This window comes from Candidatus Accumulibacter propinquus (assembly GCF_056856495.1).
This window is the reverse complement of the sequence record NZ_JBSEHC010000003.1, coordinates 1,434,529-1,665,214: the sequence shown is the minus strand read 5'-3', so window position 1 is coordinate 1,665,214 and position 230,686 is coordinate 1,434,529. Positions and strand designations below refer to the sequence as shown.

At 62.3% G+C, this 230,686-nt stretch carries 207 protein-coding genes, 6 tRNA genes, 6 pseudogenes, 1 CRISPR repeat array and 2 riboswitches (2 of these 222 running past the window's edge); of the genes and pseudogenes, 83 read left to right on the top strand and 136 right to left on the bottom strand.

Translation table 11 applies throughout. The features are described 5' to 3' along the window. The 4 genes and pseudogenes from AC15MQ_RS13485 to AC15MQ_RS13470 form a co-directional block, all read left to right on the top strand. Positions 1-75, top strand: the final stretch of a protein-coding gene (locus AC15MQ_RS13485) for a protein-glutamate methylesterase/protein-glutamine glutaminase (RefSeq protein ID WP_483080378.1). 1,032 nt of this gene lie to the left of the window's left edge; the window shows 75 of its 1,107 coding nt (coding positions 1,033-1,107); its start codon lies off the left edge, out of view; it ends in the stop codon at positions 73-75. A gap of 37 nt (positions 76-112) precedes the next feature. Beyond that, the gene (locus AC15MQ_RS13480) at positions 113-946 is read left to right on the top strand and encodes an HDOD domain-containing protein (protein ID WP_287652001.1); all 834 of its coding nucleotides are present in this window, start codon (positions 113-115) and stop codon (positions 944-946) included. A 198-nt stretch (positions 947-1,144) separates the two neighbouring features. Then, on the top strand, positions 1,145-2,107 hold the full coding sequence (locus AC15MQ_RS13475; RefSeq protein WP_483080377.1) for a cache domain-containing protein: 963 nt from the start codon (positions 1,145-1,147) through the stop codon (positions 2,105-2,107). Between the two features lie 33 nt (positions 2,108-2,140). Next, positions 2,141-2,785, top strand: a pseudogene (locus AC15MQ_RS13470) (methyl-accepting chemotaxis protein); the annotation flags it as partial. A gap of 115 nt (positions 2,786-2,900) precedes the next feature. Here the strand turns inward: AC15MQ_RS13470 and recG are convergent. Together recG and AC15MQ_RS13460 are read right to left on the bottom strand one after the other, a co-directional pair. Next, a complete protein-coding gene (gene recG, locus AC15MQ_RS13465) occupies positions 2,901-4,946 on the bottom strand; it encodes an ATP-dependent DNA helicase RecG (RefSeq protein ID WP_483080376.1) in 2,046 nt (681 codons plus the stop codon). After that, positions 4,946-5,329, bottom strand: a complete 384-nt coding sequence (locus tag AC15MQ_RS13460; protein WP_287652004.1) for a RidA family protein — start codon at positions 5,327-5,329, stop codon at positions 4,946-4,948. The genes recG and AC15MQ_RS13460 overlap by 1 nt, the downstream gene beginning before the upstream one ends. A 45-nt stretch (positions 5,330-5,374) precedes the next feature. Between AC15MQ_RS13460 and AC15MQ_RS13455 the strand changes: the two genes are divergently transcribed. Further along, positions 5,375-5,713 (top strand): tetratricopeptide repeat protein, encoded by a 339-nt coding sequence (locus tag AC15MQ_RS13455; RefSeq protein WP_483080375.1) that lies wholly within the window; start codon positions 5,375-5,377, stop codon positions 5,711-5,713. A 5-nt stretch (positions 5,714-5,718) separates the two neighbouring features. On the opposite strand, the gene AC15MQ_RS13450 is transcribed toward AC15MQ_RS13455, so the two are convergent. The 11 genes from AC15MQ_RS13450 to AC15MQ_RS13400 form a co-directional block, all read right to left on the bottom strand. Then, complete coding sequence (locus tag AC15MQ_RS13450) at positions 5,719-6,426, bottom strand: SPOR domain-containing protein (RefSeq protein ID WP_483080374.1); 708 nt, start codon at positions 6,424-6,426, stop codon at positions 5,719-5,721. 145 nt (positions 6,427-6,571) lie between these two features. Then, a complete protein-coding gene (locus AC15MQ_RS13445; RefSeq protein WP_483080373.1) occupies positions 6,572-6,796 on the bottom strand; it encodes a DUF2802 domain-containing protein in 225 nt (74 codons plus the stop codon). Positions 6,797-6,823: 27 nt separating this feature from the next. Then, complete coding sequence (locus tag AC15MQ_RS13440; protein WP_483080372.1) at positions 6,824-7,162, bottom strand: hypothetical protein; 339 nt, start codon at positions 7,160-7,162, stop codon at positions 6,824-6,826. A 191-nt stretch (positions 7,163-7,353) separates the two neighbouring features. Then, complete coding sequence (locus tag AC15MQ_RS13435; protein ID WP_483080371.1) at positions 7,354-8,556, bottom strand: acetyl-CoA C-acyltransferase; 1,203 nt, start codon at positions 8,554-8,556, stop codon at positions 7,354-7,356. A 20-nt stretch (positions 8,557-8,576) separates the two neighbouring features. Beyond that, the gene (locus AC15MQ_RS13430; RefSeq protein ID WP_483080370.1) at positions 8,577-10,964 is read right to left on the bottom strand and encodes a 3-hydroxyacyl-CoA dehydrogenase/enoyl-CoA hydratase family protein; all 2,388 of its coding nucleotides are present in this window, start codon (positions 10,962-10,964) and stop codon (positions 8,577-8,579) included. A gap of 221 nt (positions 10,965-11,185) precedes the next feature. Continuing rightward, the gene (locus tag AC15MQ_RS13425) at positions 11,186-12,499 is read right to left on the bottom strand and encodes an OmpP1/FadL family transporter (protein WP_483080369.1); all 1,314 of its coding nucleotides are present in this window, start codon (positions 12,497-12,499) and stop codon (positions 11,186-11,188) included. 102 nt (positions 12,500-12,601) lie between these two features. Continuing rightward, positions 12,602-13,000, bottom strand: a complete 399-nt coding sequence (locus AC15MQ_RS13420) for an acyl-CoA thioesterase (RefSeq protein ID WP_483080368.1) — start codon at positions 12,998-13,000, stop codon at positions 12,602-12,604. Further along, positions 12,993-14,936 (bottom strand): 3-hydroxyacyl-CoA dehydrogenase NAD-binding domain-containing protein, encoded by a 1,944-nt coding sequence (locus tag AC15MQ_RS13415; protein WP_483080367.1) that lies wholly within the window; start codon positions 14,934-14,936, stop codon positions 12,993-12,995. The genes AC15MQ_RS13420 and AC15MQ_RS13415 overlap by 8 nt, the downstream gene beginning before the upstream one ends. A gap of 26 nt (positions 14,937-14,962) precedes the next feature. Beyond that, on the bottom strand, positions 14,963-16,252 hold the full coding sequence (locus tag AC15MQ_RS13410) for an acetyl-CoA C-acetyltransferase (RefSeq protein WP_483080366.1): 1,290 nt from the start codon (positions 16,250-16,252) through the stop codon (positions 14,963-14,965). Positions 16,253-16,351: 99 nt separating this feature from the next. After that, a complete protein-coding gene (locus AC15MQ_RS13405) occupies positions 16,352-18,703 on the bottom strand; it encodes an acyl-CoA dehydrogenase (protein ID WP_287652014.1) in 2,352 nt (783 codons plus the stop codon). Between the two features lie 43 nt (positions 18,704-18,746). Beyond that, the gene (locus tag AC15MQ_RS13400; RefSeq protein WP_287670138.1) at positions 18,747-19,505 is read right to left on the bottom strand and encodes a TetR/AcrR family transcriptional regulator; all 759 of its coding nucleotides are present in this window, start codon (positions 19,503-19,505) and stop codon (positions 18,747-18,749) included. A gap of 197 nt (positions 19,506-19,702) precedes the next feature. Here AC15MQ_RS13400 and AC15MQ_RS13395 point away from each other — a divergent pair, with 197 nt between their 5' ends. Continuing rightward, complete coding sequence (locus AC15MQ_RS13395; RefSeq protein ID WP_483080365.1) at positions 19,703-21,538, top strand: ABCB family ABC transporter ATP-binding protein/permease; 1,836 nt, start codon at positions 19,703-19,705, stop codon at positions 21,536-21,538. 28 nt (positions 21,539-21,566) lie between these two features. Here the strand turns inward: AC15MQ_RS13395 and AC15MQ_RS13390 are convergent, their stop codons facing one another. Then, on the bottom strand, positions 21,567-22,226 hold the full coding sequence (locus AC15MQ_RS13390) for an NUDIX hydrolase (RefSeq protein ID WP_483080364.1): 660 nt from the start codon (positions 22,224-22,226) through the stop codon (positions 21,567-21,569). A 247-nt stretch (positions 22,227-22,473) separates the two neighbouring features. Between AC15MQ_RS13390 and AC15MQ_RS13385 the strand changes: the two genes are divergently transcribed. The 6 genes from AC15MQ_RS13385 to AC15MQ_RS13360 all read left to right on the top strand — a co-directional run bounded on the left by AC15MQ_RS13385 (position 22,474) and on the right by AC15MQ_RS13360 (position 29,807). Next, a complete protein-coding gene (locus AC15MQ_RS13385; RefSeq protein WP_483080363.1) occupies positions 22,474-23,343 on the top strand; it encodes a cysteine hydrolase family protein in 870 nt (289 codons plus the stop codon). Between the two features lie 54 nt (positions 23,344-23,397). Then, positions 23,398-24,123, top strand: coding sequence for a vWA domain-containing protein (locus AC15MQ_RS13380; protein ID WP_332336761.1), 726 nt, complete (start codon positions 23,398-23,400; stop codon positions 24,121-24,123). A gap of 66 nt (positions 24,124-24,189) precedes the next feature. After that, positions 24,190-25,038 (top strand): protein phosphatase 2C domain-containing protein, encoded by an 849-nt coding sequence (locus tag AC15MQ_RS13375; protein ID WP_483080362.1) that lies wholly within the window; start codon positions 24,190-24,192, stop codon positions 25,036-25,038. A 1-nt stretch (position 25,039) separates the two neighbouring features. Beyond that, entirely contained in the window at positions 25,040-26,833 is a 1,794-nt protein-coding gene (locus AC15MQ_RS13370) for a hypothetical protein (RefSeq protein WP_483080361.1), read from the top strand. A gap of 38 nt (positions 26,834-26,871) precedes the next feature. Next, positions 26,872-28,080 carry a nicotinate phosphoribosyltransferase gene (pncB, locus tag AC15MQ_RS13365; protein WP_483080649.1) on the top strand — a complete coding sequence of 403 codons (1,209 nt, stop codon included), beginning with the start codon at positions 26,872-26,874 and terminating at the stop codon, positions 28,078-28,080. An 11-nt stretch (positions 28,081-28,091) separates the two neighbouring features. Continuing rightward, a complete protein-coding gene (locus tag AC15MQ_RS13360; RefSeq protein WP_483080360.1) occupies positions 28,092-29,807 on the top strand; it encodes an NAD+ synthase in 1,716 nt (571 codons plus the stop codon). 906 nt (positions 29,808-30,713) lie between these two features. Here the strand turns inward: AC15MQ_RS13360 and AC15MQ_RS13355 are convergent. Further along, a pseudogene (locus AC15MQ_RS13355) lies at positions 30,714-31,670 on the bottom strand (IS5 family transposase); the annotation flags it as partial. 43 nt (positions 31,671-31,713) lie between these two features. Here AC15MQ_RS13355 and AC15MQ_RS13350 point away from each other — a divergent pair. Next, positions 31,714-32,661, top strand: coding sequence for a hypothetical protein (locus tag AC15MQ_RS13350; protein ID WP_483080359.1), 948 nt, complete (start codon positions 31,714-31,716; stop codon positions 32,659-32,661). Between the two features lie 352 nt (positions 32,662-33,013). Here AC15MQ_RS13350 and AC15MQ_RS13345 read toward each other — a convergent pair whose 3' ends face one another. From AC15MQ_RS13345 to AC15MQ_RS13335, 3 genes are all read right to left on the bottom strand, one after another. Then, entirely contained in the window at positions 33,014-34,603 is a 1,590-nt protein-coding gene (locus AC15MQ_RS13345) for an arylsulfatase (RefSeq protein WP_483080358.1), read from the bottom strand. Positions 34,604-34,671: 68 nt separating this feature from the next. After that, a complete protein-coding gene (locus AC15MQ_RS13340) occupies positions 34,672-35,706 on the bottom strand; it encodes an HAD family hydrolase (RefSeq protein WP_483080357.1) in 1,035 nt (344 codons plus the stop codon). A 92-nt stretch (positions 35,707-35,798) separates the two neighbouring features. Next, complete coding sequence (locus AC15MQ_RS13335) at positions 35,799-37,499, bottom strand: arylsulfatase (protein ID WP_483080356.1); 1,701 nt, start codon at positions 37,497-37,499, stop codon at positions 35,799-35,801. Positions 37,500-37,756: 257 nt separating this feature from the next. On the opposite strand from AC15MQ_RS13335, the gene AC15MQ_RS13330 reads away from it, so the two are divergent. The 3 genes from AC15MQ_RS13330 (at position 37,757) to AC15MQ_RS13320 (ending at position 41,017) form a co-directional block, all read left to right on the top strand. Continuing rightward, positions 37,757-38,152, top strand: coding sequence for a response regulator transcription factor (locus AC15MQ_RS13330; RefSeq protein WP_483080355.1), 396 nt, complete (start codon positions 37,757-37,759; stop codon positions 38,150-38,152). Positions 38,153-38,534: 382 nt separating this feature from the next. Next, on the top strand, positions 38,535-40,364 hold the full coding sequence (locus tag AC15MQ_RS13325; RefSeq protein ID WP_483080354.1) for a sensor histidine kinase: 1,830 nt from the start codon (positions 38,535-38,537) through the stop codon (positions 40,362-40,364). Then, on the top strand, positions 40,361-41,017 hold the full coding sequence (locus tag AC15MQ_RS13320; RefSeq protein ID WP_483080353.1) for a response regulator transcription factor: 657 nt from the start codon (positions 40,361-40,363) through the stop codon (positions 41,015-41,017). Before AC15MQ_RS13325 ends, AC15MQ_RS13320 begins: the two co-directional genes overlap by 4 nt. Before the next feature lie 15 nt (positions 41,018-41,032). Here AC15MQ_RS13320 and AC15MQ_RS13315 read toward each other — a convergent pair whose 3' ends face one another. The 47 genes and pseudogenes from AC15MQ_RS13315 to AC15MQ_RS13085 all read right to left on the bottom strand — a co-directional run bounded on the left by AC15MQ_RS13315 (position 41,033) and on the right by AC15MQ_RS13085 (position 76,112). Beyond that, the gene (locus tag AC15MQ_RS13315; RefSeq protein WP_483080352.1) at positions 41,033-43,450 is read right to left on the bottom strand and encodes a tetratricopeptide repeat protein; all 2,418 of its coding nucleotides are present in this window, start codon (positions 43,448-43,450) and stop codon (positions 41,033-41,035) included. 183 nt (positions 43,451-43,633) lie between these two features. Beyond that, complete coding sequence (gene rplQ, locus AC15MQ_RS13310; protein ID WP_332336765.1) at positions 43,634-44,020, bottom strand: 50S ribosomal protein L17; 387 nt, start codon at positions 44,018-44,020, stop codon at positions 43,634-43,636. A gap of 30 nt (positions 44,021-44,050) precedes the next feature. Then, positions 44,051-45,025: a DNA-directed RNA polymerase subunit alpha gene (locus AC15MQ_RS13305; protein ID WP_287652024.1), complete on the bottom strand. Its 975-nt coding sequence runs from the start codon at positions 45,023-45,025 to the stop codon at positions 44,051-44,053. A gap of 42 nt (positions 45,026-45,067) precedes the next feature. Beyond that, on the bottom strand, positions 45,068-45,697 hold the full coding sequence (rpsD, locus tag AC15MQ_RS13300) for a 30S ribosomal protein S4 (protein ID WP_287652025.1): 630 nt from the start codon (positions 45,695-45,697) through the stop codon (positions 45,068-45,070). Positions 45,698-45,709: 12 nt separating this feature from the next. Continuing rightward, complete coding sequence (rpsK, locus tag AC15MQ_RS13295; protein WP_034938510.1) at positions 45,710-46,105, bottom strand: 30S ribosomal protein S11; 396 nt, start codon at positions 46,103-46,105, stop codon at positions 45,710-45,712. A 20-nt stretch (positions 46,106-46,125) separates the two neighbouring features. After that, positions 46,126-46,488, bottom strand: coding sequence for a 30S ribosomal protein S13 (rpsM, locus tag AC15MQ_RS13290; protein ID WP_287652026.1), 363 nt, complete (start codon positions 46,486-46,488; stop codon positions 46,126-46,128). 77 nt (positions 46,489-46,565) lie between these two features. After that, complete coding sequence (gene rpmJ / locus AC15MQ_RS13285; protein WP_034923764.1) at positions 46,566-46,679, bottom strand: 50S ribosomal protein L36; 114 nt, start codon at positions 46,677-46,679, stop codon at positions 46,566-46,568. Positions 46,680-46,746: 67 nt separating this feature from the next. After that, positions 46,747-46,965, bottom strand: coding sequence for a translation initiation factor IF-1 (infA, locus tag AC15MQ_RS13280; RefSeq protein WP_287635448.1), 219 nt, complete (start codon positions 46,963-46,965; stop codon positions 46,747-46,749). Between the two features lies 1 nt (position 46,966). Further along, complete coding sequence (secY, locus tag AC15MQ_RS13275) at positions 46,967-48,292, bottom strand: preprotein translocase subunit SecY (RefSeq protein WP_287670155.1); 1,326 nt, start codon at positions 48,290-48,292, stop codon at positions 46,967-46,969. 23 nt (positions 48,293-48,315) lie between these two features. Continuing rightward, complete coding sequence (gene rplO, locus AC15MQ_RS13270; RefSeq protein WP_287652028.1) at positions 48,316-48,750, bottom strand: 50S ribosomal protein L15; 435 nt, start codon at positions 48,748-48,750, stop codon at positions 48,316-48,318. Position 48,751: 1 nt separating this feature from the next. Continuing rightward, positions 48,752-48,934, bottom strand: a complete 183-nt coding sequence (gene rpmD / locus AC15MQ_RS13265) for a 50S ribosomal protein L30 (RefSeq protein ID WP_287652029.1) — start codon at positions 48,932-48,934, stop codon at positions 48,752-48,754. 3 nt (positions 48,935-48,937) lie between these two features. Further along, positions 48,938-49,462, bottom strand: a complete 525-nt coding sequence (gene rpsE / locus AC15MQ_RS13260; protein WP_287652030.1) for a 30S ribosomal protein S5 — start codon at positions 49,460-49,462, stop codon at positions 48,938-48,940. A 27-nt stretch (positions 49,463-49,489) separates the two neighbouring features. Next, the gene (gene rplR, locus AC15MQ_RS13255; protein WP_287652152.1) at positions 49,490-49,843 is read right to left on the bottom strand and encodes a 50S ribosomal protein L18; all 354 of its coding nucleotides are present in this window, start codon (positions 49,841-49,843) and stop codon (positions 49,490-49,492) included. 13 nt (positions 49,844-49,856) lie between these two features. Continuing rightward, a complete protein-coding gene (gene rplF, locus AC15MQ_RS13250) occupies positions 49,857-50,393 on the bottom strand; it encodes a 50S ribosomal protein L6 (RefSeq protein WP_287652031.1) in 537 nt (178 codons plus the stop codon). Positions 50,394-50,402: 9 nt separating this feature from the next. After that, complete coding sequence (rpsH, locus tag AC15MQ_RS13245) at positions 50,403-50,798, bottom strand: 30S ribosomal protein S8 (protein ID WP_287652032.1); 396 nt, start codon at positions 50,796-50,798, stop codon at positions 50,403-50,405. 15 nt (positions 50,799-50,813) lie between these two features. Beyond that, positions 50,814-51,119: a 30S ribosomal protein S14 gene (gene rpsN / locus AC15MQ_RS13240; protein WP_287652033.1), complete on the bottom strand. Its 306-nt coding sequence runs from the start codon at positions 51,117-51,119 to the stop codon at positions 50,814-50,816. Between the two features lie 6 nt (positions 51,120-51,125). Beyond that, entirely contained in the window at positions 51,126-51,665 is a 540-nt protein-coding gene (rplE, locus tag AC15MQ_RS13235; protein ID WP_287652034.1) for a 50S ribosomal protein L5, read from the bottom strand. Between the two features lie 9 nt (positions 51,666-51,674). Then, complete coding sequence (rplX, locus tag AC15MQ_RS13230; protein WP_287652035.1) at positions 51,675-51,992, bottom strand: 50S ribosomal protein L24; 318 nt, start codon at positions 51,990-51,992, stop codon at positions 51,675-51,677. 8 nt (positions 51,993-52,000) lie between these two features. Beyond that, on the bottom strand, positions 52,001-52,369 hold the full coding sequence (gene rplN, locus AC15MQ_RS13225) for a 50S ribosomal protein L14 (RefSeq protein WP_287652036.1): 369 nt from the start codon (positions 52,367-52,369) through the stop codon (positions 52,001-52,003). Between the two features lie 130 nt (positions 52,370-52,499). Next, the gene (gene rpsQ / locus AC15MQ_RS13220; protein WP_287652037.1) at positions 52,500-52,766 is read right to left on the bottom strand and encodes a 30S ribosomal protein S17; all 267 of its coding nucleotides are present in this window, start codon (positions 52,764-52,766) and stop codon (positions 52,500-52,502) included. Beyond that, on the bottom strand, positions 52,763-52,957 hold the full coding sequence (gene rpmC / locus AC15MQ_RS13215) for a 50S ribosomal protein L29 (RefSeq protein WP_287652038.1): 195 nt from the start codon (positions 52,955-52,957) through the stop codon (positions 52,763-52,765). Before rpmC ends, rpsQ begins: the two co-directional genes overlap by 4 nt. Positions 52,958-52,959: 2 nt before the next feature. Further along, positions 52,960-53,373 carry a 50S ribosomal protein L16 gene (gene rplP, locus AC15MQ_RS13210; protein ID WP_287652039.1) on the bottom strand — a complete coding sequence of 138 codons (414 nt, stop codon included), beginning with the start codon at positions 53,371-53,373 and terminating at the stop codon, positions 52,960-52,962. Next, a complete protein-coding gene (gene rpsC / locus AC15MQ_RS13205; protein WP_287652040.1) occupies positions 53,357-54,202 on the bottom strand; it encodes a 30S ribosomal protein S3 in 846 nt (281 codons plus the stop codon). The genes rplP and rpsC overlap by 17 nt, the downstream gene beginning before the upstream one ends. A 9-nt stretch (positions 54,203-54,211) precedes the next feature. Beyond that, positions 54,212-54,541, bottom strand: coding sequence for a 50S ribosomal protein L22 (gene rplV / locus AC15MQ_RS13200; RefSeq protein ID WP_287652153.1), 330 nt, complete (start codon positions 54,539-54,541; stop codon positions 54,212-54,214). 10 nt (positions 54,542-54,551) lie between these two features. Further along, positions 54,552-54,827 (bottom strand): 30S ribosomal protein S19, encoded by a 276-nt coding sequence (gene rpsS, locus AC15MQ_RS13195; protein WP_287652041.1) that lies wholly within the window; start codon positions 54,825-54,827, stop codon positions 54,552-54,554. A 13-nt stretch (positions 54,828-54,840) separates the two neighbouring features. After that, positions 54,841-55,668, bottom strand: coding sequence for a 50S ribosomal protein L2 (gene rplB / locus AC15MQ_RS13190; RefSeq protein ID WP_287652042.1), 828 nt, complete (start codon positions 55,666-55,668; stop codon positions 54,841-54,843). Then, entirely contained in the window at positions 55,668-55,970 is a 303-nt protein-coding gene (gene rplW, locus AC15MQ_RS13185) for a 50S ribosomal protein L23 (RefSeq protein WP_287652043.1), read from the bottom strand. The genes rplB and rplW overlap by 1 nt, the downstream gene beginning before the upstream one ends. After that, positions 55,967-56,587, bottom strand: coding sequence for a 50S ribosomal protein L4 (gene rplD / locus AC15MQ_RS13180; RefSeq protein WP_287652044.1), 621 nt, complete (start codon positions 56,585-56,587; stop codon positions 55,967-55,969). Before rplD ends, rplW begins: the two co-directional genes overlap by 4 nt. After that, on the bottom strand, positions 56,588-57,232 hold the full coding sequence (rplC, locus tag AC15MQ_RS13175) for a 50S ribosomal protein L3 (RefSeq protein WP_287652045.1): 645 nt from the start codon (positions 57,230-57,232) through the stop codon (positions 56,588-56,590). Positions 57,233-57,345: 113 nt separating this feature from the next. Next, positions 57,346-57,657, bottom strand: a complete 312-nt coding sequence (gene rpsJ / locus AC15MQ_RS13170; protein WP_287652046.1) for a 30S ribosomal protein S10 — start codon at positions 57,655-57,657, stop codon at positions 57,346-57,348. A gap of 56 nt (positions 57,658-57,713) precedes the next feature. Next, complete coding sequence (tuf, locus tag AC15MQ_RS13165) at positions 57,714-58,904, bottom strand: elongation factor Tu (protein ID WP_287670485.1); 1,191 nt, start codon at positions 58,902-58,904, stop codon at positions 57,714-57,716. 21 nt (positions 58,905-58,925) lie between these two features. Next, positions 58,926-61,019 carry an elongation factor G gene (gene fusA, locus AC15MQ_RS13160; protein ID WP_287652048.1) on the bottom strand — a complete coding sequence of 698 codons (2,094 nt, stop codon included), beginning with the start codon at positions 61,017-61,019 and terminating at the stop codon, positions 58,926-58,928. 58 nt (positions 61,020-61,077) lie between these two features. After that, positions 61,078-61,548 carry a 30S ribosomal protein S7 gene (rpsG, locus tag AC15MQ_RS13155; RefSeq protein WP_287652049.1) on the bottom strand — a complete coding sequence of 157 codons (471 nt, stop codon included), beginning with the start codon at positions 61,546-61,548 and terminating at the stop codon, positions 61,078-61,080. 91 nt (positions 61,549-61,639) lie between these two features. Continuing rightward, entirely contained in the window at positions 61,640-62,017 is a 378-nt protein-coding gene (rpsL, locus tag AC15MQ_RS13150) for a 30S ribosomal protein S12 (protein ID WP_287652050.1), read from the bottom strand. 166 nt (positions 62,018-62,183) lie between these two features. Next, complete coding sequence (gene rpoC / locus AC15MQ_RS13145; protein ID WP_287652051.1) at positions 62,184-66,398, bottom strand: DNA-directed RNA polymerase subunit beta'; 4,215 nt, start codon at positions 66,396-66,398, stop codon at positions 62,184-62,186. Positions 66,399-66,487: 89 nt separating this feature from the next. After that, positions 66,488-70,771 carry a DNA-directed RNA polymerase subunit beta gene (gene rpoB, locus AC15MQ_RS13140; RefSeq protein WP_287652052.1) on the bottom strand — a complete coding sequence of 1,428 codons (4,284 nt, stop codon included), beginning with the start codon at positions 70,769-70,771 and terminating at the stop codon, positions 66,488-66,490. A gap of 261 nt (positions 70,772-71,032) precedes the next feature. Next, positions 71,033-71,401: a 50S ribosomal protein L7/L12 gene (gene rplL, locus AC15MQ_RS13135; protein WP_287652053.1), complete on the bottom strand. Its 369-nt coding sequence runs from the start codon at positions 71,399-71,401 to the stop codon at positions 71,033-71,035. Between the two features lie 55 nt (positions 71,402-71,456). Then, positions 71,457-71,963, bottom strand: coding sequence for a 50S ribosomal protein L10 (rplJ, locus tag AC15MQ_RS13130; protein WP_287652054.1), 507 nt, complete (start codon positions 71,961-71,963; stop codon positions 71,457-71,459). A gap of 288 nt (positions 71,964-72,251) precedes the next feature. Then, entirely contained in the window at positions 72,252-72,941 is a 690-nt protein-coding gene (gene rplA / locus AC15MQ_RS13125) for a 50S ribosomal protein L1 (RefSeq protein WP_287652055.1), read from the bottom strand. Position 72,942: 1 nt separating this feature from the next. Then, positions 72,943-73,374, bottom strand: coding sequence for a 50S ribosomal protein L11 (gene rplK / locus AC15MQ_RS13120; protein ID WP_287652056.1), 432 nt, complete (start codon positions 73,372-73,374; stop codon positions 72,943-72,945). A 125-nt stretch (positions 73,375-73,499) separates the two neighbouring features. Further along, positions 73,500-74,033 (bottom strand): transcription termination/antitermination protein NusG, encoded by a 534-nt coding sequence (gene nusG, locus AC15MQ_RS13115; RefSeq protein WP_287652057.1) that lies wholly within the window; start codon positions 74,031-74,033, stop codon positions 73,500-73,502. Continuing rightward, a pseudogene (gene secE, locus AC15MQ_RS13110) lies at positions 74,030-74,404 on the bottom strand (preprotein translocase subunit SecE); the annotation flags it as partial. The pseudogene secE and the gene nusG, both read right to left, overlap by 4 nt. 9 nt (positions 74,405-74,413) lie before the next feature. Beyond that, a tRNA-Trp gene (locus tag AC15MQ_RS13105) sits at positions 74,414-74,489 on the bottom strand. A 56-nt stretch (positions 74,490-74,545) separates the two neighbouring features. After that, the gene (tuf, locus tag AC15MQ_RS13100; protein ID WP_287652047.1) at positions 74,546-75,736 is read right to left on the bottom strand and encodes an elongation factor Tu; all 1,191 of its coding nucleotides are present in this window, start codon (positions 75,734-75,736) and stop codon (positions 74,546-74,548) included. Between the two features lie 49 nt (positions 75,737-75,785). Continuing rightward, a tRNA-Thr gene (locus tag AC15MQ_RS13095) sits at positions 75,786-75,860 on the bottom strand. Positions 75,861-75,901: 41 nt separating this feature from the next. Continuing rightward, positions 75,902-75,975: transfer RNA gene (locus AC15MQ_RS13090), tRNA-Gly, on the bottom strand. Between the two features lie 52 nt (positions 75,976-76,027). Further along, positions 76,028-76,112: transfer RNA gene (locus AC15MQ_RS13085), tRNA-Tyr, on the bottom strand. A 183-nt stretch (positions 76,113-76,295) separates the two neighbouring features. Between AC15MQ_RS13085 and AC15MQ_RS13080 the strand changes: the two genes are divergently transcribed. The 4 genes from AC15MQ_RS13080 (at position 76,296) to AC15MQ_RS13065 (ending at position 81,743) form a co-directional block, all read left to right on the top strand. Then, entirely contained in the window at positions 76,296-76,619 is a 324-nt protein-coding gene (locus AC15MQ_RS13080; RefSeq protein WP_483080351.1) for an FAD-linked oxidase C-terminal domain-containing protein, read from the top strand. A gap of 135 nt (positions 76,620-76,754) precedes the next feature. Further along, positions 76,755-80,306 carry an indolepyruvate ferredoxin oxidoreductase family protein gene (locus tag AC15MQ_RS13075; RefSeq protein ID WP_483080350.1) on the top strand — a complete coding sequence of 1,184 codons (3,552 nt, stop codon included), beginning with the start codon at positions 76,755-76,757 and terminating at the stop codon, positions 80,304-80,306. 44 nt (positions 80,307-80,350) lie between these two features. Then, entirely contained in the window at positions 80,351-81,157 is an 807-nt protein-coding gene (locus tag AC15MQ_RS13070) for a class I SAM-dependent methyltransferase (RefSeq protein ID WP_287652061.1), read from the top strand. Positions 81,158-81,296: 139 nt separating this feature from the next. Continuing rightward, positions 81,297-81,743, top strand: a complete 447-nt coding sequence (locus tag AC15MQ_RS13065; RefSeq protein WP_287652062.1) for a PhaM family polyhydroxyalkanoate granule multifunctional regulatory protein — start codon at positions 81,297-81,299, stop codon at positions 81,741-81,743. Positions 81,744-81,840: 97 nt separating this feature from the next. On the opposite strand, the gene AC15MQ_RS13060 is transcribed toward AC15MQ_RS13065, so the two are convergent. Together AC15MQ_RS13060 and AC15MQ_RS13055 are read right to left on the bottom strand one after the other, a co-directional pair. Continuing rightward, positions 81,841-83,007 (bottom strand): CaiB/BaiF CoA transferase family protein, encoded by a 1,167-nt coding sequence (locus AC15MQ_RS13060; RefSeq protein ID WP_287670479.1) that lies wholly within the window; start codon positions 83,005-83,007, stop codon positions 81,841-81,843. After that, positions 83,004-83,507, bottom strand: a complete 504-nt coding sequence (locus AC15MQ_RS13055) for a hypothetical protein (RefSeq protein ID WP_483080349.1) — start codon at positions 83,505-83,507, stop codon at positions 83,004-83,006. Before AC15MQ_RS13055 ends, AC15MQ_RS13060 begins: the two co-directional genes overlap by 4 nt. A gap of 221 nt (positions 83,508-83,728) precedes the next feature. On the opposite strand from AC15MQ_RS13055, the pseudogene AC15MQ_RS13050 reads away from it, so the two are divergent. The 12 genes and pseudogenes from AC15MQ_RS13050 to AC15MQ_RS12995 form a co-directional block, all read left to right on the top strand. After that, positions 83,729-83,983, top strand: a pseudogene (locus AC15MQ_RS13050) (transposase); the annotation flags it as partial. 259 nt (positions 83,984-84,242) lie between these two features. Then, positions 84,243-84,476, top strand: a complete 234-nt coding sequence (locus AC15MQ_RS13045; RefSeq protein WP_287652065.1) for a hypothetical protein — start codon at positions 84,243-84,245, stop codon at positions 84,474-84,476. After that, positions 84,470-84,886, top strand: a complete 417-nt coding sequence (locus AC15MQ_RS13040) for a cupin domain-containing protein (protein ID WP_483080348.1) — start codon at positions 84,470-84,472, stop codon at positions 84,884-84,886. The genes AC15MQ_RS13045 and AC15MQ_RS13040 overlap by 7 nt, the downstream gene beginning before the upstream one ends. Before the next feature lie 204 nt (positions 84,887-85,090). Then, complete coding sequence (locus AC15MQ_RS13035; protein ID WP_483080347.1) at positions 85,091-88,225, top strand: DUF499 domain-containing protein; 3,135 nt, start codon at positions 85,091-85,093, stop codon at positions 88,223-88,225. A gap of 3 nt (positions 88,226-88,228) precedes the next feature. Further along, positions 88,229-88,855: a DUF3780 domain-containing protein gene (locus tag AC15MQ_RS13030; RefSeq protein WP_483080346.1), complete on the top strand. Its 627-nt coding sequence runs from the start codon at positions 88,229-88,231 to the stop codon at positions 88,853-88,855. 95 nt (positions 88,856-88,950) lie between these two features. Further along, a complete protein-coding gene (locus AC15MQ_RS13025; protein ID WP_287670474.1) occupies positions 88,951-89,184 on the top strand; it encodes an antitoxin in 234 nt (77 codons plus the stop codon). Next, on the top strand, positions 89,181-89,582 hold the full coding sequence (vapC, locus tag AC15MQ_RS13020; protein WP_483080345.1) for a type II toxin-antitoxin system tRNA(fMet)-specific endonuclease VapC: 402 nt from the start codon (positions 89,181-89,183) through the stop codon (positions 89,580-89,582). The genes AC15MQ_RS13025 and vapC overlap by 4 nt, the downstream gene beginning before the upstream one ends. Then, positions 89,579-92,404: an anti-phage-associated DUF1156 domain-containing protein gene (locus AC15MQ_RS13015; protein WP_483080344.1), complete on the top strand. Its 2,826-nt coding sequence runs from the start codon at positions 89,579-89,581 to the stop codon at positions 92,402-92,404. Before vapC ends, AC15MQ_RS13015 begins: the two co-directional genes overlap by 4 nt. Next, entirely contained in the window at positions 92,391-92,822 is a 432-nt protein-coding gene (locus AC15MQ_RS13010; RefSeq protein ID WP_483080343.1) for a putative toxin-antitoxin system toxin component, PIN family, read from the top strand. The genes AC15MQ_RS13015 and AC15MQ_RS13010 overlap by 14 nt, the downstream gene beginning before the upstream one ends. Next, positions 92,819-93,052: a toxin-antitoxin system HicB family antitoxin gene (locus AC15MQ_RS13005; protein WP_483080342.1), complete on the top strand. Its 234-nt coding sequence runs from the start codon at positions 92,819-92,821 to the stop codon at positions 93,050-93,052. Before AC15MQ_RS13010 ends, AC15MQ_RS13005 begins: the two co-directional genes overlap by 4 nt. A gap of 30 nt (positions 93,053-93,082) precedes the next feature. Continuing rightward, positions 93,083-93,910, top strand: a complete 828-nt coding sequence (locus tag AC15MQ_RS13000) for a phospholipase D-like domain-containing protein (RefSeq protein WP_483080341.1) — start codon at positions 93,083-93,085, stop codon at positions 93,908-93,910. Next, complete coding sequence (locus tag AC15MQ_RS12995) at positions 93,811-95,877, top strand: helicase-related protein (protein WP_483080648.1); 2,067 nt, start codon at positions 93,811-93,813, stop codon at positions 95,875-95,877. Before AC15MQ_RS13000 ends, AC15MQ_RS12995 begins: the two co-directional genes overlap by 100 nt. Positions 95,878-96,189: 312 nt before the next feature. On the opposite strand, the gene AC15MQ_RS12990 is transcribed toward AC15MQ_RS12995, so the two are convergent. The 6 genes from AC15MQ_RS12990 to AC15MQ_RS12965 all read right to left on the bottom strand — a co-directional run bounded on the left by AC15MQ_RS12990 (position 96,190) and on the right by AC15MQ_RS12965 (position 103,659). Further along, positions 96,190-96,265, bottom strand: a tRNA-Lys gene (locus tag AC15MQ_RS12990). Positions 96,266-96,689: 424 nt separating this feature from the next. Further along, a complete protein-coding gene (locus AC15MQ_RS12985; RefSeq protein WP_287670467.1) occupies positions 96,690-97,211 on the bottom strand; it encodes an MliC family protein in 522 nt (173 codons plus the stop codon). A gap of 101 nt (positions 97,212-97,312) precedes the next feature. Further along, positions 97,313-97,771, bottom strand: a complete 459-nt coding sequence (locus tag AC15MQ_RS12980) for an NUDIX domain-containing protein (protein ID WP_287652076.1) — start codon at positions 97,769-97,771, stop codon at positions 97,313-97,315. A gap of 134 nt (positions 97,772-97,905) precedes the next feature. Further along, positions 97,906-98,889: a DNA-binding protein YbiB gene (gene ybiB, locus AC15MQ_RS12975; RefSeq protein WP_483080340.1), complete on the bottom strand. Its 984-nt coding sequence runs from the start codon at positions 98,887-98,889 to the stop codon at positions 97,906-97,908. 20 nt (positions 98,890-98,909) lie between these two features. Then, entirely contained in the window at positions 98,910-101,645 is a 2,736-nt protein-coding gene (locus AC15MQ_RS12970; protein ID WP_483080339.1) for a nitrate reductase, read from the bottom strand. A gap of 253 nt (positions 101,646-101,898) precedes the next feature. Continuing rightward, positions 101,899-103,659, bottom strand: coding sequence for a caspase family protein (locus AC15MQ_RS12965; RefSeq protein ID WP_483080338.1), 1,761 nt, complete (start codon positions 103,657-103,659; stop codon positions 101,899-101,901). A 211-nt stretch (positions 103,660-103,870) separates the two neighbouring features. Here AC15MQ_RS12965 and AC15MQ_RS12960 point away from each other — a divergent pair, with 211 nt between their 5' ends. Beyond that, positions 103,871-104,065, top strand: a complete 195-nt coding sequence (locus AC15MQ_RS12960; RefSeq protein WP_287652080.1) for a YjfB family protein — start codon at positions 103,871-103,873, stop codon at positions 104,063-104,065. 42 nt (positions 104,066-104,107) lie between these two features. Here AC15MQ_RS12960 and AC15MQ_RS12955 read toward each other — a convergent pair whose 3' ends face one another. From AC15MQ_RS12955 to AC15MQ_RS12940, 4 genes are all read right to left on the bottom strand, one after another. Then, on the bottom strand, positions 104,108-105,196 hold the full coding sequence (locus AC15MQ_RS12955) for a tartrate dehydrogenase (RefSeq protein WP_483080337.1): 1,089 nt from the start codon (positions 105,194-105,196) through the stop codon (positions 104,108-104,110). 84 nt (positions 105,197-105,280) lie between these two features. Continuing rightward, positions 105,281-106,987: a diphosphate--fructose-6-phosphate 1-phosphotransferase gene (locus tag AC15MQ_RS12950; protein ID WP_287652082.1), complete on the bottom strand. Its 1,707-nt coding sequence runs from the start codon at positions 106,985-106,987 to the stop codon at positions 105,281-105,283. A gap of 176 nt (positions 106,988-107,163) precedes the next feature. Continuing rightward, entirely contained in the window at positions 107,164-108,237 is a 1,074-nt protein-coding gene (gene fbaA, locus AC15MQ_RS12945; protein ID WP_287652083.1) for a class II fructose-bisphosphate aldolase, read from the bottom strand. Positions 108,238-108,734: 497 nt separating this feature from the next. Beyond that, a complete protein-coding gene (locus AC15MQ_RS12940) occupies positions 108,735-109,031 on the bottom strand; it encodes a hypothetical protein (RefSeq protein ID WP_483080336.1) in 297 nt (98 codons plus the stop codon). A gap of 434 nt (positions 109,032-109,465) precedes the next feature. Between AC15MQ_RS12940 and AC15MQ_RS12935 the strand changes: the two genes are divergently transcribed. After that, positions 109,466-110,962: a rhodanese-like domain-containing protein gene (locus AC15MQ_RS12935; protein WP_483080335.1), complete on the top strand. Its 1,497-nt coding sequence runs from the start codon at positions 109,466-109,468 to the stop codon at positions 110,960-110,962. 122 nt (positions 110,963-111,084) lie between these two features. Here the strand turns inward: AC15MQ_RS12935 and AC15MQ_RS12930 are convergent, their stop codons facing one another. The 4 genes from AC15MQ_RS12930 to AC15MQ_RS12915 all read right to left on the bottom strand — a co-directional run bounded on the left by AC15MQ_RS12930 (position 111,085) and on the right by AC15MQ_RS12915 (position 114,680). Then, a complete protein-coding gene (locus tag AC15MQ_RS12930) occupies positions 111,085-111,657 on the bottom strand; it encodes a DNA-3-methyladenine glycosylase I (protein ID WP_483080647.1) in 573 nt (190 codons plus the stop codon). Positions 111,658-111,786: 129 nt separating this feature from the next. Continuing rightward, a complete protein-coding gene (locus tag AC15MQ_RS12925) occupies positions 111,787-112,287 on the bottom strand; it encodes a CIA30 family protein (RefSeq protein ID WP_483080334.1) in 501 nt (166 codons plus the stop codon). Between the two features lie 118 nt (positions 112,288-112,405). After that, the gene (locus AC15MQ_RS12920; protein WP_483080333.1) at positions 112,406-113,755 is read right to left on the bottom strand and encodes an ABC1 kinase family protein; all 1,350 of its coding nucleotides are present in this window, start codon (positions 113,753-113,755) and stop codon (positions 112,406-112,408) included. A gap of 184 nt (positions 113,756-113,939) precedes the next feature. Then, positions 113,940-114,680, bottom strand: coding sequence for an SDR family NAD(P)-dependent oxidoreductase (locus AC15MQ_RS12915; RefSeq protein ID WP_483080332.1), 741 nt, complete (start codon positions 114,678-114,680; stop codon positions 113,940-113,942). 284 nt (positions 114,681-114,964) lie between these two features. Between AC15MQ_RS12915 and AC15MQ_RS12910 the strand changes: the two genes are divergently transcribed. Further along, complete coding sequence (locus AC15MQ_RS12910; protein WP_483080331.1) at positions 114,965-116,374, top strand: exonuclease domain-containing protein; 1,410 nt, start codon at positions 114,965-114,967, stop codon at positions 116,372-116,374. A 337-nt stretch (positions 116,375-116,711) separates the two neighbouring features. Further along, a complete protein-coding gene (gene katG / locus AC15MQ_RS12905; RefSeq protein WP_483080330.1) occupies positions 116,712-118,907 on the top strand; it encodes a catalase/peroxidase HPI in 2,196 nt (731 codons plus the stop codon). Here katG and AC15MQ_RS12900 read toward each other — a convergent pair. From AC15MQ_RS12900 to AC15MQ_RS12890, 3 genes and pseudogenes are all read right to left on the bottom strand, one after another. After that, a pseudogene (locus AC15MQ_RS12900) lies at positions 118,795-120,174 on the bottom strand (site-specific DNA-methyltransferase). The gene katG and the pseudogene AC15MQ_RS12900 overlap by 113 nt on opposite strands. 91 nt (positions 120,175-120,265) lie before the next feature. After that, positions 120,266-120,568 (bottom strand): type II toxin-antitoxin system RelE/ParE family toxin, encoded by a 303-nt coding sequence (locus AC15MQ_RS12895; RefSeq protein WP_483080329.1) that lies wholly within the window; start codon positions 120,566-120,568, stop codon positions 120,266-120,268. Next, positions 120,568-120,834, bottom strand: a complete 267-nt coding sequence (locus tag AC15MQ_RS12890; RefSeq protein WP_483080328.1) for a type II toxin-antitoxin system ParD family antitoxin — start codon at positions 120,832-120,834, stop codon at positions 120,568-120,570. The genes AC15MQ_RS12895 and AC15MQ_RS12890 overlap by 1 nt, the downstream gene beginning before the upstream one ends. A gap of 453 nt (positions 120,835-121,287) precedes the next feature. On the opposite strand from AC15MQ_RS12890, the gene AC15MQ_RS12885 reads away from it, so the two are divergent. The 7 genes from AC15MQ_RS12885 to AC15MQ_RS12855 all read left to right on the top strand — a co-directional run bounded on the left by AC15MQ_RS12885 (position 121,288) and on the right by AC15MQ_RS12855 (position 127,502). Further along, positions 121,288-121,545 carry a hypothetical protein gene (locus AC15MQ_RS12885; RefSeq protein ID WP_483080327.1) on the top strand — a complete coding sequence of 86 codons (258 nt, stop codon included), beginning with the start codon at positions 121,288-121,290 and terminating at the stop codon, positions 121,543-121,545. Then, positions 121,542-121,988, top strand: coding sequence for a recombinase zinc ribbon domain-containing protein (locus AC15MQ_RS12880; protein ID WP_483080326.1), 447 nt, complete (start codon positions 121,542-121,544; stop codon positions 121,986-121,988). Before AC15MQ_RS12885 ends, AC15MQ_RS12880 begins: the two co-directional genes overlap by 4 nt. Continuing rightward, positions 121,988-122,380, top strand: coding sequence for a hypothetical protein (locus AC15MQ_RS12875; protein ID WP_483080325.1), 393 nt, complete (start codon positions 121,988-121,990; stop codon positions 122,378-122,380). The genes AC15MQ_RS12880 and AC15MQ_RS12875 overlap by 1 nt, the downstream gene beginning before the upstream one ends. Positions 122,381-122,671: 291 nt before the next feature. Further along, entirely contained in the window at positions 122,672-123,862 is a 1,191-nt protein-coding gene (locus AC15MQ_RS12870; protein WP_483080324.1) for an esterase/lipase family protein, read from the top strand. Between the two features lie 100 nt (positions 123,863-123,962). Next, positions 123,963-124,568 carry a hypothetical protein gene (locus AC15MQ_RS12865; protein ID WP_483080323.1) on the top strand — a complete coding sequence of 202 codons (606 nt, stop codon included), beginning with the start codon at positions 123,963-123,965 and terminating at the stop codon, positions 124,566-124,568. Between the two features lie 216 nt (positions 124,569-124,784). Beyond that, on the top strand, positions 124,785-125,174 hold the full coding sequence (locus AC15MQ_RS12860) for a nuclear transport factor 2 family protein (RefSeq protein WP_483080322.1): 390 nt from the start codon (positions 124,785-124,787) through the stop codon (positions 125,172-125,174). 1,107 nt (positions 125,175-126,281) lie between these two features. After that, positions 126,282-127,502: an IS110 family RNA-guided transposase gene (locus AC15MQ_RS12855; protein WP_483080321.1), complete on the top strand. Its 1,221-nt coding sequence runs from the start codon at positions 126,282-126,284 to the stop codon at positions 127,500-127,502. Between the two features lie 224 nt (positions 127,503-127,726). Here AC15MQ_RS12855 and AC15MQ_RS12850 read toward each other — a convergent pair whose 3' ends face one another. Then, positions 127,727-128,602, bottom strand: a complete 876-nt coding sequence (locus tag AC15MQ_RS12850; RefSeq protein WP_332337002.1) for a restriction endonuclease — start codon at positions 128,600-128,602, stop codon at positions 127,727-127,729. A 179-nt stretch (positions 128,603-128,781) separates the two neighbouring features. Then, positions 128,782-128,872, bottom strand: a tRNA-Ser gene (locus AC15MQ_RS12845). 242 nt (positions 128,873-129,114) lie between these two features. Here AC15MQ_RS12845 and AC15MQ_RS12840 point away from each other — a divergent pair. From AC15MQ_RS12840 to AC15MQ_RS12825, 4 genes are all read left to right on the top strand, one after another. Next, complete coding sequence (locus AC15MQ_RS12840; protein ID WP_483080320.1) at positions 129,115-129,738, top strand: CDP-alcohol phosphatidyltransferase family protein; 624 nt, start codon at positions 129,115-129,117, stop codon at positions 129,736-129,738. Between the two features lie 16 nt (positions 129,739-129,754). Beyond that, positions 129,755-131,503, top strand: a complete 1,749-nt coding sequence (locus AC15MQ_RS12835) for a bifunctional alpha/beta hydrolase/class I SAM-dependent methyltransferase (RefSeq protein ID WP_483080319.1) — start codon at positions 129,755-129,757, stop codon at positions 131,501-131,503. After that, complete coding sequence (locus AC15MQ_RS12830; protein WP_483080318.1) at positions 131,452-132,876, top strand: phosphatase PAP2/dual specificity phosphatase family protein; 1,425 nt, start codon at positions 131,452-131,454, stop codon at positions 132,874-132,876. Before AC15MQ_RS12835 ends, AC15MQ_RS12830 begins: the two co-directional genes overlap by 52 nt. Positions 132,877-132,993: 117 nt before the next feature. Next, positions 132,994-133,956 carry a phosphatidate cytidylyltransferase gene (locus AC15MQ_RS12825; protein ID WP_483080317.1) on the top strand — a complete coding sequence of 321 codons (963 nt, stop codon included), beginning with the start codon at positions 132,994-132,996 and terminating at the stop codon, positions 133,954-133,956. Positions 133,957-133,980: 24 nt separating this feature from the next. Here AC15MQ_RS12825 and AC15MQ_RS12820 read toward each other — a convergent pair whose 3' ends face one another. The 17 genes from AC15MQ_RS12820 to rpsB form a co-directional block, all read right to left on the bottom strand. Next, positions 133,981-134,583 carry a nuclear transport factor 2 family protein gene (locus AC15MQ_RS12820; protein ID WP_332337006.1) on the bottom strand — a complete coding sequence of 201 codons (603 nt, stop codon included), beginning with the start codon at positions 134,581-134,583 and terminating at the stop codon, positions 133,981-133,983. 188 nt (positions 134,584-134,771) lie between these two features. Beyond that, positions 134,772-135,557, bottom strand: coding sequence for a TrmH family RNA methyltransferase (locus tag AC15MQ_RS12815; RefSeq protein ID WP_483080316.1), 786 nt, complete (start codon positions 135,555-135,557; stop codon positions 134,772-134,774). Further along, entirely contained in the window at positions 135,554-136,153 is a 600-nt protein-coding gene (gene rnhB, locus AC15MQ_RS12810; RefSeq protein WP_287666110.1) for a ribonuclease HII, read from the bottom strand. Before rnhB ends, AC15MQ_RS12815 begins: the two co-directional genes overlap by 4 nt. Continuing rightward, positions 136,131-137,312: a lipid-A-disaccharide synthase gene (gene lpxB / locus AC15MQ_RS12805; protein WP_483080315.1), complete on the bottom strand. Its 1,182-nt coding sequence runs from the start codon at positions 137,310-137,312 to the stop codon at positions 136,131-136,133. The genes rnhB and lpxB overlap by 23 nt, the downstream gene beginning before the upstream one ends. Next, positions 137,309-138,088 (bottom strand): acyl-ACP--UDP-N-acetylglucosamine O-acyltransferase, encoded by a 780-nt coding sequence (gene lpxA, locus AC15MQ_RS12800; RefSeq protein ID WP_287654288.1) that lies wholly within the window; start codon positions 138,086-138,088, stop codon positions 137,309-137,311. The genes lpxB and lpxA overlap by 4 nt, the downstream gene beginning before the upstream one ends. After that, positions 138,088-138,537: a 3-hydroxyacyl-ACP dehydratase FabZ gene (fabZ, locus tag AC15MQ_RS12795; RefSeq protein ID WP_324571895.1), complete on the bottom strand. Its 450-nt coding sequence runs from the start codon at positions 138,535-138,537 to the stop codon at positions 138,088-138,090. The genes lpxA and fabZ overlap by 1 nt, the downstream gene beginning before the upstream one ends. Positions 138,538-138,542: 5 nt before the next feature. After that, complete coding sequence (lpxD, locus tag AC15MQ_RS12790; RefSeq protein ID WP_287654337.1) at positions 138,543-139,574, bottom strand: UDP-3-O-(3-hydroxymyristoyl)glucosamine N-acyltransferase; 1,032 nt, start codon at positions 139,572-139,574, stop codon at positions 138,543-138,545. Between the two features lie 32 nt (positions 139,575-139,606). Beyond that, the gene (locus AC15MQ_RS12785; protein ID WP_434735591.1) at positions 139,607-140,131 is read right to left on the bottom strand and encodes an OmpH/Skp family outer membrane protein; all 525 of its coding nucleotides are present in this window, start codon (positions 140,129-140,131) and stop codon (positions 139,607-139,609) included. A gap of 9 nt (positions 140,132-140,140) precedes the next feature. Beyond that, positions 140,141-142,423, bottom strand: coding sequence for an outer membrane protein assembly factor BamA (gene bamA, locus AC15MQ_RS12780; protein ID WP_483080314.1), 2,283 nt, complete (start codon positions 142,421-142,423; stop codon positions 140,141-140,143). Between the two features lie 4 nt (positions 142,424-142,427). Continuing rightward, positions 142,428-143,795, bottom strand: coding sequence for an RIP metalloprotease RseP (rseP, locus tag AC15MQ_RS12775; protein WP_287654291.1), 1,368 nt, complete (start codon positions 143,793-143,795; stop codon positions 142,428-142,430). After that, positions 143,792-144,979 (bottom strand): 1-deoxy-D-xylulose-5-phosphate reductoisomerase, encoded by a 1,188-nt coding sequence (gene ispC, locus AC15MQ_RS12770; protein ID WP_483080313.1) that lies wholly within the window; start codon positions 144,977-144,979, stop codon positions 143,792-143,794. Before ispC ends, rseP begins: the two co-directional genes overlap by 4 nt. Positions 144,980-144,996: 17 nt before the next feature. Continuing rightward, positions 144,997-145,833: a phosphatidate cytidylyltransferase gene (locus AC15MQ_RS12765; protein ID WP_332337013.1), complete on the bottom strand. Its 837-nt coding sequence runs from the start codon at positions 145,831-145,833 to the stop codon at positions 144,997-144,999. Next, positions 145,826-146,620: a polyprenyl diphosphate synthase gene (gene uppS, locus AC15MQ_RS12760; RefSeq protein WP_483080312.1), complete on the bottom strand. Its 795-nt coding sequence runs from the start codon at positions 146,618-146,620 to the stop codon at positions 145,826-145,828. Before uppS ends, AC15MQ_RS12765 begins: the two co-directional genes overlap by 8 nt. Positions 146,621-146,643: 23 nt before the next feature. Beyond that, entirely contained in the window at positions 146,644-147,204 is a 561-nt protein-coding gene (frr, locus tag AC15MQ_RS12755) for a ribosome recycling factor (protein WP_287654296.1), read from the bottom strand. Between the two features lie 11 nt (positions 147,205-147,215). Continuing rightward, positions 147,216-147,938: a UMP kinase gene (gene pyrH, locus AC15MQ_RS12750; RefSeq protein WP_483080311.1), complete on the bottom strand. Its 723-nt coding sequence runs from the start codon at positions 147,936-147,938 to the stop codon at positions 147,216-147,218. 51 nt (positions 147,939-147,989) lie between these two features. After that, on the bottom strand, positions 147,990-148,886 hold the full coding sequence (gene tsf, locus AC15MQ_RS12745; RefSeq protein WP_350497508.1) for a translation elongation factor Ts: 897 nt from the start codon (positions 148,884-148,886) through the stop codon (positions 147,990-147,992). 121 nt (positions 148,887-149,007) lie between these two features. Beyond that, on the bottom strand, positions 149,008-149,751 hold the full coding sequence (rpsB, locus tag AC15MQ_RS12740; protein ID WP_287654300.1) for a 30S ribosomal protein S2: 744 nt from the start codon (positions 149,749-149,751) through the stop codon (positions 149,008-149,010). A gap of 481 nt (positions 149,752-150,232) precedes the next feature. Here rpsB and AC15MQ_RS12735 point away from each other — a divergent pair, with 481 nt between their 5' ends. Beyond that, positions 150,233-150,790 (top strand): SDR family NAD(P)-dependent oxidoreductase, encoded by a 558-nt coding sequence (locus AC15MQ_RS12735; protein ID WP_483080310.1) that lies wholly within the window; start codon positions 150,233-150,235, stop codon positions 150,788-150,790. On the opposite strand, the gene AC15MQ_RS12730 is transcribed toward AC15MQ_RS12735, so the two are convergent. Next, complete coding sequence (locus AC15MQ_RS12730; protein WP_287654301.1) at positions 150,752-151,609, bottom strand: amino acid ABC transporter substrate-binding protein; 858 nt, start codon at positions 151,607-151,609, stop codon at positions 150,752-150,754. The genes AC15MQ_RS12735 and AC15MQ_RS12730 overlap by 39 nt on opposite strands. 410 nt (positions 151,610-152,019) lie before the next feature. On the opposite strand from AC15MQ_RS12730, the gene AC15MQ_RS12725 reads away from it, so the two are divergent. After that, a complete protein-coding gene (locus AC15MQ_RS12725) occupies positions 152,020-152,757 on the top strand; it encodes a PEP-CTERM sorting domain-containing protein (protein WP_483080309.1) in 738 nt (245 codons plus the stop codon). A gap of 35 nt (positions 152,758-152,792) precedes the next feature. Here AC15MQ_RS12725 and AC15MQ_RS12720 read toward each other — a convergent pair whose 3' ends face one another. Beyond that, a complete protein-coding gene (locus tag AC15MQ_RS12720) occupies positions 152,793-153,668 on the bottom strand; it encodes an adenylate/guanylate cyclase domain-containing protein (RefSeq protein ID WP_483080308.1) in 876 nt (291 codons plus the stop codon). Between the two features lie 115 nt (positions 153,669-153,783). Here AC15MQ_RS12720 and AC15MQ_RS12715 point away from each other — a divergent pair, with 115 nt between their 5' ends. Next, positions 153,784-155,370 (top strand): HPr family phosphocarrier protein, encoded by a 1,587-nt coding sequence (locus AC15MQ_RS12715; RefSeq protein ID WP_483080307.1) that lies wholly within the window; start codon positions 153,784-153,786, stop codon positions 155,368-155,370. 94 nt (positions 155,371-155,464) lie between these two features. Here AC15MQ_RS12715 and ureG read toward each other — a convergent pair whose 3' ends face one another. From ureG to urtA, 13 genes are all read right to left on the bottom strand, one after another. After that, a complete protein-coding gene (gene ureG, locus AC15MQ_RS12710; RefSeq protein WP_287654307.1) occupies positions 155,465-156,076 on the bottom strand; it encodes an urease accessory protein UreG in 612 nt (203 codons plus the stop codon). A gap of 17 nt (positions 156,077-156,093) precedes the next feature. Then, a complete protein-coding gene (locus AC15MQ_RS12705; RefSeq protein WP_287654308.1) occupies positions 156,094-156,765 on the bottom strand; it encodes an urease accessory protein UreF in 672 nt (223 codons plus the stop codon). Continuing rightward, positions 156,762-157,304 (bottom strand): urease accessory protein UreE, encoded by a 543-nt coding sequence (gene ureE / locus AC15MQ_RS12700; RefSeq protein WP_287666132.1) that lies wholly within the window; start codon positions 157,302-157,304, stop codon positions 156,762-156,764. Before ureE ends, AC15MQ_RS12705 begins: the two co-directional genes overlap by 4 nt. Before the next feature lie 2 nt (positions 157,305-157,306). Beyond that, positions 157,307-159,028 (bottom strand): urease subunit alpha, encoded by a 1,722-nt coding sequence (gene ureC / locus AC15MQ_RS12695; RefSeq protein ID WP_483080306.1) that lies wholly within the window; start codon positions 159,026-159,028, stop codon positions 157,307-157,309. After that, a complete protein-coding gene (locus tag AC15MQ_RS12690; protein WP_483080305.1) occupies positions 159,025-159,333 on the bottom strand; it encodes an urease subunit beta in 309 nt (102 codons plus the stop codon). The genes ureC and AC15MQ_RS12690 overlap by 4 nt, the downstream gene beginning before the upstream one ends. Before the next feature lie 24 nt (positions 159,334-159,357). After that, positions 159,358-159,930 (bottom strand): HupE/UreJ family protein, encoded by a 573-nt coding sequence (locus AC15MQ_RS12685; RefSeq protein WP_350497503.1) that lies wholly within the window; start codon positions 159,928-159,930, stop codon positions 159,358-159,360. A 15-nt stretch (positions 159,931-159,945) separates the two neighbouring features. Then, complete coding sequence (locus tag AC15MQ_RS12680) at positions 159,946-160,248, bottom strand: urease subunit gamma (RefSeq protein ID WP_287654313.1); 303 nt, start codon at positions 160,246-160,248, stop codon at positions 159,946-159,948. 17 nt (positions 160,249-160,265) lie between these two features. Next, positions 160,266-161,147, bottom strand: coding sequence for an urease accessory protein UreD (locus tag AC15MQ_RS12675; protein ID WP_287654314.1), 882 nt, complete (start codon positions 161,145-161,147; stop codon positions 160,266-160,268). Then, positions 161,144-161,836 (bottom strand): urea ABC transporter ATP-binding subunit UrtE, encoded by a 693-nt coding sequence (gene urtE / locus AC15MQ_RS12670; RefSeq protein WP_483080304.1) that lies wholly within the window; start codon positions 161,834-161,836, stop codon positions 161,144-161,146. Before urtE ends, AC15MQ_RS12675 begins: the two co-directional genes overlap by 4 nt. Before the next feature lie 2 nt (positions 161,837-161,838). Further along, positions 161,839-162,684 (bottom strand): urea ABC transporter ATP-binding protein UrtD, encoded by an 846-nt coding sequence (gene urtD, locus AC15MQ_RS12665; RefSeq protein ID WP_287654316.1) that lies wholly within the window; start codon positions 162,682-162,684, stop codon positions 161,839-161,841. After that, complete coding sequence (urtC, locus tag AC15MQ_RS12660; RefSeq protein WP_287654317.1) at positions 162,681-163,829, bottom strand: urea ABC transporter permease subunit UrtC; 1,149 nt, start codon at positions 163,827-163,829, stop codon at positions 162,681-162,683. Before urtC ends, urtD begins: the two co-directional genes overlap by 4 nt. A gap of 16 nt (positions 163,830-163,845) precedes the next feature. Beyond that, positions 163,846-165,444: an urea ABC transporter permease subunit UrtB gene (gene urtB / locus AC15MQ_RS12655; protein WP_287654318.1), complete on the bottom strand. Its 1,599-nt coding sequence runs from the start codon at positions 165,442-165,444 to the stop codon at positions 163,846-163,848. A 111-nt stretch (positions 165,445-165,555) separates the two neighbouring features. Further along, the gene (gene urtA / locus AC15MQ_RS12650) at positions 165,556-166,824 is read right to left on the bottom strand and encodes an urea ABC transporter substrate-binding protein (RefSeq protein ID WP_287654319.1); all 1,269 of its coding nucleotides are present in this window, start codon (positions 166,822-166,824) and stop codon (positions 165,556-165,558) included. A 242-nt stretch (positions 166,825-167,066) separates the two neighbouring features. Between urtA and AC15MQ_RS12645 the strand changes: the two genes are divergently transcribed. After that, complete coding sequence (locus AC15MQ_RS12645; protein ID WP_483080303.1) at positions 167,067-167,384, top strand: hypothetical protein; 318 nt, start codon at positions 167,067-167,069, stop codon at positions 167,382-167,384. On the opposite strand, the gene AC15MQ_RS12640 is transcribed toward AC15MQ_RS12645, so the two are convergent. The 5 genes from AC15MQ_RS12640 to crcB all read right to left on the bottom strand — a co-directional run bounded on the left by AC15MQ_RS12640 (position 167,381) and on the right by crcB (position 170,795). Then, entirely contained in the window at positions 167,381-167,665 is a 285-nt protein-coding gene (locus tag AC15MQ_RS12640; protein WP_287654321.1) for a lipid-A-disaccharide synthase N-terminal domain-containing protein, read from the bottom strand. The genes AC15MQ_RS12645 and AC15MQ_RS12640 overlap by 4 nt on opposite strands. Next, positions 167,662-168,411, bottom strand: a complete 750-nt coding sequence (locus tag AC15MQ_RS12635) for a glycosyltransferase (protein ID WP_287654322.1) — start codon at positions 168,409-168,411, stop codon at positions 167,662-167,664. Before AC15MQ_RS12635 ends, AC15MQ_RS12640 begins: the two co-directional genes overlap by 4 nt. Next, a complete protein-coding gene (locus AC15MQ_RS12630; protein ID WP_483080302.1) occupies positions 168,408-169,910 on the bottom strand; it encodes an ArnT family glycosyltransferase in 1,503 nt (500 codons plus the stop codon). Before AC15MQ_RS12630 ends, AC15MQ_RS12635 begins: the two co-directional genes overlap by 4 nt. Before the next feature lie 91 nt (positions 169,911-170,001). After that, positions 170,002-170,355, bottom strand: coding sequence for a DUF190 domain-containing protein (locus tag AC15MQ_RS12625; protein WP_287654324.1), 354 nt, complete (start codon positions 170,353-170,355; stop codon positions 170,002-170,004). A 53-nt stretch (positions 170,356-170,408) separates the two neighbouring features. Then, complete coding sequence (gene crcB / locus AC15MQ_RS12620; RefSeq protein ID WP_287654325.1) at positions 170,409-170,795, bottom strand: fluoride efflux transporter CrcB; 387 nt, start codon at positions 170,793-170,795, stop codon at positions 170,409-170,411. A 309-nt stretch (positions 170,796-171,104) separates the two neighbouring features. Between crcB and pyk the strand changes: the two genes are divergently transcribed. Both pyk and AC15MQ_RS12610 read left to right on the top strand, forming a co-directional pair. After that, positions 171,105-172,520, top strand: a complete 1,416-nt coding sequence (gene pyk / locus AC15MQ_RS12615) for a pyruvate kinase (RefSeq protein WP_287654326.1) — start codon at positions 171,105-171,107, stop codon at positions 172,518-172,520. Positions 172,521-172,582: 62 nt separating this feature from the next. Further along, the gene (locus AC15MQ_RS12610; protein ID WP_483080301.1) at positions 172,583-175,615 is read left to right on the top strand and encodes an ankyrin repeat domain-containing protein; all 3,033 of its coding nucleotides are present in this window, start codon (positions 172,583-172,585) and stop codon (positions 175,613-175,615) included. A gap of 45 nt (positions 175,616-175,660) precedes the next feature. Here AC15MQ_RS12610 and AC15MQ_RS12605 read toward each other — a convergent pair whose 3' ends face one another. Further along, positions 175,661-176,218, bottom strand: coding sequence for a lipid-binding SYLF domain-containing protein (locus tag AC15MQ_RS12605; protein WP_287654328.1), 558 nt, complete (start codon positions 176,216-176,218; stop codon positions 175,661-175,663). 359 nt (positions 176,219-176,577) lie between these two features. On the opposite strand from AC15MQ_RS12605, the gene AC15MQ_RS12600 reads away from it, so the two are divergent. The 15 genes and pseudogenes from AC15MQ_RS12600 to AC15MQ_RS12530 all read left to right on the top strand — a co-directional run bounded on the left by AC15MQ_RS12600 (position 176,578) and on the right by AC15MQ_RS12530 (position 199,522). Further along, a complete protein-coding gene (locus AC15MQ_RS12600; RefSeq protein WP_287654329.1) occupies positions 176,578-177,207 on the top strand; it encodes a PEP-CTERM sorting domain-containing protein in 630 nt (209 codons plus the stop codon). A 198-nt stretch (positions 177,208-177,405) separates the two neighbouring features. Continuing rightward, complete coding sequence (locus AC15MQ_RS12595) at positions 177,406-181,062, top strand: mechanosensitive ion channel domain-containing protein (protein ID WP_483080300.1); 3,657 nt, start codon at positions 177,406-177,408, stop codon at positions 181,060-181,062. A gap of 1 nt (position 181,063) precedes the next feature. Further along, positions 181,064-181,378, top strand: a complete 315-nt coding sequence (locus tag AC15MQ_RS12590; RefSeq protein ID WP_483080299.1) for a hypothetical protein — start codon at positions 181,064-181,066, stop codon at positions 181,376-181,378. 255 nt (positions 181,379-181,633) lie between these two features. After that, entirely contained in the window at positions 181,634-182,818 is a 1,185-nt protein-coding gene (gene csm6, locus AC15MQ_RS12585) for a CRISPR-associated ring nuclease Csm6 (RefSeq protein ID WP_483080298.1), read from the top strand. Positions 182,819-183,031: 213 nt separating this feature from the next. Next, on the top strand, positions 183,032-185,644 hold the full coding sequence (gene cas10, locus AC15MQ_RS12580) for a type III-A CRISPR-associated protein Cas10/Csm1 (protein WP_483080297.1): 2,613 nt from the start codon (positions 183,032-183,034) through the stop codon (positions 185,642-185,644). Positions 185,645-185,655: 11 nt separating this feature from the next. After that, complete coding sequence (gene csm2 / locus AC15MQ_RS12575) at positions 185,656-186,135, top strand: type III-A CRISPR-associated protein Csm2 (protein WP_287666156.1); 480 nt, start codon at positions 185,656-185,658, stop codon at positions 186,133-186,135. A 4-nt stretch (positions 186,136-186,139) separates the two neighbouring features. Then, on the top strand, positions 186,140-186,862 hold the full coding sequence (gene csm3, locus AC15MQ_RS12570) for a type III-A CRISPR-associated RAMP protein Csm3 (protein WP_332337033.1): 723 nt from the start codon (positions 186,140-186,142) through the stop codon (positions 186,860-186,862). After that, positions 186,859-187,845, top strand: coding sequence for a type III-A CRISPR-associated RAMP protein Csm4 (csm4, locus tag AC15MQ_RS12565; protein ID WP_483080296.1), 987 nt, complete (start codon positions 186,859-186,861; stop codon positions 187,843-187,845). The genes csm3 and csm4 overlap by 4 nt, the downstream gene beginning before the upstream one ends. Continuing rightward, the gene (gene csm5, locus AC15MQ_RS12560) at positions 187,842-189,503 is read left to right on the top strand and encodes a type III-A CRISPR-associated RAMP protein Csm5 (RefSeq protein ID WP_287666164.1); all 1,662 of its coding nucleotides are present in this window, start codon (positions 187,842-187,844) and stop codon (positions 189,501-189,503) included. The genes csm4 and csm5 overlap by 4 nt, the downstream gene beginning before the upstream one ends. Before the next feature lie 116 nt (positions 189,504-189,619). Continuing rightward, on the top strand, positions 189,620-189,931 hold the full coding sequence (csx16, locus tag AC15MQ_RS12555; protein WP_287666165.1) for a CRISPR-associated protein Csx16: 312 nt from the start codon (positions 189,620-189,622) through the stop codon (positions 189,929-189,931). Beyond that, positions 189,928-191,442: a CRISPR-associated protein Csx16 gene (gene csx16, locus AC15MQ_RS12550; RefSeq protein WP_483080295.1), complete on the top strand. Its 1,515-nt coding sequence runs from the start codon at positions 189,928-189,930 to the stop codon at positions 191,440-191,442. Before csx16 (AC15MQ_RS12555) ends, csx16 (AC15MQ_RS12550) begins: the two co-directional genes overlap by 4 nt. A 2-nt stretch (positions 191,443-191,444) precedes the next feature. Continuing rightward, positions 191,445-192,338, top strand: a pseudogene (cas6, locus tag AC15MQ_RS12545) (CRISPR system precrRNA processing endoribonuclease RAMP protein Cas6); the annotation flags it as partial. A 101-nt stretch (positions 192,339-192,439) separates the two neighbouring features. After that, a CRISPR array of direct repeats spans positions 192,440-197,546; the repeat unit is 36 nt; unit sequence GTAGAAAACCAGCCCTGATTTCTAAGGGATTAAGAC. A 291-nt stretch (positions 197,547-197,837) separates the two neighbouring features. Beyond that, complete coding sequence (locus tag AC15MQ_RS12540; protein WP_483080294.1) at positions 197,838-198,101, top strand: FitA-like ribbon-helix-helix domain-containing protein; 264 nt, start codon at positions 197,838-197,840, stop codon at positions 198,099-198,101. A 2-nt stretch (positions 198,102-198,103) separates the two neighbouring features. Next, positions 198,104-198,547, top strand: a complete 444-nt coding sequence (locus tag AC15MQ_RS12535) for a type II toxin-antitoxin system VapC family toxin (protein ID WP_483080293.1) — start codon at positions 198,104-198,106, stop codon at positions 198,545-198,547. A 195-nt stretch (positions 198,548-198,742) separates the two neighbouring features. Further along, positions 198,743-199,522 (top strand): SH3 domain-containing protein, encoded by a 780-nt coding sequence (locus AC15MQ_RS12530; protein WP_483080292.1) that lies wholly within the window; start codon positions 198,743-198,745, stop codon positions 199,520-199,522. 42 nt (positions 199,523-199,564) lie between these two features. Here the strand turns inward: AC15MQ_RS12530 and AC15MQ_RS12525 are convergent, their stop codons facing one another. Genes AC15MQ_RS12525 through cas2 form a run of 3 tightly spaced genes read right to left on the bottom strand, consistent with a single transcriptional unit; the run spans position 199,565 to position 201,264 of the window. Then, complete coding sequence (locus tag AC15MQ_RS12525) at positions 199,565-199,870, bottom strand: CRISPR-associated endonuclease Cas2 (protein WP_287666177.1); 306 nt, start codon at positions 199,868-199,870, stop codon at positions 199,565-199,567. Beyond that, positions 199,860-200,873, bottom strand: a complete 1,014-nt coding sequence (cas1, locus tag AC15MQ_RS12520; RefSeq protein WP_350496986.1) for a CRISPR-associated endonuclease Cas1 — start codon at positions 200,871-200,873, stop codon at positions 199,860-199,862. The genes AC15MQ_RS12525 and cas1 overlap by 11 nt, the downstream gene beginning before the upstream one ends. A 16-nt stretch (positions 200,874-200,889) precedes the next feature. Next, the gene (cas2, locus tag AC15MQ_RS12515; RefSeq protein ID WP_350496987.1) at positions 200,890-201,264 is read right to left on the bottom strand and encodes a CRISPR-associated endonuclease Cas2; all 375 of its coding nucleotides are present in this window, start codon (positions 201,262-201,264) and stop codon (positions 200,890-200,892) included. Positions 201,265-201,462: 198 nt separating this feature from the next. Between cas2 and AC15MQ_RS12510 the strand changes: the two genes are divergently transcribed. From AC15MQ_RS12510 to rlmB, 4 genes are all read left to right on the top strand, one after another. Continuing rightward, positions 201,463-205,614 (top strand): PAS domain S-box protein, encoded by a 4,152-nt coding sequence (locus tag AC15MQ_RS12510; protein ID WP_350496988.1) that lies wholly within the window; start codon positions 201,463-201,465, stop codon positions 205,612-205,614. Positions 205,615-205,834: 220 nt separating this feature from the next. Continuing rightward, positions 205,835-206,419 (top strand): lectin-like protein, encoded by a 585-nt coding sequence (locus AC15MQ_RS12505; RefSeq protein ID WP_483080291.1) that lies wholly within the window; start codon positions 205,835-205,837, stop codon positions 206,417-206,419. A gap of 203 nt (positions 206,420-206,622) precedes the next feature. Further along, a complete protein-coding gene (locus tag AC15MQ_RS12500) occupies positions 206,623-207,699 on the top strand; it encodes a carboxysome shell carbonic anhydrase domain-containg protein (protein ID WP_287666408.1) in 1,077 nt (358 codons plus the stop codon). Positions 207,700-207,809: 110 nt separating this feature from the next. Then, positions 207,810-208,562: a 23S rRNA (guanosine(2251)-2'-O)-methyltransferase RlmB gene (gene rlmB / locus AC15MQ_RS12495; protein WP_287652628.1), complete on the top strand. Its 753-nt coding sequence runs from the start codon at positions 207,810-207,812 to the stop codon at positions 208,560-208,562. Positions 208,563-208,601: 39 nt separating this feature from the next. Here the strand turns inward: rlmB and AC15MQ_RS12490 are convergent, their stop codons facing one another. From AC15MQ_RS12490 to AC15MQ_RS12470, 5 genes are all read right to left on the bottom strand, one after another. Beyond that, on the bottom strand, positions 208,602-210,863 hold the full coding sequence (locus AC15MQ_RS12490; RefSeq protein WP_287666185.1) for a polysaccharide biosynthesis tyrosine autokinase: 2,262 nt from the start codon (positions 210,861-210,863) through the stop codon (positions 208,602-208,604). Positions 210,864-210,975: 112 nt separating this feature from the next. Next, positions 210,976-212,175: a polysaccharide export protein gene (locus AC15MQ_RS12485; protein ID WP_287666188.1), complete on the bottom strand. Its 1,200-nt coding sequence runs from the start codon at positions 212,173-212,175 to the stop codon at positions 210,976-210,978. A 354-nt stretch (positions 212,176-212,529) separates the two neighbouring features. Beyond that, entirely contained in the window at positions 212,530-212,970 is a 441-nt protein-coding gene (locus tag AC15MQ_RS12480; RefSeq protein WP_287652625.1) for a low molecular weight protein-tyrosine-phosphatase, read from the bottom strand. Positions 212,971-212,976: 6 nt separating this feature from the next. Continuing rightward, complete coding sequence (locus tag AC15MQ_RS12475; protein ID WP_287652624.1) at positions 212,977-214,500, bottom strand: MraY family glycosyltransferase; 1,524 nt, start codon at positions 214,498-214,500, stop codon at positions 212,977-212,979. A gap of 169 nt (positions 214,501-214,669) precedes the next feature. Continuing rightward, positions 214,670-215,503: an NF038130 family PEP-CTERM protein gene (locus AC15MQ_RS12470; protein ID WP_287652623.1), complete on the bottom strand. Its 834-nt coding sequence runs from the start codon at positions 215,501-215,503 to the stop codon at positions 214,670-214,672. A gap of 420 nt (positions 215,504-215,923) precedes the next feature. After that, positions 215,924-216,010, top strand: a riboswitch (glycine riboswitch). 3 nt (positions 216,011-216,013) lie between these two features. Then, positions 216,014-216,117: riboswitch (glycine riboswitch) on the top strand. 76 nt (positions 216,118-216,193) lie between these two features. On the opposite strand from AC15MQ_RS12470, the gene gcvT reads away from it, so the two are divergent. The 9 genes from gcvT to AC15MQ_RS12425 all read left to right on the top strand — a co-directional run bounded on the left by gcvT (position 216,194) and on the right by AC15MQ_RS12425 (position 225,851). After that, complete coding sequence (gcvT, locus tag AC15MQ_RS12465; RefSeq protein WP_350496992.1) at positions 216,194-217,282, top strand: glycine cleavage system aminomethyltransferase GcvT; 1,089 nt, start codon at positions 216,194-216,196, stop codon at positions 217,280-217,282. 167 nt (positions 217,283-217,449) lie between these two features. Beyond that, positions 217,450-217,833, top strand: coding sequence for a glycine cleavage system protein GcvH (gene gcvH, locus AC15MQ_RS12460; RefSeq protein WP_287652621.1), 384 nt, complete (start codon positions 217,450-217,452; stop codon positions 217,831-217,833). Between the two features lie 28 nt (positions 217,834-217,861). Beyond that, positions 217,862-220,756, top strand: a complete 2,895-nt coding sequence (gene gcvP, locus AC15MQ_RS12455; RefSeq protein ID WP_483080290.1) for an aminomethyl-transferring glycine dehydrogenase — start codon at positions 217,862-217,864, stop codon at positions 220,754-220,756. 2 nt (positions 220,757-220,758) lie between these two features. Then, the gene (locus AC15MQ_RS12450) at positions 220,759-221,241 is read left to right on the top strand and encodes a glutathione peroxidase (RefSeq protein WP_287666198.1); all 483 of its coding nucleotides are present in this window, start codon (positions 220,759-220,761) and stop codon (positions 221,239-221,241) included. Beyond that, complete coding sequence (locus AC15MQ_RS12445; protein ID WP_483080289.1) at positions 221,238-222,029, top strand: ferritin-like domain-containing protein; 792 nt, start codon at positions 221,238-221,240, stop codon at positions 222,027-222,029. Before AC15MQ_RS12450 ends, AC15MQ_RS12445 begins: the two co-directional genes overlap by 4 nt. A 143-nt stretch (positions 222,030-222,172) precedes the next feature. Then, entirely contained in the window at positions 222,173-222,445 is a 273-nt protein-coding gene (locus AC15MQ_RS12440) for a hypothetical protein (protein ID WP_287652617.1), read from the top strand. Positions 222,446-222,621: 176 nt separating this feature from the next. Then, positions 222,622-223,830 carry a multidrug effflux MFS transporter gene (locus AC15MQ_RS12435; protein ID WP_483080288.1) on the top strand — a complete coding sequence of 403 codons (1,209 nt, stop codon included), beginning with the start codon at positions 222,622-222,624 and terminating at the stop codon, positions 223,828-223,830. A gap of 156 nt (positions 223,831-223,986) precedes the next feature. Beyond that, the gene (clpX, locus tag AC15MQ_RS12430; protein ID WP_287652615.1) at positions 223,987-224,988 is read left to right on the top strand and encodes an ATP-dependent Clp protease ATP-binding subunit ClpX; all 1,002 of its coding nucleotides are present in this window, start codon (positions 223,987-223,989) and stop codon (positions 224,986-224,988) included. A gap of 26 nt (positions 224,989-225,014) precedes the next feature. After that, positions 225,015-225,851, top strand: coding sequence for an alpha/beta hydrolase (locus AC15MQ_RS12425; RefSeq protein WP_483080287.1), 837 nt, complete (start codon positions 225,015-225,017; stop codon positions 225,849-225,851). A 31-nt stretch (positions 225,852-225,882) separates the two neighbouring features. Here AC15MQ_RS12425 and AC15MQ_RS12420 read toward each other — a convergent pair whose 3' ends face one another. From AC15MQ_RS12420 to AC15MQ_RS12410, 3 genes are read right to left on the bottom strand one after another with little or no spacing between them, the layout of a single operon-like run. Beyond that, a complete protein-coding gene (locus AC15MQ_RS12420) occupies positions 225,883-227,319 on the bottom strand; it encodes a LutB/LldF family L-lactate oxidation iron-sulfur protein (protein ID WP_483080286.1) in 1,437 nt (478 codons plus the stop codon). Continuing rightward, positions 227,316-227,987: a LutC/YkgG family protein gene (locus AC15MQ_RS12415; protein WP_350496998.1), complete on the bottom strand. Its 672-nt coding sequence runs from the start codon at positions 227,985-227,987 to the stop codon at positions 227,316-227,318. The genes AC15MQ_RS12420 and AC15MQ_RS12415 overlap by 4 nt, the downstream gene beginning before the upstream one ends. Beyond that, positions 227,984-228,766 carry a (Fe-S)-binding protein gene (locus AC15MQ_RS12410; protein ID WP_287652611.1) on the bottom strand — a complete coding sequence of 261 codons (783 nt, stop codon included), beginning with the start codon at positions 228,764-228,766 and terminating at the stop codon, positions 227,984-227,986. The genes AC15MQ_RS12415 and AC15MQ_RS12410 overlap by 4 nt, the downstream gene beginning before the upstream one ends. 197 nt (positions 228,767-228,963) lie before the next feature. Here AC15MQ_RS12410 and AC15MQ_RS12405 point away from each other — a divergent pair, with 197 nt between their 5' ends. Continuing rightward, positions 228,964-229,716, top strand: coding sequence for an FCD domain-containing protein (locus AC15MQ_RS12405; protein ID WP_287652610.1), 753 nt, complete (start codon positions 228,964-228,966; stop codon positions 229,714-229,716). Between the two features lie 47 nt (positions 229,717-229,763). On the opposite strand, the gene smpB is transcribed toward AC15MQ_RS12405, so the two are convergent. Beyond that, positions 229,764-230,210 carry an SsrA-binding protein SmpB gene (gene smpB, locus AC15MQ_RS12400; protein ID WP_483080285.1) on the bottom strand — a complete coding sequence of 149 codons (447 nt, stop codon included), beginning with the start codon at positions 230,208-230,210 and terminating at the stop codon, positions 229,764-229,766. Between the two features lie 78 nt (positions 230,211-230,288). On the opposite strand from smpB, the gene AC15MQ_RS12395 reads away from it, so the two are divergent. After that, positions 230,289-230,686: the 5' portion of a type II toxin-antitoxin system RatA family toxin gene (locus tag AC15MQ_RS12395; RefSeq protein WP_287652608.1), read on the top strand. Its footprint extends 46 nt past the window's final position; 398 of the gene's 444 nt are visible here — the first part of the coding sequence; its start codon is at positions 230,289-230,291; its stop codon lies beyond the right edge, outside the window.

The following is a 230,686-nucleotide window of genomic DNA, read 5'->3' as shown; positions in this document are numbered from 1 at the left end:
AAACTCGGTGCCGCCGACCGGGTCATGTCCCTGAAGCAGATCCCGGCGGCGCTGATCGAGGCCAACAAAGGGTGAGACCGGCAAGAACCATACGAAAGGTTTGAATACTGCCATGCAGCGATACGAGATCCTCAGGAGCATCGCCACCGAATTGGACAATGGCGAGGTGACCTTCCCGACCAATGCCCTGGTCGCCCTCAAACTGCAGCACGCACTCAGCGATCCCGAATGTCACGCTGACACGGCGACGCGCCTGATCAAGGCCGAGCCCCTGCTGTCAGCAAAGGTCGTGGCACTGGCCAACTCGACAGTCTTCAACACCTCCGGGCGTCCGATTACCGACGTACGCACGGCGGTACTGCGACTGGGCTTTCGCTATCTGCGCACGTTGGCCGCTGCGGTGGTCACCCGACAACTTGCCGTCCCCTTGTCGGCGACTGACCGTGAGTTGGCGGCAAGGCTTTGGGAGCACACGGCGCATGTGGCGGCCCTGGCACAGATCATCGCCCGCAAGGTCACCCACCTCGATCCGGAGACCGCGATGTTCGCCGGCATCGTGCATGAAGTCGGCGGCTTCTACCTGATCTCGCGCGCCGCCGAGTACCCTGGCCTGCTCGACGAGGACTTTTCGGCCTGGAACGAAACCGGCGAGGCCGAGCTCGGACGCGCCCTGCTCAAAGTCCTCGGAGTACCCCAGGCGGTGGTCGACGCCATCGAAGTCTGCTGGGCAGGTTATCTGGCCATGCCGCCGACGACGCTTGGCGACACCCTGCTGCTGGCCGACGAACTGGCGCCGGTGGAAAGCCCCCTGCGCGATCTTGACGGGGTTCCGCGCGAAGGCACGGCGGCAGCGATCGATATGCTTATCGGCGGGGAAACGCTGGTCGAAATCCTGCAGGAGTCGGCCGAAGACGTGCGATCGCTGGCGGCGGCTTTGCGCCTCTGAACACCTCCTCCACGGCGCCTGACGGAGCGCTCGAAAATCTGAGGATCGCGCCCGGCTGACGAGACAGGGTCAGCCCGCCGACTCTGCCATGCGCAGGCAGATTACGGTAACATCCTCGACTCACGTGCTGCCGGTCAAGCCTTGGCGGCCCGCGTCTGCGACTTTCGTGGTGACAAGTCGCCAATGGGGAGAAGCCAGATGAAACTCACAGAGTGGCGCATCAGGACACGCCTGATCGTGCTGACAGCGATTGCCGTACTCGGCCTCGCCGCACTGGGGCTCGCATCTCTCAACGACCTGCGCAGCAACATGTTGCAGGACCGCACCGATCGGACACGCCTTTTCGTCGAGGTTGCCGGTGGCGTCATTGCACGCTTTCACGATCTCAGCACCAGTGGCGTGCTCAGTGAAGACGAAGCAAAAAAACAGGCGGCCGATACACTCCGGCGCATGCGCTACGGCGACGGCGAGTATTTCTTCATCGTCGATGCGCAAAACAACTTTGTGTTGCACGCCGCAAAACCCGCACTCGAAGGCAAGAGCGGCACGGAATTGCGCGATCCGAACGGCAAGATGATCATTCAGGAACTGGTGCGCGTCGCCCTGGGCAATGAGCGCGGCGGCGCGGTCGACTATGCCTTCGCCAAACCAGGTAGCGACAAACCCGTGCCCAAGGTCAGTTATGCCGCCCAATTCAAGCCGTGGGGCTGGGTCTACAGTACCGGCATCTATCTCGACGACGTCGATAAGGCATTCCGCAGCGAAGCCATCAATTCGCTGCTCATCATCGTGCTGGCCATCGCCTTCCTGGCCGGAGTTTCGGTGCTCATCGGCCGCAGCGTACTGCGCCAGCTCGGCGGCGAACCGGCCGAAGCCTCAGCGATCGCACTACGCATCGCCGGCGGTGATCTGGGTCGGGACATGCGCGCCGACCAGAGTGCCAGTGGCAGTCTGATGCATTCGATGGCCGAGATGCAAAACCGCTTGCGCAGCATCTTCTCGTCGATCGACCGCCTGGCCGCGACGCTGGTCAGCAACGCTGGCGAAATTTCGGTGGCCACCGACGAAGTTCGCCGCGCTGCAGAAGAACAGGCGACCTCGACTGCAGCGACCGCGGCTTCGATCGAGGAACTGACGGTGAGCATCAACGAAGTCGCGTAGAACGCGCGCGCTACCGGCGACAGTTCCACCGCCGCAGCGAACACTGCCCAGCAGGGACAGGCTCTGGTGCACGCTTCGGCTGACGAGATCGAGAAGGTTTCCGAAATCGTCGCTCGATCGTCGGCACAGATCCGGCAATTGGCCAGCCGCTCCCGAGAAATTGGAGGAATTGCCGACGTCATCAAGGAAATCGCCGAACAGACCAATCTGTTGGCGCTCAATGCCGCCATCGAAGCGGCTCGTGCCGGTGAGCAGGGTCGCGGTTTCGCGGTCGTCGCCGACGAAGTCCGCAAGCTTGCCGAGCGGACCAGCAAGGCCACGGGAGAAATCGGGGCAATGGTGGTCAGCGTTCAAGCCGATACCGATACGGCAGTCCTCGCCATGGAAGAGGCCATGCCACAGGTCACCAGAAGTCTTGAACAGGCGCGCGAAGCAGGCAGCCTGCTGGCAGCCAGCCACCACCAGGCGCTGGAGTCGAGCGAGCGCGTGCAGCAGGTGGCGATGGCCACGCGCGAACAGGCCAGCGTAGCCGACGATATCGCCAGGCATATCCAGCACATCGCGTCGATGACCGAGGAAACCAGCACAACGGTACGAAGCAACGCCGCCGCGGCTACCGAGCTTGACCGCCTGGCGGGTGAGCTACGCGCGGCCGTCGGCTATTTCCGGGTCGCATGAACGACGCGTATCGCTCTGCGGCATGCAGGCGCCGCAACACCGGCAGCGCTGCACCTTTGTTCGGAACTCGGCCCGGGTGGCTGGCTCGGCGCCGGCTCACCGCCTGTCCGGGGATTCAAGCCTTCAGCAGTTCCTCGCGATTCCCGAGCCAGCGCTGCAGGTGGCGCGCGGCGCGATCGGGGGCTGCACGCAACAGTGTCGCCGCCATCGCCCTGGCCAGTTCGACGAGTTCGCCATCGAGCGCGAGGTCCGCGTAGCGCAGCAGCGGCATCCCCGACTGGCGGCTGCCAACGAACTCTCCCGGACCCCGTAGACGCAGATCCTGGCTGGCAATCTCGAAGCCGTCGGTATGCTCGAAAATGATCTTCAGGCGGGCCCGCGCGGTCGCCGACAGCGGCTGCTGGTAGAGCAGCACACAAACCGAGTCATGGGTGCCGCGACCGACGCGGCCGCGCAACTGGTGGAGCTGCGCCAGCCCGAAGCGCTCGGCGTGTTCAATGACCATCAAGGTGGCGTTGGCCACGTCGACACCGACTTCGATGACCGTCGTCGCGACCAGGACGTCGATCTCGCCGGCAGCGAAGGCGGCCATCACGGCACCCTTGTCGCGGGCCCGCAGGCGCCCATGCACCAGCCCGACGCGCAGGCCGGAAAGCTCGACGCTCAAGCTGGCGTGGGTTGCGAGTGCGGCCTGCAGTTCCAGTTTGGCGGACTCCTCGACCAGGGGACAAACCCAGTAAGCCTGCCGCCCGCCGGCAACGACGGCGCGCACGGCGGCAATCACATCGTCTCGCCGGCTATCCGAGAACAGCCGGGTACGGACCGGCGATCGGCCCGGCGGCAGTTCGTCGATCACCGAAACGTCGAGATCGGCGTAATAGCTCATTGCCAGGGTGCGTGGAATCGGCGTCGCCGACATCATCAACTGGTGCGGGTTGCTTCCCTTGCGCCGCAACTCGAGCCGCTGCACGACGCCGAAGCGATGCTGTTCGTCGACGATCGCCAGCCCTAGGCGCGCAAAATCGATGCTCTCCTGGATCAGTGCGTGCGTCCCGACCACCAATTGCGAGGTCTTCGCGGCCTGCTGTTGCTTCGCCCGCCTGAGCGTCTTGCCGAGGCCGCCCGCCAACCACGTCACCTCGACGCCCAGTGGCTCCAGCCAGGCGCGCAGTTTCAGGAAATGTTGCTCGGCAAGGATCTCGGTAGGCGCCATCAAAGCCGCCTGAAACCCCGCGTCGATCGCCTGACAGGCCGCCAGGGCAGCGACGACGGTCTTGCCGCAACCGACATCCCCCTGCAGCAGACGCTGCATCGGACGAGGCTGTTCGAGATCGGCCGCGATCTCGGCGGCGACACGCTGTTGCGCCCCGGTCAGCGTAAACGGGAGAGCGGCTTCAAGGCGCCGGGCGAGTGGGCAGGCGGCAGGCAGGGCCGGTGCGCCCAGATGCCGGCGAGCCAGGTAGGCACGGCGCAGTGAAAGCTGCTGGGCGAGCAACTCGTCGAACTTGATGCGCTGCCAGGCGGGATGCGTGCGGTTCTCGAGTGCCGCCTCGGAAACAGCCGGGGGCGGCGCGTGCAGGAATGACACCGCTGTCGCAAAAGACGGCAGCGCCTGCTCGCTGCACCAGTTCTCTTCGAGCACCTCGGCGAGATCGACCTGCCGCAGCGCGTGCATGATCAGGCGACGCAGTACCGTCTGCATCAACCCCGCCGTCGTCGGATAAAGCGGTGTCAGCGACTGCGGCAGCGGCTCGTCGTCGGCAACCACCCGGTAGCGCGGATGTACCATCTCAAGACCGTCGAAGCCGCAGCGGACCTCGCCGAAGAGGCGCAACCGGCAGCCGCGCGCCGCTTCCAGCGCGCGCTGCTGGCTACCGTAGAAGCGCAGGAAGCGCAGATCGAGCAGGCTGTCCTCGGCACGCGCATCGCAGACCCGCAGCAGCAACTGGCGACGCGGAACCAGCCTGAGCGTCACCTCGAGGAGCCGGACCTCGAGCTGCACCGGGACTCCGAGGGGAGCGGCAGCGATGGCCGTGATCCTCGTCTCGTCCTCATAGCGCAGCGGAAGATGCAGAACGAGATCTTCTCGCCGCTCCAGGCCCAGCTTGCGCAAATGGTTCCGGATTGCCGGCGGCGCCGCGATCGCGTCCGCCGTCGGCATCAGCCGCCAAGTACCAGCACGGCATCGGCCTCGACCAATGCCCCGCGCGGCAGCGCGGCGACACCGACCGCGGCGCGGGCGGGGAACGGCTCCGAGAAATAGCACCCCATGACTTCATTGACGGTCGCGAAGTGCGCCAGATCGGTGAGGAAGACGTTGAGTTTGACGACGTCCGCCAGCGAACCGCCGGATGCCTCGGCCACCGCCTTGAGGTTATCGAAAACCCGCACGATTTGCGCATCGATACCCTCGACGAGTTGCATGCGCTCCGGGTCAAGACCGATCTGGCCCGAGAGATAAACGGTATCGCCCACTCGTACCGCCTGCGAATACGTGCCGATGGCCGCCGGCGCATGCACAGTTGAAATGATCGTTCTTGCCATGCTGCTGTCCTCTACAATGTCTGGGATTGAAAACGGGGATGTCGAATGACCGGCACACTGATTACAAATCTTGAAAAACTGCTCGGTGGTCCGCGTGACGGCGCCCTGCTGCGCTATTCACTCGGCAGCGAGTATCTCAAGGCCGGCAACTTCGAGCAAGCGGCAGTCCGCCTGCGCGAAGCGCTCGACCGCGACGCCCGCTATTCAGCCGCCTGGAAGCTGCTCGGCAAGGCACTCAGCGAAGGCGGGCAAGCTGCCGAAGCTTTGGCCGCCTATGAACAGGGGATCAGCGTCGCCGAAGCCAGGGGAGACCTGCAGGCGGCCAGGGAAATGGGCGTTTTCGCCCGACGTCTGCGCCGGCAACTGTTGCCGACCAGGCGTTGAGCGACTTACGGCTTGCCACCCTTGCGCATCACCAACAGGGTGTCGATCCCGAGGGCCAGCATCTTTCGGCGTGCCGCGTCGGCCTCGGCGCGCGTCTTGAATGGGCCCAGTTGCAGACGTGTTTCGATACTTGCGGGAATCCCGTCCTGCGCAAGTTTCGCCTGCAGTTCCTCGGCTCGACGCGCATCCGGCAGGACTCCGGACAACAAGGCGGGCCCCGACAGCAGACGCGGCGGTGATGCCACCGGCGGCCCGACGATGGCATCACCGCCGGCCGTGCTCGCGGTCGAGTCGGCGGCGGCTGTCGCGGCCGCTGCGCCATCCCCTTCCACCGCCGTCGACGGCGTGGCCAGGCGAAGCAGCCTTTCGATCGCTTCGCCGCTGGCCTGCGGCCCGGCCGCCACCTGCGGCAACGGCAGGGGTTGGGAAGGCGACTCCGCCACGACCAATGACGGCGGCAAAGGCCGTTTTCTGACCGGCACGGGTTCGGTGAACAGCGCCCCATTCGCCGTCTGTTCGTCGGACGCACTCCATTGGTCGAACAACAGCAACCCGGCAAGAAGCGCCACGACCAGCAGCCCGGCAATGCCCATCCGCGACAGCAACTGCCGCTTGAGCGTGGCGTGCCCGCCGTCGGCGTGCCCCAGGAGCAGCGCCTGCGCTGCGCGCACCGGGCGTCCTGCCGCGCCGCCACCTTCCTGACGACTGCCCATCGCCGGCCTCAAATCACAAGCCGCGCGCGCGCCGCGGGAAGCCATTCCGGTACCCGTGCGCAAGGTTCATGCTCGCCCCCGCGGCAAACGGCAATGACTTCATGATCAACGCTGGCCGACACAGGCATGCGCCATGGCTCCGCTTCTACAGCCCTTCGTGGCGGTTGCGCGCCAGTGCGACGACCAGGTCCGCCTCGGCACGCGCAATGCCACAGTGATGAGCGATGGTGGTCGCATCGTGCCCCTGGATCGCCAGTTGCATGGCATCGTTGTACAACGGCGAGGCACCCTGCGCAGGACCTGCCGATTGCGCATACTGGCGCCGAAAGTCCTCACGGGTGGCCAGCAATTCGGCACGCAACTCGTCCACTTCGCAGCGCAGTTGATAAAACTCCCGCTACAAGGCATCGATCAGCGCCTGACCAGGAATTTCCGGCGGCGGCTCGTTCCAGGCGAATTCGGGTTTGCCGGCATCGACCCGTACCGACGCCTCCACGTTGGCGGCGCTCGCGTCGTTTCCGGCCGGCGGCGCGACCGCCGCGGCGACCGGCGGCGGTTCCTGGATGGCGCTGTAGGCCGCCACCGCCGACTGCGCCGCCAGCGGCGGTACGGCGGCCATGCTGCGCTGCAGGCGCCGCATTCGGAAAAAGAGGACGATGATGTACACCACCAGCAAGGCGATGATCGCCATCAGTCCTTCGCGCCATCCGAGACTGCCCAGTAGCTCCAGATCCATTGTGCGCCTTCGTGCCCGTGTCCGGCGAACATTATGCCAGACACCTGCCTGCGCTCAAGCGGGAACTTGCTTTCCTGCCCACTCCCCGGCCAGCCGTCAGGAGGGATGCGCAACAGCCAACCCGGAACCCTGAAAAAGGTGGGCCCCGCCCGGAAACCCGGGCGGGGCCCATGCAGGACACCCGCAGCGATTTACTGCAGCGACTCGAACAACCCCGCCGCCCCCATGCCGGTACCGATGCACATGCTGACCATGCCGTAGCGCTGGCGAGTCCGTTGCAGGCCGTGCACCAGGGTCGCGGTGCGAATCGTGCCGGTCGCGCCGAGGGGATGACCGAGGGCGATGGCACCGCCGAGCGGATTCACCTTGGCCGGATCGAGTTCCAGCGTGCGTATCACCGCCAGCGCCTGCGCGGCAAAAGCTTCATTGAGCTCGAACCAGTCCACTTCGTCCTGCCGGATTCCAGCCCGTTTGAGGACGCGTGGAATCGCCTCGACCGGACCGATCCCCATAATTTCCGGTGCCACGCCGGCCACGGAGAAGCCGGCAAAACGCGCCAGCGGCCGAAGATCGAACTGCTTGAGGATTTTTTCCGACACGACCAGTACCGCCGCCGCACCATCGGACATCTGTGAACTGTTGCCCGCCGTGACCGAGCCACGCGCCGCAAACACCGGTCGCAGTCTGGCCAGGCCGGCAAGGCTGCTGTCCGAACGCGGTCCCTCGTCGTTCTCGGCAAGATACTCCTTGACGGTCACTTCTCCAGTCTGCAGATTCGGCACGCGAGCCTTGACGGCGTACGGCGAAATCTCGGCCTTGAAATGGCCGGCGGCGATCGCCGCGCAAGCCTTCTGGTTCGAGGCGACGGCAAACGCATCCTGGTCCTCGCGCGAGATTTTCCACTGCGCGGCAACCTTCTCGGCGGTGATGCCCATGCCGAAACCGATCGCGTAGTTCTCTGCCTTCTCGAAGATGGCCGGATTGAGGGCAATCTTGTTGCCCATCATCTGGTTCATCAGCGACATCGTTTCGGTACCGGCAGCGATCATCACCTCGGCTTCGCCGAGGCGAATGCGATCGGCGGCCATCGCCACGGTCTGCAAACCGGAGGCGCAGAAGCGGTTGACGGTCACCCCGGGGACGCTGTTCGGCAGGCCTGCCAGCAGCAGGCCGATGCGCGCGACATTCATGCCCTGCTCGGCTTCCGGCATGGCGCAGCCGACGATCACGTCCTCGACCATTGCCGGGTCAAGGCCCGGCACCTGTGCCATCACCGACCTGATGGCGTGCGCCAGCATGTCGTCCGGACGAACGTGGCCCAACATGCCCTTGCGACGGCCAACCGGCAGACGCGTGGCGGCGACGATATACGCGTCCTGAATCTGTTTGCTCATGATCTGTTCTCCTTGCTCGCTCAGTTACGCAGCGGCTTGCCGGTTTCCAGCATGTGCTGGATACGCTGCTGGGTTTTCGGGTTCTTCAGCAGCTCGACGAAGAGCTTGCGCTCGACGCTCAGCAACCACGGCTCGTCGACCAACGATCCGGTCTCGATGTCTCCACCACACAGGGCCGTCGCGGCAGCCTTGGCCACCACATAGTCGTGCGCCGAAATCATGCCGCCTTCCTTCATGTTGGCCAGCATCATTTCGCAGTTGGCGATGCCGGTGCGGCCGGCGACCTTGATCGCGCGCGGCGACAGGCGTGGGGCATAGCCCGCCTCGGCAAGACCGCGTGCCTCACGCAGCGCCACATAGAGCAGTTCGTTGGCATTGAACACGATCTTGTCGGATTCGACAGCAAAACCCAGTTCCTTCGCCTGCGCGCCGCTCTTCGATACCGTGGCCATGGCGATGGTCATGAACACCGGCTGAATGAACTCGAACGGATCGTTGCCGCCGGTCTTCGCGGCGTGTTGCGCGGCGCGGATGGCAAACTCCTTGCAACCGCCACCGGCCGGAATCAGACCGACGCCGGCTTCGACCAGGCCGATGTAGCTCTCCAGCGCAATCACCCGCTTGGCGGCGTGCATCAGAAACTCGCAGCCGCCGCCCAGGGCCATGCCCTGTACCGCCGCGACCACCGGCACCTGGGCATACTTCAGGCACATCGAAGCGTTCTGGAACTCCGCGACATATTTTTCCAGCAGCTCGAATTCGCCGCCGGCGATCGCTTCGGCCACCTCCTTGAGATTGGCGCCAAAAGCGAACGGCGCCTCGTGCCACAGCACCAGGCCCGCGAACTCCGCCTCGGCGCGGGCGACGGCTGCCTGCACCCCGACAATCACGTCGCGTCCCAGGGTGTGGTTCCGCGACTTGACGCTGACGATGGCGATCCCGGCGTCGACCTGCGGCAGCGTCCACAGCCGTACCCCCTCGTTCTCCCAGATGGTTTGACCGCTGGCCGCTTTCTCGCCGAGGACACGCTCGGGAAAAATCTGCCGCTGATAGACCGGCAATGCGGAACGCGGCTGGTAGGCATCGGAACTCGCCGAATACGAACCTTGCGGGCCATGCACGCCGGCGTCGGCAACGCGGCCAAAGACCCAGGACGGCAGCGGTGCCGGGCTCATCGCTCGGTCCGCGTCGATGTCGGCCTTGACGGCTTCGGCAATCTCCCGCCAACCGGCGGCCTGCCAGCTTTCGAATGGCCCTTGCGACCAGCCGAAACCCCAGCGCATCGCGAAATCGAGGTCGCGGGTATTATCGGCAATGTCGGCAAGATGGAAGGCGGCGTAGTGGAAGATATCGCGGAAGATCGCCCACAGGAACTGCGCCTGCGGGTGCTCGCTGGCGCGCAATTGCGCAAATTTTTCGGCAGGATTGCGATTCTTGAGGATCGCCAACACCGTCGGATCAATGTCGCCGGCACTCTCGCGATAGTCCTGGCTGGCCAGGTCGAGCACCTTGATCGCCCGCCCGTCCTTTCTGAAGATCCCGCAGCGCGTCTTCTGGCCGAGCGCGCCCTTGCCGATCAACGCGGCCAGCCAGTCGGGCACGCTGTAATAGGCATGCCAGGGATCTTCGGGCAGGGTGTCCTGCATGGTCTTGACGACATGCGCCAGGGTATCCAGACCGACCACGTCCGCGGTACGATAGGTGGCGCTCTTCGGGCGACCGATGATCGGTCCGGTCAAGGCATCGACGACGTCGAAACCCAGCCCGAACCGCTGGGTATGGTGCATCACCGCCAGCATCGAGAACACGCCAACGCGATTGGCAACGAAATTCGGTGTATCGAGGGCGCGGACGATGCCCTTGCCGAGGCGCGAGACCAGCCAGGACTCGAGGTTGTCGAGCAACGCCGGATCGGTGCTCCTGGTGGCGATCAGTTCGACGAGGTGCATGTAGCGCGGCGGATTGAAGAAGTGGATGCCGCAGAATCGCGAGCGCAGCGTTGCCGGCAGCGCCTCCGCGAGGCGGTTGATCGACAGGCCCGAGGTGTTCGAAGCAATGATCGCGTGCGGCGCGACAAAGGGGAAAATCTGGCGATAGAGATCGTCCTTCCACGCCATTTTTTCGGCAATCGCTTCGATGATCAGGTCGCAATCCTTGAGTTGATCGAGGTGTTGCGAATAGTTGGCGGCGTCGATGTAGCTGACGCGATCCCTGGTGGCCAGTGGCGACGGCTCAAGCTTCCTGAGGGCGTCGATGGCTTTGTTGACGATCCCGTTGGGATCACCCTCCCTGGCCGGCAGGTCGAAAAGCACCACCGGCACTTCGGCATTCGCGAGGTGCGCGGCGATCTGCGCGCCCATCACACCCGCTCCGAGTACGGCGGCCTTGCGTACGATGAAGTTGCTCAAGCTGTCCTCCTTGTCTGAGTCGTCTACGTTCGTCGGGAACACCCCGTAGCGACTCTGCACAAAGCCGCTAAAACGAACGTTTGAATTATACGCATTCTTCCCATGACGTCAACTGCAACAACACTGCAACAGCATGGTCAAGACAGGGAGACTTCGCCAGTACTGTCCAAAAAAAAAGCCCCTGCATCCGGGGCTTTATATTTGCAAACTGCTCGGTGCGTCTAGAAGGCCAGCGAGTATTGGGCACCGAAAATCCAGACGCTCGAGTTGTAGTCGCCAATGACGGTGCCACGATTCGTGAGCGGATTCGTGCTGGTCTCGTCCTGGTTGATCTTGGTCTTGGGGATGTACAGGTAAGCGGCACCGAGTTCGAGGGTTTGTTCCCTGGCCGGCTTCCATTGCGCACCGAGGGTAAACCAGGTCCGATCGTTATCCGGCAAGGAAGTCAGACGGGTAGACGCCTTCTTGACCGGGGTCTGATCGTAGGCCAGGCCGAACATGAACTTGAGGGCATCCGAATAGGCATAGTTGGCGCCCAAGGCGACGCGGTAGGTATCCTTGAAATCGGCCTCCAGGACCTGCGCGGTCTGCCCGACCAACAGTCCGTCGGTACGAATGATGTCAACGTTCTTGATCGAACTCCAGCCCGTCCATGAAACGTCTCCCAGCATCTCCCAGCGATCGCTGAGTTTCTGCGTCACGCTGACGATGAAGGTATCCGGCACCTTGAGATCGGCCTTCACGTCGCTCTGGCCACCGGCATTGCCCAGGTTGTTGGCGGTTACATCGCCCGCCGGGGTTCCATCACCACTCAGCTTGACCTTGCCGTCAGTGTGATACTGGATGGCCGAGCGATAGGATACGCCCACCTTGGTCGTCGGCGAGAGCGTGAACAGCGCACCGAGGTTCCAGCCCCAGGCGTCGTCACTGATGCTCATGTGCGACTCCACGCGCGGCAGATTACCCAATATTCCCACTTGTCGATAATAGTCAGCCTCGATCTTCTGCCAACTCACGCCCGCGCCTAGCGAGACCATCTCATTCACCCGAAAGGCAATCGAGGGGTTGATGTTGATCGTCTTGATGTCGAACTCGTCGGACTGCGCACTGCCGATCCACGGCTTGTGGTACTTGGTTGCGTTGCCGAAAGGTCCACCAATTCCCAGACCAACGTAGAAATCCTTGTTGAGCGCCCAGGAGACATAGCCATTCGGAATGTATGCCCAGCCTCCCGCATCATTGCCATCATTCGCGCGCCCGAAGGTCGGTCCAACCTGCGAACCGTTGTCGTCGAACTTGAAGCTGGGGCGCACGGCGGTCAGACCGCCGGAGACTTCACGCGCCTGCAATTGGGTCATCCCCGCCGGGTTCCAGAAAATCGTACTGGCATCGCTGGCCTTGGCGGCCGAACCGGCATAGGCATTGCCCAGACCGCTGCCCTGCTCCAGCAACTGAAAACCCGAAGCCGCCGCCGTCCCCGACAACGCCGCCAGCAGCACGGCCGGAATAATCTTCATCGAAATTTGTGTTGGCATGTTCAACTCCCCCATGGATGTGATCTCGTCGTAGCTTTTTCGCCACGTGTCAAATGCGTTTCGCCGGACCATCCTACGACCACTGTCCATAAAAATCTTCAGTTATTGGTCGTTTTGCAGCTCTCGTTTTGCTCCATGTTGGTTAATTGCAACATAAGTCAGTACGGCTTCGGTGACCTTCACGATGATCGGCTGGGCCGGGTGGCGTTCGGCGTAGACCTCGACTCTGACCTTGATCGACGTCCGCCCGGTATCGACAACCTCGGCAAAGAAACTCACGACGTCGCCGACCGACACCGGCTGCTTGAAGAGGAAGGAATTCACCGCCACCGTGGTCACGCGACCACGCGCACGCTGCATCGCCGGAATCGCGCCGGCCACGTCGACCTGGGCCATGATCCATCCCCCGAAGACGTCGCCCTGCGGATTGACGTCGGCGGGCATCGGCATCACGCGCAGGATCGGTTGTCTGTCCGGCAAGCGGGTGATGCTGTCAGGCATGCCGGCTCCTCAGATAGTTCAGCGGTCCGCCGGTGAACGGCGCAAAACCGGTGCCGAAGATCACCCCGGCATCGGCCAGATCGGCGTCGGCCACCACCCCCTCGTTCACCAGTTGCCGGCTACGCTCGAGCAGCGGCCTGACGAGACGCTCGGCGAGACCGGCGGGAACCGTCCCGACCGGGCCTTTGACCGGCCGGCCGGCACGATACTCATAGAAACCCCGGCCCGACTTCTTGCCAAGGTAGCCGGCGTTGAAGTGCTCAAGCAGGCAGCGCGGCGGCTCCGCACCGGCACCGGCACCGGCCAGGCTCTTGCCGGCGGCCACCGCCACATCCAGGCCGACCATGTCGATCAGTTCGATGGGCCCCATCGGCATGCCGAAAGCGAGCATCGCTTCGTCCACTGTCGCCGGCGTCAGCCCTTCATCGACGGCACGCATCGCTTCGAGCATATACGGGCCGAGAACGGCGTTCACCAGAAAGCCGGGGGCACTCCTGACCGGCAGCGGCAGGCGATCGATCTGCCTGACAAAGGCGATCCCGCGTTGCACGACTTCGGGGTCGCTGCCCTCGGCGGCAACCACTTCGACCAGTGGCATCCGCGCCACCGGGTTGAAGAAGTGAATCCCGATCAGGCGCTCCGGACGGGCGAGCGGGCTGCGCAGATCTTCGATCCGCAGGCTGGAGGTGTTGGTGGCCAGCACGGCATCGCTCCTGATCTTCGCCTCCAGGTCCTGGAGGAGCGCGTGCTTGGCTTCAAGGTTCTCGAAGATCGCCTCGATCACCACGTCGGCTTGCCGGGCGCCATGGCCGTCGGGATCCGGAATCAGCCGGTCCATGACGTTGCGCAACTCACGCGCGTCCCGGATGCGCTTGCCCCAGGCCGCATAGGCGCGTTGCAGCGCCGGCGCGATGCGCTCCATCCCCTGGTCCTGCAAGGTGACGGTCAGCCCACGCTGGGCGCACCAGGCGGCGATATCGCCGCCCATCACTCCGGCGCCGACGACGTGCACCCGTTTCGCCTGGAACGTGCCTCCCTTGCCGAGGCTCTTCAGGCGCTCCTGCATGAAGAACACGCGCACGAGGTTGCGTGCCGTTGGCGAGCGCACGATGCTGTCGATCAGTTGCGGCGCCGCCAGCGCATTGCCGTGGTGGCGCGCCCAGATGTCGATGATCGCGTACGGCGCCGGATAATGCTCGGCGCGTGCGCGCCTGGCCACCTGCTTTCTCGCCGTACGCGCCACCAGGGCCTTGAACGGGCCGTTGAGCAGCCGCTGCAGCAGCGGTGGCCGGCGGCGCGGCTGATTGGAGAGCACCAGCATGGCTGCCGCCTGGTCCATGACGCGCGGCGGCACGCACTCGTCGGCGAGGCCGAGGCGCCGAGCCTTCCTGGCATCGACCGTCTTGCCGGTCAGCATCATGTCCAGTGCCGCCTGCGGGCCGATCCGCTCAGGCAGCCGCAGCATGCCGCCCCAGCCGGGAACGATGCCCAGCATGACCTCGGGCAAACCCATCCGCGTCGCCGGCTCATCGACCGCCAGCAGATAACGACAGGCCAATGCCAGTTCGAGTCCGCCGCCAAGGCAATGGCCGCGCACCAGCGCCAGCGTCGGATACGGGACACTGGCCAGACGCGCGAAAAGCTGCCAGCCGCGCGTCACCAGCTCGATGCCTTTCGCGGGCGTGTCGAGCTGGGTGAACTCCTGGATGTCTGCGCCGGCAATGAAACCAGCGGCCTTCCCGGAGCGAAAAATCACGCCTTGCGGCGGGTGGCGGTCGAAGCCGTCGAGCAGCACTGCGAGTTCGTCCATCACCGCGCTGGAAAGCGAATTGGTCGATTCATTGCGTTTGTCCAGCGTCACCCACGTCAACCCTTCGGCATCGACGTCGAGCCGCCAGTGCTGGCATGTTGTATACGCATTGCCCTTGCTATCCATCCTTTGTCCTCCGTGTGGCCACTGCGTCAGGCGATCGTTTCCACGAGCATGGCGCCACCCTGACCACCGCCGATGCAGATCGCCGCGATGCCCCGCCTGGCCCTGGCCGCGCGCAAGGCATGCAGCAGATGCAGGACAATGCGCGCGCCCGAAGCCCCGACCGGGTGCCCGAGGGCAATCGCGCCACCGTCCACGTTGAGCCGATCCGGCGCGAGCGAGCCGAGTGCGCCTGGCAAGCCGAGGGCGTCGCGGCAGTAGGCGTCGGATTCCCAGGCCGCAACGCAGGCCAGAACCTGCGCGGCGAAAGCTTCGTTGATTTCCCACAGATCGATGTCATTGAGCGCGAACTGCTGACGCTGCAGGATCGGCGTCGCCGCATGCACCGGGCCGAGGCCCATCGCCGCCGGATCGAGGCCGGCCCACTGGCTGTCGGTGATCCTGCCGAGCGGCTGCAAATGCCATTTTTCGACCGCCGCCTCGGAGGCCAGCAGCAGCCACGCCGCGCCGTCGGTGATCTGTGAACTGTTGCCCGGGGTCACGCGACCATACTTGCGGTCGAAGAAGGGCTTCAGCCGGGCCAGGCCGTCCATGCCCGAATCGCTGCGCACGCCGTCGTCGCGGTCATGGACCTGGCCGGTGCCATCGACCAGCGGCACGATCTCGTCGAGGTGCCCGGCAGCGCGCGCCGCGACGGCGCGCTGGTGGCTGCGCACGCTGTATTGATCCATCTGCTGCCGCGAGATGCCGAAGCGCCAGGCGAGGTTTTCCGCGGTCTGCCCCATCAGCAGACCAATCACCGGATCGGTCAGCCCCTTGAGCAGGCCGATCACCGGCGACAGCAGTGGCGATGGACGCAGCCTGGCGAAAGTGGCAATCTTCTGGCCGATGGTTTTCGCCTGCATCATCCGGGCAAACCAGCGCACCATCACCTCGGAATAGAGCAGCGGCGCATGTGACAGGGCATCGACGCCGCCCGCCAGGACCAGTTGCGCACGCCCGTTGTGGATGTTGGCCATCGCCGAGTCGATGGCCTGCATGCCGCTGGCGCAGTTGCGCATCACCGTCCAGGCGGGCACCTGGTGGCCGCAACCCAGGCGCAAGGCCACCACCCGCCCGATATTGATCTCGTCGGGAGAGGGACTGGCACAACCGAGAATGACCTCATCGAGGTCGCTCGCGGCAAACGGCTGGCGAATCAACAGGGCGCGTCCGGCCTGTACCGCCAGATCACTCGCTGCGAAAGGCCCTGGCGCATTGCGCCCCTTGAGGAACGGCGTTCTCGCGCCGTCCACGACGTATACGGGCTGGAATCCCACTTGCTCTCCTTCGTGTTAGGGTCGCGCCGGCGACGCCTGCTCGCCGACACGCCGGAGGCACGGCGTGACAAGCTGCCGTGCCTCCCGCCGGGCGAGGCCCTAGGCTGCGGCCTTGTGCACCAGCGGTTGCTGCTGGTTGCGCCCCAGATCATGCGGAAAATCGTCGACGTGAATGACCTTGTCGCGCAGCTCATTGCGCCGTTTGAGCACGGTGTACTCGGCCGGGGTGACGATGCCAGCGGCAAACGCCGCATGCGCCAGGTCGCGGACGTTGGCCTCGGGATTGTCGGCCAGCACGCCGCTCTTTTCCGCGGCACGAATCTTGGCCTCGATCGGCTCTGCCGCGATGGTCGCCGCCAGCGCCAGTTCGAGTGCGCCGACCGCTTCGCTCTCGACCTTCGGCACGTAGGCTTCTGCGGTCAGCCGATCGCGCGAAGCTGACGGTTCGATCAGCAGCTTGGCGACCTGATGGCCGATCCGGTCCGAGGGCACGTCGTAAGGGTGGCCGAGCGGAAAAACGAGACGGTAAAGCATGCGCCCGATCCAGCGCACCGGGAAGTTGGCAATCACCCCGTCGAAAGCCATTTGCGCCTTGTACATGGCATCCCAGATCGCCCAGTGCAGCAACGGCGCATCGGCCTGCTGACGCCCCTCCGACTCGTAGCGCTTGAGCGTGGCCGAGCACAGGTAGAGCATCGACAGGATGTCGCCGAGGCGCGCCGAGAGCTTCTCGCGACGCTTCAGCTCACCGCCCAGAACGAGCATCGAGATGTCGGAGAGAAAGGCGAAGGCCGACGCGAAGCGCGTCAGTTGCTGGTAGTAGCGCCGCGTTTCCGGGGCCACGTTGGCCGGCACGTTCACGAAATGCGAGCCGGTCAGGCCTTTCCCCAGGGCGCCGAAGGCATGTCGGATGGTGAACAACAGGTGGCCGAACAAGGCCATGTCGAAATCCTGCAACCCCTGCCGAGGATCCGGGTTGAAGGCCGCTTTCATCTCCTTCAGCACATACGGATGGCAACGGATGGCGCCCTGACCAAACAGGATCATGCTGCGCGTGAGGATGTTCGCGCCTTCGACGGTGATCCCGATCGGCAACTGCTGATAGGCCCGGCCAATGAAGTTGGAGGGGCCGAGGCAGATGCCCTTGCCACCGACGATATCCATGCCGTCATTGACCACCTGACGGGCGCGCTCGGTGACATGGTACTTGGCTATCGCCGAAACCACCGACGGCTTCTCGCCGAGGTCGATGGCGCCGGCGGTCATCTTGCGCACGGCGTCCATCATGTAGGTGTAGGCTCCAATACGGGTCAGCGGCTCTTCAACGCCTTCGAAGCGTCCGATCGCCATCTTGAACTGGCTACGGACGCGTGCGTAGGCGCCGACAGTGCGCGCGGTCAGTTGGGCCATGCCGGTATTCGACGACGGCAGCGAGATCGAGCGGCCAGCCGCCAGACACTCCATCAACATCCGCCAACCCTGGCCGACCATCGCCGGCCCACCGATCACGTAATCGAGGGGCATGAACACGTCCTTGCCGCGCGTCGGGCCATTCATGAACATCGCGTTGAGCGGGAAGTGCCGACGGCCGATTTCCGCACCGGGGGTGTCGCGCGGCACCAGCGCGCAGGTGATCCCGACGTGCTTCCTGCCACCGAGCAGCCCATCCGGGTCATACAAATGGAAAGCCAGACCGAGGATGGTGCACACCGGGCCCAGCGTGATGTAACGCTTGTCCCAGGTCACACGCATGCCCAGCACTTCCTTGCCCTGCCACATGCCCTTGCAGACGATGCCTACGTCGGGAATCGAACCGGCGTCGGAACCAGCCCACGGACTGGTCAGCGCAAACGCCGGAATCTCGATACCCTTCGCCAGACGCGGCAGGTAGTGGTTCTTCTGCGCGTCAGTACCATAGTGCAACAGCAGTTCGGCCGGACCCAGCGAATTGGGCACCATCACCGACACCGACAACGCCGAGCAACGCGTAGACAACTTGGTGACGATCTGCGAGTGCGCGTAGGCCGAGAACTCGAGACCGCCGTATTTCTTCGGGATGATCATTCCCAGGAAGCCGTGCTCCTTGATGTACTGCCAGGCCTGCGGCGACAGATCGTGCAACTCGGTGGTCACCTGCCAGTCATCGACCAGCGCACAGGCCTGCTCGACCTCGTTGTCCATGAAGGACTGTTCCTCGGCGGTCAGCTTCGGCACCGGATAGGCGAGCAGCTTGCTCCAGTCGGGGTTGCCGCGGAACAGTTCGCCGTCCCACCACACCGTGCCGGCCTCGAGGGCCACCCGCTCGGTTTCCGACATCTGCGGCAGGATCCGCTTGTAGGTACGAAAAATCGGCCGGCTGACCAGCGCCCGTCGCAAGGGACGAACGCCGAACAGCACGGCCAGGCTCAACAGCGTGATGCCGATGAGTGTCGAGATGATCGTTGTGATCATTGCTGCTTCTCCTATCATGGTTCTTCGGTTTCAGGGCTCAGTTCTAAGGTCTGAGGCCGTCTTGGGGAACGGCTCTTGCTCTTGTGTCGGTTGTGGTTACAGGCAATTCATGGAACTGCGGCAACGGCGCCCGCAAGCCGCCGAGCAGGAAAGGCATCAGCCGCTGCGCGAGGCGTCGGGCCAGCAGCGTGTCGCTGGGATCGGCGTCCGCCCCTTCGCCGGCCAGATCGCCGACTTCACAGCCGGTGACCACCTGCAGCACATCGGTGCCGGCAATCGCGTAGGACATGGCGCCGAGCATGAAATGCAGGCGCCAGACGATCTCCGCTTTCGGAACATCCGGCAAGGCCCGGAACAGCGCGAGCTTGTAGCGATCGATGACTTGCGCATACTCACCGGCGAAGAACGTGCGGATGAACTCGGCCGGCTCGGTCAGGGTGCGGCCGAGCAGGCGCAGGAAGGTCATGCCGCCCAGCGCCGGGTCTTCGCCCATGCGCAACAGGGTTCCAAAAAAGGCTTCGAGAATCTGCGACGGCTTCAGCGGCGCGCCGGCGGCGTGTTCCTCGAGTCGGTCGAGGGCCTCCAGGCGCTGGTGATTGAGCCAGGCCAGGCGCCGCCGGAACACCTCGCGCAGCAACGCTTCCTTCGACCCGAAATGGTAATTGACCGCCGCCAGGTTGACTTCCGCGGCGCCGGTGATCACCCGCATCGAAGTCCCCTCGTAACCGTTTTCCATGAACAGGCGTTCGGCGACGTCGAGAATGCGTTCGCGGGTATCGAGAGTGGTTTTCTGATCGGTCATGAGATCACGGGCCCAGGGAAAGCCGCGGCGTACGGCAACAGATCGCCTCCGCGGTTCGTTCAAACGTTCGTTTTAATGGTACGGCCAGAACCCCTGTAATGCAAGGCTTTTTTGCGTCTTTCGGCATCGCTATTGAGCCTCGACTCGCCAACAAGGCATACTCCGGGGCTCAGCAACTCCATCGACAAGCCAGCCCCATGCGTCGCGCCACCTCCCCTTCCCCTGCCGCCGATCGACCGACGACGGCCGACAGCCCTCTCTGGCCTACCCTGCACAAACTGCTGCCGTACCTGTGGCAATACAAGTGGCGAGTATTCCTGGCCCTGAGCTGTCTGTTCAGCGCCAAACTGGCCAACGTGGCCGTGCCGCTGGTGTTCAAGGAAATGATCGACGGCCTGAGCGGCACGCCGCAGACGCTCGCCCTGCCCGCCTTGCTGCTTTTGCTCTACGGGGCGCTGCGCTTTTCGACGGCCTTGTTTACCGAACTGCGCGAAATCCTCTTCGCCCGCGTCACCCAGCGCGCGGTACGGCGCATTGCGCTCGAGGTATTTCGCCACCTGCACGCGCTCTCGCTCCGCTTTCACCTGCAACGCCAGACCGGCGGCGTCTCTCGCGACATCGAACGCGGCAGCCGCTCGATCTCAAGCCTGATCAGCTACACCCTGTATTCGATCCTGCCGACCCTGGTCGAGATCAGCCTGGTGCTGGGCATCCTCTTTGCCCGCTACGATAGTTCCTTCGTGCTCATCACCCTGGCGTCGCTGAGTGCTTATGTGGTGTTTACGATCAAGGTCAGCAACTGGCGAATCGCCATCCGGCGCAAGGTCAATGACACCGATTCCGCCGCCAATACCCGCGCCATCGACAGCCTGCTGAACTACGAAACAGTCAAGTATTTCAACAACGAGGAATTCGAAGCCAGGCGCTACGACCAGCAGATGCAGCACTGGGAGGACGCGGCCACCCGCAGCCAGGTCTCGCTCTCGTGGCTCAATCTCGGCCAGCAGATCATCATTGCGCTGGGCGTCACGGTGATGATGTGGCGAGCCGCGGATGGCGTCGTCGCTGGCACCATGACCATCGGCGATCTGGTACTGGTCAATGCCTTCCTGATTCAGTTGTACATGCCGCTCAACTTCCTCGGCGTCGTCTATCGCGAGATTCGCCAGTCCCTGGCGGATATCGAACGCATGTTCGACCTGCTGGCGGTCAATCGGGAAATCGCCGACGCGGTGGACGCCGCGCCGCTGGCGCCTGGCGCGGTGCACATCCGCTTTGCCGCCGTGGACTTCAGCTATGAGCCGAACCGGCAGATCCTGCACGGCGTCGATTTCGAACTTCCCACCGGGCGTACGCTCGCCGTCGTCGGCGAGTCGGGATCGGGAAAATCGACCCTGGCGCGCCTGCTCTATCGCTTCTACGACATCAATCGGGGGCAGATCCTGATCAACGGCAAGGATCTGCGCCAACTGACGCAAAGCAGCCTGCGCGCGGCGATCGGCATCGTTCCCCAGGATACGGTGCTGTTCAATGACACGATCTACTACAACATCCTCTACGGCCAGCCGGAGGCCAGCAGCGAGCAGGTGCTCGCCGCCGCCGAAAGTGCGCAACTGGCCGGATTCATCGAGCGGCTTCCCGACGGCTACGAAACCCGCGTCGGCGAACGCGGCCTCAAGCTCTCGGGGGGCGAGAAACAACGCGTCGCTATCGCCCGCGCCCTGCTGAAGAACCCGCCATTCCTGATCTTTGACGAAGCGACCTCGGCTCTCGATTCAAAGACCGAAAAGGCCATCCAGGCCAGCCTCGACAGCGCGGCACGCGGCCGCACAACGCTGATCATCGCGCACCGTCTGTCAACGATCATGAATGCCGACGAGATTCTGGTCATGAACGCCGGCCGCATCATCGAGCGCGGCTCCCACCCGCAGCTACTCGATGCCGGCGGCAGCTACGCGCAAATGTGGGCGCTGCAGCAACTGGAAGACTCCGGCAATGCCCTGGCCGACGAACAGGCCGGCGCCATTCAATAGCTCCTGCTGGGAGGGTTGCGCTGGAAACCTAGATCGTCCGGTCGAAGAGCATCAGGTTCTTCTCTTCGCGAATTCGGTAGAGCTGGGCCGGACGGTGGCTGCCGGTACGCTGCGCGTCCTTGACCACTTCGAGAAAATCGAAGTCGGCGAGCTTGCGGCGGAAAGCACTTTTGTCGAGCTTTTGCCCCAACACGTGTTCGTAGGTTTGCTGCAACTCGGTCAGGGTGAACGCGGATGGCAACAGATAACACGGCAGCGATGAGTAGGCCGACTTGCTGCGCAGGCGTTCGAGCGCGCAGTCGACGATACGTGCGTGGTCGAAACACAGCCGCGGCAGATCGTCGACCGGCCACAGCTCGAACGGCGCCGGACTAGCCGGTCGAAGCGTGTCCGCGCTGACCAGGGCGTAGTAGGCGATGCTCGCCGACCAGCCGCGCGGGTCTCGGGTGGCACCCGAGAAGGTATACAACTGCTCGAGGTACGGCGAGGTCAGGCTGGCCTTTTCCCGAAGGACCCGGCGAGCCGCAGCCAGGCTGTCGGCATCCTCGACGGCGTGCACATAGCCGCCGGGCAAGGCCCACTGTTCGGCAAAGGGCTCGCGCTCCCGCCGTGACAGCAACACTTCCAGGCGCTCGCCGACAAGCGTCAACAGCACGACGTCGACGGTGACGATGATTTTCTGATCCATGCCCCACTCCACGCAAAGCCTCTTGGTGTCACCTTACCTCTAAGTCCGGGTTTCCTCAAGGGACGCCGGCGCGGGTGTGTCTCGCTGCCCGGGTTCCCCGTACCTCAAGGGGATCCCGGAGCGCGTTCCCGAATCGCAAAACATATAGTTGCAAATTGCCACGTACTAACTTATAGTTATTTCGTCACTAAGTCAGGTGGCACCCGAACGGGGCAGGCGGCCCCGGTTGTCCGAGGAGGAAATCACCATGCGCAACACGCAAAGAATTCACTTGCTGGCCATCGATCCGCAGAACGACTTCTGCGACATACCGGAGGCGGAATTGCCCGTCGACCCGCAGTCTGCGAACCAGGCAAACGCGCGGCCGCTGGTCCGGCCAGCGCTGCCGGTTACCAGCGCCGACGCCGACATGAAGCGTCTGGCTGCGTTCATCGACCGGGTCGGCCGCAAGCTCTACGACATCCACGTCACGCTCGACTCGCACAACCCGGTCGATATCGCGCACCCGACCTGGTGGAGCGACGAACAGGGCAATGCCCCGGCAGCGTTCACCGTCATCAGTGCCAGCGACGTTCGGGGCGGGGTCTGGCGCGCCCGCAACCCGCTGGCACAGGCGCACAGCCTGCGCTACGTCGAGGCGCTGGAAGACAGCGGCCGCTATCTGCTGGTCGTCTGGCCCGAACACTGCCTGATCGGCTCCTGGGGCCACAACGTCCATGCGGCGGTGAAGGCCGCCCTCGACCGCTGGGCAAGAGCCAGGCTCGACCTGGTGGACTTCGTGACCAAGGGTTCGAATCCGATGACCGAGCACTATTCCGCGGTCCAGGCCGAAGTTCCCGACGCCAGCGATCCATCGACGATGCTCAACGGTCGTCTGATCGAAACGCTGCGCGAGGCCGACCTGATCGTCATCGCCGGCGAAGCCCTTTCGCACTGCGTAGCCAACACGGTGCGCGACATCGCCGACAACTTTGGCGAGGACAACGTGCGCAAGCTGCTGCTGCTGACCGATTGCTCCAGCCCGGTGCCCGGCTTCGAAACACTCGGCAACGACTTCGTCGCCGACATGCGCACACGCGGCATGCAAACGGCCACCTCCCTCGATTTCCTCGCCTGAGCGGCGGCGCCAGTCTCGCACACCCCCATCCCTTCATCCCACCAGGAGAACGCCATGAAACTGTTCACCAGCCAGATGCAGACCGCACAAGTCGCCAACTTCACCTTTTCCGGGATGCGCCCGGAAAAGCTCGGCGCCACCGAGTACACGCTGGTCACGCTGGTCGTCGACAAGACCGGCAGCGTCACCGGCAGCGAGGCAGAACTGCTCGCCGTCAAGCGCGCGGTCGTCGCGGCCTGCCGCAAGAGCCCGCGCGCCAACTATCTGATGCTGCGCAGCGTCGAGTTCAACGAGCGCATCGACGAGGTGCACGGCTTCGTCGAACTCAACACCGTCGATCCAGCCGGTTACACCGCGCCACGTTGCAGCGGCACGACCGCCCTGTACGACGCCACCTTCGCCGCCGTCGCGGCCACCAATGCGTACGCGCACACCCTGGCCGACAACGACTTTGCGGCCAACGGTCTGGTCGTCGTCGTCACCGACGGCGAGGACAACGCTTCGGCGCAAACCCCGGCGACGGTAGCCCGCGAGATCGGCCGCGGCGTCGGCAACGAATGGCTCGAATCCCTGAACGTCATTCTGGTCGGCGTCAATGCCCGAAGTTGCCGACGGGCGCTGGACCGCTTTCGCCAGGCTGCCGGCCTCGCGCAGTACGTCGATGTCGCCGATGCCACAGCGCAGAACCTTGCCCGTCTGGCCGACTTCGTCGCGCGCAGCATCGCCTCGCAATCGCAGAGCCTGGGCAGCGGCGGACCCAGCCAGGCGCTCACCTTCTGAGTGGGCTGTGTCACGTTCATCGACCGGGCGGCGGGGAATCAGCCGCCGCCCCAGCAGGAGAAGCACATGGTCGTCGATCACTTTTTTGCCATCGGCACGCCGCACGCCAACAGCGGCGGCGCTTGCCAAGATTACGCGCGCTCCGGTCTGGTGACGGCTGACCTGGCCGTCGGCGCGGTCGCCGATGGTTGCTCGGGCGCCTCGGCGAACACCGAAGTCGGCGCCCAGGCCGCTGTCTTCGCCTTCGAGCGGGCGCTGCTGCCGTATCGGCACCGGCCAGGCGGATGGTTCGACGCGCCCTTTGCCGAGGACTTTCTGGCGGCCTTCGGCGCGTCTCGCGTCTCGCCCAGGGAGGACGATTACCTGGCCTCACTGGTCGGCTTTGCCGCCACTTCACGGGAAGCGGCCATCTATCTGTTTGGCGACGGTGCCATCGCCTTGCGCTACACCGATGGCCGGCACCTGCTGATCGAAATCGAATGGCCCGGCAATGCGCCGTATTACCCCGGCTACAGCAGCCGCCCCGAGGTCCGGGAGCGCTTCCTTGCGCAGTTGTCCGATCCGTACGCGGCAGTGGTCCAGCGGCGGACCGAATTCGTCGCCGGCGACGGCGGCGTCACCACCCTCGCGAGCAGCAGCGAAACACGCTCTTTCGAGGCCCTGGAGAGGGGTGCGGTGATTCGCTTCCAGCCGGCGGATGAACAGATCGAGGCGATGGCGGTGATCACCGACGGGCTGGCGCGGATCGGCTGCCTGTCGGCCGCCGAAGCGGCCGCCGAACTGCTGGCGTACAAGAACCATCGCGGCCACTTCGTCAAACGCCGCTGCCTGCGCGCGCTGGCCGCACTCCGGCGCGGCGGTCATCTGTTGGGAGACGACCTGGCGATCGCCGGCGTCTGGTTCGGGAGCAAATGAAATGGACATCGGCAAAGGCATCCGGGTGGTCATGCCCGGCAAAGGTGAAGTGATGCTGCGTGCCCAGGATCACCTGGCGACGGGCGGCGAAGGCGCGGTCTTTCAGCGCGCGGGGATGGTTTATAAGCTCTACCTCGATCCCGTGGCAGCACGAGTGCGCGGCATGGAAGAAAAGATCGGCCTGCTGGCGCAACTGCGCCACCCCAGCATCGTCGCGCCGATCGACGTTCTGCGCGATCAGCAGCAGGCGCTGGTCGGCCACTACATGCCGGCGGCGCCGGGTGTGCCGCTGATCGAGCTGTGCACCAACGCCTGGCGCAACGCCAACGGCTTCGGCGACGATCAGGCCGCCCAACTCGTCGAGAACATGCGTGCGGCGGTAACCGCGGCGCACGCCCTGCCGGCGCTGATGGTCGACGGCAACGAGACCAACTGGCTGGCCAATGGCGTCGAGCCGCGGGTGATCGACGTTGATAGCTGGCAGATCGGGCGCTTTCCGGCCACGGCGATGATGGCCACGATCCGCGACTACCACGGCGCGCAACCCTCACCCGCCGCCGACTGGTTCGCCTGGGGAATCGTCACCTTCCAGGTGTTTATGGGGATTCACCCCTACAAGGGCAGCCACCCCGACTTCCGGCGCGGCGATCTGGAGGCCCGGATGCGCGCCAACGTTTCGGTCTTCGACCCCCGCACCCGCCTCAATGCCGCGGTACGCCACTTTGCCGCCATTCCCGCGGCCCTGCGCGACTGGTACGCGGACACCTTCCAGCGCGGTCTGCGCGGCTCGCCGCCGAGCGCCCTGCAGCCGCGCATCGCCGCTTCGGCGCCCCGAAAATACCGGGCAACGCTCGGCGCGATGGGCCGGCTGCAGCACGAGCACGTACTCACCCTGCCGGGCACGGTGCGCTGGATCGACGCCGACGGCCTGGCGGTCATCGAGTCGGAGGGGCGTCTGCAGGCTTACGACCTGCGGCATCGACATGCGCTCGACGGTCTCGCGCCCGCCACCCTGCAGGGCATCATCGGCGGGCGTTGCTGCCTGCTCGCTCACCAGCGCGGGTCGATTCTGCTCGAGATCGCCGCCGGCACGATCAGCGCACAGTTCATCCCCGGCCCGGGCGACCGACCGCCGGCAAGACCGCAGATCGCCGCGCTGCCGTTGCGCGCCGACCGGCTGCTGCGCCTCGGCCGGCGCGTCTTCGCCGTCAGCGACGCCGGCGCCAGCGGTCTGGCCGAAATCCGGATCGAGCACCTTGGCGAGCGCCTGCTGTTGGCCATCGGCCAGTCCTGGCCGGTGCACGCACGGGCGACCCGCTTTTTCGACGGTCTCGCCGTTTGGGATTGCCTCGGGACGCCGTTCATCCTGCTTCCCGAAGGCCCGTCGGCGCTGCTCATCGATCGCGCCGAGGTGTTGCGCGACTACCGCCTGATCAATGCTTACGCGCGCGATCGCCACGCCGTCGTGATGCACGGCCTGCGTCGCGACGATGGCCTGCTGTATCGTCTGCGCCTGCGTCTCGGCAAGGCCGGCTACGAGCTCATCGATGCGACGGTGGTCTACGAAAGCGAACTGAACGTCGCGGTCACCGCGCGCGGCGTCGCCGTCGCCTTGTTCGACGATGGCGAAGTGACCGTCTGGAACACCGCCGGCGACAGCGAGCAGCGCATTGCCGACCGCGCGGCCACGCGCGACCTGCGGCTGTTCGCGCTGGCCGATGGCGTCTACTACCTCGCCGACCGTGAAGTCTTCCGTTTGCGCCTCGGTGTGGCGTTCCGTTCATCGACCCACTAACCTTGGATGCTCATCCTCTTCAGGAGAACCTCATGCCTCTGCCGCCGATCATCACCAGTCTGCTCGACACCGACCTCTACAAGTTCACCATGCTGCAGGTCTTCCTGCATCGCTTTCCGGGGGCCACCGGCGAGTACCACTTCAAGTGCCGCAACCGCGGCCAGCAGGCGCTGTCCGCGCTGCAGAGCGAGATCGAGGCGCAGATCGCGCATCTGTGCACGCTGCGTTTTCTTCCCGAGGAACTCGCCTACCTGCGTACCCTGCGCTTCATCAAGGGGGATTTCGTCGACTACCTCGAACTTTTCCAGTTCCGCCCGCGCTTCATCCGCGTCGCGCCATCGCCGGACGCCGCCGGGGAACTGGTGATCGTCGCCCGCGGCCCCCTGGTGCACGTCATGCTGTTCGAGATCTTCGTGCTCGCCATCGTCTCGGAAGTCAATTTCTCGCGCCACGACCGCGAACGCTGTCTTGGCGAAGGGCGCCGTCGTCTGCGCGACAAGATCACGCAGCTCAAGGACTTCGGCAAGGAGCCGGCGCTGAGCCACCCCTACGTGTTCTTCGATTTCGGTACGCGCCGGCGGGCGAGTCGGGAATGGCACGAGGAAGTGGTGAGCACGCTCGCCGAAGCGGTGCCCGAGTTTTTCAAGGGGACGAGCAACGTCGATATGGCGCGGCGGCACGCGCTGGTCCCGATCGGCACGATGGCGCACGAATACCTGCAGGCCCATCAGGCCTTCGGTTGCCGCTTGCGCGACTTCCAGCGCCTGGCCCTGGAAAACTGGGTGATGGAATACCGCGGCGACCTCGGCATCGCGCTCACCGACGTAGTGAACATGGATGCCTTTCTGGCCGACTTCGACCTGTACTTCGCCAAGCTCTTCGACGGCCTGCGCCACGACTCCGGCGACCCCATTGTGTGGGGCGAGAAAGCGTTGGCGCATTACGAGTCGCTGCGCATCGATCCGCGGACCAGGATGCTGACCTTCTCGGACGCGCTCGACTTTCCCCGCAGTTTCGCGCTCTACCGCCGGTTTGCCGGGCGCACGCGCACCGGCTTCGGGATCGGCACGCACCTGACCAACGACCTCGGCGTCGAGGCCCTGAACATCGTCATGAAGCTCGTGATCTGCAACGGCAACCCGGTGGCCAAGATCTCGGACGCACCGGGCAAGACGCTTTGCGACGACGCGACGTTTCTCGCGTACCTGCGGCAGGTCTTCGGCTTGCCGTCCGCACCGCAAGCCTGAAGGAGAGTCGCATGGCCAAAAAACCGCTGCGCATCACCCTCGCCCAACTCAACTACCGGATCTGCGACTTCGCGCGCAATCTCGGCCGAATCACCGACGCCGTGCAGAGCGCTGCGGCAGCCGACCTGATCGTCTTTTCCGAGCTTTGCCTGAGCGGCTACTCCCCGCAGGATCGGGTCGAGGAACCGGAATTCCTCGCCCGTCAGGACGCGGCACTGGCCGCCGTGTGCGCGCTGTCGAAGAGCACACGCGCGGCGCTGGTCATCGGCGCGGTCAGCGTCAATGCCGGCGTCGGCAAGCCGCTGCACAACAGTCTGCTGCTGGTGCAGGACGGGCGGGTCAGGCTGCGCTATCACAAACAACTGCTGCCCACCTACAACATCTTCGACGAGCGGCGTCACTTCGAGCCCGGCGAAGCGCACGCCGCAGTACTCGAACTGGCCGGTTACCGCGTCGGCTTTCTGATCTGCGAGGATGCCTGGAACGACGAGAACCGCGACTACCCGGCCAACCCCCTGCGCGACATCGCCGCCGCCGGCGTCGATCTCGTCGTCAGCATCAACGCCAGCCCGTCGAACGTCGGCAAGACCGCCGAGCGCCAGCGCATTCTCAGCGCCGCCGCCACCAGGCATGGCGTCCCGATGGTCTACGTGAACCAGGTCGGCTGCAACGACGAGATCGTCTTCGACGGCGGCTCCCTGCTCGTCGACCCGCGGCTGGGAGTCGTACACCGGCTGCCGTTGTTCGCCGAAGCCGTCGAAACCGTCGGCTTCACCGGCGGCCGGGGCGAAGCGCGCGCCGGCGTCTTCCTGGCCGAAGGAAAGCGCTGCACCACCCGCGTGTCCACCGAACAGAGCGATATGGACTTCTACTATCGGCAGATCGTTCTCGGGCTCCGCGACTACGTCGACAAGACCGGCTTTCACGGGGTCGTCATCGGTGCGTCCGGCGGCATCGACTCGGCACTGACCCTGGCTCTCGCCACCGACGCCCTCGGCGCCGAACGCGTGCGCGCGCTGACCATGCCCTCCCGGTATTCAAGTACCGGTAGCGTCGACGATTCGGCGACCCTGTGCGCCAATCTCGGAGTGCAACTTTTCCGCCACGACATCGGCACGCTGTTCGACGCCTACCGCAGCGGCTTCAGCGCCGCGCTAGGCGTCGAACCTTCCGCGCTGACGCAGGAAAACGTCCAGGCGCGCATCCGCGGCGCGATCCTGATGGAGTTCTCCAACCACTTTGGCCATCTCGTGCTGTCGACCGGCAACAAAAGCGAAATCAGCGTCGGCTACACCACCCTCTACGGCGACATGAACGGTGGCCTGAACCTGATCGGCGATCTGTACAAGACCGAGGTCTTCGCCCTGGCCCGGCACTACAACCAGCGGCACGCCGCCGAGCGCATTCCGCGGGCGATTCTCGACAAGGAGCCCTCAGCCGAACTCGCGCCGGGGCAACGCGACGGCGACACCCTGCCGCCCTATCCGGTGCTCGACGAGATCCTCAAGCTGCACATCGAGGGACGCCGCTTGCGTCCGGAAGAATTCAGCCGCGCGCAGGCCTTCGTCGCCGGTCTCGAAGCCGCCGGCCAACAGGAACTGCTGCGCCGGGTCACCGGCATGGTGGCCCGGAGCGAGTTCAAGCGCCGTCAGGCACCGCCGATCATTCGTCTGCGCGGTCGCGCCTTCGGCAACGGCCGCCAGATGCCGATCGCCGCGCAGGGGTGAACAGCCGCGCACGCACCGGCACGACAGGGCATGCCTTCATCGTCGAAGCCATCGCTGCACGGGAGGTGTTGGAGAGCAGCCCGCTGATCGGCCGACCCACTGCAGCCGGCACAAGCGCGAACTCGTCATCGGGCGCCGCACCCACGGAACCCTGGCCCTCTACCGTGACGCCTCCGGGATCGAAGCCACCTGTTCCAGGAACCCGACGCCGCATCTCCTGGCCTGCAAGCCACGCCTGGAGAAATTGCGTTTCCTCTTTCGCCTGGCGATGGATCTGCGCTACCTCGTGCTTGAAATTGCCCGCTCGCCGGCTGGAAATCTCCGCTTGCGGTCGGCATGGGCCTCCGCGCGTGCCTGAAATACCGGCTCGCGGTCTGGAAATGGCGGCGGTCGATGTTGAAATCGCTGCCAGCGTTCTGGAAATCGCTGCCGGTGTGCAGGAAGTCGCTGCCGGCGACCTGGAAACGCCTGCTTGGGAGTGCGCAAGGCCTGCCCACCCCCGGTCAACGCCCGGAGGCGCCTGGTCAGCCCCCAGAGACACCCGGTCGGTCAGCCCCCGGAGCCCCTCGATAAACACCGAAACGGTCAGGGCAAACACCGCCGCGACGGTCGCGAACGCTTCGCCGGCCGTGCGTAACGCCCGCAGACGCGTCGGTAGCCCCGGCGCGCACGGCGGCCGGCAAATCCCGCTGCCAAAAGGCGAATGGCGCGCTACCATGGGTGTTCTCCGGAACGATCCGGGGAATCCTTGAAACCCAACTCTGGAAAGGAGCAAACGATGGAAGCGTATCAGGCGATTCAGAATGGCGTTGCTGCACTATTAGCAATTACTAATATACCATTTGGCTTGGTCGCGAAATTTCGGCATGACTCCCCCTTTTTCCCGCGCTGCTTCATGCAGCAGGACGCAATTTTCCCTACCCGGTCAGAACGCGGCATGCCCAGGTAGGTGAACGTGTTGAGGATGGCGGCGCGAACGTGAGCTTCTGTCACTTGCCGCTCGAAGGTTCGGGAGTACAGGCTGTCGCCCAGTTGCTTCAGCCGGAACATCATGTTCTCGGCGATGCTGCGCCGGTGGTAACCGCTGTCGTTCTTCCAGCCGGCGAGTCCCTTGGCTTCGATTTCCTGGAGGATGACGTCGCGGGGGTGGTCGTCTCCCCACGCAACCGCTCCATCGCGGGGCGGGATGGTGGCACGCGCGTCCCGCTCGGCGATCGCCGCATGGCAGCCGTGGCTGTCGTAGGCGCCATCGGCCGAGACTTGGGCGATCTCGCCTTCGACCTGATCGAGCAGGCCGGGCAAGATTTCGCTGTCGCCCCAGGCGGTGGTCGTCACTTCGATGCCGATGATGTCCTTACTGGTCTCGTCAACCGCCAGATGGATCTTCCGCCACGTGCGACGCTTACCCACCCCGTGCTGACGCACCTTCCATTCGCCTTCGCCGAAGATCTTCAGTCCCGTCGAATCGACCACCACATGCGTTGGACCCTTGCGCGGCCGACGAGGAATCTTCACCGAAAGCTGCGCAGCCCGTCGCGACATATGGGTGTGATCCGGCACCGGCAAGTCCAGTTGGCACAGGCGCATGAGCGACTTGATCAGTCCCTCCGTGGCGCGGTACGGCAACTGGAACAGCCCCTTGATCGTCAGGCACGTCTGGATGGCGGTGTCCGAGTACAGCCCGGGCTTGCCACGGCCCACCGGTGGTGCAGGAGTCCACTGGTCCCGAATACTCGCCTCGTCAAACCATATCGTCAGGTTCCCCCGGTTGACCAAGGCCCGATCGTATTCCGACCAGTTCGTCACCCGGTACCGTTGCTTCAGCCCCACCTCGCCAGTGTCCGGCTTCACGCGCATCGCCATGATCGATCTCCTCCGACAGCCCACCCCGGACCCTCCGGGGGCGATGCCAATATACTACACCAACGCCATTCAGAATCGGACGGCCCAGACGGTGGCGGTGATCAAGCAGTGCCTCCCGGACTTGAACGTCGGCGGCGTGGACGCGGCGGCGCTCATCGAGCGGTCGCGGGCGCTGGGCGCGCTGGCGCAGGCGCGCGACGAGGCGCTGGCCGATGCCGACACCGCCGGCAATGCCGAGAATCGGGGCTTCCTGGCCCTGCAGGCGCTGACGCTGTTGCTGCCGAAGGTTGCCGAGAACGAGCTCGACGACGGCATAGCCGCCGAATCGGCCTTGCTCGACCTGCTCGCGCCGGTCTATTCAATCACGCCGCGCAGCAGCGAAGCCGCGCTCGAACGCGGCAAGAAGCTGCACAGCGCCCTGAACAAGATCAACGACTACCTCGCCGGTCTGACGCCGGCGCGCGCACCGGTGAGCAGCGCCGGCAAGGGCATCGCCGAACTGGCTGCGACGATGGCCGCCCTGCCTGCCCTGGCGCAGGCCTTCGAGGATCGCGCCGCCGATGTGCGCGCCGCCCGTGCGGCCTTGCAGACGGCGGCAAGCGAACTCGACCGCCTGAACAAGCGCTTCTACAGCCGCCTCAAGGCCGAAGCGCGCAGCCATGCGCCGCTCGCCGCCGGGCTGGCGCAGATCACCACCGAGACCGCCAGCCTGCCGCCCACCCTCGGCATCCGCAGCCTGGTGCAGGGCGGCCTCGACAACCGTCAGGTGCTTTTGAGCTGCAGCCGCGGCGCCTTCACCGACGGCGCCACGCACAGCGTCGAATGGCAGGTCGCCGGCAGCGACACCGACTTCACCCACAGCGTCACCGCCGACCCCAGCGGCAACACCATCGGCCCCTTCGCCGCCGGCCAGACGGTGAAACTGCGCACGCGTGTGCGCCATGGCAAGGGCACGATCACCGGCAGCGTGCGCACGCTGACCATCGGCTAGGCGAGACCCTGCCGGACGCGCAGCGGTGAGGAGAAGGCGTAACGAGGCACGGAAGAGAACCTTCCCTTCGCCCCCATCCCCTCCCAACCGCCCCCTTGAGCAGGGAGAGGAGCCGCACGGTCCATGAAAAAGGAGTGACCGTAGCCAAGCCATGCCAGCGGTCGAGTCCAGGCTGGAACGAAACCCACTCCTCCGCAGGTGGGACATCTTGATCCGACCAGCATGAACGGTATGAGTATTTGCAGCAATCACCTTATATGGTTGGCGCATTGTTTGCATGGGCATTGCCCACCGCGTCGCGGCGAACCGAAAGTCTCGTCGCACCAAGCCGTTGCGGCATGCGCCGGCCCCTTCAGTTAACCGGCGACGCGAGATTCTCCAGTTCCTTCAGCTTCTTCATGGCCTGCATGGCCTGCAGCGAGTTGTAGTTGATATTGCTGGCGTTCAGGCTGTTGCCTTGCTGAAACGGAAATTGTGCAAGCGTCCCGAGAAATTCACCGAGCTTCTGCTGCACCGGAACGAAGAGCCAGATATTGTCAGCATACCAGCGAATATACATGCCGGATTCGTGTGGCGCCTTTTCATACGGATCAGCCCGCAGGTTGACGATTACAGGCCAGCCGGGTGCCTCCCGGACGGCAGTGGCAATGTTGCCGTTCTGCACGGCGAAATGGACCTTCCAGTCGTTCCAGCGCACCGCGTTCAATTCGCCGCCGGCGCCGAAGTAGAAGATCTCCTCGCGCGGACCCTTCTTTGCCTCGCCCTTGAAGTAGGGCAGGAAGTTGTAGCCGTCGAGGTGGGCTTTCCAGGTCTTGCCGTTGGCGGCGTAGCCCTTCTTCACCTTGTCGACGATTGCCGGCTCGCCTGCCGCCGCCAGGAGAGTTGGCAGCCAGTCTTCCTGCGAGAAGATTTCGTTGACGATCGTTCCCGGCTTGATCACCCCTGGCCAGCGCACAAGCATCGGCACCCGGAAACCGCCTTCCCATGTCGTGCCTTTCTCACCGTGGAATGGGGTTGTTCCGCCATCGGGCCAAGTGCCAGTCTCGGCGCCATTGTCGGTGCCGTAAACGATGATGGTGTTGTCGGCAACACCCAGTTCATCGAGTTGCTGCAGTACCGCGCCGACCATGTCATCGTGTTCGACCATTCCGTCGGGGTACAGGCCAATGCCCGTGCGCCCTTCTGTGGACTGCTTCAGCCGCGTCCACACGTGCATGCGCGTGGTGTTGAACCAGACGAAGAAAGGCTTTCCCTCCTTCACGGCATTGGCGACGAATTTCTGTTCGGCAGCAAAGATTTCTTCGTCGACGGTTTCCATGCGCTTCCTGGTCAGCGCGCCGGTATCCTCGATCTTTTGTCCGCCCTTGCCGTCGCTCCAGGTATGCATTACACCGCGCGGGCCATACTTCCTTCTGAACTCGGGATCCTTCGGGTAGTAGTAACCCTCTGGCTCTTCCTCGGCGTTGAGGTGGTAGAGGTTGCCGAGAAACTCGTCGAAGCCATGCACCGTCGGCAGGTGCGAGTCACGGTCACCGAGGTGATTCTTGCCGAACTGGCCGGCGACGTAGCCCTGGTTCTTGAGCAGATCCGGGATGGTCGGCGCCCAGTCGGGAATTCCCTGCGGTGACCCCGGCATGCCGATGGTCAGCAAGCCGGTGCGAAACGGGTGCTCGCCCAGGATGAACGAGGCGCGTCCGGCAGTGCAGCTCTGCTGGGCGTAGGCGTCGGTGAATATGGCGCCCTCTTTGGCGATGCGGTCGATATTGGGGGTCTTGTAGCCCATCATGCCGAGGTTGTAGGCGCTGATGTTGTGGATGCCAATGTCGTCGCCCCAGATGACCATGATATTGGGCTTTTTGGCCTGCGCGAAGGCGGGCGATGCCAGAACCAGTGTGAGGGACGCCCCGGCAACCAGTGCGGCAAACAGCAGTTTCAGTTTCATCGAATAGATCCAACGGGTTGATCGGTTTCCGGTGCCCGCCTACGGCGGCCATCAATGACTTGCATCAATCATTCAAACGAAAATATTTTCTTCCAGTCGTTCTTCATGCTGATCACGGTCCAGCCCTGCATTTTCGCCTGGTCATGGAGCGCCTGCGTGAACGCGCCGACCTTGGCCGCGGGCAGGCCCTGCGCCGGGCCGTAGGCGTATTCGCGTTGGCCATCGTCGTGCAGCACGAGCATCGCCAGACGCGCGCCGTCGCCGGCCTGGGTGTATTCGAGCATCTGCTGGTCGCCGGTCGAGTTGCCGACCGCCATGAGCGGGCGACGACCGATCATCAGATTGATGCCTTCAGGCTTGCCGGCATTATTGTCGTTGAGCATCAGCTTTGGCTCCTTGCTCAGCAGGGGCTTGCCATCCTTCGCGTAGCCGTAGGTGGTGCCAAGCGCACTGCCGACCACCTGCTCGGGAGGAATGCCGTAAATCTGTTCGGAGTAAACACGCACGAAATCCTGGCCGCCGCCGGTCACGATATAGGTCTTGTAGCCATTGGCACGCAGATATTTCAGAACCTCCTGCATCGGCAGATAGGTCAGATCGGTGTAGGGCTTCTTCCAGCGCATGTCCTTCGCTTCGGCGAGCCACTTGGCCACTTCGACCTTGAAGGCCTCGACGCTCATTCCGGTCATCGTGGCGACCGCGACTTTTTCAATATCAGGCAGCGTCAACTTGGCCATCGCCGCATGATCGCCATGCAGCACCTGTAGAACCGTTGAAAACGGGGCAACCTTGGCCAACTCGGGCCTGGCTTTGACCAGCGCCGGCACACGCTCAAGGATGTACATCGCCTGCGCATACATCGGATGCTCGACCCACAGCGTACCGTCCTGATCGAAAGTGGCAATGCGCTCGGCAGCGGGAACGAATTTCGGGCTGCCTTGCGTCGTCGTGACCCCCACGAACTCGACGATGGCCTTTTTGGCCGCGCCGTCGTTCCATGAAGGTAATGGATCGTTCTGCGCCTGGGCGTGCGCGCCCAGTGCGAGCAGTGTGCTCAACAGCAGCGTGCGAACAAGGTTTGGAAAAAAGATCATGGGTTTCATTTTTCTCTCCCAAAAATACAATGTTGAAAAACGGATGCGGGCGACCCTGCCGGGGCGCCCGCTTTGTCTTTGCTTGTCGTCAGCTTTCAGGCTCAATCGTGCCCGTTATGACCGTTCTGCTGCATGGCCTTGAGGATGCCGTCGAGGTTGTAGGTTTCAGGCGCCTGCATGGCCGGAAATTCCTTGTACGACATCAGTTCCTTTTCCCACAGCAGTTGCCCGATCGGCAACATGTTCCAGTTGTAAACATAGGCATTGCCCGGTGAGCCCAGCGCGCCGGCGTAGCCCATCAGGGACTTGGCATCGCTGCCGACCGTCGTCTCGAAGGGATCACGCTTGACGTTGGTGAGTTGGGTCCAGTGGAAGCTCTGTGCTCCAAACAGTCCGCCGGTCGCGGTATCCGGAACGATCGTGTAGTACATCTTCCAGTTCTTGTAGCGTACCGCCGACGGTTGCGAACCCGTGTAGTAGAAGAAGACTTCGCGCGCCGACTTCTCAGACTTGCCCGTGAGGTATTCGGTCTGGTCAACACCGTCGAGCTTGGTCTTTTTGATTCCGGGGTACTTGCCGGCCATGATCTGCTCGTTCAACGCATTGCCCTTCGGCCCGCCAGCGATGTTGACCAGCGTCGGCAACCAGTCGAGCGCCGAGAACATCTGGTTCTTGACCGTGTTCGGCTTGATATGCCCCGGCCAGCGGACGACCAGCGGAGCGCGCATTCCCCCTTCCCAGGTCGTCAGCTTGCCGCCCTTGAAAGGCGTCACTCCGCCATCCGGAAAGGTGATGGTTTCGGCGCCGTTGTCGGTGGTGAAGACGATGATGGTGTTGTCGAGTTGGCCCATCGTTTCGAGCTTTTTCATGACCTCGCCGATGTTGTCGTCCATTTGCTTCATGCCGGCTTCGTTGGTACCCCAGTCCTTGCCGCCGGGTTCACCAACCATGGCCTCGTATTTCGGCGACAGCATGGTCGTGATGTGCATGCGCGCCGGGTTGTACCAGACGAAGAAGGGTTTGTTGGTCTTCTTGGGGTCATTGCGCTCGAGGAAGTCGATGACCTTGGCCGATATCTCCTCGTCGACGGTCCGCGAACGATCCAGCGTCAGCGGCCCCTCGTCCTTGCAGGTCGTGTTCTTCTGTGTGCCGTCGCTGGACTTGCACCAGATGACCGGGCGTGGCGGGGTCAGACAAGTCCCGGCCCGCGGATCGATGGCGCCGGGTACCTCGGCCAAACCGGTGATCGGTGTGTTCTTGCACGGCGGGGCGATGCCCTGCAGCAGCGGGCTCTTGTTGATGTCGACAAAACTCACGCCCTGCATGGCGTCGAGGTGATAGAGGTAGCCCCAGAATTCCTGGAAGCCGTGCGAGGTCGGCAGCGCCTCGAAATGGTCGCCGAGGTGGTTCTTGCCGAACTCGCCGGTGTTGTAGCCGAGGTCGAGCAGGAACTTGGCGACTGCCGGCGTGCCCGGGCGCAGCCACGACGGGCTGCCCGGTAACTGCGGCGGGATCATGCCGGTGCGCAGCGGATGCATACCGGTAAAGAATGCGTTGCGACCGGCCGTGCAACTCTGCTCGGCGAGATAGTCCATGAATATCGCGCCTTCATTGCCGATACGATCGATGTTCGGTGTTTCGCCAACCATCAGGCCGCGGTGGTAGATGCTTGGCTGCATCCAACCGATGTCGTCGCCCATGATGAACATGATGTTGGGCTTCTCTGTAGCAGCCAGCACCGGCGCAGAAACACACAATGTGCTAGCCGCGACCATCGCCAGTGAAAGCATTCGCTGTTTCATTGCACTTCTCCTGTAAAAAATTGCAGATGACATACCGCGGGCACTGCGTGCCGCCGAAACTGCGCGCTGCTCATCGCCAGTGAAAACAGCACGACGACGCTAGATACTACATGAGAAAAATATTGCAAACATTACCCTTTCGGGCAATGCGCGCCAAGCCGCCACGGTGGCGATGGTCAGGCTTCAGGGCCGAACACAGGTCGCCTTCCCCAAAGGGAAGTGGCGCTCAGGCCTGTTGTTCAGTAGAGTGCAAGCGTATGAATTCCGACATCTTGGGCAAGACTCTTGTGGGCGTCGTTGATGATGACGAAAGCATTCGCCGTTCGGTGGCCCGACTTCTGCGCGCGGCGGGCATGCTAGCGATTACCTATGCATCGGCCGAAGAATTCCGTGCCGACGTCAAGCAGCAGCACTTTGATTGCCTCGTGCTTGATGTTCAGCTGCCCGGAATGTCCGGGATCGACCTGCGCAATCAGCTGGCGGCCCAAGGTAGCTCGACGCCGGTTCTTTTTGTCACTGCTCACGACGATCCCAAGGCTCACAAAGCCGCGATGGCTGGCCCGTGTGCCGGATTTTTTCGCAAGACCGACGCCGGAATCAGCTTCCTCGACACGATTCGCCGTGCCGTCTCATTACACACATCCGGGCAGTGATGTGCCTTAGACGGTTGGCTTCGTGAGCAACGGGACAGAGGCGCCGTTTCTCGAATCGTCGCACCGCTCACACTGGAGTTGACTGCTTCGTGCCGGCTGCGGCGAGGAATGAAGTAGTCATCGTGGAACGTCGTGACCCGCTCATTCGGTGCAAGCCGGTATCCAGAAGCCACCGCTCCAGTTCCTGGATTCCGGGTCAGGTCAGGGATGACTCTCCTTCAAGTCTGGTCGATTGAGCCTGATCGGTTACGCAGAGACTAGCGCGGACGGCAAACCCATTGTCGTGCGTATGGCTGACTAAAAGCCACTGGGTTCTGCACCCAGGACTTGCGTCAGATGCCTTTTGGTAGACTGGGCGAGACAAGCCATCGATACTATGCCCATGAACTGGATCTTCATAATCTGGCCCATGGTTGCCGGGGCCTGCCTCGCACTGGGCCTGATCGAACTGCGCATCGGCCTTGTGCCGCCAACATCAGCCACCCGTCTACTATTCGCACTGAGCGCTTTCACGGTCGCCGCCATTTCCGGCCTCGAATTGGCGTTGATGCGGGTGGATACCTTGTCAGAATGGTGGCCGGTGATGCGCTGGCTGGACATTGCCGTCGGCGTGATGCTGGTGTCGCTGACGGCATTCGTCTGGGTCTTCTTTGGCAACGGGAACAAGTGGCTTGCACCTGCCGTCCCCATTCTTTACAGCACCGGATTGATCTTCGACTATCTGCCCGGGTCCAGCATGACTTACGAAAGAATCCTCGACTTCAAAACGGTCGAAACCTTCGGTGGTGCCCGCTTCAACGTCGTCGATGGTATATCAAACCCGTGGAATGTGTTCCCGTACCTGGCGGTCCTGGCGCTGATCTTGTTCGTGGCCGTGGCCTCGGCAAGATTGTGGCACGCTGGTGGGCGACGGCGGGCGGCGGTCGTCGGGGGCGCCATCACGGTGTTCTTGTTGGTCGCCGGTGTGCATTCGGCCCTGGTCGAGACAGGGGTCTTGCAGATGCCTTATCTGATCAGTTGGTCGTATCTGTTCATTCTGGTGGCGATGGCCGACGAGTTGAATGCTGATGTCTTCACTTCGTCAAGACTCGCCGGTCAGCTACAGGAAAGCGAACGCCGCACAAATCTGGCCAGTGCCGCAGTCAATCTGGGTCTGTGGTCCTGGGACATCGTCAACAATACGATTTGGGCCACGGAAAGGGCACGCGCGCTGTTCGGCTTTTCTGACTCTGAACGCCTCAGTTTGGCGCACTTCATGAGAGCCCTTCATCCTGACGACCGCGAATCGGCAAATCTTGCCATCGAAAAGACCCTGGCCTCCGGCTGCGACTATGGAGTTGAGTACCGCGTGGCCGTTGCCGGGCAGACGCGCTGGATAGCGGCGAACGGGCAGCTTGAACGCGACTCCCGAGGCCAACCGATTCGCCTGCGCGGTGTGGTTCTCGACATTACAGCACGACGCAGCGCGGAGCTGGAATTGCAGCAATTGCAGAGTCAGCTGGCTCATGCCAGCCGAGTCTCGATGATGGGGCAGCTTGCGTCGGCACTGGCGCATGAGTTGAGCCAGCCGCTGGGCGCCATCCTGCGCAACACCGAGGCGGCCGAACTATTCCTTGAGCACGACCCGCCAGATATGGACGAACTGCGAGCCATCCTGGCTGATATCCGCCACGATGACCGGCGTGCTGGCAGCGTGATCGAACAGCTGCGTTCGCTATTGAAACGCCGAAGCATTGAACCACGCCCACTGTCAATGAGCGAACTGCTGGAGAATGTCGTTGGCCTCACACGCATCGATTTTTCCATCCGTAAGGTGCGGCTTGAATTTGAAGTCGCGCGCGAGCTGCCGTTGGTCATGAGCGATCCGGTGCACCTGCAACAAGTGTTGTTGAACCTGATCCTTAACGCGTTGGACGCCGTCGAAAACGCACCCACCGAAAGGAGGAGCGTGCTGATCCGGGTGCAGCGCCTGGGCAAGGACAAAGTAGAAGTGGCTGTCGTCGACTCCGGACACGGCATCGCACCAGTGGTACTGGAAACGCTTTTCAATCCGTTCTTTACCACCAAGCCGAACGGGATGGGCATCGGCCTCTCGATTTCGCGAACGATCATCGAGGCGCACGGCGGCCGCATATGGGCCGAGAACAACGCCGGAGAAGGCGCGACATTCAGGTTTACGCTGCCGCAGGCCGCTGAAGCGGCAGTGTCATGAGCACCCCTCAGCCCGTCGTTGTTCATGTCGTTGATGACGATACATCGTTCCGCGTCGCCCTCGCACGCTTGCTGAAGGCGGCGGGTTACACGGTTCATTCCTTTGCCTCGGCCGCCGAGTTTCTGGCCCAACTTGGCGATACAGCCGGTTGCGTCATCACGGATCTGCGGATGCCGGGCATGGACGGTCTGGATTTGCAGCAAGCCTTGGCGCGCGATATCAATGGGCTGCCGGTAATCTTCCTTTCCGGCCAAGGTGACATCCCGACAACGGTGCGGGCGATGCGCCTGGGGGCCGAGGACTTCCTCACCAAGGGCGCACCGAAGGAGGATCTGCTCGCGGCGGTGGATCGTGCAATCGCCCGCGATACCCAGCAGCGCGCCGAAAGCGCTCGGCAGCGCGAATTGCGAGCCCGAATCGAGACCCTCAAAGGGCGCGAAATCAGCGTCCTGCGCCATGTCGTCGATGGCTGGCTCAATAAGCAGATTGCTGCCGAACTGGAGATCAGCGAGCGGATGGTGAAGCTTCACCGTACCGCCATCACGTCCAAGCTCCAGGTTCGCTCCGTGGCCGAGTTGACGCGACTTGTGCAAGCTGCGGGATTGTTCGGAACGTCCAGCGCTTCCCTGACACGCCCTGATCAGGCCAAGTGACGAGCGAACCGTCGATCAGCGCGCTTCGAGTTCCTCGATCAGGCGTTTCACGCTGGCGTTATCCGGCATCAACTCGTCGATTTGTCTGGCGTAACGCAGAGCACTGCCCTTGTCGCCTGCCTCGCGGTTGATCGAGATAAGCGCACCGAGAATGTCCAGATTGGCAGGGAAGCGCTTGTTGGCGCTGCGCAGGATGATCAGGGCTTCATCACGTTTGCCGGCTGAATGCACGGCAATGGCCTGGACATAGGCGTAGCGCGGATTCAACGGCGCCAGCCGGGCCGCTTCGACAAACTCTTTGAGTGCAGCCGCGCTGTCTTTCTTGCGCGTCAGGGCCAAGCCCAGCGAATGATGCAGATCGCCATCGTTCGGCAGATTGGCCAATCCCTGGCGCAAAACCTTCTCGGCGTCCGCTTCCCGCCCCTGCTGGCGCAACGCATCGGCCAGATTGACATAGGCGCCGGTCAGACCCGGGTCACGCGCAACGGCCCGCTCGAAAGCGGCAATGGCCTCGCCGCTGCGGCCCTGGCGCATGCGCAAATTGCCTAGGTTGACACTACCCGAAGGCCAGTCGGCTTCCAGCGCCAGCGAGTCCTCGTACTCCTTCAGGGCGGCGGCGCGCGCCGCACGTTGGCTCTCGGGAATCTGACTATCGGGGATATCGGCAAGGATGCGGGCGGCTTCGACGCGCACGCCACGAATTGAATCCGTGAGCAGGGGCGCGACACTCAGCACCCGGTTGATTCTGTCCGCCGGCTCGATCATGCCGAGCGCGGCAATGCGCACCTGCGGGTCGCTGTCCTTGAGCAGCGCGCGGGCGCTCTGCAGGGTGCCGGCCGTGGCATAAGGGCGGGCTAGCGTCAGGGCGGTGGCCCGGACGATCCCGGGTTGCGCCGTGTTGTTGGCCAGTTCGAGCAACTCGGGAAGCGCTTTGATTCCCTGCGTCTGCGCCTTGTTCAGCGTCACACCGAACTGTGGACGATCTCGCCAGGTCTTGCCGTACCAGTGGTCCATGGCGCTCGCCGCCCATTGCGGCGCTTTGTCGGCGTGACACTGAATGCAGGCATTGGGACTACCCAGCGTCAGCGTCAGGTCTGGGCGCGGTACGCGTATGCTGTGGTCCTGACGTGCGTGGATGAGCATGTAATTCTGCGTCGGCATGTGGCAGGTAATGCATTGCGCGCCTTGGCCACCGAGCCGGTGCATGTGGTGTTTGGGCGCATCGAACTCGGCGGCATTGTGGCAGCGTGTGCACAGGGCATTGCCTTCGGCCCGCAGTTTCTGCGAGTGCGGTTCGTGGCAGTCCATGCAGGTGACGCCGGACTGATGCATCTTGCTTTGCAGGAATGACGCCCACACATAGTCCTCCTCGCGCTGCTGACCATCGATGTGATAAGCGGGCGAAATGGGCAAGGCCAGGCGATGGGTGTCTTCCAGCGGCGCGCCGGCCTTGCGCTCTTCACTCAGATCCGAGCGGCGAGCGTGACAGGCGGCGCAGGTGTTCATTGCCGCCGGGTCGGCCGGGGTGTCACGCACGGCAAATTTTGAATCAGTGCCAGGGAAGGTCCAGGCCTCGTGCCAGCGCGACTTTAATGGGGGCAGGCCCTTGTCGCTCCGGGCCTCGTACGGCGCCTTGGCGCTGGCGGCCCAGGTCACATGGTTCGAACCCTGGCCATGGCAGGCTTCACAGGCAACGTTGATTTCGCTGTAGGTGGTTTTGTAGCCATCGCTAACTGGGTCATAACCCTTACGCAGATTGGTCGAATGGCACTCGGCGCACTGCAGCGCCCAGTTGTGATAGATGCCGGTCCAGTGCAACGGGTCTTTCGCGTCGGCTTGCTGTTTCGGATAGAGGTGGAACCAGCGTTGCCCGCCCTCGCTCTCCGTTCGTGAATCCCAGGCGATCGGCAGTACCTGATAACGGCCGCCAGGGAAAGGGATCAGGTACTGCTGCAGCGGATAGACACCGAAGGTGTGGCTGATTTCGTAGTCGGTCAGCTTGCCGTCGGGACCGTTGGTACGTACCATGAACTTGCCGTCGCGCTTGAAGAATGACGATTCAATGCCATTCATCCTGAACCTGGCGTCAGCAAAGTTGCCGAGCACGGTCGAGTCGCCGGCGATCTGCATCGCCAGATCATGATGGGAGCCGGACCAGGCCTTGAATTCAGGTTCGTGACACGATTTACAAACCGCGGCGCCGACGTAGGTCGCTGGTTGGGCCGTAATAGCTGCTTCTGCGGCAGCAACGGGCGTCAGCGAGGTCGGCGCTGACGCGGATTTTGGCTTGTCCGGCATGGCAAGGAGCACAATCGCGACAGCCAGCGCAAGCAGGGCCAAACTGACCGCGACATGCCGCTTGCGCGATGACCGGACAGCGACGCCAGGCGTCGATGCGCTTAGCGTGGAAGGCTTGCTGGATTTGCTTTTCATGGTCATTTTGAATTGATATCAAACTGCGGGACCTTTTCCGAAGTTTCTGTCCGTCGCCGTTCGGATCGAACGTTTCATCTACATCATACGCCGGCGTAGACGCCATTACCCGCCACCCGCCTTGCGATCAGGCACAAAAAAGCCAGGCTAGGCCTGGCTTTGCGGATCGGCGATGCGTGCCGTCTACTTGTCGGCAGACTCCGTCGCGGCTTCCGGACGGTCGAGCAATTCGACATACGCCATCGGCGCATTGTCTCCGTCGCGGAAACCACACTTCAGAATCCGCAGGTAGCCGCCATTACGGGTCGCGTAACGCGGTCCGAGTTCGTCGAAGACCTTGACCACCATGTCGCGGTCGCGCAGGCGGTCGAAGGCGAGGCGACGGTTGGCCAGGCTCGGCTTCTTGCCGAGGGTGATGATCGGCTCGATGACGCGACGAAGTTCCTTCGCCTTCGGCAGCGTCGTCTTGATCAACTCCTCGCGCAACAGCGAGACGGTAATGTTGCGCAACATCGCCGAGCGATGGGCGCTGGTACGATTCAGTTTGCGAAGACCCAAACGGTGACGCATATCAATTCCTTCCTGTTCTTGTCCGGCGGCTCACTTGTCGAGTCCGGCGGGTGGCCAGTTCTCGAGCTTCATGCCCAGTGTGAGGCCGCGCGCGGCCAGCACTTCCTTGATTTCATTCAGCGACTTGCGACCCAGATTGGGGGTCTTGAGCAACTCGTTCTCGGTGCGCTGGATCAGGTCACCGATGTAGTAGATGTTCTCCGCTTTCAGGCAGTTCGCCGAGCGGACCGTCAATTCCAGGTCGTCCACCGGACGCAGCAGCAGCGGGTCGACCTGCACCGTCTTCTGGTATTCGACCGGCATGGCCGTGCCGGCGAGATCGGCGAACACCGAAAGCTGTTCCATCAGAATCCGGGCGGCGGTGCGGATCGCCTCTTCAGGCTCGATCGCACCGTTGGTCTCGATGTCCATGATCAGCTTGTCGAGATCGGTTCGCTGTTCGACACGCGCGCTCTCGACCGCATAACTGACCCGCCGCACTGGGCTGAACGAGGCGTCGAGGACCAGCTTGCCGATATTCTTGCTGCCGTCACTCAGCTGACGCAGGTTGCCAGCCACGTAGCCACGCGACTTCTCGACCTTCAGCTCCATCGCCAGCTTGCCGCCGGCGGAAAGCTGCGCGATCACATGCTCGGGGTTGATGATCTCGACGTCATGCGAAACCTCGATATCCGCGGCCCGAACGACGCCCTTGCCTTCCTTGCGGAGCTGCAGGACGACCTCATCGCGGTTGTGCAGTTTGAAAACCACCCCTTTGAGATTCAGGAGGATGTCGACGACATCCTCCTGGACGCCATCGATCGTCGAATATTCATGCAGCACGCCTTCGATGCTGACCTCGGTCGGTGCATAACCCGGCATCGACGAGAGCAGAATCCGTCGCAACGCGTTGCCGAGGGTGTGCCCGAAGCCGCGTTCGAACGGCTCCATGACCACCCGGGCGTGCACCGGCGACAAGCTCTGCACATCGATGATGCGCGGTTTAAATAGTCCACTGCTTTGCATGTACTGTCCTTTGCCTGATGCCGTCAAGCCTCGTCGCTACGACTACTTCGAGTAGAGTTCGATGACAAGACTCTCGTTGATCGTCGGCGGCAGTTCGCTACGTTCCGGGTGCGCTTTGTAAGTGCCCTTCGCAGCCTTTGCATCCACCTCGACCCACTCCGGAAAACCCCGAGCTTCCGCGGCGGCAAGCGCGGCCTTGATACGCAGGTGGACCTTTGCCTTGTCGCAGACTTCGACGACGTCACCCGGACGGACCTGATACGACGGGATGTTCACCCGGCGACCGTTGACCAGCACGCCATTGTGGCGAACGACCTGACGCGACTCCGAGCGCGAAGCGGCGAAGCCCATGCGGTAACAGACGCTGTCGAGGCGCGCTTCCAGCAACTGCAGCAGCACTTCGCCGGTCACGCCCTTGCGCCGGTCGGCTTCCTTGTACACCTTGCGGAACTGGCCTTCGAGAACGCCATAGATCCGCCGGATCTTCTGCTTCTCCCGCAGGTGAACGCCATAGTCGGACAAGCGCTGCCCGGACTTCTGGCCATGCTGACCGGGTGCGTACGAGCGACGTTCGATCGCGCACTTGTCGGTAAAGCACTTTTCGCCCTTGAGGAACAACTTTTCGCCTTCACGGCGGCACTGACGGCACTTCGGATCGAGATTGCGAGCCACTTTTCCTTCTCCTTAAATCCGACGCCTTTTGGGCGGACGGCAGCCATTGTGCGGGATCGGCGTCACATCGGTAATCGCCGTGATCTTCATGCCGAGCGCATTGAGCGCGCGCACCGAGGATTCACGTCCGGGTCCTGGACCCTTGATGCGCACTTCGAGATTCTTGACGCCGCACTCGACGGCCACCCTGCCGGCGGCTTCTGCGGCGACCTGCGCGGCAAACGGCGTGCTCTTGCGCGAGCCCTTGAAGCCGGCGCCGCCCGAGGTTGCCCACGACAGCGCATTCCCCTGGCGATCGGTAATGGTGATGATCGTATTGTTGAACGAGGCGTGGATGTGTGCGACACCCTCGGCCACGTTCTTTCTGATCTTGACTTTCTTGCGAACTTTTGTAGCGGTCTTGGCCATAGTCAGGTCCTAGTTCCTAATCATTTCTTGCCGGCGATCGGCTTCCGCGGACCCTTGCGAGTACGGGCGTTGGTCCGCGTCCGCTGACCACGCGACGGCAGGCCCTTGCGGTGCCGAAGCCCTCGATAGCAGCCGAGATCCATCAATCGCTTGATGCTCATCGTGACTTCGCGACGCAGATCGCCCTCGACGCTGAACTTGCCGATCTGATCGCGCAGGCGCTCCAGTTCGGCCTCGGTGAGGTCCTTCATTTTTGTTGAACGTTGAACCCCGGCAGCATCACAGATTTTCTGTGCGCGCGGACGTCCGATACCGTAGATGGCGGTAAGCGCGATCTCGGCATGCTGGTGGTTCGGGAGGTTTACGCCTGCGATGCGGGCCATCGATTCACCCCAAAATAATCGAAACTTACAGTTATACCTTCAACCGACTGACGATCCACAGTTGTGGGTCGCAGCGATCAACCTTGACGCTGTTTGTGACGCCGATCCGTACAGATCACGCGCACGATGCCGTGGCGCCGAATAATCTTGCACTTCCGGCAAATGCGTTTCACAGAGGCCAGCACTTTCATGATTCACTCCTGTTTCCCCGGCACGAGGCGCAGCCAGCCTTTCGCCGGGTTGTTGCGTAGAGATTCTTCACTTGGCGCGGAAGACGATTCGCGCGCGACTCAGATCGTAGGGCGTAAGCTGCACTGTCACCTTGTCGCCCGGCAGGATCCGGATGTAGTGCATCCGCATCTTGCCGGATATGAAACCCAGGACGATGTGGCCGTTTTCCAGTTTGACCCGGAAGGTGGCGTTGGGGAGGTTTTCGATGACCTCGCCCTGCATTTCAATCAAATCTTCCTTTGCCATCCTATTTCACCGGTAAACCGGAGCCTTTGAAGTTAGCCTTTTTCAACAGGCTCTCATACTGGTGCGACATGGCATACGCCTGTACCTGGGTCATGAAATCCATCGTCACCACCACAATGATCAGCAGTGAAGTGCCGCCAAAGTAAAAGGGCACGTTCCACTTGAGGATCAGGAACTCCGGCAGCAGACAAACGATGGTGATATACCCGGCGCCGACCAGGGTCAGGCGCATCAGGATCTTGTCGATATAACGTGCCGTCTGGTCCCCCGGCCGGATTCCCGGGACGAACGCGCCGCTGCGTTTCAGGTTGTCGGCGGTTTCCCTGGAATTGAACACCAGCGCGGTATAGAAGAAGCAGAAAAAGATGATCGCCGCAGCGTACAACATGACATAGATCGGTTGCCCCGGAGACAGGGCACCGGCGATGTCCTTCAACCAGCGCATCGACTCGCCCGCACCAAACCAGCCAGCGATCGTCGCCGGGAAAAGAATGATCGACGAAGCGAAAATCGGCGGAATGACCCCGGCCATGTTCAGTTTCAAGGGCAGGTGCGAACTCTGCCCACCGTATATCTTGTTGCCGACCTGGCGCTTGGCATAGTTCACCAGAATCTTCCTCTGGCCGCGCTCGACAAACACCACGAAGGCAGTCACCAGCACCACCAGCAGGCTGATCACGATCGCCGTCAGGGGGTGCATCGCCCCGGTCCGAACCAGCTCCAGCAGACCGCCGATGGCATTCGGCAAGCCGGCGGCAATACCCGCAAAAATAATGATCGAAATCCCGTTGCCAAGCCCGCGCTCGGTCACCTGCTCACCAAGCCACATCAGGAACATCGTCCCGGTGAGCAGTGTGATCACCGTGACGAAACGGAACATCAAGCCGGGATCGAGTACCAGTCCTGGCTGCGACTCCACCGCGACGGCGATGCCGATCCCCTGGAAAAGCGCCAGGAACACCGTGCCGTAGCGGGTGTACTGGGTGATCTTGCGTCGTCCGGCCTCCCCCTCCTTCTTCAGGGCCTCCAGTTGGGGGCTGGCGTGGGTCATCAGTTGCATGATGATCGACGCCGAAATGTACGGCATGATCCCGAGCGCGAAAATCGTGAAGCGCGAAAGCGCCCCACCCGAGAACATGTTGAACATGCCCAGGATGCCGCCCTGCTGCTTGTTGAACAACTCGCTCAACACCTGCGCGTCGATCCCCGGAACCGGGATGTGCGAGCCGATGCGATAGACCACCAGCGCACCGAGCAGGAACCACAGCCGGCGCTTCAGATCGCCGAACTTTCCACCTTTGCTGACCGGGCTCGAACTAGTTACCAAAAAAGATCACCTTTGCCTGCTCGTTATGCCGAAACGCTGCCACCGGCGGCTTCGATGGCTGCTCGTGCACCGGCCGTCGCCCCAATACCCTTGAGCGTAACCTTGCGATTGATCTCGCCCGAAAGCACCACCTTCGCCGACAGCGCATGCTGCGACACCAGGTTGGCCTGCATCAGCGTCGCCAGGTCGATCTCATCGACCGGCAGGCGCGCGATTTCGGACAGGCGTACCTCGAAGTTGCGCTCTCGGGTCATCGACTTGAAACCGCGCTTCGGCAGGCGGCGTTGCAGCGGCATTTGACCGCCTTCGAAGCCAACCTTGTGGAAGCCGCCGGCACGCGACTTCTGTCCCTTGTGGCCACGTCCACAGGTCTTGCCAAGACCCGATCCGATGCCGCGACCTACGCGCTTCCGATCCGGTCGGGCGCCAGCGGCACCCTTGACGCTATTCAGTTCCATCTCAGCCCTCACACTTCAAGAGGTACGACACCTTATTGATCATCCCGCGTACCGCCGGGGTGTCTTCGAGGAGCGAACTGCTGTGCATGCGCCGCAAACCCAGGCCGCGCACCGTCGCGCGATGCGACTCCTTGGTGCCGATCAGACTTCTGACCAGCGTGACTTTTACTTTCTTGTCGGTCATTGTTTACCCCAGTATCTCGGCTACGGACTTGCCCCGCTTGGCGGCGACTTCGGCCGGCGTGGTCATCGACCGCAAACCGTTGATCGTTGCCCGGACAATGTTGTAGGGGTTGGTCGAACCGTGCGCCTTGGCGACCACGTTGGCCATCCCGATGACGTCGAAGACAGCGCGCATGGCGCCGCCGGCGATGATTCCGGTACCTTCGGGTGCCGGCTGCATCATCACTCGCGAAGCACCGTGATGACCGACGACCGTATGCTGCAGGGTGCCGTTCTTCAGGCTCACCTTGATCAGATTGCGGCGGGCCTCTTCCATGGCCTTCTGCACCGCGACTGGTACCTCGCGCGATTTGCCCTTGCCCATGCCGACACGCCCGTCGCCGTCACCGACGACCGTCAGCGCGGCAAATCCCAGGATCCGACCGCCCTTCACCACCTTGGTGACGCGGTTGATCGAAATCATCTTTTCGCGCATGCCGTCGTCGGGCTTCTCGGACTGCTGCGGTTTTCTACTTTGTGGCTTCGCCATGGCTTACTCCAAATCTTTGCGCTGCGATCAGAACTTGAGACCGGCCTCACGCGCCGCATCCGCCAGCGCCTTGATCCGTCCGTGGTAGCGGAAGCCGGCGCGGTCGAACGCCACCTGCTCGATGCCGGCACTCCTGGCACGTTCCGCAATCAGCACGCCAATCGTCTTGGCCGCAGCGATGTCACCACCGTTGGGAAGCATCTTGCGAACTTCCGGCTCCAGCGATGAGGCCGCAGCCAGCACCTTCGATCCACACGCGGAAATCACCTGTGCATAGATGTGACAGTTGCTGCGGTGCACCGACAAGCGCACGGTTTTCAGTTCGGCAATCTTGGCCCGGGTTTTGCGGGCTCTGCGCAAACGCGCCTGTTTCTTGTCAATCATCTCGGCACCCTTACTTTTTCTTCTTCGTTTCCTTGATCGCGACGACTTCGTCGACATAGCGCACGCCCTTGCCCTTGTAGGGCTCCGGCTTGCGATATGCACGGACTTCAGCCGCCACCTGGCCAACCAGCTGCCGGTCAACTCCCTTGATCACGATCTCGGTCTGCGTCGGCGTCGCAGCAGTGATGCCGCTGGGCAGCTTGTACGCCACAGGGTGCGAGAACCCGAGGGTCAGGTTGAGCGTATCGCCCTGCGCCTGCGCGCGGTAACCCACACCCACCAGACTCAGCTTGCGCTCAAAACCTTTGCTGACACCGGTAACCATATTCGAGACAACCGCCCTGACGGTCCCGGAAAGCGCATCGGCCTGGGCCACACCCGCAACCGGCTTGCACAGCAGGCTATCGCCTTCCTGTTCGACGCTCACTGCCGAATGCACAGCAAAGTCGAGCACACCGAGCGGACCTTTCACGGAAATGTGCCCTGCCGAAAGATCGACGGTGACACCCTGCGGGACAACAATTGGTTTCTTAGCAACGCGGGACATAGCTCCCCCTTATGCGACGAAGCACAGGACTTCGCCGCCGACATGGCTAGCGCGGGCCTTGCGGTCTGTCATGACGCCCTTCGGAGTCGACACGATCGCCACCCCAAGGCCATTCATGACCTGCGGAATATCGCCTGCGCCCCGATAGATACGTAGGCCTGGGCGCGACACGCGGTCGATACGCTCGATGACGGGGCGGCCCGCGTAATACTTCAGGCCAATCTCAAGAATCGGCTTGCCTTCGTTCGGACTGACGGAGAAGTCCTCCACATATCCCTCGTCCTTCAGCACCTGGGCGATGGCAATCTTGACCTTCGAAGACGGCATGGCGACGGAGGCCTTGCTTGCCATCTGGGCATTTCGGATGCGGGTCAGCATGTCGCTGATCGGATCGCTCATACTCATTCTGTTCTCTCCTGCCTACCAGCTAGCCTTGATCATTCCCGGGACTTCGCCTTGCATGACGAACTCGCGCAGCTTGCCGCGACCCAAGCCGAACTTCCGGTAAACGCCGCGCGGACGACCCGTCAGAGCGCAGCGGTTGCGCAGCCTTACCGGACTGGCATTGCGCGGCAGCGCCTGCACTTTCAGGCGTGCCTCATAGCGCTCTTCGACGGACCGGCTCTGGTCAGCGACGATGGCCATCAGCTCAGCACGCTTCTTGGCATATTTTTCAACTGTCTTGCGCCGCTTTTCACCGCGGTTGATCACTGCGAGTTTCGCCATTTCGTCTCAGTTCCTGAAGGGAAATTTAAACGCGCCAAGCAAGGCACGCGCCTCTTCGTCGGTCTTGGCAGTGGTGGTAACACTGATGTTCATGCCCCGCAGAGCGTCGATCCGGTCGTATTCAATCTCCGGAAAGATGATCTGCTCCTTGAGACCCATGTTGTAGTTACCTCGGCCGTCGAAACCCTTCCCGGAGATACCGCGGAAATCGCGGACGCGGGGCAGCGCCACAGTGACCAGACGATCAATGAACTCGAACATGCGCGGACCACGCAGGGTCACCATGCACCCAATCGGGTAACCGGTGCGAATCTTGAAGCCCGCTATCGATTTGCGGGCCTTGGTACTGACCGGCTTCTGGCCGGCGATCTTGACCAGATCGCCGATCGCGTTTTCCAGCACCTTCTTGTCCGCCACCGCCTCGCCCACCCCCATGTTGAGGGTGACCTTGGTAATCCGAGGCACTTCCATCCGCGACTTGTACCCAAACTTCTGGGTCAGTTCGGGCACTACCGTCGTATTGTAGAATTCCAGCAAACGCGCCATGACTGCTCCTTAAACTCCCAACACTTCGCCGTTGGACTTGAAAAAACGGACCTTCGTACCGTCCCCAAGCGTTTTGAAACCGACGCGATCAGCTTTTTTTGTCGCGGGGTTATAGAGCGAAACATTGGAAACATGCAGCGGCATTTCCTTCTCCACAATGCCGCCGACGACGCCCTTGACCGGGTTCGGCTTGACATGCTTCTTGACGCGATTGACGCCTTCAACCAGCACATGCTCGGCATCACAGCGGCGCAGTATGGTCCCGCGCTTGCCCTTGTCTTTTCCGGCGATGACGACCACGTCGTCGCCCTTACGAATCTTTTCCATGACCTTCCTTAGAGCACTTCCGGCGCCAGGGACACAATCTTCATGAAACGGTCGCCGCGCAACTCGCGTGTAACCGGCCCAAAGATACGCGTTCCAATCGGCTCCATCTTGTTGTTCAGGAGTACGGCCGCGTTGTGGTCGAAGCGGACCAGCGACCCGTCTGCGCGACGTACGCCCTTGGCCGTACGCACCACCACCGCGCTATACACGTCACCCTTCTTCACTCGCCCACGCGGAGCGGCATCCTTGATGGTCACCTTGATGATGTCGCCGACACCTGCGTAGCGGCGCTTGGAGCCACCCAACACCTTGATGCACATTACCGAGCGTGCGCCGGTGTTGTCGGCGACGTCGAGAGTCGTTTGAACTTGAATCATCTGTAACTCCAACTTGGCCCGCGGTGGCGGTCAGTCTTGGAACCCGCTAGGGGAGAAACGCTCAACACTGATTTACCGTCGAGCGCGGGAAAACTCGGCATTATAGCCAGTTTGGGGTGAAACGCAAGCGCTAAATGGTCACCGCGCGCTGCAAGAGCTTGGTCACGATCCAGGACTTGGTTTTCGAAACCGGCCGACATTCTTCGATTTCGACCACATCGCCAACCTTGGCTTCGTCATTGTCGTTGTGCGCGTGATACTTGCTGGAGCGGACGATAATCTTGTTGTACATCGCGTGCTTGACGCGCCGCTCGACAATCACGGTGACCGTCTTATTCATGCGGTCGCTGGCGACTCGCCCGACCAGGGTGCGCTTGTTGCTGGTGGTCTCGCTCATTGTTGAACCGCCTTTTCACGAAGAAGCGTGCGTACGCGTGCGATTTGCCGACGCACTTTGCCAATCTGACTGTTATTGGACAACTGCTGGGTAGCAATCTGCATCCGCAGGCCAAACTGGGCTTTCAGCAGATCCAGCAACTCCTTGTTCAGTTCCTCAACGGTCTTTGCCCTGAGTTCATTAACTTTCATGATCAACCCACCATACGCGTAACGAAAACCGTCGGGATCGGCAACTTGGCAGCCGCCAGCGCAAAGGCTTCGCGCGCCAGGGCTTCATTTACCCCATCCATCTCGTAGAGAACCTTGCCCGGCTTGATTTCGGCGACGTAGTATTCCGGATTGCCCTTGCCGCTACCCATACGGACTTCGGCCGGTTTTTTCGAAATCGGCTTGTCGGGAAAGATACGGATCCAGATACGGCCACCACGCTTGATGTGGCGGGTCATAGCACGCCGCGCGGCCTCGATCTGACGAGCCGTCAAGCGCCCACGCCCAATCGACTTCAGCCCGAATTCACCAAAGCTGACCTTGGCGCCCCGCAACGCAAGGCCCGTGTTACGGCCCTTCTGCTCCTTACGGTACTTTCTTCTAGCTGGCTGCAGCATCTGTTGTTCCTGCCTTTCTCACTCGTTTTACGGGTGCCTTGACTTCTGGAACACCCTCAACCTTCGCAACTATCTCTTCCGGGCCATCCGACCTGCCCCGCACCGGCCGCTGCCGGTCACCACCTTCACCAGGGCGTGCAGGACGACGTGGGCGACGCTGATCCTCAGGTGCCGCCTCGGGGGCAACCGCCTGTTCCTGCCGATTGAGAATTTCGCCCTTGAAAACCCAGACCTTCACGCCAATCAGTCCATAGGTCGTCAAGGCTTCGGAGGTCGCATAGTCAATATCCGCACGCAGGGTATGCAGCGGCACGCGTCCCTCCCGGTACCATTCACGACGCGCAATTTCCGCACCGTTGAGACGGCCCGAGCTCATGATCTTGATCCCTTGAGCACCCAGACGCATGGCGTTCTGCATCGCGCGCTTCATCGCCCGACGGAACATGATGCGCTTTTCGAGTTGCTGTGTGATCGAGTCGGCAATCAGTTGGGCATCGAGTTCCGGCTTGCGGATTTCCTCGATACTGACATGCACCGGCACGCCCATGATCTTCTGCAGCGCCACCCGCAAGTGATCGATCTCCTCGCCCTTCTTGCCGATCACCACTCCGGGGCGTGCCGAAAAAACCGTGACCCGCGCATTCTTGGCGGGACGCTCGATGACGATGCGCCCAACCGATGCGTGCTTCAGTTTTTTCCGCAGGTATTCGCGAACGCGCACATCTTCATTGAGCATACCAGCGAAATCTTTGCTGTTGGCATACCACCGCGACGACCAGTCACGCGTGACAGCCAGACGAAAACCAGCAGGATGAATCTTTTGTCCCATTCTTGTTCCTCAGTTGCCGACGGTCAGAAAAACGTGACAGGTCGGCTTGACGATCCGGTTGCCGCGTCCCTTTGCCCGCGCCGTGAAGCGTTTGAGCACCATGCCCTTTTCGACGCAGATCGTCTTCACCTTCAGTTCGTCAATGTCGGCACCATCGTTGTGTTCGGCGTTGGCAATTGCCGACTCAAGCACCTTCTTGATGATTGCAGCACCCTTCTTCGGACTGAATGCCAGAATGTTGAGCGCCTTGTCCACAGGCAAACCGCGGATTTGGTCGGCTACCAACCGACCCTTCTGGCTTGACAGCCGCACGCCGCGCAGAACCGCACGAGTTTCCATATTCATTCCTTTACTTCTTGGCCTTCTTGCCAGAGGTGTGGCCCTTGAAGGTACGGGTCAGCGAGAACTCGCCCAGCTTGTGCCCGACCATGTTCTCGGTGATGTACACCGGAACGTGTTGTTTGCCGTTATGAACGGCGATGGTCAGACCAACGAAATCCGGCAGCACGGTTGACCGACGCGACCACGTCTTGATCGGTCGCTTGTCGCCCGTCGCGCGCACCACGCCCACTTTTTTGATCAGATGGGCATCGGCAAACGGGCCCTTTTTTACGGAACGTCCCATGGTTCTCTATCCCTTAGCGTTTTTGACGGCGCTGCACGATCATCGAAGTCGTGCGCTTGTTGCGACGAGTGCGATAACCTTTCGTCTTGGTACCCCAAGGACTGACCGGGTGCATCCCCGATGCGGTCTTGCCTTCGCCACCGCCGTGCGGGTGGTCAATCGGGTTCATCGCCACACCACGAACTGTCGGACGAACACCGCGCCACCTGTTGCCACCGGCCTTGCCTATGGAACGCAGGCTGTGCTCTTCGTTACCCACTTCGCCGATGGTCGCTCGGCACTCGACGTGCACACGACGGATCTCGCCGGAACGCAAGCGCAACTGCGCGTGAACTCCCTCGCGCGCCAGCAACTGCACCGAAGTACCGGCAGATCTGGCCAACTGGGCGCCCTTGCCCGGCACCATCTCGACACAGTGGATGGTCGTACCGACCGGGATGTTCCGAATGGGCAAAGTGTTTCCGACCTTGATCGGGGCCTCGGAACCACTCGATACCTGTTGGCCAACCGTCAGGCCCTTCGGGGCGACAATGTAGCGGCGCTCGCCGTCGGCATAGCACAGGAGGGCAATGTTGGCCGTCCGGTTCGGGTCGTATTCCAGGCGCTCCACTTTGGCCGGGACACCGTCCTTGTTCCGTTTGAAATCCACCAGTCGATAGTGTTGCTTGTGTCCGCCACCCTGGTGCCGTGTCGTGATGTGACCGTTGTTGTTGCGGCCGGCGTGCTTGGATTGTGGTTCAAGCAGCCCGGCCACGGGCGCACCCTTGTGCAGGGAGTGATTGACCACCTGGATAACAGCACGGCGACCCGGTGAGGTCGGTTTGACTTTGACGAGTGCCATTAGACGCCACCTCCATCGACGAAATTAATCTCGCTGCCCGGCGCCAGACAGACGTAAGCCTTTTTCCAGTTGTTGCGGCGACCCATGGCACGGCCAAACTTCTTGTGTTTGCCCTTGACGTTCGCGATCTGGACGGACTCCACCGACACCTTGAACAACAGCTCGACAGCTCCCTTCACCTCAGGCTTGGTGGCATCAGAGGCAACACGAAAAATCACCTGCTCGTACTTGTCGGCAACGAAAGTGGCTTTCTCGGAGATCTGCGGTGCGAGCAGCACCTGCATCAGACGTTCTTGATTCATCCCAGGATCTCCTCGAACTTGGCGAGCGCAGCTTTGGTCATCAGCACATGCTGGAAGCGGACCAGCGATACCGGGTCGGCCTGCTGGACTTCGACCACCAGAACGTTCGGCAGATTTCGCGAAGCGAGGAACACGTTCTCGTCGAGGTCGTCGGTGATCACCAGCACGGACTCGTAGCCCATGCCCTTGATCTTCGCCGCGAACAACTTGGTCTTCGGCGCCTCGATGGTCAGACTATCCACCACTGCGAGGCGATCCTGGCGTACCAGTTGCGAGAGAATCGACGCCATGCCCGCGCGGTACATCTTGCGGTTCAGTTTGTGGCTGAAATTCTCGTCGGACGAGTTGGGGAAAACCCGACCGCCGCCGCGCCAGATCGGCGACGACGACATGCCCGCCCGCGCCCGCCCGGTGCCCTTCTGGCGCCAGGGCTTCTTGGTCGTGTGCCGGACATCGTGGCGGTCCTTCTGGGCACGATCGCCACTGCGGGCGTTCGCCTGGTAGGCGACCAGCACCTGGTGTACCAGGGCTTCGTTGTATTCGCGCGCGAACAGAAGGTCGGAAGCGGCCAGGCGGCTCGCTTCCTGGCCCTGCTCATTGATCAGCTTGAGTTCCATTTATGCCCCCGCCTTGACTGCTGGACGCACAATCACGTCCGACCCCTTGGAGCCGGGAACCGCGCCCTTGAGCAACAGCAACTGCCGCTCGGCATCGACACGAACCACTTCGAGGTTTTGCTGGGTGCGTTTGACTGCCCCAAGGTGGCCAGCCATCTTCTTTCCCGGGAAGACGCGGCCGGGGTCTTGCGCCATGCCGGTCGAACCGTGCGCCTGGTGCGAGACCGAGTTGCCGTGCGCCGCGCCCTGGGACGAGAAGTGATGCCGCTTGATCGCTCCGGAGAAACCCTTGCCAATGGTCTGACCGGTCACGTCGACTTTCTGGCCGACAGCGAAGATGGTCACACTGATCTGGTCGCCAGGCTTGAAGCTGGCGAGTTCCTCGGTAGAGACCGGAAACTCTTTCAGCACATGCCCGGCTTCCACGCCGGCTTTGGCCAGATGCCCGGCCAACGGCTTGTTCACCCGCGATGGACGGCGTTTGCCGAATGTCACCTGCACGACGGAGTAACCGTCATTTTGCGGCGTTTTGATCTGGGCCACACGGTTGTTCGACACATCGAGCACGGTTACCGGGACGCTTACGCCATCGTCGGTAAATATGCGCGTCATGCCGACCTTGCGCCCAACAAGGCCTAGACTCATGCTTATTCTCCTCTAACCGGCTACGATTGGCCGGCGAGTTTTACTGAGGGAACGGACAGTTGAAGTTCAGGACTGTCCGGCGAAAGGCGGCGATTATAGCCGCAAGGACGGTCTTACTGCAACTTAATTTCGACGTCAACACCTGCCGGCAGATCAAGTTTCATCAGCGCGTCGACAGTCTTGTCCGTCGGATCGATGATGTCCATCAGGCGCAGGTGCGTGCGGATTTCAAATTGGTCACGCGAGGTCTTGTCTACGTGCGGCGAGCGAAGAATGTCAAAGCGCTCGATGCGGGTCGGCAACGGCACCGGGCCGCGTACAACGGCTCCAGTACGCTTGGCGGTTTCGACGATTTCCTGTGCGGACTGATCGATCAGACGATAGTCGAAGGCTTTAAGGCGGATGCGAATTTTCTGGCTATGCATTTTGTATTCCAAAGAGCGGTCGGTGGGGCTGCAAACCCCACCCGGAGTTTGCCGAACTACTCGATGATTTTGGCGACCACGCCGGCGCCGACGGTACGACCGCCTTCGCGAATCGCGAAGCGCAGCCCTTCCTCCATGGCGATCGGTGAAATCAGCTTGACTGTCATCTGCACATTGTCACCGGGCATGACCATCTCGACGCCTTCCGGCATGGCGATGGCGCCGGTCACGTCCGTCGTGCGGAAGTAGAACTGCGGGCGATAGTTGTTGAAGAACGGCGTATGACGACCCCCCTCCTCTTTCGACAGGCAGTAAACCTCACCGGTGAAGTGCGTGTGCGGCTTGATCGAGCCCGGCTTGGCCAGCACCTGACCTCGCTCGACGTCGTCGCGCTTGGTGCCGCGCAGCAGCACGCCCACGTTGTCTCCCGCCTGACCCTGGTCGAGCAGCTTGCGGAACATTTCCACGCCGGTGCAGATCGTCTTCACCGTCGGGCGGATGCCGACGATCTCGACTTCTTCCCCGACCTTGACCACCCCACGCTCCACCCGCCCGGTGACCACCGTGCCACGGCCGGAAATCGAGAACACGTCCTCGATCGGCAGCAGGAACGGCTTGTCGATTGCCCGTACCGGCGTCGGAATGTACGCATCCAGCGCGTCCGCCAGGGCCATCACCGAGCCTTCGCCGATCGCCCCGGTGTCGCCTTCCAGCGCCTTCAGCGCTGACCCCTGGATGATCGGCACGTCGTCTCCCGGAAAATCGTATTTCGAGAGCAGCTCGCGCACTTCCATGTCGACCAGTTCGAGCAACTCGGCGTCGTCAACCATGTCGCACTTGTTCAGATAGACGACGATGTACGGCACGCCGACCTGACGCGCCAGCAGGATGTGCTCGCGGGTTTGCGGCATCGGTCCGTCCGCCGCCGAGACCACCAGGATCGCGCCGTCCATCTGCGCCGCTCCGGTAATCATGTTCTTGATGTAGTCCGCGTGACCCGGGCAATCGACGTGTGCGTAGTGGCGCTTCGCCGTCTCGTACTCCACGTGCGCGGTGTTGATCGTGATCCCGCGCGCCTTTTCCTCCGGCGCCGCGTCAATCTGGTCGTAGGCCTTGGCCACACCACCATACTTTTTCGCCAGAATGGTCGTGATCGCCGCCGTCAGCGTGGTCTTCCCGTGATCCACGTGCCCAATCGTTCCTACATTGACGTGCGGCTTCGTCCGTTCAAATTTTCCCTTGGCCATTACCGTATCCTCAAAACAAAGTCATTTTTTGTTGATGACTGCCTCGGCGACGTTTTTCGGCGCCTCGGCGTAGTGCTTGAATTCCATTGAATAGGTCGCGCGCCCCTGGCTCAGCGAACGCAGCGTCGTCGAATATCCGAACATTTCCGCCAGCGGCACCTCGGCCTTGATCGCCTTCACGTTGCCGGGCAGATCTTCCATTCCCTGAATCATGCCGCGGCGACTGGAGAGGTCGCCCATCACATTGCCCATGTAATCCTCGGGGGTTTCGACCTCCACCGCCATCATCGGCTCAAGCAGGGTTGGCGATGCCCGTCGCATTCCTTCCTTGAAGGCGATCGCCGCAGCCATGCGAAAGGCGTTTTCGTTCGAGTCAACATCGTGATACGAGCCCTCAAACAGGGTGAACTTGATATCGACCACCGGGAAGCCCGCAAGCACTCCACTGGTTACCGAATCCTGCAAGCCCTTGTCCACCGCGGGAATGTATTCGCGCGGCACGGTGCCACCCTTGATCGCATCGATGAATTCGTAACCCTTGCCGGGTTCATTGGGTTCGATCTTCAGCCATACGTGACCGTACTGACCGCGCCCACCCGACTGCTTGACGAATTTGCCTTCCTGTTCTACCGACTTCTTGATGCACTCGCGGTAAGCCACCTGCGGTGCGCCGACGTTGGCGTCCACGCCGAACTCGCGCTTCAGGCGGTCAACAATGATCTCCAGGTGCAGTTCGCCCATCCCGGAGATGATCGTCTGCCCCGACTCCTCGTCGGTACGCACGCGGAACGAGGGATCCTCCTGGGCCAACCGACCGAGAGCAATGCCCATCTTCTCCTGGTCAGGCTTGGTCTTCGGCTCGACAGCCACGTGGATCACCGGTTCCGGAAAGACCATTCTCTCCAGAGTGATGACCGCCGCCGGATCGCAAAGCGTTTCACCGGTGGTAACCTCCTTGAGCCCGACGCAGGCGGCGATGTCCCCCGCAAGTACCTCCTTGAGTTCCTCACGGTTGTTGGCGTGCATCTGCAACACACGCCCGATGCGCTCGCGGCGACCTTTGGTCGGGTTGAAGATGGTATCACCCGACTTGAGGACACCGGAATAGACGCGAATGAAGGTCAGCTGGCCGACATAGGGGTCGGTCATCAGCTTGAAAGCAAGGGCGGAAAACTTCGCCGAGTCCGAGGCCTCGCGCGTCGCAGGCTCCCCGTTCTCATCTTCGCCAGTGACCGGGGGAATATCGACCGGTGACGGCAGCAGGTCGATCACCGCGTCGAGCATGCGTTGCACGCCCTTGTTCTTGAACGCAGTACCGCAAAGCGCCGGTTGAATCTCACAGGCGATCGTACGGTCGCGAAGTCCCCTGATGACGTCGGCCTCGCTGAGTTCACCCTGCTCCAGATAGCGGTCCATCAACTCTTCGGAGGACTCCGCCGCCGCTTCGACCATCTTGCTGCGCCACTCGTCGGCTTCGGCCTGCAGTTCGCCCGGAATCTCGCGATAGTCGAACTTCATTCCAAGGGAGGCTTCATCCCAATAGATGGCCTTCATCTTGATCAGATCCACGACGCCCTCGAAGTAGTCCTCCTTGCCGATCGGAATCACGATCGGTACAGGATTGGCCTTCAGGCGGCTTCGCATCTGGTCAACGACCTTGAAAAAGTCGGCGCCCTGACGATCCATCTTGTTCACGAAGGCAAGACGCGGCACCTTGTACTTGGTCGCCTGGCGCCAGACCGTCTCGGACTGCGGTTGCACACCGCCAACAGCGCAATAGATCATGCACGCGCCGTCAAGCACACGCATCGAGCGCTCGACCTCAATAGTGAAGTCAACGTGTCCCGGGGTATCAATGATGTTGATACGGTGCTCGGGGCGATCGAGTTGCATGCCCTTCCAGAAACAGGTCGTGGCTGCCGAGGTAATGGTGATGCCGCGTTCCTGCTCCTGCGCCATCCAGTCCATGGTTGCGGCGCCGTCATGCACCTCACCGATCTTGTGGTTGATACCCGTATAAAACAGGATACGCTCGGTCGCCGTCGTCTTGCCAGCGTCAATGTGAGCGCTGATACCAATGTTCCGGTAACGCTCAATGGGTGTTTTGCGTGCCACAGTAGTAAACCTTCACTAATAAAGAGCGATCGCCAGCGCCAGACCGCTGCTGGTGTACCTAGAACCGGAAGTGCGCAAACGCCTTGTTGGCTTCTGCCATACGGTGCACTTCATCGCGTTTCTTGACCGCACCGCCACGGCTTTCAGATGCCTCCAGCATTTCCGCCGCCAGGCGCTGACCCATCGACTTCTCGGACCGCTTGCGTGCCGATTCGCGCAGCCAGCGCATGGCCAGCGCCATCCGCCGACTCGGCCGAACTTCAACGGGCACCTGGTAGTTGGCACCGCCGACGCGACGGCTTTTCACTTCGACCAAGGGTTTGATATTACCCAAAGCCAGACCGAAAACCTCCAGCGGGTCCTTGCCAGTCTTGGTCACGATCTGGTCGAAGGCGCCATAGACGATGCGCTCGGCGACGGATTTCTTGCCGCATTTCATAATGGTGTTCACGAACTTCGAAACCTCGACATTGCCGAACTTGGGATCCGGCAGGATATCGCGCTTCGGCACTTCACGGCGACGGGGCATGGCAACCTCTCATAGTCACAATTCAGTCGAAAGGTCGGCCAAAGCGCCGCCTTTCCCGGCCGCTAGAGCGGCCCTTACGCTAAAACAGCGGTCAAGCAGCCTTCGGGCGCTTGGTACCGTACTTGGAACGACCCTGTTTGCGCTTCTTGACTCCCTGCGTATCCAGAGAACCTCGAACCGTATGGTAGCGGACACCCGGCAAATCCTTCACGCGACCACCACGGATCAGAACCACGGAGTGCTCCTGAAGGTTGTGACCTTCACCGCCAATATACGAAATGACCTCGAATCCGTTCGTCAGGCGCACCTTGCACACCTTTCGCAGCGCTGAGTTCGGCTTCTTCGGCGTGGTGGTGTAAACGCGGGTGCAAACTCCGCGCTTCTGGGGGCAATTGCCCAAAGCCGGAACTTTGCTTTTGCTGCGTACGGCCTCGCGAGGCTTGCGCACCAATTGGTTAATGGTTGGCATGTTTCCACCCTATTATTCAGCGCAGCGACCGTGGCGACTGGCACCCGGCTTCTGCAAAAAACCAAGGCGGACCAAAGGCCGCCTTGGCGATTTTCATGATCGGCCGCCGTAGCGTGTGGCTGTTGGCGACAAAGACCGGCGATTCTATGGTCTATTACGCTCCAAGTCAAGCCACTGGGGCATCCTGAGCGCTCTCCATGCTCGGTACCGGTTCGTCCTCGGCCAGCAGAGAGCTCCCGGCAGCAATATCCTCGCCAGCCACGTTCTTCTTGCGGGTGGTGTGATAGGCAAGACCGGTACCTGCCGGTATCAGACGGCCGACAATGACATTCTCCTTGAGACCACGCAATTCGTCGCGCTTGCCCATGATCGCCGCTTCGGTCAGAACGCGGGTGGTTTCCTGGAAAGAGGCCGCAGAGATGAACGAATCGGTAGACAAGGAGGCTTTGGTGATTCCCAGCAACACGTGCTCGTAAGTCGCAGGGAGCTTGCCTTCAGCGTGCATGCGATCGTTTTCGTCGAGCAGATGCGCACGTTCGACCTGTTCCCCTTTGATGAATTTGGTGTCGCCAGGGTCCACCACATTGACCCTGCGCAGCATCTGACGAACGATCACCTCAATGTGCTTGTCGTTGATCTTGACACCCTGCAGGCGGTACACGTCCTGGACCTCATCAGTGATGTAGATGGCCAGTGCTTCGACGCCCAGCAACCGCAAAATGTCGTGCGGGTCCGGCGCGCCGTCGACGATCGACTCCCCCTTGTTCACCACCTGTCCATCATGCACCAGAACGTGCTTGTCCTTGAGAATGAGGTATTCGTGTGTCGCGCCGTCAAGATCGGTAATGACCAGCCGCTGCTTGCCCTTGGTGTCCTTGCCGAATGACATGGTGCCGGTGTACTCCGCCAGCATGCCTGCGTCCTTGGGCGTGCGCGCCTCGAAAAGTTCCGCGACGCGCGGCAGACCCCCGGTAATGTCGCGGGTCTTCGCAGATTCCTGTGGCAGACGCGCCAGCACGTCGCCGACCGAGATCTGTTGGCCATCCAGGACGTTGATAATCGCGCCAACCTGGAAGGTGATGGTCACCGCGTGATCGCTGCCGTGCATCTTGACTTCTTCGCCAGCGGCGTCGAACAACCGCACCTGCGGGCGCAGCCCCTTGCTTGGCGCCTTGCCACCGCGCTTCGGGTCAATCACCACCAGCGTCGAAAGTCCCGTCACTTCGTCGATCTGCTTGGCGACGGTCACCCCTTCCTCGACGTTTTCGAACTTCACCAGACCCGAGTATTCGGCGATGATCGGACGCGTGTGTGGATCCCAACTCGCCAGGCGCGCTCCAGCCTTGACCGCCTGAGCGTCGGCCACCTGCAGGGTCGCCCCATAGGGCACCTTGTGCTTCTCCCGCTCGCGACCGTTGTCGTCAGTGATCAGCACCTCGCCCGAGCGCGTGATGACGATCTTCTCTCCCTTGGCACTGGTGACGTAGCGCATCGTCGCCGTGAAGCGGACCACGCCGGCGCTGCGTGTCTCGACATGGCTCGCAACCGCCGCCCGCGACGCGGCCCCCCCGACGTGAAAGGTGCGCATGGTCAACTGCGTGCCAGGCTCGCCAATCGACTGCGCGGCAATCACCCCGACCGCTTCGCCGACATTGACCGGCGTACCACGGCCAAGGTCGCGACCATAGCACTTGGCGCAAAGACCATAGCGTGTCTCGCAGGTCAGCGGCGTACGTGCCTTGACTTCGTCGACCCCCAACTGGTCGATCACGTCGCAGTGGTCCTCACTGATCAGCGTGCCCTGCTCGATGACCGTCTCCTGAGTATCCGGGTTCACCACATCAGAGGCGGTCACGCGCCCGAGGATGCGCTCGCGCAAAGCCTCAATGACTTCGCCACCTTCAATCAAGGCTTTCATGGTCACGCCGTTGCTGGTTCCGCAATCCTCCTCGATCACGACGAGGTCCTGCGTGACATCGACCAGACGCCTTGTCAGGTAACCCGAGTTGGCGGTTTTCAGGGCGGTATCGGCCAGGCCCTTGCGGGCCCCGTGGGTAGAGATGAAGTATTGGAGAACGTTCAGCCCTTCGCGGAAGTTGGTGGTGATCGGTGTTTCGATGATCGACCCGTCAGGCTTGGCCATCAGGCCACGCATGCCGGCCAACTGGCGAATCTGCGCCGCGGAACCGCGCGCACCGGAATCGGCCATCATGAAGATCGAGTTGAAGGACTCCTGTTTCTCCTTCTCGCCGTGGCGGTTGGTGACTTCGACGTGCCCGAGCTGGTCCATCATCACCTTGGCGACCTGGTCACCGGTGCGCCCCCAGATATCGACGACCTTGTTGTAACGTTCACCGTTGGTCACCAGACCGTTGGTGTACTGGTTCTCGATTTCCTTGACCTCTTCTTCGGCAGCCGCAATGATCTCGCGCTTCTGCGCCGGCACCAGCATGTCGTCTGAGCAGATCGAGATGCCGGCGCGGGTGGCCAGGCGGTAGCCGTTCTGCATCAGCTTGTCGGCAAAGACGACGGTCTCCTTCAGGCCGCAGCGGCGGAAGGCAGCGTTGATCAGCTTCGAGATTTCCTTTTTCTTGAGGCTCTTGTCGATCAGGCTGAAAGGCAGGCCCTTCGGCAGGATTTCGGAGAGCAAGGCACGCCCGGCCGTGGTGTTGTAGCGCGTGATCTTCTGCTGCCAACCGCTTTCGCCGTCACTCTCGTACTCGGTGATTCGCACTGAAATTCTGGCATGGATGTCCAGCTCGCCGGCCTGCATCGCGCGGGTGACCTCCGCCAGGTCGGGGAACAACATACCCTCCCCTTTGGCATTGATCCGCTCGCGAGTGGCGTAGTAGAGGCCGAGAACGATATCCTGCGACGGAACGATAATCGGCTCGCCGTTCGCCGGCGACAAAACATTGTTCGACGCCAGCATCAGCGTACGCGCTTCCATTTGGGCTTCGAGCGACAAGGGCACATGCACCGCCATCTGGTCACCATCGAAGTCGGCATTGAAGGCTGCGCACACCAGCGGATGCAACTGGATGGCCTTGCCTTCGATCAAAGTCGGTTCGAACGCCTGAATACCCAGACGGTGCAGCGTGGGCGCACGGTTGAGCATGATCGGATGTTCGCGAATCACTTCTTCCAGGATGTCCCAGACCACCGCCTCCTGTGTCTCGACCATTTTCTTGGCCTGCTTGATGGTCGTGGCCAGGCCCATGACTTCGAGACGGTTGAAAATGAAAGGCTTGAACAACTCCAGCGCCATCAGCTTGGGCAAGCCACACTGATGCAGCTTGAGCTGGGGTCCAACCACGATCACCGACCGCCCCGAGTAGTCCACACGCTTGCCGAGCAGGTTCTGGCGGAAACGACCTCCCTTGCCCTTGATCATGTCGGCCAGCGACTTGAGAGGGCGCTTGTTGGCGCCAGTCATCGCCTTGCCACGACGTCCGTTGTCGAGCAGAGAATCCACCGCCTCCTGAAGCATGCGCTTCTCGTTGCGCACGATGATTTCTGGCGCTTTCAGTTCGAGGAGGCGCTTCAGGCGGTTGTTGCGGTTGATCACGCGGCGGTAGAGATCATTGAGATCGGAGGTCGCAAAACGCCCCCCGTCCAGGGGCACCAGCGGACGCAGGTCTGGCGGCAGAACCGGCAGAACTTCAAGCACCATCCATTCGGGCTTGATCCCCGACTTCTGAAAGCCCTCCAGAATCTTGAGGCGCTTGGAAAATTTCTTGCTTTTGGTTTCCGAAGTGGTCGTTTCCAGTTCCGAGCGCAACGTTTCGACTTCGCGCCCCAAATCGATGGACCGCAACAATTCGCGTATGCCTTCCGCGCCCATCGCGGCGTAGAAGTCATCGCCGTACTCCTCGACCTTGGCCAGGTAGTCATCCTCGGTCAGCAACTGGCCACGCGCCAACGGCGTCATACCCGGGTCGAAGACCACGAAGGCCTCGAAGTAAAGCACCCGTTCGATGTCGCGCAGGGTCATGTCGAGCACCATGCCGAGGCGGCTCGGCAGGCTCTTCAGGAACCAGATGTGAGCAACCGGACTGGCCAGTTCGATGTGCGCCATCCGTTCGCGACGGACCTTGGCCAGCGTCACTTCGACGCCACATTTCTCGCAAATGACGCCACGATGCTTGAGCCGCTTGTATTTGCCGCAAAGACACTCGTAGTCCTTGATCGGACCAAAAATCTTGGCGCAGAACAGACCGTCACGCTCCGGCTTGAAGGTCCTGTAATTGATCGTCTCCGGCTTCTTCACTTCGCCGTAAGACCACGAGCGGATCTTGTCCGGCGAGGCAAGGCCAATGGTGATCGCATCGAACTGCTCTTCCTGCGTCACCTGTCTAAACAAATCCAGCAATGCTTTCATCTCTTGCTCCAGTAAGGAGTGGGGTGTCAGGGGTGCAGAGCCATCAGGCAGGAGGATTCAGGTTCCTCCTCAACCCCTCGGCAAAACAATCAGAAACGTTCGAGGTCGATATCGATCGCCAGCGAACGAATTTCCTTGACCAGCACGTTGAAGGACTCCGGCATGCCGGCGTCGATCTTGTGATCACCCTTGACGATGTTCTCATATACCTTGGTGCGGCCGTTGACGTCATCTGACTTGACGGTCAGCATCTCCTGCAACACGTAGGAAGCACCATAGGCCTCGAGTGCCCAGACCTCCATCTCGCCGAAACGCTGGCCGCCGAACTGCGCCTTGCCGCCCAATGGCTGCTGGGTCACCAGCGAGTACGGTCCGGTCGAACGGGCGTGCATCTTGTCATCGACCAGGTGATGCAGCTTCAGTACGTGCATGTATCCCACCGTGACCTGGCGCTCGAACTGCTCACCGGTACGACCATCGAAAAGCGTCATCTGCGCGGATTGCGGCATGCCCGCGAGGGCCAGCACGGACTTGATTTCCGACTCCTTCGCCCCGTCGAAAACCGGCGTCGCAAAGGGTACGCCAGCCTCAAGGTTGCCCGCCATTTCAAGGATCTCAGCGTCATTAAGCTGATCGAGTTCTTCAGGCTTGCCGGTACTGTTGTAAATCTCGTCGAGAAACCCTCGCACTTCCCTGGCTGTCGCCTGTCGACGCAACATTTCGCCGATCTTGAAGCCCAGGCCTTTGGCAGCCAGCCCCAGATGGACCTCGAGAATCTGTCCCACGTTCATCCGCGAGGGCACCCCAAGCGGGTTGAGCACGATGTCTACGGGTCGCCCGTCAGCCATGTACGGCATGTCCTCGACCGGCACGATGCGCGAAACAACCCCCTTGTTGCCATGCCGTCCAGCCATCTTGTCGCCCGCCTGCAGGCGACGCTTGACCGCGACATACACCTTGACCATTTTCTGAACACCAGGTGGCAATTCGTCGCCTTGTGTCAGCTTCTTGCGCTTCTCCTCGAAGGCCACGTCGAAGCCCTTGCGGGTCTGTTCCAGGCCCTCGCGCAGTGACTCCAGTTGCTGCGCAACATCTTCGTCCGCCATTCGGATATCGAACCAATGATGCGGGTCGAGACCGTCGAGGTAGTCCTGCGCCACCAGCGTACCCTTGGCCAGCCGCTTCGGCCCGCCGTTCGCCGGCTTGCCGACAATCATCCGCTCGGCACGGGCAAATGCGTCGCGCTCGACGATCCGCAACTGGTCGGCAAGGTCAAGTTTGTAGCTGCGCAGGTGGTCGTCAATGATCGACTGCGCCCGCTTGTCACGCTCGATGCCCTCACGGGTAAAGACCTGAACATCAATCACCGTCCCCGAGATGCCCGATTGCACGCGCAGCGAGGTGTCCTTCACATCGGACGCCTTCTCACCGAAGATCGCCCGCAACAGTTTCTCTTCCGGGGTCAGTTGTGTTTCACCCTTGGGAGTCACCTTGCCCACCAGCACGTCACCGGCCTCGACTTCGGCACCGATGTAGACAATCCCCGACTCGTCAAGCCGTGAGAGTTGCGACTCACCCAGAGAAGCGATGTCGCGAGTGATTTCCTCCGGTCCAAGTTTGGTGTCGCGCGCAACGACCGTCAGTTCCTCGATGTGGATCGAGGTAAAGCGATCCTCGGCGACCACCCGCTCGGAGATCAAAATCGAATCCTCGAAGTTGTAGCCGTTCCATGGCATGAAAGCGACGAGCATGTTCTGGCCAAGCGCCAGTTCACCCTTGTCGGTCGATGCCCCGTCGGCGACCACATCCCCTTTGGCGATGTGGTCGCCGACGCGAACCAGCGGCCGCTGATTGATATTGGTGTTCTGATTGGAACGTGTGTACTTGACCAGGTTGTAGATGTCGACCCCGACCTCGCCCGGCCCGGTTTCATCGTCATTGACACGTACCACGACCCGCGAAGCATCAACGTAATCGACCAACCCACCACGCAGCGCCTGCACCGCGGTACCCGAATCCACCGCCACGGTGCGCTCGATGCCGGTTCCCACCAGCGGCTTTTCCGGGCGCAGACAGGGCACCGCCTGGCGCTGCATGTTGGCCCCCATCAGCGCACGGTTGGCGTCGTCATGCTCCAGGAACGGAATCAGGGAAGCGGCAACCGATACGATCTGGCTGGGCGCCACATCCATGTACTGGACGCGTGCCGGCTCTGCGAGGATGGTTTCCCCCTTCTCTCGACAGGTAACCAACTGGTCGGTCAACACCCCCGCATCGCCAAGATTGGAGTTGGCCTGGGCGATGATGTACGCACCCTCCTCAATCGCCGACAGATACTCGATCTGGTCGGTCACTCGGCCATCAAGCACTTTCCGGTAGGGGGTTTCAAGGAAGCCGTATTCGTTGGTACGAGCGTACAGTGCCAGCGAGTTGATCAACCCGATGTTCGGGCCTTCCGGCGTTTCGATCGGGCAAACCCGACCATAGTGCGTGGGATGCACGTCGCGCACTTCAAAGCCCGCACGTTCCCGTGTCAGGCCACCCGGACCAAGGGCCGAAACACGGCGCTTGTGGGTAATCTCCGACAGTGGGTTGGTCTGGTCCATGAACTGGGATAGCTGGCTGGAGCCGAAAAACTCCCTGACCGCAGCGCTGATCGGCTTGGCGTTGATCAAATCGTGCGGCATGAGATTGTCCGACTCGGCCTGTGAGAGGCGCTCCTTGACCGCACGCTCGACGCGTACCAACCCGGCGCGGAACTGGTTCTCCGCCAGTTCGCCAACCGAGCGCACGCGGCGGTTACCCAAGTGATCGATATCATCGATTTCGCCGCGACCATTGCGCAACTCGACGAGCAACTTGATTACTTCGACGATATCACGCGGCGACAACGTCAGTTGCTCGCGCACCTCTCCGGCCACACCCACTGCCTTGAGCTGTTCAAACAAGGCCAGGGCTGCCTCTTCGGTCAGATTCTCGGCCACCGCGCGCGGCCCATAGCCCAACTCGGCAATGACTTGCTCGACCGCCGCTACGGGATCACCGACCGCTTCGTTGACCAGCTTGACGATCCCCTCGCGCTTGGACGGCACATGCTTGACCATCAGCTTGTGTTCGACCACTGCCTTGCGGGCGACGCGGCGGTTGAACTTCATGCGACCCACCGCCGACAGATCGTAGCGATCATCGGAGTAGAACAAGCCATTGAAGAGGATTTCGACGGCCTCTTCGGTCGGCGGTTCGCCCGGTCGCATCATTCGGTAGATGGCGATGCGCGCCGCTTGACGCGACACCGTCTCGTCGGCGCGCAGGGTCTGCGAAATGAAGCCACCACGGTCGAGGTCATTGATGTACAGCGTGTGCAACGAGTCAACCCCTGCCTCCACGAGCTTCGCCAGCAAGGTTTCGGTAATCTCGTCGTTGGCATTGGCCAGGATCTCGCCGCTACCCTGGTCGATGATATCCTCTCCGATCACCCGACCGATGAGAAAGTCATCGGGCACCGGCACCTGCTTGATTCCGGCAGCGTCGAGTTCGCGAATGTGCTTGGCGGTAACCCGCTTGTCCTTGGCGACAATCAGTTTTCCTGAAGGATCGTTGAAGTCAAAGCGTGCAACCTCGCCGCGCAGGCGCTCCGGAACCAGCGCAAACTCGATCACCTTGCGGCCGAGATAGAAGGTGTCGAATTCGAAGAACTCGCGCAGGATGCGCTGTGGCGTCAAACCAATCGCCTTGAGCAGGGTTGTCACCGGCATCTTGCGGCGGCGATCGACCCGGAAAAACAGAAGATCCTTCGGGTCGAACTCGAAATCCAGCCAGGATCCGCGGTAAGGAATCACCCGCGCCGAGAAGAGTAACTTGCCAGAGCTGTGCGTCTTGCCACGGTCATGCTCGAAGAACACTCCCGGCGAGCGGTGAAGCTGCGAGACGATGACCCGTTCGGTGCCATTGATGACAAACGAGCCCGTCGAGGTCATCAGCGGGATCTCACCCATATAGACCTCCTGCTCCTTGACTTCCTTGATCGTGTCAGGCGCTTCGCGATCCAGAATGACCAGACGAACCTTGGCCCGCAAGGCCGAGGCGAAGGTCAGGCCGCGCTGCTGGCACTCGGTGACATCGAAGGCGGGGTCGGAAAGCGTAAAGCTGACAAACTCCAGGCGGGCATTGCCGCTGTGACTGACGATCGGAAAAATCGAGGAAAAGGCTGCCTGCAAGCCCTGGTTCTTGCGCTGAGCCGGTGGCACACTGGCCTGCAGGAACGCAGAAAAGGACTCAAGCTGTGTCGCCAGCAAGAACGGAACGTCAAGAACGCTGGTGCGCTTGGCGAAGCTCTTGCGGATACGCTTTTTCTCGGTGTAGGAGTAGGTCATGTTCGCTCCGAACTCAGAAGGCAAATCCTCTAGCGCACCGGCGTTGACAAAAAAGCCGCCGGCCCGCAACGGACAAACGCAATGGGATTAGCTGAGCGCAACGCCGTCGAACACCCGCTCGACCTTCGCTACTCGCACTTGCGTTTGCACGCTGCACCCGCAGTACGCCCACCACACCATCGGCGGACGCAAAGCGGATTCCGGAAAAGCACAAAAGGGCTGACCGCCGAAAGGCTGTCAGCCCAGCGTGCTGAACCGGGATTACTTGATTTCGACCTTTGCTCCGGCGTCCTCAAGGAGTTTCTTGAGCGATTCCGCATCGGCTTTCGAAATTCCCTCCTTGACGGCTTTCGGCGCGCTGTCGACGAGATCCTTCGCTTCCTTGAGGCCAAGTCCGGTCGCTGCGCGAACGACCTTGATCACTTCGACCTTCTTCTCACCGAAACTGGCAAGCAACACGGTGAATTCGGTCTGTTCCTCAACCACCGGTGCCGCCGCACCGGTCGCGGCGACGGCCATCGAGGCGGCAGATACGCCAAACTTCTCTTCGAACGCTTTGACCAGATCGTTCAGTTCCATGACAGTCATCGCGCCGACGGCGTCGAGGATGTCTTCTTTGGTAATAGCCATCTTCACTTCACTCCTAAATCCGAATACTGAATACTGAAAAAAACCGACAGAGCGATCAGGAAACTGCTTCTGCTTCTTCTTCTCGCTGTTTGGCCAAAGCTGCAAGAGCGCAGGCAAAACCGGTCACCGGCGCCTGCATGATGCCCAGCAACTGAGCGAGCAGTTCGTTGCGACTTGGAATCGACGCAAGCGCCTGCACACCGGCCTTGTCCAGAAGATCGCCAGCAAAGCTGCCAGCCTTCAGCACCAGTTTGTCATTGGTTTTTGCAAAGTCGTTGAGTACCTTTGCCGCGGCAACCGGATCATCCGAGATACTGTAAATCAACGGTCCGGTCATCTGCTCGGCCAAGCCGGCAAACGCCGTACCCTCGACCGCTCGCCTGACCAGGGTGTTCTTCATCACCCGAAGGTAAACACCCGCGGCACGCGCCTGCGCCCGCAGACGGGTCAGGTGGGCCACCGGCAAACCGCTGTACTCAGCCAATACTATCGTCTGGGCACTCGCCACCCTGGCCGAGACTTCGGCCACGACGACTTTCTTTTCATCAAGATTGAGACCCACAAGCCTTTCCTCCCATCAAGTCAACACACGACGCATCGGCACGATGCGCCGCACCCACGGCGACCTTGATCAGGAGTTGCAGCGAGGGGCACAAGGGCTCTTCTACTGCGCAATCCTTTTCGGGGCGCACCGTCTACGCAGGCCGCTTGCACGCTTAAGCCTCTGGCGACAACCTTCGACACCTGCGGTCTTTGACGATCCATCGACACACCAGTAAGGAGCGGCCGATAACCCAACAAAGTTCGTTACCCGGCCAAGCGCATCGGCGCCGCCCGGTGCTGCTCTCTGCTACAGCGTGGAAGCGTCCACGCGCACACCCGGCCCCATCGTGCTCGACAATGCCACCCGCTTCACATACTGCCCCTTGGAGGTTGCCGGCTTGGCCTTGATCAGCGCATCGAGCAGGGCCTTCAGGTTCAGCGCCAGTTTGTCGCTGTCGAATGAAGCACGACCGATGGTGCTGTGGATGATCCCGCCCTTGTCGGTACGGTACTGGACCTGGCCAGCCTTGGCATTCTGGACTGCGGTAACCACATCCATCGTGACCGTGCCCACTTTCGGGTTCGGCATCAGGCCACGCGGACCCAGAATCTGACCCAATTGACCGACCACGCGCATGGCGTCCGGGGTTGCAATCACCCGGTCGAAATTGATCACCCCGGATTTGATCTCGGCTGCAAGGTCCTCGAAGCCGACGATATCCGCACCGGCAGCCTTGGCTGCAGCTGCCTTTTCGCCCTGCGCGAAGACGGCCACGCGAATGGTCTTGCCGGTGCCTGCCGGCAGGACCACCGACCCACGTACGATCTGATCGGACTTGCGTGGATCGACACCGAGGCAGACCGCGACATCAATCGATTCGTCGAACTTCGCCAGCGCGAACTCCTTGCTCAGTTTCAGCGCCTCGGCAACGGGATAACTCTTGTTATGGTCGATCTTGCCCTTGAGGGCCTTTTGACGTTTGCTCAGCGTTGCCATCTCAGACGCCCTCCACCGTGACGCCCATGGTTCGGGCACTGCCAATGATCGTCCGAACCGCAGCCTCCATGTCCGCCGCCGTCAGGTCGGGCATCTTCTGGGTGGCAATGGCTTCGCACTGGGCCCGGGTCAGCACGCCAACCTTGGCGGTATGAGGCTTGGCACTGCCCTTCTGAATACCGATCGCCTTTTTAATCAGCACGGTCGCCGGCGGCGTCTTCATGATGAAGGTAAAACTCTTGTCGGCAAAAGCGGTGATCACCACGGGAATCGGCAAACCTGGCTCCAGCCCTTGTGTCTGGGCGTTGAAGGTTTTGCAGAACTCCATGATGTTCAGACCGCGCTGACCCAGCGCCGGACCGATAGGAGGCGACGGATTCGCCTTCCCCGCCGGCACTTGCAGCTTGATATAGCCGATAATCTTCTTTGCCACGCTATTACTCCTCTAGGCGGGTGCAAACGCGCTCGCGACAGCGCTCCCCAAACGACAAACGCGGCCAGGAAGCCGCACTATTGCGGCGCGTCGACAACACCACGCACCGCAACCCAGTTTCAGGATCAGGCCTTCTCGACTTGCCCGAACTCCAGCTCCACCGGTGTCGGGCGACCGAAAATCGTTACCGACACGCGCAGACGATTCTTTTCGTAGTTCACCTGTTCGACTGCGCCATGGAAATCGGCGAACGGCCCTTCCTTGACGCGAACGACTTCGCCTGGTTCGAAAAGAAACTTGGGGCGAGGCTTATCGACACCATCCTGCATTTGCTGCATGATCTTATCGACTTCCTTCTCGGAAATCGGCGTTGGCTTGTTGGCCGTGCCACCGACAAAACCCGTCACCTTAGGGGTACTCTTGACCAGATGCCAGGAATCGTCATTCATCTCCATTTCCACCAGCACATAGCCAGGGAAGAACTTGCGCTCGGAGATGCTTTTCTGGCCCATCTTGAGTTCGACAACCTCTTCTACCGGAACCAGGATGCGACCAAAGGCATGCTGCATGGACTGCCGCTGAATACGTTCGGCCAAGGCGCGCTGCACGCTTTTCTCGAAACCGGAATAGGCGTGTACCACATACCAGCGCATGCTCATAGCTTTCTCCAACCAAGAACCAGGTCATACAGCAGCCACTCAAGGCTCTTGTCGGTCAACCAGAGAAATACGGCCATCACCACAACGAAGGCGAAAACCAGGCCCGTTGTCTGCACGGTTTCTTTTCGTGAAGGCCAGACCACCTTTCTCGCTTCGGCAGACGCTTCTCTTGCGAAGTCGAAGAAACGGCGCCCCTGCTCGGTCTGCCACGCAGCCGCAGCAGCCAGTGCTGCGCCGGCCAGGACGACCAGGACACGCAGGATCATTGCCTGCTCGGCGAGCAGATAGAAGCCAGCGACGCCGGCCACAAGCAGCAGTACCGCTAACGCAAACTTGAACTTATCGGCCATCTCGTCCGCTTTGTTTACTTCTTACTGATATGGCAGGGGCAGAGGGAATCGAACCCCCAACCTTCGGTTTTGGAGACCGACGCTCTGCCAGTTGAGCTATGCCCCTGCAGCAGAAACCACACCGGCTCCGACTGGAGCCGGTGCTGTAGTACCCGAACTGGACTACTCGATGATTTTGGCAACCACGCCGGCGCCGACGGTACGACCGCCTTCGCGAATCGCGAAGCGCAGCCCTTCCTCCATGGCGATCGGTGAAATCAGCTTGACCGTCATCTGCACGTTGTCACCGGGCATGACCATCTCGACGCCTTCCGGCATGGCGATGGCGCCGGTCACGTCCGTCGTGCGGAAGTAGAACTGCGGGCGGTAGTTGTTGAAGAACGGCGTGTGACGGCCCCCTTCTTCTTTCGACAGACAGTAAACTTCACCGGTGAAGTGCGTGTGCGGCTTGATCGAGCCCGGCTTGGCCAGCACCTGACCACGCTCGACGTCGTCCCGCTTGGTGCCGCGCAGCAGCACGCCTACGTTGTCTCCCGCCTGACCCTGGTCGAGCAGCTTGCGGAACATTTCCACGCCGGTGCAGATCGTCTTCACCGTCGGGCGGATGCCGACAATCTCGACTTCTTCCCCGACCTTGACCACCCCACGCTCCACCCGCCCGGTGACCACCGTGCCACGCCCCGAAATCGAGAACACGTCCTCGATCGGCAGCAGGAACGGCTTGTCGATTGCCCGCTGCGGCGTCGGGATGTACGCATCCAGCGCGTCCGCCAGGGCCATCACCGACCCTTCGCCGATCGCCCCGGTGTCGCCTTCCAGCGCCTTCAGCGCCGAACCCTGGATGATCGGCACGTCGTCGCCCGGAAAATCGTACTTCGAGAGCAGCTCTCGCACTTCCATGTCGACCAGTTCGAGCAGTTCGGCGTCGTCAACCATGTCGCACTTGTTCAGATAGACGACGATGTACGGCACGCCGACCTGACGCGCCAGCAGGATGTGCTCGCGGGTTTGCGGCATCGGTCCGTCCGCCGCCGAGACCACCAGGATCGCGCCGTCCATCTGCGCCGCTCCGGTAATCATGTTCTTGATGTAGTCCGCGTGACCCGGGCAATCGACGTGTGCGTAGTGGCGCTTCGCCGTCTCGTACTCCACGTGCGCGGTGTTGATCGTGATCCCGCGCGCCTTTTCCTCCGGCGCCGCGTCAATCTGGTCGTAGGCCTTGGCCACACCACCATACTTTTTCGCCAGAATGGTCGTGATCGCCGCCGTCAGCGTGGTCTTCCCGTGATCCACGTGCCCAATCGTTCCTACATTGACGTGCGGCTTCGTCCGTTCAAATTTTCCCTTGGCCATTACCGGTACCTCAAGACGTTAGAAGTTAATAATCTGCAGCACCAAACGGTGGTGCCCATGGACAGAATTGAACTGTCGACCTCTCCCTTACCAAGGGAGTGCTCTACCGCTGAGCTACATGGGCGTCGCTTGAGAAGCTTGAAACCATTTTGCGGCCGCACAACCTGGAGCGGGTGAAGGGAATCGAACCCTCGTCATAAGCTTGGAAGGCTTCAGCTCTACCATTGAGCTACACCCGCAAAACCATTCCCCGAAGCACGATTAGTCAGCATCACCAACAGCGGCGTTTTGTGGTGGAGGGAGAAGGATTCGAACCTTCGAAGGCAGAGCCGTCAGATTTACAGTCTGATCCCGTTGGCCACTTGGGTATCCCTCCGGCTAAGAACCCACAATTCTGACGTCCAATGAATAGACTGTCAAATGATTTTTCAAGCCGACGCCAATTATACCTTGGGAGCAGGAGATCAAACTACTGGTTCCGGTGCCTGTTGCGAGTCGACGGCGTAGAATCGCACAATTCCCGGCTTACAGACTGGACAGGAAACAGCGCTCGCAGACCATGAACGCCCGCCGCACACTGCTACTGCCGGACGACTTTGTTGTCACCCTGAAAAGCCACTTCGCACAGGGAGAGTTGGTATGTGCCCAATACGGGCGCGTTGCGTCGGTGCATCGACCCGCGCCACCCGCTGGTGTCTGCGTACTGATTTCGCGCCTGGCAGAGTGCATTCATCTGACGAATCAGGACATCGCACAGGTATCGGTGCCGATAGCCCGGTTTGACCACGTCGGCAACGGCACTTTGACGGTGATGCGCGCCATCAAGGCTGCGCTGGACCCGGACAATTCGCTCAACCCGAGCAAGATCCTGCCGCTGGCCTGAACTTGGTCGCCCCCGTCGCCAGCGCGCAACCTGCGCCCAGGCAAGCGGTCTGAGCAATGGCGGGCTCGCGGGCGGCAGGGAAGCACGCCCGCCTGGGCCTCGATCATCAGCATCCACAGTCAGGGAGGAGAAACGATGGGCGATCTCTCGACAACGCTCGACAGTCGCTATACGGCGACCTCGGGACGCGTTTTTCTGAGTGGCACACAGGCCCTCGTTCGTCTGCCGATGCTGCAGCGCCTGCGCGACGAGGCAGCCGGGCTGAATACCGCTGGTTTTGTTTCCGGTTACCGCGGCAGCCCCCTCGGGGGGCTCGATCAGGCGCTCTGGAAGGCCGGTCGGCACCTCGAAGCCCAGCGCATCGTCTTCCAGCCGGCAGTCAACGAGGACCTCGCCGCAACCGCCGTCTGGGGCACGCAGCAGCTCAATCTCTTTTCTGGCGCCAAGCACCAGGGGGTGTTCGCCATGTGGTACGGCAAGGGCCCCGGTGTCGACCGCTGCGGAGACGTTTTCCGGCATGCCAATGCTGCCGGATCGGCAAGATACGGCGGCGTCCTGGTCATCGCCGGCGACGACCACGCGGCCAAGTCCTCGACCCTGCCGCACCAGACCGAGCACGTCTTCAAGGCGGTAATGATGCCGGTCCTGTATCCGGCCAACGTCCAGGAATACCTCGATTATGGTCTGCATGGCTGGGCGATGAGCCGCTACTCGGGATGCTGGGTGGTGATGAAGGCCCTAGCCGACACGGTCGAAACCTCGGCCTCGGTCTTGATCGACCCGCTTTCTCCATGCATCCGGCTGCCGGATGACTTCGAGATGCCGGCGAACGACCCACACGGCCTCAACATCCGCTGGCCGGACCCGCCGCTGCAGCAAGAAGCCCGCCTGCTCAACCACAAGCTGTATGCGGCGCTCGCCTACTGCCGCGCCAACCAGCTCAACCGCGTGGTGATCGACAGCACCGACCCAGCCTCCCCGGCCCGCCTGGGAATCATCACCGCCGGCAAGGCCTATCTTGATGTCCGCCAGGCGCTCGGCGAACTGGGGATCGATGATGAACTGGCGGCACAGATCGGCATTCGCCTGTACAAGGTGGGCATGGTCTGGCCGCTCGAAGCGGACGGCGTGCGTCGTTTCGCCGAGGGTCTCGAAGAGATCCTGGTGGTCGAGGAAAAGCGACAACTCCTCGAATACCAGCTCAAGGAGGAGCTCTACAACTGGCGCGAGGATGTGCGTCCGCGCGTCGTGGGAAAGTTTGACGAAAAGGGCGAGTGGTCGCTGCTGCCGACCGGCAGCGGGCATCTGACGCATGGCGACTGGTTGTTGCCGGCCGCCGGCGAACTGTCGGTAGCCCAGGTGGCACGGGCGCTGGCGGCACGCATCGGCCGCTTCTTCACTTCGCCGGCAATCGAGGCACGCCTGGCGCTGCTCGAAGCCAAGCAGAAAAGCCTCGCGCCGGTGCAGTTTCCAGCGGCCGGTCCGGCAGCCATCCAGCGCACGCCCTACTTCTGTTCGGGTTGTCCACACAACACCTCGACACGCGTACCTGCGGGTTCACGCGCCGTCGCCGGTATCGGCTGCCACTACATGGTCACCTGGATGGATCGCAGCACCGCCACCTTCACCCACATGGGCGGCGAAGGCGTGACCTGGGTCGGCCAGGCACCGTTCAGCAACGAGAAACACATCTTCGCCAACCTGGGCGACGGCACCTACTTCCATTCCGGGCTGCTGGCGATTCGCCAGTCGGTCGCCGCCGGGGTGGCGATCACCTACAAGATTCTCTACAACGATGCAGTCGCGATGACCGGCGGGCAGCCGGTCGACGGCAGCCTGAGCGTCGCCCAGTTGACCCGTCAGCTTGAGGCAGAAGGCATCAGCAAGATCGTCGTGGTCACCGACGAACCCGCGAAATACCGAAATGTGGGGAATCTGGCGCCGCATACGCCGGTTCATCACCGCGACCAGCTCGATGCCGTGCAGCGCGAACTGCGCGAGCATCCCGGCGTATCGATCCTGATCTATGACCAGACCTGCGCCACCGAGAAGCGACGTCGGCGTAAGCGCGGCAAGCTCGCCGATCCCGCGCGACGGGTGTTCATCAACACGGCGGTCTGCGAAGGCTGTGGCGACTGTGGCGTGCAATCCAATTGCCTGTCGGTGATTCCCGCCGCAACGGAGTTTGGCCGCAAGCGAGCGATTGACCAGTCCTCATGCAACAAGGATTTTTCCTGTATCAAGGGTTTCTGTCCCAGTTTCGTCACCGTCGAAGGCGGACGCCTGCGCCGTGGCCGCGCCGTCGCCACCGACGAGACCCTCTTTGCGACCCTGCCCGAGCCGCTGCTGCCCGACACCGGGCGCCCGTTCAACGTCCTGATCACCGGCGTCGGCGGCACCGGCGTGATCACCCTCGGCGCGCTGCTCGGCATGGCCGCCCATCTGGACGGCAAAGGCGTATCGGTGCTCGACATGACCGGCCTGGCACAGAAATACGGCGCCGTCTTTTCTCACCTGCGCATTGCCGACCGGCCGGAAGACATTCACGCCGCACGTATCGCGACTGGCGAAGCACATGCGGTCATCGGTGGCGACCTGGTGGTTACGGCTGGCGCCGAGGCGCTGTCAAAGGTCCTCGCCGGCAAGACGCGCGCGGTGGTCAACGTCGCCGCAACGCCGACCGCAGAATTTACGCACCATCCGGACTGGCAGTTTCCGCAACAACGCATGCAAACCCAGATTAATGAGGCCTGTGGCGAAGGCAATACGCTCTTCCTGGACACGACCGAGATGTCCCGTCGCCTGATGGGTGACTCTCTTTACACCAACCTGTTGCTGCTCGGCGTGGCCTGGCAACGGGGACTCGTCCCCCTGTCGCTGGCGGCCATCGACAAGGCCATCGAACTCAACGCGGCCGCGGTGGAACAGAACCGTACTGCTTTCCTCTGGGGACGGCGCGCGGCCCACGACCCGGAGGCCATACACCGCCTCACCAGATCCGCGCCTGATGCTGCAGAAAATGGGGACCCGACTGACCTCGACACGATCATTTCGCGCCGCGTTGAGGCCCTGACCGCCTATCAGGATGCGCGTTATGCCCAACGCTACCGCCGCCTGGTCGAACGGGTACGCGTCGCCGAATCGGCATTGCGCACCACGATCCTGAGCGAGGCCGTCGCCGACGGTTATTTCCGGGTACTTGCGGTCAAGGATGAATACGAGGTCGCCAGGCTTTACGCCGACCCCGCATTCCGGCAGCAATTATCCGAAGCATTCGAGGGCGACTACCAACTGCGCTTCCATCTGGCCCCGCCACTGCTCGCCAGACCTGACCCGGCCACCGGCCGCATCAGCAAGCGTAGCTACGGTCCATGGATGATGACCGCCTTCCACTGGCTGAGCCAGCTCAAGGTCTTGCGCGGCACCGTCTTCGATCCTTTCCGGAACACCCAGGAAAGGCAAATGGAAAGGCAATTGCTTGCCGACTACGAGGACGACGTCGAACTCTTGCTCGCACAGCTCAAGCCGGAAGCCCTGGCCACCGCAGTCGAACTGGCGAGAGTGCCGGAGCAGGTTCGCGGTTTTGGTCACGTCAAGGCAGCGTCCGTGTCGCAGGCTCACTCGCGACGGACGCTGCTGCGGGCGCAACTGCTGGCAGCGACAGGCGCCCCGGCGAGCGCACCCTGAGCGCAGGCCCTACAATTCGTCGTTCAGCCTCCAGGAGCAAGCCTTTGTCTGTCCCCTCCCCCGAGCCCACGGATGCCGCGCCAGCGGTGCCCGGCCCGCAAATTCGCCAACTGATCCTGCAGCTCGCGGCATCGCTCGCCGTGCTATCGCTGGCGTGGCCCTACTACGGCATCCGCAACGAGACGCTGCCCTGGCCACAGACGGCCCTCGCCATCGGCGCCGCGGCGGGGCTGCTTGCCAGCCTGAGCCGGCAACCCTGGTGGTGGAGGGTGATGCATGCCTTGTTCGCGCCGCTGGCCTGGAGCGTATCGACGCTGGGCATCGACCCCGGCTGGTTCCTGCTGCTGTTCATCACGCTGCTGCTGGTGTATCGCGGGGCGGCGGGCGGACAGGTTCCGCTCTATTTTTCCAACCGTCCGACCGCCGCAGCCCTCGCCAGAATTACCGCCGAACTGCCTGATCTGCGTTTCCTCGATCTTGGCGCGGGGATCGGCAGCGTGCTGTTGCCGCTGGCCAGGGAGCGTCCCGACGCCCATTTCACGGGTGTCGAAAACGCGCCCGCGACCTGGCTGCTTGGCCGCCTGCGCACCGCTGGCCTGGCCAATTGCGACTGGCGCTGGGGCGATCTGTGGCGAAGCGATTTCGCCGCCTACAATGTCGTTTACGCCTTCCTGTCACCAGCGCCAATGGCCGCCTTGTGGAACAAGGTCGAACAGGAGATGCCGCCTGGAAGCCTGTTGATCAGCAACAGTTTTGCGGTGCCCAGCATCCCCCCCACGTATGTCATCGATGTCGCCGACGCGCGGCAAACCCGTCTCTACTGCTACCGGTCCGGCAACCCTCGCCACTGAATCAAGCGGCTCGCCGCACGACGCGCATCGATCCATGCCGACAAGACTCGCCTCCCGGCCCGTCGGTCGAGCCACTTCGCCGGAAACCCCGGAATTTTGCTACCATGAACCGTTCCACCACCACCACAGGAGCACTATGATGTCCAATCACGATTCGTTAACGGATCCCCTGAGCTTTGCCAAGAAAATGTGGGGGGGCATGGGATTTTCGCTGCCGGGCATGGTCACTCCGACCCTCGATGTCGAAGAGATCGAGAAAAAGGTCAAAGACCTGAAGGCCGTCGAGAGCTGGCTGAAAATGAACCTGTCGATGCTGCAGATGACCATTCAGGGTCTCGAAATGCAGTGCGTCACGCTCAACGCCGTGCGTGCGATGGGCCAGATGGCGACCAGTTATGGCCCGGCGACGCCCGGCGACGCCCAGGGCGGCAGTGCTGCTGCCGGCAGCGGCAATGAAGTGCTCAAGCAGGCTGCGCTTTGGCCATTGACCATGCTGCAGCAGATGCAGGAGCAGATGCAAAAGGCCGCGACTGCGGTGACACAGGCCAGCCAGACGCGCGACGACGAAGCCAAACCCAAACCGTAGGAACTCCCGCAGCCCCGGCGGCAGAGAGCGTGGAATGTGCCGGGTACTCGCGAGATCAAGGGGAAAAGGCTGGTGCCGTCCGCCAGCCCCCACAGTTTCAGATGATTGCCGTCTGCCGCAGGGTGACGATTTCATCCTCGGTGAACCCGACCTCACGCAGCAGTTCCTCGCTGTGCTCGCCGGGCGCTGGTGCGACCCGGTCGACAGCAAAGACCCAGCCGGAGAGCTTCAGCGGTGGCGCGTATTGCATCACCCCGTCAGCATGGACCGCCATGGCGCGTGCGACGAACTGCGGATGTTCGAGCGCCTCACCCACCGCGAGCACGGGCGTCACGCAGCAGTCGACGTCAGCAAAGAAATCCCGCCACTCGGCCTGCGTGCGACCGGCAAAAAGATCCTCGAGTTCACGACGTAAAGCCACTGCGGCCGCGCCGCGCGCCGCATGCCGCGTCTTCCACTCAGGCCGTCCCAGGGCCTCGCAAAAGACGTCCCAGAATTTCGCCTCAAGTGGTGCGACCGCCATATGGCGCCCATCGGCGGTGGCATAGACCCCATAGCCCGCATCTCCACCGCTCAGCAGGTCGGCACCGCGCTGCGGCAACCCGCCTGCGCTCTGCAGAGCGAAAAAAGGAAAGAGATTGTGCGCCAATACGGCCTCGCTCATTGCCACGTCGACCAACCGCCCCTGGCCACTGCGCTGCGCATCGAACAAGGCCGCGAGGATGCCCATCACGGCCGTCATCGCGCCGCCCAGCAGGTCACCGATCTGCAGATTTGGAATCGCCGGCTGACCGCCGTCCACGCCGATCTGATCGAGAACACCGGCCAGTCCGATATAGTTGAGATCGTGTCCGGCAGCCCTCGCCAAGGGTCCGGTCTGGCCGTAGCCGGTGATCGCGCAATACACGATCCCGGGATTGATCGCCCGCAGGGTTTCATAGTCAATGCCCAGCTTGCGGCTGACCCCCGGCCGAAAGCTTTCGACCACGATGTCCGCGGCCCGCGCGAGGCGCAGAAACACCTCGCGCCCCGGCGCGCGCTTGAGATCGAGTCGCAGACCTCGCTTGTTGCGATTGACGCTGCGATAAAAGACGCTGACCCCGTCCGGACCGTCGCCCAGGGTCCGCGCATAGTCGCCGACACCATGATCCTCGATCTTGATCACATCGGCCCCCATATCGGCAAGGTGCAGGGTGGCGACCGGACCGGGCAACAGGCGTGTCAGGTCGAGAACGCGAACCCCGCGCAATGGACCGCCGCTCATGAGCCCGCCTCACAGGGTTCCAGCCAGTTGGCATCGATGTCCACGATCTCCCCTTTTCTTAGCGTCTGATCGAGAAACTGTCCTCGAAAAAGCCAGCCGCCGGCCCCGTGCTGCGACGACCACGGCGTTTCCCAGGCTTCAACGGCAAGCTGGACGCGGATCACGGACACCTCGCCGATCTCGGCCGCCTTGAGCACGCAAGGTGTCGCTGCCGCCACGCGAAGACGGTCGGCCTGAGTATAAGCGGACGCCGGCTTGCCGATCTGCGGGCAGAGATTCGCCATCCGCCGCTCGCGCGAGATGCCGACGATCGAGCCCTTCAGCCAGTAAGTCGGCGCCTTCAACAGCCAGCCTGCGCCACCCTCGCGGAAGATCGCGCAGCCGCCGATTCGCTGGCCGGGCGGCGGCACAGCGTCGACCACCGCCGCGGTCTCGACGGCCAGTGCCGAAGCGCTCAGCAACATGGCCACAAAGGCCTGAAAAGCGCGCGTCGCGACCATCTCGGAAAGCCGTCATAGGAATAGCGTTGATCTGCCGCCGCGCAGGAGTCCGGTCCAGATGCGGGGGTCTTGCAGCTGATCCAGCGGGCTGGAATGAACCGCCGCGATGACCGTGCCTGTGGGGATTGTAAGGCAGGCCCCGGCAAAGTTGCCGGGATTTCTATGGCGTGAGGAATTCGGATTGATGAAATCAGAGCGGGCCCCGGAAATTCGGACAGGAGGATAAATGGTACATCCCGATGCGCCGGGGCTTTCTCTACCTGTTCGCCGTGATCGACTGGTTCTCGCGGCGGGTCCTTGCCTGGCGGCTCTCCAACACCCTGACCACCGACTTCTGTCTGGAGGCTGTGCGCGAAGCCTTCCACCGCTACAGTTGCCCAGAGATCTTCAACACCGATCAGGGTTGTCAATTCACCAGCGGTGTGTTCACGGGGTTGCTCAAGATGCACCACATCCGGATCAGCAGGGACGGCAAAGTCTGGCGACTTTCCCACCGCGCGTCCCTTCGCCCACAAGCTCCACCGAGCTCTATTCGTTTCGTATAAAATCTTGGCAGGTCAACACCAACCGCAACAACGATCAGCTGACCGCAACTGGCAGGGCTCCACTTATCCAGGCGCATTTCCTGTCCAAACAAGCGGGGCCACCTCTGTCATGCACCCCTGCTTGGCGTTGGAACTGGCTGTGGAAATGAGCACCACTCCTCTTCAGCTTGGTCGTTAGGAGAACGCGTCTATGATGAATCGCTACGATCCCGATCAGACCCCGAACCCCAAGGAATGGCTAGCGCTTGACGAGCAGATACGCATTGGACTCGTGGAAAAATACCATCGCTGGGCACGCGTTGAATTGCCCAATGTGACGATCCACGCTGCCTTTCATGCCATCGTTGAGAATCAACTTGCTGGCAGTGTGTCGCGCCCGAGTGGTGTGCCATACATCACTACTGATTGGATGAATCAATGCTAAATATTTGTCAGATCGGTGCCCTCATTCTTGTCCTCGCAACTCCCGCCCCTGGATGGGCACAGGCATATCCTGCCAAGGAGCTACTAACCACGAATACGACTGTGCTTGGCGAAGTGATCCGCTACCCATCGACAGGAGCAGCCTTTGTCAAGGCAAGCGTCGTCACAATTGAACCAGGTGCCGAAACCCTGTTCCACCGTCACCCGGCGCCGATGTTTGCATACATTCTGGAAGGTGAGGTGACGGTGGATTATGGGGCATCAGGCCAGCGGGTGTATCGCAAAGGGGATGCCTTGATGGAGGCGATGCATGTCCCTCATAGAGGGATGAACCTCGGGACTGCCACCGTCAGTATCCTGACCGTCCATATGGGGGCGGAAGGAACTGCAAACGTCACCCTGGAGAAATAAGTGAAGTTTCTGACTCTGCTTGTTTTTGATGCAATTTGTGGAGATCGCGATCATCCAGACCCTGTCGGCCATAACGTGCGCCAACGGTTCGGCATGTGATGAAACCTCGAATCCGAGTGTAGAGGCGCTGACCTCATACCCTGGTGTCCTCTTCTGCTTGCCTTCCTCAACGAGCTTTCGTTCAATCGCGTTCGACGACGATCCATGACACTCAAGACTCTTTGCAATCCCCGAGCCTCCGTCTTTGCCGCTGACCGCCGGGCCACGGTTCTCAGCCTCGATACATTCCTCAAGGGTCAGGTTCACGGTTCCGAGTTTTTCGACGAGAACTACTTCACCAATGGCATGGTGACCCTGGTTGATCGTGCGTTTCGGCACCTCTCAGGTGCTGGGGCCGGTTCGTCAGTCTTTCTGCTGTCCCAGGCGATGGGGGGTGGCAAGACGCATAGCATGATCGGGCTGGGTTTGATCGCACGTGATCCGGAATTGCGCCGCCGCGTCCTGGGCGACAAGGACCCGGCACCCAAGTTGGGGCGCTGTCGTGTGGTGGGCTTCAATGGGCGTAACACCGACGCTACGGGAGGCATCTGGGGGTCTGTAGCCGAACAACTTGGCAAGGCGGTTCAATTTGCCCGCTATGTATCGCCACTGCTCAGCGCGCCTGGCCCAGAGGCGTGGAAACAGTTGCTGGGCGGTGACCCGTTGGTGCTTTTTCTGGACGAGTTGCCGCCGTACCTTGAATACGCGGTGACGGTTCCGGTCGGCAATGGTGATCTGGCTGTGGTCACGACCACCGCGCTCGGCAATCTATTTGTCGCTGTTGCCGAGATGGACAACGTTTGCCTTGTTCTGTCCGATCTTGCCGGAAGCAATTTCAGCCTTGGCCAGGCGAATTTGCAGGCGGCGTTTGACCGTGCCGTGAAAGGTATCACCTCAGAGTCTCGTCGAATTGCCGTCCCGATCACACCGGTGAATCCAAACGGAGACGAGCTTTATCACATCCTGCGTAAACGGCTGTTTCAGAGCGTTGCGCCCCAGGCAGACAGCGAGCGGGTTGCCGCTGCCTACCGGGATGCGCTGCGCGAGGCGGTGCGCATGAACCTGACCTCCACCACGCCGGAATCACTCTATACGCGGGTGATCGATGCCTACCCCTTTCATCCCGATTTGCGTGAGCTTGTCGGCAAGTTCAAGGAAAACGAAGGCTTTCAACAGACCCGTGGCGTCATCCGCCTGATGCAGATGGTGGTCTCCGACCTCTGGAAATCCGATAAGGCAGCGGCGAAGGACCTGATCAGTCCATACGATATTGACTTCAACGTCGACGAGATCGCTTCCGAGATTCGTACCATCAATCCCTCGTTGAGTGAAGCCATAGCGCATGACATCGCGCACGGTGGTGACTCCGAAGTTGAGCAGATCGACCTGGCCAATGGGAACGCCGACGCCTCCGAAGCGGCGCGAGTCATTCTGGTCGCCTCCCTCTCCAGTACGCCGGGCGCGATTCACGGGCTGCGCGAGTATCAACTGGTCGATTGTCTCCAGCGGCCCGGTCGCGACCTATCCACCTTCAAGGCCAACGTCCTCGACAAACTGGCGACGCGTGCCTGGTATCTCCACAGTTCAGCGGACGGCCGCCTGTTCTTCAAGAACCAGCAGAATCTCGCCGCCAAGCTGCGTTCAACGGCGCTCTCACTGCACGCCGAAACCGTAGACCGGATGCTCCGCGAACACCTGGAGTCCTACTTTTCCGCTTCGCTCCGAGACTGCTACCAGGTCATCAAAGTCCTGCCGCCGCCCGACGAAGTTCAGGTCGAGCAGGAAAAGACCACTCTGGTCATCGTACGGCCTGGCGGCCAGGCAAACCAGTTGCCCATCTCCGCTGACTGGCAGGCGTGGTGGGGCCAGCAACAGTACAAGAATCGCGTCCTCTTCCTTACCGGCTCGCGCGACACTTTCCAGAAGGTCCTCGATTCGGCGCGGCAGACGCGCGCCCTGCAAAGCATCGACGACGAGCTCAGATCGGAAAACACGCCGGCGGACGACCCGCAATGGCGGGCGCTCGATGCACTCCGCGACCGCGTCGGCCTGCAATTCACTGCCGCCCTGAAGGAAGCCTTCGACCAGATTGTTTATCCGTCGATCAGTTCCGCACTGCGAGCCACCGGCACCGATCTCGCTTTCGCCGGCAACCAGAGTGGCGAAGCCACCATCCGCAAGACCCTTGAAGGCGCGCAGAAATTCACCACCAGGATCGACGACGAGAGCTTCCGCACGCGGGCGGAGGTTCGCCTGTTCGGTTCGGCACAGAGCAAAGTCGTCCTGTGGTCAGACTTCAAGCGCGCTGCCGCGGTCAATACCAACTGGCCGTTGCACAAGATTTCAGCGCTCGATGACCTCAAAGCCGACTGTGTTCGGCGCGGACTGTGGCGCGAAGAAGGCAATCACATCCGCCGCGGTCCGTTTCCCCCGCCCGTTCCAGAGGTGTCTCTTCGCGAGCTCTCCGTGCAGGAAGACGGCGACGGTCACACCTATCTGAAAATCGAACCGCTGCATGCGCCGTCTCTCGTTTATGAAACCGGTGACTCGGATCCCACCAGCGCTTCCAGTCCCGTGCCGACGCCAAGCCGCTTTGAAGCCGTCGGCTTGCGTTACCGCTTCCTCGCCTTCGATCCTGCCGATATGGTCCGCGTCAGTGCGGTGAAGGAATGGTCTGCGAAGCTCCGGCTCAAATATCAACTTCACAACCGTGGTAGCCACTACGAAGTCGAGCTGCTGGCCCTACCCAAGGCCAACGGGGTCACTATCCGCTACAGCACGGATGGTTCCTCGCCAACCAGTGCAGGCGCTGCGACTTACGATAGGCCATTCCGCGTGCCGGCGAATTGCCGCGTGGTGTGCGCCGTAGCGGTATCAAGCGCCTATGACCTCAACTCCGAGACGCTAAGGATCACCATCCCACAGCAAGGACGGGCGGAACGCCTGCCCATAGATCCCGGACTCCCGGCCCGCTGGAACCAGCAAACGAAGCTCGATGACGCCAGCGCGGTTTGGGATTTCATCCAGCGATTGGCGGCAGCCAGTGGTGTCAGCGCCCATGACCTCAGCCTCACGGCAGAAAGCAGCGATGGCCAGCAGAACGTCGACTATTCGGGGGCACTGGACGGCGGCTACGGTGCCGCTGCAGCGAGGTCGGTCGCCGAAAAGCTTCAGGAGATCGTCAAAGACGGCAGCTTGCGCATGACTGCGGGCGCACTATCCTTTCCCACCGGGCAGGCACTGCTCGACTGGCTCTTGGCCACCAATCAGCCCTTCAATGTTGCCAAAGTGAGCCAGTAAGCGATGGCAGGCGTTTCCACATCACCCGCACGCAAAGTCGTCGGTCTCGGTTTTCTACCGGACGAAGCCCGCCATGGCTTCCTGATCGACATCCCGATGGGTAGCGGCGCCAGCGGACTCATCTGCATCACCGAGCATCGCGGCAACGACCTCGACCATCTGGGAGCGCGCGCGGTGGATGCGCCGTCCCCCAACGATCCGGCACTGCGTGTGGTCATCGACCGCAACCGCTGGCTGGCGCTGGCCCCAGCCTTTTGGGAGGAGGCTAACCGCCGCCTGCGCGCCAACGGCCTGCCCGCCGCCAAGTTTCAGAAGAACCCTGGCAGGCCGGTGCCCGTGCATCCGTCGCTAGGCAAGGAACTCTGCATCCTCTGCTGGGCGGTGGAAGACGCCTCGCCCGACGACATCCCGAACGCCCTGCACAACTGGGAAGCGCTGGCACCCGAGGAACGCTGGTGGCTCTACACCATGACCGTGGCGACTACCGGCCAGGCGATGCAGAAGGGTATCGGCTGGCGCAAGGCGCTACGAGCCGCCATTGCGGACAATCCGTTCGTCAAAGGTGAGGGACTGTCGCCCAAGGCGCGCCGCGAACTGCTCGAGCATTCGCAGCTCTCTCTTTCCCTCTGAATCTCTGGATGACGCTCTGATCCGTTCCTCGATCTTCGTCTGACACTGCGACAATAAGTAGCTATCATTGGTCATGACCTTTTTCGGGGTTTCACATGGATACCGCACGCCTTTTTCGATCGGGCCGCAGCCAGGCCGTTCGGCTTCCCAAGGAATACCGGTTTGCCGGCACCGAAGTGGTGGTGCAGCATTTTGGCAATGGCGTCCTCCTGCTACCTATGGATGACCCCTGGCAAACGCTGGAAACCGCGCTGTCATTGTTCGAGCCTGGCTTTGTCATGACACGGGAGCAACCGGCAACGCAGGATCGTGCCGAGATTGCCGCATGATTCTGCTTGACACCAATATCTGCATTTACATCATCAACACCAGACCGCCCGAAGTGCTGGCACGTTTTCACCAATACCGACTGGGTGACATCGGGCTGTCGAGTGTGGTGGCTGCGGAACTTGCCTTTGGTGTGGCCAAAAGCGCCTCGATACGCAATCGCCAGGCGCTGGAAATGTTTCTGGCTCCGCTGGAAGTCCTCCCTTTTGATAGCACGGCCATGTGGGTTTATGGTGATTTGCGCGCTGACCTGGAGCGCCGGGGGGAACCGATTGGCTCCCTGGACACGCTGATTGCCGCGCACGCACTGTGCGTCAATGCCGTGCTGGTCACCAACAACACTCGCGAGTTTTCTAAAGTCCGGGGTCTGCAATTGGAAAACTGGGCGGCTACCGAATGAGCACCTTCATTGAAACGCAGTTCCCCATCGCCCGCCTCTCGGCCGAGGCCTACAAAGAACGTAAGGCTGTTACGGGTCAAACACTTACTGGAATCGGCAAGTGGTGGGGGCGGAAGCCACTCATCCTCGTCCGCGCCTCCATTCTCGGCATGTTGATGCCGGCATCAGGCAATCCGAAAAGGGATCGGGAGATCTTCCTCAAAATCCTGACCATGGACGACGACGGCACTTGGCAGCGTAATAAAGGAAGAATCAAAGACCGCGCGACCTTCGACGCACTGACTTACACCGAACGCCTCAAGGAATGCGAACGGCCGGAGAACATTTCTGGTCCGACGGTGGAAGCCTGGGCAGAGATCAACGTCCACCTCGGCACCAGGGCCACGAACCTTGCCGAACTGGTCGAACAACTCGGCCAGAGAACCTTCGGCCACACGCCACGCGTTGGGGATAGCTTCTGCGGCGGTGGCTCCATTCCGTTCGAGGCAGCCCGCATCGGTTGCGAAGCCTTCGGCTCCGACCTCAATCCCGTCGCAGGTTTGCTCACTTGGGCCAGTTTCAACCTGCTGGGCCACAGCGCGGCGGAGCAGGCCTGTGTTAGGCGTGCACAGGAGGAGGTTTTTTCTGGTGTCGATCAGCAAGTCACCGAGTGGCGAATTGAACACAATGGCCGCTCCGAAAGAGCTCAAGCCTTTCTTTATTGTGTGGAAGTGAAACCAGAAGGTAGCGACTATTTCATTCCGCTCGCACCCAGTTGGGTGATTTCAGAGAAATTCAGGATTGTCGCCATTTGGCATCGGATGCCCGGTTCAGTGCAATTGCGGCCTGAGGTCACTGCAGTAAGTGAGAGCGAACTGAGGCTGTACAAGAACAAGAAAGGCGCTACTGTTATTGATAGCCGTGTCGTCGATCCTTTCAATCCTAACCGGTCGTGGTCCGTGGAAGCGTTGCGTGGTCCCAACGGTCTTCGGCGCTGGAGCAACGAGGATCTCGTTCCTCGACCTGAAGATGTGTTTCAGGAACGGCTTTACTGCATCCGCTGGATTAGCGCCGATGGCACGTATCGTTACGCTTCGCCCGAAGCTGTCGATCTGTCCCGTGAAGCAAGGGTGCTCGAACTGCTACGCGAACGATTTGCCGACTGGCAGCGCGAGGGATTCATCCCGTCCATGGCAATTCCGGAGGGCGGCGACAAAACCGAAGAGCCCATCCGAAATCGAGGCTGGACCCACTGGCACCATTTATTCACACCAAGACAATTGTTGTTACATGGACTCATTTCCGAGATAGGTAGCAGCTTAAGTAAAGATACCAATTCCCAGATCGACCGCTTGCTCCGAATAGGTGTCTGCGCAAATTGGCACTCGAAGCTATGTTCTTGGGATCCGTGGCTAAGTACGTCCGGAGGAATTGGGGCAGTGCATCAGGTCTTTTACAACCAGGCGCTAAATCCAATGTTCAATTATTGCAGCCGGGGGTTGCATGCGCTCAGCAATTACCTGATGCGAGAAAACCCGTCGGTTAGGATTTCGGGGTTTGGTGCTGTATCGGTCACTGATGCCCGCGACCTCCACGAAACCTGCGACCTCTGGATCACCGATCCACCCTACGCTGACGCCGTCAACTACCATGAACTCGGCGACTTCTTCCTCGCATGGTATGACAAGCAACTCGCCAAAGCCTTTCCAGAATGGACGCCCGATGCCCGCGCCGAACTGGCCGTGCGCGGTGATGGCGAAGACTTCCGTCGCTCGATGGTCGAGATTTACCGCAATCTCGCCCGGCACATGCCGGAAAACGGCTTGCAGATGGTCATGTTCACCCATCAGAACCCCGCCGTCTGGGCCGATCTCGGCATGATCCTCTGGGCTGCTGGTCTCAAGGCCACTGCGGCCTGGACGATCAGCACCGAGACCGAAGCGGCGGGGATCAAGAAGGGCAACTACGTGCAAGGGACCGTCTGCCTCGTCCTGCGCAAGCGCATCGCCAACGAACCCGGATTTCTCGACGAGGTTTATCCGATGGTCGAGGACGAAGTGAAACGCCAGATCGCGTCGATGCAGGCCCTCGACGAAGACGGCGAACCCAACTTCAACGATGCCGACTACCAGCTCGCGGCCTACGCCGCTGCGCTCAAGGTGCTCACCCAGTATGGCAACCTCGATGGCAAGGATGTCGAGCACGAAGTCTTTGCGGTGCGGGCGAAGAACGAGAAAAGTGACTTCCAGACCGTCATCGAGCGCGCCCTTGGGATCGCCTGCGACACGCTCGTCCCGCGCGGGCTGGACGCCTCGTGGCGCGAGCTGTCGCTCGTCGAGCGCTATTACCTGCGTGCGCTGGACATCGAGAGCCGGGGAGAGCGCCGCAAGGGCATGTACGAAGAGCTGGCTCGTGGCTTCGGTGTCACCGACATCCGTCCCCTCCTGAAGAGCGACAAGGCCAACGGCACCCGTCTGTTCACCCCCACTGGCCTGGCGACGAGTCTGCTCGCACCCGTCCAGGGAGCAGAGTCCAATCCCGCGGCACTACCGGCACGCCGTGGCCGAGCGGGCACAGGCGCGCCCCACCCGTTTGCCGTTTCACCGCTGCGGCACCTGATGTTCGCCATCCGCGAAACCGCTGCCGCCGACAACAGCCCGGAGCCTGGCCGGCAATACCTGCGCGATTCCTTTGGCCAGGGCTACTGGGGCAAACGTGAAGGCTTCATCGCGCTGCTCGAATGGCTTGCCGTGCTGGCCAACGCCGAGGGAATGAACGAATGGACCGCCGACTCCGAAGCCGCCCGCATCCTCGCCGGACGCCTGCGTAATGACCATGCCTGAATCACCGCCGCGCATTGTCCTCGACACCAATGTGCTCTACGCGGGCCTCTATTCGGCTAGCGGGAAATCGTACCAATTGCTCAAAGCGATCGCCGAAGGCAGGGTGCGTATCGCGCTGTCGACGCCTTTGCTGTTCGAGTACGAAGACGTGCTCAAGCGCAATCACGCGGTGCTGAGTCTGAGCGATGCGCAGGTGGAAGTCGTGCTTGACAATCTGTGCGCCTTGGCGGACTTTCAGGCCGTTTATTTCCTGTGGCGGCCCTGCCTCCCCGATGCCAATGACGATATGGTTCTGGAACTGGCGGTCGCTGCACAAGTGCGGCGTATCGTGACCTTCAATGCCAAGGATTTCCGTCCGGCGATCCGGTTTGGCATCGAAGTGGTGACCCCGAAGAACATGCTGGAGGATCTGCAATGACTACCTTGAATCTGACCCTGCCCAATTCCATTCAACGCCACCTCCAGGAAATGGCCGACCTGGAAGGCGTACCTATTGATCAGTTCATCACCAGCGCGGTGGCTGAAAAGATCTCTGCGCTCACTGCCGAGACGTATCTTCAAACACGCGCTGATCGAGCCGATCCGGCTGCGTTTCAAGCGATTCTGGATCAAGTTACCCAGCGCGCGCCACTGACCGGCGACGAATGATCGGGAGAGTTATTCAGCCCTGCGTTTGCGATGCTCACGCGCCATTCCAGCCGCCGTAGCCGGCTCGACCAGACGGTCCTGAACCAGCATCTGGACGGGGCCGTGGCCTACGACCGCATTGCCGGCTACTTCCGTTCCAGCCTGTTCGAGGTGGCCGGGGAAGCCATCGCCAGTGTGAAGGGGCCGGTGCGCATCGTCTGCAACGCCGATCTCGATCTGCAAGACCTGATCACGGCTGCGGCGGCGCAGGCCGCGCTGCGCCGAAGCTGGTGCTCAGGCAAACCGGAGGAAGCGCCACCCGCAGCACTGCCGCGTTACCGTGCCCTCTACGCAGCCTTGACCAGCAAGAAGGTCGAAGTGCGGGTGCTGCCCGATTCCGCCTTCGGTCTGGTGCACGGCAAAGCCGGCGTCGTGCGGCGTGCCGATGGCTCGGCCACTGCCTTTCTTGGCAGCGTCAACGAGAGTGCGTCGGCCTGGAAGCTGAACTACGAATTGCTGTGGGAAGACAGCGACCCGGAAACGATTGCCTGGGTGCAGGAGGAGTTCGATGCGCTGTGGAACGATGCCCGCGCCGTGGATCTCGCCTGTTGCCCGTTCATCGCGCAGGACGTACGGCGCATCATGGCAAGAAAGGTCATCGAACCCGCAGACATCATGGCTATCGCCGACCCCACCGACGCCGCAGCCGCTGCTGCGGGGAAACACCGGTCTATCGCCGCGAACAGGGTCTCTGGCCGCACCAGAAATATTTCGCCCACCTGGCTCTGGAACGGCACCGGCTGGGGGGCGCGCGTCTGGTTCTGGCCGATCAGGTCGGTTTGGGGAAAACCGTTCAGCTCGCCATGGCCGCGCTCCTGATGGCGCTCGACGACCCCGACGGTGGCCCGATCCTGGTGCTTGCCCCCAAGCCGCTTCTTCAGCAGTGGCAGGATGAGTTGATGGAACTGCTCCTGCTGCCCTCGGCCCGCTGGAATGGCCGCGCCTGGGTTGACGAGAACGATCTGGAATACCCGTCGGAAGGGGCGAAGTCGCTCGGCAAATGCCCGCGCCGAATCGGTCTGGTATCGCAGGGCCTGGTGGTGCGCGGTCTGTCGGAAGCGATCAATCAACTGCTCAGCCGGAGCTACACCTGTGTCATCGTCGATGAAGCCCACCGCGCTCGTCGCCGAAAGCTGCCGAAGGTAGACGCCGGCGCCGATGAAATCGACGAACGGGCAGACCCCAACAAGTTGATGGCGTTTCTGCGGCAAATCGGGTCGAAGACGAAAAGCATGCTGCTGGCGACCGCGACCCCGGTGCAACTGCACCCGGTCGAGGCGTGGGATCTGCTGCATATTCTTTCGCACGGCAACGAGGGGGTGCTTGGCGGCTGGACGCATACCAGCCCCTGGTTTCGACCGAGTCATTGCCTCGCCATCGCCATCGGCGATGGCGCAGTGCCAACGCGTGATGTGCGTGACGGTTGGCAATACGTTCGCGACCCGCTGCCGTCGCGGTTCGAAGACCCCGCATTCGACCGTATTCGTCGGAGCCTCGATGCCAGCGACACGCGCTGGCAGTTCAACCCCGAGAGCCTGGAAAAGCTGTCGCTCGCGATCCGCCGCGTCCAGCTTCAGAACAGGCTGCTCCCGCACTTCGGCGAGAATTTCAATCCATTGTTGCGCTGCATCGTGCGCCGAACCCGTGCCTACCTCGAAGCGACGATCAATCCGGCCACGGGCGCCTATCTCCTGCCCAAGGTCACCGTGAAGCTGTTTGGTGAGGAAGACCAGGGCGCGCTCGTTCTCGGCGGTTACCTGCGCGAAGCGTATCAGGAGGCGGAAGCGTTTTCTCTACTCCTCCAGCAACGGGTCAGAGGAGCGGGGTTTTTCAAGACGCTGCTGTTGCGACGTTTGGGCAGCTCGATGGAAGCGGGGCGCCGCACCGTGAGCAGGCTCCTCGGCGAAGAACCCGACACCCTCGATGACGAGGATGAAGATGATGCCGACGAGGAAACGCCTGCTCAGGTTGGCCGACCGCCACAGGGCAGCAGCGATTTCAAGCACTTCACCGAGGCGGAAATGACATCGCTACGCCGCTGCCTCGACCTTCTCAAACAAGGTGGTAATAACGACCCAAAGCTGGAAGCACTGATCGGCTATCTTCGCGGTACCCAGCCGGGTGTCACGCGTCGCTGGCTCGATCTCGGTTGCATCCTGTTCTCGCAGTATTACGATACGGTGCGCTGGATCGGCGATGAACTGGCAAGACGGGTAGAGTTTTCCGGGATGGAAATCGGGCTTTACGCGGGGAGCAACCGCTCAGGCGTCTGGCGCGAAGGCAGGTTCCAGCGCTGCGGGCGGGAAGTACTCAAGGCGCGTGTCAGGGCCGGAGAACTCAAGCTGCTGCTGGGAACGGATGCGGCTTCCGAGGGCTTGAATCTGCAACGACTCGGGACACTGATCAATATCGACCTGCCGTGGAACCCGACGCGCCTGGAGCAGCGGAAGGGCCGTATCCAGCGCATTGGCCAGGCCCGTAGCGAAATCTGGATCGCCAATCTGCGCTACCGCGACTCTGTGGAAGACCGAGTGCACCGTGTACTGGCCGACCGACTGGAATCCATTCATCAACTCTTCGGCCAGATTCCAGACACCTTGGAAGATGTCTGGGTCAAGATTGCGCTGGATGAGGAGCAGGAAGCCCGGCAGCTCATCGATCGGGCCGCGGCTACCCGCAATCCGTTTGATGCCAAGTACAGCAAGGTTGAAGATGCCGATTGGGAAGGCTGCGCTTTGGTTCTTGACCCACAGGCGGTGAAGGAGCAGCTTTCTCGGGGGTGGTGATCTCGTGATTACCATGATGTCTTCGTAGGAAGAGATCTCGGCCACTGGCGCATGGTGGCCCGTGGCGATTGTGGCCAGCGCTCAGGATTGGGCCAAGGCTCTGCCGAAGAGCATGGCGAAAATGAGGCATGTTGCAAAAAGGTCACACCGCATGCCGGGAGCGTTACAGCGTAACTGGCGAACACCCTGCCGCCGCCGCTTCCCCCGCCTGACGTTGATCAGGATTGCCCGAATATGGCTACATGGTGGCTACACGAAGGCCAGAAAACAAAAAGCCCAACCTTGTGAGTTGGGCCAAGTATTTGTTTTTTCTGGTGGGGGCAGCAGGATTCGAACCTGCGACCTACTGATTAAGAGTCAGCTGCTCTACCAACTGAGCTATACCCCCAAAACCAATCCGGCTAGACTGTGGGGAACCAAGCACAATAATGCTCTGGCCACCACGTGCAATGCAGGAATTGTACGACAAACTCGGCAGACTGTGTCGACCGTCTTGGGCAATTGACAGGACAGCCGGTGGTGCTTTGGGCGCAGCGCCCGTCGAGCAAGTGGCGTATTCCAGTTGAGACGTGGTAATTCCGATTGCCTTGGGGTGCCGCGACTTTGGCTGGAATGTTGGCTCGCCCCCACTCTGGGGCTGTACGATTCAATGGCAACCGAAATTCCGGAGCGATCAACCAGGTGCGGCGCGCCAGGATGTTGTGTCAATTGCCGCATGGCAGGATGAGCGACCCCTAGTGCCGCCGGAGAAACGCCGCCTGGCCGTGAGACCCCCGCTCACCTTCCGGCAGCAATATCTCGGGGCCGCTGCCTCAGCCGTCTTCGGTCCTCCCATCGGCGACTGTTTCCGGCTGAGGCATGCCGCTGCTGGCCATGGAGCCGGGACGTTTCGGGAGTGCCGGCATCGGCGTACATTCCGGATAGGTCTGTCCCCTGATGACTAGCGTCGCCCGGTCACCTTTGGACCAGAGGCTTGTTGTCGAATCGAGGGCGGCGACATATCTTGCCCCGGATGCCGATTCCGTCGGATGCATGGTGAAGACTTCATCACCAACACGGAGTTGCAGCGTATCACCCTCTGGCGCCAGGCGGACGCGCCGAGTGCCGCAGAGCAGCATCGTGCTGGTCTGTGGTGACTGACCCGGTTTTGCCATAGGGCTGGGAGGATCGTCTGCCGCCGACAGTCTGAGTGGCTGTTGACCGTCCGACGTGACCAGGGTCCAGCTAGTAACACTCAAGACGTCGGCGTGCCCGGAGGCGCCATCGGTTGCGCAGCCAAGCAGCGCCTGACTGGCAATGAATGCCAGCGTCAACCGCATTTTCCCTGTTTGCATGGCTTTCTCCGTTGCGACTTCCCGCTTCTCGACAGCGATAGATGGAGAAGTCCTGTGTTCGCGGCCTGAGCCGGCATGGTGCACGATTTGCCGGGGTGACGTCAGATGTAGGCGCCAGACAAGGCTTCCACGTCCCTGATGTCGTGGCCCGCGGCCGAAGTGCCGGACATTCTGGCAGACCATTTGGCGGCAGCCTCGCCACGCGTTTGCAGGAAGCGATCGATAATCTGGCGGCTTGCCCGTGACATCCTGCTGGTGAGGGCGAGGTCCTGAGGTTCGAACAAATGCAGTGCTGTGGCGTCATCGCCGGCAAACGGTAGTCCCGAGGCCGCCGCCCAGAACACGCTGTGGCAATTGGTTGGCGACTCATGGCTGAACAGGAAGAGCATCGATTCGGCGATCAGGCGGGTTTCTTCCGCAAGTTCACGTGCCGCTGCCTGCAGATGGGATTCCGCCGGGTTGATTCCGCCACCGGGAAGCAGCAGAAGTCCGCCACGATTCTCCACCAGCAGAATGCGGCTATCGATCTCGACGATGATGGTGGCTCTTTGTCGCTTCATGTCAGCTTTCTGTAGCATGCCAGGCGAATCGGCAAACCGGCTTGACCGGGGTTGCAGGTCACGTGGCGAAGAAGGTAGCGCATTTTCGCCCCTTCTGAGCGCCGCGGGAAGTTGCAGCTTGAGCCGGGCGACCGTTAAACCATTGCCAGGCCGTTTCCTTCCACCGCAACCAGCGCTTTTGCCTGATGAAAATCGGTTGCCCGGCCGCAGGCGTAGAGGCAGCAGGCCAGCTGGTTGGCGATCGGTAGCGGCAGCGAAACTTCGCCGGCGAGGACACGGCGCATCCAGGCGACCGTCGCCTCTGCGTCGCAATTCTCGGGCAGCTGTGGCAGGATTCTGAGGCTGTCGTGCTCGGCCTCGAAGAGGATATCGCTGACGCCGCCATGGATATGCTCGATCGTCGGACGACGCCTGGGGTTGGCGAAAGGTTCGCCTTCGCTGCCGCGCAGCAGGAGCGCATTGGCGCCGACGCTGGTGAGCACGGCACGCATGCTGGTCAGGTAATCGGGGTGTGTCGCCGCGGCGAGCAGCACGGCATCGCCCTGGAAGGGGTCGAGCATCTTGACCAGGCTGTGTGCACTGTTGCGCAGACCCAGACGATTGCGCAAGGCAAGCTGTCGGTCGAGTCCCGCGGAAAGTAAAGGCAGCGGCAGGTAGGTCAGGTGGTGTTCGTCGATCCGAAGCTGCGCCTGCTGCAGGCTGCAGCTCGGTAGCAGGCCGTACTGGCGCAGCACCTGTTCGCTGGTGACCCGCCCGAAGTCGTCGCTCAATCCGTGCAGCAACACCGGCACGCCATAGCGCTGCAGCAGCAGCGCCAGCAGTGGCGTCAGATTGGCATTGCGGCGTGCGCCGTTGTAAGTCGGGATGACCACCGGGCGGATGCGTCCCTGCGGACGCCGCAGGGCTGGCAGGCGTTCGCTGGCGGCGGCGAGAAAACCGACCATTTCGTCGACCGTCTCGCTTTTCATGCGCAGCGCGATGGCGATGGCACCGAGTTCGAGTTCGGGGACCGCGCCGTCCAGCATCGCGCCGTAGAGCTGCTGCGCCTCGGCGCGTGACATGTCGCGCGCGCCTGTGGCGCCGCGACCGATCTCCCTGATGAAAAGCGCGAAATTCATGCCTCCTCCCGGTGTTGTCATCACAGCGCGCCTTCGCTGCGGGCGAGCAGCGGCTGGGCAGAGATCATCTGTCGGAGTTCCGGCAGACATGAACCACAAAAGGTACCGCATTTCCGCTGATCCTGCAGCCCTGCCAGTGTTGCTCCGGCTTCGATGTCGGCTGCGATTTGTGCGGCAGTGATGTCGGCGCACTTGCAGACGACGCGGCTGCGCTGCTGCAGTTTGCCGGGACTTTGGCCGATCGGTGCGACGGCCCAGCGGATCAGCTCGGCGTCGAGCGTGTTGTCGGCCATCACCTCCCTGAGCCACGACTGGGCCTGCGTTTCACCGGCCAGCCGAACGCCGATCAACTCGCCATCAGGCGCCACCGCGCGCTTGCTGATCTGACGGCGGTGATCGACATAGACGATGGCCGCTGCATCGTCGTCGAGACCGAACAGCGCATCGATTTGCTGCAGGCGGCTTTCGGGTATTGCTGTGGTGTGCGCTGCCCGGAGAATCACCAGCGGTTCGGCACGACCGTAAAGGCCGACGCTGGCGAAGGCGAACTCCGGGAGCAGGCCGCGTGCCTTGTCGAGCAGCGGGAGGGCGGCCAGTTCGCCGCCGCCGGCCTTGCGCAGTACAACCAGTTGCCAGGGGAGATCGGCGGCTTCTACGGCGACTGCGGCGTGCTTGAGTTCGGGTTGGTGTGAGTAGGGGTCGCGGGCCGAGGTGGTCAGCGCGTTGACGCCGGCGCTGCTCATGAACTGGCTTCCCCAATGCATCGGCAGCCAGGCGCAGCCCCGCCTCAGACCGTCGTCCGACTTGACACGTACGACGATGTCGCCGCGCGCGCTGCCCACCCTGGCCAGGTCGCCTGCCGCGAGCGCGCGTTCGCGCAGGTCGGCGGGGTGCATCGACAGCAAGGGTTCGTCGTCGAGATTGAACAGCCGGGCGACACTGCCGGTTCGACTCATGCCGTGCCAGTGATCGCGCAGACGGCCCGAGAGCAGGCTGATCGGGCGCGCGGTGCTGGTATCTTCGGCAGTCGTCTGGTGCTCGACCTTCACGAACCGCGCACGGCCGCTGCCGGTCGGGAAGACGCCATCTTCGTACAGGCGCTGCCGGCCGTGGCTGGCGCCCTCGGGTAGCGGCCACTGCTGCGGTCCGGCAGCGTCGAGCAGCGCGTAGCTGAGGCCGGTGATGTCGAGATCGCGCCCACGCGTGCTTTCGCGATGCTCGTTGAAGATCGCCTCGGCGCTGCGATAGGGAAACAGTTTCTCGGTCAGCGGCTGCCCCAGTCTGCCGCCCAGACGGTGCGCGAAGTCGACGACGATCTGCCAGTCGTGACGCGCCTCACCGGGCGGGCTGACCGCTGGGCGCAGGTGCGTGATCCGGCGTTCGGAGTTGGTGACCGTTCCTTCCTTTTCTCCCCAGGTGGTGGCCGGCAACATCAGGTCAGCGTAAGCGGCGGTGTCGGTGTTCCCGTACGCCTCCTGCAGGACGACGAAATCGGCGGCCTGCAGGGCGGCGCGCACTTCGGCCTGATCGGGTAGCGATTGTGCCGGGTTGGTGCACGCGATCCATACCGCCTTGATCAGCCCGCGCTTCAGCGCCGCAAAGAGTTCGATTGCCGTCCTGCCGGGCGCCGCCGGGACCGATGGTACGCCCCACAGACGGGCCACTTCGTCGCGGTGTTTGGGATTGGCGAGGTCTCGATGCGCCGAAAGCAGGTTGGCCAGGCCACCAACTTCGCGGCCGCCCATCGCGTTCGGCTGTCCGGTCAACGAGAAGGGGCCGGCACCGGGTCGGCCGATCTGCCCGGTGGCCAGGTGCAGGTGGATCAGCGCCGCGTTGTTGTGGGTGCCGTGCGAGGACTGGTTGAGACCCTGGCAGTACAGCGACAACGTCGCACCGGCGGTGCCGAACCAGCGGGCGGCCTTGAGCACGTCACTTTTGTCGAGGCCACAGATCTCGGCGACGACCGCCGGCGGATAAGCGGCGACGGTGTGTTCGAGCTCGGCAAAACCCTCGGTATGGGCGGCGATGTAGCCCCGGTCGACGAGTCCCTCCGCGAGCAGCACGTGCAGCAGCCCATTGTAGAGCGCGATGTCGGTTCCCGGTCTGAGCGGCAGATGCAGATCGGCGATTGCCGACGTCTCGGTCTGGCGCGGGTCAACGACCACGATCCGCAGTTCGGGATTTGCCGCGCGCGCATCCTCGATGCGTCGAAAAACGATCGGATGCGCAACGGCCGGGTTGGCGCCGGCAATCAGCAGGCAGTCGGTGAGGGCGATGTCCTCGTAGCAGCAGGGCGGCGCATCGGCCCCGAGCGTCTGCTTGTAGCCGGCGACCGCCGAGGACATGCACAGGCGCGAGTTGGTGTCGACGTTGTTGGTGCCGATCAGGCCCTTGGCCAGCTTGTTGAACACGTAGTAGTCTTCGGTCAGCAACTGCCCGGAGATGTAGAAGGCGACGCTGTCCGGCCCATGCGTGGCGATGATTTCGGCAAAGCGGTCGGCGGCATGATCGAGGGCCGCATCCCAACCGACGCGCTGTCGCGCTTGCCCGCGTTGCCGTCGCAGTTCGGGATGCAGCAGGCGGTAATCTGGACGCGCCGTCAAATGCAAAGTGGCGCCCTTGGTGCACAAACGGCCGCGGTTCGCCGGATGCTCGGGGTCGCCACGCACACCGACGATCTTGTCGGCTTCACTTTCGATCAATAGTCCACAACCGACGCCGCAGTAACAACAGGTGGATTTGACTTCCTGGCTCATGTCTTTCGCTCCTGCTTGTGCATAGCAACAGACGTGCCACATCCATAAATCAGCGTCTTGGCGTACGGCTCGGGGCGTCAAAGGATATTTGCGCCTCGTCATGGTGCGCACGTGGTGGCGGCTGCCTCAAGGCGGGGCGCTGCGGCGCGTGGGCATTTCTGCGGGGATCGGCCAATTCCGCCCTGCCCATTGCTCGCCGCAAAGTCGGCGTTGCCCATTCTGATCGCGCCGCAACACGGGTGCCAGCGCCCGCTCACTGGACCTTGTATTCGGTCAGTTCCTCGCGGAACTGTTCCCTGGTGCGCAGATCGCCCAGGGTGTCACGGTACTCGCGCTTGACGAAGCTCTTCACCGCGGGTACGTACCAGAGAACTTCGGTGACGTTGCCCGAAGAAGCTGGACCGATCGTGGGGTGCACTTCGAAGCGGCCTGTATGCACCACCTTCAACGCCTTGAACTTTCCGGCAGGGACTTCGACATCCTCCCATGCTTCGACTCTGGCAACACGCTGGTGAGTCACCCTGGTGCCGTTGTCGCGTTTGCCTGCATACTCGAATTCCCAGGTCTTGCCGATTTCCAGAGGAAATGCGAAGGTCACACGTCTGCCCTGGCTGACACTGGCGTCTGCGAAGGTCCAGGTCGATCGATCGACCCTCCTGCTGGATGCCGGCCGGGCATCCGTGCTGACCTTCCCGGCAATCATGGCCCGGTCAAGGTTGATGCTGTCCCCGTCCGTGCCGCTGACCCGCCACTCGAATCTGGCGCTCTCTTCGTTCTTCCAGAGGTCGATGCGGCGATAAACCCACCTGTCGCCGATCTGGAGGGCGGGTTTCTCGACACGGGCCGGGAGTTGCGCGGTGCCTGTCTGGCGTCCTTCGTTGTTGTTCTGACCGGCGCCTTTTCTTTCGTTTGCCGCCGTAACCGCCGCGACGGCAGCGGCAGCGGTGGCGGGGGTTCTGGTTGCTTCGACCGGTTTTGCCCGCAAGCGTCGGAGCTGGTTTTCCGCCAGATCCCGGTAGCTGCCTTGCGGGTAATGTTTCAGATACGCCTCGAAATCGGCCGCATCCGTACTGCGCTCAATGCTGGTCCAGAAAGTCCTCTCCACTTCGCTGCGGCCGGGGTCCACGGTGACGCGGAAGTGAAAGTTCTTCTGCAGTGTCTTGGGGCCGTTGACGTAAGGGGTCTGCGCTTGCGCGCTGGCGCGCTCGACTTCAGCACTCGCTACCGTCAGTACCCCATCAAGGCTCAGGTCCCGGCCCTTGAACGCAGTCAGCAGGCCCGCGGTCAACAAACCGTTGCGACCGTCGCCATCGGCGGCGACATTGCCCGGGTCGGTGGCATACACGATGACCGTCCCCTTGGGTACCCCGCCGGGACTGGCAAGGCCACGCGTCTGGCCGGAACGGAATTTGCCGGTAACCGGATTGTTGCGGCAGGCATCGAGGATGACGATGTTGGCGCTGCTCTTGCCGTTATCCATTTCGTCGAGGATCTGGTTGACGTTGACTCCCTGATAGGGAACCATCGCTTCGCTTTCCACTTTGGCGTTGATCGGCATCAGGTAGTTCTGGTTTCTCACCTGAATGCCGTGCCCGGCAAAGAAGAACAGCGCTGCTTCGCTGCCACCGATGCGGCTGCCAAATTCGGCGATGCTCTGGTGCATGGCTTCCAGCGTCTGGTTCTTGCGCTCGATGACTTCAAAACCAAAGCGTCGCAAGGCGCTGGCAATGTCTTCCGCGTCGTGAACCGGGTTGGCCAACCTGGGCAGGTTGTCCGGGTAGCGATAATCCCCGTTGCCGATCACCAGAGCGATGCGTCTTCCCTGACCGCTGCTGGGGGTGATGCGATTCCCCGTCAAGGCCGCCGTTGCGGTGGGCAGCGACTTGCCCGGCGCATCGGAGCGATCGGATGGTGCTGGCGGATGCTGCGCGTGGGCGACACCAAGGCACGCGGCCGCGACGACCAGCGCGCGCAAAATGCAGGTGCATACGGCCAATAACAATCGGGATGGCATGGTTGGCGATCTTATGCTCGCGAAGAGGGCTGCACAATAGTGACGCAGAGGTTTGGCGCCTTGCGCAACCCGATGATCCTGTGACGCTGCGCCTTCCGGAAAGCGCATCCCGACGGCAAACCCGAAGATCCTGGTGAGGCCGTCACTCAAGAATCTGTTCGAACTGCCGTAAAGAGACTTTCAACCGTAGAAAACCCGAGGAGCAGCGTGCATGGACGTGAGTGGAATTGCCTCAGTGGCGACAGAAATGAGCCAGGCCAGAACCGTCGATGCGGTGCAGATCGCGGTACTCAAAAAGGCACTGGATATACAGGCGCAGGGCGCCATGCAACTTGTCGAAGCGGCGGCACAGGTCATCCCGAACAATCCGCCGAACCTGGGCAACCATATCGACACCTCGGCGTAGCTTTGGGCCTGACCCGGGCCTGGTGTCGCTGCCGGCAACGGATCAACTACCGGCGCCGGGTGTCCGGGTAACCGCCACTACTTCGGCGATCGCCTTGCCGACGTCGGTGGTGCTGGCATTGCCGCCCATGTCCGGCGTTCGCGGCCCGTCAAGCAATACCGTTTCGATCGCCGCGAGGATTGCCGCGGCCGCTTCGCCGTGGCCGAGATGGTCGAGCATCATCGCGGCGCACCAGATCTGGCCGACCGGATTGGCGATGCCCTGGCCGTAGATGTCCGGGGCCGATCCATGCACCGGTTCGAACAGCGAGGGGTGCCGGCGCTCGGGGTTGAGATTCGCCGATGGTGCGATGCCGATCGTTCCGGTACAGGCCGGGCCCAGATCCGACAGGATGTCGCCGAACAGGTTGGAGGCGACCACGACGTCGAACCAGTCCGGGTGCCGCACGAAATGGGCGGCAAGAATGTCGATGTGATACTTGTCGGTGCGCACGTCGGGGTACTGTGCCGCCATCGCGGCGAAGCGTTCGTCCCAATACGGCATCGCGATGGCGATGCCGTTCGATTTGGTGGCCGAGGTCAGATGTTTCTTCGGTCGGCGGCGCGCGAGTTCGAAAGCGAAGCGGATGATCCGGTCGACGCCGCGGCGGGTGAAGATGCTTTCCTGGATCACGGTTTCCTGCTCGGTGCCTTCGAAGATCCGACCGCCGATGCTCGAATATTCGCCTTCGGTGTTTTCGCGTACCACCAGGAAGTCGATGTCGCCAACCTGGCGTCCGCTCAACGGCGTCGGAACACCCGGCATCAGGCGCACCGGCCGCAGGTTAACGTACTGATCGAACTCGCGTCGCAACTTGAGCAGCGAGCCCCATAGCGACACATGGTCCGGCACCTTTGCCGGCCAGCCGATGGCCCCGAAGAAGATGGCGTCGTGCTGGCCGATACGCTCCTTCCAGTCGACCGGCAGCATGCGCCCGTGTTTGAGATAGTAGTCGCAGTTCCAGTCGAACTCGTCGCACTGCAGATCCAGGTCGAAGCGCGTCGCCGCCGCGCCGAGCACACGCAGCCCTTCGGGAACCACTTCCTTGCCGATACCGTCGCCGGCGATGACGGCGATACGGTTGCTGTCCATGCGCTCTCCTTCGCTGCTCGGGTCGACAAACAGGCAAGGGCCACCGTCGCTCGGTGGCCCTTGTTTTGCGACGCAGGCTTCCGATCAGCCGATGTTGAACATCAGGGCATCAGCGCCCGAGTTCAGCGCGACACTGATCGGCAACTGGTGGGTCGTCGGACCCCAGAACTGGCGCGGGCCGGGCGAGGTGAAGAGATCGCCGGCGGCCCATGCGTCGCGGCGGGAGACGAAGTACTGCATGGCCGGCGAATCCATCTTCACCAGCGCCTTTTCGATCACGAATTCGTCCTTGCCGTGACGGCGCTCGATGTTCAACAAACCGGCAAGCGGGATGGCCTGCGGCACGCCACCGCTGCTCAGGCTGGTGATCGTCGCCATGTAGCCGGTGCGGCCGTCGAGGATCAGTGAGCCGGCGGTCAGGCCGAGATTGTATGTGTAGGCGGCATCGAACAGTGTCGGAGCGCCGCAACGGCCTTCGTAACCGAGGAAGTGACTGTGTGCAGCGAAGGGTACGGCCGGGTCGAGTTCCCTGACGCGCTGCTTGGCCATGTCGATCAGCAGTTGCTCGGTGGGGATCAGCGACACCTGCAGGTTGCCGTGTGAGTCGCGCTCGGCGAGCAGCATATTGACAATGTAATGCGGCAGCGAGGCCAGCAGGCTCGCGTTGTCGGGGCTGAGCCGACTGCCGACGAAAGCCGGCTTGGCATCATCGGCGAGGGCAGCGAACTCGGCCACATGATGTGCCAGGACATCGTTGAGTTCGGCAATCATGGCGTTCATTTCGGGGATGAACTCGATCAGGCCCTCAGGCGCCAGCAGGACGCCGTAGTTCATTCCCTTGTGCGAACGCTCGACGATGACCTGCGCGACGCGGTCGATGATGCTCGCCAGCGATTCCTTCCGGGTGGCGATCTCTTCGGAGATCAGGGTGATTGCCGGCTTGGTCTGCAGCGCCACTTCGAGCGCGACGTGCGAGGCGGAGCGCCCCATCAGTTTGACGAAGTGCCAGTACTTGAGCGAAGAACTGGTGTCCTGCAGGATGTTGCCGACCATTTCGCTGTAGATGCGGGTGGCGGTATCGAAGCCGAAGGAGATCGAAAGCAGGTCTCCGACCTGCAGGTCGCCGTCGATCGTCTTCGGCACGCCGATCACCTGTACGCCGGAGCCGTCAGCCTTGACGCCGGTAAACAGCGACTCGGCGAGCACGGCGGCATTGGTGTTCGAATCGTCGCCGCCAACGACGACGATCGCGTCGAGGTTGTGCTTGATGCAGGTTTCGCGCACCTGCGCGAACTGCTCGTCGCTCTTGATCTTGGTGCGGTCGGATCCGAGAAAGTCGAAACCGCCGGTGTTGATGATGAAGTCGACGTTGGCGTCGGTGATTTCGAACAGCGACCCCTTGAGCAGGCCCTTGGGACCGGCCTTGACCCCGAACAGGGTGTTGCCGGCGCCGAGCACGCGTTTGATGCCGCAGACCACATTGTGCCCGCCGGCGGCCGGGCCGCCGGAGAACAGGACGGCGACGCGTTTGCCCTGGACCCGGGTGCTGCTGGTCCCAGCGGAAGTGAGCACGACATTGCCGGAGGCGGCGACGCTCTGCGGGAACTGCGCACGCACGCCGTCGCTATCCTTGGTGCTCAGGACACGTGTGGTATTGCTGAAGCCGACAGGTTGTGGGCTGCCAGACGAGCCAAATGCGGCGCAGACCGGAAGGGGAAGTTGGCGCACGGCGGATTCGAAAACCGACTTGTGCGCTTCTGTTTGTATCAACTGCTCTACCAGGGTGCTCATGGTTTGATCCTCGGTGTACAAGAAATATGGGATAAGTGACTAACGGAGCGGCGCCGCCGATGCGCCGGGCTCCCGATCGCTTGGGCCATGGCCCGCCGCCGTGATTCCGGGCGGACACAAAAAGGGCCAGTCCAGACCTGGACCAGCCCACTTGCGCGCCCTTGCCGGACAATCGGTCAGGCCAGCGTTCCGATGTTGTTGAGGTCGGCAAACGCCTGCTTCAGCCTGGCCCGGAAGGCGTCTTCACCCTTGCGCAGCCAGGCCCGCGGATCATAGTATTTCTTGTTCGGCTTTTCGTCGCCTTCAGGGTTGCCGATCTGGCCCTGGAGATAGCCTTCGTTCTTCTTGTAGAAGCCCATCACACCATCCCAGAATGCCCATTGCAGGTCAGTATCGATGTTCATCTTGATGACGCCGTAGGAGATCGCCTCGCGGATTTCCTCCAGGGTCGATCCCGATCCGCCGTGGAAGACGAAGTTGACGGGGTGTTCACCGGTCGCAAATTTCTTCTGCACGTAATCCTGCGAATTCTTCAGGATGATCGGTTGCAGCTTGACATTGCCCGGCTTGTAAACGCCATGCACGTTGCCGAAGGCGGCGGCGACGGTGAAACGGTCGCTGACTTTCGACAGTTCCTCATAGGCCAGCGCCACGTCTTCGGGCTGGGTGTACAGCTTGGAACTGTCCACTCCGGAGTTGTCCACGCCGTCTTCTTCGCCACCGGTAACGCCCAGTTCGATTTCGAGCGTCATCCCCATCTTGCTCATCCGTTCGAGATAGCGCTTGCAGATCTCGATGTTCTCGTGGATCGGCTCTTCCGACAAATCGAGCATGTGCGAACTGTACAGCGGCTTGCCGTGTGCCTTGAAGTACTGCTCGCCGGCATCGAGCAGGCCGTCGATCCAGGGCAATAGTTTCTTCGCCGCGTGGTCGGTGTGCAGGATGATCGTCGCGCCATACAGTTCGGCGAGCTGATGGATGTGATTGGCGCCCGACACCGCGCCGGCGATGCACGAACGCTGGTTGGTATTGTCGAGGCCCTTGCCGGCAAAGAACTGCGCGCCGCCATTGGAGAACTGGATGATCGCCGGAGAGTTGAGTTCCTTGGCGGTCTCCATGACCGCGTTGACCGTGCTGGTGTTGATGACGTTGACTGCCGGAAGGGCAAACTGTTTTTCTTTGGCCAGACTGAAGATGGCTTGCAACTCGTCGCCTGTGGCGACACCTGCCTTGATTTGTGTTGCACTCATGATTGCATTTTTCCAGATTCGGTTGATCGAAAGGGTCGAAAACGAGGGCAAAGCGGGCGCGGAACACGCCCGATTCGGTGGAAGTATCTCCGGCGTTCAGCGCCTCGTCAAGCGCCGTCTGCTTTGTTCTCGCGGGGGTTCGTCGCGGCGTTCGAAATGCACAAAAAACAGGCGTAAAGCGGCGGGATCGGCGTTCCCGAGCGCATCCCAGTGGCCCGTGCAGTGGCCCTTCGGGATCACCTGCGTGGCCCTTGCGGGTCGTGAAGTGGAGGTGGAGCGATGCCTCAGTCGTGCTGCCGAAGGCAGCCGAAAGCTTTCTCGAAGAGTTCCTCGTCGGCGTGCAGCTTGTACTTGAAGAGCGACTACCTGAGCGCCTTCATGATTTACCGGTTGCCGGAAAGGGTGTCCTGCCAGCCGGGGCAATCTGAAGCAACAGATCAGGGTACTCGACGCTGTTCAGCACGCCAGACACTGGCTGACCCATTGCCATCAGACGCTCATTCGCCGAGAACAAAAATCGACACACCAGTACCGATCATGGCCGTCAGCAGCAGGAACGCCAATAGCCTCAAGGTCGGCTTGAGGTGTGCGTTGTCCGCCATCCAGCCAGGGGCAACGATCACGTAGTACAGACAGAAGAGGAGAGGCAAGGCCATACCACTCACCAAGACCTTCTGTCCCACCGGCGGCAGGTGGAAAAACAAGGTGGCAACGACAGCCCCTCCCACCATGATCATGATGGGGATTTCAAGCAGGTAGCCATACTGCAATCGACGTGGCGACGGTACGTTCATGAATCTATTGTGTCAGAACGACCCCAGGTGCGGAAGCCTGAGTGACCCGTAGTCCATAGCTGGTCGTTGCCGTCGCCTCTCCAGGAGCAGCACCGACAACAAGCGCAACAGAAGCAGAAGCTCGATTCGGAATCCGATCGAACCGCCTTCGGGCAAGCAAGCGGTTTGCAGGGGAAATCGGCAAGCTCAAAAACACCTCCGCGCGTGCCGCCTCCCTGGCTTGCCTGATCGGCAAACTCTTCGTCAATGCGCAGGCGCACGAGAATAAATCGGGAAGTTTTAATTGGGCGTGGCACACTTGCCTGGTTTCTTGGTTTGGTATCCGAACACTCTTCCCAGGGGCGTGTCTGTTAAAGCTCTTCGAGGAGGGGCACCTACTCTCCATCGGGATATCGATGGCTGTACTCACACAACGAAGTCTGGGAGGCTGCGGCATGTCGATCCAATTCCTGGTGCTATTGGTCGGTGTCTTGGCGGCAATGCTGCCATGGACGACGCTGGCCCAGATGGGTTCTCCCACCGCGCGCGCAGGAGTCAGTCTCGATCAAATGGCGCAAATGGAGCGGCAGGACTTCGGTGTGAAACCGACCAGGCAAATCCATGATGGCCCGATGCACGGACCGACGCCAGCCAGCATTCCCGGTGGGCAGCTCATCACCACCCAGGGCCTGGCGGCGCTCGTTAAAGGCGCGCAGGTGCCGTTCATTGTTTTCGACGTCCTGGGCCAAGGTGAAATGCTGCCGAATGCTGTGCCAGCCGCATGGCTGGCACAGCCGGGTGCGTTCAATGATGTGGTTCAGCAGCAAGCCGAGCAGTTGTTGGGGCAACAGACGCAAGGACGGAAGGATGTTGCGCTGGTGTTCTATTGCCTCTCGCGCGAATGCTGGATGTCGTATAACGCAGCCCTGCGCGCCATCCATGCGGGTTATCGAAACGTGCTGTGGTACCGTGGCGGCATCGAGGCCTGGAAGTGGGCCGGCCTGCCCACGCAGCCCAGTCCTTCAGGCCAGCAAGGATTGACGCCGCCACAGCACCAAGCGCCACAGCCGCGGGGCGGTGATGCACCGGCGACCTTCGTACCGGTCCAGCCGGTAGTGCGCACCGGTAGCGACGCTGCAGGCGCGCCGCGGTCTGCCGGTGAATTGCGCATCGGACAGGGGCGATTTTTTTCATTTGCCCTGCCCCCGGGCTGGCGGGTGGGCGAGGATGGTCAGTTTGCGCTGACGCTGGTATCCCCTGACAACAAGGCGCTGACCTTGATGGTGGGCAACGCCGGTTTGCCGTTGAACCATCCGCCGGCGCGCTTCGCTTATGAGAAGTTGTCGGCCATTCAACCGCAGAACCTGCAGATGGGACAGCCGCGGCAAGCACGACCGGTAGCGGGGTTTGGCCAGGCGGTCGAATTCGACGTCAGCTATGCCGTGCGAGGGGTGGCGTACCGCGGCGTGGCCAAGGTCTCGGTGGCACCAGCCTATGATTCGGCCACCATGGCCTTGACGGCAGCCCTCTCGACGGCGGACCAGTGGAGCGGGTATGCCGCGTGGCTGCCTCAGGTCGCGAACCAGGTGTCGGCAACCAATGGCGCCGCCTTCGGGATGCGCGGCATCATGCAGCAGAATCTGCAGAACTCGGTGGCATTTGGCGAGGCGGCGCGGCAGTATCGGGATTGGTCGCAAAGGAATTGGCAGCAGGTCACCGACGAGCGCAACGCAAGCCAGGACCGCAAGAACTTCGCGGTGCGTGAGAACCTGGGTGGCGTGCAGACCTTCGCCAGTCCCTATGGCAGCAAGCAGTCCGTGGAATTGCCGACGACACACAAGTACTACTGGACCGACAGGCAGGGGCGCGTAGTGGGGACGGACGATCCACGAGCCGATCCAAATGCCGGCTCGACCGGAGAATGGAGCAAGATGGAGCGGGTGCTGCGTTAGCGTCGGTGAACATGCCGGATAGTAAATGAATTGCCACAGTGCGCCATCCGCCACCTTGAACGCGGCGGCCTGGAGCGATGGAAAGTCAGGCCGGCGATTTGGGCGAATGGTGGCCCGACTGATCAGCGGCAGTGATCTTTGACTTCACCATGACGCGGGCAGGTGGTCAGATGGTCGTTGACCATGCCAGCCGACTGCATAAACGCATAGCAGATCGTCGAACCAACGAACTTGAACCCGGCTCGGCCCAAAGCCTTGCTCATCGCATCCGAGCGTGCCGTCTTGGCTGGCACCTCAGCCATGGAAGTCCATTGATTCTGAATCGGGGCGTTATCAACGAAGTTCCACAGAAAATCGCTGAATGACTGTCCATCGGCGGTGAGAACCAGGAACGCTTTGGCGTTCTCGATGGCTGCAGCCACCTTGGCACGATTTCGGACGATACCCGAATCTGCCAACAGTGCCGCAACTTTTCCTTCGTCATAGTGGGCAATCCGGCTCGGATCAAAACCATCGAAGGCGCGCCGATAGTTTTCCCTTTTTTTCAGGATTGTCGCCCAGGACAAACCGGCCTGCGCACCTTCGAGGATCAGCAGCTCAAACAGAGCACGATCATCGTGGAGCGGCACGCCCCATTCCGAATCGTGGTATTCACGATAAAGGTCAAAACCTTCGCACCAAGGACAACGCTCCATCGGCATCAACTCAGCGGACAAAGATTCAGTCTACCGCCAAAAATCCAGGAATCGCCGTTTCTTCCCTTGACAAGCCGGAAGTGCGCCGCATTCCCATTTCAAAGGGGCTTCTGTCATGCTGCAACTGGGTCAGACGACAAGTTCGATGGCGCGCAGATCGAGCTTGAACGGTCCCAGCTGTCGATCGGCGATCAGCAGGCCGATTTGCGCTGCGCACGAGAGGTCAAGCGGTGGCATGTGGTCGACTACGCGTCCTCGCCAGGTCGGGACAAAATCGGCGGCGGCCAGTCGTATTACCGTCCATTCGCCAGCTGGTGGCTGCAAAGCCGCCTGGTAGCTGATGCCGTCGAACTCGGGGCCGGTCCGGATGCTGAACTTGTAGCGCTTGCCGTCACCGCGCACTGTGAGTAAACAGGCTGAGCCGCCTGCGCCGCCGGACGCCATCACTGGTGAGCGAACGGACGCAAAGCCGCCGTTGTTGACGAGGGAAAGCGATCCCGAGAAAACTGCGTGCCCTTTCGGATCAAGGACCATCCTGCTGGCCGATACCCCACCCATCACGCGATCGTCGATGGCGTACCAGGCGGCGACGGCCTCCAGCGTATCGAATCGGCAGATGGGAGTTTTCATGCTGGCGGTCCTGATCTATCCAAAGCAGGTAGCGATCCACCTCTGCCGAGCCCGGCCCGGGACGATGCACGGCAACGATCGGACGGCAGACCTGCCCCTCCGGGATCTCGCTGCCGGCTCATGCCGGCGCCTGCCGCGACGCGTAAGGCTGGAACAAGGCGCGAATATCCACCCGCGCGTTGAGCTTTGCCGCCAGCAGATATAGACCGCCGGCCTTGCGATGCAGGAACAGGGCATCCGCCGGCGGTGTATGCCAGGAATCCCTTTCGGTGCTCAAGGCCAGACCAGCGTCGCGGATGCGTGCTGGCAGATCGGAATTCCCGAAATCGTAGGCACCGGCATGGCGTAAGGGTTCGCAGGCGAGCAGGAAGACATCCAGGACGAGCTGCCGCTGCCGCTCCCCGATGTCCGCCCGAAAATAGCCGATGGCGCTGGCGGCCAGGCTCATTTCCTGGCGGTCTCCGAGGACGGCACTCGCCATCAGCCGACGATAGGCGTCGACGATGGCTGCCCGGTAACGGCGGGTGGCGCCGAAGTCGAGCAGAATCAATTTGCCGGTGGCTCTGTCATAGCGATAGTTGGCAAAATTGGGATCGGTCTGAATCAATTGGAATTCAAACATCTCCCGAAAGAATAGCCGGAAGAGCAGCCCTGCCACACGATCGCGCTCGGCTTGTGGAGCGTGCCGCAAGGATTCGACCGGCACTCCACCCATGCAGGACATCGCCAGGACGCTCTCCGTTGTCAGGTCGGCGTGCACCTCGGGCAGCATGAACTCGGGCGCGTCAGCGAGCAGTTCGGTGTAACGGCGCAGCCAGGCGCCCTCGCCGAGATAATCCGCTTCGGCGTGCAACTGACGTTTGGCTTCAAGCAGCAGCGGCCCGACATCAAGGCCGCTGGGCAGCAGACCGGAAATACGCAGCAGGGTGGCGACATTATCGACGTCGCTGTCGATACTCTGGCGAACGCCAGGGTACTGGACCTTTATCGCCAGGCGTCGCCCGTCCTTCGTTTGCGCCAGATGGACCTGCCCGATCGACGCCGCCGCCACCGGAGTGAACGAGAACTGCCGGAAATGACGGTCCCAGCCATGCCCCCAGTGCTTATCGAGCACGCTGGCCAACTGGCTCATCGGCATGGCTTTGGCGTCCGCGCGCAAACGTGCCAGGATATCGGCCAACTCTTGCGGCAACAGATCACCTGCGTCCATGGACAGTAATTGCCCAAATTTCATCGCCGCACCACGCAACTGAGCAAGCTGATCGGCTACGCGGCGGGCGTTCGCCGGCGTCAGCAGCAAGTCGCCGATTCGCGGACGCTTGCCCCGGACGAACTGTCGCGTGCCTTCGGCTAGCATGCTGCCGGCAACACCGCCGGCGAGAGCACCCAGCCGGGCAAGCCTGGACCAGCGCCCGCCGGGAACGGCCGAGGTACTTGCGTCGCGTTTGCTTCGCTCATCGTCGATCATTTGGCATCGACTTGCATCTGATCCGACAGGATCCCGGAACGTTGGTGACCAGGCCGGCAGAGGGCTCGCGGCGACCAGAAATCCATCCTGCCAGTACCAGGACAAAAAACGGCAGCAGTCCTCCGGAACCGAGCCGGGCAACGCTGTGTGGCGTGGGATCAGGCCGCGAGGGTTGCATGCCGCCTTACCTGACCAGCGGCCGAATAGTGGAAAATCCGGCGTCCATCGACCATACCTGGCCGGTCACCCGGGCCGCCTTTTCGGAGAGCAGCCAGACCATCAGTTCGGCCAGTTCGTCCGGGGAACCAATGCCCGGCAGGGGGTACTGGCGAGCCGCGGCGTCGCGGCCCATCGCGGTGCCGAGAATGGCTGCCGAGGCCGACGTGTCCATGATGCCGGGAGCGACGGCGTTGATCCGGATGCTATTGCCCGCATAGGTCGCCGCCGCGCTGCGTACCAGGCCTTCGACACCGGCTTTCGCTGCCGCTACCGCCTCGTGATTCGGAGTACCGATGCGCGCAGCAGCCGACGAGACCAACACCGCCGATCCGGGGCACTTGGCTTCGCGCAAGGCACCGACGAAGGCCGCCAACGTATGGAAGGCGCTGATCAGATTGGCATTGAGACAGGCCGCAAAGTCGGCCTCGGACATCCGATGCAATGCGCCCAGGCGAAGGTTTCCGACGCAGTGCGCGAATGCCGTGGGCAGCATCTGGTGCGCTTTGGCCACCTCGAAAATGTGGCGCGATCCGGCCACGCTGGAGCAGTCAGCGACCACCTGAAGGTGGCTGTCGCCGTAGCTGCGGGTCAGGCGCTGGCCCTCCCGGCTGGTCACGACCAGTCTCCAGCCCGCCTCTGCCAACCTGGCCACCACCGATTGACCCAGCCCGCCTGCCGCTCCAGTGACCAAAGCGACATTTTCCATGACATCTCTCCTCCAGTTTCACCTGCTGCCCAGGAATGGATTCCTTGTCCGCCACAGAAATCAGCAGATTGATCGATCGGATAATATGTTGTACTCGACAAATTACCGTCAAATACCCGGTTTTTCGCACTACAATACTTCCCAAGCCCTGTATTGTCCAGGACACGCATGAACAATACGGAGATATCCTCCACTCCACCCGGAATCCTCTTGTCCGGATGGTCGGCTAGCAGGGAAAAGCGATCGCTCAACGGTTCGATCCGCCGCGCACCTGACCTGGCCTCGTGATTCACGCGCGGCTTGCCTTCATCGAACTGGAAACCACCGGCGCCAATCCGGTGCGGGACCGCATCACCAGAATTGGCGTGCTCGAAGCAGAGGGTGACCGGGTCTCGACGTGGAGCACCCTGGTCAACCCACAGCGGCCAATCCCTGAATTCATCCAGCAACTCAACGGTATCCGCAACGAGACGGTAGTTGACGCCCCTACCTTCTCCCAGGTCGCGGCGGAACTGGCCGATCGCCTGCATGGGCGTCTGTTCATTGCCCACCATGCCCGCTTCAACTATGGCTTCGTCAAGAGTGAATTCCAACGTCTGGGAAAGTCCTTCCGGGCCGACGTGTTGTGTACTGTGCGCCTGTCTCGCAAGTTCTTCCCGGAACAGCGGAAACACAACCTGGACAGCCTTCGGGCCGATCATGATTCGACGACCGGCGAACGCTACGGCGCCGTGGCCGATACCCTCCTGCTTTGGCAGTTCTGGTGCCGGTTGAAACGGGATCGCGGCGAAGAGGCTCTCGCCGCAGCCATCCGGCAACAGCTCAAGTGCCCCAGCCTGCCGCCCCACCTGGATTCTGCCCTGCTCGACGACCTGCCCGCATCCCCCGGGGTGTACCTGTTCTACGGCGACAATGATGCGCTTCTGTACGTGGGGAAAAGCGTCAACCTGCGTCAGCGCGTACGGTCTCACTTCGCATCCGACCTGCGAGAATACAAGGAGATGCGCCTCAGCCAGCAAGTGCGCCGCATTCACTGGCATGAGACGGTCGGTGAACTCGGCGCCCTGCTGCTGGAATCGCGACTGGTCAAGGAATGCCAGCCGATTCACAATCGCCGCTTGCGCCGCGCTTCGGAACTGTGCACCTGGCAATTGGTGCAACGGGCGCCAGGCGATTACCGACTCAGACTGGTCAGCGGCGAAGCGGCCGATTTCGTCCGCCCGGAAGACCTTTTTGGCCTCTTTGCCAACCGGCGGGAAGCCACCGACACCCTGCGCAAGCTGGCTGCGACGCATGAACTGTGCCCGATAATTCTCGGGTTGGAAAAACCCGCCCGGCCCGGACGCCCCTGCTTCGCCCATCAGGTCAAGCAGTGCCGGGGCGCCTGCGTGGGCAAGGAGGCCGTCGGCGTGCACAGCGTTCGCCTGTTGTCGGCGCTGATGGAGCTGAAGCTCACCGCCTGGCCCTACCCCGGAGCGATCGTCGTTGTCGAGCGCGACGAGTTGCGGGAAGTGGAGGAAGTCCATGTCGTGAACGGCTGGCGGCACCTGGGCAGCGCGCGCAGCGAGGCCGAGGTCCAGCAAATCCTGCTGGGTCAGTCGGGTCAGGGGCGGTTCGACCAGGATACCTACAGATTACTGGTCGCGCACCTGACAAAGGAGCGAGTGCGGGTGCGGCTGTTGTCCGAGCGCTAACACCTGGCCGGCGACACGAGATTCCAGTTTATTGCGCATATCTTCATGCATGCAACGAGCATGGCTGCCGCCTGGACGCGCGCAGCAGCCTTGGTTTCCAGTACTTCATCGAGGCGCGGCAGCACCGGGACCGCTGGCCAATCAATAGCCAATCACAATCGAACCTATATCCACAATTGATTGGAACAATGTGCCAGACGATCCTACACTTGAATCGTCTGGCGTACATACGGGTGATTCTGCAGGTAGTCCCATTGGAAGCGCTTCGTTGATGGACCGATGCCCGAACGCCAGACTGAATCGGGTAGTCCATCTCAAACAACCAAAGGAGAGAACCATGTCAACCGAAACAAAGTGCCCGTTCGCGAGCGGCGCGGGCAGCCACACGGTGTCCGGGGCCCAGAAGAACGCAGGCTGGTGGCCCCAGCAACTGAACCTGAAGATGCTGCACCAGCAGTCCTCGAAGTCCAATCCCCTGGGTGCGTCGTTCAATTACGCCGAGGAGTTCAAGAGCCTTGATCTGGATGCCGTGATCAAGGACCTGCATGCCTTGATGACCGATTCGCAGGACTGGTGGCCGGCGGACTACGGTCACTACGGGCCGTTCTTCGTCCGCATGAGCTGGCATGCTGCGGGGACCTATCGCATCGCCGACGGTCGCGGCGGCGCGGGCACCGGCGCGCAGCGCTTCGCTCCGCTCAACAGCTGGCCGGACAACTGCAACCTCGACAAGGCGCGCCGCCTGCTCTGGCCGATCAAGCAAAAGTATGGCCGCAAGCTGTCCTGGGCCGACCTGATCGTCCTCACCGGCAACGTCGCGATGGAATCGATGGGCTTCAAGACCTTCGGTTTCGGCGGTGGCCGCGCGGACATCTGGGAACCGGAGGACGAAATCTACTGGGGCCCGGAAACCACCTGGCTGGGCGACGAGCGCTACAAGGGCAACCGCGAGCTTGACAACCCGCTAGGTGCCGTGCAGATGGGCCTGATCTACGTGAATCCCGAAGGTCCGAACGGCAAGCCGGATCCTCTCGGCTCGGCGCGCGACATCCGCGAGACCTTTGCCCGAATGGCGATGGACGACTACGAGACCGTGGCGCTCATCGCCGGCGGTCACACCTTCGGAAAGGCCCACGGCGCCGGCGACGCCGCCCATGTCGGTCACGAACCGGAAGGCGCAGGCATTGAGGAACAGGGCCTGGGCTGGATCAGCAGCTTCGGCTCCGGCAGGGGCGTTGATGCGATCACCAGCGGCATCGAAGGCGCCTGGACCCCCAACCCGATCCAGTGGGACAACGGCTACTTCGAGACTCTGTTCGGCTACGAGTGGGAGCTGACCAGTAGCCCGGCCGGCGCCCACCAGTGGAAGCCCCAGGACCCCGCTGCGGCGACCTCCGTGCCGGATGCCCATGATCCGGCCAAACGCCATGCCCCGATGATGACCACAGCCGACATGGCCCTGCGAATGGACCCAGCCTACGAGAAGATCTCGCGGCGCTTCATGCACAACCCGCAGGAGTTCGCCGACGCCTTCGCCCGCGCCTGGTTCAAGCTGACCCACCGCGACATGGGTCCGCGCGCCCGCTATCTCGGCAAACTGGTGCCAGAGGAAGCGCTGATCTGGCAGGACCCGATCCCCGCGGTCGACCATGCGCTGGTTGATGAACAGGACATCACGGACCTGAAGGCCAGAATCCTCGCCTGTGGTCTGTCGATTTCCCAACTGGTCACGACCGCCTGGGCGTCGGCGGCCAGCTTTCGCAGCAGCGACAAGCGTGGCGGCGCCAACGGCGCACGCATCCGCCTCGCACCGCAGAAAGATTGGGAGGTCAATCAGCCGGCCGAACTGGCGAAGGTACTGCCTTCGCTGGAGGCTATCCAGAAGGCATTCAACGGCGCCCAGTCCGGCGGCAAGAAGGTCTCGCTGGCCGACCTGATCGTTCTTGGCGGCTGCGCAGCCGTCGAGGCAGCCGCCAGGAAGGCTGGCCACGATGTCAAGGTTCCCTTCTCGCCGGGGCGCATGGACGCGTCGCAGGAGCAGACCGATACAGCCGCCTTCGCCGCGCTGGAACCGACCGCAGACGGGTTCCGCAACTACCTTCGCAAGGGACACGCGGGATCGGCGGCGGAACTGCTGGTGGATCGGGCCAGCCTGATGACGCTGACCGCTCCCGAGATGACGGTTCTAATCGGTGGCCTGCGCGCCCTGGGAGCAAACTTCGGGCAGTCCAGGCACGGTGTTTTCACCCGGCGACCCGAAACATTGACCAACGACTTCTTCGTCAATCTCCTTGACATGAACACGAAGTGGCAGAAGTCCGCCACATCTGAAGGCGTGTTGGAGGGGCGTGACCGGGCAACGGGCGAGTTCAAATGGACGAGCACCGTCGTTGATCTCGTCTTCGGTTCGAACTCCCAGCTCAGAGCCCTCGCCGAAGTCCATGCGTGCAGCGACTCGCAGCAGGCGTTCGTGCATGACTTCGTGGCGGCGTGGAACAAGGTGATGAACCTTGATCGCTTCGACCTTGCGTGATCACGGGGGATCGGTCGAAAAGGTCAGCGCGGTCATTCGCCGCTCTCCAGCCGCTCGTCGGCGACTTCAGCGAAGGTCTGGCCACCAGCGTCACCGGTACGTCGGGGCAATTCTGCTGGCAGCGCTGGATCGCCACATCGACGTAATCGGGAGCGATCTCGACCGAGCGGGCGATGCGCCCGGTGCGTTGCGCCGCGAGTATCGTCGTGCCAGATCCACCGAAGGGGTCGAAGACGACCTCGCCAGCGTCGGTGTAGGCCTCGATGACGAACTGCGGCATGACCACCGGGAACACCGCCGGGTGGTCGAGGGGCTCGCCGATGGATCCGCGCTGGCGTCTTGTTCGGCTTTCTGGCCTCGCGATTGAAGTGGAAGAGAAACTCGTGGTGTGGTGCGAGGCGTCCGGCCCTGTCGCCGGGAACGGTCACGCCCTGGTCCCAGACGTACCAGCCGAAGAAGCGCCAATCCTGGTGGGGCATCCAGGTCAGCCACTCGTCCCAGTAGCGGACCACAGTGCCGTCGCGATGCACGAGGCCGAGGTTGACCAGCATCTGTGCCGCACGGGCCATCACAAGCAGGGCAGCGGCGAAGACGCCCTGCATCAGTCGATCCCAGTCGGCGATGTCGTGTAGGCGCGCTGGTTGGCGTACGGTGGGCTGGTGAACAGCAGGTGGGCTTGCTCGCCGGCCATCAGCGTCGTGACCACACCGGCATCGGCAGCGTCGCCGCAGATCAGACGGTGCTGGCCCAAGGCCCAGACATCGCCGGGGCGAGACACGGGATTGGCCAGGATCTCGGGCACATCATCGGCGGCATCGGACGGGTCACCGTCGCCCTGCTCGCCGTCAGTGCCCGTTACCTCGTCGGTCAGCAGGGCCTCGATCTCGCCGGCGTCGAACCCGGTCAGGGCAAGGTCGAACTCGGCCAGCTTCAGGTCTTCGAGTTCCAGCGCTAGCAGTTCCGCGTCCCATCCGGCGCGCTCTGCCAACTTGTTCTCGGCCAGGATGAAGGCTCGCCGCTGGGTGTCGGTCAGGTGCGCGAGTTCGATCACCGGGACTTCCGTCATCGCCAGTTTGCGGGCGGCGAGAATCCGTGCATGACCAGCGATCACCCCGCGCTGCCCGTCGACCAGCACCGGGTTATTGAAACCGAACTCCCGAATGCTGGCGGCGATCTGCGCAACCTGCTCGTCGCTGTGGGTGCGGGCGTTTCGGGCGTAGGCCGTCAGCGACTCGATCGGACGATAGTCGATTTGCAGGGCGGGCATCGGGGTTCCAGAAAAGCAAAACCCGCCACAGGGGCGGGTTCGATGGGGTTCACAGCCTGACCTGGCTGGTGACCGGGGTTCGGTCGTGTCCCTACGAGGAATCGGGATCGGCAATCCGCGCCTCGATATCCATGGCGCCATGCAGGATGCGAACAATTCCAAGACCGTTTCGATCTTCCCGGAAGAAGATCACGTAGTTGCCATGCGCGCAGGACCGGATGCCGTCGCTCAACTCGGGGCGACGACGATACGCCTGCGGCGCCTCAGCAACTTTGCCGCACTGACGACGCAATTCAAGGATGAAGCTCAAGGCCCGGCGCGGGTTGTCGCGGGCAATGTAATCGCCGATGTCTTCCAGATCACGTTCGGCCAGTCGAGTAAAAATCACTCGCATCAGGCGGACTGTTCAGCCTCCATGGCACGATACTTGGCTTCCAGCCGGTCAAATACCTCATCGGCCGGGATACCCGGACCGCTCGCCATGCCGGATGCAATGGCCGCGCGCAAGGCATCCACCTTCATCGACGCCTGGATCTGTTGGTCCTCAAGCAGACGCAGTCCGGCACGAACGACTTCGCTGACGTTGTTGAAACGTCCGGACTCGACCTGCTCTCGCACGAACTGCTCGAAATGGGAACTGAGCGCAACACTGGTCGGCATCGGGGAACTCCGCAAGTTATTAACTGTTATTAGACTCACGGGCAAACCTGTTGTCAAGAGGATGTGCCAGCCGATATGAGAGCGTGAGTACGGTCACTGACCGCGATGGAGTTGTCTGCCATTTTGGTCAAGTAGGTTGATGGTGAGGGGGTGATCCCCCCAGGGAACTTGAACAAACGAACCCTTTGGGGGAGTCTCTTTCGACCAAGAGAAGAGTCGATCCCAGCGTGCCATGCTCTACATGACCGACGTACTGGCCCGGGTGGTGGCGTTGAAGATCACCACGATTTCTGAATTGAAGCAACTTGGGTGGCATGCCGCCGCTGGGCTACGATGTGGTCGCGCGCAAACTGGTACCGAATCCGCGCGAGGCGGCGCGGGTCAGGCAAATCTTCGAGCGGTACATCGCGCTCGGGTCGATGACCACCCTGTGTCGCGAACTGCGCCGAAGGGGTGACGACAAAATCCTGGACGACGCTCAAGGACAAGTCCCGTGCCGGGAAGCTGATCGACAAGGGCTATCTGTACAAGCTCTTCCAGAATCCGGTCTTCATTGGGATCGCCGCGTCCAAGGGCCAGCACTTCGCCGGGGAGCATGAGGCGATTCTGGACCGGGCGGTGTGGGTGTGCAGGTGCAGGCGATGCTGGGGCGCGGGGAGCCGGAAGAACGGGCTCGGCAGCATCGGCCATCCCGAGCACCTGCACTATTGAAGGGACTGATCTTCGCCGATGATGGTTGGGCGATGACGCCGGGCGCAACGCACAAGGGTGACAAGGTGTATCGCTACTACGTGAATACGGCGTCGATGAAGATCGGCAGGGAGGCGTGCTCGGTGGCGCGCGTGCCGGCCGGCGAGATCGAGGCGGCGGTGATCGCGCAGGTGAGGAAGGTGCTGCAGGCGCCCGAGGTGATGTCGCAGGCCATTCGCGAGGTAGTGGCGCTCGATCCGGTGGCCGATGCGCAGGAGGTCATCACGACGCTGCAGTCGATCGAGCCGGTGTGGGATGAACTCTTCCCCGCCGAGCAGGCGCGGATCATTCAGTTGCTGGTGGCGCGGGTGACGGTCAGCCCGACGGGTTTGAGGATCGACATGAAGACGGCGGGCATGAGGGAACTGATCCAGTCGGTGATGCCGGCGAGAAAGGTGGCGTGATGGCGGCGGATGTGATTTCGGTTGATCTCCCCATGACCTTCAAGCTGCGGGGTGGGCGCAAAGTGATCCTATTGCCGGATGGGACGCAGGGCAACCCGGCGCCGATGGCCACGATCGACAACACGATGATCAAGGCGATCGCCAGGGCGTTTCGCTGGCAGAAGCTGCTGGAGAATGGGACCTACGGGTGCCTGGAGGAGATCGCGAGGGCGGAAAAGATCGGTGGGTCGTTTGTCAGTCGTGTGGTGCGGTTGGCGCTGCTGGCACCGGATATCGTGGAGGCGATTCTGGCGGGCAAGCAGCCTGCGAGTCTGACGTTGAAGGATCTGATGGCGCCGTTTCCGGTGGAATGGGCGGGGCAGCGGGAGCAGTTTGGGATGGGGGATAGGTGATCGTTTCTAGTATTCAAGAAAAAGGGACAGGTTTCACCCTCTATCTGTGTCGCCTATGATCTTTGTAGGAAGAAGGCAGTACGATGTATTCTGAATGGGGTTGTCCCGCACCACCCACAGCTGGCGACGCCGGCTTGGACGGCTCGTTAGTGCTTCCCTTCCTGCTGCCGAGACCCCCAGTAGGAACCACTCAACAGCACCACGAGGATGGGCAGCACCGGCAATGCTCAACGTAGCCACAACGCCAAAGTGTGATGAATGCCAGATGAAATATGAGGATCGTGGCCTGGTATGACAGATATCGTCTTGACACTGATCCACGGCACCTGGGCACCGCACGCACCGTGGACGCTACCAGACTCGCCACTGCGCAAAGCACTCGCCGGCCAACTGGGTGACCGGATCGCGTTTGAAACTCTGGAGTGGTCGGGAGCCAACACCCACCGCGCACGGCGAGAAGCAGCGCAGAAACTGCGTGCTCAACTGGCCGATTCGATAGCCGCTAATCCACTAGCCCGCCATTTCCTCGTAGCGCACAGCCATGGCGGCAATGTCGCCCTGTACGCGATGGCAGACGCTACCCTGCGTCAACATATTGGCGGCATTGCTTGCCTGAACTCGCCGTTCATATGCGCCCTCAAGCGCAACACCAAGCAATTTATGCTTGAGATCTTTGCATGGATGGCGGCCTACTTCGTGTTGCTTTTCATGGCCTACGCAGTCTTCTATGTGCTGGCCCCTCTGAGTACAGACCCTAACCTGCAGCATCTGGGCCTGTTGGCCCAGATCGGTCTTGGTCTCGGGTTTGCGGCCGTTTTGATCCTGCTAATCTTCTTCGTCATCGAACCTGGGCTGATGTATAGCCGTAAGCTTGAAGACCGGGTGGCGTCTTGGGCTGCGACGCGCCGCGCTGGAATCTCGCAGGACATCATCCTGCCGCAAAACCCCGATGTACCTGTGTTATGCGCATGGACAGCGGGTGACGAGGTCATTTCATCTTTCGGCCTACTTGATGCGCTAGCCAACATGCCCTATCTCGCACTGAGCTTTATCGGTTTAATTTTGTCATTCGTGGTGATCTACGGACTGCAGGCCTTTGGCATACTGCCGTCCCTCTTTACGGTGCCAACCATCGACCCTACGCTGACACACTTCGTTCGTGTTCTGGTACGATTCCTGTTGGACTACCCGATCTCAACGGGTATGTACATGGTAGCGCTGCTCGTCGGGCTATTCTCTGCAGCGGTGTTCGTGAACCTGTTGTTTCGGGTACTACCGATGGGCATCGGCTTCGACAAGCTAGTCGACAGCCTGTTCGTCCGCTTGGCCTTCACGGTAACACCGGTGACCAGCAACCATATCGAATTCCTTGATATCGAGTCGGAGCATGGCTTTCTCGGTCATTCCAAAGCGTACAGTGACGCAGATCTCTTGGCGGAACTTGCGGGGTGGATTTCCGCTCGGTTGGCAAGGCCAGAGTGATTTCGGTGCCGCAGATAGGCCAGCGATTGGACCCGACGCTTTCTGCGCGGCAGATAAACGCTAATCCTTGGGCGTCGAGAGGGAAGTGATGATTGAGAGAATGAGTAGTTCTTCGGTGGGACTTCGCGTGCTGGCCTGCATTCTCGTGCTCGCGGTCGTGACAGCCAGTACCTGGTGGTTCCTCGAAGAACGCAACACATGGCCGCGAGGTGAAGCTCTTGGTGACGCTCTCCGGCCGGTCGTCGAAGGCAAGAACTCCGAGCAGGCGCTCGTGGCTCGCGCGATCTGGGACAACTACCTCGAGACTAGATCGAACGCGTCAAGATGGAGCGGTGTCTACTGGGGCTTTACATTCACTGCGGCAGTTTTCAGCGCCTTGGCCGCGCTTATCCTCAAGCTAGAAACCTTCATCAAGAACGAGGGCGCGAAGAAAGACTTGGCTGCCTTGCTCTCTGTCACCGCTGCGCTGCTGATTACCATCTCCTCGGGCGGTGACTTTCAGCGTAAGTGGCAGGCAAATCGAATCGCGGCCGCCGAGCTTGAACGGACTGGCTATGAGTTCCTGGAGAATGATGGTGCAGACGCACGCACCTACCTTGCGACAGTCGGACAGAGTCTCCTCAGGCGGCATATGGCAATCGTGGGCAGTTCGGAGCAAAGGAACCCTCCGCAGGAGCCGGGCAAGGCCGCATCTCAGAACAAGTAGAGTGAGTCCCAGGTGACGCCCAACAGAGCAGCCGAAGGTCTTTCGCCGCCGGCTCCCACACCGCCCACCCGGCCGTTCGCACTGGGCGGTTCAGCGAGTTGGCGCGCTCGACGAAGTGTCTTGAGCCGTGTAGCCCCTGGGCCTCAAACGGCAGGGACTTGACGCTCAGGAGGCCTTGCGCCTCCAGGCAGGCAAATCAATACGGAGGAGGCTGGCGTGACAGAACACCCCATAGAAGTCTGGCATCGGCTGGTTCAAGAACGCAACCCACGCGGGCTTGATGTGCTGCTCGATGCAGACGCAGTGTTTGTTTCACCAGTAATGCACACGCCGCAGCGGGGCAAGAAGGCCACGGCAATGTACTTGGCTGCGGCCTTTCAGGTGTTCTTCAACCCAACTTTCCGCTACGTGCGCGAGATCGTCGGAAACACCGACGCCATGCTTGAATTCGAGACCGAGATCGACGGTGTCTTGGTTAACGGTGTCGACATTATCAAGTGGAACGAAGCGGGGCGCATCGTTGAGTTCAAGGTAATGCTTCGTCCGCTCAAGGCGATCAATCTCATTCATCAACGCATGACCGCCATGCTTCAAGCCAGCCAGTGAGCGCGGCCAAGGGAAGGCCGCCTAATCGGGTAGCCGGAGGTTTGTCTCCCCCTGCCGCCACATCTCCCACCATGCGGGTCCGCAGTGGGCGGTTCGGCGAGTTGGCGTGCTCGACGAAGTGACTTGAACCCGGCGGGCTCGGTCCCCGCTAGAATGAGCGCATGTCGCAGAAAATTCATCCATCAACCTCGGAGATCAACCGTCTGCGAGACGCCGCAGCCCTGATTCCCAGCATCGAGTCTGGCTTGCTGAAGTTCAAGGCTCTCTGTCGAGCGGGCTGCGCTCACGGCTTCGTTCTGCGAATGGACGGCCGAGAATGTGCCTGACGATCCCGAGGTCGTGAAACTGGCGGAAACGGTGGGCAGCGGGTTGAAGCGCATCAAGATGGCGTTGTCTGCGGTCGCTTGAGCCTTCCAGGCAACAGACACTGACTTGGTTGGCACTTGGGTAATGATGTGGGTGCCTGCCCGTTGTCCCGGAAGCACCTGCTACTCGATTTCCCTGACACCACGGCACTTCGGTAACGCAGTACATTCCCAAAACGCACTTCCTGCCTTCGACCCATGTTTGGCAATGCGCTTGGTCAGTCTCCAGCCTGCCCGTTTTTCGTTTTCCACGCCGATCGTCGTACGCAACGCTCGCCTCCATGCCGTAGCCATAGGTTGGGCTGAGGAGCGAAACCCCACAACCGGAGCAAATCCCGGGGATCGGGGCGCGGCAGAGACGCCGGCACCCCTGATCGTTTCGGGCTGGGGCTGACCGTCACGCGATGACGCGTGGTACAGTCATTACTTTCTGGAGATCACCTAAGCCGTCATGCGCCGGACATCCGGCCGACTCCGGCGCACACGCTAACGGTCATTGCAGTTGCCGCCGCCCCGGATGATGAAAGAAGATGCGGGTTGGGAAGCGGCGGGTAGAGGTCGCGCAACATTTTGGCGGCTCGACCCCGCAAGCTAACGTGACCCGCTGAACCGACTCGTACCCCGGATTGCTGCCATCGAGCGCACACATTAAAAGGGCCGTTGGCGACCTGTCGCCTTCAGGCAATTTCGGTTCTGGCACCCGGCGCCTCCCGCGTTCAAGTTTATGGCGAAAGGAGACGGTATGGAACTGGTTCCGATCCACAAGCGGGTCATTGGGCTGGATATTCATCAGGCCCAGGTCACGGCGTGCGCGATCATCGAGGAATCGGGCGGCGAGACACGACTCGAGCAGCGGCAATTTGGCGCGTTCAAACGGGACCGGCGGGAGCTGGCGGTCTGGGCGGCGGCGCTTGATCCGGACGAAGTCGTCATGGAAAGCACGGGCATCTACTGGAAGAGTCCGTATGCGGCGCTGGAGGCGGTCGGTATCCGGGCGACGGTGGTCAATGCCCGTCATGTCAAGCAGGTGCCGGGACGCAAGACAAATGTCGGAGATGCCCAGTGGCTGGCCACCCTGGCGCGAGCCGGTCTGCTCCGAGGGTCTTTCGTGCCGCCGGCCCAACTGCGCGAACTGCGTCTGATCGCCCGGCAACGGCAGAAGCTCGTCGGGCTGCTCTCGTCCGAGAAGAACCGCATGCACAAAGTGCTGACCGATGCCGGCATCCGTCTGGGCGTGGTGGTCAGCGATATCCATGGTCAGTCGGCACGCGCGATGATCAAGGGGATTCTCCGGGGGCAGGCTCCGCATGAGGTTCTTCAACGCGCCAGTCGACGTCTCAAAGCCAGCCGCGAGGAATTGCACGATGCCCTGCAGGGCGAATTGACCGCGAGTCACGTGTTCGTTCTTGACGAACTATTGCGGCATATCGAGGAACTCGAAGCGCGCATCGCCCGTTTCGACGCCCGCCTGCTCGCCGAATTGGCGAGCGAGCACAATGCGCTCGCCCTGCTGCAAACCTTACCTGGCGTCGATCTCATCGGCGCCGCCATGCTGCTCGTCGAGATCGGCAGCGACATGAGCGTCTTCGGCACCTCGGACCGCCTAGCCTCCTGGGTTGGCCTCTGTCCGGGCAACAACGAGTCGGCCGGGAAGCGCAAATCGGGACGCGTCCGCAAGGGCAATCCCTACGTCCGCCGACTCCTCTGTGAGTTCGCTCACGCCGCCAGCCGCACAAAATCGGCGTTCCAGGCCAAGTTCCAGTCGTTGATCGTTCGTCGTGGTCACAAACGCGCCATCGTCGTTTTGGCTCACAAGATGTTGCGCACCATCTTCTTCATGCTCAAGCGTGGCGACTATTACCGGGACTCCGCCACCAACTATGAGCAGCTATCGGTGCAGCGCAACGCTTCTCGCTGGATCAAGGCGCTGACTCGCTTCGGCTTCATCCCCGCAGCCGCCTGATTCACGACCACCACTCTCCATGACCGCTCGCGGTCAGGTACCCGTGCGCTTGGAGACTGGGTTCTTTCACATAAACTGGAAACCGATCGGGAAGATCCACGATAACGCTAATACACAAAATCAAGCGTTGTGCGCGCGCGTGCGCGTGGCGCTGCTGCTGTTGCGGACGACGCCCGTCAGATCGCCAGGGGGAAGTTACAGCGCAACCAATCGAAAGCTGCCTCTTAGCTATTGAACTCGGCAAAGAACTCCCTGTCGATTTCATAGCTGGTAACCGGTTTGAGGCCAAGTTCGAGGTTCTCCAGCATATCGACAAGTTTATCTCCATCGATAAGGTCGATTGGCGGTGCGCCATCCCTGGACGCTTCGCGGCGCGCCTCGGCGGTAAAGGTTCCAGTTGTGATGATGATCCCTTTATCGGCACGACCTGTCATTGCACCGCGAAAATCGCGGACATGCGAGGGGGAAACGGATTTCGCATAGCGCTTACACTGGAAGACCACCTTGAAGGAAACCAGCGGATTTATTTGCAGGGTGCCATGCCCATCGATTCCACCATCACCGCTCCTGCCGGTGACGACGACTTGAATGAAACCAGCCTCTCGTAGAAGGCGCTGAGACAGACGTTCAAAGCCCCCGGATGGCAATTTCAAGAGCAAGTCGAAGACTTCGCCGCGGTATGTTTCGGGCGAGGTCCTAGCGTCCTCAACAACTTGCTCCACCACTGATTCAGGCGCGTCGGTCTTTGCCCGCTGTTGCTTTTGGTAAATGCGGACTTGGTTAGCAATTTCGCGCGCCTGGTCTAATGAAAGGGAAGTGGCGCGACCTTTTTCGGTGAGAGTCCAAACCCCTCGCTTTGATGAGTCCAAAAGACCCATGCGTACAAGGTAATACCTCGCCCATGCAACCTGATTTCGATAACGTGACTGGTCAGACGGGAGAACTTCGTTTTGAAGCTCATCGGGAAGGGCAAGGTCGCAAGCAATTCGCTCGACAACCTCATCCGGAGTACCTGAGCCGCCAAGTGCACGGAGCGCATCCAGTAGCGGCCCGAAGTATCGAACGAACTGCGGGCCTTCGCTTTTCGTCTTACGTGTCATGGCTCGTGGCTCATTTCCAAATCGCGTTCACCGATCAAGCCGACTTGGTTACAGCGCAACTGCGCGCCTTTGTGTCACCACGTACCATGCAAGCGCATCGGAATTGATGGGGCAGCAAGTGGGATTCCCATCTGCATAAATACAAAAGCCCTGATTTAACAGGGCTTCCAGGCTATAACTGGCGGAGAGAGCGGGATTCGAACCCGCGGTGGGATGTTATCCCACACACGCTTTCCAGGCGTGCGACTTAAACCACTCATCCATCTCTCCGGAAGAGGACGGATTCTAGCAGAAGGCCAAGCCAATACCAAACGTGACGCACGGCCATGACCGGCAGGCGGCCAGCCGCCCGCAGATCCCGGAATCACTTCCCGCTGGTTACCGCCCACCGTCCTGCCCCGCAGTCGGACGGCCCTTGCTCGACGAATCGGCGCATCCTGTCGCTTCAGGACGGTGCGCCACCTTGCGCGGGGGCGAGTGCTATCATTCGCCACTTTGCCTGGCCTTCGTCAATGAGTCTATACACCCTGAAGCCTCGTTTTCAGGCCCTGCTCCGCCCTTCGGTGCGAGCTCTGCATGCAATCGGGGTAACCGCCAATCAGGTGACGATCGCTGCCTGCGCAGGTTCCGTCATGGTCGGATCCGGGCTGGTGATTGCCGCCGAATCGGAACAGCGGCAGTGGTTCCTGCTGCTGCCCGCCTGGCTCTTGCTGCGCATGGCGATGAATGCGATGGATGGGCTGCTGGCACGGGAATTCGGGCAGCGTTCGGCAATCGGCGCCTATCTCAACGAACTCTGCGATCTGCTGTCCGATGCCGCACTGTACCTGCCTGTTGCCTTTGTGCCCGGGACCGGAGGAGTGTTGACGATGCTGGTCATCGTATTGTCGAATCTGTCGGAAATGGCTGGCGTACTGGGTGTTGGTGCGGCAACCCGCAGGCATAACGACGGCCCGATGGGCAAGAGCGATCGGGCATTCGTTTTTGGCGTGCTTGGCCTCCTGCTTGGCGTCGGTATCGCTCCCGGTCCGTGGCTGAACTGGGTGCTCTCGGTCACCGCCCTGTTGCTGATATGGACCATCGCCAACCGAGTCAGGCGCGGCCTTGCCGAAGATCGCAACGTCAATGCCGAGTAACCCGGAGAAAACCGAGATGCGTACAGCGCATGAACAGCAATTCACGACTCACGACGGCACGGTGCTGTTCTACCGCTACTGGCCGGCAATGGAAAACATGACCGCTGCGCGGGCTGTCGTGCTGTTCCACCGCGGCCACGAGCATTCCGGACGGCTACAGCATGTCGTTGATGAACTGGGATTGTGCGATTTCGCGATGTTCGCCTGGGATGCGCGCGGCCACGGACACTCTCCGGGTGCTCGCGGTGACAGCCCAAGCTTTGCGGCCCTGGTCAGGGACGTCGACAGCTTCGTCCACCATGTCTGTACCACCTATAACATCACTCCGGACAACATCGTGGTTATCGGCCAGAGCGTCGGTGCCGTGCTGGCCGCGACCTGGGCACACGACTACGCACCGCAGATCCGCGGCCTGGTGCTGGCGGCGCCGGCCTTCCAGGTAAAACTCTACGTCCCCTTCGCGCGGCCAGGGCTGGCTTTGCTGCAGCGGCTGTTCGGCAATTTCTTCATTACCTCATACGTCAAAGCCCGCTTCCTGACTCAGGATACCGAGCGAATCCAGTCTTATGACAACGACCCCCTGGTCACCAGAGCCATCTCGGCGCGCGTCCTGCTGGGCCTCGGTGAAGCTGCGGACAGGATCGTCGCTGATGCACAGGCCATTCGCCTGCCGCTTCAACTGTTGATCTCGGAAAATGACTGGGTGGTGCAGCGGGCACCGCAGGAATCGTTTTTTGAACGCCTGGGCTCGCCGCTGAAGGAGCGCCACCTGCTTGCCGGGTTCCTCCACGACACGCTGGGCGAACGCGACCGCAAGCTGGCGATTGACAAGATTCGCGCTTTCATCGAGCGCCTTTTCCGTGTGCCGCCGGCGGCCGACTCGCTGCTGCAGGCGCATCACAGCGGCTACACGCGTGACGAGGAACTGGGTCTCGGGAAAGCGCTGCCGGCCTTGTCGCTGCGCCGGCTGAACTTTGCGCTGACCCGCCTGGCAATGCGTACCCTCGGCCGGCTCTCGGAAGGCATCAGCATCGGGTTGACGACAGGCTTCGACTCCGGCAGCAGCCTCGACTACGTGTATCGCAACCGGGCGTGTGGTGCACTGCTGATCGGCAAACTCATCGATCGTGGCTACCTGAATTCGATTGGCTGGCGCGGTGTCCGGGTACGCCGCCTGCACCTGCTGCGCGCAATTGCCTCCGCCGCACGCGAACTCAGGGAGAGCGGGCAGCCGTTGCGTCTGGCCGATATCGCCGCGGGACCTGGACGCTACGTGCTGGACGCCGTGGCCCAACTGCCCGAGCGCCCACAGTCGATCGTGCTGCGCGACTTCAGCGAATTGAATGTCGGGCTCGGCCGCGCACTGATCGCGGCGAGGCAACTCACGGACATCGCGCGCTTCGAAACCGGCGACGCTTTCGACGAAGCCGCTCTGGCGAGTCAGACACCGAGGCCCAATCTGGTCGTCGTTTCAGGCCTCTATGAGCTGTTCTCCGACAACGACCTCGTCGCATGCTCGCTGCGCGGTCTGGCGCGGGCCGTAGAGGTCGGAGGCTATCTGATCTACACCGGCCAACCCTGGCACCCACAGATCGAGCTGATCGCTCGTACGCTCACCAGCCATCGCGGTCAGCAGGCCTGGGTGATGCGGCGCCGCACACAGGCCGAACTCGACGAACTCGTGCGCACCGCAGGTTTTTCGAAGATCGCACAATGGATCGACGACTGGGGAATGTTTACCGTGTCGGTATCCCGCCGGATCTGAGCTTGCGCGGCAAGGGAGTCTCTGTCGCCGGTGTTGCCGAGGAGGCCCGTCCATGGCGAAGGGCAATCGCCTGGCTGCTGCTCCTTGGCCCGTTCTTCTTCGCCAGTTACGGCTTCGCAACCTGGATCAGCAGCCAGCGCCCGGATGTCGGCTTCATCGTCTTCGCCTGGGAACGCCATATTCCGTTGCTGCCATGGACGATCATTCCCTACTGGCTGATCGACGTGCTCTACGGCGTCTCGCTACTGTTGTGCACGACCCGACGACAGCTCGACACGCACGCCTGCCGCCTGCTGTTCACGCAACTGCTGGCAGTGAGTTGCTTCCTGCTTTTCCCCTTGCGTTGCACCTTCGAACGGGGCGAAGTGGCTGGCCCCTTTGGCTGGCCGTTCGCTGTCCTGATGAGTTTCGACCAACCCTACAACCAGGCACCGTCGCTGCACATCGCGCTGCTTGTCGTGCTCCTGGAACCGTATCTGCGCGCCGTTCCGCGCGCCTGGCACACGCTGGTCCATGCCATGGCCTTGCTGATCGGCGTCTCGGTATTGACCACCTGGCAACACCACTTCTTCGACATCCCGACCGGCCTGTGGCTGGGCTGCTTCGTTGTCTGGCTGTTTCCGACCGACACCCGCCCACTGCTGCGGCGAGCGTCGCTGACCCGCGACAAGACGCGGCGACGGCTGGCGATGGGCTACGCCAGCGCGGCCGTCGTCATCGGTTGCCTTGCCGTGAGCACCGGCGGCGTCTGGTGGTGGCTGCTCTGGCCATGTGGCTCGCTGGCACTGGTGGCGCTCGTCTATCTGGTGCTCGACGGCGAATCCTTCGGGAAGCGCGATGACGGTTCGATGCCGCTGGCCGTGCGCTGTCTGCTCGGGCCCTATCTGCTCGGCGCCTGGCTGAATTCGCGCTGGTGGACGCGCAGGCTGGCTACTGCCGATCCTGTGCTGCCGGGCATTCTGCTTGGGCGGCTGCCAACGTTAACCGAACTGCAACGCCTGCGGGTGCTGGCGGTCGTCGATCTCTGTGCAGAGCTGCCGTGTTCAACGCCAGGTACCCGCCATACGCTGGTACCGATGCTCGACCTGGTCGAGCCGCGCCTGGCACAAGTCGAAATGGCCGTAGCCGCGATCGAGGAAGCACGCCCGGCGGGTCTGGTACTGGTGTGCTGCGCGCTGGGCTTCGCGCGCAGTGCGCTGGTGGTGGCCGCATGGCTACTGCGCACCGGGATGGCGAAGTCGCCGGAAGCTGCGGTCGCACAAGTACAAAAGTCACGCCCGGCGGTGGTCCTCGGCAGCGCGCAGATCGACCTCCTCAGGCGGTGGCAACTGCAGTACGCGAAACCGGCAGCAAGTCCGCGGCCTGAGCGATGAGGCTCCATCCGCTGACCGCCGAAACGGCGCAAAGCGCTTTCGCCTCTTTCACGGCGGGGTACTCGGCGCTGTCGCCACCCTGCAGATCGTGCCAGCGATCTGCAACGTAGCAGACCGATGACGAGTCATCACTTCCCGATGCTGCAGGACGAGGCCTGGCGGCTGATCGCTGCTATCGCCGCGGTGCTGATCGTCGCCTCAGTGATCGGGCAGGTGCTGAAGTACACGCTGGCCAGACACGGCGCGCACGCAGCCATCGACAATCTCAATCACCGGATCAATGCCTGGTGGGCGATTGCCATTCTGGTCGGGCTGGCGCTACTCGCCGGACGCGCCGGGGTGACGCTGCTGTTTGCCCTGGCGTCGCTGGCAGCGTTGCGCGAATTCGTTCCCCGTGAGGCCGCGACCGGAACGCCGGCATGGGTCTTGCGCGGCAGCTTCGCTCTGGTCCTGCCGCTGCAGTACCTGCTGATCTGGAACGGCAACCCCCTGCTCTACAGCCTCTTCATTCCAGCCTGCGTGCTGCTGGTGCTGCCGCTGCTCGGCTTGCTGTCTGGTCGTCCGGATACCTTCATGAGCCATACACGCAGCCTGCGGGCCGGGCTCCTGATCTGCGTGTTCGCGGTCTCGCACGTTCCGGCACTTCTCACCCTGCACCTCCCCGGTCCAGCCTACAGCAATGCCTACCTGCTGGTGTTCCTGCTGCTGGTCGTCCAGTCGAGTGACGTCTTCCAGTATCTGTGGGGAAAGCTCATCGGTCGCCACCTGATTGCGCCGAGGCTGTCACCGTCAAAAACCGTCGAAGGAACCGTCGGCGGCATCCTGAGTGCCAGCGCGCTGGGCGCAGGACTGGCATCGCTGACGCCGTTTACACCGCGGGAAGCGATGCTGATCGCACTGCTGATCACGCTGCTCGGCTTCATCGGCGGCCTGGCCATGTCGGCGATCAAGCGTCGCCGCGGCATCAAGGACTGGGGAACGCTGATTCCCGGCCACGGCGGCATGCTCGACCGGCTCGACTCACTCTGCCTCTCGGCTCCGGTCTACTACTACCTGCTGCGTTGGGGCTGGGCCACCTGAGCAGACACGGCCAACTGCATAAGGCTAACGACGCCGCCACAGTCTGCCGAGCAGGCCACCCAACAGCAGACCGGCAAATCCAGCGCCGGCGGCAGCGTACCAGATGGCTGCCTTGGCTTCGGCAATCAGCGAGTTGGTAAACACGTTCGACGACAGGTGCATCGAGACCACTTGCCATTTCCCGTCGATCTTCGCCGAGGTCGAAGTCCAGTTCGAACTCAGGCGGAAAGGCCCCCTGGCCACCGGAAAGAATTCGTCCTCCATCGTCCCGTCGGCGACCGCAACCTCGCCATTGCCGAAGAAGTGTGCCGACGCTCCGAGTTTGGCGGTGGTCAGATAACGGTCGAGGGTGCGCCGCTCACCCCTGAGCATGCGATCATAATACGCCTTGATCTCGGCGTGCCCGCGCGACACCTCGCCGTTGAGCCAGGTGACCGTCGCCTGCGGATGCATCTGCGCCAGCATGCGGTTGACATCCTGGGCATTGATGCTGGCTTCGATCTCGCGGAACAGCTTGATCAGCGCCTGGCGATCGGGCGCGTACGGATCGGGTTCGGCAGCCACCGCCCGGTCCGGCCCGATCAGGACGAAAAACAGCGCAAAGAGCAGATTCACTATCGGACGCATGCGATCTCCAGTCATTGCCATGGGGTCAGGAAAACGGCTCCGCCCGGCCTGGTGGACGGGCATTGAGCCAGCTTGCCGGCTAGTCCGCGGTGCCGGACACCGGCGCATGATAGCCCGCTATCGCTTCGCTGACCACCTGTTCAAGCGGTGCTCTCCCCGACCGGGAGCAGGTCTTTGACCGCAGGGGTTCAGCCATCCTGGCGACGCCGGACGGTCTCGAAAAGGCAGATCGCAGCGGCCACGGCGACATTGAGCGATTCCATCGCGCCCGGCATCGGGATGTGCACTTGCCGCTGCGTCGCGGCCAGTACTGCTGGCCGCACGCCCAGCCCTTCGCTTCCGAAGACCCACGCCAGTGGTCGATCGAGCTTGGTCGTATAAAGGCTGACAGGCGCCGCCAGCGCTGTGCCCACAGCCTGCCCGTGAAAAGCTGCAAGAAAGCCTGCCAGGTCGCCGCCCTCGTGGATCTCGACCTGAAAATGCGCCCCCATGGCCGCGCGCAGGGTCTTCGGCGACCACGCCTGCGCGCAATCGGCGGACAGCAAGACCTGGCGAAAACCCGCCGCCGCAGTACTGCGCAAAATCGAACCGACATTGCCGGGATCCTGGACACCATCGAGCAATACCGTGTCCGCGTCATGGTCGAGGCCGCGTGCGGGCTGCGGCCAGGCCACGATGGCCATGATGCCGCTGGGCGTGTCGACCACCGCCAGATCGTCGAACAGGGCATCCGGGAGACAGGTCACGCGCGTACCGGCACCGCAGTTCGCCAAGTAGCAGGCGGCTTCCGGACGGCCGGCGCCACTGTCGCTGACGACGATTTCCTCGGGCATCCCGCGCTGACGTCCGTAGGCCTCGATCAAATGCATGCCATCGAGCAGCACGCAGGCACTCCGACGCCGCTCACGACTACTCTGGCAGAGTTTCTTCAGCATCTTGTAGTGCGGATTCTCGCGCGAAGCAATCCGCTTCATCGCTGGCTCAAGCGGGCAACCGGTCCGTAGCTGCGACGGTGGTGCGGGCTGGCGCCATGTTCGACCAACGCCCGAAGATGCTGCGCTGTCGGATAACCCATATGGCGATCAAAACCATACTGCGGATAAGCGAGGTGCAGTTCACGCATGCCGGCGTCGCGCACCGTCTTGGCGAGAATCGACGCCGCCGCTATGGCTGCAATCTTCCCGTCGCCACCGACGACCGCCTCGACGGGGTACAGCAGCATCGGGCAACGATTGCCATCGACCTGCACGCGCTCGGGAATGACTCCGTGCCCGGCGACGAGCGCCGCCACGGCACGCTGCATGGCCAGCAGGCTGGCCTGCAGGATGTTGATCCGGTCGATCTCCTCGACGCTGGCCTCCGCCACCGCCCAGGCCAGCGCCCGCAGGCGAATCTCGTCGGCCAGCACCACCCGCCGTCCGGCCGAGAGTTTTTTCGAATCATTCAGGCCGACGATCGGGCGTGCCGGGTCGAGGATCACCGCCGCCGCAACCACCGGCCCAGCCAGCGGACCCCGACCAGCCTCGTCAACACCGCAGAGTAATCCTTCAGGCTGCAGCAAGGGCAGCATGATGCCGTCCCGAGTGCAGGCAAGCGACCACCGCTGCCGCCGCCTTATCGGCAGCATTCTGGCGCAGTTGCAGATGCAGCGCCAGAAAACCCGCCTTGATGCGTTCGCATACCGGCTTGTCGGCGTACAGGTTGAGCATCGCCTGCGTGAGGTTCTCGGGCGTGGCGTCATCCTGAATGAACTCGGGAACCACGAACTTGCCGGCCAGCACGTTGGGCAAACCAACGTAGGGCAGATAACCCATGCGACGCATCATGCGGTACGAAAGCGGTGCCATCTTGTAGACAATGGCCATCGGCCTCTTCAGCAGCGCCGCCTCAAGGGTGGCGGTACCGCTGGCAACCAGGACGACATCGGCAGCCATCATCGCCTGGTGGGCATGACCAAACAGCAGGCGAATCGGAAGATCCTGCGCGGCGCAGCGATGCAGCGCGCTCTCGAACAACTCCCGTGTTTCGCGTGTGGCCAGCGGTACGAGAAAAACCGCCTCCGGGATCTCCCGGTGAATCCTGCGCGCGGTTTCGATGAAGGTATCCGCCATGTACTGCAGTTCGGACTGCCGACTCCCCGGCAGGAGAGCAAACACCGGTGCAAGCAACGAGAGATCAAGCAGTACGCGCGCGCCGTCGCGGCCGTCTTCAAGCGGCAGCATGTCGGCCAAGGGATGGCCGACATAGCTCACGGGTATGCCTTGCTGCTCGTACAGCGCCGGTTCGAATGGAAAGAGCGCCAGCACCCGCGAAACAGCAGCACCTATCTTGTGGATCCGCTGTCCCCGCCAGGCCCAGATCGATGGACTGACGTAATGGATGCTGGGAATCCCGCGCTGCTTGAGAGCCTTTTCGAGCGCCAGATTGAAATCCGGCGCATCCACACCGATGAAGACATCGGGCGGATCGGCCAGAAAGCGGCGTTTGAGATCCCTGCGAATGGCGGCAATTTCACGATAGTGTCGGAGCACCTCGACGTAGCCGCGAACCGCCAGTTTCTCGAGTGGATGCCAGGCCTCGAAGCCCATGCCCAGCATCTTCGGACCACCCACGCCATAAAAAACGGCGTTCGGCAACCTTGCGCGGAGCGCCTGGATCAACTGACTGGCGAGCAGATCGCCCGATGCCTCACCAGCCACCATGGCGATCCGGAACCCCGCTGCGGTCATCGAATGATGCCGCGTTTCGACACCGCGAGGAAATCGATCAGTGGCTGTATTTCGGGATGCGCAACCACTTCCTGCGCCAGTTTGGCGCGCGCCTCGTCGAGCATCAGCCCAGACTTGTACAGCGTCCGGTAGGCACGCTTCAGGGCCAGCAGCGCTTCCGCTGAAAAACCCCGGCGCTTGAGCCCTTCGGCATTGATTCCGAATGGACTGGCGGTATTGCCGGCAGCCATCACGAAGGGTGGAATATCCTGCAGGACCACCGTGCCGACGGCAGTCATGGTGTGCGCGCCGACCCGGCAGAACTGGTGGACGCCGGTGTAGCCGCCGAGGATGGCCCAGTCATCGATATGCACGTGGCCAGCCAACTGCGCATTGTTGGCAAACACGGTACGGTTGCCCACCTGGCAATCATGCGCGATGTGCACGTAGGCCATGATCCAGTTGTCGTCGCCAACGCGAGTAACCCCGGCATCGAGCGCCGTACCCAGGTTGAACGAGCAGAACTCCCGGATCGTGTTGCGATCGCCGATTTCAAGGCACGTCGGCTCGCCGGCATACTTCTTGTCCTGCGGCACTTCGCCCAGGGAGCAGAACTGGAAAATGCGGTTTTCACAGCCGATGCGTGTCCGTCCGGAGATCACCACATGCGGGCCGACGATCGTGTTGTCGCCAATCTCCACGTGCTCGCCGATGATCGTATAAGGACCAACAGCAACGTTTTCGCCAAGTTGCGCACCCGCATGGACGATTGCCGTTTGATGAATCAATGCCGCCATCACCCCGGCGCCTTGACGATCGAACTCTTGGCACACATCAGCTCGGCTTCGGCGACGATCTCGCCGTCGACGCGTGCCTCGGCCTTGAATTTCCAGATGTTGCGCATCTGGCGCAGGATGCTGACGTGCAGGTGCAGTTGGTCACCCGCGGTAACGGTTTTCTTGAAACGCGCGCCGTCTATTCCCACGAAGTAGAAGAGGGAGGAACTGTCAGGCTTGGCACCCAGCGTCTTGAACGAGAGGATGCCCGCGGCCTGTGCCAGCGCTTCGAGGATCAGCACCCCCGGCATCACCGGGTGATGCGGAAAATGGCCGGTAAAAAACGGTTCGTTGATGGTCACGTTCTTGTAGGCATGGATGGCCTGGCCCGGCTCACACTCAAGCACCCGGTCAACCAGCAGGAAGGGGTAGCGGTGCGGCAACTGCTCGATGATCTCGTGGATATCCATTGCGTTCAAGACGTCTTCCCCATCATTTCGAGTTTCTTCTCCAGCTCGGCAACGCGTTCGGCAAGCTTCGCCAGCCGCTTCACCTGGGCCGCATTGCGCAACCATTCCTGGTGTGGTTCGAGTGGAAACAGCGCGGTATATTGCCCTGGCTGGCGCAGGCTCTTGCCCACCAGTGTTCCACCGGAAATATGCACGTCGTCGGCCAGTTCGAGGTGGCCGCTGATCATGCCCGCACCACCTACGGTACAGCGGCGACCGATGTGGGTACTGCCGGCAATGCCGACGCAGCCCGCCATCGCGCTGTGCTCGCCAATGCTGACGTTGTGCGCCACCTGAATCTGATTGTCGAGCTTGACGCCGTCACCGATGATCGTGTCGTCGAGCGCACCCCGGTCGATCGAGGTATTGGCGCCGATCTCGACGTCGTCACCAATCAGCACGCGACCGATCTGCGGGATCTTGACCCAGCGCTCACCGTCCTTGGCAAAGCCAAAACCGTCGGCACCGACCACCGCGCCGGAATGGATGATGGCGCGCTTGCCGATCACGCAGCCCTGGTAAACCACCACATTCGCGTACAACACGGAATCGTCACCGATCGTCACACCGTCGCCAATCACGCAGCCAGGGTGCAGGATGACGTTCTCGCCAAGACACACGCCTTCGCCGACCACGACGTTTTCGCCGACACTCGCCGATGACGGTACTGCGGAGCGAACCACCGCTCCCGGATGAATCCCGGGTCGACCTTGCGCAGGCGGATTCAGCAGGCCCACGACGCGCGCGTAATAGGCGTAGGGATTCCGGTCAACGATGCGCGGCAGTGACGTTTCCGTCGCGAAAGGCGGCGGCACGATCACCGCGGTGGCCTGCGTGCGTTGCAGTTGGTCGCGGTATTTCGGGTTGGCGAGAAACGCGATCTGTCCTGCCCCCGCGGACAGCAGCGAACCGACCTGCGATACGAGCACCGTTCCGTCGCCGTGCAGCACCCCACCGAGACGGGCGACGATATCGCCTAGCCGCAGACCTCGTGACACATCCACCCCAGCAATCTGGCAGACGGCCGCGTTTACTTCGCGGCCTGGGGTTCGGACAGGGCTTTGATGACCTTGTCGGTAATGTCGAGCTTCGGACTGACCCAAACGACATCCTGAACGATCAGGTCGAACTTCTCGCTTTCGGCCAGTTGCTTGATCGCCTTGTTGGCCTTTTCGATGATCGCTGCATTCTCTTCGTTCTGGCGCAGATTCAGGTCTTCGCGGAACTCCCGCTGCTTGCGCTGAAACTCCCTCGACAACTCACCGAGATCCTTCTCCTTGGCACGGCGCTCCGATTCAGCCATCGTCAAACCGCCCTTCTCGAGAGACTCCTGCAAACCCTGAACCTGCTTGGCCAGACGCTGCAGGTCCTGGTCCCGCTTGGAGAACTCCTGCTCGATCTTCTTCGCGGCTCTCACGGCTGCCGGTGCGTCACGAAAAAGACGCTGGGTATTGACGTAGCCGATCTTCAACTGGTCTACCGCCGACGCGTAAGACACCGGCAGCGAGGCCATCAACGCAACCAGCAGCCTGGCAATCGTCTTCTTCAAACTCATTCTCCTGGATTAAAAGGTGGTCCCCATCTGGAACTGGAACTTCTGCAGTTTAGCATTACTTTTCTCGTTGATCGGCTGGCCATAACTGAATTTCAGGGGTCCCAACGGCGATATCCAGGCCGCGGTGAGACCGACGGACATCGCCAACCCTTCCTTCCCGATCGTATAGTTATCACTGAACACGTTACCCGCATCAAAAAATGGACCAAGACGGACCGACTTGTCGAACCCGGGCAGCGCCATCAGCAACTCGGCGTTGAACACCGCCTTGCTCGTACCTCCGAGGTAGGTATCGGGATACAGCGGGTCTACCGGGCCGAGACTGGCAGTCTGGTAGCCGCGCACCGAACCGATGCCGCCAGCGTAGAAATTCTTGTAGAACGGCAAGCTCTGGCCTTGCAGACCATTCGCGTAACCGAGTTCCCCCATGAGCATCAGCACCAGGTCCTTGGTCAGGGGAAAGTAGTGTTCGTTCTTGTAGGTCAGGCGATAGAACGTCAGGTCGACGCCGGGAATGGCCACCTCGACCCCGGCCCGCTGGACGCCCCCGGAGGTCGGATAAATGGCGCTGTTTCGGCTGTCGCTGGTCCATGTCACGGTCGCCGGCAGGGTGATGTTCGAGTCCCCGTGCTCGGCCTGGAAGGTCACGTATTGCGGCGGCGTTGCGGCCGTGATCGGCGTAATGTCGATCGTCGTCTGGTCGATCGCCAAACCGAAGCTCAGGGTTTCCTTTTCGCTGATCGGGTAACCGAAGCGGATGCCGCCGCCGATCGACTCCGACTGGAACGCGTAACCCAGAGAGGTGGGGTTGACCCGCCGATCGTAAATGTCAAATCCCTGGCTGATGCCGTCAACGGTGAAGTAGGGATTGGTATAGTTGATGCTGAGCGTCCGGTTCAGTTTTCCGGTATTGACCTGCAAGGCCAGGAACTTGCCGCTGCCGAAGATGTTGGACTGCGAGATCGAACCGGACAGAACCACCTTTTCCGCACTCGAATAGCCGGCACCGATGGAGATGTTACCGGTCGATTTTTCCGTCACATTGACGTTCACATCGACGAGATCGATGGTGCCGGGGACCGGCGGAGTCTCCACATTGACTTCGCCGAAATAGTTGGTTCGGTCGATTCTCTCCCGCGACGCCGCGACCCGGTCGGCGTCATACCATGCCCCTTCCATCTGGCGCATCTCCTGGCGGATGACTTCGTCACGTGTTTTGGTGTTGCCGCTGATGTTGACCCGGCGCACGTAGGTCCGCTTCCCCGGATCGACAAAAATCGTAAACGCCACCTGACGCTTTTCCTTGTCGAGTTCCGGAGCAGCGTTCACGTTGGCAAATGCGAAGCCTTGGGCACCCAGCTTGTCGGATATGGCCTTGGTGCTCTCGTTGAGTTTTTCGCGCGAAAATACGTCGCCGGGCTTGACCTTGACCGCCTTCCTGAAATCTTCCTCAGGCAGGGTCAGATCGCCAGCCAGCTTCACAGACGAAACCTGGTAGCGCTCCCCTTCATTGATGCTGACGGTGATGTAGATTTCCTTCTTGTCGGGAGTAATCGACACCTGCGTTGACTCGATACTGAATTCCAGGAAGCCCCGATCGAGGTAATATGAACGTAGCGTCTCAAGATCGGCCGAAAGCTTTTGTTTCGAATACTGGTCACTCTTGGTATACCAACTGATCCAGTTCGGTGTCTTCTGCTGCATCACGGCCAGCAGATCCTTCTCCTTGAAGGCCTGAGCGCCGACTATGTTGATCTGCTTGATCTTGGCTGTTTCGCCTTCGTCGATATTGAAATTGATCGCCACGCGGTTGCGATCCAGCGGCGTTATCGTGGTGGTGATCGTCGCCGCGTATCTGCCCCGTGAGAGGTACTGGCGCTTCAGTTCCTGTTCGGCCTTGTCCAGCGTGGCCCGGTCGAAGGTGCGCGCTACGGCGACCCCGACTTCCTTCAGGCCCTTGATCAACTGATCCTTCTCGAATTCCTTCAAGCCCACGAAGTCGATCTGCGCGATCGCCGGCCGCTCCTCAAGCACCACAATCAGGACGCTGCCATCGATCTCGATCCGGACATCCTTGAAAAAACCGGTCGCAAACAAGGTCTTGATCGCTTGCGCGGCACGCTCGTCGGTCATCGTGTCGCCGACCTTGACCGGCAGATAGCTGAAAACCGTACCGGCCTCAACACGCTGAATTCCTTCGAGGCGAATATCCCTGACCACGAACGGCTCCATGGCCGACGCGGCACAGACAAACAAGGAGGCTACCAGACCTGCGAGCAGGTTTTTCTTCATAAGCTCAGCCGGAGAACAGTCGATTGATGTCGTTGTAGAAGGCGAACGCCATAAGCATGAGCAGGAGTGCCAGGCCGATTTGCTGGCCGATTTCCATGGTTCGCTCGGAAACGGGCCCACGCTTGATGATTTCGACGAGATAATACAACAAATGCCCCCCATCCAGAATCGGGATCGGCAGCAGATTGAGGACTCCCAGACTGATGCTCACCAGAGCGAGGAACTTCAGGTAATAATCGACGCCCAGCCTTGCCGACCGTCCAGCGTAGTCGGCGATGGTCACCGGCCCACTGATGTTACGCCACGAAACCTCGCCGGTAATCATCTTGCCAATCATCAGGAGGGTAAACGCCGACTTGTCCCAGGTCTCGATAACCGCCTTGTTGAGCGCCGACAGCGGACCGTAGCTGACGGTGACCATCAATTCTGCCGGCAGGCGTCCGTCAGCGGCGACGGCTGCACCAATGCGGCCAATCTGCCGCCCCCGCTCTTCGACGGCAGCCGGCGTCACCGTGCTCTCGACGCGCACGCCGTCGCGCAGCACCTCCAGATGAATCGCCTTCCCGGGCGACTTGCGGACGTGTTGCACGACGTCGGCCCAACTGCCGATCGGCGTTGCGTCAATGCTGAGCACTTCGTCTCCGGGGCGCAGCCCGGCATCGGCGGCAGCACTGTTGGCATTGACCTGGCCCAGCACGGGGGGCAGCCGGGGGCGGTAAAGCGTGAGACCCAGCCGGTCCAGCGCCTCGCCTTCCCAGCCCGACTGTCGAACGGCCAGCACGTCAAGGCGCCGCACCGCGATCTCGTGTTGCGGGTTGATCACCTCAAGTTCGATCTGATCCTGCTCAACGGCCCGCTGCAGCAGGAGCCAACGCATCTCCTGCCAGGTCTGCACGCTTTCTCCGGCAACCTTGAGCACCAATTCACCGTCTTCCAGTCCTGCCGACGCCGCCGCACTCTCGACGGCGGGCGCGCCCAGAAGCGGCTTGAACTCTTCCGTACCGTTCCAGAACAGCCCCCAGTAAAGAACAATGGCCAGCAGGAAGTTGGCTGCCGGCCCCGCTACAACAATCACCATCCGCCGCAGGACAGACTGCCGGTTGAAGCTCCGGTGCAACTCCTCGGCAGGAACCTCGCCTTCACGCTCGTCGAGCATTTTTACATAACCGCCGAGCGGGAAAGCGGCAATTGCCCACTCGGTGCCATCCTGGCCAAAGCGCCGCGCCCAGAGTGGCCGACCGAAGCCGACCGAGAAGCGCAGGACCTTCACCCCTGCCCAGCGCGCGGCAAGATAGTGCCCGAACTCGTGCACCACGACGAGGATTCCCAGGACCAGAGCAAAGGCCGCAAGATAGTAGAGAAAGCCGCTCATCGGAAAGCTGGATCCATGATCAAATGTTCAGCCGCTGCGCGCGCCGTGCGGTCGACAGCCAGGACCTCGGCCAGCGAGGCAGGCATCCCGCCGGTCGGCAAGCGATCCATGACTTCGCCAATCACCCGGGCAATCGCCGTAAATCTGATCCTGCGGTCGAGGAAAGCCTGCACCGCCACTTCGTTCGCCGCATTCAGCGTCGTCGGCGCACCGCCGCCCTCCCTGAGCGCACGATAGGCCAGTCCCAGGCACGGAAAGCGATCCAGGTCGGGACGCTCGAAATGCAGCGACGCCACCTTGTACAGATCAAGCGCCTCGACGCCCGCCGCGATGCGCTGCGGATAAGCCAGGGCGTGCGCGATCGGCGTGCGCATGTCCGGATTACCGAGTTCCGCGATGACCGAGCCATCGACGTACTGAACGAGCGAATGAATGACGCTTTGGGGATGGATGACCACCTGAATGCTGTCCGCCGGAACGTTGAACAGCCAGTGCGCCTCGATCACCTCCAGGCCCTTGTTCATCATCGTCGCGCAGTCGACCGATATCTTTCGTCCCATGATCCAGTTCGGATGGGCACACGCCTGTTCGGGGCTGACGGCTTCGAAGTCGCCGAGGGCCAGTTCACGGAAGGGACCACCCGATGCCGTAAGGAACAGCCCAAGCACGCCACTGCCCGCCGGATCGCCCGAGTAGGTGCTCGGGAGAGACTGGAAAATGGCATTGTGCTCGCTGTCGATCGGCAGCAGGGTAGCGCCGTTTTCGCGCACGGCACGCATGAAGACCGGGCCGGCCATGACCAGTGCTTCCTTATTCGCCAGAAGGATCTTCTTCCCGGCGACAGCCGCCGCCAAGGTGGGCGGCAGACCCGCCGCGCCGACGATCGCGGCCATCACCGCATCCACCTCCGGAAGTGCCGCCATGCGGACCAGCGCGCCCGGACCATGCCCCACCTCCGTCGGACAACCCGCGGCCAGCAAGCGCGCAGCGAGATCAGCGGCCAGAAGCGGATCACCAACAACCGCATGCCGCGGTCGAAACTCCAGGCACTGCTCGAACAGAAGGTCCACCTGACGGTGCGCGCACAGCGCCACAACCCGGTAGCGTTGTGGGTGACGTCGCAGGACATCCAGCGTATTGACCCCGATGGAGCCTGTCGAGCCGAGAATCGTGAGCTGCTGCACAGCCAACCCCGACGGCATCAAGACTGTGTCGCCAGCCAGACCAGAGCGACCAGCGGCAGTGTCGACGTGAGACTGTCGATGCGGTCCAGCACCCCGCCGTGCCCTGGCAGCACGTTGCTGCTGTCCTTGAGGCCCGCCTGGCGTTTAAGCAGGGATTCGAAGAGATCACCAAGGATGCTGATCGCCGCCAGTACGCTGAGCAGCACGGCCAACAGGGGCAGATTTCCCGCCAGCGTCGCCGGCAAATGCGGCGACAACAGCAGTCCATACGCCAGAACCGCGACAACACCACCGAACGCGCCCTCCCAGGTCTTGCCCGGGCTGATGTTGGGCGCCAGCTTGTGTTTACCCAGAAGCCGCCCGAAGAAGTACGCGCCAATGTCCGCCAGCCAGACAACCGCCATGATTGCCAGCAAGGTCAGCGGCCCGGCCTGTCGCAATTGCAGCAGTGCCATCCACGCGGGCAGGATCAGCACGCTGCCCGTCGCCAGAGCGATGGCAGCGTTCGGCATGGGCCAACGCCGCGTCAACCAGAGCGGCACCAGAAGTAGCCAGAAAATTGCCGCTGGCAGATAGAAGCAGGCACCCAGAGGCCAGGCTGCCTCGGCAAATCCTGCCCCAATTCCGACGGCAGCAGGTGCGAGCATGGTCACTACCGCACACACCCCGGCAAGCAATACGCCAAGCCAGATTCGGCCCGTCTCGCCAAGACGCATCAAGGCACCCCACTCCCAAGCCGCCACCGCGGCCACGGCCGTGGTGAACAGCAGCCAACCCAGCGGTGGCAAAAAGAAGAGCGCAGAAAAGAAAGCGGCAAACAGGACAACCGCGGTGATCACCCGCGTCCTAAGCATCTATGCGCGGGCCGGTCGGTACGACAGCAGGCTGGGAAGTACCCAGCACCTGTTCACTGGTCCGCCCAAAGCGGCGTTCGCGCTGCTGATATGAGGTCAGTGCGGCCTCAAAAGCACGCGCGTCAAACTCGGGCCAGAGCACCTCGGTGAAATACAACTCGGAATACGCGAGTTGCCAGAGCAGGAAGTTGCTGATTCGCTGCTCACCACCGGTGCGAATGAACAGATCGGGCTCGGGTGCATAGCTCATTGCCAGATGTGGCGCCAGATCGCTTTCGCTCCATTGCGCGCGTGCCTCCTGGTCGCTGCTCAACATGCGGTTGACCGCCTGCAGAATATCCCATCGTCCACCGTAATTCGCGGCGATGGTCAGAACGAGTCGGTCGTTACCCGCCGTGCGCTCCTCGGAGGCGGCGATCAGCGCCTGCAGGTCCGAATCAAACCGCGAGAGGTCGCCAATCACCCGCAAGCGTACGCCGTTGCGATCGAGTTTCTTGACCTCCTCCTTGAGTGCGCGTACGAAGAGCTGCATCAGCAGAGAGACTTCCTCTTCAGGGCGACGCCAGTTCTCTGAACTGAAGGCGAACAGGGTCAGATACTCGATGCCCCGTTCAAGGCAGGTCTTCACCGTAGCACGCACCGTTTCAACACCACGATGATGCCCGGCGACGCGCGGCAACAATCGCTTCTTGGCCCAACGCCCGTTGCCGTCCATGATGATCGCCACATGGCGAGGAACCGTGGGCGTATCCGGCACATCGCGAGTGGAACTGGCAAAGCGCACCATACTGATGACTCCTGCGACAGTCGCTAGATGGCCATCAACTCGGTTTCCTTCTGACTGAGTTGTTTCTCGATCTCGGCCACGTAGCGGTCGGTAAGCTTCTGGATCTCGTCCTGTGCACGATGCTCGTCATCCTCGGAGCACTCCTTGTTCTTGAGCATTTCCTTCAGCGTCGCAATGGCATCGCGTCGCAGATTGCGAACCGCAACCTTGGCACCCTCGCCCTCGCCTTTCACGACCTTGATCAGATCGCGCCGCCGTTCCTCGGTCAGGGCAGGCATCGGCACGCGGATCAGGTCTCCCTGTGCGGCCGGGTTGAGGCCCAGGTCGGAGTCGCGAATGGCCCTCTCGACCTTTGCCGCCATGCCCTTTTCCCAGGCCTGAACACCGAGCGTGCGAGCGTCGATCAAGGTCACGTTGGCCACGGTATTGATCGGTACCGGCGAGCCGTAATACTCGACCTGCACGTGGTCGAGCAAACCCGTATGCGCACGCCCGGTCCGCACCTTTGCCAGATCGGTCTTGAGTGCCTCAAGCGACCTGTGCATCTTGTGCTCGGCGGCCTTTTTCACGTCTGCTATGGACATTCCCATCTCCGTCAGCAATATACCAGGGTGCCTTCGTTCTCGCCCATCGTAACCCGCCGCAGCGCACCCTGCTTGAAAATCGAGAACACGTTGATCGGCAGCTTCTGGTCACGGCACAAGGCAAAAGCAGTGGCATCCATGACCGCGAGGTTCTGGGCGATGGCATCGTCGAAGCTGATCCGCTCGTAGCGGGTAGCCTGCGGATCCTTCTTCGGGTCGGCCAAATAGATGCCATCGACCTTGGTGGCCTTGAGTACGATTTCGGCACCGATCTCCGCCCCCCGCAGAGCCGCAGCGGTATCGGTCGTAAAGAAGGGGTTACCGGTCCCACCGGAAAAGATGACCGTCCGGCCCTGTTCCAGGTAGCGGATGGCCTTGGCTCGGATGTACGGCTCGACCACCTGCTCGATGCTCAGAGCCGACTGCACGCGCGAAACCATCCCGGCAACACGCATCGCGTCGTGCAGTGCCAGACCATTCATCACGGTCGCCAGCATGCCCATGTAATCCGCCTGGGCGCGATCCATGCCCCTGGCCGCCGGCGCAACGCCCCGAAAGATGTTGCCACCGCCGATGACCACGCCAACCTGTACCCCCATGTCGACTATCACCTTGATCTCGGCAACAATTCCCGAGATCGTTTTCCGGTTGATGCCGTAGGCATCACCACCCATGAGCGCCTCACCGGAGAGTTTCAGCAGGATGCGTTTGTACTTCGGCGAGTTGGTGGACATCGGCGTCGGTCTCCTTCGGTAAGCGCGTGATCGGTCAGTCAAGCCCGGCGGTTACTTCTGCGCGGCTGCAGCGGCTTGTGCGGCCACTTCGGCGGCAAAATCGTTGGCCCTCTTGGCGATGCCTTCACCAACCACGAACAGGGTGAAACTCACCACCGATGCCTCTTTGGCCTTGAGCAACTGGGCAATTGTCTGTTTGTGGCTTTCGTCCTTCACAAACACCTGACCGAGCAGCGTGACCTCATTGAGGAACTTCTGTACGGAGCCTTCGGCAATCTTGTCGATCATCGCCTCCGGCTTGCCACCTTCACGGGCCTTCTCGATGGCAATGCGACGTTCGCTCTCGATCAGTTCGGCGGCGACACCGGTCGGATCCAGTGCCCGCGGCTTGGCAGCCGCAATGTGCATGGCCAGATCCTTGCCGAGTTGATCGTCGCCGCCAATGTAATCCACCAGAACACCGATCTTGGCCCCACCATGCACGTAGGAAGCGAGCCTTCCCTTGGCCTCGATGCGCGCGAAACGACGGATCGACATGTTCTCGCCAATCTTGCCGACAAGCGCCGTGCGCGTCGATTCGACACTACCGTCACCCATCGGCAACGCCGACAAGGCAGCGACGTCGACCGGATCGTGCCCGGCGACCAATACCGCGCAATCACGCGCCAGGCTCAGAAACTCCTGGTTCTTGCCGACAAAGTCAGTTTCGCAGTTGATTTCGACGATCGCACCAAGTTTGTCGTCACTCGATCTGTGGATGGCCACGACGCCCTCGGCGGTGATACGACTCGCCGCCTTGCTGGCTTTGGAACCGAGCTTGACGCGCAGAATTTCCTCGGCCTTGAGCAGGTCGCCACCGGATTCCGTCAGCGCCCTCTTGCACTCCATCATCGGTGCGTCGGTTCTTTCCCGAAGCTCCTTGACCATACTTGCGGTAATTTCCGCCATTTCACAATCTCCACACACGCGAAGGCTGCCGGTGACACCGGCAGCGCCTCGCTATACACACTCAATCAATACGGAACCCATTGGCCACAGCAAGTTCATGCGCAACCCGTGGCGACAGCGTTCACTCGTCGTCGGCTTCTTCGATGAACTCGTCGCCGGACACCGCATCCAGGATCTCCTCGACAAACTGACTGCGCCCCTCGAGAACCGCATCGGCAACACCACGAGCGTACAAGCGAATGGCACGCGACGAGTCGTCGTTACCCGGAATGACGTAATCCACGCCGTCCGGAGAATGGTTGGTGTCGACCACGGCCACGACCGGAATGCCGAGTTTGTTGGCCTCGGTAATGGCGATCTTGTGGTAACCGACATCAATGACAAACAGCGCGTCGGGCAGCGAGCCCATCTCCTTGATCCCGCCAATCGACTTGTGCATCTTGTCGAGTTCGCGAGTCAGCATCAGCGCCTCCTTCTTGCCAAGCCGGTCGAGGGAGCCATCTTCGCACATGACCTCCATCTCCTTGAGGCGCTTGAGCGACTGCTTGATGGTCTTGAAGTTCGTCAGCATGCCGCCCAGCCAGCGCTGATCGACATACGGGGTATCGCAGCGCGTCGCTTCTTCGGCCATGATCTCGCGTGCCTGCCGCTTGGTCCCGACAAACAGGATCGTGCCCTTGTTGGCCGACAGCCGGCGAACGAAGGTCATCGCTTCGTTATATTTGGCCAGCGTCTTCTCAAGGTTGACGATATGAATCTTGCTGCGGGCGCCAAAAATATAGGGCGCCATCTTGGGGTTCCAGAATCTCGTCTGGTGGCCGAAGTGAACACCGGCCTCAAGCATCTGTCGCATGGTTGTGGACATTCTTACTCTCACTCTCATCAGGGTTAGACCACCATCCGCCCACCTACAGCCCGCCTTCTCTTCCTGGCAGGCACCCTTGAACAGGCGAATGTGCGTGATAGGATGCACTTCGACAGCACACCCCGCGCGCCTTGAAGGCGCGCTTTCCAATTTTGCTCGCGCAGGCCAGCAAAAGCCGGCGATAGTACCACCAAGCGCCACAGAATTTCAATTCCAACACCGTCCCGCGTTTTCCACCCGGCATGTTTGCGCGCCAACGAGGAACCTGGAGCAGGCGCGCTGCACTGGCCGCGCGTCGCAGGGCGGGCAGGCGCCGATACGTTCCCTGGCCATCGCGGTGTGGGGGAAAAGAGAAAATGGACGGGTTACGGAAGTCTCCGAAGACAGTGTGCGACGGCCGCGAAGTCGAACGAGAAGGATGGTTTTCGCCTTCACAACGCGTGCCGGTGAACTAATATGAACCTGGAGAGGGGGGAAAACAATGCTTCATCGCCTATGGAAGCACCTGAAGGTCGCTCGGCGTTTGAATTTTGGACCGGCCTCAGTCGTTTTTCGCTTTGAGCGGGCCGTTCGGCTCAGGACGGCGCCCCGTAATCTCCCGGCGGTTGAGAATCAGGCGCCGGTTACCGAGCTGGCGCACGCGCGAGCGGGGCCCTTGGGCGCCGAGAGGGGTACTGTATCCCAATCCGGTTCCGCAAAGCCCGAACCGGAGACGGCACTGATCGTGGGCGCTGGTCCGGGGCTGGGCGAATCACTCGCGAGGCGACTCGCCAGCGAAGGAATCAACATTGCGCTGGCTTCCAGAGACGGGGTGCGCCTTGAGAGGCTGGCCGGGGAACTGAGACGGGGCGGGGTTCGGGCGAGCGGATTCACCTGCGATGTCACCGATCGAGCGAGATCGACCTTCGTCCGTGGAACGAGCGTTTCTGGGAACACTGCTGATGGAGGTCTTCCGCGGCGGCGGTCGAGAAGCCTTCCGACCGCCGCCGCGCGTCGGGTGCTACTCGGGAAGGCCGTTGATCAGGAACATCGCCTGTAGCGCATCATTGGGTTTGCCCAGCGGCTCGAACCAGCGCGCGAGGATTGGGCTGATCTCGCCGGTGCGGTACAGTCTGGCCAGGGTCCGGTCGACGGCCAGGCGCAGATCGGCGTCGCGGCGCATCGCCAGGCCGTACGGTTCGTAGCTGAACTGCAGCGAGGCCAGCGCGAAGGCCTGCCCCTGCCCGCGCACCAGCGCCGTGGTAACCAGCACCGTACGATCCGCCGCATAGGCCGTGGCGGTCCTGTCCTGCAGCGCCTTCAGCGCGGCATCGTGGTCGGCGACCTTGAGCAGGAGAACGCCAAGCTTGCCCGTGGCGATCAGGTTTTCGAGCGTTTTTTCGGTCGTCGTTCCGGCCACCACCGCGACACGCTGCGCCTTGATCGCTTCGATCGACGACGGCACCTCACCCTCGCGAAACAACAGGCCGGCACCGTCGACAAAGGTCATCACGCTGAAGTCGAAGTCGGCCCGACGCGACAGCGTCTGTGTCGAGTTACCGCACTCGATATCGATTGCGCCGCTCTTCAAGGCCTCGAAGCGGCTCTGTGCAGTGACCGGCACCCAGCGTACATCGAGTTTCGGCAGGTCGAGCTGCTTGCCGATATCCTCGGCCACGATCCGGCACAGGTCTACGCTGTAGCCGCGCGGCTGCTTGTCGTCGCCGACGAATGAAAACGGTATCGAGTTCTCGCGGTAGCCCAGCTTCAGTGTTCCGGTCTGCTTGATGTTGGCCAGGGTCGATTCCGCCGCCATCGCCGTCGTAGCGATGGCGAAGCTTGCGGCAAGCCCGGCCAGGAGCAGGGTGCGTTTGATCATGGTTCTTCCTCGGTGGTGGTTGGGGGTAGGAGGTCCGCATCGACAGCGGTGGTGCGGGCGCGGCAAGTATGCACAGCAACGCCGGATTTTTCCATGCCTTATCGCGCGCCTGCCGCCCAGCCTCAGGCGACTCATCGCCATGGGCGGTGGTTGCAGGTATTCATGTCGGCAACACCACTGGATAGGGGCTGTCGCCAGGACCGGCACGATCGAACCCGCCGTGCATTACAAGATCTGTCGGAAAAATTTACAGGTCGCCGTATCTGAGAACATGGAGTTATTACAAGTCCTTGAACAAACAAATAAAGGCATTACGGCATATAAATTGCTTATTGGGCGTCGCACACTGCGCAACCGGTGGTGTCTTTCTCTTTATTGATGACTTCAAGAATTCTCGGGAGGTTTTATCCATGCTCAACAAACTGGTCGCTTCCGCCATGGCGGTCGCGGTGTTCCTCTGCTCTGCGGTCGCGCAGGCCGGGCCGCTGATCCTGTCCGGCGACTCGAACATCATTGATCCTCTGGGCTCCAACGCCGGAAACCAGGCGTTCTTCAAGAACATCCTGGGCAGCGGTACAGCGGTGGGCGTGCTTTCGACGACGCCTTCGCTGTGCTGCCTGGGCACGCTTGACCAGGATGTGGTGAACTTTTATAACGCCCAGGCCGGGGTGAGCGCCTCGCTGCTGGGCGGGCCGATTACCGCGGCCTCGCTCGCCGGGCTGAATCTCTTTGTCGCCGTGGCGCCGGAAAACGCCTTCGGCGCCGGCGAAGTCACCGCGCTCTCGGGTTTCCTGAGCGGCGGCGGGACGCTCTTTCTGCTCGGCGATAACGACAGGTTTCCGTCCGAGAATGCCAATGTGAATGCCTTGCTGGTCGCCCTCGGGAGTGGCATGCAGATCATCGGTGACATCCTCGACCCCGGTTTCAACACCGCAAACATCGACGCGCATCCGCTCACCGCCGGCGCCGCCGGCTTGTCTTACGCAGCCACCTCGCGGGTCTCTGGCGGGACCTCGCTGCTGCGGACGACGAGCACGCATGACACCTTCGTGGCGGTGGAAAACTTCCAGGCCGTTCCCGAGCCGGGTTCCCTCGCACTGCTCGGCGTCGGCCTTGCCTGTCTGGTGCTGCGCCGTCGGCGGCAGTAAGCAAGTCCGTCAGGCAGTGAGATGTGGCCCCGTCTTCAGAACCTGACCTTCCACGTCAGGTCGGGGCCACCTTCGCCATTGCCATGTCCGAGGCTGATCTCGCCGCTGCCGCTGAGCACGAAGTCCTCGCGGTTGATCACCAGCTCACGGGCGGCATCAACCCGGACATAAGTGCCATTGGTGCTGGTGTCGGTGAGTACGAACTTGTCGCGGCGGAATTCGATGCGCGCATGCTTGCGCGAGGCACAGAGCACCGGCAGGTTGATGCGGCACGAGGCGTCGCGGCCGATGGTCACCGCTTCGTCGCCCTGCCTGAAGGTCAGTAAACCGCCGGCATAGGCGAGGTCCAGGGACATCGTCGTCGGTGGATTGTCGCCCGGCAGGCTGCCGGTAATCATCGTCAGGTTCTCGGCCTGCCAGATCACCTCGCAGACGGCGATCGACTCCGCCTTGCCCCTGACCGCGAAGCTGCCCATGCTGCGGGTCGAGTCCCGCAGCTCAGGCGACATCATCTTCGCCGTGGCTTCGGTGGTGATGATCTGGGCGGCCTTGGCCAGGCCGGTCATGCGTGCTGCGATATTGACCGCGTCGCCAAAGACATCGCCGTTTTCCTCGATCAACCGGCCGGCGTGGAAGCCGATCCGGATCGAGAGACCATACTGCATGGCCGAGTCGAGCTCGGACAAGCGGATCTGCATCTCGCAGGCCGCCCGTACGATGGCATCGGCGCCCGGAAAAACCGCCATCAGTTCGTCGCCGATGGTCTTGATCACCCGCCCGCCATACGCTGCGGTGACCGCCCGCAGCACGTCGAGGCAAGCGTCGACCAGCCGCTTCGCCCCGCTGTCGCCGATGGTCTCGTAGAGTTTTGTACTGCCGGTGACATCGGCGAAGAGAACCGCCTGTTCCATGTTTGACCCTTTGTGCCGCAATCGGCGGATATCATAGCGCCTGCCGGACGCGTTGCAAGCGCCATCGACGCCGCCAGCCGGACACCGGCAAAGCGCCGGACTGAGGAGACGAGACATGAACGCAAACACGCAAGGCGCCTGCGCGGCCATCGGGCCGGTGGGGGTGGGCTTGATCGGCGACCGGGAGTTCTGCGACCTGGTCAGCGCCCGTAGCCGGCCCCTGCTCGAAATTGCCAGTAGCCTGGCCGCCAGGCACGCGCATGACGTTCCGCTGACGCGGCCGCTGATTGGCCGCCTGCTGCTGGAATCCGGGCAGATGGAAGCGTTGCTGGACGAGTACGGCGCGCGCCAGAATCAGCACTGGAGCCGGTTCCGCGCCTTGATGGCGGCTCTCAAGAACTTCGCCCGTATCGGCGAGGTCCTGGCCTACATACACCGACGCCTGCCGGCCTACCGTCTCCTGCCGGTCGAAGCAGACTTCGCGGCCGCCACCCGCGAACGCTTGCAGCAGGTCGGTGGCGTCGTCGCCGATGTCGCCACCGACCTGCTGGAGGAGGCACAACGGGTTGGCGTCCAGGTCACCGACCTCGCCCGGCTCCCTGAGGATTTCAGCGAACGCTTGCCGCCGGGCCGCCTGGCGGACAACCGCGGCGACCGGATTACCGGCGACACCGCCACTACGGTCACCCATCTGGCAACCGAGTTTCTCAACCTGGCCGCCGAAAGCGATCTGCTGCGCGTCTCGGCGCGGGTTCCGCCGGAGGAATATGCCGCCTGCTTCCCGGATCCGGTCAGCGAGGAGCGCCTGCGGCAGCTCACCTTCCGCTTCCACAACCTGCAATCCCTGTACGACACCCATGTCGCCGGCACCTCGATCGAAACCTCCGACACCAACCTGCCCATCCTGCGCGGCCACGCCAGTGTCATTTATCATCTGCTGGAGATCGCTACCGACCTCGCCCACTACTACGAGCGCCACGTGAGCCCGCGCACCGGCGACGCCGCGCTGCGTGAACGGCCGGTGGTCGATACCGACGCCACCATGGCAACCCTGTTCGCCTACTCGATGGCCTTCTCCAGCGCCCACCTGACCGGCGGCCAGCGCCTGTGCCAAGGCATCCTGCGCCGCTACGCCGAATCCGGGCGCCTCGAAGTGCCGGTGCCCAGCTACCGGGGCTTCCATGTCCGCCCCTCCAATCTGGTGGCACGCATCGTCACCCACTACGGCAGCGCGGTGCAGATGGACCTGGATGGCAAGCTCTTCGATGCCGGCTCGCCCCTCGATCTCTTCCGTGCCAATGAGACCATCAATGCCCGCAAGCGCCGCTGGCTGGCGGCGGAAATCGCCCGCGTGCTTGCTGACCGAACCGGCGCCCTCGAACCAGAAGCTGTCGCCGCCGCCGTCCTGACCATCGTTCATCGCCTTGCCGGCGAGGGAAAGATCGTGCTCTACCACCAGCCACTCCAGCTCTCCGAGGAAATCGGGCGTCGCCAGGGCAGCGTCCTCGAGAACAGCGTGGCCGAGATCGCCCAGTTGCAGGCCACGGGCCAACTCGACATCCGCACTGATCTGACCGTGACCTTCATCGGCGACAAGCGCGTCCTTGCCGACGTGGATGCACTGGCCCGCCAAGGCTACGGCGAGGATGCCTTCGGCAACAACGTGGAACTGCCAAAGGCGCTCTCGTATTTGAGGCGATAGCCGAACCGGGAAACCCCTCGCAGTAAAGAGCGAAATCCTCCGAGCGCTCTCTGCGGCGTTGCGACGAGGGCAAGACGACGCGCCTGGCTCACGGTTACCGCAGCAAGCCCTGCTTCTCGATGAAGGCAATGACCTCGTTCAGCCCCTGCCCGGTTTTCATGTTGCTGAACACGAACGGTCGTTCGCCGCGCATCCTGCGGCTGTCGCGATCCATCACTTCCAGCGAGGCGCCGACCAGCGGCGCCAGGTCGGTCTTGTTGATCACCAGCAGATCGGACTTGGTGATCCCCGGCCCGCCCTTGCGCGGGATCTTGTCACCGGCGGCGACGTCGATGACGTAGATCGTCAGGTCGGAGAGTTCTGGGCTGAACGTCGCCGCCAGGTTGTCGCCGCCGGATTCGACAAGGACGATCTCGATATCCGGGAAAGTCGTGGTCAGTCGGGCGACGGCTTCGAGGTTGATCGAGGCGTCCTCGCGAATCGCCGTGTGTGGGCAACCGCCGGTTTCGACGCCGAGAATCCGCTCCTGCGGCAGTGCGGCGTGCTGCACCAGGAACTTCGCATCTTCGGCGGTATAAATGTCGTTGGTCACCACACCGAGGCTGTACCTGTCGCGCAGCGCCAGGCACAGAGCCAGGGTCAGAGCGGTCTTGCCGGAGCCAACCGGGCCTCCGATGCCGATGCGCAGGGCGGGATGTCGCTTCATGTCGGGCTCGCTTTCTTTCACGATCGGAACAGTCTCGAATATTGCGTCTCGTGGCCAGTCGACGCCAGCGCCAGACCGGGAGCGAAATTGCTCCAGAGCGCTTCCGGCAGTTCGATCGCCTGCTGCACGACGGCCGGCAAGCGGCCACCAAGGGCAAGCAGGATGCGCTGCCCGGCGGTCTGGCCCAGCGGTACCGCCTTCAACGCCGCCATGACCTGATTTTCGCACCAGGACCACAGGTAGCCGGTCAGCGAATCGGCAACCGGGATTTCCCAGACCGCTGCGGTCAGCGCCCAGACGACTGGAAACGAGACTTCGGGCAGCGCGTCGAGCGCCGGCGGGAGCGGGAAATCATCGACATCGTGCAGCAGCCGGCGCAACGAATAACCCATCTGCACGGTTTCGGCGCGCAACTCTGATGACTCGCGGCTGGCCAGAAAGTCGGCGTTGAGACGCGCCACTTCATGCTCGGCGGTGGCAGCCCAGGCGCGCTGCAGACAGGCGGTCAGCGGCGCTTCAAAGCGACCCAGGGGGTGCTCGAGCACACCGCCGATCCACGCCAGCGCCGTTGCCTGATCACGCACGCGACCCGTATCGACCGCCCATTCGAGGCCTTGCGAATAGGTGTAGGCACCGACCGGCAGGGCCGGGCTGGTCAACTGCAGCAGACGCGCCAGCGCCAGGCTCACTTGAAAGTGTGGATCTTCGCTGGCGAGCGGTGCGGGCCGTGGCCGGGATGGTGGGGATCCGTTGCCGCATGCAGGGGACGGTAGTCGTGCGCACCCGCGTGCGCGTCACCGTGCGCATGCGCACCATAAGCGCCGCCCTCGGGATCGAACGGGGCCTCGACCTCGCTGACTTCGCAGCCGAGGCCGAGCAGCATCTCGCCAAGCACGTGGTCCGGCTGAAAGCGCAGGTATTGCTCGCCGAGCTGCACCGGCACGTGCCGATTGCCGAGATGGTAGGCGGCGCGAATCAACTGGCAGGTCTCGCCGGCATGCACTTCGAGCAGCGGCTCCGGAGCCGCCACGACGGCGATGACCAGCCCATTGCCAGTGAGCAGGCGGTCGCCGTCGCGCAACACCGTTCCGGCCTGAAAGACGTAGCCCATTTCCTCGCCGCTGGCCAGGAAGACGCGTTGTCGACTCTTGCGGCGTGCGTCGTAGGGGAGCACCAGACGATCGTCGGCGGTCGCTTCGCGTTCGGCAAAGGATTCGGCGAAGAGCATGCTCAGAACAGGAAGTAACGCTGCGCCAGCGGCAGCACGCTGGCCGGCTCGCAGACCAGCAGTTCGCCGTCGGCGCGCACGGCATAGGTTTCCGGGTCGACGTCGATCTTCGGCGTCGCCGCGTTATGGACCATGTCCGACTTGCAGAGACCGCGTGTCCGGCGAACGGCATGCAGCGGTTTGGCGAGCTGCAGCGCGGCGAGCTCGGGATTGTCGAGCGCCGCCTGCGAGACGAAGGTCACCGAGGTCTTGCGCGCGCCGCCGAAAGCCCCGAACATCGGCCGGTAGTGCACCGGCTGCGGCGTCGGGATCGAAGCGTTGGCGTCGCCCATCGCGGCGGCGGCGATCATCCCACCCTTGAGGATCAGCGAAGGCTTGACGCCAAAGAACGCCGGCTTCCAGAGTACCAGGTCGGCGAGCTTGCCGACCTCGATCGAACCGACGAGATGACTGATGCCATGCGTGATCGCCGGATTGATGGTGTATTTGGCGAGGTAGCGCTTGACGCGGAAATTGTCGTTGGCGGTCGGCGGCGCTCCTCCAGTTCCCGCTGCCGGCAGGTGGCCACGCTGCACCTTCATCTTGTGTGCGGTCTGCCAGGTGCGGATGATCACTTCGCCGACACGGCCCATCGCCTGCGAGTCCGAGGACATCATCGACAGCGCGCCGAGGTCGTGCAGGATGTCTTCGGCGGCGATCGTCTCGCGTCGGATGCGGCTTTCGGCGAATGCGACGTCTTCGGCAATCGCCGAGTCCAGGTGATGGCACACCATCAGCATGTCGAGGTGTTCGTCGACGGTGTTCACCGTGTAGGGCCGGGTCGGGTTGGTCGACGAGGGCAGGACGTTGGCCTCGCCGACGGCACGCAGGATGTCCGGTGCGTGCCCGCCGCCAGCGCCTTCGGTATGAAAGGTGTGGATCGTCCGCCCCTTGAAAGCGGCGAGCGTCGTTTCGACGAAGCCCGATTCGTTGAGCGTATCGGTGTGGATGGCCACCTGCACGTCCATCTCTTCGGCTACCGCCAGGCAGTTGTCGATCGCCGCCGGCGTCGTTCCCCAGTCCTCGTGCAGCTTGAGCCCGATGGCGCCGGCGCGCACCTGTTCGCGCAAGGGTTCGGGCAAGGAAACGTTGCCCTTGCCGAAGAAACCGAGGTTCATCGGAAACGCGTCGGCCGCTTCGAGCATGCGGTGGAGGTGCCATGGTCCCGGCGTACAGGTGGTGGCGTAGGTGCCGGTGGCCGGCCCCGTCCCGCCACCGAGCATCGTGGTCACCCCCGACATCAGCGCTTCCTCGATCTGTTGCGGACAGATGAAATGGATGTGGCTGTCGATGCCGCCGGCAGTGACGAGCAGACCTTCACCGGCGATGATCTCGGTGCCACCGCCGATGGCGATGCTCACCCCCGGCTGGATGTCGGGGTTGCCGGCCTTGCCGATGCCGGCGATGCACCCGCCCTTGATGGCGATATCGGCCTTGACGATGCCCCAGTGGTCAACAATCAGCGCATTGGTGATCACCGTGTCGGCGACTTCAGCGGCTGGCCTCTGCCCCTGCCCCATGCCGTCACGGATGACCTTGCCGCCACCGAACTTGACTTCCTCACCGTAGATCGTGAAATCGTCCTCGACTTCGACCCACAGTTCGGTATCGGCCAGACGTACCCGATCGCCGATCGTCGGCCCGAACATCTCGGCGTAGGCCTGCCGGGAGATCCTGACGCTCATTGCAGTGCTCCCATCACCAGGGCGTTGAAACCGTAAACCCGGCGCTCGCCGGACAGCGCCACCAGTTGCACGCTGCGCGTCTGTCCCGGCTCGAAGCGCACGGCGGTACCGGCGGCAATATCGAGCCGAAAGCCATGCGCCGCGGCGCGGTCGAAAACCAGCGCGACGTTGGTTTCGGCAAAGTGATAATGCGAACCGACCTGGATCGGCCGATCGCCGCTGTTGGCCACGCTCAACCGGATCGTCTCGCGACCGGCGTTGAGTTCGATTTCGCCCGCGGCGACAACCAATTCACCGGGAATCATTTTTCGACCCTTCATGTTCGCCCATCAGAACAGGGTGTTGACCAGCAGAAAGCCGCCCACCAGCGCCACCGCCTGACCGAGACGATGTGCCCAGGCCTCGCGTTGCTGCAATACATGGCGAGCCAGCAACATTCCCGCGCCGTGCAGAATGACCGAACCGAGAACGATTCCGGCCAGCACGCTGCCCGCAGCCCCCAGTTCGCCACCGTGCGCCATGCCGTGGCAGAGCGCGAAAGCGCCGATGACCGCCAGCGGCGCCGATGTGCTGCGGCCAAGCGGCGAAGTCAGCATCAAGCCAAGGACGAGAACCGAGGCAGCGACGAGCGGTTCGAGTTGCGGGACGACCAGGCCGCCGTGGCCAAGCATCGCGCCGACCGCCAGGAAGCTGACGAAACACAGTGGCGCGAGCCAGACGCGGCGGCTATGGAGAACGCTCCAGATACCCACCACGACCATCGCCAGCAGATGGTCAAGGCCAAGGAAAGGGTGCATGAAACCAGCGCCGAAGCCGTCCCCGGCGTGCCCAGGGTGAGCGATGGCAGCGACCGGCAGGCACAGCAGAGCGGTGACGAGAAACATGTTCGTATGCTTGTTCATCTTCAACTCCTTGGTTCAAACGATGGGGTGATGGACGGTGACCAGCTTGGTGCCGTCCGGGAAGGTGGCTTCGACCTGGATATCGTGGATCATTTCCGGCACGCCTTCCATCACGTCGTCACGGGAAAGCAGCGTCGTTCCGTAGCTCATCAACTCGGCCACCGTCCGCCCGTCGCGGGCGCCTTCGACGATCGCCGCGCTGATCAGCGCCACCGCCTCGGGGTAGTTGAGTTTCAGGCCGCGCGCACGGCGGCGTTCCGCGAGCAGCGCGGCGGTAAAGATGAGCAGCTTGTCCTTTTCTCTCGGCGTCAGTTCCATGCGGCTTCCTCAGGTATTCAGGTACTCCATATCCGCGGCACTACGGCGGCCCGACCGAGCGCCAGCGGGCGCAACAGCTTCCAGACCTCACTCAACCAGGCACGCGCAACCTCGGCTTGCGGTGCCAGGCAACGCGCCACCAGCACCTCGGGCAGCGCGCTGACTCCGGCCAGCAGACCATCGGTGACGGCCAGCGTACGGCAAGCGTCAAGCCACTCGCGGTGTATTGCTCGCCCGGCCAGCAGCAAGGTCGCACTCACCGGCTGACCAGCGAGTCCGGCGGCGGCGGCGAGCCAAGCCGAGCCACCGGCGAGTTGACCACGTTCGACCCACAACGGCTGGCCGTCGCGTTCGATCCGCGTCGCCAGATCCAGCCGCCCGGTCGCGAAGCGTTCACCGGCCGCCGTGCGGCCCAGGCAGAGGATCTCCCAGCCGCAGAACAGGCCGCCGCCGGCCAGTTCGACACGGCTGTGCATCGTCGCGTCCGCACCGTCGAAGACAATCGTTTCCTGCGGCAACCACTCGACGACGGCGTCACGCGCGACGCGCACCGTCAGCCCCTGCTGCGCCGGTCGCCCACCCGAACGATACCACTTGCCGGCGCCGGGTGTAGTCAATAACACGCGCGCGCCGGGCGCGGCAGCGACGCTGATTTCCAGACGGTCGCCACCGGCAACGCCGCCCGGCGGATGCAGGACGATGGCGTGACAGAGATCCCGACCTTCCGGATACAGCGCCTTCTGCACGCGCAGCGGCCCGCGATGCTCGCGCTGCACCAGCACCGTCGTCTCGGCACGGCGCTCGAAACCGAGTTTCAGTGACGCCTGCCAGCCGGGGCGTGCCGCTTCCTGTGCGGCTTTTTCCGCTACCGTTTCCTCGATCGCCGGCGTCGCCGTCAAACGGCCAGGGCCGCCAGCACCCCATCCTTTTCCATGTCTTCCCCGCGTCCACGCATGATGATCTCGCCACGTTCCATCACCAGGTACTGGTCGGCGAGCGAGCGGGCAAAATCATAATACTGTTCGACGAGCAGGATGGCCATTTCGCCGCTGGCGGCGAGCGCACGCACGGCACGTTCGATGTCCTTGATGATCGACGGCTGGATGCCTTCCGTGGGTTCGTCGAGAATCAGCAGCTTCGGGCCCATGGCCAGCGCCCGCCCGATCGCCAGCTGCTGCTGCTGCCCGCCCGAGAGATCGCCGCCACGCCGCCGCAGCATCTGCCGCAACACCGGGAACATCTCGAAAATCCGTTCCGGCACTGGCGTCCTCCCGGGGCAGGCGGCAAGCCCCATCAGCAGATTCTCCTGCACCGTCAGGCGTGGAAAGATCTCGCGCCCCTGCGGCACATAACCGATACCGGCCTTGACCCGCTGGTGTGAAGCGGCACGCGTCAGATCGCGACCGCCGAACTCGATGCTGCCGCCCCGAGTCGGCAGCAGCCCCATCAGCGACTTCAGCAAGGTCGATTTGCCGACGCCATTGCGCCCGAGCACCGCCGTCACCTTGCCGGCTTCGGCGGTAAAGCTGACGTTGCGCAGAATGTGGCTGCCACCGTAATACTGGTTGAGATTGTTCACGTTCAGCATCTTCAGCGCCCCAGATAGACTTCGATCACCCGTGCGTCGGCCTGCACTTCTTCCAGCGTGCCCTCGGCGAGCAGGCTGCCTTCGTGCAGAACGGTGACCTTGCCTCCGAGTTGCTTGACGAAGGCCATGTCGTGTTCGACGACGACCAGCGAATGCCGGCCGGCCAGCGAAATGAACAACTCGCCGGTGCGCTCGGTTTCTTCGTCGGTCATGCCGGCCACCGGTTCGTCGAGCAGCAACAGCTTCGGCTCCTGCATCAGCAGCATGCCGATTTCCAGCCACTGTTTCTGGCCGTGCGAAAGCAGCCCGGCAAGACGATTCGCCTGGCCATCGAGGCGGATCAGTTGCAGCGTCTCGGCTATGCGGTCGCCCGCCGCCGAATCGAGCACCGCAAAGAGGCTGCGCCAGACCCGCTTGTCGGTCTTCATCGCCAGTTCGAGATTCTCGAAAACCGTATGATTCTCGAAAATCGTCGGTTTCTGGAACTTGCGCCCGATACCGGCGTGCGCGATCTCGGGCTCCGAGAGGCGTGTCAGATCGATGGTCTGGCCGAAGAAGACCGTGCCTTCGTCGGGCCGGGTCTTGCCGGTGATGACATCCATCATCGTCGTCTTGCCGGCGCCGTTGGGCCCGATGATGCAGCGCAATTCGCCGGCGTCGATGGTCAACGACAGCTTGTTGAGCGCGCGAAAACCGTCGAAGCTGACCGTGATGTCTTCCAGGTAGAGGATGACCTTGTGTGACAGGTCGAGATGACCGGGCTGCAGGATATGCCCGAGTTCGGCAGTACCGCTATCCCAGTCGGGATTGTCCTCGCTCTCCGGGAGCAGCAGATCGACAGCGTTCATGCCTCCACTCCTTTCGCCACCACGCCCGGCGTGGCCTCTTCCCGCCGCCTGCCGGCGCGCAGCCTGACCCACAGGCCGACGACTCCCTGCGGCAGATACAGGGTCGCGACGATGAACAGGGTGCCGAGGAAGAACAGCCAGTACTCCGGAAAACTCACCGTAAACCAGCTCTTCGCGAGATTGACGATGAATGCCCCGATGACCGGGCCGAGCAGCGTGCCGCGCCCGCCGACGGCGACCCAGATGGCGATCTCGATCGAGTTGGCGACCGACATTTCGGAAGGGTTGATGATTCCCACCTGCGGGACATACAGCGCGCCGGCGACGGCGCACAGCATGGCCGACAGCGTCCACACGAAAAGCTTGTACCACAGCGGGTTGTAGCCGATGAACATGACCCGCGATTCGGCGTCGCGGATGGCCGTCAGCACGCGCCCGAACTTTGAGGTCACCAGATAGCGCGCCAGCAGCAGCGTGCCGATCAGGGCCAGCGCCGAGAGACCGAAGAGCACCACGCGGGTCTCGGGTGCGGTGATCGAAAAGCCGAGAATGCGCTTGAAGTCGGTGAAGCCGTTGTTGCCGCCGAAGCCGGTTTCGTTGCGGAAGAAGAGCAGCATCGCCGCGTAGGTCAGCGCCTGGGTGATGATCGAGAAATAAACACCACGGATGCGCGAGCGGAAGGCGAAATAGCCGAACACGAAAGCAATCAGTGCCGGCACGACCAGGACCAGCAGCGCCACCCACAGGAAACTGTCGCTACCCACCCAGAACCACGGCAGTTCCTTCCAGTCGAGAAAGACCATGAAGTCCGGCAGATCGCTCTGATAGCTGCCGTCGCGGCCGATCTGGCGCATCAGGTACATGCCGAAGGCGTAGCCGCCAAGGGCGAAGAACAGTCCGTGACCGAGCGAGAGAATGCCCCCGTAGCCCCAGATCAGGTCCATCGCCACTGCGACGATCGCATAGCAGAGAATCTTGCCGGTCAGGGTAATGAAGTAGGTCGACAGATACAGCGGATTTTCGGGCGGCAGCAGCAGGTGCATGACCGGTACGGCAACCAGCGCGAAGGCGGCGAACAGCCCCACCATCTGCCAGCTGCGCGCGTCGAAGCTGCGTCCGAGACGAACGATGAAAGGGGTTCTCATGGGTGCTCTCCCGCTCTCAGGATTCGACAAAGCGGCCCTTGAGGGCGAACAGCCCCTGCGGACGCTTCTGGATGAAAATGATGATGAACACCAGCACGACGATCTTGGCAACCACCGCACCGGTCCAGCCTTCGAGGAACTTGGTGAACACGCCGAGACCGAGGGCCGCCCAGACCGCACCAGCGAGTTGTCCGACACCACCGAGCACGACGACCATGAACGAGTCGACGATGTAACCCTGCCCCATGTCCGGGCCAACGTTGGCGATCTGCGACAGAGCCACGCCACCGAGGCCGGCGATGCCGGCACCGAGACCGAAGGCGAGGGTGTCGACGCGCCCGGTCGGCACGCCGACGCAGCCCGCCATCGCCCGGTTCTGGGTTACCGCCCGGACGAACATGCCCAGCCGCGAGAGGTTGAGGATCGCCCACATCGCGGCCAGCACGGCGATCGAGAAGGCGACGATGATGATCCGGTTCCAGGGCAGCATCAGGTTCGGCAACACCTCGATGCCGCCGGCCATCCACACCGGGTTGGCAACCTCGACGTTCTGGGCGCCGAACAGTGTCCGTGCCACCTGCATCAGGAACAGGGAAATGCCCCAGGTCGCGAGCAGCGTCTCCAGCGGCCGCCCGTAGAGATGGCGAATGACGATCCGCTCCATGAGCACGCCGACCAGAGCCGCCGCCAGGAATCCCACCGGGATGGCGGCCAGCAGATACCAGTCGAGGGCGCTCGGCAAGTAGGCCCGGAAAACGCTCTGCATCGCCCAGGCCGAATAGGCGCCGACCATCAACAGTTCGCCGTGCGCCATGTTGATCACCCCCATCACCCCGTAGGTGATCGCCAGGCCGAGTGCCGCCAGCAGCAGGATCGAGCCGAGCGAAAGACCGGTAAAGGCACGCCCCAGATTGTCGGCCCACGCCAGCCGCTGTTCGATGGCACGAATCGACGTTCCGGCCGCCGCGCGCACCGCGCTGTCGGGTTCGACCCAGGCGTCGCCGCGCTTCTCGGTCAGCGGCATCAGCAGTTGGCGAACGTTCGGATCGCTGCTCTCGCCGAGTGCGCGCACTGCCACATGGCGGACGCCGGCGTCGGTCGAGCCGAGACTGGCCTGGGCATGCGCGAGTTGCAGGCGCGCCCTGATCTCGCTGTCGGTTTCAGCGGCCAGCGCCTTGTCGAGCAGCGGCAGCATCTTCGCGTCGGCACTCAGCGTCAGCTCCTGCGCGGCCTGCCAACGCACCTCGCGGTCGGCGGAGAAGAGGCGCAACGCGGCCAGTGCGCCGGAGAGTTCACGGCGCACACGATTGTTGATGCCGATGGTTTCGTGCGCCGCCGGCGCCGGTTTGATCTCGGTGTTGCTGGCGGCGTCGAACACGCGCTCGCCGTCGACAATCAGCAGGCGTTCCCCGGAAACCGCCAGGGCATTGTCCGCGAGCGCCTTGAGGACCGGCAGCGCCTCCTCCGGCGCAGCCTGGGCCAGCGCCGCGATGGCCATGATCTTGGTATCGGAGTCTTCGGAGGCCAGTGGCTTGAGCAACGACGGGTCTATTGCCGCCTGCACGCTCGCCGCACTCAGGAGCCACCCGCAAAGCAGTAATCCGATGGTACGCATGCTTCCTCCCTAAGCCCCGCCGCCTCTCCCGCAGCCGGGAGAGGCGAGCCTGTCGAACAGGCTCGGAACGGGATGCGTGCGTCGCTGATGCGACGAACACGCGGTTGATGCTTACTTGCCTTCAGGCGTGTCCTTCTTCTTGTCGTTACCCGGAATGTACGGGCTCCACGGCTGCGCCCTGACCGGTCCAGGCGTTTTCCAGACCACGTTGAACTGACCGTCGGCCTTGATCTCGCCGATGAACACCGGCTTGTGCAGATGGTGGTTCTTCTCGTCCATCTTGATCGTGAAACCCGACGGTGCCTTGAAGGTCTGTCCGGCCATCGCCGCAATCACCTTGTCGACGTCGGTGGACTTGGCCTTCTCGACCGCCTGCTTCCACATGTAGACGCCGATGTAAGTCGCTTCCATCGGGTCATTGGTCACCGCCTTGTCGGCATTCGGCAGTTTCTGCTTGACCGCCCAGGTCCGGTACAGCTTGGTGAACTTGTCGTTCTCGACGTTCTTCAACGACATGAAGTAGTTCCACGAGGCGAGGTGACCCACCAGCGGCTTGGTATCGACGCCGCGCAGTTCTTCTTCGCCGACCGAGAAGGCGACCACCGGCACTTCGGTCGCCTTGATGCCGGCGTTGCCGAGTTCCTTGTAGAACGGCACGTTGGAATCGCCATTGATGGTCGACACCACCGCCGTCTTCTTGCCTTCGCTGGAGAATTTCTTGATCTTGGCGATGATCGTCTGATAGTCGCTGTGACCGAAGGGCGTGTACTCCTCCATGATGTCGGCGTCGGCGACGCCCTTGGACTTGAGGAATGCGCGCAGGATCTTGTTCGTCGTGCGCGGATAGACGTAGTCGGTACCGAGCAGGACGAAGCGTTTGGCTTCGCCGCCATCCTTGCTCATCAGGTACTCGACCGCCGGGATCGCCTGCTGGTTTGGCGCCGCGCCGGTATAGAAGACGTTGTACTCGAGTTCTTCGCCTTCGTACTGCACCGGATAGAACAGGAGGCCGTTGAGTTCCTTGTAGACCGGCAGGACCGATTTCCGCGATACCGACGTCCAGCACCCGAAGGTCACCGCGACCTTGTCCTTGCTCAGCAGTTGTCGTGCCTTCTCTGCGAACAGCGGCCAGTTCGACGCCGGATCGACGACCACCGGTTCGAGCTTCTTGCCGAGCACGCCGCCCTTGCTGTTGATCTCGTCGATCGCCATCAGGACGGTTTCCTTGAGTGCCGTCTCGGAGATGGCCATGGTCCCCGACAGGGAATGCAGCACACCGACCTTGATCGTCTCGGCGGCCAGTGCGTTGAACGAAGTCAGCCCGAACGCGGCGGTCACTGCGGCGGCGGAGAGTGTCTTCATGAAGTTGCGACGTACCATCTATTTACTCCTCGAAGGTTAAGAACCGGGAAGAAATCTTCCTGCTAGGACGACAAAGCAACCACCATGCCATATCGCATCAGGAACGTGGAATGGCCCATCAGAGCAAACGATCAGCGCTGTTGTACGGCATCCGTTGCAGCCGCTCGGCAATGCGCCCGCACCAGACTGGGGCACCGACCCACAACAGGCACCAAGATGACACCCGCCGCCGCAAGCGACGGGCGAACTTGAGCGCCACCTTGAAGTGTTTTCTCGTGGTCTCAGGCAGCGGCGCCGGGCTGTGGGCAGCCCTGGCGCTTGGCGCCGGCTGGCTTTTGCAGTGCGCGGTGCAAGGCGCCATCAGCGTGCTCGATCAGCACGCCGATGGCGCCCTCCTGATCACGACCGGTCTTGTCGCCAGCTGGCTGGGATGGAAGATGCAGGCTCCCATCCAGGCCGCCCGGTACCTGCTCGATGCCGGATACCACGCAGCGCGCCCACGGCAAGGCGGCTACGAAGCCTGGATGGCGGCCAGCGCAGCAAACGCCGACTCCCCCGGGGAAACCATCAAACCCTAGTCCGCCGGAGCATCCTGGCTCTTCAGCCGCTTGAAGATCAACTGCAGGTTGCGAATATAAACCACAAATCCGAAAGACTGGCCAATGATGAAAACCGGGTCTTCACGATACAGGGCATACGACAACAACAAGGCGCTGCCCACCAGGCTGAGGTACCAAAAGCCTTTAGGAATCACACTTTCCTTGCGAATCTCGCTATAAATCCATTGCAACGCGAATCGACCGGTAAAGACCGCCTGCCCCAACAAACCCACACCAATCCACATCTGCTCAGTAGTCATTTCGCTGATTCCGCCTCTTCAGTAGCGCAGTACAACCGGGTTCGCAACAACAACCACGACACGCCGAACAAATCAACGATGCCGACCAGCGCTCGGTCAATCGTTCCATAATTGGAACGACCACCAATGCGGTGGCGATGATTGACCGGGACCACCATTTTCCGAAAACCATGCCGTTGCACCATGGCCGGAATGAAACGATGCATGTGATCAAAATATGGCAGTTGCAGAAACACGTCGCGCGCGATCACCTTCAGGCCACACCCGGTGTCGGGCGTATCATCGCGCAGGATCCACGCGCGCAGCCCATTGGCAAACCGCGAGGAGATCCGCTTGATGAACGTGTCGCGACGATTGACGCGGTGACCAGCAAGCAGCTTGATCCCTGCCGGATCACCTTCCGTCCCTTCCACCAGGGCCAACAGACGCGGAATATCGGCCGGATCGTTCTGACCATCGCCATCCAGTGTCACCAGCCATGATCCACGCGCCCGCTGAGCCGCGCGATAGAGCGATGTGCTCTGACCCAGCGAACGGGCATGCCGAAAGATGCGCAGGGCCGCAAAACCATCACGCTGCACCTCTTGCAGGGTGGCAAACGTCCCATCGGTGCTGCCATCATCGACCACCAGCACCTCATAATCCTCGCGCGGCTGCATCGCGCGCTGGATTTCACCCAGCAGGACCGGCAGGTTCGCGGTTTCGTTCTTGGCTGGAATCAGTATTGAAATGGATGGGACAGTCATGAGCGCAACTCCGCGGCCGAAGGATTTCTGGGCAATGAGGAACCGCCGGAGGTGGGGGCCATCGACACCGGCGTGCAGTCACTGCCATTGCGGTAAACAAAAACATGCTGACCTTTCCTGATAAACGGATCAAAATCGTTCAGCAAACAGTTCCTTGACGGTTGCCATTCCTTCGGCAATTCCTCAAAGAAAAACAGACCCTGCGCGGAAGCTTGATAGCGCGCCTTCAGGTCGGAATCCGGCAGTTCTTTCACCGTTCGGCCGATATAATAGATCGCTCGCACATCGAAATTCTTTTCCGAAAACAGCGGCAACTGCGCGGGCTGCGGTGCCATGAATCTTTGAATTTCGGGCAGCACCTGGTAGCGCTGCGCAAAATACCGCTCCTCACCCCAGGCAAAATATCCCAGGAAACAGAAACCCAACACCGGGCCAGCCCACTCGACGACCCTCCTGACACGTGGCCCGGCAAGTTCGCGGTAAGCAGCCAGTCTGGTGGCAAGCAACATCGCCAGGCAGGGATAGGCCGGCAACAGGTATTTGGCGTGCTTTTCCTTGAACAGCGTGAAGACGATCACCGGCAATACGAAAGAGAGCAGCCACAAACACTCGGTCCTGTTTTTCCACCAGCCGGTAATCGTTTCCCTCGGCTTCCAGAACAACAGCAGGAGTACCGGGAAAAACGCCCCGGCGATCCATTGGAGATAGCTATAAAATGGCTCGCTTTCCACATGGCCGCTAATCTTCTGCACGATGTCGCGCTTGAGGATCGGTTGCCAGGCATCGAACCCGATCCTTTCCGTAATCAGCCCATACCAGGGCAGGGCCACCAGCAGCAGGATCAGCCAGCCCAGCGGGTCACGCAACAATTTCTTGCCGCGTGCGTCCTGTTGAACAAAGGCGTACACCAGCAGCGGCAGGGTCACGAACAACAGGGATACCGGACCCTTGGTCATCACCGCACAACCGAGCAGGGCATAACTCGCAACCCCCCAGGTGCGGGCCGCGCCTTCCTCAAGATAACGCCACGCGCAGAGCAGCGAGGCGAAGCAAAACAAAGTCAGGAGGCCCTCAAGTTCGGCCCTGCGCGCATGCACGGCAAAGCCGCTGTTGGCAATCAGGATTTGCACCGCAAAGATGGCTGCCCACGGCGACGCATATCGAATCATGGCCCGGTAGCACAGCGCCAGCGTCAGCAGTCCGGCGACAGCCGCCGGAAAACGCACCACCCACTCATTGACGGTACCGATCGCGGTGGCCAGGGCAGTCGCGATCCAATAATAGAAAGGCGGCTTGACGATATACCACTCGCCATTGAGGGTCGGAATCAACCAGTCACCCGAAAGAAACATCTCCCGAATGGGCAGTGCGCGGCGGGCTTCATTGAGCGAAGCCAACGGTAAACTGCCGAGGTTCAGGAACACGACGCCGACAGAGAGCGCCAGGACAAGCATTGCGTAGGAACTGGCGACGCCGCCAGGAGATTTGTTGCTGGTCATGATCGGTGGCTATTCAAGAGTTGTTGCAATCCTTGCCCGGCAATGTGCTGCCGGGCTGTTGAGACATCACCATGGGCACTCGCTGGTGCGGTCAATCTTCGGTCGTCTCGCCGGCAGGATCCTGGTCATCCGGATTGATCACTCCGAAGTGCGCAGGAATGCGCGTGTAGAAGATCCGGATTTTCTCGTGACGGACCAGATCGAAAAGCCGTTGCTCTTCGTCACGCGTCACGACGAATTCGACCTCGATGCCACTGCTTCCCGCCAGTTCGAAAAATCGGTCTTCGTGCACGGTATGCCGTCGCCCGAAACCGCCGATCGACCGAAAGGCCGACCCGCCCCGGATGCCGAGCTTGTTGCCTGTGTCGAGCAGCCACTCCCATAACAGAACGCCGTGATGCTCCTGGGCCGCGTTCACGTAGAATCTCAGGAATGAACCTTGCATGCTTGCCTCCCCGCCCTGTCCTTGCACGCCGCTGTCGGCAATATGCAACCGCATCAGCTTGACGCCTTCACCCAGACGACGGTGGCAATCCCGGCCAGGGTCATCAGCACCGATCCCACGACATGCGCCGCAACAGCGGTCAGCGCCCAGGAGATCCTTCCCTCCTGCAGCAGGGTCGTGAGTTCGGCCGAGAACGTCGAGAACGTCGTCAGCCCACCGCAGAAGCCGGTAATGACCAGCAGACGCCATTCCGGCGAGAGCGCTGAAAATGACGCAAAGAACGCCACGGCCAGGCCAACGACGTAGGCGCCGATCAGATTCGCAGCCAGTGTGCCGGGGGGCACCGTCGGAAAGAGGCTGTTGAGCCTGAGGCCGAGTTGCCAGCGCAACAAGGCGCCGAGCGCGGCACCGGTCGAGATGGCAAGGATTGATTTCCACATACCGCTACCCTGCAAAGCTGGTGCCAAAGCGGCCAGGCCGAACGCATTGACGGCCGAACGCCATCTCCCAAGCGCTCAATATAGCACCGGAACTTGTGCCATGAACAGCGGTCGCGCCGCACGCGGGTGCTGCCAGGCAAGGCCGATCCCCGCCATAAAGCGCATGCGTGGCCCGTACTTCGATTGACGGTGCGTGTCTCTGCTCCCTATACTCGGGGGCTTTACCCTGGATATCCCGTGTTCTGCTGCGGACTTTCGCGCGCACGCGCCCCGGCAGGACGGGATGTCGAAGCGATCGAGGAGTACGTGATGCGCCGAACGAAGATCGTGGCCACAGTCGGCCCGGCCACTGCCGCACCCGGGCCGATGCGACAACTGCTGGAAGCCGGCGTCGATGTCGTACGCCTCAACGCGGCGCACGCCGATATGGACACGCACAGCAACAACGCGCGCCAGGCGCGTGAACTGGCGCAGGTTCTCGGCCGCAGCGTCGGCGTGCTGGTCGATCTGCCGGGCCCCAAGATCCGCAGCGGTCTGGTCGTGGGCGACGCGGTGGAACTCGAAAGCGGTCAGGAGTTCGTACTCAGCGGCCACGACGACGGCCATGGCGACGCCCAGCACGTCGCCACCACCCTGCCCGCGCTCGCGCAATGGGCACGCCGCGGCGACGACGTCTACCTCGCCGACGGCGCGATCGTGCTGCGCGTACTCGAAGCGGTGGGCGACGACGTGCGCACCGAAGTCGTGCGCGGCGGTACGCTGCGCTCGCGCAAGGGGATGCACCTGCCACGTGCCGAGGAGCACGTCGATCCGTTCACCGACCGCGACGCCCGTGCACTCGAGATGGCGGTTGCCGCGAAGGTAGACTTCCTCGGACTTTCTTTCGTCCGCCGTGCCGAAGACGTCGAGCAGGTGCGCGCCCTGCTCCCCAGGCGCGGCATGCGGCCGGCCCTGATCGCGAAGATCGAGACCGCCAGCGCGGTGGACAACCTCGCGGGGATCATCAACGCCGCCGACGGGGTCATGGTCGCACGCGGCGATCTCGGCATCCAGATGCCGGCGCGACGCGTGCCGCTCCTCCAGAAGGAGATCATCCGCTTCTGCAACCAGGCCGGAAAGCCGGTGATCACCGCCACGCAGATGCTGGAATCGATGACCCGCTCGCCGCTGCCGACGCGCGCCGAGGTCAATGACGTGGCCAACGCGGTGCTCGACGGCACCGACGCGCTGATGCTCTCGGAAGAGACGGCAGTCGGATTGTTCCCGGGAGAAACCGTGCGCATGATGAGCGAAGTCGCCGAATCGGCCGAAGGCTGGCCGCGCGACCGCGTCGATCCGGCCACCAGCGTCGGCGCAGACGCCGACCGCGTCGCCTGGGCGGTGGCGCACGCCGCGGTGCAGGCGGCCGAAGACCTCGGCGTGGCCGCGATCCTGTGTCCCACGCGCAGCGGTCAAACGGCGCATCGCGTCGCCGCCTTCCGGCCGCGGGTACCGATCGCCGCCATCTCGCCCAGCCCGCAGGTGCTCGGCGGGCTCTGCCTGGTGTGGGGCGTGCGACCGCTGGTAGTCCCCGAAAACCTCAACGGCGAGGAACAGATACGGCTCGCGATCGCGGCCGCACGGGCGGCGGGCATCGTCCGCGAAGGCGATCTGGTGGCGCTCGTTTTCGGCTGGGCCGGGCCGCGCGCCGGCAGCACCGACAGCGTACGCATCGTGCGCGCCTGAGACGAGGCGTGTCGGACCCGGCGCCGCTGCGCCTGGACACTGCCTGACCATCCTGGCCGACCATGAAGATTCTTGAATATACCGGTCTTGACACCTCCCGCGTCAAGGCCAGCTACCGCAAGGTGGCCGACGCCATCGCCCGCCACGACTTCCGCGCCGCGCAGGTCAAGAAGCTCGCCAATCTCGGCCACGGCAAGTTCTACCGCGCCCGCCTCGACGACAGCAACCGGCTGTTGTTCTCGCTGGTTCGCCACGGCGACGAAGTCTGTGCCCTGATGCTCGAGGTCATCGTCAATCACGATTACGACAAGTCGCGCTTTCTGCGCGGCGCAGCCATCGACGATGACAAGGTTCCCGACATCGGCGTGGAAGACGCCATCCGCGAAGCACAGCCGGTACGCTACCTGCATCCGGAGCGAACGGCGATTCATCTGCTCGACAAGCCGATCTCCTTCGACGACACGCAGGACGCCATCTATCGCCGACCGCCACCGCTGATCGTCGTCGGCTGCGCCGGCAGCGGCAAGACCGCCCTGACCCTCGAAAAACTCAAACACGCCGAAGGCGAGGTGCTCTACGTCACGCATTCAAGCTACCTCGCGCAGAGCGCCCGCGACCTCTATTACGCCCAGGGCTTCGAGCACGGCGGGCAGGAGGCGGTATTCCTGTCCTACCGGGAGTTCATCGAGTCGATCCACGTTCCACCCGGTCGGGAAGCCAGTTGGCGCGATTTCGCCGGCTGGTTTGGACGTTTCCGGCAGACCTTCCGGGAGTTCGACGCACATCAGGTCTTCGAAGAGATTCGCGGCGTGCTGACGGCCGGGTCCGGCGGCGTGCTGACGCGTGACGCCTATCTGGCGCTCGGCGTGCGGCAGTCGATCTTCCCCGCCGATCAGCGCGACCAGCTGTATGACCTGTTCGAGAAGTATCGACACTGGCTGGCCGAGGCGAAGCTCTATGACCTCAATCTGGTCGCCCAGGACTGGCAGCCATTGGCCGCGCCGCGCTACGATTTCGTGGTCATCGACGAGGTGCAGGACATCACCACCGTGCAACTGGCTCTGGTCCTCAAGACACTGAGGAAACCCGGCCACTTCCTGCTCTGCGGTGACTCCAACCAGATCGTGCATCCCAACTTCTTCGCCTGGAGTCAGGTCAAGAGTCTGTTCTGGAAAGATCCCAAACTCGCCGAGAGACAGGAACTGCATGTGCTCACGGCCAACTTCCGCAACGGACTGGAGGCCACACGCGTCGCCAACCAGTTGCTGAAAATCAAGCACAAGCGCTTCGGCTCGATCGACCGCGAGAGCAATTTCCTGGTGCAGGCCATCGGCGGCGAGGCCGGTCAGGTGGCGCTGATGCCCGACAAGGACGCCACGACCCGCGAACTCGACCAGAAAATCCGCCAGTCCACCCAGTTCGCCGTACTGGTGATGCGCGACGAAGACAAGGCCGAGGCGAGGAAGCACTTCGCGACGCCGCTGTTGTTCTCGATCCATGAAGCCAAAGGCCTCGAATACGAGAACATCGTCCTCTACCGCTTCATCTCGGATCACCGCAGCGAGTTCAGCGACATCGTCGAAGGCGTCGCCAAGGCCGATCTGGCCGTCGAAACGCTCGATTACCGCCGCGCCAGGGACAAGAGCGACAAGTCGCTGGAGGTCTACAAGTTCTTCGTCAATGCCCTGTACGTGGCGCTGACGCGCGCCATCAAGAATATCTACGTCATTGAGTCCGACACCGGGCATGCGCTCTTTGGCTTACTCGACCTGAACCTCGGCCAGGTGACGGTCGACGCCCGCCAATCGACCCTCGAAGACTGGCAGCGGGAAGCCCGCAAGCTGGAACTCCAGGGCAAGCAGGAACAGGCCGAGGCCATTCGCCGCACGATCCTCAAGCAGACGCCGGTCCCCTGGCCGGTGGCCAACGAAGACAAGGTCGTCGAACTTCTGGTGAAGGTGTTCCGCGAACAAGTTCCCGGCGGCAAGCTGAAACAGCAACTCTACGAATACGCCACCTGTTTCGATGAACCGCAACTCGCCGAGTGGCTGGTCACGGAGGCGAAATTCGAGCAGGCAAAATACTTCGCGCAGCAGCGCGCGACCTTCGGACGCAAGACCTACCTGCCCTACTTCGCCAACCATTTCAAGGACATCCTGCAGCAATGCGAGCGCCACGGCATTGACCACCGGCTGCCGATGAACCAGACGCCATTGATGGCCGCGGCGGCGGCCGGCAACGTGCCACTGGTGGAAACCTTGCTCGCGCGCGGCGCCGACCGCGAAGCCGTCGATCACTACGGATACAACGCCCTGCACTGGGCCTTGCGCGAGGCTTTCCGTGACTCGAAATTTGCCCGCGGCCCACTCGCCGCCCTCTACGAGCAACTGGCGCCGGCCAGCATCGACGTCAATACCGGCGAACGACTGGTGCGCATCGACCGGCACCTGTCCGAATATTTCATCTTCCAGACGCTGTGGGTGCTCTTCAAGTCGCGCTTCACCCACCGCCAGCGGCGAGCCAACGGCGCCTTTGACGCGCAAACCCTACTCGAAGCCTGGCAGGACCTGCCGGCCAACATCGTGCGCCCGGAACGAAACAAGCGCCAGCACCTGTCGAGCGTCCTGGCCCGCAACGAAATCAACCGCGACTACGCCTACAACCGGGCGCTGTTCATGCGTTTCACCATTGGCTGGTATCAGTTCAATCCCAAGCTCGCGGTGCGTCGCCGCGTGGCTGGCGACGAGCAGTGGCTGCCGATTTATGCGGCGCTCAACCTGCCGCTGATCAACGAGTTTTCGCTGCCGGAACGGCCGGAGCACCGGGGATGGGAACAGGTCTGTTACGCCATCGACCGCTATCTCGCTCTCGGCGGACTGGACCCGCGCACCACCGCCATCGCCGCCGAGCGCGCGGTGGCGCGCGCAGAGGCGCTGGAGGCCGCAAGGATTGCGGAAGAAAGGGCGCTACGGGAACGTCAGCAGGCCGCTCGCGCCGCCGCTGCTCGACAACCGGTGATGTGGGGCACTCCCGAGGCACGGCGCCAGGAAGTCGAACGTCTGCGGCGGCAGATCGAGGATCGCAAGAAGCGTTGATCGCCGTGCCGACCACGCCGGCACGGCACCATTCGCTTCGCCGGGCTACTTCGCGAGTTTCGTGATCTTGTTGCCCTGCAGGCCGATGCCGGCCATCAACCCTTTCTGGCTGAAAATGAAAGCATAGATGTCGTCCTTGGTGGTTATCGACGTGCTGGCCTTGGCCATGCCTTCGTCGACCACGACCACACTGGGCCCGACTCCGACCTCGAAGCCATCGGTCTCGGTCAGCGCGTTCAGCGCCTTCTCGTTCATGAAGAACATCGCGTAGCCAAACTGCTGCGCACCTGCCTGCAGCCCGTACGATGCTCCGGTGGTGCTGTAGTGACCGGCCGGCTTGCCGCCGCGCAGGAGGACGCCTTCACCATACTGACCACCAACCACCAGGCCGGCTTTGGTGATTTTGGGAAACACCAGCACCGCAACTGCCTGCCTGCCGAGTTCCCGTGCCGCCGGCACCGAGGCCACCAGCTTGCCATAAGCCTGCCTGGCGTTGCCATCGAGCGCCACCGTCCCTTGCGCAGCAACAGGCGACACCGCGGTGAAGGCCAGGACAACGGTCGCCGCCAGCGCGGCCGCAGTATTCGAAAATCGACTGTTCATGCTTCCTCCAGAATCGTAACCAGGGTGGCGGAAAGGAAACTCGGTAACACCTCGCGAGTATGGCGGGCACGCAATGCAGACGTCAAGCGGCAGATTTCGACGCCTGGATGGGCCCATGAATCGACGGCAGCCGAGCGCCGACCTGAGAGCGTTTCGGACACTTCATTCTGTCGAAAAATCTTACACTCAGCGTCGCATCCGCTCTCAGCGTCGACCAGTTGTTCACAATCATTCAAGTAGTTGGTTTATTTGGCATGAAGTGTGCTTTTTATCACACAGCTTCGGTCGGTTGACGCAATCTGAAGGTTGATCTGGCCAAGTGCTCGAACACACGCGGTTCTTTTTGAGGAGACAGGACCATGCGCAAACTACTTGCCTTGAGCATTTTTGCTCTGACTGTTGGCCAGGCTTCAGCCGCCACCTGGCTGATCGGTGACAACGATGGTTATGGCGCCGGGATTCCAGACAATGCCGACCATACGTTCAATGGCTTCACGGCCAATTACGATGGCCGCAGCGCTGCGGAAGCGGCGGCCACCAACGGCGCCCAATACACCGATACCTACAGCACGACCCACCCCGGCTTTGGTCCGCAACCGGGCACCGTAGCCACGTTCAAGTTCACCGGCCTGGGCAGCGGCTGGACTCAGGGCAGCATGTGGTTCGACATGGCTGACTTCCAGGCCAGCACGTTCGGTGCCGTGGCCGTGACGTTCAACGGTATCGTCCAGAACTGGGCCTTCAATGACGGCTTCCCGCACACCCTGGTCCGGTTCTTCGACCTGGATGCGGCCGTGCTGACTTCCATCAACAGCACCGGGGAACTGGACGTAGTCATTGACCGCAACGCCTCGGTTGACTTCTACGGCTTCGACTACGCACTGCTGTCCAACCGTGCCGGTTCCGATGGGATTCCCGAGCCGGGTGCTCTGGCCCTGCTCGGCCTCGGCCTCGCCGGCCTCGCCGCATCGCGCCGCCGCAAGCAATAATCAGCTCCCGCGGTTCCCTGGAAGCCCCGCTTCGGCGGGGCTTCTTGCGTTGTGCTGCTCCATACAGGCACAGGGGCGACAGCGAAACGCCACGCACTGCGGAGTCAAGTGTGCTGGACGTGTCTGATCTCTCCGAAAACACCAGCTTGCCACCCCGCGACAATGGCCCGTTCCACCACAAACGCGCAGAGCGCGGCTATGATGCGCACGACACACTTCAAGAGCCAGTGCGATGCGCATACCTTTCCTGCCGACAGCCGAAGCCTGTGCCCTGGTTCGGGTGTCGACCTCCGTGCCGACCAATCGGGAGCCCACGACCAGCCGCATTCCCGGCAGGAGATCCGCCGGGTGAACCCCAGCCAGGCGTACCGTACCGACGATGCCCCGACCAACCGGCAGGCACGGTCTTGCATCGCCCGCTTCCGTCGTTTGCTGATCGGCACGATCATCGTGCAAGCCTGCATCCGCCCGGTTCTACTCGTGCTCGCACTGGCCTGTTTCGGGCTTGCGTCGGACAACGTGGCGGCGGCGGACGGCAATCGTGCCGCGCCACCGATGCTGGTGACCGCCGACATGCTGCACGCGAAAATCGGCGAGGCTGAACGCAACCCCGAACTCGATGCCAAGGGCCGCGCCAGTCTCATTGCCCTCTACCGCGACGCCCTGAGCAACCTCGGAAAAATCGACTCCCACACGGCGCGCGCCGACGCTTTCGCCGAGATCAGGCGAACGGCACCCCAGGAGACGGATCTCGCCCGCCAGCGAAGCGTCGCCCTGAAGGCTGCCGATCCGCCGTCAGCCGTGGCCGCCAACTCGGCCGCCAGCGGCGTGCAGATCGAACGTGATCTCAAGCGGGAGGAAGCCGACCTGGCGGCCGTCCAGGCGCTGCGCGCCGACATCGAGCGACAACTGGCCTATCAGGAGATCCGACCGACGGCGATCCGCCAGGCGCTCGCGACGGCACAGGAGCAGCAGCGGGCGATTGCTGCCGCACTGCAGAGCGCAGCCGCCACCGATGAGCCGGAAATCCTGATCGAAGCCAGACGCTGGAGCCAGGAAACCCGATATGTCGCGCAGAGCGCCCTGCTCCAGGCGCTTGACCAGGAACTGCTCAGCCTGCCGATGAAATGGGATCTGCTCGCGGCCACACGCGACGAGAAGACGGTCAAGATCGATCGCATCGGCCAGCGCGTCCAGAACCTGAAGGCCCTCAACAATGCCCGGCGGGTAGAGCAGGCACAGCAGGCCGTACAGGCGGCGGAGCGGATGCTGCAGACGACGGCCGGGCTGAGCCCGACCCTGGCGGCCTTCGCCGAGCAGAACCTGGTGCTCGCCAGAGAGCTGAATGCGGTCACGATACCCCTCGACACGCTGGAAAAGGAGCAGGCACAGGCAGCACAGATGGCCGAACGGATTCGCGCCAATCACCGACGAGAACAGGCGGCGACGGAAATCAGCGCGCTCAGTTCCGGACTCGGGCCGCTGCTGCTGGCGCACCGCCAGGCGCTGCCGGATCTGAAGGTCTATCAACGCAAGAGCAGCGAACTCGCGCAGAAGATTGCCGAAGTCAACGTGCGACGTTTGCGGTACCTCGACGAAGCGGCGCGCGTCGCCAACCGGCCCGCGGCCGTGGCCGCACTCGCCGCCGGACTGCCCGCCGAACAGGCCGAGTCCCTGCACGACACGCTGCAGGCCCTGATCGCGCAGAGGCAGGCCCTGCTGAGCCAGCAACTGGAAACCGAGGCGATGTATCTGGAGCGCTTGCGCAAGCTGCGCGCCGCCGAAAGTGACCTGCTGGAGACGGCACGCCGCTACGACAGCTTTCTCGAAAAACACCTGTTCTGGCTCGGGACACAGTCCGGAACACAGTTCGCGGACCTTGATCGACTGCCGCAAGAAGTACGGCTACTGCTCGCACCCACACGCTGGTCGGCACTTATCCGGGCGGTCGAACAACAGGTCGCTCCGTCGCTCGTCTTCTGGCTGAGCGTGCTGCTGGCTCTCGTCCTGACCGGGAAGCAAGGAGCCCTGACCGGCAGGATCAAAGGTACCGCGCAGCACATCGGCAGACCCGACCGCGACGACCTGCACCACACCCTGCGTGCCCTGGGCTGGACGCTGTTGCTGGCCCTGCCGCTGCCCCTCCTGCTCGCGGTCACCGGCGCGCTGCTGCAAGGGCAGGAGCACGGCACCACGATCTCGCACGCCGTCGGTGCCGGCCTGACGCGGGTCGCGTGCAATATCTACTTCCTGCTCACGCTACGCGCGATCAGCCTCCCCGGGGGGCTGGCCACGGCGCATCTGCAGTGGCCCGAGCCTGTGGCACACCGATTGCGCGTGGAACTGGGACGCCTGCTCTGGGTGTTCATCCCGGCGAACCTCATCGGACGACTGGCACTCGACCTGAACCCGGAAATCACCGGCGGCATCGTTGCGCGGCTGGCGCTGTTGCTGGTCACCCTGTCGCTGGCCTGGTTCCTGTATCAGGTGTTTCACCCACGGCGTGGTGTATTGACGCATCTGCGACGGCAGCCTGATGCCGCGCTGTTCTTCCGCCTGCAACCCCTCTGGTCCACCGCCCTGGTCGCCGCGCCACTGGTCGTCCTTGCCCTGACCCTGAACGGATACATCTACTCTGCGGTGATCCTGATGAACTCAGTGCTGCTGACCCTGTGGCTGGCCTGCGGCATGGTTCTGCTGCATGGCCTGGCCTGGCGCTGGTTGACGCTGCTCCGCCAGCGTGCCGCCTTCAGGAAGGCCTACAAGGAACGAGCCGCCGCGGACGCGGAGCCTGCCAGCGCGGCGGCGGATGTCGATGAGGCCGCCGCCGAGCCCGCGTACGTCGACTTCGACCTGGCGGCGATGAGCGAGGACAGCCGCGAACTGCTCGGGATTGTCACCACCCTGCTGTCTCTGGCCGGCCTGTACGCCATCTGGTCTGCCGTTTTCCCGGCTTTGACGATACTCGAAGACATCACCCTGTGGACCCGCGCGGCGACCGTCGATGGCGAGGAACGACGCCTGCCGATCACCCTCGCCGATCTCGGCCTCGCCCTGATCTATCTGATCAGCACGGTGACGCTCGCCAGGCGACTGCCGGGGGTACTCGACATGATCCTGCTGGAGCGCTTCCACATGACTTCCAGCAGTCGCTATACCGCCACCACCCTGACGACCTATGGCATCGTCGCCGGCGGCACCCTGCTGACGCTCTATACGCTCGGTGCCCAATGGTCACAGGTGCAGTGGCTGGCGGCCGCGCTGAGCGTCGGCATCGGCTTCGGCCTGCAGGAGATCGTCGCCAACTTCATCAGCGGCCTGATCATCCTGTTCGAGCGGCCCGTACGGGTTGGCGACCTGATCACCGTCGGCAATACCGATGGCGTGGTCACCAAGATCCGCATTCGCGCCACGACCATCCGCAATGCCGACCGCCAGGAACTGGTGGTGCCGAACAAGGAGTTCATCACCGGCCGCTTGCTCAACTGGTCGCTGTCGGACCAGGTCACCCGCGTCAAGGTCAGCGTCGGCGTGGCCTACGGCACCGATATCGACCAGGCGCACGCGCTGATGCGCGAGGCCGCGGACGAACACGAGCACATCCTCGCCGATCCGAAACCCAGCGTGAGCTTCGACGCCTTCGGAGACAATTCGCTGATGCTGACCCTGCGCGCCTTTGTCGACGATCTCGATCACCGCAGCAAGGCGATGACCGACCTGCACAAGGCGATCAACCGCAAGTTCGAGCAAGCAGGAATCGCCATGGCCTTCCCGCAGAGGGATCTGCACTTCGACCCGCGCTCGCCGCTGCGGGTGACCATTGAAGACGCCAGGCAGGCAAAACCCGACGCCTAGAATGCTTTCGGGCGTCATGTCGATTACCCCATCCCTTATCGCCACCCCAATGATCCTGCGTGCACTCCTGCTGACCTTCCTGCTCACAAGCTGCGCCGAAAACTTGCTTGTGAGTTTCAATGAAGACACCAACTACCTGACCTTCGACCACCCGAATTCCGACAAGTCCAATGCGGAGGTCCGCACCACCGCCGAAAAACTGTGCCAACAGCGCAAACAGGTCGCCATCAAGACGGCCAGTGTCTGTTCTCTCAAGAACTGCGTGACCCACTATCAGTGCGGCGACCGGGAGGATGTCATCAAGTACGGGCTATAGCCCTGGCGTGCCTGCACGCCCTGAACCGTCCGATCGAACATCCGCCGGCGGGCAGCATCCTCGATGAACCGCGACAGCCCGGCTTTGCGCACGTGACCGCTGGCCTCTTCACGACCCAGGCGCAACCTGGCCGAGGGGTCGGGACCGGGCCGGAAAGTAAGCCCGCCGACCCCGGCACCGCAAGCTTGCCGTTCGTCCACGGCGCGGGAAAACGGCGACAATCCCTGCCGTTCCCACGGTCATTCCTTCGCCGCCATGCTCAACGCCCGCCAGCAACCGGACCAGTTCCCGCGCCGCATTCTCGTCGCCGTCACCGGCCTGTCGCCGCAGATCGTCACCGAGACCCTCTACGCCCTCGCCGTTGCCCCGACGACGAACGCGTTCATCCCCACCGAGATGCACCTGATCACCACCCGCAGTGGCGCCGAAAAGGCCCGCCTGGCCCTGCTCTCCGAAGAACCGGGATGGTTCCACCGCCTCAGCCGGGACTACGCGCTGCCGCCGATCGATTTCACCGCCGCCACCATCCACGTCCTCGAAGATGCCGACGGCAGGCCGCTCGACGACATCCGCTCGCCGGAAGACAACCGCCGCGCCGCCGACGGCATCACCGCCCTGATCCGCGAGTTCACCGCCGACCCGGACTGCGCACTGCACGTCTCGATCGCCGGCGGCCGCAAGACGATGGGTTTCTTTCTCGGCTACGCGCTGTCGCTCTACGGCCGCCCGCAGGACAAGCTCTCGCACGTCCTGGTTTCGGAACCCTTCGAGTCCAGCCTCGGCTTCTACTACCCGACGCCGAGCAGCCGCGTGCTCGAAATGCCCGGCGGCCGCCTGGTCGACTGCGCCAGCGCGCAGGTCACGCTCGCCGAACTGCCCTTCGTCAGCCTGCGCCACGGCCTGCCCGAAGCGCTGCTCACCGGGCGCGCGAGCTACAACGAAACCGTCGAAGCCGCCCGCCACGCGCTCGCGCCCGCCGAACTGCAGATCGACCTCGAAGCGCGCCGCGTGCGTGCCGCCGGCAAGGCATTCGCACTGCCGCCGGCCGAACTCGCCCTGCTCAGCGTCTTCGCCCGGCGTGCGCTGCGCGGCGAAGCGCCATTGCCGGCACCGGCCAAGGAACTCCCCGACGCCGACTGGAAGCTGCGATACCTCGTCGAACTGCGCTGGATCGCCGGGCCGATGAAGGACCTCGACGAAACCGAGCGTGCGCTGCGCCTGGGCATGGACGGCGGCTACTTCTCGGCGCACCTCTCGAAGCTCAAGAAGATTCTCAGGCGAGAACTCGGCCCAGCCGCCGAGCCCTACCTGATCAGCGACGGCGGAAGCCGGCCTCGGCGCTACCGGCTCGAACTCCGGTCAGAGGCCATCTGGTTTGGTCCTGTCGATTCAGCCACGCCCGAGCTGGCCCCAACTCGCTCGAATTCAGCCAGTGCCTGAAGCCATTCATGCACCAGGGTGTGGCCCCAACTCTTCGTAAAAGAGGGGACGTGCAGCAATTGACAATCGCAAGCTTGCCGACGACAGCGGTAGGGCCTTCTTGCAGTATGCTCCGGTTTGATCGCACGACTCGGCAGGCAGTGCTGCCAAGTTCGCGTGGCGATATTCGTGTCGATAACCATCAGCGTTGAAAAAGGGACCACGAAAAACATCATGAACGACGGAAACGATCTGCTCGGACGCGGCTGTCGCGTCGCTTTTGCTGCACTTCTGCACGATTTGGGAAAGTTTGCCGAGCGAGCCGCCTTGCCCGACATCGACCGCGATCGTCTGGACGCCCATCTGACCAACTACTGCCCATTTCGCGAGAAGCGCTATCACAGCCACCGGCACGCGGCGTGGACGGCGTTGATGCTCGAGGTGGTCGAGCGCACGGCTCCTGACCTGATCCTTTCTGACATGGCGCCTTTTGCCAGCCGACAGGGCGGTTGCGACATCACCGACTCGCTGGTCAACGCTGCGGCCATGCACCATAGGCCCGTGAGCTTCCTGCAGTGGATCATCGCCACGGCAGACCGCGTGGCATCCGGTTTCGAACGTGAGGAATTCGAGCGCTACAACGCTGGCGAGGACAAAACGAGCACCGGGCGCAACCACTACCAGGCGCGTCAGCTAACCCTCTTCGAGCAAATCAGGCTCTCCGACGCGCGAGGCGCGCGTGTGACGCCCGAAAGCCTGCAATGGAGATACCCATTGCGGGCGTTGACGCCCGAATCCCTGTTTCCAGTCCCGCGCAAAGGCTACGAGCCGGAACGCGATCCGCCTGCTCAGGCCGAATACCGGCTACTCTGGACGGAATTCCTCCAGGCTCTCGAATCGATCCCGCGCACTCACCGCAGCCAGTGGCCACTCTGGCTGGACCACTTCGATACGGCCTGGCAAACCTTCACGCACGCCATCCCGGCAGCCACAGCCTTTGGTGTAAAGCCCGATGTCTCGCTCTATGATCACAGCAAGACCACGGCGGCGCTGGCCACTGCGCTGTGGCGCTGGCACGAGGAGTTCGGCCAGACGAGCGATGCAGCGCGCGAGGCACTGGCCAGTCGAGCCGACTGGGACGACGAGAAGTTTCTCCTCATTCAGGGCGACTTCTTTGGGATCCAGCAGTTCATCTTCGCGGATGGCGCCCAGACCAACCGCAGTGCTGCCCGCTTGCTGCGTGGCCGATCATTTCAGGTCTCGCTGTTCACCGAAGTCGCCGCCCTCAAGGTGCTCGAAGCCTGCGAACTGCCCGCGACCTCCCAGATCATCAACGCTGCTGGCAAGTTCCTGATCGTCGCCCCGAACACCCAGGGAATCCGCGACCGCCTCGACGCAACGCGCAGCGAACTCAACGCATGGTTCCTGCAGCACACTTTCGGACTCGCCGGTCTGGGGCTGATCGGCAAGGCGGCAAGCTGCAACGATTTCCTCAAGGGTCGCTTTCGGACACTGATCGACGAACTGTTCGGCGACCTCGAAGCCGCGAAACTCCATCGCTTCGAGCTGGTCGGCGACGCCCCCCGCGTCTTCGCCGTCACCTACCCTGACGGTCCTTGCCCCTACAATTCACGCTTGCCGGCCGATGAGCGGGGCTCAGCAGCACTCTCTCGCGACCAGATCGCTCTCGGCACGCAGCTCGCCCGAAAATCCCGGCTGCTGATCGTCGACGCTGACAGCGAGCTGCGTGCCGACGGCATCGTCACTCTGGAGACGGCGATATTCGACTACCGGATCGCCTTTACCGGCAACGAAGAGGCTACCGGCCGCTTCGGGCCGCTGGCGCAATCCGGCGCACTGCGACGCTGCTGGGACTTCAGCCTACCGGAGAACCTTCGAGACACCCTCTGGCACGGCTATGCCCGACGCTACATCAATGCCTACGTGCCCCGGTTCGCTGAAGTCAACCCATGGACCAGGGAAAAGTATGCGGACCAGCTTGCGGAAGACGACGGTTCAGCGATTGAGCCGGGAGCCGGCAAGACCTTCGGCCACATCGCCTGTGAAGACCGGCAACCGCGGGACGAGCGCGGCGGCTGGCAAGGCCAAAGCGCCCTGATGACGCTCAAGGGCGATGTCGACAACCTCGGTCTGGTATTCCAGAAGGGCCTCGCCGAACCCACCTTCGCCAAAATGGCCGCCCTGTCGAGGCAGATGAACGCCTTTTTCGCGGTGTGGCTGCCGGCCTACTGTGCCGAAAACCATCCGGATACCTACACCGTTTTCGCTGGTGGTGACGATTTCTTCCTGATCGGTCCCTGGCACAGCACGCAGAAACTGGCTGCCGACATGGCGGCGCAGTTCAGGACCTACGTCGCAGAAAACCCGGAGATCCACTTCTCGGCCGGAATGGTGATGAGCAAACCGGGGCTGCCCATCCACACCCTGGCCAGCCAGGCGGAAGAAGCGCTCGAAGCAGCCAAGGGCGGCGGCAAGAATTCCCTCACCCTCTTCGGTCAGCGCATCGCCTGGCCGGACTGGCCGACGGTCAGCGCAGCCCAGAGCGAACTCGAACAGCTCGCGAACGATTACCGCCTGAGCACCAGCTACCTCTATGGGCTGCTGGACCTGATCCGTCTCGCCTGCGACACCGGCAACCCCGAATCGGCGATCTGGCGCAGCCGCTTTGCCTATCGCACGCGCCGCTACGTCGTCGACAAGCTGAAGTTTGCCGAGCGGGAGACGGCGCAGGCTCGACTGGCCGGCTCGCTCGGCGAGCGGGGCATCGCCCGCTTGCGCGGCGCCTACCGTATTCCCCTTTTCAACCACTTCTACAAACAACGTTAAGTGAGGAAACCATGACCAACGGACGCTACCAGGGCAGTGGCCCACGCGCTGCCGACACGAGACCGCATCAGGCCGTCAGGACGACACCCACGATCGAACTGAGCGACATCAAGTTCGGCGAAGGCCTGAACGAACTCATCTTCGCCGATATCGCGCAGGACAAGGCGCGCATCGTGGCGGCCGCCGGCGAAGGCACGAAGAACAAGTCCACGCAGTTGCGCAAGTTTTACGACGAACTGGTCATGTGGCAGGAAAAGGTGGGCCTTGAGCAGAACGCCGAGGCACGGCAGGCACGCTACCGGGAACTGGCGCCTTACATCAAGATGCTGACCGCCAAGGTGGCGTACGCCCGTGCGCGCAATCACGTCGACGTCTGCTTCGAGAAGCTCTTCGGCCACGTCGTCCGGCAGATCCAGTGCCCCGAAACCCTGCAGCACGCCAAACTGTTCATCGAGGCCTTCATGGGCTTCTACAAGGCCGAGGAGAAATAACGCCATGCCACAACTGACCGCGATCACCACCATTGAAGCCAAGCTCGAACTGCTCACCGGCCTGCGCATTGGCGCGGGCGACGCGGAAATGCAGATCGGCGGCGTCGACAACACCGTAGTCAAGCACCCGATCACCCAGTCGCCCTACATTCCAGGTTCGAGCATCAAGGGGAAGATGCGCAGCCTGCTGGAATGGAGGAGCGGCGCAGTCCAACAGGGACCGCTCGACAAGCGCGCCCACGACGATGCTCGTGGCAGCGTGCAGGGCGAAATCAGGCGCATCCTGCAACTCTTTGGCACGGGGGGCGGCGAATTCAAGGACGACCCGGCCTTCGCTGCCGAAATCGGTCCCTCGCGGCTTGCTTTCTGGGATTGCGCCCTCTGTCCGCAGTGGGAGAAACAGGTTCGCGACAATCATCGGTTGCTGACGGAAGTGAAAAGCGAGAACCGGATCAACCGGATCTCCGGCGTGGCCGAACACCCGCGCAACACCGAGCGCGTCCCGTCCGGAGCCAGTTTCGACTTCCGGCTGTCGATCAAGCGCCTCGCCGGCGATGGCGACGATCTCCTGGAGACCGTGCTCCAGGGCCTCAAACTGATCGAATTCGACAGCCTCGGCGGTTCCGGTTCGCGCGGCTACGGCAAGGTACGTTTCGCCCAGCTACGCATCGATGGCCAGGACGGGCAGCCGCGTTTTGACCAGGTCCAGGCATTCCCGAACCCATGAAGACCTGTCGCCTTACCCTGCAACCACGCACCGCCTTTGGCACCCCGCTGGCCGGAGACACCCTCTTCGGCCAGCTCTGCTGGACGCTGCGCCATCGGCACGGCAATCCAAGGCTGAACGAGCTGCTCGAGGGTTACACCGCGGGCCGGCCCTTCGCCGTCGTTTCCGACCCGTTGCCTTTCGGCCATCTGCCGCTGCCCAGCCTGCCCTCCACCTTCTGGAACGGTGCCACGGAGAAGCGCGCCGATCAGGCCAAGATTCTTAAGAAGAAACGCTGGCTGCCCCTCGCGGGTGTCGGCGAGCCCCTTCCGGAATGGCAGCGACTCGCGCGCAGCGATGCCGAAGCCGCGCAAGCCATCACGGGCGTCGACACCAGACCACAGACCGAGCGCGCGCAGCCGCACAACAGCATCAACCGCCAGACGGGTACCACGGGCACCGGTGCGTTTGCGCCATACACCCAGTCGCAGCAGTGGTTTGCCCCGGCGATGCGCTTTCAGCTCTACGTCGCACTGGACGAAAGCCGTTTGACGCTGACCGAACTGCACGACGCGCTGGCCGCCATCGGCGAGACCGGGTACGGGCGCGATGCCAGCATCGGTCTCGGCAAGTTCGCACTCGACCAGGACGCAGACATCGAGCCACTCGCCGGCCTGCACCACACGCAGGGCGACGCCTGGCTCACACTTGGCCCGACGGCGCCGCAGGGACTGGGCTTCTGCCGGGAACGCAGCTATTATCAGCCGCTTACCCGCTTCGGCCGTCACGGCGACATCGCCGTTCACAGTGGCAACCCGTTCAAGCGGCCGGTCCTGCTGGCGTGTGGCGGCGCCGTCTTTTCCCCGCTGCAGGACCTCACTCGGCAGGCCTGCATTGGCCAGGGACTGGCCGGCGTCTCCGACGCCATGCCGGAAACCGTGCACCAGGGCTACGCCCCGGTTCTGGGGATTCGCCTGCCGGCCAGCGGAGTCCGCCGACCATGAACTTCCTGCAGACCATGCGCCTCGCACTGACGCCCCTCTCGCCAATCCACATCGGCTGCGGCGAGGATTTTGAACCGACCAATTACCTCATCGAAGACAACACACTGTTCGCTTTCGACCCCAGCCGCGCCCGCCTTCCCGAACCACTCGCCAGGCGTCTCGGCGAACTCGGCGAGCAGGCCGACCTGCTCGGTATCCAGCGCTTCTTCCGCGACCATCGGCAGCACTTCCTGCCGCACGCCGACGTGCTGATCCCGGTTGCCCCCGGACTGGCGGCGGACTACGAAAAGCGGGTCGGCAACGTCGCCAACCGCGAAGCCAACGGCAATCGGGTCTTCAACGACCTGTCGATCGAACGTGCGACGCAGAGCAACGGGCAACCCTACATTCCCGGCAGCAGCCTGAAGGGCGGACTGCGCACGGGGATGCTCGACCACCTGAACGATGGCAGGCCGCCTCTGTCGAGCGAACGTGGTCGAGGGCCGAATAGCTGGGACAGCGCCCGGATCGAATCGCGGCTGCTGCAGGGCGACTTCGCCACCAGCCCGTTGCGCCTCGTCAAACCCGCCGACCTGATGCCTGCCGGCGAAATCGCACGGGAGGTGCTTTATGCGCTGAACCACAAGAAAGACCGGGTAGTCGACCGGAACGGCAACGAGCGGCAGCCGCGCGGCATCGCCAGCCGCAAGGAATGCATCGTTGCTGGTCAGTACCGCGCCTTCACCGGCAGCCTGGCGCTGCACAACCTCGGCGAACATCGCGAGCCGACAGCGACGCCGGTTGGCAGCCTGCGGCCTGCCGACTTTGCCGGCATCGCCCGGGACAGCAATCGCTACCACCTGCCGCGCCTGCGTGCAGAGATCCGCATGCTCGATCAGCGCGGCTTCCTCGACCCCGCGTGGAAGAAAGGCATCGAAGACCTGTTGGCCGGAGATCTGCGGCCACTGATCGACACTGGCCGTGTGCTCCTTGTACGTCTCGGTCGCTTCGGCGGCGCCGAGAGCAAGACGCTTTCCGGCGAAGGCGTCGCGCAGATCAAGATCATGGAAGGGAAAGGCCCGGATGGCAGGTCACGCGCATCGTTCCACAGCCATACCAAGACCGTCTGGCTCGCCGGCCGGAATACCGAGGACCGCAGGCACCTGCTCCCGTTCGGATGGGCGCTGGTCGAAGTCGAGCCGCAAGGGGATTTGTCGCAGTTGCGCGACTGGTGCGAACTGCAGGCCGCATCGCGCCCGAACATGCACGACATCCGCGCCCGCTTCGCGCAGGCCCGGGCCGACGCCGCGCAGCACGCGGAACGACAGAGGGCCGAACGTGAGGCCACCCGCCTGGCCGAGCAGGCCCGCCTTGCCGCGGCAGCCGAACATGCGCTGCGACAGGCCAGCCTGACCCCGGCCATGCGCGAGATCGAAGCCTTCGTCGACGGTTGCGCGAAGCGTATCGAACAACTGCGCGGCGCCAAAGACAAGCCGAATACCGTCTTCCAGCAGAAGGCCAGGGCGCTGGTCGACCAGGCCGCAGCGTGGGACGCCGCCGAAAGGACGGCTGCCGCCAAAGCGATTGAGGATTGGCTCCCGAGAGTCGTTGCCATCGAAGTGAAGGAACTGCGCAAGAAGCTCGGGCTCGCCGCCTTGCGCGGAGAGGCGCAAGGCTGAACACCAATGAAACCCCGGTCCGCAGCAGCCGCGTCACCATCCGACTGGTCCGCCAGAAGGCACCCTTCTGGCGGCCGGCGCGAGGACCCACGACCCACTCCTGGTTATCGGACAACATGACCACCTGGTTCATCACTCGCCACCCCGGCGCCCTGAAGTGGGCGGACCACACCGGGCTTGCCTTCGATTGCCACTGCACCCATCTCGACCCGGCCGGGGTGCAGCCCGGCGATACCGTCATCGGCACGCTCCCCGTTCATCTGGCAGCCGCGGTTTGCCGGCAGGGTGCGCGCTATCTCCACCTGTCGCTTGATATCTCCGCGTCAGGACGCGGCCGGGAGCTCGATGCCGACCAGCTTGCCGCGTGCCACCCGAGGCTGGAGTCCTACGCCGTCACGCTCCTGCCCACCGAGGAAACCGCCTCATGACCACCACTTTCGTCACCCGGCACAGCGGAGCGGTCGACTGGGCACGCCAAGAGTCTCACCTGCCCCTGGATAGTGTCGTCAGCGGCAGTTTTGATGCCGAAAGCGTGCAACCCGGCGACCTGGTGATCGGCACCCTGCCGGCGCAGATCGCTGCGCGCATCTGCGAGCGTGGCGGACGTTACCGGCACCTGACCCTCGATCTTCCGGAAGGGTTGCGCGGCGTCGAACTCAGCGCCGAAGACATGCGCGCCTGCCACGCCAGGCTCGAGGAATTCCATATCCAGCGCAGCAGCGTGCGCGCTGGAGCAAGGCCGGCGGACGCCCTCAATGTGCATATCGTGCTCGCCAGCGGGGAGAATCTGCCAAACCTGATTCCCGCCCTCGCGCGCTCGCTCAAGGCCCACCGAGTCCTCATTCTTGCCAGCGACGCCATGCGGGATAACGCAAAGCGATTGCAAAACGGATTTCGCGTCGCGGGGCTTGCCGAGAACCATGTGCGAATCCGACCGGGCTGCCCTGACCACGACGTGCCGACGATCCTCGCCTGGGCGCGCCGGTGCGCCGACGACATTGCGGCGGAATTTCCGGCGGCCCGCCTGATCCTCAACCTCACCGGTGGCAACAAGCTGATGACCATCGCTTTCCTGCAGGCCTTCCGGCCATGCGCCGAGATCATCTACTGCGATACGGGAAATGATCGTATCGACTATTTTCACCCCATCGGGCAGGCGGCGGAGAGACTTCCGGTCAATCTGCTTAAACTTCGGCCCTATCTTGCCGTGCAGGGCTACCAATCGCGCGAGGAAACTCCCGACTCGGAGGGGATCCGGGAACGTGGCGACCTGACACGCGCGTTGGTTGAACTGGCACCTCGCATCCCCAACCTGCTCGGTTTGCTCAACAGCGCTGCATCCTGCTACCGGGACGCTCGGCTCGATCGTGCCTTCGTCGGGCAACCCACTCGGAGCGACGAAAAGGAACTGGTTGATCTGATGGTCGAGCAAGGATTGCTCAACGCCACCGGCAGTCGCCTCGCGATCGCCAATGAAACCGCGAGCATTTACCTCGGAGGCGGCTGGCTCGAAGAATGGTGCTGGCTGATCGGCAAAAAACTCGAGGAGGGCGAAAGCGGCAAGCGCCTGCGTGTCGATCGCTGGGGGATCAATCTCAAGATCGATCGCTGTGACTCGCAGACGCTCCCCCGCCCCGGCCAGTATGCCCTCAACGAACTCGATGCGGTGTTCATCCACCGCAACCGCATGCTGCTCATTGAGTGCAAGAGTGGGGCGCAGGTCTCTGAACGAGGGAAAAGCCAGGACATCCTCAACAAGCTCGAGACCTTGGGCAAGCACGTCGGCGGGCGGCTCGACACCAAATGGCTATTGACCGCTCGGCGTATCGAACCAAACAGCCAGGCCTGGCAACGCGCAATAAAATACCAAATCACCATTGTTCCCCCGCAGGAGCTGATCAAGCTTGAAGACAAGATCATCGGCTGGATGACGCGTTGACCATGCTACCCGTCGCCCGTTACCGCTACCACTTCATTGCCCTGACGCCGGTGCAGTTTCCCGAATGGTCGGGCTCCGTGCTGCGCGGAGCCTTCGGGCACGCACTGCGCCGCATCGCCTGCATGACCCGGCAGAAGGACTGTACCGGCTGCCCGCTGCTCGCCACCTGCCCTTACCCATCGATCTTCGCCCCCCCACCCGTCGACAACGCCCTGCAACGGCTGACGCAGGCTCCCGCACCCTACGTCATCGAACCTGCCGACTGGGGCGCTCGCCGCATCGAAGCCGGCACGGCCTGGCACTTCGACCTCGTTCTCTTCGGGCGGGCGCTGAAGGAGCTGCCGATGATAACCCTGGCCTGGCGACAGGCTGCCCGTCGGGGCCTCGGCCCCGGCGACGGACAGTCGGAACTCGACTCCATCGAGCGGATGTTGCCCACGGGAGCACGCGAGAAGGTTCTGGCCACACCCGACGGGAGTCTCGAGGATCATCGCGTCCTCGCTCCCGACTGCAGCGCGCTCGCGTGCCAGCGCCTGACCCTCCACTTCCGGACCCCACTTCGCCTGCAGGACAACGGACGCGCCGTCCCACCGGCGCGCCTGACTGCAGACCGCCTGCTGATGGCCGCAGTACGGCGCGCGAGCCTCATCGCGGAATGCCACGCATCCGGCCCACCGAACTGGGACTACCCCGCGCTCGTCCGCCTGGCGAAAACCATTCTGGGCACCAGGAACCTGAAATGGCAGGACTGGACACGCCGCTCTTCGCGCCAGCAACAGTCGATGCAACTGGGTGGAGCCATCGGCACGTGGCAACTGGAGGGGGAGCTCACCCCTTTCATGCCCGCGCTGCGAATCGGCGAATGGCTGCACATCGGCAAGGAAACCGTGTTCGGTCTCGGACGCTACGATCTCGTAGACAGCTCAGCGAACCTCGCGTCCGACGGAGATCCGTCTCTCGAACCTATTGATTTTACGAAACAAAGCGACACGCCGCAGTAGAAAACCAGCCCTGATTTCTAAGGGATTAAGACGATACGAGCGTTCTCCAACAATCTGGAAAATCATGTAGAAAACCAGCCCTGATTTCTAAGGGATTAAGACTCGACCGTGAAGCGACCGTGATGCCCGCGCCGTAGAAAACCAGCCCTGATTTCTAAGGGATTAAGACTCGTTGATTGGTAGTCATTCCCCAAGCATTCTAGTAGAAAACCAGCCCTGATTTCTAAGGGATTAAGACTCGATGCTGCGCTTACGCGGGGTAATGAACCCCAATCTCGTAGAAAACCAGCCCTGATTTCTAAGGGATTAAGACTATTCTTCTGGCGTCATGCTGGTTACGGGCTGCCGTAGAAAACCAGCCCTGATTTCTAAGGGATTAAGACCGCGCCGACGAAGCCATTAGCTTTCGTTGCTGCGTAGAAAACCAGCCCTGATTTCTAAGGGATTAAGACATACGGGTTTTCCTTGAATCCTCCCCGCATGTAGAAAACCAGCCCTGATTTCTAAGGGATTAAGACCAACCATTAGCTTTCGTTGCCGCGGCCGCTTCCGTAGAAAACCAGCCCTGATTTCTAAGGGATTAAGACGTTACTGGATTCGACGGTAAAGCGACCGTAGTGACGTAGAAAACCAGCCCTGATTTCTAAGGGATTAAGACGGCCAGCCGCATCACCTTCACCATCGGCTCGCGGTAGAAAACCAGCCCTGATTTCTAAGGGATTAAGACACCACCTCGACCTGCAGTATCAGGTCGTCGAGCCGTAGAAAACCAGCCCTGATTTCTAAGGGATTAAGACTGGCCTTCCTGTTTGAGAAAAAGGCGATGCCTGTAGAAAACCAGCCCTGATTTCTAAGGGATTAAGACGTTTCCGATTATCTCGATGCTGCGCTTTCGGGCGTAGAAAACCAGCCCTGATTTCTAAGGGATTAAGACCCAGATGCGAGACAGTACCGTTAGCGTCTGTGGCGTAGAAAACCAGCCCTGATTTCTAAGGGATTAAGACACATGGCGTAGAGCCCGCACTCGATCTGCAGCTTGGGTAGAAAACCAGCCCTGATTTCTAAGGGATTAAGACGCGGAAAAGCTCAACGCCTTTGTATTCTTCGGGGTAGAAAACCAGCCCTGATTTCTAAGGGATTAAGACCTGAGTCTTTGGAGTGACGGACCGAACGCGCGGGGGTAGAAAACCAGCCCTGATTTCTAAGGGATTAAGACAGCTTCACGTTCTCGTTCACCCCGCCGACCTCGCGGTAGAAAACCAGCCCTGATTTCTAAGGGATTAAGACTCCCTCGCGGCGTCCTGGTACGCGCAGAACGGGGTAGAAAACCAGCCCTGATTTCTAAGGGATTAAGACCTACACCGTTGTGACGGTGCTTCCTTCTGCCGAAGTAGAAAACCAGCCCTGATTTCTAAGGGATTAAGACTTTTTGCCTGTTCCGACTGATGAATTGCTTGAAGGTAGAAAACCAGCCCTGATTTCTAAGGGATTAAGACCTAACTAACTCAACTGCTATTTTAAAACATCTTGTAGAAAACCAGCCCTGATTTCTAAGGGATTAAGACATTATAGAGTTCATCTAGGTCATCTGTAACAAAGTTGTAGAAAACCAGCCCTGATTTCTAAGGGATTAAGACGTTTGTAACGAGAGCGGCTACCAAAAACTGTTGAAGGTAGAAAACCAGCCCTGATTTCTAAGGGATTAAGACGCTTGCTGTTCGGCTTTCTTAGCGGCAATTGCGTAGAAAACCAGCCCTGATTTCTAAGGGATTAAGACGTGGCGCGCTCGATTGCCGGACAGTGCTCTGCCGGTAGAAAACCAGCCCTGATTTCTAAGGGATTAAGACCGGCGCCTTGGTCTTAGGCTCTCGCGGTTCTTTCGTAGAAAACCAGCCCTGATTTCTAAGGGATTAAGACTTCGGCAAGCGGTCTAGTGCTGACGCGCGAAAGTAGAAAACCAGCCCTGATTTCTAAGGGATTAAGACGAAATCTTGAAGATCATTTTCCTGATCCTAGGGGTAGAAAACCAGCCCTGATTTCTAAGGGATTAAGACTCGCATCTGTGATGCGACCAGAAAACACAACCTGTAGAAAACCAGCCCTGATTTCTAAGGGATTAAGACGTGCCCGCTTTGTTCGCCCTGAAAAGTTCTACCGTAGAAAACCAGCCCTGATTTCTAAGGGATTAAGACGCATTGATCGACCCTACGAAGCCATTAGCTGACGTAGAAAACCAGCCCTGATTTCTAAGGGATTAAGACATCTTTACTTTCGACGGTAAAGCGACCGGTATGGTAGAAAACCAGCCCTGATTTCTAAGGGATTAAGACGCGTGGAACTGCTCGCAAACCAGAATCCTGTTTGTAGAAAACCAGCCCTGATTTCTAAGGGATTAAGACACGCCTACTGCATTCCCGGTATGGCGAACGATGCGGTAGAAAACCAGCCCTGATTTCTAAGGGATTAAGACCATGATGTTTCCTTTCAGTGGTGGGTGAGTCAAGTAGAAAACCAGCCCTGATTTCTAAGGGATTAAGACCCTCAGATCACTGACTACTTGCCGGCTAGCCCTAGGTAGAAAACCAGCCCTGATTTCTAAGGGATTAAGACACGCTGATGAGCGTCCGCCTTGTATTCGGTCGGGGTGTAGAAAACCAGCCCTGATTTCTAAGGGATTAAGACCTTGACGCACAGCCGGCGCCACAAGTCGTGGTCGTAGAAAACCAGCCCTGATTTCTAAGGGATTAAGACCGACTCAGCCGCCTCCATGTCGCCGGCCTCGGGTAGAAAACCAGCCCTGATTTCTAAGGGATTAAGACCCATTTTGCGTTAGCGGGCCCTACCCAAGAAGTAGGTAGAAAACCAGCCCTGATTTCTAAGGGATTAAGACATCAAATTCCGCAACGGTGCGTTATGCCGTTGCGTAGAAAACCAGCCCTGATTTCTAAGGGATTAAGACCTGTCCTCAGCTCCCATGTCGCCGATGCAGCGGGTAGAAAACCAGCCCTGATTTCTAAGGGATTAAGACGCTCGATCGGGGGCGGACCGTCACTACCCTATGTAGAAAACCAGCCCTGATTTCTAAGGGATTAAGACGATTTCTGCCGCCACCGCTTTCTGACCAGCCAAGTAGAAAACCAGCCCTGATTTCTAAGGGATTAAGACGCCTCGGTTGCGTTGGGGAAGTCCGCCAGCAGGTAGAAAACCAGCCCTGATTTCTAAGGGATTAAGACGGCGGATATTCGCACAGCTTTGTAATAGTCCGAGTAGAAAACCAGCCCTGATTTCTAAGGGATTAAGACTGCCCAGCTTAACCAATGCATCATACACAACATGTAGAAAACCAGCCCTGATTTCTAAGGGATTAAGACTGGCCTTGCGCAGCGTGTTAAAACGGGGCTTGAAGTAGAAAACCAGCCCTGATTTCTAAGGGATTAAGACGCGCGCAGGCTTGACGAAACGCCCTTCTTGCCGTAGAAAACCAGCCCTGATTTCTAAGGGATTAAGACAACAAAAACTGGACTCGATTAACCGAGGGGTTCTGTAGAAAACCAGCCCTGATTTCTAAGGGATTAAGACACCTGACTGAGCTACATAGGTTCCTGCCATGCGTAGAAAACCAGCCCTGATTTCTAAGGGATTAAGACCATGGCGTGCGAGCCGCCCTGTCCATTCGCTTCTGGTAGAAAACCAGCCCTGATTTCTAAGGGATTAAGACTGCCGCATGATAGCCGCTATCGTAGTCTGGAGAAGTAGAAAACCAGCCCTGATTTCTAAGGGATTAAGACTGCAAACTTGCCGGCGGCATTGGCCTTCGATTGGTAGAAAACCAGCCCTGATTTCTAAGGGATTAAGACGCGGTACGGCTGGGCGAGGTAGACATCTGTGAATGTAGAAAACCAGCCCTGATTTCTAAGGGATTAAGACAGCTGCATATCAGCCATGTTAAGGACAGCCTTCGTAGAAAACCAGCCCTGATTTCTAAGGGATTAAGACGTATCGGCATAAAACGTTGCGTTGATAGCCGCAACGGTAGAAAACCAGCCCTGATTTCTAAGGGATTAAGACCTTAGCTGCATTGGCGATGAATTGCCGATCGGCAGTAGAAAACCAGCCCTGATTTCTAAGGGATTAAGACGGTTATTGAACCCTTGGGAGAAATCTCTCAAGTAGAAAACCAGCCCTGATTTCTAAGGGATTAAGACCTGACGATGTAGCCGCCATCGCGGGATTCAACGGTGTAGAAAACCAGCCCTGATTTCTAAGGGATTAAGACCCAGTATCCTTGAGCGGTTTCTTCCCAAGGTCGTAGAAAACCAGCTCTGATTTCTAAGGGATTAAGACCATGGGCGACGAATTGCCGATCGGCAAACTTGGTAGAAAACCAGCCCTGATTTCTAAGGGATTAAGACCTTCGATATTCCTATGCCTCGGGGATACGAGTAGAAAACCAGCCCTGATTTCTAAGGGATTAAGACCGAGCGAGCGCGAAGCGAAGCGCGTTTATGATAAGTAGAAAACCAGCCCTGATTTCTAAGGGATTAAGACCACTCAAGTCAAGCAATGTTGCCCAGGGTACGTGTAGAAAACCAGCCCTGATTTCTAAGGGATTAAGACGCACTAATCGCAAGCGATGCGCACCTCTTGCAAGTAGAAAACCAGCCCTGATTTCTAAGGGATTAAGACGTGTTTTACCCAGTCAACGCAGCGCGTGCCGTCCGGTAGAAAACCAGCCCTGATTTCTAAGGGATTAAGACGTGCCCGTAGGGGCATTAACTTTTTTCGTGAAAGGTAGAAAACCAGCCCTGATTTCTAAGGGATTAAGACCTCGAAGGTAGAAGCTACGTATTTGCTAACAAGTAGAAAACCAGCCCTGATTTCTAAGGGATTAAGACAGGCTGGTCCGCAGTTCCACGTTTTCCATTTTTCAGTAGAAAACCAGCCCTGATTTCTAAGGGATTAAGACTCACTTGTGAAGTTGGTGATGTGCGGATAGGCGTAGAAAACCAGCCCTGATTTCTAAGGGATTAAGACCCGCAATCTCTTACGATGAAGGTATAAACGTTAGTAGAAAACCAGCCCTGATTTCTAAGGGATTAAGACCAACAACCCTCGCGCAAGAGCGGACGGTCAGTACCTGTTTCTGGACCCATGACCGCCTGGAGCCTTGCCTCTTGCTGCCCTCCAGCGCGCATCTGCCCCATCTGCCGCCGAAAAGCGGCCAATCAGCAGGAGCAGGCCAGGAGCCAGAGCCCGGTCATGCCGCTTGCCCCGGCCACACAGCCAGTCAGCTTAACTGACGACGCGAAGCTTGCAGGACTGCGCAGCCGCGTTTCGCCTGCCACTGCTCACTGAGCCTAAAATGCAGTCATTGCGACGTCACTTCAAAAACTTATGCCCAACCTCACCTTACGCGATGTGCCTGCCGATCTGCACCAGTGGTTGAAGGAACAGGCGGTGGCCCACCGCCGTTCGCTCAATCAGGAGGTCATCCTTCAACTCGATGCGTTGCGGAGCCTTCCTGCCAGCCGGCCTGACGCCGACCTGCGGCTGGTCCGTATCCGCGCGATTGCCACGCGCACCGCTCGCCTGCCTGTGCTCGATGAGCGCGCCGAGGCCGAGATCCTCGGGCTTGGAGCGGACGGACTGCCGCGCTGACGATGGTCGTCGACAGCTCGGCATTGGTTGCCATCCTGCTGGGTGAACCGGAAGGCGACGCGTTGGCTGCCGCGCTCGCCGGCGCGGAAATGCCGGTGATCTGCGCACCCAACTGGCTGGAGGCGATGATGGTGATCTCGGCCCGGCTTGGCCACCCGGGTGTGCAGGCGTTGAGCGATCTGCTCGACGCCGCCGAAGTGCAGGTCGAACCCGCTGACGCCGAATTGGTGCAAACCGCCTTCGACGCCTGGCAACGCTTCGGCAAAGGGCGCCATCCGGCCGGGTTGAACTTCGGCGATTGTTTTGCCTGTGCCTTGGCGAGTCGCCGGGGTGATGTGCTGCTTTTCAAGAAACTAGGCGGGCGCGATCCTTCGACAGTCTCGACGACATCGGCCAGCCACTCCGGCGCGTGCCGGGGTAGCGGAAACGTCCGGCCGGCGGCCTGACGCGCAGTGATCGTAGCGCCGCGCCTTGCGGCCCTGGCCGGCATCGGGGTCACCCCGGCCTGGCGGCCATCGGCCACGGAGCGGAGCTTCGCCCCGCGCCGCGGGCTGCGCTGCTACACTCTGCCCGCAGGGTGCGGGCGGCAGATCGCGTGCCCATCCTGGCCAAGGCAGGGCCACAAGAAAGTGAGGCAGGAAATGAAGCACTGGAAGGCCTGGGCGGTGTTGCTGCTGATCCTGGCGGGCCTGCCGGCCGGCGCGTACGCGCAGTGGGCCTACACCGCCAAGGACGTCAACCTGCGCGCCGGACCGGCGCGGGACTTTCCGCTGGTCGCCAGACTGCCACGGGGCCTCTCGGTCTCGGTGGCCGGTTGTCTGAGCGATTTCCGTTGGTGCGATGTCGTCGCGGGACCCAACCGCGGTTGGGTCTACGCCGGGAACCTCGTCTATCCCTATCAGGGAGCACGCGTGCCGGTGCTCACCTACGGCACGGTGATCGGCCTCGGGATCGTCGCCTTCAGCGTGGCCCGCTACTGGGATGCCCATTATGTGGGCCGCCCCTGGTATCGGCAGCGACAGGTCTGGGTGCATCGGCCACCGCCGGCCTATCGACCACCGCCCGGCTACCGGCCGGGTGGCCCGCCGCCCCACCGGCCGCCGGAATATCGGCCGCCAGGACACCGGCCGGGCGGTCCGCCGCCGCCAGGCTTCGGGGCGGGTGGCCATCGGCCACCGCCGCCGGGATACCGGCCGGGTGGGCACCCCGGGCCGCCGCACGGCCAGCGACCGGGAAGCGGCGGACGCCCTCCCGCTGATCGGCCACCACCCACCTATCGGCCGGACGGCCCGTCGCGGCCGCCGCCAGGCCAGGGGCCGGCGGGAGGCGGGCGCCCAGCCGCGGGTCAGCAGCCTGGGGGCGGCACCCGCCCGACGCATGGCCAGGGAGGTGGCGAGCGCCCGCACCAACAGCGGCGATGAGTGCGATGAGCGCGCGGCCGTGCGACCGGCCTCGGCAGGGTCTCAGGCGATCGCCGCCGGCAGCCCGGTCCACAGGATTCCGGTCGGCAGGCTGGCGCGTCCGATGCGGCCCTGAAAACCGCGCGCCGGCAAGGCATAGCAGCGCACGTCGTCGGCGCGCGGGTCGATCAATTCGCCGACATCCTCCAGGCAGCGCTGCTTGTCGGCCTCGCTGCCGACGAGCAGGAAGATGCTGTATTCGAGGGGCGCGGCGTGCCGGCACATCCGCCGATGCACGCGCAGCAGCCGGCGCGGGTCGCTGATGTCGTAGCCGATGACGAATGCCTGCGCCGTCCTGTCAGCAGCCATCGTCCGCCTCCGTGCCGGGTTCCTCGGCCGCCGCGTCGTCGCCCGCCGGCGAGCAGGGGGCAGCGACGCAGCCCGCCTGCATGATCGCGCCGGCCACGTCGGCGACGCTCTCGGCCAGCAACTTGCGCAGACGCGCCGCGAGCGGCTCCCACTCGCCGTAGAAGCGCGCGCGCCCGGCCTTGCCAAGCAGGCAACCGCTCGCGGTGGTCGAGAAATCCTCGGGGCGCAGTTTCTCCGAACGGAACAGCATCAGCGCGTGCCGGTCGACCTCGACGCGCAGCGGCTCGACGAGGTCGCAGGCCAGCGACTCGCGGCCGAAGTCGAGGGCATGGTAGAAGCCGATGAAGGGATCGAGCCCCGCGCCGTACAGCGCCAGCACCGCTTCGGCGTGCAGCAGCGTGTAGCCGAGCGAGAGCAGGGCGTTGACCGGGTCGCGCGGCGGCCGGCGGTTGCGGCCGCTGAACTTCAGACGCTCCGGCAGCAGGTCGGCGAAGCCCTCGAAGTAGGCCGCGGCGCCGGCGCCTTCGAGGCCGCGCAGCGAGGCGATCGATGCCTGTTCGTCGACCGCCGCGATGCTCGTCGCCAGACGCCGCAGGCACACGGTCAGCAGGTAGCGCGACTGCGGCTCGCTGTCGCGGCGCTCGGCGAGCAGTCCGGCGTGCGCGCGCAACTTGGCCTCGACGATGGCGCGCGCGAAACGCAGACAGAAGTGCTCGTCGAGCGACAGCCGGTATTGCGCCACCCGCCGCGCCGCGTCGTTGTGCGGCCGGCCGAGGAGCATCGTCGGCATCGCCTTGCGACCGGAGAGGACGACCACGCCGATGCCGCGTTCGCCGAGCTTGCCGAGCAGCGCCGACGACAGCGTCACGTCGCCGCGCATGAACACCCGCGACAGCGGCGCGAGTGGCACGGTGCCGATGCGCTCGCCGTTCTCGTAGAACACCAGCGCCTCGCCGTCGGCTTTGAGGGTCACGCCGCGTCGGTCAACATACAGGCTGGTCATGGCTTCTGCTCCTTGTTCAAACGATCAGAAAGACGTCGGTCACCGGCTCCGTGGCACGGCCGAGCAGGTCGCGGCGCATGCGCGGGTCGAGCTGGAAGATGTGCACACGGTCTTCGGCGGGGTCGATCAGTTCGGCCAGCGTCAGCCGGACTTCGCGCAGTTCGGCAGCAGTCAGCCAGCACTCGAAGAACGATTTCTGCCCGCCGACCTTGTAGGCCATGAGGAACTTGCGCACGCGCGTGCGCATCGTCGTCTTGCAGACGTCGTAGCAGACCAGAAACAGGGTTCGCGCCGCATCACTCATGGCGTCACGATAGGCCGTGGCGGCGGCGCTGTCCGGCCCGGCAAGCTTGCCGGCCGGTACCGCCGCGTTTCGCCGGCGACGGCTCACCGATGCTAGAATGCGGTCATTGCGATGTCATTTCATGGCCGCTGCCAAAGCTCACCTTGCGCGATTTGCCCGCTGCATTGCGCCAGCCGCATGACAAGGCCGGGAAGCGGATATCGCCTGAGTTCCTCCCGAAAATGAGAAATCCCGTTCCATGGAACCTTATTGACTTCAGATAGCGCACCAACGCCACCACTCCGCATGAAAAAAAACCTGACTCTCGTTGTTTCCGCATCGATCACCATTGGCGTGCTGGTCACAATTATGGCCATTGTGACGATCATGAACCTGCATCGATGGGTAAATGATGATCAATCGGAGATGGTGCAGAATCTGGCGCGCACGATTGCCCATGCAGTAGAGGATGAACTGGCAGACATCGATTACGTCCTGCTGGTCTCGGCGGACGAGATCGAGCGCCAGATATCGGCTCGCCAGAACACGTACGAAAGTGTCACGACTTTCCTGGGCAGGCAGCAGGACCGGTTTTCGAGCATCGATCTTCTCAGGGCAACCAACCCGCAAGGAGAAACCATCTATGGCCGCGGCGTCGAGCCCACCGAACGCGCCAGCCTTGCCCAGCGTGACTATTTCAGGCAACTGCAGGAGAACCCGAATCTGGGCATGGTCATTGCCGAACCGATTATCGGGAAAATCTCGCAGAAATGGATCTGGTTGATGGCCCGCCGGATCAACAACCCGGACCAGTCGTTTGCAGGCCTGGTCTATGCCTCGATATTCGTTGACGACCTGTCGAAGAGTTTCGCGCAGTTCAATCTTGTTTCTGGCGGTGAAATCATCCTGCGCGACCGGAACATGCACGTCGTGGCGGGGACAAACTTTGGTGCGATGCCAGCGCTACCCATCGGCGACAACCGCGTTTCCGAAGAACTGCAGAAGGCCCTGGACCAGGGTTCGCCGCATGGCACATACACCAGCGCTTCGGCAGCCGCCGATGGCGTCAGCCGAATCCAGGCCTACCATCGCAGCGCAAAGTATGGTTTCACGGTGTTGGTGGGCATTCCGCAATCCCACATCAACAGCATCTGGCTGAAGCAATCGGCGATCGTGGCCCTCCTTCTCGTGGCCACCCTTATCGGTTTGCTGCTCGGAACCCAGCTTGTTTTACGTCGGCTGGCCGATCAGTTACGCCTCAGCTTGAGCGAAGCCCGCGAAGCGGAAAGGGAATTGCTCAAGACGCTGATTCGATCCATCCCCAATCTGATCTGGCTGAAGAACGCCGAAGGGGTTTATCTGGCCTGCAACCTCGAGTTCGAAAAGTTCTTCGGCAAGGCCGAAGCCGAGATAGTCGGCAAGACCGACTACGACTTCTTGTCCAGGGAACAGGCTGACGTCTTCCGCGGCCATGATCGTGCGGCGGCTGCCGCCGGCAAACCGACGCTCAACGAGGAGTGGATCACCTATGCCGACGACGGCCACCGCGCGCTGCTGAGAACCACCAAGACGCCGATGATCGCGGCCGATGGCCGCCCGATCGGCGTGCTCGGCATCGCCCATGACATCACCGAGATGCGGAACCAGGAAGAAGCGCTGCGCGAAAGCCGCGAAGCCCTCAATCGGGCGCAGGCGGTGGCGCATGTCGGGAGCTGGATACTGGACATCGCAGCCAACCGGCTCGAGTGGTCGGACGAAAGCTATCGCCTCTTCGGCCTGCCACCAGGTACGCCGATGACCATCGATGGCTTTTTCTCCTGCATCCATCCCGACGATCGGGAGCGCGTGGCCACCGCATGGCAGGCGACGCTCGACGGCGCCGCGTACGACATCGAACATCGCATCCTCGCCGCCGGCGAGACCCGCTGGGTGCGTGAACGGGCGATCATCGAGCGCGATGCCGACGGCAAGCCTCGCCGCGGACTGGGTACGGTGCAGGACATCACGCTGCGCAAGCAGACCGAAGCGGCGTTGCAGGAAGAGCGTCGGGTCCGCGACACCCTGCTGGAATCGATCCCCGGCGTTTTCTATGCCATCGATGCAAAAGGTATCTTCACCTTCTGGAACCACCATTTCGAGCAGGTGACGGGACGCAGCGCGGAGGAGTTGCGCCACTTCAATGCGCTGGACCTTTTCGAGGGCGAGGATCGCGGGCACGTTGCCGAACGCATCGAGCAGGTCTTCCTGGAAGGTCAGAGCGATATCGAAGCCAGCCTGGTGACGAAGGACGGCCAGCGCCTCCCGTATTACTTCACCGGCCGGCGCATCGAGATGAGCGGGCAGCCCATCCTGGTTGGCGCGGGTATGGACATCGGCCCGCTCAGGGCCGCCGAAGAGGCGATGCGGCGCAACAACGAAGAACTGGAAGCGCGGGTGCGGCAAAACACGGCCGACCTGCAAGCCAGCTACGCCAAACTGCGCGACACCGAGTTCGCCATGAACCAGGCCGGGATCGGCATTGCCTGGGTGAACACGGATAGCGGTGAATTTGTCTACATCAACCCCTTCGCCTGCCAGCTTGTCGGCTACTCCGAAGCGGAAATGCTGCAGGCCACCGTCCATGATATTGCCCCGGACATGGGGGAGCAGCAATTTCTCGAACTGGTCGACATCTGTCGAACCCAGGGCCGGCTCCAGGTCGAAATCCTCGCGCACGCGAAGGATGGAAGGACCATTCCGGTCGAGGTGGCCGCCTATTACCTGCCCGGCAAGGCCGGCGATCCGGATCGACTGATCGAGTTCATCACCGACATTTCCGCGCGCAAGCAGGCCGAGTTGGATATCCAGCAGGCCAAGGAATCCGCGGAATCCGCCAACCGGGCGAAGAGCGCCTTCCTCGCCAACATGTCGCACGAGATCCGCACGCCGCTCAACGCCATCCTCGGCCTCAACCACCTGATGCAGGCCGGCACCTTGCCGCCGGAGCAGACCGAGCGACTGCAGAAGATGGAAGTCGCGAGCCGCCACCTGCTGTCGATCATCAACGACATCCTCGACCTGTCCAAGATCGAGGCCGGCCGCATGGAACTCGAATCCGCCAATTTCCATCTTTCGGCGGTGATCGACAATGTCGCCTCGATCATCCGCGACACGGCGCAGGGCAAGGGCCTCGTCGTCGAGATCGATCCGGACGGCGTCCCCTTGTGGTTGCGCGGCGACGTGACGCGGCTGCGGCAGGCCTTGCTGAACCTCGCCAGCAATGCCGTCAAATTCACCGAGCGCGGAACGATCAGCGTGCGTGCCCTGCTGCTGGAAACGCGCGCAGATGAATTGCTGGTGCGCTTCGAGGTCGCCGACACCGGCATCGGCCTGAGCAGCGAGCAGTTGGCGCATCTGTTCGAGAACTTCCATCAGGCGGATAGTTCGACCGCCAGAAAGTACGGCGGCACTGGTCTCGGCCTTTCCCTGACCAAGCGCCTGGTCGAGATGATGGGCGGAGAAGTCGGAGCCGACAGCACCGTCGGGCAAGGCAGCACCTTCTGGTTCACCATCATCCTGCAACACGGCCACGGCCCGATGCCAACGGTCAACGACGCCAACCTGCCCCTGTCGGCCGAACACCGTTTGCGCGCGCAGCATCGTGGCGCACGCATCCTGCTTGCCGAAGATCACCCGATCAACACCGAAGTCGTGCAGCAGATGCTGCATGCCGCCGAACTGGATGTCGTCGTCGCCGCAAATGGGCGCATTGCGCTGGAGAAGGCCATTGCCGAACGCCTGGACCTGATCCTGATGGACATGCAGATGCCGGAAATGGACGGGATCGAGGCAACCAGGGCCATTCGCCGCCTGCCGGCCCATGCCGCCACGCCGATCCTGGCGCTCACCGCCAACGCCTTTGCCGAGGACCGCCGCGCCTGTCTGGTGGCGGGCATGAACGATGTCCTGACCAAGCCTGTCAGCCCGGCGCAACTCTACGAAGCGTTGGCGCGCTGGCTGCCGACAGGCAGTGGCGGACTCCCGGGCAGGACGTCCCGAACCGACGTGGCTTCGCCGCCGGCAACGAATCTGGAGGAGTTGCGCAAATTCCCGGGCATCGACGTAGACCAGGGTCTGCGATACCTCAGAGGCAAGGTCGACCGTTACCTCGCGCTGCTCAGGAAGTTCGTTCTGGCGCATGCGGAAGACCTGGCGACCCTCGATGGCCATCTTGCCCGTGGCGATCGGCCTGCCGCACAACGCATCGCTCACAGTCTCAAGGGGACTGCCGGCATGCTCGGGCTGGTGACCCTCGCCAGCATTGCCGCCGACCTGGAAAGCCTGTTGAAGGAAGAGCAGGCCCTCGCCGAACACAACGAACTGCTCGGCCAGGTTTCCGCCGACCTCAAGACTGCCTGGAATGCACTGCTCGCGGTCCTGCCGGCGGCACAGCCTGGTGAAGTTCCCGAGCGTAGCTGAGCGATTGGCAGCCGACTTCGCTCCCTCCCCAATCAAGAGCCCCGGCCACGACTGTCGAATATTTTTACACTCACCGCGCTCCGGGGCGCGGTTCTCGCCCGCGTGCGTCCTCAAGCCCATGATAAAAATATGGATATATTTTTAGGGAACAAAACTTGCCTGTTTTTTCCCGCGTGGCCCGCGGGAGGGTCGCGCCTATTTGACGGGAGGATATCGAATCATGAGCAAGCAACACTGGAGCCGCAACGCTGCCCGTGCCCTGCTAGGCACCGTGCTGTCAGTGGCAGCCGCAACGGCGATTTCAGCGCCTACCCGCTGGGATGTGAATGGCCATTATTACGAGGTGATCGAAGTCAGCGGCGGTATTGTCTGGGCGGACGCCAGAGCCGCCGCCCAGACGACAAGCCATTTCGGCGCGAGCGGGCATCTCGTGACCGTTGGTTCAGCTGAGGAAAGCCGTTTCCTTACCGCCAGCTTCGGTGGCGGCGGTCTGGAAAACCACTGGCTGGGCCTCTTTCAGCCCGTCGGGTCGAGCGAGCCCGATGGGGGATGGACATGGGTGAATGGCGAATCCTTCTCGTACAACAACTGGTGGCCGGGCGAGCCGAACGACTCCGGCATTGACGGCGAAAATGCCGGAGTCTTTCAGCACGGGATTACCGGCGACGGCAAGGGCTGGAACGACCTCAACAGCGACTGGTTGGTGAATGGTTATGTCGTCGAATTCGACGTGGTTCCGGAACCGACGATGCTCATGCTGTTCGCCGGCGGCTTGCTGGGCCTGACTCTGACGCGGCGGCGCTGACCCGTTACACGCGGCGGGCCGAAACCGATCAGGTGCCGGCCCGCCGCGGCAACGATAGCCACTTCAATCGCGACCTACAGAAAGCCTGCGCAAGGGGTTTGACCTCAACGCCGACGGCGAAGATACTTGTACGCGTTGACTTGTATCCTGCGTCATGGAAGGCGCGGCCGGCGTCTCGCCGCATGCTCACTCTGGAGGCCGTCATGGACATCCACGGAAACCCCATCGGGGAACGCATCGACTGGCTTTTCGGCCTGGCCGACCGTCATAGCGCGATCTTTCGCAGCCCGGAAGCCTGGCTGGCGCGCGAACGCTACCTGGCGGCGCACCCGACGGCGATCGCCGTCCTCAAGTGCATGGACGGGCGCATCAACATCCCCGTGGCGACCAATACCCCGGTCGGCATCCTGATGCCCTTCCGCAACCTCGGCGGTATCTTCGACCTTGGCTGGCCGCACCTCGGGGAAGTGCTGGCCCACCACGTGCAGCGCGTGGTCAGCGCCGGGCGCCACGTCGTCTTTCTGGTCACCTACCATTACTCGCAGGGCGACCCCCGCCGCGGCTGCGCCGGCTTCCAGTACGACACGGCGGCGGCGATCGCCCACACCGACGAGATCCGCCGCCAGATCGAGCACATTTTCGGGAGCAATCACGACACCGTCTATCCGCTGGTCTGCGGTTTCGAAACCGACGAGGATGCCCTGGTGATCCACGGCACGGCCGGCGACAAGCTCGACCTGGCGACGCTGAACTCCACCGACCGGGCAACGCTGGAACTGCGCCTCGCCGCGCTGCTGCCGGACATGCCGGCACGCATGCGCGCCGACCTGCTGCCGCTGCTGTACGGCAACCTAGAACACATCGAAAACGTGCGTGCCCAGATTCGCCGCAACGAACGCCTGCTGGACATCGAACACCGCGAGTGGATGATCTGCCTGGGGCGCGGCTTCGACTTCCTGCATACCCCCAACATCGCGCTGATCATCGGTCCCTACAGCCCGAATCTGGACGTCCCGATCCGCCGCGCGGCCGGCATCATCGAAGCCAACATGCACGCCGGCCGCATCCCCTCCGACGGTTTTCTGCTGCTGGCCTCGGTGCCCTACGACGAAATCGGCGTGGACCGCGCACGCGCGGAACTGAAGTCGCGCTTCCTGTCCACTTTCGCCGCCGATGTCATTCGCGCCGAATTCCCGCAACTCGGCGAACAGATGGCGATACGCACGGCGGTGCTCGACTGGCGGTCACGCACACTCGAAACGATTGCCTGCGGACGCTGAATACGTGACGAGGCCCGCGACCCACCGTTTCATTCGCCCCCGGCATGCCCCGGCTGGGAGCGCCACAAGCTGGTAGAATCGCCGGCTCCCCCAACGCTGCGGTCCGTCCCATGCCCACTCCTTCGCGCCTGATTTTCGGCTTCCATGCCACACTCGCCAAATTGCGCCACGACCCCGGCGCGATGCACGAGATCTACGTCGATGCCGGTCGCCACGACGCACGGCTGCGCGACCTGCTGGCGCAGGCGGAGTTCGCCAAGGTGCGCGTGCTGCCGGTGGAGTCCGGGCGCCTGGCGGCGATGGCGCCCGGCGCCCGACACCAGGGAGTGATCGCCACCGTCGATCCAACACAGCGTCACGTCGCGCTCGACGACGTGCTTGATACGCTCGAAGAGCCGGCCTTGCTGCTGGTCCTCGACGGCATCCAGGATCCGCACAATCTCGGGGCCTGCCTGCGCGTCGCCGATGCCGTCGGCGCGCACGCGGTGATCGCCCCCAAGGATCGCGCCGTCGGCCTGACCCAGACGGCGGTAAAGGTGGCCAGCGGGGCCGCCGAGACGGTGCCTTACATCACCGTCACCAATCTCGCACGCACCCTGCGCGAACTCAAGGAGCGCGAGATCTGGGTGGTCGGCACCGACGCCGATGCCAGCGAGGACCTCTATGCCGCCGACTGGCCGATCGCCAGCGCCTGGGTGCTCGGCGCGGAAGCCGAGGGCCTGCGTCGCCTGACGCGGGAAACCTGCGATCAACTGGTGAGCATCCCGATGCTCGGATCGGTGGCCAGCCTGAACGTCTCGGTGGCCACCGGCGTCTGCCTCTACGAGGCGCGGCGGCGGCGCGCCCGCGCGGCCGGGTCGTGAGCCGGCTTCCGGTCGGGACTTCCGGCGCCGCCGCCGGACCTAGTTCTTGTACGAATAACGGTAAACGTAGCCCTTGTAGCCGTAGCGGTAGCTCTGGCGGCTGACGTTGAGGTCATTGAAGACAAAGCCCTTGACCTGCACGCCCGCCTGATTGAGCCGCTTGACGGCCTGCTCAAGCTCGCGAATCGGGTGCTTGCCAGCACGGGCGACCATCAGGGTGGCTCCCACATGCCGCCCGATGATCGCGGCGTCGGAGACCGCGAGCACCGGCGGCGCATCGACGATCACGGTGTCGAAACGTGCCCCGAGTTCGACCAGCAGCGCTTCGAATCGCGGGTGCATCAGCAGTTCGGAGGGATTCGGCGGAATCTGGCCGGTGGTGACCACCCACAGCTTGGGCACCGAGGTGGGCTTCAGGATGTCTTCGAGCGAAGCCTGACCGGCAACGTACTCGGAAACGCCAACCGCGCGCTCGATGCTGAATTCCTTGTGCAGGTGCCCGCGGCGCAGGTCGCCATCGACGAGAACGACACTCTTGTCGACCTGCGCCAGGACCACGCCGAGGTTCTTGGAGATGAAGCTCTTGCCCAGACCCGGGCTCGGGCCGGTGATCAGCAGCGAGTTGTGCTGCGCGTCGAGAAGTGCGAAGTGCAGCGTCGTGCGCAGCCCGCGCAGGCTCTCGACCGCGTCTTCCTGCGGATAGACGACCGCCAGCAACTCGCCGACACCGCTTTGTGCCTTGCGATGCAATTCCAGTTCGGCCTTGCTGTGCGGTACTGTGGCATAGACCGGCAGACCGAGCTGCGCCTCGATGATCTCCGGGTCCTCGACGACTACGCGCAGGGAACGCAGCAACCAGATCACCACCAGGCTGAACAACAAGCCGAGCAGCAGGGCGATCGCCAGGATGGACACCGCGCCGGCGCCGACCGGCTTGCGCGCGACGGCAGCCATGTCGATGACGCGCACGTCACCGACCGTACCGGCTTTCGAGACGCGCAACTGCTGCGCCGTGTTGAGCAGCTCGGTATACAACTTGGTCGACACTTCCACGTCGCGGGCGAGACGCAGGACGGTCTGCTGCGTATCGGGCAGACGCGAAACATCCGCTTCAAACTGCCGGCGGCGCTCGTTGAGACGCTGCAGTTTGTTATCCATCGCCTGGATCCGCGGGTGCTCAGGAGTGAAGTTCTGCCGTAGTTCGTCACGTTCCTGCTTGAGCAGCACGGCGGCGTTTTCGACCTCGACCAGCGACTTCAGGATGCCCTGCGTCTCCAGATTGAGATCGAGCGAACCGCGGCTCTGGCGATAATTGTTGTAGGCCGCCTCGGCGCTGTCCACCTGTGTCTTGAGCGCCGGTAGCTGCGTTTCCAGGAACTTGAGGGTCTTCTCCGCTTCGGCAGAGCGCCGCTCGACGTTCTGGCGAACGTAGGTGTTGAGGATGTCGTCGAGGATCACGCCGATCTGCTGGGGATCCTGTCCGAGCAGGCTCAGTTCGAGGACGCCGGACTTCTTGCCGCGTTCCTTCACCGAATAGTTGCGACGCAGATCGTCGATCGTCGCTTCGGCGGAGCGCTTGATCAGGCGGAACTGCGTACCCGGACGCGCCTGCAGATCGGCCACGAAGATCGAGTAGCCGCGTTCGCCGGCGCGCTTCCCGACCGTTCCCTTCAGGACCAGTTGCTCGTCCGCGTCGAAGAGCTCGAAGCCCCCGCCCGCCGTGGCGATCAGGGTATGACGGTCGTCGAGGGCATCGGCGGGAACGTCGAACGAGTCGACCTGAATCCGTTCGCCACCCCAGGCAAAACTGGAGAGTCCCAGCCACGGCGAATTCGGCTCGTCGCCCTGGTAGCGCCGGGCAATCGCGCCGCCGATCACCGGCAGCGTCCGCGGCACGGCGACGAGATCGAGCTTGAGCTTGTTGACCACGCGTCCGAGAACCATTCGCGAACTGAGGATTTCGAGTTCCGCCGACACCGTCGTATCGTCACCCAGCAGCGGTTGCAGAGCCTTCAGCGAGCCCATACCGGAGCTCTTTTCTTCGACCTGCAGCAGGCCATCCGCTCGGTAAACCGGCTTGCTGGCAAACACCCAGACCAGCCCCAGGAGCAGCGCCATGAGGCAGATCGCGGCGATCAGCCAGCGATAGTCCATCAGTACGGCGATGATTTCACCCAGCGCCAGGCCCTCGTCGTCTTCTTCCGGGGCAATCTGGTGCATCGGCGGCGTCGGCATGGCAGTGCCGGCCACACCCGCGACGCCGGCCGCGTTGAATGAGGGTCTTGATTGATCGTTGTCCATGTGTCGTCCGAGGTAGCGGTTGCCGGTCAGCTAGGCGTGTTGAGCAGGTCGCGATTCCCAGGCGGCGAGCCTGGCAACCCACGGGCCGCCCGCACGGCGACCCGCATCAGGTTCAGCGCGAAGGCTGTCGTCCGCCAAACAGGGGGTAATAGGTCTGGCTGGTCAGATTGAGCATCGTCGCGGTCGGCAGGATGTTGGCGATCACGCGCTGCCAGCGAACCACCGGCGCCGTGTCGACGTAGACGATGTCGCGCGGCCGCAGCGGGAAGCGGTCGGCGAGCAACATCGCGTCCGGCGCGCGCGAATCCAGATGGTACAACTGCGGCTCCTCGGTATCGCCGCGCATCACGTAGATCCAGCGGGGATCGGCCGTGGTCTGGTTGATGTAGCCAGCATCGCTGAGCGCTTCGGCCAGCGTCGAGCGCTTCTTGTTCATCACCAGGGAACCTGGTTTGGTGACCTCGCCAAGGACGAAGATCTTGTTGTAGCTGCGGTCGCTGACATTGACGATGTCGCCCTGCTCGAGCATCACGTTCTGCTCACGTACACCGTAGTCGTACATCGCCTGAATGTCGACCAGATACGTCGTGCCGCGGCGGGTGAGCAACACGCGGCTGTAGTCGGCCTCGGGAGTGAAGCCACCAGCGCGATTGACCGCGTCGAGGACGGTCATCGGAATGTCGGTGACTTGCTGAATCCCCGGCTTGGCCACTTCGCCGACGACATACACCTGCTGGCTGCGGAAAGCGACCATGCGGACGTCGAGTTGCACCCTCTCGATGAACTTGGCGAGCTTGGTCGACAGGATCGCGCGCAACTCGCTGGTCGTCTTGCCCTGTGCCTTGACCACTCCGACGTAAGGGAAGAAGATCGTCCCGTCTTCGGCGATCACCGTGCCGGCCTGCTCGGCGGAGCGGAAGCTGCCGGCCGGGATGGTCAGTTCAGGGTGGTCCCAGACGATGATCGAGACGATGTCGCCCGGTCCGAGGCGGTACTCGGGCACTGCCGCGGGCTGGTCCCCGGTAAAGCGAAGATTGTTCTTGCTGGCCACCTTCGCGGTACTGGTCCCGTCGCCGGTTGGCGGCCGTGCGGACTTGAACAGGTCGATGATCAGTTCGGCGGTGATCGGCTTGATCTTGATGTTCGCCGGCGCCAGCACGTCGCCCTGCTGCACCGGTAGCCTGACCTCCGACTCGTCGCGGTTGCTGTAGCCCTGGTTGCCGGGAACGATGGTGCAGCCGGCCAGGATGCTCGCGGCAAGGCACGCCAGGAGGGAACGAACCCCGTCAGGCAGAGCCGAAGACATGTTCATGCTGAACTCCTCATAGTTGTTCCTCATCTGGTTTGCCAAAGACTTCTCGTCTCGACAAGGGGCGCCGCGCAGTTTACATCGCGCGCCGGTCCACCGCAAAGCCACTCCGCAACGCACAGCCGATCGGGGCCCGCACTGCCGCACTCCCCGGAGGCACGGCAGGTACCCGCTGCAGACCGCTTGCACATATTGCCATGCAAGTTTCCCTGACCGCGCGCGGCTGTCTGCGCGCCTGGGTGCTGCTGCTGGGGGAGTTTGTTAAATCAGCTTTGAAGGATAACGCCGGTCGCCGCAACTGCCAGTGTTTTATTTCACATCCCCGAGGAACCTGGCGAAAGAGCGATTCACCCTGGATCAGCAGAGTTTGTTCACCCAGGGTTCAAGCGCGGCCTCGATCAATTGCAGGGCTTCGGCATGGGCTGCATCGCCGCGCCGATACGGGTCGGGAATCTCGGTCTTTGTCCAGTGCCCGAGCAGGAAAGTCTTGCCACGCGCCGTCGGGTCCATCGCCAGCACCGCGTCCCGGTGATGGTTTTCCATGACCAGCACAAGTTCGGCCCAGCGCAGCCGCTCACGCGTCAACTGGCTGGCGCGGTGTGGGCTCAGGTCCACACCGCGCGCGTTCATCATCGCGCAGGTGGCTTCTTCCGCAGGATGATTGACCAATGCGCCGATGCCTGCCGAGCGGGCTTCCACCCGCTTGCCTGCTTTTTCAATACGCTGCCGCAGCATGAACTCGGCTGCCGGGCTGCGACAGATATTGCCGGTACAGACCGTGAGAATCCTCTTGAACATGTCAACTCACCTGCACGCCGGCGGAACACTGAGTTCAAAGTTCCCGTCATCGCCATGGACCAGTTTCTGCCCATGCTCCGCCGAGTAGATCAGCGTACGCCTGACACCACGACGATCGGCGGACCGGCTGCCGTCCCGGGCCATGAGTTCGTCGCCCAGTTCGTTCTCGACATCGCGACAGACGAACAGGCGCACCGCCAAACCCTGCTGCCTGGCAAGACGCCTTCTGATACGCATCGCATCCCGGCGGATCCTGCCGATCAGAAGATCGTTGCCCTCGGCAGGAACGTGCACCACGCAATAGACATTGCGGCCGTCGAGCGTCGACTCGCCGAGTTGGTAGACATTGAACTGGTAGGCATAGGCGGTACCCAGTTCCGCGGCAATCAGCCTCAGGATCTCCGGCCACTGCTCCTTGCGCAGCGAGCCGACAAAGAGGCCGCGGATGTGCACCGAGGGCAGCCCCAGCGAGCGATTGAGCCGGCACAATCCCGGCACCAGGCGCCAGGGACGCAGGATCAGCAGGAAATAGACCGCGAAGACGGCGAGGAACAACCCGAACATCAGATAATCCGGCACATCCAGAAGCAGGCCGCCGACGCCGACCAGACCGAGAACGATCTGCATGACCGTGGCGACCAGCACGACATCGCAGACGCGAAACCCGGCTCGAATGAAGAGGTGATGCAAGTGATGGCGATCGGGGCGGAACGGCGACTTGCCCAACCAGATACGGCGCAACATGACCCCGACGGTATCCATCAGCGGCAAGGCGAACAGCCACAACGCGGTGACCGGGGTCATCGCCGCATGGCTCCCCTGCGACAGGGCGATCAACAGCCACGCGAACAGAAATCCGAGCAACATGCTGCCATTGTCGCCGAGAAAGACGCGTGCCCGACTGTTGCCTGGATAACGCAGGTTGTAATACAGGAACCCCCCGACACCGCCCATCAGGGCAGCGATGAAAATGACATAGCCGCCGGCATTGCCGGCATAAGCCACCAGGGCGATCAGCGCCAGACTGACCATGCTCACCGATCCGGACAGACCATCGACGCCGTCGATCATGTTCACGGCGTTGATCAGGCCGATGGTAGCGAAGATCGTCAGGGGGACGCCTAACCAGCCGAGATTGAGGTGCAATCCCGGCAGAAGTTCACCCAGCGAGTCGAGTTCCACGCCGCCGAGAAAAACCATCGACAACGCCACCAGGGCCTGAATGGCCAGACGTGGTTTGAAACTGAGGTGCCAGATATCGTCGGCAAGGCCGGTCAGGAAGATGGTCACCGATCCAACCAGAATCGCGGCAAGGGGAAGAAAAGGGATCTCGCTGAAAATCGGGTCGCCAAGCAGGGCCGCACCGATGAGCACGGCGATCAGCCCGAAACCACCAACGAACGGTGTGCTGGCGGCGTGCTGTTTGTGTCCGCCCGGGCAGTCCATGATTCCGAAACGCGCGGCCAGACCGACGCTCAATCGGATCACCACACCGGAGATCAACAGACAAACACCAAATAATACGGCCAACTCCACAGCCACCTCCACAATAAGCTGCCTCAGAGCGCCAGCCCGCCATCAATCGTCCCAACTCACCAAGCCGCCCATCCATTCCAGGGGCCCTACACAAGCAGAGCCCTTTCGGGCTCCGCTTGCACATCCCGCAGGCGCTCTCGCGCCGAGGAGGTCTCAGACGTTGTCAGACGCGACGACGACGGCCGAGGAACAGGCCGACGAGGCCGATGCCAAACAGAGCCAGGGATTCGGGTTCAGGAATGGTCACGTCGTAGTTGCCGGTATAGGACAGCACGTCACGAGCATGCACACCGGATGGAGTGGCAAAAAAGCTGAACAGGTAATCGTGTGCCGAGCCGAAAGTCACTTCGACGACTTCGCTCACTTGCAGGCCAGGCGGCAAAGCCACGCCAAATAATGCGGTCAGGATCGGCGACGCGTCCAGGAATCCGGCCAGGCCGATGTGGGCGGTGTGACCGTCAAGTTCGGCGTAGGAGACGTTCGGGTCACTCACCAACTGCCAGGGTGCCCGGCCACCAAGCGTGGCGGTCGGAGTGAAGAAGGCGGTGACTGCGGCGGCGTACTGGGCGGGGGTGAGCGACAAACCGGCTTCGGTTGCCGCGCCTTCGATGTAGCGCTTGGTCAGCGCCGTGGCGCTCCCATCCGGGTTCTTCCAGTCGGCCAGTTCCAGGCTTTCCAGGCGGATGCTCTTGCCACCGAAGGTGCCATTGAGACTGGTAACAGGGCCGCCAAACTTGCTCAATTCGACGTTGCCGCCAGGTGCCGCGGCATTACCGGCCAGCGCCGAAGCCAGAGCGGCCGCGTCGCCAGCACTCGGAACGCCGGTTCCGACCTTGGCCGTCGGCAGGAGCAGACCACCACCAACATCGTTCCACAACAGATAACCGCCCGTGATGCTGCTGACGCTCATCGCGATCGGCGCCGCCGACGCGCTGGCGGAGGCGGCCAGAGCCAGAACAGCTACCGCTATTTTTGTCTTGCTACGCAATACATTCATCGAGAACTCCTTCACTTCGGCCACCGGCCCGTTTCACAAACCGGTTGATGGGGGTTTAAATAGGCTTCACAAGTCTTGGTCTTCGGGCACTAACGCAGAGACACCCATAAGCAAAAATCGATGCCCTCAACAAAACCTGACTCAGGTTTGAAATAGCAAATTCCATGCCCAAAATATAATCTTCTTTGAAAACATATGGTTAGAATATTTCGCTAATCGCCGACAAGCCGAGTGTAAAAATAGTCGACACTTGGCACCTTCGAGCGACTGACGATCGCCGGCATGCGCGCGGCTCGCCCCACGCCAACCGCAGCCACAATCCGGGCAGTATGCCGGCCGCAGGAATTCCAATCCTGGGAAAGCGTGGCGGCGCGACAGCCATGATCACCTTGCGAACCGGGGCGGCTGCGCGCTATAGTTGCGGCGCGAATGGGAGAGCGCGGCCACGCCGCCGCCGAAGGCGCAATCCACCCGGAAACGCTCAGGCAGATGAACCGTTCGTGCAATGAACTCTGGAGAGCGGCGCCCGCTTGTCGCGAGGCGCCCACCGATGGGGCAAGAGCGGCTGCGATTCACGGTTACAGCGCGACAATCTCTCAGGTACATGGACAGGGGGGTGAACTCGAGTCGAGTTCGCCCCTTTTTCGTTCTCGAATCGACTCCAACAGACTCACCTTATGGATTGATACGATGCAGAAAACTGTCCTCAACGAAAGCCACCGTCGCGGCGGCGCACGCATGGTCGATTTCGGTGGCTGGGAAATGCCCCTGCACTACGGGTCGCAGATCGAGGAACACCACGCCGTGCGCCGCGACGCGGGGATGTTCGACGTCTCGCACATGTGCGCGGTCGATCTCGACGGCCCCGATGCCAAGGCCTTCCTGCGGCGCCTGATCGCCAACAACGTCGATCGCCTGCAGGTCGCGGGCAAGGCCCTGTACAGCGCGATGCTTAACGAGGCCGGCGGCGTGATCGACGACCTGATCGTCTACTATCTCGACGACACCCGCTACCGCCTCGTGGTCAATGCCGGTACGGCGACCAAGGATCTGGCGTGGATGACTGACCGCCTGGACGAGTGGCAGCTTGCCGCCACTCTCAGGCAGCGGCGTGATGGCGCCGAGGCGCTGGCGATGATCGCCGTGCAGGGGCCGAACGCGCGCCACAAGGTCTGGCAGGTGCTGCCGGAATGTCGTTCTGCCTGCGCCGACCTCAAGCCTTTCTTTGCCGCCACCGTCGGCGAGTATTTCATCGCCAGCACCGGCTATACCGGCGAGGACGGTTACGAGATCACCCTGCCTGCGGACCAGGCCGAACATCTGTGGGAAGCGCTCGCTGCGGCGGGCGTGCGGCCCTGTGGTCTGGGTGCGCGTGACACTCTGCGTCTCGAGGCCGGCATGAACCTCTATGGCCAGGATATGGACGAGACCGTATCGCCCCTTGACGCCGGCCTTGCCTGGACCGTGGACCTGCTGTCGCCGCGCGACTTCGTCGGCAAGACCGCACTGCTGTCGAGACCCCGCCAGGGTCAGTTTCTCGGTCTGGTGCTGGTCGACCGCGGCGTGTTGCGTGCGCACCAGAAGGTGTTGACGGGCGCGGGCAACGGCGAAATCACCAGCGGCACGTTCTCGCCGACGATGCAGCAATCGATTGCCCTGGCCCGGTTACCGCTCGGCGTGGCGATCGGCGACGACGTCCTGGTAGCGATACGCGACAAGCTGCTGGCCGCCAGGGTCGTCAAACCCTGCTTCGTGCGCAACGGCACGATCCGCGTCTGAATGCCTGCTTCCCGGACTTGAGGCCCTGCGCGTGACGGCTCGAACGGGCCGCTGGTCATGAAGGCCTCGACCATTTCCACACCCCGCCCCTCTCGCAGGATTTGCAGCGGGACACCACATGAGTCGCCGCGGCGACCGTCACCTTGAACAACTTCCCAGGAGAAAACATGAACATCCCTGCCGACCTCAAGTACACCAGCAGTCACGAATGGGTCCGCGCCGAAGCGGACGGCACGATCAGTATCGGCATTACCGAGCATGCGCAGGAACTGCTTGGTGATCTGGTATTCATCGAGTTGCCGGGGCTCGAAAGCGAGTTCGTTGCCGGCCAGGAAGCGGCAGTCGTCGAATCGGTCAAGGCCGCCGCCGACGTCTACGCCCCGCTGGCCGGTACCGTCGTCGACGTCAATCAGGCGGTGGTCGACGCACCCGAAACCGTCAACCAGGATGCCTACGCGGCATGGTTGTTCAGAATGCGACCGAACACGGCCGATGACCTGGCGACCCTGCTCGATGCGGCCGCCTATCAGATGATCGTCGACGCCGCCTAGGCCAAGATTACCGCTACCGGACGACGCCATGGATCCCCTCTCTCCTTCCCCGACGCTCTCGACCCTGGAACAGCGCGACGATTTCGTCGGCCGCCACATCGGCCCCAGCGACAGTGAAATATCCGCCATGCTGGACAGCATCGGCGCCACCAGCCTGGAACAACTCGTAGCGCAGACGGTGCCGGCAACGATTCGACTGCCGAACGCACTCGCACTCGCCGATCCGCGTCCGGAAGGAGAAGCGCTCGCCGCCTTGCGGGCCATTGCCGGCGGTAACCGCGTGCGGCACTCGCTGATCGGCATGGGCTACGCCGACACCCTGACCCCGACGGTACTGCTGCGCAACGTTCTCGAAAACCCGGGCTGGTATACCGCCTATACGCCCTATCAGGCGGAAATCGCCCAGGGTCGCCTCGAAGCCCTGCTCAACTACCAGCAGATGGTGATCGACCTGACCGGGCTCGAACTCGCCAACGCCTCGCTGCTCGACGAAGCCACGGCGGCTGCCGAAGCGATGACCATGGCGCGCCGGGTCAGCAAGGCGAAATCGAACCTGTTCTTTGTTGACGCCGCCTGCTTCCCGCAGACCATCGACGTGCTCAGGACGCGCGCGGCGTTCTTCGATTTCGAACTGGTCTTCGGCTCACCCGACGAGGCGACGCAGCAGGAGGTCTTCGGAGCACTGTTCCAGTATCCCAACGACCTCGGTGAAGTCAGCGACCTCAGCGGGCCCATCGCCGCAGTCAAATCGCGCGGCGGCATCGTCGCCGTCGCCGCGGACCTGATGGCGCTGGTGTTGTTGCGCTCGCCGGGTGAGATGGGCGCCGACATCGCCCTCGGATCGTCGCAGCGCTTCGGCATCCCGCTCGGTTTCGGCGGCCCGCATGCGGCCTTCTTTGCCAGCCGGGACGAATACAAGCGGGCGATGGCTGGCCGCATCATCGGGGTCTCGGTAGACGCCCGCGGCAAGACCGCGCTGCGCATGGCGCTGCAGACCCGCGAACAGCACATCCGCCGCGAAAAGGCCAACTCGAACATCTGTACCTCGCAGGTTCTGCTCGCCAACATGGCCGGCATGTACGCCGTCTACCACGGCCCGCAGGGTCTGCGCAGGATCGCCGGGCGCATCCACCGCCTGGCCGCCCTGCTCGCCGAGGGCTTGCACCGGGCAGGGATCAGCGTTGAAACCAGACACTTCTTCGATACCCTGCGCGTCCATCTGGGGGGGCACGCCCTCAGCGCCTACAAGGCCGCGCTCGACGCAGGTTACAACCTCCGCCAGGTCTCCCCGGGCGTGCTCGCCATCGCCATCAATGAGAAGACTTCACGAACCGACGTCGGCAACCTGATCAAACTGCTCACCGGCATCCACGCCGACCTCGGAATACTCGACGCGCAACTGCAGCAGGATGACCCGAGTTTGCCACCGGCCCTGCTGCGTCACGACGCCATCCTCACGCATCCGGTGTTCAACACCCACCACACTGAGCACCAGATGCTGCGCTACCTGAAAAAACTGCAGAACCGGGATCTGGCGCTCGACCACTCGATGATCTCACTCGGTTCCTGCACCATGAAGCTCAATGCCAGCAGCGAGATGATCCCGATCACCTGGCCGGAGTTCGCCGACATCCACCCCTTCGCGCCGCTCGATCAGGCGACGGGTTACCTGCAGATGATCGGCGAGCTGGAAACCTGGCTCAAGGCGATCACCGGCTTCGACGCCATCTGCATGCAACCTAACTCGGGGGCACAGGGCGAGTACGCCGGTCTGGTGGCGATCGCGCGCTACCACGCCAGCCGCGGCGAGAGCCGGCGCCAGGTCTGCCTGATCCCGAAATCGGCACACGGCACCAATCCGGCAACCGCCCAGATGTGCGGCATGCGGGTGGTGGTGGTCAACTGCGACGAGGCCGGCAATATCGATGTCGCCGACCTCCGGGCCAAGGCGGCGCAACATGCGGACCAGCTCGCCTGCCTGATGATCACCTATCCCTCGACGCACGGCGTCTTCGAAGAAGCGGTACAGGAAATCTGCGCCATCATCCACCAGCACGGCGGCCAGGTCTATATGGACGGCGCCAACCTCAATGCGCAGGTCGGCCTGACCTCGCCGGCCCTGATCGGTGCCGACGTCAGCCACATGAATCTGCACAAGACCTTCTGCATCCCGCACGGTGGTGGCGGGCCGGGGATGGGACCGATCGGCCTCAAGGCCCATCTGGCACCCTTCATGGCCAACCACAGCGTGCAGCCGATCCCTGGCCCGCACGCCGGCCAGGGCGCGGTCGCCGCGGCTCCCTGGGGATCGGCGTCGATCCTGCCGATCGCGTGGATGTATATCGCGATGATGGGAGGCAGCGGGCTGACGCGCGCTACCGCCGTCGCCATCCTCAACGCCAACTATGTCGCCAACCGCCTGCAGCCCCACTACCCGGTACTGTACAAGGGCAGCCACGGGCGCGTCGCGCACGAATGCATTCTCGACATTCGTCCGATCAAGGCGGCGACCGGAATCTCGGAAATCGACATCGCCAAGCGGTTGATGGACTACGGTTTTCACGCGCCGACGGTCAGTTTTCCGGTTGCCGGGACGATGATGGTCGAACCCACCGAGTCGGAGTCCAGAGCCGAGCTCGACCGCTTCATCGCCGCGATGATCGCCATCCGCGAAGAGATCCGCAGCATCGATCTGGGCCACTGGCCAGCCGACGACAACCCGCTGACGCATGCGCCACACACCCAGGCGGACATCGTCGACAGCCTCTGGGACAGACCGTACAGTCGCCAGGAAGCGGTTTTCCCGCTGCCGTACGTGGCGGAAAACAAGTTCTGGCCGAGCGTCAATCGCATCGACGATGTTTACGGCGACCGCCACCTGTTCTGTGCCTGTGTACCGGTCGACGATCAAGGAGAAAAATGACCATGCACGCTGCAATACACGAGTTCACCGTCGAACGCCTCGAAGGCGGCAGCCAGTCCCTTGGCGATTACGCCGGCCAGGTTCTGCTGATTGTCAACACCGCCAGCCAGTGCGGCTTTACACCGCAATATCAGGGTCTGGAAGCGCTTTACCAGCGCTATCGCGAGCGCGGCCTGGTGGTTCTGGGTTTTCCCTGCAACCAGTTCGGAGCACAGGAACCGGGGGCGGCCGCAGAGATCGCCAGTTTCTGTCAGAAGAATTATGGTGTCAGCTTCCCGATGTTTGCCAAGGTCGAGGTCAACGGCGACCATGCCCATCCGCTCTACCAGTACCTGAAGAAGGCCGCGCCTGGCCTGCTCGGCAGCGAGGGAATCAAGTGGAACTTCACCAAGTTCCTGGTCAACCGCCAGGGTGAGGTGACCGGCCGCTACGCCCCGGCCACCGCGCCGGAAGCAATGACCACGGATATCGAAGAACTGCTTTGAGCCTGCGCCAACTCGCCCTCGACGCCTTGCTGGTGGACAGTCCGGACGCCAAGTGCGCCGCTGTCCAGAGCATCGTGCGCAGCGGCGAACCCCCGATCGGCGCGGCGCCCGACGTGCGGCAACCGATACCGGCAGCACTTCCCGGTCGCCCCGCCAGGCCGCTGCTGGTTCCGCCCGCACAACTCGCGCAGCGACCGGTCAACACGCTCGCGGGGCGTGCGGCGCTGATTCATGCGCTCGCCCACATCGAACTGAACGCGGTCAATCTCGCGCTCGACATCGTCTGGCGCTTCGATGGCATGCCCGCCGAGTTCTACCGCGACTGGATCGGCGTCGCCGCGGAGGAAGCCTGCCACTTCCAGTTGCTGCGCGAACACCTGCAGGCAACAGGCTTCGCATACGGTGACTTCCCGGCCCATAACGGTCTCTGGGAGATGGCCGAGAAGACCCGTGGCGACCTCCTGGCGCGCCTGGCGCTGGTGCCCAGGACGCTGGAAGCGCGCGGTCTTGACGCGGCGCCGCTGATTCGCGACAAATTGCAGCGTGCGGGCGACGACAAGGGTGCCGCCATCCTGGAAATCATCCTGCGTGAAGAGATCGGGCATGTAGCCATTGGCAATCGCTGGTACCGATGGCTCTGTGGGCAACGCGGGCTCGACCCTCTGGCGTGCTACAGCGAACTGGCGCAACGGCATCGCGCGCCGCGTCTGCGCGGCCCTTTCAACCTCGAAGCCCGCCGCGCGGCCGGCTTCGACGAGCACGAACTGGCTGCCCTGACAGCGCGCTGAACGTGGCGCCGATGCCTGGCGCGTGCGCCCTGTCGCCCGCGGCGGGATGGACTATTCCCTCGCCTTCGCCAATAATTGCGCGCTGTCGACCAATCATGCGCCCATTGTTTCAGGTCCGGGCCGTTTTTTTGCCGAGGTGTTGCATGCGCTACCAGGTTTTCGTGGAAGAAGAGGAAGGCGCCGACGGGGCGGGAGATCTCGCCAATTTCGACAATCTGGATGATCTCTGGGAGTTCATCAACAAACGCCTGCCGACCGGTGTATTCAGCGATCGGCGCCTGGTCTGGGTCAAGGACAAGCAGGCCGAGGGTGACGTTTCTTTTTCCATCACGGCCGATCTGTGGGCACAGCACTGCGAAACCCCGCTTGCCTTCGCACGCTGTTTCAAGATGTTTTTCGATTTCAAGAACAAGTAGCCCGCTGCCCGGAACAGCGAGGGAGTGGTGCCGGGGCGCACGTCCCCGACGGCGAATACAGCCGCCGCAAGGGCGGCTCGCCGGAGGTCCTCGGCATTCCAGTGCTCGCCGTGCGCCATGCGGACAGCACTGGACTCACGGTGGCCAGGTGACAGTCCATTGAACGGCCTTGCGCCATGAATGTGCCGCGTCCCTCTGTTGGTCTGGCGGTCCTCCTGACTACCCTGGTCGCGCTCGGTCCGCTGTCGACGGACCTTTATCTGCCTTCGTTGCCGACGCTCGCCAGGGTGTTTGCCAGCGATGTGGCCAGCGTACAACTGACCCTGTCGGTGTTTCTTGCCGGCTTTGCCTGCGGGCAGATCGTTTACGGCCCGCTCTCTGATCGCTACGGGCGGCGGCCGGTCCTGCTCGGCGGCCTGTTGATGTTTTGCGTCGGCACGCTGGGTTGCGTGTTTGCCCACAGCATCGACCGGCTGATTCTCGCGCGCTTCGTGCAGGCACTCGGTGCCTGCGCGGGTCCGGTCATCGGCCGTGCCGTCGTCCGCGACCTCTGGGGTGCCAGCGAGTCGGCACGCGTCATTGCCTACATGGGTGGCGCGATGGCCATCGGCCCCCTGCTCGGGCCGACGCTTGGCGGTTTCCTGACGGTACTCTTCGGCTGGCAATCCAATTTCGTGCTCCTGTTGCTGGTGGCTGTGGTGCAACTCGCCGTCGTCGCCCGCGTGCTCGGCGAAAGCAATGTGCATCGCGATCCGGAAGCGACCACGCCAGCGCGGATGCTCGCCAACTTTCGGCGCCTGCTTGCCGACCGCAGCTACCTCGGCTATCTGCTGACCTTCTCGTTCTCGTACAGCGCCCTGTTCGCCTTCATCTCGGCTTCGTCATTCGTCCTGACCGGCCGCCACGGGTTGAGCCCGGAGGTCTACGGCATGTGTTTCGGCATTGTCGTCGCCGGCTATCTGATCGGTTCAGTGGCTTCAGGCCGACTGGTCCGGCGGCTTGGCAGCGATGGCCTGCTGGCACGTGGCGCCTGCCTGGGTGCGGTCGCCGGGGTGAGCATGGCGGTGCTGGAGTTTTCAGGGGTGCATGGCGTCGCCGCCATCCTCGCGCCGATGTTTTTCTGCACCGTCGCGACCGGACTGGTGATGCCGAATGCCATTGCCAGGGCGCTGGCACCGTATCCGACGATGGCCGGATCCGCTTCGGCCCTGATGGGCTTCGTACAGATGACGATGGCCGCGTGCGTCGGCATTGCCGTCGGGCACGCCCTTGCCGCCGGTGCGCAGGCCCTGGCGGTGGCCGTGGCGCTCTGCTCGGTCCTCGCCCTGTTGTCGTACCTCGCGCTGATCCGGGTGCGCCGGGCTCCCGGAGGGCCGGCTGTCTGATCCTGGCGGATTTCCCTCTGCCCATCCTGGTGTTCGCCGCGCACGGCACGTTTGCCGGTTTCGGCATAAGATCAATGTTTGTGAGGCAACCCGCAGGCCATCACGGGCGCCTTCCGGAAGTCTTGTGAACTCCTTTTGCCGATCTTGAGGTGCGAATTGCTTGCCAGAGAAACCACGCCCAGCGCCATCGTCAGGTATCTCGATCAATACGTGATTGGCCAGACCGAAGCAAAAAAGATCCTGGCCGTCGCGGTCTACTCGCATTATCGGAAGATCGCCACTTTCCAGAACGACAAGGGGACGATCGCCAAGAGCAACGTCCTGCTCGTCGGGCCTTCCGGGACCGGCAAGACCCTGCTCTGCGACACCCTGTCGCGGATGCTCAAGGTGCCTTTCGTGACCGCCGACGCAACGTCTCTGGCACAGACCAAGTACGTCAATGAAGAGATCGAGGCGGTATTGCAGCGGCTGCTCGAAAAGGCCGACGGCAACATCGAGAATGCACAGCATGGCATCATCTTCATCGACGAGATTGACAAACTGAAGGCGACCAATGCGCAATCGCGAGCCATCTCGGGCGAGAGCGTGCAACACGCGCTGCTGAAGATCATGGAGGGTGCACCGGTCAAGCTGAAAAACGATCAATACATCGATACCAGCAATATCCTGTTCATCTGTGGCGGCGCTTTCGTCGGTCTCGAAAACATCATGTCCAAGACGCATGGTTTCGGTTTTATCGCCACCTCGGCCGACGACAACCAGAACATCCTCGATCGGCTGAACAAGCGCGTCAAGCCCACGGACCTGTTCGAGTTCGGGTTGATTCCCGAATTCACCGGACGCCTGCCGGTGGTTGCGAACCTGCACCCGTTGACCAAGACGATGCTGGTCAGCATCATGAGCGTGCCGAGAAACTCGATCTATCGGCAGTACATCGAGATCTTCCGGGGCGAAGGCGTGGAACTGAGCATCGGCCCACGGGTGTTCGAGCAGATTGCCGAAATCGCCATCGAGTACAAGACCGGCGCGCGCAGCCTGCGCGGCATCTTCGAGGAACTGATCACGCCGATTCTCTACGTCGTACCAGACAACCCCGAGATCTCGAAGGTTGAAATCGCGTCCCTGTTCGAAGACGCCCGCTTCTTCAAAAAGAAGTAGCGGCGGCGCGACGGTTGTTCAGCGGCATGTACACCACCTGTTCGAAGGGCATCGGGCGATCGGCAGCGACGCTGCGACGCGGACTGCTCGGCGCGTTGCTGGCCTATCTCCTGACCTGTACGGGAATTGCCATGTTCCAGGATCACCTGCTCTACTACCCGGACCGGGCCACTGTGGCGGAAATGGTCGCGGGCGGACTTGCGCCGTGGCCGTCAGCCACCGACTTCCGCGGCCTGCTGGCCGAACCGAGCGCTCCAGCACGCGGCACGGCGATTGTCTTTCATGGCAACGCCGGGCACGCCGGGCATCGTCAGTTTTACGTCGACGCCCTGTCGCGACACGGCCTGCGTGTCATCCTCGCCGAGTATCCGGCTTACGGGCCGCGCAGCGGCCAAGTCGGCGAGGAGAACCTGGTGACCGACGCAGAACAGACGATCGCCCTCGCGCACGGTCGCTACGGCGGACCGCTGCTGATCATCGGCGAATCGCTGGGTGCCGGCGTCGCGGCGGCGGCCAGCGCGCGGGCGCGCGCAACGATCACCGGCCTGCTGCTGTTTACGCCTTGGGACAGGCTCGAACACGTCGCCAGCCATCACTATCCGCTACTGCCCGTGCGCTGGCTGTTGCGCGACCGCTACGACAGCACCACCCACCTCGCGGGATTCGGCCGCCCGATACTGGTAGTCATTGCCGGTGAAGACAGAATCGTTCCCGCCCGCTTCGGCAGGGCGCTTTACGACGCACTTGGCGAACCCCGACGCCTGTCGGTGATCGAAGGCGCCGGGCACAACGACTGGTTCGACGCCCTCGACGACGCCTGGTGGGATCAGGCCGTCGCCTTCCTGTTGGGCAGCAGCCGCTGAAGTCCGCGGCGCTGGCGCTCCGCAGGACGCTTCAGGACCGCTTTCTGGCCGCCATCTGCTCGTGCAGCGTCCGCCTGGCCGGCTGCAGCGGCGTACGACTGGCCGTCCAGCCAGACTGCATCGGCGGCGTCAGCGCCCTGAAACGGGTCGCCAACCAGCCGAAGGCACGATACAGCGCCGGCCGGGTATACAGCGCGGCCCACCCCGCCCAGATGATGTCGATCAGGCTGCTCTGCGCAGCCCCCTGACCGAGCATCGGCTTCTCGCCGGGTCGGGCGGCGTGCTGTGCCTCGCCGCGCAGTCGGATCAGCAGATCAGGAATCGGAATCCGCACCGGACAGACTTCCCCGCAGGCGCCGCACAGACTGGAAGCGGTCGGCAGCACGTGCGTGGCAGCGAGTCCCAGCATATGGGGTGAGACGATGGCGCCGATCGGCCCGGGATAGGTCGAGCCATAGGCGTGGCCGCCGATACGGGTGTAGACCGGACAGTGATTCATGCACGCGCCGCAACGGATGCATTGCAGCGTCGAACGCAGTTGCTCGTCGCCGTAGGCCTGCGTGCGACCATTGTCGACCAGCACCAGATGCAACTCGCGTGGACCATCCTTTTCGCCCGGCTTGCGCGGTCCGCTGATCATGTTGAAGTAGGTGGTGATCGCCTGACCGGTGGCCGAGCGCGTCAGCAAGGCGAGCAGCGGCGGCACGTGTTCGAGTTTCTCGACCACTTTTTCGATGCCGGTAATCGCGATATGCACGTCGGGAACGGTGGTACACATGCGGCCGTTGCCTTCGTTCTCGACCAGACACAGGGTGCCGGTTTCGGCGACGGCGAAGTTCACCCCCGACAGCCCGATCTCGGCGGTCATGAACTTCTCGCGCAGCACGGCGCGGCCTATGCCGATCAGTTCGTCGACCGAGTCGGTATACGCGGCACCCGGCACCTTCTCGGCGAACAGGCGGGCGATCTGCTGCTTGGTCTTGTGGATCGCCGGCATGATGATGTGCGAGGGCTTTTCGCCGTCAAGCTGGACGATGTATTCGCCCATGTCGCTCTCCAGCGCCTCCATGCCGGCGTCGGCCATCGCATGGTTGAGCTCGATCTCTTCGCTGACCATCGACTTGCCCTTGACCATCAGTCGGGTCGAATGGCGACGCGCGATGTCGATGATGATCCGGTTGGCCTCTTCCGGAGTCTCGGCCCAATGCACGCTGACACCGTTGTCGGTCAGCTTGCGTTCGAGTTGTTCGAGCAGGTCGGGCAAGCGCGCCAGACTGTACTTGCGGATGTGCTCGGCAAAGGCGCGCTGGCGTTCGAGCGCCGGCGCATCGGGAAATTGCGCCGCGCGCCGCGCGATCAGGAAATCCATGGCGTTGCGGAAGCTGCTGCGCAGATGGGCATCGGCCACCGCTGCCGCCGCGCGCTGTTTGAATGCGCTGGCGGGAACGAACTGCAGGGGGGCGTTCATTTCAGTTCCTCCTCATTGACCAGCATCAGCACGACCAACTCCTTCGGGCCATGTGCGCCATAGGCCAGCGTCACCTGGATATCGGCCGTCTTCGATGGACCCGAAACGAGCAGCGCGTTGGTCGGCATGCCGCTGCTCCAGCGCTGTTCGCGCATCGCCCCGAACAGATCGTCGTAAAGCTGGTCGGCGTCGAGCAGCGCGAAATGGATCGGTGGCACCAGCGACATCAGGCGCGGTTCGTCGACGTCCGGCCAGATGATCAGCGTGCCGGTCTCGGCGATCCCACCGCGCGTCGAGGTCAGGCTGGCATCCGTATCTTCGAACAGCTCCTTCTTCCAGGCGTCCACCGGTCGGTCGTAAGGTTTCAGGCCGCCGATACCGGCGGCACGCAGCGCCGCCGTGTGCGGCTCGCCGTGGAGCAGCGAGCGTACGCCTTTGGTCACGCAGAGTTCGCGCAAGGTCTGCGGCCAGTTGGCGCGCGTCACCCGTACCACCTCGCCGTGCCAGAAAGCCATCTTCTCGCAGAACAGGGCGATGCGCGCGGCGCGCGTGCCTGCCGCCAGCCCGGCGTGGCACGCCGCATGGAAGGCCGGTACGTCGGGCGGCAGCGGCGACGTAGCCTGCGGCGCCGCCCGCAGACGCTGCAGGATGTTGGCACGCGCGCTCATCGCTGCTCCCCTTCAGCACCGGTGCGCTGCCAAAGAAACGTCGCCAGATGCTGGCCCTGCAAGGGGTCGCCACGTTTCTGCAGGGTGTGGTTGAGGTTCAGCATGCAGCCGCAATCCGCCGAGAGAAAGGTCTGCGCGCCGGTCTGCTTGAGCGCTTCGACCTTGTCGCCGGCCATCGCCGACGAGATCGCCGGGTGTTTGAGCGAGAACGTGCCACCAAAGCCGCAACATTCGGATTCATGCGTGTGCATGGCGACTTCCACCCGGGGCAACTGGCCGAGCAGCGTGCGCGCGTGCACATGTGTACCCATCTCGCGACGGGCGGCGCACGAGGTGTGCAGCGCGACACGTGCCGGGGCTCCACGATCCGTCAGTCTGACGCGGGCAACATGGAGAAGAAACTCGGTGAACTCGAAGACTCGTTCTGCGAGCGCACTGGCCTCCGACAGCAAGCGCGGATCGTCGGCGAAAATCCGCGGATAGTGGTGACGCATCATGCCCGCGCAGGAACCGGAAGGGACGATCACCGGCCACGCTTCCGGAAACAGGCGCAACTGGGCGAGCGCCACGGCGCGGGTCTGTTCGGGAAAACCGCTGCTATGCGCCGGTTGCCCACAGCAGGTCTGAGCGGCGGGAAAATGCACCTCGATCCCCTCGCGCTCCAGCAGACGGACGGCATCCATGCCGGCCTCCGGACAGAAGAGATCAATCAGGCAAGTCCCGAAGAGGTAAACCCTCGCTGGTTTTTCCGGGTAGTGGCGGCGGCCTGCTTCGTCCATGGCTGGCTCCTCTTGTCTCGGTTGGTGGATGGTTGGCGGAGAAGTGGTAAGACCAATTACCGGGAACAATAAGTCGGTCAGTGCGCTTTGTCAATCTCCCGGCAAGGATCCTCGGCGTATCGGTCGGCCGGCCCAGGAAACTGGTAAGACCGGCCGACTCCTGCAATAATCCAGGCAGACGACACCGGGCCACCCGCATGAATTACAGCAAGCTCAACCTGCCGCGCATTCCGGACGCCATCGCTCATCAACTGGAGGCGCGCATTCTTGAGGGCTCACTGAAGCCTGGCGACCGCCTGCCGGCCGAACGCGAACTGGCGATCGAACTGGGGGTTTCGCGCCCTTCCCTGCGCGAAGCGCTCAAACAACTGGTCTCCCGGGAACTGCTGGTCAGTCGTCACGGTGGCGGTACTTACGTCACCGACCGGCTGGAAAGCAGCTTCGTCGATCCCTGGCAACAGTTGATGGATCAGCACCCCTCGCTACAGGACGACGTATTCGAGTTCCGCTATCTGCTGGAGGCGTCGGCAGCCGAACTGGCCGCGCTAAGAGCCACCGACACCGATCTGCAGCGACTGGGACAGGCGTATGCGCGTCTGGACGCTGCCTATGCTGCCGACGATCGGCGTGCGCAGGTGGCGGCTGACGTCGCCTTTCACCTGACCATCGCCGATTCGGCGCACAACGCCCTGTTCAGTCATCTCGTGGCAAGCGTGCTGCGCCTGTTGCATGAGCATGTACGGCGCAGTCTGCGGGAAATGGCGGTGAGTCCGGAAATCGGTCGCCAGTTGATGAGCCAGCACGCGGCCATACGCGAGGCGATCGTTGGTCGCCAACCCGAGGCCGCCCGGCTGGCTGCGCAGACGCACATCAACTTCGTGCGTCTGCGCCTCGGCGAAGCCGCACGCTCGGAGAAGCGACAGCAGCAATCGTTGCGGCACCTGAGCTGACGGCTGCTCGACTGCACGCCATGCCGATGCCGCCCCGCAGGCTCTGTCTAGACCTTGACCCGCATCAGACGCGCCTTCTCACGCACCCAGTCGCGATCCTTCTCGGCCTCGCGCTTGTCGTGTTGTTTCTTGCCCTTGGCAAGACCGATCTCGACCTTGATGCGGCCGCGCTGGAAGTGCAGGTCCAGCGGCAGCAGGGTGTAGCCGGCACGCTCGACCTGGCCGATCAGCTTGCCGATCTGGCGGCTGTGCAGCAGCAACTTGCGGGTACGAACCGGGTCGGGTTTGACGTGCGACGACGCGGCCAGGAGCGGCGTGATATGCATCCCGAAGAGAAAAATCTCGCCATTGCGGATGACCACGTACGCTTCCTTGATGCTCGCCCGGCCGCCGCGGATCGCCTTCACCTCCCAGCCCTCCAGCGCGATGCCCGCTTCCAGCTTCTCTTCTATGAAGTAGTCATGAAAGGCCTTCTTGTTGGCGACGATGCTCATGATGCCGTTTCTCAGGTGATCAAGGTTCGGGAGTGCTAGAATCGCCGATTCTACAGGATTCACGGGAGATGGCAGAGGATGGCCATGGTCAACAAGTCGGTGCTGATCGAACGTTCATCGCAACAGATGTTCGATCTGGTCGACCGTGTCGAGGACTATCCGCAGTTCCTCCCCTGGTGCAGCAAGACCCGCTGTGAATTCCGTGACCACAGCAAGACGGTCGCCACGCTGCACATCAACTACCGCAGCGTCAAGTCGCATTTCACCACCGAGAACGACAAGGAATGCCCGTTCTGGATGCGCATCACGCTGGTGGATGGTCCGTTTCGCCGGCTCGACGGTTTATGGCGCTTCAAGCCCCTGGCCGAACACGCCTGCAAGATCGAATTCCAGCTCTCCTACGAGTTCTCCAGCAAGATGTTCGAGAAGGTGATCGGCCCGGTCTTCAGCCAGATCGCCAACACCTTCGTCGACGC

Bases quoted from the DNA above. Each gene is read 5' to 3' on its own strand.
- AC15MQ_RS13480 (WP_287652001.1), top strand. From the start codon at position 113: ATGCAGCGATACGAGATCCTCAGGAGCATCGCCACCGAATTGGACAAT.
- AC15MQ_RS13475 (WP_483080377.1), top strand. From the start codon at position 1,145: ATGAAACTCACAGAGTGGCGCATCAGGACACGCCTGATCGTGCTGACA.
- recG (WP_483080376.1), bottom strand. From the start codon at position 4,946: ATGCCGACGGCGGACGCGATCGCGGCGCCGCCGGCAATCCGGAACCAT.
- AC15MQ_RS13460 (WP_287652004.1), bottom strand. From the start codon at position 5,329: ATGGCAAGAACGATCATTTCAACTGTGCATGCGCCGGCGGCCATCGGC.
- AC15MQ_RS13455 (WP_483080375.1), top strand. From the start codon at position 5,375: ATGACCGGCACACTGATTACAAATCTTGAAAAACTGCTCGGTGGTCCG.
- AC15MQ_RS13450 (WP_483080374.1), bottom strand. From the start codon at position 6,426: ATGGGCAGTCGTCAGGAAGGTGGCGGCGCGGCAGGACGCCCGGTGCGC.
- AC15MQ_RS13440 (WP_483080372.1), bottom strand. From the start codon at position 7,162: ATGGATCTGGAGCTACTGGGCAGTCTCGGATGGCGCGAAGGACTGATG.
- AC15MQ_RS13435 (WP_483080371.1), bottom strand. From the start codon at position 8,556: ATGAGCAAACAGATTCAGGACGCGTATATCGTCGCCGCCACGCGTCTG.
- AC15MQ_RS13425 (WP_483080369.1), bottom strand. From the start codon at position 12,499: ATGCCAACACAAATTTCGATGAAGATTATTCCGGCCGTGCTGCTGGCG.
- AC15MQ_RS13420 (WP_483080368.1), bottom strand. From the start codon at position 13,000: ATGCCTGACAGCATCACCCGCTTGCCGGACAGACAACCGATCCTGCGC.
- AC15MQ_RS13415 (WP_483080367.1), bottom strand. From the start codon at position 14,936: ATGGATAGCAAGGGCAATGCGTATACAACATGCCAGCACTGGCGGCTC.
- AC15MQ_RS13405 (WP_287652014.1), bottom strand. From the start codon at position 18,703: ATGATCACAACGATCATCTCGACACTCATCGGCATCACGCTGTTGAGC.
- AC15MQ_RS13400 (WP_287670138.1), bottom strand. From the start codon at position 19,505: ATGACCGATCAGAAAACCACTCTCGATACCCGCGAACGCATTCTCGAC.
- AC15MQ_RS13395 (WP_483080365.1), top strand. From the start codon at position 19,703: ATGCGTCGCGCCACCTCCCCTTCCCCTGCCGCCGATCGACCGACGACG.
- AC15MQ_RS13390 (WP_483080364.1), bottom strand. From the start codon at position 22,226: ATGGATCAGAAAATCATCGTCACCGTCGACGTCGTGCTGTTGACGCTT.
- AC15MQ_RS13385 (WP_483080363.1), top strand. From the start codon at position 22,474: ATGCGCAACACGCAAAGAATTCACTTGCTGGCCATCGATCCGCAGAAC.
- AC15MQ_RS13380 (WP_332336761.1), top strand. From the start codon at position 23,398: ATGAAACTGTTCACCAGCCAGATGCAGACCGCACAAGTCGCCAACTTC.
- AC15MQ_RS13375 (WP_483080362.1), top strand. From the start codon at position 24,190: ATGGTCGTCGATCACTTTTTTGCCATCGGCACGCCGCACGCCAACAGC.
- AC15MQ_RS13370 (WP_483080361.1), top strand. From the start codon at position 25,040: ATGGACATCGGCAAAGGCATCCGGGTGGTCATGCCCGGCAAAGGTGAA.
- AC15MQ_RS13360 (WP_483080360.1), top strand. From the start codon at position 28,092: ATGGCCAAAAAACCGCTGCGCATCACCCTCGCCCAACTCAACTACCGG.
- AC15MQ_RS13350 (WP_483080359.1), top strand. From the start codon at position 31,714: ATGCCAATATACTACACCAACGCCATTCAGAATCGGACGGCCCAGACG.
- AC15MQ_RS13345 (WP_483080358.1), bottom strand. From the start codon at position 34,603: ATGAAACTGAAACTGCTGTTTGCCGCACTGGTTGCCGGGGCGTCCCTC.
- AC15MQ_RS13340 (WP_483080357.1), bottom strand. From the start codon at position 35,706: ATGAAACCCATGATCTTTTTTCCAAACCTTGTTCGCACGCTGCTGTTG.
- AC15MQ_RS13335 (WP_483080356.1), bottom strand. From the start codon at position 37,499: ATGAAACAGCGAATGCTTTCACTGGCGATGGTCGCGGCTAGCACATTG.
- AC15MQ_RS13330 (WP_483080355.1), top strand. From the start codon at position 37,757: ATGAATTCCGACATCTTGGGCAAGACTCTTGTGGGCGTCGTTGATGAT.
- AC15MQ_RS13325 (WP_483080354.1), top strand. From the start codon at position 38,535: ATGAACTGGATCTTCATAATCTGGCCCATGGTTGCCGGGGCCTGCCTC.
- AC15MQ_RS13320 (WP_483080353.1), top strand. From the start codon at position 40,361: ATGAGCACCCCTCAGCCCGTCGTTGTTCATGTCGTTGATGACGATACA.
- AC15MQ_RS13315 (WP_483080352.1), bottom strand. From the start codon at position 43,450: ATGAAAAGCAAATCCAGCAAGCCTTCCACGCTAAGCGCATCGACGCCT.
- rplQ (WP_332336765.1), bottom strand. From the start codon at position 44,020: ATGCGTCACCGTTTGGGTCTTCGCAAACTGAATCGTACCAGCGCCCAT.
- AC15MQ_RS13305 (WP_287652024.1), bottom strand. From the start codon at position 45,025: ATGCAAAGCAGTGGACTATTTAAACCGCGCATCATCGATGTGCAGAGC.
- rpsK (WP_034938510.1), bottom strand. From the start codon at position 46,105: ATGGCCAAGACCGCTACAAAAGTTCGCAAGAAAGTCAAGATCAGAAAG.
- rpsM (WP_287652026.1), bottom strand. From the start codon at position 46,488: ATGGCCCGCATCGCAGGCGTAAACCTCCCGAACCACCAGCATGCCGAG.
- rpmJ (WP_034923764.1), bottom strand. From the start codon at position 46,679: ATGAAAGTGCTGGCCTCTGTGAAACGCATTTGCCGGAAGTGCAAGATT.
- infA (WP_287635448.1), bottom strand. From the start codon at position 46,965: ATGGCAAAGGAAGATTTGATTGAAATGCAGGGCGAGGTCATCGAAAAC.
- rplO (WP_287652028.1), bottom strand. From the start codon at position 48,750: ATGGAACTGAATAGCGTCAAGGGTGCCGCTGGCGCCCGACCGGATCGG.
- rpmD (WP_287652029.1), bottom strand. From the start codon at position 48,934: ATGACCGACAAGAAAGTAAAAGTCACGCTGGTCAGAAGTCTGATCGGC.
- rpsE (WP_287652030.1), bottom strand. From the start codon at position 49,462: ATGGCGAAGCCACAAAGTAGAAAACCGCAGCAGTCCGAGAAGCCCGAC.
- rplF (WP_287652031.1), bottom strand. From the start codon at position 50,393: ATGTCCCGCGTTGCTAAGAAACCAATTGTTGTCCCGCAGGGTGTCACC.
- rpsH (WP_287652032.1), bottom strand. From the start codon at position 50,798: ATGAGTATGAGCGATCCGATCAGCGACATGCTGACCCGCATCCGAAAT.
- rpsN (WP_287652033.1), bottom strand. From the start codon at position 51,119: ATGGCGAAACTCGCAGTGATCAACCGCGGTGAAAAGCGGCGCAAGACA.
- rplE (WP_287652034.1), bottom strand. From the start codon at position 51,665: ATGGCGCGTTTGCTGGAATTCTACAATACGACGGTAGTGCCCGAACTG.
- rplX (WP_287652035.1), bottom strand. From the start codon at position 51,992: ATGGAAAAGATTCGTAAGGGCGACGACGTGGTCGTCATCGCCGGAAAA.
- rplN (WP_287652036.1), bottom strand. From the start codon at position 52,369: ATGATTCAAGTTCAAACGACTCTCGACGTCGCCGACAACACCGGCGCA.
- rpsQ (WP_287652037.1), bottom strand. From the start codon at position 52,766: ATGAGCGAGACCACCAGCAACAAGCGCACCCTGGTCGGGCGAGTCGCC.
- rpmC (WP_287652038.1), bottom strand. From the start codon at position 52,957: ATGAAAGTTAATGAACTCAGGGCAAAGACCGTTGAGGAACTGAACAAG.
- rplP (WP_287652039.1), bottom strand. From the start codon at position 53,373: ATGCTGCAGCCAGCTAGAAGAAAGTACCGTAAGGAGCAGAAGGGCCGT.
- rpsC (WP_287652040.1), bottom strand. From the start codon at position 54,202: ATGGGACAAAAGATTCATCCTGCTGGTTTTCGTCTGGCTGTCACGCGT.
- rplV (WP_287652153.1), bottom strand. From the start codon at position 54,541: ATGGAAACTCGTGCGGTTCTGCGCGGCGTGCGGCTGTCAAGCCAGAAG.
- rpsS (WP_287652041.1), bottom strand. From the start codon at position 54,827: ATGGGACGTTCCGTAAAAAAGGGCCCGTTTGCCGATGCCCATCTGATC.
- rplB (WP_287652042.1), bottom strand. From the start codon at position 55,668: ATGGCACTCGTCAAAGTCAAACCGACCTCACCGGGTCGCCGTGCTGTT.
- rplW (WP_287652043.1), bottom strand. From the start codon at position 55,970: ATGAATCAAGAACGTCTGATGCAGGTGCTGCTCGCACCGCAGATCTCC.
- rplD (WP_287652044.1), bottom strand. From the start codon at position 56,587: ATGGAACTCAAGCTGATCAATGAGCAGGGCCAGGAAGCGAGCCGCCTG.
- rplC (WP_287652045.1), bottom strand. From the start codon at position 57,232: ATGAGTCTAGGCCTTGTTGGGCGCAAGGTCGGCATGACGCGCATATTT.
- rpsJ (WP_287652046.1), bottom strand. From the start codon at position 57,657: ATGCATAGCCAGAAAATTCGCATCCGCCTTAAAGCCTTCGACTATCGT.
- tuf (WP_287670485.1), bottom strand. From the start codon at position 58,904: ATGGCCAAGGGAAAATTTGAACGGACGAAGCCGCACGTCAATGTAGGA.
- rpsG (WP_287652049.1), bottom strand. From the start codon at position 61,548: ATGCCCCGTCGCCGTGAAGTGCCGAAGCGCGATATCCTGCCGGATCCC.
- rpsL (WP_287652050.1), bottom strand. From the start codon at position 62,017: ATGCCAACCATTAACCAATTGGTGCGCAAGCCTCGCGAGGCCGTACGC.
- rpoC (WP_287652051.1), bottom strand. From the start codon at position 66,398: ATGAAAGCATTGCTGGATTTGTTTAGACAGGTGACGCAGGAAGAGCAG.
- rpoB (WP_287652052.1), bottom strand. From the start codon at position 70,771: ATGACCTACTCCTACACCGAGAAAAAGCGTATCCGCAAGAGCTTCGCC.
- rplL (WP_287652053.1), bottom strand. From the start codon at position 71,401: ATGGCTATTACCAAAGAAGACATCCTCGACGCCGTCGGCGCGATGACT.
- rplA (WP_287652055.1), bottom strand. From the start codon at position 72,941: ATGGCAACGCTGAGCAAACGTCAAAAGGCCCTCAAGGGCAAGATCGAC.
- nusG (WP_287652057.1), bottom strand. From the start codon at position 74,033: ATGAGCATGCGCTGGTATGTGGTACACGCCTATTCCGGTTTCGAGAAA.
- tuf (WP_287652047.1), bottom strand. From the start codon at position 75,736: ATGGCCAAGGGAAAATTTGAACGGACGAAGCCGCACGTCAATGTAGGA.
- AC15MQ_RS13080 (WP_483080351.1), top strand. From the start codon at position 76,296: ATGAACGCCCGCCGCACACTGCTACTGCCGGACGACTTTGTTGTCACC.
- AC15MQ_RS13075 (WP_483080350.1), top strand. From the start codon at position 76,755: ATGGGCGATCTCTCGACAACGCTCGACAGTCGCTATACGGCGACCTCG.
- AC15MQ_RS13065 (WP_287652062.1), top strand. From the start codon at position 81,297: ATGTCCAATCACGATTCGTTAACGGATCCCCTGAGCTTTGCCAAGAAA.
- AC15MQ_RS13060 (WP_287670479.1), bottom strand. From the start codon at position 83,007: ATGAGCGGCGGTCCATTGCGCGGGGTTCGCGTTCTCGACCTGACACGC.
- AC15MQ_RS13055 (WP_483080349.1), bottom strand. From the start codon at position 83,507: ATGGTCGCGACGCGCGCTTTTCAGGCCTTTGTGGCCATGTTGCTGAGC.
- AC15MQ_RS13045 (WP_287652065.1), top strand. From the start codon at position 84,243: ATGATGAATCGCTACGATCCCGATCAGACCCCGAACCCCAAGGAATGG.
- AC15MQ_RS13040 (WP_483080348.1), top strand. From the start codon at position 84,470: ATGCTAAATATTTGTCAGATCGGTGCCCTCATTCTTGTCCTCGCAACT.
- AC15MQ_RS13035 (WP_483080347.1), top strand. From the start codon at position 85,091: ATGACACTCAAGACTCTTTGCAATCCCCGAGCCTCCGTCTTTGCCGCT.
- AC15MQ_RS13030 (WP_483080346.1), top strand. From the start codon at position 88,229: ATGGCAGGCGTTTCCACATCACCCGCACGCAAAGTCGTCGGTCTCGGT.
- AC15MQ_RS13025 (WP_287670474.1), top strand. From the start codon at position 88,951: ATGGATACCGCACGCCTTTTTCGATCGGGCCGCAGCCAGGCCGTTCGG.
- vapC (WP_483080345.1), top strand. From the start codon at position 89,181: ATGATTCTGCTTGACACCAATATCTGCATTTACATCATCAACACCAGA.
- AC15MQ_RS13015 (WP_483080344.1), top strand. From the start codon at position 89,579: ATGAGCACCTTCATTGAAACGCAGTTCCCCATCGCCCGCCTCTCGGCC.
- AC15MQ_RS13010 (WP_483080343.1), top strand. From the start codon at position 92,391: ATGACCATGCCTGAATCACCGCCGCGCATTGTCCTCGACACCAATGTG.
- AC15MQ_RS13005 (WP_483080342.1), top strand. From the start codon at position 92,819: ATGACTACCTTGAATCTGACCCTGCCCAATTCCATTCAACGCCACCTC.
- AC15MQ_RS13000 (WP_483080341.1), top strand. From the start codon at position 93,083: ATGCTCACGCGCCATTCCAGCCGCCGTAGCCGGCTCGACCAGACGGTC.
- AC15MQ_RS12985 (WP_287670467.1), bottom strand. From the start codon at position 97,211: ATGCAAACAGGGAAAATGCGGTTGACGCTGGCATTCATTGCCAGTCAG.
- AC15MQ_RS12980 (WP_287652076.1), bottom strand. From the start codon at position 97,771: ATGAAGCGACAAAGAGCCACCATCATCGTCGAGATCGATAGCCGCATT.
- ybiB (WP_483080340.1), bottom strand. From the start codon at position 98,889: ATGAATTTCGCGCTTTTCATCAGGGAGATCGGTCGCGGCGCCACAGGC.
- AC15MQ_RS12970 (WP_483080339.1), bottom strand. From the start codon at position 101,645: ATGAGCCAGGAAGTCAAATCCACCTGTTGTTACTGCGGCGTCGGTTGT.
- AC15MQ_RS12965 (WP_483080338.1), bottom strand. From the start codon at position 103,659: ATGCCATCCCGATTGTTATTGGCCGTATGCACCTGCATTTTGCGCGCG.
- AC15MQ_RS12960 (WP_287652080.1), top strand. From the start codon at position 103,871: ATGGACGTGAGTGGAATTGCCTCAGTGGCGACAGAAATGAGCCAGGCC.
- AC15MQ_RS12955 (WP_483080337.1), bottom strand. From the start codon at position 105,196: ATGGACAGCAACCGTATCGCCGTCATCGCCGGCGACGGTATCGGCAAG.
- AC15MQ_RS12950 (WP_287652082.1), bottom strand. From the start codon at position 106,987: ATGAGCACCCTGGTAGAGCAGTTGATACAAACAGAAGCGCACAAGTCG.
- fbaA (WP_287652083.1), bottom strand. From the start codon at position 108,237: ATGAGTGCAACACAAATCAAGGCAGGTGTCGCCACAGGCGACGAGTTG.
- AC15MQ_RS12940 (WP_483080336.1), bottom strand. From the start codon at position 109,031: ATGAACGTACCGTCGCCACGTCGATTGCAGTATGGCTACCTGCTTGAA.
- AC15MQ_RS12935 (WP_483080335.1), top strand. From the start codon at position 109,466: ATGTCGATCCAATTCCTGGTGCTATTGGTCGGTGTCTTGGCGGCAATG.
- AC15MQ_RS12930 (WP_483080647.1), bottom strand. From the start codon at position 111,657: ATGGAGCGTTGTCCTTGGTGCGAAGGTTTTGACCTTTATCGTGAATAC.
- AC15MQ_RS12925 (WP_483080334.1), bottom strand. From the start codon at position 112,287: ATGAAAACTCCCATCTGCCGATTCGATACGCTGGAGGCCGTCGCCGCC.
- AC15MQ_RS12920 (WP_483080333.1), bottom strand. From the start codon at position 113,755: ATGATCGACGATGAGCGAAGCAAACGCGACGCAAGTACCTCGGCCGTT.
- AC15MQ_RS12915 (WP_483080332.1), bottom strand. From the start codon at position 114,680: ATGGAAAATGTCGCTTTGGTCACTGGAGCGGCAGGCGGGCTGGGTCAA.
- katG (WP_483080330.1), top strand. From the start codon at position 116,712: ATGTCAACCGAAACAAAGTGCCCGTTCGCGAGCGGCGCGGGCAGCCAC.
- AC15MQ_RS12895 (WP_483080329.1), bottom strand. From the start codon at position 120,568: ATGCGAGTGATTTTTACTCGACTGGCCGAACGTGATCTGGAAGACATC.
- AC15MQ_RS12890 (WP_483080328.1), bottom strand. From the start codon at position 120,834: ATGCCGACCAGTGTTGCGCTCAGTTCCCATTTCGAGCAGTTCGTGCGA.
- AC15MQ_RS12875 (WP_483080325.1), top strand. From the start codon at position 121,988: ATGGCGGCGGATGTGATTTCGGTTGATCTCCCCATGACCTTCAAGCTG.
- AC15MQ_RS12870 (WP_483080324.1), top strand. From the start codon at position 122,672: ATGACAGATATCGTCTTGACACTGATCCACGGCACCTGGGCACCGCAC.
- AC15MQ_RS12865 (WP_483080323.1), top strand. From the start codon at position 123,963: ATGAGTAGTTCTTCGGTGGGACTTCGCGTGCTGGCCTGCATTCTCGTG.
- AC15MQ_RS12855 (WP_483080321.1), top strand. From the start codon at position 126,282: ATGGAACTGGTTCCGATCCACAAGCGGGTCATTGGGCTGGATATTCAT.
- AC15MQ_RS12850 (WP_332337002.1), bottom strand. From the start codon at position 128,602: ATGACACGTAAGACGAAAAGCGAAGGCCCGCAGTTCGTTCGATACTTC.
- AC15MQ_RS12840 (WP_483080320.1), top strand. From the start codon at position 129,115: ATGAGTCTATACACCCTGAAGCCTCGTTTTCAGGCCCTGCTCCGCCCT.
- AC15MQ_RS12835 (WP_483080319.1), top strand. From the start codon at position 129,755: ATGCGTACAGCGCATGAACAGCAATTCACGACTCACGACGGCACGGTG.
- AC15MQ_RS12830 (WP_483080318.1), top strand. From the start codon at position 131,452: ATGGATCGACGACTGGGGAATGTTTACCGTGTCGGTATCCCGCCGGAT.
- AC15MQ_RS12825 (WP_483080317.1), top strand. From the start codon at position 132,994: ATGACGAGTCATCACTTCCCGATGCTGCAGGACGAGGCCTGGCGGCTG.
- AC15MQ_RS12820 (WP_332337006.1), bottom strand. From the start codon at position 134,583: ATGCGTCCGATAGTGAATCTGCTCTTTGCGCTGTTTTTCGTCCTGATC.
- AC15MQ_RS12815 (WP_483080316.1), bottom strand. From the start codon at position 135,557: ATGAAGCGGATTGCTTCGCGCGAGAATCCGCACTACAAGATGCTGAAG.
- rnhB (WP_287666110.1), bottom strand. From the start codon at position 136,153: ATGCTGCCCTTGCTGCAGCCTGAAGGATTACTCTGCGGTGTTGACGAG.
- lpxB (WP_483080315.1), bottom strand. From the start codon at position 137,312: ATGACCGCAGCGGGGTTCCGGATCGCCATGGTGGCTGGTGAGGCATCG.
- lpxA (WP_287654288.1), bottom strand. From the start codon at position 138,088: ATGGCGGCATTGATTCATCAAACGGCAATCGTCCATGCGGGTGCGCAA.
- fabZ (WP_324571895.1), bottom strand. From the start codon at position 138,537: ATGGATATCCACGAGATCATCGAGCAGTTGCCGCACCGCTACCCCTTC.
- AC15MQ_RS12785 (WP_434735591.1), bottom strand. From the start codon at position 140,131: ATGAGTTTGAAGAAGACGATTGCCAGGCTGCTGGTTGCGTTGATGGCC.
- bamA (WP_483080314.1), bottom strand. From the start codon at position 142,423: ATGAAGAAAAACCTGCTCGCAGGTCTGGTAGCCTCCTTGTTTGTCTGT.
- rseP (WP_287654291.1), bottom strand. From the start codon at position 143,795: ATGAGCGGCTTTCTCTACTATCTTGCGGCCTTTGCTCTGGTCCTGGGA.
- AC15MQ_RS12765 (WP_332337013.1), bottom strand. From the start codon at position 145,833: ATGCTTAGGACGCGGGTGATCACCGCGGTTGTCCTGTTTGCCGCTTTC.
- uppS (WP_483080312.1), bottom strand. From the start codon at position 146,620: ATGGTGCGCTTTGCCAGTTCCACTCGCGATGTGCCGGATACGCCCACG.
- frr (WP_287654296.1), bottom strand. From the start codon at position 147,204: ATGTCCATAGCAGACGTGAAAAAGGCCGCCGAGCACAAGATGCACAGG.
- pyrH (WP_483080311.1), bottom strand. From the start codon at position 147,938: ATGTCCACCAACTCGCCGAAGTACAAACGCATCCTGCTGAAACTCTCC.
- tsf (WP_350497508.1), bottom strand. From the start codon at position 148,886: ATGGCGGAAATTACCGCAAGTATGGTCAAGGAGCTTCGGGAAAGAACC.
- rpsB (WP_287654300.1), bottom strand. From the start codon at position 149,751: ATGTCCACAACCATGCGACAGATGCTTGAGGCCGGTGTTCACTTCGGC.
- AC15MQ_RS12735 (WP_483080310.1), top strand. From the start codon at position 150,233: ATGCTTCATCGCCTATGGAAGCACCTGAAGGTCGCTCGGCGTTTGAAT.
- AC15MQ_RS12730 (WP_287654301.1), bottom strand. From the start codon at position 151,609: ATGATCAAACGCACCCTGCTCCTGGCCGGGCTTGCCGCAAGCTTCGCC.
- AC15MQ_RS12725 (WP_483080309.1), top strand. From the start codon at position 152,020: ATGCTCAACAAACTGGTCGCTTCCGCCATGGCGGTCGCGGTGTTCCTC.
- AC15MQ_RS12720 (WP_483080308.1), bottom strand. From the start codon at position 153,668: ATGGAACAGGCGGTTCTCTTCGCCGATGTCACCGGCAGTACAAAACTC.
- AC15MQ_RS12715 (WP_483080307.1), top strand. From the start codon at position 153,784: ATGAACGCAAACACGCAAGGCGCCTGCGCGGCCATCGGGCCGGTGGGG.
- ureG (WP_287654307.1), bottom strand. From the start codon at position 156,076: ATGAAGCGACATCCCGCCCTGCGCATCGGCATCGGAGGCCCGGTTGGC.
- ureE (WP_287666132.1), bottom strand. From the start codon at position 157,304: ATGCTCTTCGCCGAATCCTTTGCCGAACGCGAAGCGACCGCCGACGAT.
- ureC (WP_483080306.1), bottom strand. From the start codon at position 159,028: ATGAGCGTCAGGATCTCCCGGCAGGCCTACGCCGAGATGTTCGGGCCG.
- AC15MQ_RS12690 (WP_483080305.1), bottom strand. From the start codon at position 159,333: ATGATTCCCGGTGAATTGGTTGTCGCCGCGGGCGAAATCGAACTCAAC.
- AC15MQ_RS12685 (WP_350497503.1), bottom strand. From the start codon at position 159,930: ATGAACAAGCATACGAACATGTTTCTCGTCACCGCTCTGCTGTGCCTG.
- AC15MQ_RS12680 (WP_287654313.1), bottom strand. From the start codon at position 160,248: ATGGAACTGACGCCGAGAGAAAAGGACAAGCTGCTCATCTTTACCGCC.
- urtE (WP_483080304.1), bottom strand. From the start codon at position 161,836: ATGCTGAACGTGAACAATCTCAACCAGTATTACGGTGGCAGCCACATT.
- urtD (WP_287654316.1), bottom strand. From the start codon at position 162,684: ATGAACGCTGTCGATCTGCTGCTCCCGGAGAGCGAGGACAATCCCGAC.
- urtC (WP_287654317.1), bottom strand. From the start codon at position 163,829: ATGAGAACCCCTTTCATCGTTCGTCTCGGACGCAGCTTCGACGCGCGC.
- urtB (WP_287654318.1), bottom strand. From the start codon at position 165,444: ATGCGTACCATCGGATTACTGCTTTGCGGGTGGCTCCTGAGTGCGGCG.
- urtA (WP_287654319.1), bottom strand. From the start codon at position 166,824: ATGGTACGTCGCAACTTCATGAAGACACTCTCCGCCGCCGCAGTGACC.
- AC15MQ_RS12640 (WP_287654321.1), bottom strand. From the start codon at position 167,665: ATGACTACTGAGCAGATGTGGATTGGTGTGGGTTTGTTGGGGCAGGCG.
- AC15MQ_RS12635 (WP_287654322.1), bottom strand. From the start codon at position 168,411: ATGACTGTCCCATCCATTTCAATACTGATTCCAGCCAAGAACGAAACC.
- AC15MQ_RS12630 (WP_483080302.1), bottom strand. From the start codon at position 169,910: ATGACCAGCAACAAATCTCCTGGCGGCGTCGCCAGTTCCTACGCAATG.
- AC15MQ_RS12625 (WP_287654324.1), bottom strand. From the start codon at position 170,355: ATGCAAGGTTCATTCCTGAGATTCTACGTGAACGCGGCCCAGGAGCAT.
- crcB (WP_287654325.1), bottom strand. From the start codon at position 170,795: ATGTGGAAATCAATCCTTGCCATCTCGACCGGTGCCGCGCTCGGCGCC.
- pyk (WP_287654326.1), top strand. From the start codon at position 171,105: ATGCGCCGAACGAAGATCGTGGCCACAGTCGGCCCGGCCACTGCCGCA.
- AC15MQ_RS12610 (WP_483080301.1), top strand. From the start codon at position 172,583: ATGAAGATTCTTGAATATACCGGTCTTGACACCTCCCGCGTCAAGGCC.
- AC15MQ_RS12605 (WP_287654328.1), bottom strand. From the start codon at position 176,218: ATGAACAGTCGATTTTCGAATACTGCGGCCGCGCTGGCGGCGACCGTT.
- AC15MQ_RS12600 (WP_287654329.1), top strand. From the start codon at position 176,578: ATGCGCAAACTACTTGCCTTGAGCATTTTTGCTCTGACTGTTGGCCAG.
- AC15MQ_RS12595 (WP_483080300.1), top strand. From the start codon at position 177,406: ATGATGCGCACGACACACTTCAAGAGCCAGTGCGATGCGCATACCTTT.
- AC15MQ_RS12590 (WP_483080299.1), top strand. From the start codon at position 181,064: ATGCTTTCGGGCGTCATGTCGATTACCCCATCCCTTATCGCCACCCCA.
- csm6 (WP_483080298.1), top strand. From the start codon at position 181,634: ATGCTCAACGCCCGCCAGCAACCGGACCAGTTCCCGCGCCGCATTCTC.
- cas10 (WP_483080297.1), top strand. From the start codon at position 183,032: ATGAACGACGGAAACGATCTGCTCGGACGCGGCTGTCGCGTCGCTTTT.
- csm2 (WP_287666156.1), top strand. From the start codon at position 185,656: ATGACCAACGGACGCTACCAGGGCAGTGGCCCACGCGCTGCCGACACG.
- csm3 (WP_332337033.1), top strand. From the start codon at position 186,140: ATGCCACAACTGACCGCGATCACCACCATTGAAGCCAAGCTCGAACTG.
- csm4 (WP_483080296.1), top strand. From the start codon at position 186,859: ATGAAGACCTGTCGCCTTACCCTGCAACCACGCACCGCCTTTGGCACC.
- csm5 (WP_287666164.1), top strand. From the start codon at position 187,842: ATGAACTTCCTGCAGACCATGCGCCTCGCACTGACGCCCCTCTCGCCA.
- csx16 (WP_287666165.1), top strand. From the start codon at position 189,620: ATGACCACCTGGTTCATCACTCGCCACCCCGGCGCCCTGAAGTGGGCG.
- csx16 (WP_483080295.1), top strand. From the start codon at position 189,928: ATGACCACCACTTTCGTCACCCGGCACAGCGGAGCGGTCGACTGGGCA.
- AC15MQ_RS12540 (WP_483080294.1), top strand. From the start codon at position 197,838: ATGCCCAACCTCACCTTACGCGATGTGCCTGCCGATCTGCACCAGTGG.
- AC15MQ_RS12535 (WP_483080293.1), top strand. From the start codon at position 198,104: ATGGTCGTCGACAGCTCGGCATTGGTTGCCATCCTGCTGGGTGAACCG.
- AC15MQ_RS12530 (WP_483080292.1), top strand. From the start codon at position 198,743: ATGAAGCACTGGAAGGCCTGGGCGGTGTTGCTGCTGATCCTGGCGGGC.
- AC15MQ_RS12525 (WP_287666177.1), bottom strand. From the start codon at position 199,870: ATGGCTGCTGACAGGACGGCGCAGGCATTCGTCATCGGCTACGACATC.
- cas1 (WP_350496986.1), bottom strand. From the start codon at position 200,873: ATGACCAGCCTGTATGTTGACCGACGCGGCGTGACCCTCAAAGCCGAC.
- AC15MQ_RS12510 (WP_350496988.1), top strand. From the start codon at position 201,463: ATGAAAAAAAACCTGACTCTCGTTGTTTCCGCATCGATCACCATTGGC.
- AC15MQ_RS12505 (WP_483080291.1), top strand. From the start codon at position 205,835: ATGAGCAAGCAACACTGGAGCCGCAACGCTGCCCGTGCCCTGCTAGGC.
- AC15MQ_RS12500 (WP_287666408.1), top strand. From the start codon at position 206,623: ATGGACATCCACGGAAACCCCATCGGGGAACGCATCGACTGGCTTTTC.
- rlmB (WP_287652628.1), top strand. From the start codon at position 207,810: ATGCCCACTCCTTCGCGCCTGATTTTCGGCTTCCATGCCACACTCGCC.
- AC15MQ_RS12490 (WP_287666185.1), bottom strand. From the start codon at position 210,863: ATGGACAACGATCAATCAAGACCCTCATTCAACGCGGCCGGCGTCGCG.
- AC15MQ_RS12485 (WP_287666188.1), bottom strand. From the start codon at position 212,175: ATGAACATGTCTTCGGCTCTGCCTGACGGGGTTCGTTCCCTCCTGGCG.
- AC15MQ_RS12480 (WP_287652625.1), bottom strand. From the start codon at position 212,970: ATGTTCAAGAGGATTCTCACGGTCTGTACCGGCAATATCTGTCGCAGC.
- AC15MQ_RS12470 (WP_287652623.1), bottom strand. From the start codon at position 215,503: ATGAATGTATTGCGTAGCAAGACAAAAATAGCGGTAGCTGTTCTGGCT.
- gcvT (WP_350496992.1), top strand. From the start codon at position 216,194: ATGCAGAAAACTGTCCTCAACGAAAGCCACCGTCGCGGCGGCGCACGC.
- gcvH (WP_287652621.1), top strand. From the start codon at position 217,450: ATGAACATCCCTGCCGACCTCAAGTACACCAGCAGTCACGAATGGGTC.
- gcvP (WP_483080290.1), top strand. From the start codon at position 217,862: ATGGATCCCCTCTCTCCTTCCCCGACGCTCTCGACCCTGGAACAGCGC.
- AC15MQ_RS12450 (WP_287666198.1), top strand. From the start codon at position 220,759: ATGCACGCTGCAATACACGAGTTCACCGTCGAACGCCTCGAAGGCGGC.
- AC15MQ_RS12440 (WP_287652617.1), top strand. From the start codon at position 222,173: ATGCGCTACCAGGTTTTCGTGGAAGAAGAGGAAGGCGCCGACGGGGCG.
- AC15MQ_RS12435 (WP_483080288.1), top strand. From the start codon at position 222,622: ATGAATGTGCCGCGTCCCTCTGTTGGTCTGGCGGTCCTCCTGACTACC.
- AC15MQ_RS12425 (WP_483080287.1), top strand. From the start codon at position 225,015: ATGTACACCACCTGTTCGAAGGGCATCGGGCGATCGGCAGCGACGCTG.
- AC15MQ_RS12420 (WP_483080286.1), bottom strand. From the start codon at position 227,319: ATGAACGCCCCCCTGCAGTTCGTTCCCGCCAGCGCATTCAAACAGCGC.
- AC15MQ_RS12415 (WP_350496998.1), bottom strand. From the start codon at position 227,987: ATGAGCGCGCGTGCCAACATCCTGCAGCGTCTGCGGGCGGCGCCGCAG.
- AC15MQ_RS12410 (WP_287652611.1), bottom strand. From the start codon at position 228,766: ATGGACGAAGCAGGCCGCCGCCACTACCCGGAAAAACCAGCGAGGGTT.
- AC15MQ_RS12405 (WP_287652610.1), top strand. From the start codon at position 228,964: ATGAATTACAGCAAGCTCAACCTGCCGCGCATTCCGGACGCCATCGCT.
- smpB (WP_483080285.1), bottom strand. From the start codon at position 230,210: ATGAGCATCGTCGCCAACAAGAAGGCCTTTCATGACTACTTCATAGAA.